This window comes from Variovorax sp. J22P240 (assembly GCF_030316855.1).
In the GTDB taxonomy this organism is placed as follows: domain Bacteria; phylum Pseudomonadota; class Gammaproteobacteria; order Burkholderiales; family Burkholderiaceae_C; genus Variovorax.
In genome coordinates, this window is sequence record NZ_JASZYR010000008.1 from 55,864 (window position 1) to 223,646 (window position 167,783).

A 167,783-nucleotide genomic window follows, 5' to 3' on the forward strand; every position below is an offset into this window, starting at 1 on the left:
TCTCGACCTTCTGGGTGGTGCTTTGCGCAACTGCCGATCCGCCAATGCAGGCGAAGGCCAGGGCCACGGCGGTCGACAGGACGCGAATGTTGGATGGGGTCATGGAAGCTCCTTGTATGAGTTGGAGTGACAGGCTCGCCACTGTGATGCAACGAGTGCACAAGGTCAAAGGATGACACCAAAAACCATTGAGGCGCGTGCTTGGACGCAAGTCGGGCGCTTCGCCTACGCCAGGCGCGGGATGGCGGCCGACAGGCCGATCAGCGCAGACAGACGAGGCAGGGCCGCGACTGCATTGCGAGTGGTTGCTTCGGCCAGCGCTGCTGCGTCGATCCCGCGCAACGCCGCCACCACGTCGGCGATCCGTGGCAGCTCGCCCGGCTCGTTGCGGCCCTGCGGCTCGCCCGCATCGCGCTGGGCCTGCGTCCTGTAGAGCCAGTGCGGCTGAATGTCGGGTGAATCGGTTTCCATCACTATCGCTTCGAGCGGCAGGGTTGCCGCCAGTCGGCGCAGTTGCAGGGCGCGCTCGAACGTCACCGCGCCGCCGAAGCCCAGCTTGAGGCCGAGGTCGATGCAGGCCTGCGCCTGCTGCTCGCTGCCGTTGAAGGCATGCGCGATGCCATGCCACGCCTGTCCGGGCGCCACTTGCCGCAGGTGCTTCAGCACCTTGTCGACCGAGCGCCGCACATGAATGATTACTGGCAGCTCGTGCTTACGCGCAAGTTGCAACTGAGTGTGAAAAAAGCGTTCCTGCTTGTCCGCGTCGAGCCCTTCAACGAAGAAGTCCAGGCCAATCTCTCCGACTGCCACCAGGCGCGGGTCATCGCGCCGCTGAACGAGTTCGGCGTCCAGCAGATCAAGATGCTCGTCCAGTGCATCGCCCGTGCACATCGGATGGATCCCGAGCGCGTAGGCATCGCCCTGAAGATGCGCGAGCTCCCGCACCGCCGCGAAGTTGACGGCGGCCACCGCGGGGATGACGCAAAGCGCCACGCCCCGACTCCGCGCACGGGCCCGTATCCGGGGCATTTCCGCGCCGAATTCGGGCGCATCGAGGTGGCAATGGGTATCGACGAAGACGGCCATCGAGCGATGATGCCCGAACGGATGCACAGCCGCGGAAAGCGTGCTACCGTGCCTCCTCAAGCGTTCTCTTTTGCCGGAGGTGCCCCGATGCGCAGGCCAGCTTTCTACAGCCGCTCGCCCCGAGGGCCGCAGGATGCGGCCGAACCCGGAGCGCCCGACACATCCGGCGCTCCAGACACGCCCGCGGTGCCGGCGGCCGTTGCGGCGCCACGATGGCAACCCGGCCGCCGCAGCTTCGGACTCCTGCTGGCACTCGTCCTCGCGATGGGCGCGACCGGCGTCGTGATGTGGCCGCGCCAGGGCACGCACACTTTGACCCAGAAGGACATCGACTCGGCCGTCCTGCGCACCTTGCAGACCGCCACCCTGCCCTCCCCGGCGGCAAAGGCTGCCGACATCATCCGCCCTTCCGTCGTGCGCGTGGTGGGCTATGGCACCGAGAAGACCACGCCCGAAGCCAAGACCGAGAAGCGCGGACGCAATCTCGCCAAGGGCAAGCCGCCGGAGGCACCGCCGGAAGTGGCAGCGCCCGGACAGCAGGTGGAGCGCGGCGTCGGCACCGGCGTGGTGATCGTCGACAAGGGCATCATCCTGACCAACCTGCACGTGGTGGCCGGCGCGGAAACCGTCAAGGTCACTTTCGCCGACGGGCTCGAGGCGCCCGCCATCGTCACCGGCGTGCAGCCCGAGAACGACCTCGCCGTGCTGCAGGCGCAAAAGCTGCCCGACGACCTCATCCCCGCGACCATGCGCTCGACGGCCGACCTCCAGCCGGGTGACCAGGTGGTGGCGGTCGGCTTTCCGTTCGGCATCGGGCCTTCGGTGTCCGCCGGCGTGGTGTCGGGCCTCAAGCGCTCCTTCCGCTCGCCCGAAGGCAAGCAGGAACTCGGCAACCTGATCCAGTTCGATGCCGCCGCCAATCCCGGCAATTCGGGCGGCCCGCTCATCAATATGAATGGCGAAGTGCTCGGCATCGTGACCGCCATCCTCAACCCGACCCAGCAGCGCACTTTCATCGGCATCGGCTTCGCCGTTCCGATCGAGAACGCCGCCACTGCCGCCGGCTCGCCGCCGTTCTGACTCCCACCGATCCCACCAAGGCACTCCGCATGAGCACAGAGAACGAATCGCCCGCCGCCGCCACAGCCACTGCCGAGCTGATGGAGCAGATCCTCTATCAGGTCAAGAGAGTCGTCGTCGGCCAGGACCGCTTTCTCGAAAGAGTCATGGTCGCGATGCTGGCGGGCGGGCACCTGCTGGTCGAAGGCGTTCCCGGGCTGGCCAAGACGCTGACGGTGCGAACGCTCGCCGACACCGTGCGGGGGCAATTCAAACGCATCCAGTTCACGCCCGACCTGGTGCCGGCCGACCTGGTCGGCACGCGCATCTACAACCAGAAGACCGGTGACTTCAGCACCTCGCTGGGCCCCGTCTTCTGCAACTTGCTGCTGGCCGACGAAATCAACCGCGCGCCGGCCAAGGTGCAGAGCGCGCTGCTCGAAGTGATGCAGGAGCGCCAGGTCACCATCGCCGGCGAGACCCACAAGGTGCCGCGCCCGTTTCTCGTGATGGCGACGCAGAACCCGATCGAGACCGAAGGCACCTACCCGCTGCCCGAGGCGCAGGTGGACCGCTTCATGATGAAGGTGCTGGTCGACTACCCGTCCGACGAGGAGGAATTCGTCATCGTCGAACGAGTCATCGGCCCGCCGGTCGAGGCCGCGCCCGTCGCGACCACCGATCAGCTCGCCGCCTTGCAGGCCGAGGCGCGCCGCGTGTACGTCGATCCGTCGCTGATCCAGTACGCCGTCAGGCTGGTATCGGCCACCCGCACGCCCGAGAAGCACGGCCTGAAGGACATGCGCCGCTTCATCACCTTCGGCGCCAGCCCGCGCGCCAGCATCAACCTGACCGAAGGCGCACGCGCGCTGGCCCTGCTGCGGGGGCGCAGCTACGCATTGCCCGAAGACATGACCGCGCTGGTGCCCGATGTGCTGCGCCACCGCGTGACGCTCTCTTATGAAGGCCTCTCCGAAGGGCTCACGCCCGACAGCCTGGTCGACAGGATCATGCGGGCCGTGCCCGCTCCAGCCAAACCGCTCGAACATGAAAAGCTGGTGGCCTAGACGCGCGAAGGCAGCGAATGACGAACAGCTCGCCGCGGCAGAAGCTGCGGCGAGTGGCGTCGAGCGCGCCTTGCGCCGCCTGGAGTGGACGGTGATCCGCCGCCTCGACGGTCTCCTGCAGGGCGACTACCGGACCCTCATGCGCGGCACCGGCCTCGACCTGGCCGATCTGCGCGAATACCAGCACCACGACGACGTTCGCCACATCGATTGGAACGTCACCGCGCGCCTGCAGACGCCGCACGTGCGCGTCTTCACCGAAGACCGCGAGATGGCCGCGTGGTTCGTGCTCGACCTGAGCCGCTCGGTCGACTTCGGCTCCGGCACCCGGGCCAAACGCGAGATCTCGGCCGGCTTCGTCGGTGTCATCGCCCGCCTCCTGACGCGGCACGGCAACCGGGTCGGCGCGATGGTCTACGGCAACGACGTCGAGGCGGTGATTCCGCCGCGCAGCGGACGGCGGCACGTGCTGCACCTGCTGCATGCGATGGAGCGCCGCTCGGCCCGGGTCGCGCCCGATCAGAAGGGCATGACCCGCCTCGCGGACCTGCTCGCATCGGCGGCGATGCTCATGCCGCGCCGCTCGACCGTGTTCGTGGTGTCGGACTTCATGAGCGAGCCCGGCTGGGAGCGCCCACTCGCGCACATCGTGCAGCGGCATGACGTGGTGGCGGTGCGTCTCTTCGACCCGCTCGAACTCGAACTCCCCGACCTGGGCCTGGTCCCGCTGCGCGACGCCGAGACGGGCGAGCAGCTCTGGGTCGACACGCATGACGCGGGATTCCGCAAGCGCTTCGCGCGCATTGCCGCGGAACGCGAAGCCACCCTGCGCGAGACGCTGGCCAGGATCGGCGTCGACGCACTCGAACTGTCGACAGACGACGACCTGGTGGAGGCCATCGTGCGCTTTGCCGACATGCGCAAGCGCCGCGTGCGCACCGGGCCGGCCAATCCCAAGGCGGTGGCAGCATGAGCGCCGCGGCGGACCGCTCCAAGCAAGCTCGCGCCGCAGCGCGAAGCGCGGAGGTTTCCGAATGACCTTTCTCTGGCCCCAATTCCTCTGGCTGCTGGCGGCCATACCGCTGCTGGTGCTGCTGTATGTCTGGCTCATGCGCCGCAAGAAGAAGTTGGCCCTGCGCTATGCCAGCCTGTCGATCGTGCGCGAGGCGATGGGCGCCGGCCAGACCGTGCGACGGCACATCCCGCCCTTCCTGTTCATGCTCGCGCTGGTCGCGATGCTGATCGCCGCCGCCCGGCCGATGGCGGTGGTGGTGCTGCCCTCGAACCAGCAGACCATCATCCTGGCGATGGACGTGTCCGGCAGCATGCGTGCCGCCGACGTTTTGCCCAACCGGCTGGTCGCGGCGCAGGAGGCGGCCAAGAGCTTCATCAAGGAATTGCCGCGCACCGTGAAGGTCGGCATCGTCGCCTTCGCGGGCAGTGCGCAGGTGGCGCAACTGCCGACGACCAACCGCGAGGATCTGGTCACCGCGATCGACTCGTTCCAGCTTCAGCGTGCGACAGCCACCGGCAACGCCATCGTCGTCTCGCTCGCCACGCTGTTCCCCGATGCCGGCATCGACATCTCGGACTTCGGCCCGCAGAGCCGGGAGCGCGGGGTGTCGATCGATCGCGTCGGCAAGCCGCCGCCGAAGGAATTCACGCCGGTGCCGCCCGGCTCCTACACCTCGGCCGCGATCATCATGCTGACCGACGGCCAGCGCACCACCGGGGTCGACCCGCTCGATGCGGCCAAGGTGGCGGCCGAGCGCGGCGTGCGTGTCTACACCGTGGGCATCGGCACCGTCGACGGCGAGACCATCGGCTTCGAGGGCTGGTCGATGCGCGTGCGGCTCGACGAGGAAACGCTCAAGGCCATCGCCAACAAGACGCAGGCCGAATACTTCTATGCAGGCACCGCAAACGACCTGAAGAAGGTCTACAACACGCTGAGCTCGCGCCTGACGGTCGAGAAGAAGGAGACCGAGATATCGGCCCTCTTCGCGATGGGCGCCGCCGCGCTGGCGCTGCTCTCGGCCGGGCTGTCGCTGCTCTGGTTCAACCGCATCCTGTAGCGCCCGTTCTTGCCCTTTGGTGCAGCGGCGGCTGCCCCTTGAGCGCGTAGGCACGGCGCGATCCCCCCGCAATAATTTCATGCGCCTCGGCAGTCCCTGCCGAGGCAGGGGAGCCACGGCCGCAACACGACGGCATCGGAAGGGGAATCTGGTTTTCGTGTTCGGCGAACTCGTCCACATCCTGCGAACGCACCCGGAAATTGCACTCTTCATGGTGCTCGCCCTGGGCTACGCCTTTGGCCAGATCCGATTCGGCCCGATCCAGCTGGGCGGCGTCTGCGGCACGCTGATCGTTGCGCTGCTCGTGGGCCAGCTGGGTATCACGCTGGCGGACAGCGTGAAGAACACTTTCTTCATGCTCTTCATCTTCGCGCTCGGCTATGCGGGCGGACCGCAGTTCTTCGCCAACCTGGATGCCAAGGGTTTGCGCATGGGCCTGCTCTGCCTCATCGAGGTTGTCGTGGTGATCGGCCTGGTGGTCGGGGCCACCAGCCTGTTCGGCTTCGACCCGGGGACGGCCGCCGGCCTGATGGCCGGCGCCGCGACCGAATCGGCGGTGGTGGGCACCGCGACCGACGCCATCTCCAAGTTGGCCCTGCCACCCGACGAGATCCGCCAGCTGCAGGCCAACGTGGTGACGGCCTATTCGATCACCTACGTGTTCGGGCTGATCGCGATCGTGGTGGCCACGAGCCAGGTCTTTCCGCTGGTGCTGCGCGTCAATCTGCGCGAGGAGGCCGACAAGCTCTGGCGCTCGATGGGCGGCGGCGACGACGACGACGCCTTGCCCGCCGCCCCCGACATGGTGGGCCGCGTGTTCGAGGTCACGACGGCCCAGGGCCGCACGGTGGCGGAGCTGATGGACCCGTTCAAGCGACGCGCAGGCATCGAGCGCGTGAAGCGCGGCGACACACTGCCGGAAGTCAGCTCGTCGCTGCGCCTCGAAGCCGGGGACCAGGTGCTGGTGATCGGGCAACGCAGCGCGATGGTCGAGGTCGCCGGCCTTCTGGGCCGCGAGTTCGCGGACACCACGGCCTTCGAGGTGGTGATCGAAACGGTCGAGGTGATGCTGACGCAGCCGGAATGGATCGGCCGCGAGCTGCGCGACCTGAAAGCGGACCGCAGCGGTGCGCTCAGCCAGCTTCCACGCCTGCCGCAGAACGTCCATGTGGTCGGTGTCGTGCGCGACGGGCACACGATGCCGCTGCTGCCCGAACTCAAGCTCCAGCGGCGCGACGTGCTCAAGCTCTACGGTCCGGCCGCCGACATGCCGAAAGTGGTGCCGCTCTTCGGCGTGCGCGTCGTCCATTCCGTGCGCAGCAACATCAGCTACATGGCGGCGGGCATCCTGCTCGGCGTGTTCATCGGTGGCTTCAGCATCAAGCTGGGCGGTATCCCCTTCTCGCTCGGAACCGGCGGCGGTGCGTTGCTGACAGGCCTGGCCTTCGGCTGGTTCCAGGCCCGCAACCCGCACCGCCTGAGCATTCCCGAGGATGCGCTCGCGCTGATGAAGGACATCGGCCTCGCCACCTTCATTGCCTGCGTGGGACTGGCGTCGGGCCCGCAGGCGATCACGCTCATCCAAAAGTTCGGCATCGCCTTGCCGCTGCTGGGCATCGCGATCGCGATCGTCCCGGCGACCATCTCGCTCTTCGTCGGCCGCCGCTTTCTCAAGATCGAGACCCCCGTGCTGCTGGGCGCCATCGCTGGACAGCAGTGCAGCACGCCAGCCCTGAGCGCCGTGCAGACGTGGCTGGCAACACGACGCCGCTGCTGGGCTACACGATCACCTATGCGATCTCGAACGTGATCCTGCCCCTGATGGGGCCGCTGATCGTCGGCATCGTCGGCGCCATGCAGATGAAGTGACTTCGCCCACCTCCGACCCGAAAGGACCCGGCACATGGAATGGCTGCATGACCTCTTCAAACGATCGCCTGAAATGGCGCTCTTTCTCTCGCTGGCCGTCGGCTACTACATCGGCAAGCTGAAGTTCGGCAAGTTCCAGCTGGGCGGCGTGGCCGGGTCGCTGCTGGTCGCGGTGGTGGTGAGCCAGGTCGGCGTGAAGGTCGACGACGGGGTGAAGGCGGTGCTCTTCGCGCTGTTCATCTACGCAGTCGGCTTCGAGAGCGGCCCGCAGTTCTTCAGTTCGCTGGGCAAGCGCTCTCTCAAGGAGATCGTGCTCGCGGCCGTGCTCGCCATCACCGGGCTCGCGACGGTGATCGTCATGGCCAAGCTGTGCGGCCTGGACAAGGGACTCGCGGCCGGCGTCGCGGCCGGCGGACTGACGCAGTCGGCCATCATCGGCACCGCCGGCGACGCGATCGCCAAGCTCGGCCTCTCGGCGGACGAGACGACGCGGCTGCAAGGCAACGTCGCCATCGGCTACGCGGTGACCTACGTGTTCGGCTCGTTCGGCGCCATCATCGTCTGCGTCAACATCCTGCCGAAGTTCATGGGCCGGTCCATCCGCGACGACGCGATCGCGGCCGAAACCGCGATGCAGGCCGGCGTGGCCGCGTTGGGGCCGGACCAGCAGGCGGCCGCGCCTTCGCTGGTGGGACGCATCTACGAACTGACGACCGATCCGAACCGCACGGTGGCGGAGATCGAATACGCCACGCCGACCACCGCCATCACGATCGAAAGGGTCAAGCGCAGCGGCAAGTTCATCGAGGTCGGCCCCGATCTTCGGCTGCAGAAAGGCGACGTGGTGCTCGTCGTCGGCCGGCGCGAGGCGGTGGTCGGCAGCGCGCCGCTGATGGGCAAGGAGCTTTACGACGTCGACGGCATGGAACTCACCATGCAGAAGCGCGAGATCGTGCTGACCAACAAGACCTTCGACAAGAAGACGATCGGACAGATCACCGCGGAGACTGCGGGCGGCGCGCGGCATGGCATCTTCGTGGTCAACATCAGCCGCATGGGCAAGGACCTGGCGATGAAGCCGGATACCGTGGTGCAGGCCGGCGACCTGGTCTCGATCTTCGGCGCCGAGCAGGACGTCAAGCGCGTATCGGCGCGCATCGGCGAAATCATCGTGCAGGGCACAAAGACCGACTTCGTCTACCTGGGTGCCGGGCTCGTGGTGGGCCTGCTGATCGGCTTGGTGAGCGTCAAGCTCGGCGACATCCCCCTGACGCTCGGCAGCGGCGGCGGCGCACTGCTGTCGGGCCTTCTGTTCGGCTGGTACCGGGCCAAGCGCCAGACCTTCGGCGCGCTGCCGGCGGGCGCGGTGCAGCTGCTCAAGGATCTCGGCCTCGCCGGATTCGTGGTGGTCGTGGGCCTGTCGTCCGGCCTGCAGGCGGTCGAGACGATCAAGCAGCACGGGTTGACGATCTTCGGCGTGGGCGTGGTGGTGACCATCCTGCCGATGATCATCACCATGCTGTTCGGCCGCTACGTGCTGCGCTACGACAACGTGGCGACCTTCGCGGGTGCGCTGTCGGGCTCGCGCAGCGCCAACCCGGCATTCGGCGAGGTGCTCGACAAGGCGGAGAACTCCATACCGACCGTTCCCTTCGCGATCACTTACGCGCTCGCCAATGTGTTCCTGACCTTGCTCGGTCCGTTGATCGTCGCATTGGCTTGAGCGCGCACATCCCTCTTTTTCCCGAACCAAGGAGCAAGCCATGGACTTCAGCGACGTCGAAAAACTGGGCAACCTCAGCCCCTTCGAACTCAAGGACTCATTGATCAAGGCTGCCAGCGAGAGCGACCGGCTCATGCTCAACGCGGGCCGCGGCAATCCCAACTTCCTGGCGACGACACCGCGCCACGGCTTCTTCCAGTTCGGCCTGTTCGCGATGACCGAGTCCGAGCGCTCGTACGTCTACATGGAGGACGTGGGAGGCTTTCCCCAGCGCGAGGGCATCGAGGCGCGCTTCGAGATCTTTACGCAGACGCATCGATCACGCCCCGGCGTGCGCTTCATCGAGGCGGCGGTCTCCTATGTGCGCGACCAGCTCGGCCTGTCGGCCGGCGACTTCATCTACGAGATGTGCGAGGCCATCCTGGGCTGCAACTACCCGGTGCCCGACCGCATGCTGCGCCTCTCCGAAATCATCGTGGGCCAGTACATCCACCGCGAGATGATCGGCACGCACCCTTTCGTGGGCAAGTTCGACATGTATGCGGTCGAAGGCGGCACGGCGGCGATGACCTACCTGTTCAACAGCCTGCGCGAGAACCACCTGATCGAGCCCGGCGACACGATCGCGCTGGGCATGCCGATCTTCACGCCGTACATCGAAATCCCGCACCTCAATGACTACCGCCTGGTCGAGCTGAACATCGAAGCGGAGCCGGAGAACAACTGGCAGTACACGAAGAAGGAACTGCAGAAGCTGCTGGACCCCAAGGTCAAGGCCTTCTTCCTGTGCAACCCGAGCAACCCGCCCTCTGTGAAGATGAGCGACGAGGTGCTCGCCAACATCGTGGAGATCGTCAGGAAGCGGCCGGACCTCATCATCCTCACGGACGACGTGTACGGCACCTTCGCCGACGACTTCACCTCGCTGTTCGCGATGTGCCCGCAGAACACGATTCTCGTGTATTCGTTCTCCAAGTACTTCGGCGCCACCGGCTGGCGCATGGGCGTGGTGGCCACGCACGAAACCAATATTCTCGACCAGAGGATCGCGGCCCTGCCGGAGGCACAGAAGAAGGAACTCGACGAGCGCTACTGCTCCATCACCACCGAGCCCCGCGCGCTCAAGTTCATCGACCGGCTTGTGGCGGACAGCCGTACCGTCGCACTGAACCACACGGCTGGCCTCTCCACGCCGGTGCAGGCGCAGATGGTGATGTTCTCCCTCTTCTCGCTGATGGACGAAGCGCAGGCCTACAAGGCGGCCATGAAGCGCATCGTGCTGCGCCGCAAGCAGGCGCTCTACCGCGAGTTGGGCATCCCGATGGTGGTCGACCCCAACTCCGTGCGCTACTACCACCTGCTCGACATGGAGGACATCGCGACGCAGATGTACGGTGCGGATTTCGCGAAATGGCTGGTGGCGCAGCTTCGGCCGAACGAGGCGCTCTTCCGGCTGGCGCAGGAAACCGGCGTCGTGCTCCTGCCGGGGCGAGGGTTCGGCAGCCCGCATGCGTCGGGGCGCGTGTCGCTGGCGAACCTTAACGAGTACGACTACGCCAACATCGGCAAATCCATCCGCGGCATGGCCTCCGAGTTCTTCGAGCGTTACCAGCAGCAGGGGTCGGGAAGCCGCGGCGCGAAAGGCGGCGCGGCCGGGGACGGAAAACCGAAATCCGCGAAGAAGGGGAAAAGGTAGCGGCCCTCGCCGGCTCAGGCCTTCAGGGTGTTCTTGTGGATCCTGCCGTCCTTCATCACGATCAGAAGGCTGCTGTCGGGATTCGCAAGCAGCGCGATGTTCTCGATGGGGTTGCCGTCGACGAGCAACAGGTCTGCGTACGCGCCTTGCTCGATGACACCCAGTTTCCCGGGATAAGGGTTGCGCGGACCTGAAAGACCCAGCAACTCCGCGTTGGTGGACGTTGCCATGGTCAGGATCTCGCTGTTCGAGTACCACTTCGTCAGATGCGTCAGCATCGTGCCCTGTCGTATCGCGAGCGCCGGGGAGAACAGCATGTCCGAGCCCCATGCAGTCTTGATCTTGTATTTCTTCGCCAGCCTGTAGGCGTTGTCGGTACCTGCGAACACCTGGAGCGCGGCCACACGGTTCGGGCCGGTCAGGGGGCCCGTGTCCTCGTCCGACAAGAAAGGCTGGATGCTCAGCCACACGCCCTTGTCGGCCATCATCTTCGCCGTCGTCTCGTCCATCAGGTGCGCGTGCTCGACACAGCGAGCCCCTGCCGCGATGGCGCGCTGGACGGTCTGCGGCGCATAGGCGTGCACCGTGGCATAGGTGTTCCAGTCTCTCGCGACCTCCATGCCCGCCCGCAACTCCGCCTCCGTGAGCGTTGTCAGGTCCAGCGGACTGCGCGGCGAGGAGACGCCACCGCCGCCCACGAGCTTGATCTGCGATGCGCCTAGCGTGAGCTGCTCCCGAACGCGCAGCCGGATCTCGTCCGGGCTGTCGACGATGGCCGCCGCGCCCGTTTGCTCCACGAAACTCGGCGTGCCCGGGCTCCTCGGTACGTCGGACAAAGAGCGCAAGTCGCCATGCCCGCCGCTGCCCGTGATCATCGCGCCGGAAGGATAGATGCGCGGGCCCGGCGTCAGGCCCTGGTCGATCGCCTGCTTGAAGGCGAAGGCGGGACCACCCAGGTCACGCACCGTCGTGAAGCCCCGCAGCAGCGTGCGCTGGGCTTCCCCACTGGCCGCGATATGGATGAAGCCGATGTTTCCTTGCAGGAGCACCTGGAGCGGCAAGGCTGCGAACATCGAATGCCAATGGGCGTCGATCATCCCCGGCATGACGACTCGCCCGCCGCAATTGATCGTCTGGGCGCCATCAGGCGCTGCGGGCGCGCCGCTCCCCAGCGACTTGATCCGGTCGCCCTCGACCACCAGGTGGAGGCCGTCGCGGAGCGACGCACTCTTGCCGTCAAAGAGGCGGAAGTTGGTCAGCACGATCGGCCGGGGCTGCGCGGGCGCGGGTTGCGCGCTGGCACTGAACGGAAGCCCCAGCGCCGCGACCGAGGCGGCCATGCCGGCGACGAAGCCGCGCCTCGACAGGTCCGCGTTGATGAGTCGGGTGAGCCTCCCGATCTCGGGCCGATGACAAATGCAGATGGCTCGGCTTACCGCCGAACCGTCCGCCATGGATTCGCAGGCATACATCAATGACCTCCAGAGCTTGGCAAGGAAACGCGTTCCGGACGCGTTTCCCTAGTCTGACGTCACCCGCGCTGGATGCCAAGGCGAACAAAAGCAAGCACGGGCATCGGCGCCCGCATGCTTTTGCTATGCCTTACTTTCGAACCTTGGCAATCTCGGCCATCAGTTCCTTGACAGTCGCGTCGCCCACGGAGGCCGTGTACTTCTCGATCACCGGCTTGACCTTCTCGCGCAGCTTCGCCATCTCGGCCGGCGGCAGTTCGGTGACGGTCATGCCGGCCGTCTTGAGGGCTTCGAGCGCGCTGTCCGCTGCGCCGCGGGACACCTGGCGCTGGAAGGCCGTGGCTTCGGTCGCCGCGTCGGTGATGATCTTCTTCTCTTCAGCGCTCATCCCGTCCCAGGTCTTCTTGCTGACGATCAGCGCCTGCGGGTTATAGATATGGCGGGTTTGCGTGAGGTGCTTTTGCACCTCGGCGAACTTCGACGACAGGATCACGGTGTTGGGGTTCTCCTGGCCATCCACCGCCTTCTGGTCGAGCGCCGAGTACAGCTCAGGGAAAGGCAGCGGTGTGGCGTTGGCGCCCAGCGTGTTGAAGAGGTCGATGTAGATCGGCGACTGGATCACGCGGATCTTGAGCCCGGCGATGTCGTCGGCCTTCGCGATCGGGCGCTTGCTGTTGGTCAGGTTGCGAAACCCCAGGTCCCAGTAGCCGAGGCCATGCAGGCCCTTCTCCTCGAGCTTCGCCATCAGCTTCTGGCCGAAGGGGCCGTCGGTGACCGCATCCGCTTCCTGACCGTTGTTGAAGAGGAACGGGAAGTCGTAGGCGGCGAACTCCTTCACCTGCGCGGTCAGGATGCCGGCGTTGAGAACCGTCATCTCGACAGTACCGCCCTGCAGTGCGGAGACCGTCTGCAAGTCCCCGCCCAGCGAGCCGCCGGGGAAGAGCTTGACCGAGATCTTGTTGCCGGACTTCTGCGCCACCAGGTCGGCGAATTTCTGCGCACCTTGCGCCTGCGGATGGCCCGTCTGGTTCTGGAACGCGAACTTCAGCGTGCGCTCCTTGCCCTGGGCACCTGCGGTGGTCATCGCGAGCACGGCGACGGCCGCCAACAGCGTCTTCTGGATGAAACGGGACATGGATAAGTCTCCTCTAGAGTTTTTGGGGAATCAGCTCAACCGCCGAACAGCTTTGCTGGCCAGATGACCAACCACGGGAACAGGACCATGAGGAACATGATCACGAACTCCGCGATCATGAATGGCACCACACCGCGCGTGACATCGTCCATCGATATCTTCCCTACGCCGGCCACCACGTTGAGCACGGTGCCCACGGGCGGCGTGACGAGGCCGATGGAGTTGTTGATGATGAACAACACGCCGAAGTACACCGGGTCGATGCCTGCCGCCTTCACGATCGGCATCAGCACGGGCGTGAGGATCAGGATCGTCGGGGTCATGTCCATGGCCGTGCCCACGATCATCACGAGCACCATGATCGCGAACATCAGCAGGATCTTGTTGCCCATGAAGGGCTGCAGCAGGCCGACCACCTTCGACGGCAGGTCGGCCACTGTGATGAGCCAGGCGCTCACCATCGCCGCGGCAATCAGGAACATGACGATCGCACTCGTCTTCGCCGCGCCGACGAAGATGTTGTGCAGGTCCTTCCAGGTCAGTTCGCGGTAGATCACGGTGGACACGAACAATGCATAGACCGCAGCCACCACAGCCGCCTCGGTCGGCGTGAAGACGCCCATGCGCAAGCCCACCAGGATGATCAGCGGCAGCATCAGGGCCCACAGGGCACGTCGGAATGCGGTAAGGATCTCGGCCGTCGACTTGCGCGGCGGCGGAATGATCTTTTCGCGACGAACGAGCCACGCCCAGGTCAGCCACAGCGCCGCACCGATGAGAAGGCCGGGCACGATGGCCGCGAGAAACAGCTTGGAGATCGAGACGTTGGCCGCAACGCCGAAGATCACCAGCCCGATGCTTGGCGGAATGACGGGGCCGATGACACCCGTCGCCGCGATCAGCCCGCCGGCGCGCGCCTTGTCGTGCCCGGCCTTGACCATCATCGGCAGCAGCAAGGCGGTGAGCGCCGCCGCGTCGGCAACGGCCGAACCCGACAGCGCCGACAGCAGGCATCCGGCCAGGATGGTGACGTAGCCCAGGCCGCCCTTCACGTGGCCGACCAGCGCCAGCGCGAAATCGACGATGCGCTTGGACAACCCACCGACGTTCATGATCTCGCCGGCCAGCATGAAGAAGGGCACGGCCAGCAGCGGGAAGCTGTCGGCACCGCCGATGACGTTCTGCGCAAGGATCTGGGCATCGAACAGGTCCAGATGCCACATCAGCGCCACGCCGCTCGCGAGCAGCGAGAAGGCGATCGGAATGCCCATCGCCATGGCGAGGAGCAAGGAGCCCACGAAAACAAGGATCGTCATTTCTTGCTCCCGTGCGCGAATTCAGGGGTGGACGCATTTCCCGGCTCCGATGCCTCGCCGAGGATCTGCTGCAGTTGCACGGCCTCTTCCGATTCCTGGATCATGACGAGGTCCTTGTCGGCGATCTGCCCGGTCAGCAGGCGGTAGAGGTCGAGCGCCAGGATGAATGCGGCCAGCACCGAGAAGACGATGCCCGACGAATAGACCACCGCCATCGACGCCCCCGTGACGGGCGCAGTGACGTCCCAGTTGATGCGGGCCTGGGCCACGCTGCCCTGAAAGAGCAGCCAGACGATGTACAGCATGACGAGGTGCCCGAGCGCGAGACAGATCTTCTTGCCCAGGGGCGGCAGCCTCTGCACGACCATGTCGACCCCGAGGTGGCCGTGCTCCTTGAGGGCCACGACCGCGCCGAGGAAGGTCACCCAGATGAAGAGCCAGCGCGAGACTTCTTCGGACACGGTGATGCCCGAGTTGAAGCCGTAGCGAAGCACCACGTTACCGAACACCAGCACCACCATCACCGCGAGGAAGAAGGCGATCACTGCCTCGATGCCGGTGCTGCATCGGTCGATCCATCGATTCATGTTGTTTGTCTCTCTGTGAATCCCTGGCCAAGAGCTCAGACCGCGCGCAAGCGCGTCAAGCCCCGGCGTCGCGCTGAATCTCGACCAGCGCCCGAAGCGCAGCCAGGTAGGACTGCGGCCCCAGGCCCTGGATGGTGCCCTTCACGGCCGGCGAGATGATCGAGTGCGCACGCCACGTTTCGCGCGCCGCGATGTTGGACATGTGGACTTCCAGCGTCGGGAAGGGCATGGCCTTGATTGCGTCGTGCAGCGGGACGCCATGTTGCGTCAATCCCGCCGGATTGACCAGCGCACCCTGCGCCTCGTCGATGTTCTTGTGCAGGAAGTCGATCAGGTCGCCCTCGTGGTTCGACTGGATGATGTCCAGCGTCACGTTGAGGTCCAGCGCGAGCTTTTCGAGGCGCGCGTTGATCTCGGCCAGAGTGGTCTTGCCGTAGATGTGGGGCTCCCGGCGCCCGAACAGGTTCAGGTTGGGGCCGTGCAATACGAGGATCTTCATGGGGTGCTGTCGGTGCTGCGCTTTGGGCTTACTTGCGGATGCGTGCCAGCTCGTCGTTGTAGAGCTTGACGATGGCAGGGTCGTAGCTGGCCGCGAACTTGTCGATCACGGGCTTGGCGATCTGGCGCATGCGGGCCTGCTCGGCTGGCGCGACTTCGTTGAACTGCATGCCCTTGGCCTGCAGGTCGCCCACGGCACGCTGCGCCGCTGCACGGCTCACTTGGCGCTGGTAGCCACGCGCTTCGTCGGCAGCCTCGCGCATCCACTTCTGCTCAGTGGGCGAGAGACCGTCCCAGAACTTCTTGCTGACGAGCACGATGTTCGCCGCGTAGACGTGGTTGGTCGCGCTCAGGTACTTCTGTACTTCGAAGAACTTGTTCGACAGGATCACCGAGAACGGGTTTTCCTGGCCGTCCACCGCCTTCGCCTCGAGCGCGCCGTAAAGCTCGGCGAAAGGCATCGGCACCGGGTTGGCCTTGAAGGCCTTGAAGGTCTCGAGGAACACGGGATTCGGGATCACACGGATCTTGAGGCCTTCGAGGTCCTCGGGCTTGGCGATCGGCCGCTTGCTGTTGGTGACGTTGCGGAAGCCGAGGTCCCAGTAGCCCAGCGCGACCAGACCCTTTTCAGGCAGCTTGGCGATCAGCGTCTGGCCCAGGGGTCCGTCGAGCAGCGCGTCCGCCTGCGCGAAGTTGGCGACGGCAAAGGGGAAGTCGACCAGGCCGAATTCCTTGACGATGCCGGCCAGCGAGGTCGTGGCGGGAGCGGACATCTGCTGCACGCCACCCTGCAGCGCGGATTGCTGCTGCATCTCGTTGCCGAGCTGGGAGGCCGGGAATTCCTGCACCTTCATCTTGCCGCCGCTCTTGGCCGCCAGCAGTTCGGCAAAGCGCTTGACGCCGAAGCTCACCGGGTGGTCGGCGTTGTTGAGGTGGCCGAAACGGATGACGCGCTCGTGTTCCTGTGCCAGGGCCGGTGCGGCCATGGCGAGGGTCAAGCCGGCAACTGCGAGGGTGCGGAAAAGAAGTCTCAAGACAGTCTCCATGGAAAGGACAAAGAACGACAGCACGGTCCGCAAAAGGACGAGCCGCCGAAGAAACGGCGCGATCATATTCGTGTAGTGGAAAAACTTTCCACTAGTGAAAACACTTTACAAAATACCAGCGGACTGGATTAGGGTCATGCTCCGATCCGGCAGCGATGTCGCCCGACGCATGCCGGTCCACCGGTCCCCGAGAGATTCCATGAGCTCAATACTCGAACGCAGCTTCAAAGTGATGGAGCACCTGGCCCAGCACCCCGGCGGGAGTGCGCTGTCCGCCCTCGCCGCAGACCTGCAGATGCCCCTGAGCGCCACCCACCGTCTTCTGGCCGAACTCGCGCGCAACGGCTATGTGCGGCAGGACCAGCGCCATGGCGACTACACCCTCACGATGAAACTGGTGTCGCTGGGCCTCAGCTTCCTGAGCAACAGTGGCATCGTCGATGTCGCGCAGCCGCTGCTCGACCGCCTGGCCGCTGAATCTGGCGAACTCGTGCGCCTGGCGGTCGTGGATGGCGACGACCTCACCTTCGTCGCCAAGGCGCAGGGCGCGACGCGCGGCTTGCGCTACGACCCGGACATGGGCCTTTCCGTCAACCTGTCATGCAGTTCCGCAGGCCATGCGTGGTTTTCGACCATGACGGACGAACAGGCCCTCGAACTGGTCGCCAAGCAGGGATTCGGCAAGCCCGAAGACTTCGGCCCGAAGGCGCCGACCACGGTCAAGGCCCTGCTGGCCTACATCCGGGCGGCGCGCAAGCGCGGCTTCAGCATGATCAACGAGGTGTTCGCGCCCGCGATGGCCGCGATGGCCGCGCCGGTGCGCAGCGGCAACGGGGCCGCCATCGGCGTGATCACCATCGCGGGCCCGTCGGTGCGGCTGACGGAGGAACGCATGCTGGCCCTGGGCCCGGCGCTGCTCGCCACGGCTTACGACGTCGCGCTGGCCAGTGGCGGGTCGGCGATGTTCAAGCGCAGGGCTTGAGCGCCTGAAGCAGGCGGCGCGTCAGGCGCCCTGCAGCGAGAGCGGGTCGCCGAAGTTCGCCAGCAGCCGCTGCCTGCCGGCCAGCACATGGCGCTCGGCGGCAGCGCGGGCACGGGCCGGGTTCGAGGCCACGATCGCGTCGAAGATCGCGCGGTGCTCGACGTTCGATCGGCGCATGTTGCCCGGCGCATTGAAGTACTTGCGCCGCACGAGGTGCAGTTCCTTCACGTAGTCGTCGTACGCCTGGTGGGCGCGACGGTTGTTCGAGAGCGTGAGGATCAGCGCGTGGAACTGCAGGTTCAGCTCGTAGTAGAGCGTGCCATCCTCCGCGTCGCAGGCGGCGTCCATCGCAGTCAGCAGGTCTTCCATCTGCTTCCTGTAATCCTCGGTCAGATGCTCGCAGGCGCGTTCGGCCGCGTAGCCGAACATGAGTGCGCGCAGCTCGTAGATCTCCACCATCTCGCGAAGCGAAAGTTGCCGCACGTACACGCCGCGGTTCGCGACGGCCGTGACGATGCCGAGCCCCGCCAGCACCTTGATCGCCTCGCGAATGGGGCCGCGGCTGGTGCCCATGCGCAGGGCCAGGGCCGCCTCGTTGAGCCGCTCTCCCGGCTTGAACTCGCCGGTGTAGATGAGTTGCTTGAGCTCGCTGACGATGCCCTCCGACAGGGCGGAACCACGGGTGCTGGAAGAAGGGGGAGGCATGCGCAATCCTAACTTCAGACCCTCACTCGACCTTGACGTTCGCGCTCTTCACCAGCTTGACCCAGAACTTGCCGTCCTCGGTCAGGAAGCTGTTGAACTGCTCGGGCGATGACGAGATGGACACCTCGGTGCCATCGCGCGCCAGCGAGGCCTTCACTGAAGGCTGCTGCATCGCGGCGACCGTCGCGTTGTAGATCTTCTGGACGATGGCCGGCGGCGTGCCGGCGGGCACGAACATGCCGTACCAGAACTCGAGGTTGTAGTCCGGCAGCCCCGCCTCCTTCATGCCCGGCAGGTTGGGCACCAGCGGCGAGCGCTCGCGCGTGCTGACGGCCAGCGCGAGCAGCCGGCCTCCGGTGGCCATGGGCAGCACCGAGGGCGATGTGCCGAAGGTGAGCTGGGTATCCCCCGCCATCACCGACTGGATCGCCAGGCTGCCGCCGCGGTAGGGAATGTGCGTCATCTCCGCGCCGGTAACCTGGCTGAACAGCGCGGCGCCCAGGTGCGGCGCCGAACCGTTGCCCGAGGTCGAGTAGTTGAGCTTGCCTGGATCCTTCTTTGCCGCCGCGATGAGATCGGCGACCGAACGGATGCCGGTCGAGGGATTGACCGCCAGCACCAGCGGCGAGGTCGTCATCTTCGTCACGGCCGTGAGGTCGCGTGCCGTGTAGGACAGTTTGGGGTTGAGCGCAGGGTTGACGGAGATGCTGCTCGGGCTGGCGATGAGCAAGGTGTAGCCGTCGGCCGGCGCCTTGGCCACCAGTTCCGCCGCGATGCTCGATCCGTTGCCCGGCTTGTTGTCGACCACCACCGGCTGCCCGAGCGCCTTGCCGAAGGCTTCGCTCATGGCACGGGCCACGTAATCGGCAGCGCCGCCAGGAGCGAAGCCGATGACCAGGCGAATCGGCTTGCTCGGATAGTCCGCGGGCTGGGACCACGCGATGGATCCGACAGCGCACAAGCCCCATGCCAGGACGATCTTCTTGATGTTCATGTCTTGTCTCCTTCTGTTCTTGGCGTCAGGCTGCAACTGGCACGCGCAGGACGATCTTTCCGACGTGGCCGCCGCTTTCCATGGTCGCCTTGGCTTCCTGCAGTTGCCCGAAGTCGTAGACCCTGTCGATCTGCGGCCTGATGCGCCCGGCGGCGATGTGCGGCAGCACGTCCGTCACAAACGCAGGAATCGCCGCCGCGCGCTGCGCCTTGCTGCGCAGCTTGTTCGACACGCCGAATACCGTGAGCCGCTTGGCATGCAAGGCCGCGAGGTCCAGTTCGGCATGTACCACGCCGTCGACGTAGCCCACGGTGGCGAGCCGGCCTTCGAAGGCCAAGGCGCGGATGTTCTCCGCGAACACCGTTCCACCCACCGTGTTGATGACGAGGTCCGCGCCGTGCTGCTCGGTCACCTGCATCACCGCATCGCCGAAGTCGGGAGCGCGCGTGCAGATGGCGAGATCCAGGCCGAGGGTTTTCAGCCTCGCCAGCTTGTCGGCCGAGCCCGAAGTGCCGATCACCTTGGCGCCCAGCAGCTTGGCCAACTGCAGCGATGCGACGCCGACGCCTGACGACACGCCATTGATCAGCACCCACTCGCCGGCCTCGAGCCGCCCCTGCAGCACCAGCATGTCGTACGACACGAGGAAGGTCAGCGCGACGCTGGCCGCCTCCTCCCACGACAGGCTGGCGGGCTTGGCCATCGCCTCGATCTCCTCCATCAACGCATATTCCGAGAACGCGCCGGAACAACGGCCCATGACCTGGTCGCCCGGCTTGAAGCGGGTGACCCCGGCCCCGATGGCGACGACCTCGCCGGCACCCTCCCCGCCAATCGCCTTCCAGCTGCCAGGCTGGCCGTGCAGGCCATGGCCCGCCACGAACTCGCCGCGGTTGAGCGAAGCCGCATGCACGCGCAACAGCAACTGCTGCGGGCCGGGCTGCGGCATGGCCGTCTCGCGCATTTCCAGCACGGTCGACTCGTCGGTCATCTGCATCCAGTAGGACTGCATCGTTCGATCTCCTCGTTGTCTTGATCGCTAGCGGCCGGTGAAGACCGGCTTGCGCTTCTGCATGAAGGCGGTGCGGCCTTCGGTGTAGTCGGCGCTCTCGAAGCAGCCGCGGATCAGCGACGTGCACAAGGCCTGGTCCAGTTCCGGCGAGGGCTTCAGGATTTCGCGGGTGATGGCCTTGCCTGCCGCCACGGTCAGCGGCGCGTTGTCGGCCAGCGCCTTCATGTACTCGGCCAGCAACTCGTCGAGCCCCTCCACGGCGGAGACCCGTGTTACGAGGCCGAGTGCCTTCGCCTCTGCGGCGTCGATGCGGCGAGCGGTGAAGAAGAGATCCTTGGCTGCGCCGGGGCCGATCAGGTCGACCAGATTCTTCATCGCGGAGTAGCGATAGCCGAGCCCCAGCCGCGCGGCCGGAATCGAGAACACCGAGTCGTCGGATGCGATGCGGATGTCGCAGCTGATCGCCACATTGACGCCGCCGCCGATGCAGTAACCACGGATGCAGGCGAGCGTGGGCTTGGGAAAGTCGTGAATGCTCATCAGCGCTTCCTCGGCCATCGCCTCGTAGCGGGTCACGGCCTCGCGCGCCGCGCGCATGTCTTCGAACTCGGAGATGTCGGCGCCCGAGACGAAAGCCTTCTCGCCCGCGCCGGTGAACACGACGAGGCGCACCCTGTCGTCGTCCTGCGCGACACGCAGCAGCGGCGGCACGGCCTCCCACATGTCGACCGACAGCGCGTTGTGCCGCGCCGGGTTGTTGAAGCGGATGTGCAGCGTGGTGCCGTCGAGCCAGGTCTGGACTCGCTCGGTGGTGGATTCGTAGGCGGGATTCGACATATTAGAAAACTCCGGTCGCTTTCATGCGGGCGAGGTCGTCCGAACCGATGCCCAGTTCGAGCAGGACTTCCTCCGTGTGTTCGCCGCGCCGCGGGGCAGCGCGGGCAATGGTGCTGGGCGTGCGCTCCAGTTGCATCGGCTGGCCGATCAGCCGCTGCGGGCCGAGCCGTGCCGATACGACTTCCTTGACCATGCCGAGGTGCTCGATCTGCGGCTCGGCGAAGACTTCGCGCATGTCGCTGATGAGGCCGCAGGCCACGCCGCCGGCATTGAACTGCTCGATCCAGTGGCTGCGGTCGTGCGCGGCAAGACGCCGGTTGATCTCGGCATTGAGCGCATCGCGGTTGATCGAGCGCGAGGGTTTGTCGTGGTAGCGCTCGTCGGTGATCCATTCGGGCGCGCCGAGGATGTTGCAGAAGCGCTCCCAGATCTTGGAGCCGAACACGGCGATGTTGAGGTAGCCGTCGCGGGCCTTGTAGACACCGGTCGGGATGCTGGTCGGGTGGAAGTTGCCCGCCTGATGGCCGACCTCGCCGTCGATCAGGTAGCGCGAGGTCTGGAAATCCATCATGTAGACCATCGACTCCAGCAACGAGGTGTGCAGCCACTGGCCCTTGCCGGAGGCCTCGCGCTCCAGCAGGGCGACGAGGATGCCTTGCGCCGCGAAGATGCCCGCGCACAGGTCGGCGATCGGAATGCCGACGCGCACCGGGCCATCGCCCGGCAAGCCGGTCACGGACATCAGGCCGCCCATGCCCTGCGCGATCTGGTCGAAGCCCGGACGCGTGGCGAGCGGCCCTGTCTGGCCGAAGCCGGAGATGCTGGCGTAGACGAGCCCGGGGTTGTCCACCGCAAGCGTCTCGTAGTCGATGCCCAGGCGGAACTTCACGTCCGGACGGAAGTTCTCCACCACCACGTCGGCGCCCGCGATCAGACGCTTCAAGGTGGCGATGCCTTCGTCTTCCTTGAGGTTGAGCGTGATCGAGCGCTTGTTGCGGTGGGTGTACTGGTAGTCGGAGCCGTCCTGGCCGCCGAGGGTGTCGTCGCCGCGCATGTGTTCGGGCATCTGCACCTGGATGACGTCGGCGCCCCAGTCAGCCAATTGACGGCAGGCGGTGGGGCCGGCACGGACCTGGGTCAGATCGACCACGCGGAAGCGTTGCAGGGCGGATGAGGCAGGCAGATGGGGCATTCGGATTGAACTTGGATGACCTTTGAATGACCTTGATTGTTTGCATCCATCGCCAAAGTGTCAACACTTTTATCGAAAGCGTGGACATTTCATGACGCTGTCGTATACGATATGCGGACCACAACGGACTTCCGCATGCTGCCCTGGCTCTCCGACCTCCCCTCCGACCAACTCTCGACCGTGCGAGACGTTCCGCTCGCCAAGCTGGTGCGCGACGACATGCTGGCCATGATCCTGCGCGGCGACCTGCCGACGGGCCAGCGCATCAACGAGCCCGACATCGCCGCACGCCTGGGCGTGTCGCGCGTACCGGTGCGCGAGGCGCTGCGCGAACTCGAAAGCACGGGCCTCGTCGTGGCCCGCAAGCACGCCGGCGTGTTCGTGCGCGAACCGGGCGCCGAAGAACTGCGCGATCTCTACGAAATGCGCGGGCTGCTCGATGGCTTTGCGGGCCGCCGCGCGGCACGGCTTGGCGATGCAGCGCGCATCGCGCTGGCCGATGCGCTCGATGCCTCCATCGCGCACATGAACGCTGCCTTCGCAGCGCACGACGTACAGCGCTACTACCGCGAGAACCTGAACTTCCACTGGGCGATCGTCGAAGCCGCAGGCAACCACGCGCTGGCGGACACCTACCGCGGCGTGGTGCAGAAGCTGCACCTCTCGCGCCTGAAAAATCTTTCGCAGGACATGGGCATGCGCGCTTCGATCGCCGAACACGTGGCGATCGCCCGCGCGCTTCGCGACGGCGACGTCACCCGTTGCGAAAGGCTCATGGCGCGCCACGTCGGCGATGCCTACACCCGGCTTTCGGGCCTGACGGGCTGACGCACCAGCCCCCGACTTTTCAAGACAACAGGAGACAAGACCATGAAACGACGCGCCTTCGTCCTCGCGCTTCCCCCGACCCTCGTCGGACTGCACGGACTGGCCCACGCCCAGGGCTATCCGAACAAGCCCATCCGCTACATCGTGCCGGTGTCCGCCGGCGGCGGCAGCGACATGATCGGCCGCACCGTCACCGAGCGCTGGGGCAAGGTGCTGAACCAGACCTTCGTGGTGGACAACCAGGCCGGCGGCGGCGGCGTGATCGCCTCGCAGAACACCGCACGCTCGCCCGCGGACGGCTACACGCTGATGCAGGGCTATGTCGCCACCCACGGCACCGCACCCGCCACGCGTCGCCTGCCCTATGACGCGGTCAAGGACTTCACGCCCATCGGCATGATCGGCGGCACGCCCAACGTGCTGGTGGTCAATGCCGATGTGCCGGCCAAGGACTTCAAGCAGTTCGTCGCCTACGTGAAGGCCAACCCGAGCAAGGTCAGCTATGGCTCCTCCGGCGCGGGCTCGCTCACCCACCTGACGATGGAGCTGTTCAAGCAGCAGGTCGGGGTATTCATGGTGCATGTGCCCTATCGCGGCATCGCACCGGCGTTCACCGACCTCGTGGGCGGGCAGACCCAGGTGATGTTCCCGGGCCTTGCCGCGGCGATGCCGCACCTCAAGTCGGGGCGCGTGCGCGCACTGGCCGTCACGGGTCTGACGCGCCATCCCGCGGTGCCGGACGTGCCGACGCTCGAAGAACTGGGCCTCAAGGGCTTCGACGCCATGCAGTGGTATGGCGTGGTCGGCCCGGCCAACATGCCCGCGGACGTCGTCCGCCAGCTCAACGAATCGCTCAACACGGTGCTCAAGGCGCCGGACCTGCGCGACAAGCTGTCGGTCGAAGCCGTCGAGCCCATGCCCATGAGCCCCCAGGAGTTCTCCGACTACATCCGCGCCGACATCACGCGATGGACCAAGCTCGCCCGCGACCGCAAGATCGAACTCGACAACTAGCGCGCCACCACCTTTCGCACTTTTTCTTTCAACCTTCCAGCTAGAGCTTTCACATGGCACGCAATACTCAGGTCGCAGCCGACCACAACGCCCCTCCCGTCACCCGCATCCTGGCCGAGTACGTGGCCGGCCACGCCTCGCGCGGCTGGAGCGACGCGGTAGACCACGAGGCTCATCGCACTTTCCTCAACTGGCTGGGTTGCGCCGTCGGCGCCGCGCGCCACGAGGCCGTCGAAGCCGCGCTGGCCGCGGTGCAGGAACTTCAGCCCGCGCCGCAAGCCGCCGTGCTCGGCCGCGCCGAGAGAGTCGACATCGCGAACGCGGCGATGCTCAACGGCATCAGCTCGCACACCTTCGACTTCGACGACACGCACCTCAAGACCATCATCCATCCGGCCGGTCCGGTGGCCTCGGCCGTGCTGGCGTTGGCCGAGCACACCGGTGCGAGCGGCCGCGCCGTGCTCGACGCGCTGGTGCTCGGCATCGACGTGGCGTGCCGCCTGGGCAACACGGTCTATCCCGACCACTACGACCGCGGCTGGCACATCACCGGCACCACCGGCATGTTCGGCGCGGCCGCGGCCTGCGCGCGCCTGCTGGGTCTGGATGCGGACCGCACCGCGATGGCGCTCGGCATCGCCGCATCGCAACCGGTCGGCCTGCGCGAGCAGTTCGGCACCATGACCAAGCCCTTCCATCCCGGCGGCGCGGCACGCGCCGGCCTGATGGCTGCGCTGATGGCCAAGCACGGCTACACCGCGAGCCCAAAGGCGATCGAGGCGCCGCGCGGCTGGGCTCAGGTGGTGTCCACCAAGTACGCGTGGAACGAAGTCACCGACGAGCTGGGCGAGCGCTTCGAGATCTCCTTCAACAGCTACAAGCCCTTCGCCTGCGGCATCGTGATTCACCCGAGCATCGACGCCTGCGTGCAATTGCGCGAGCGCGGCATCAAGCCCGAGCAGATCGAGCGCATCGAACTCAAGGTGCACTCGCTGGTGCTCGAACTCACCGGCAAGAAGGAACCGGCCGACGGCCTGCAAGGCAAGTTCAGCGTGTACCACGGCTGTGCGGCCGGCCTGGTGTTCGGCCGTGCGGCCGAAGAGGAATTCGCCGACGACATCGTGAACCGCCCCGACGTCGTCGCACTGCGCCGCAAGGTCGTGGCAACGGTGGACGACAGCATCGACGAAGCCAGCGCCGACGTGACGGCCGTGCTCACCGATGGCCGCCGCGAGCATGTGTTCGTCGAACACGCGATCGGCTCGCTGCAGCGCCCGATGAGCGATGCCGACCTGGAGCGCAAGTTCCACGGCCTCTCCGACGGCATCCTCGGCGCGCAGCGGACTTCCGACCTGCTGGCCGCGTGCTGGTCGCTCGGCAAGGCCGCGGACGTTCGCGTCCTGACCAGCCTCGCGCGCCCGTAGTCCATTTTTCCCAAGGTCCGCGCGCGACCACAGCGCGCGGCACATCAACGAGAGATCGAAAGAGGCACATGAAGAAACTCAGCTCCCTCCTTGCAGCCGCCGCCATCACCGCCGCCCTCGCCGGGTGCGCCGGCACCGCCATGCAGGCGCCCGCGCTGCAGCCCGCGCAACCGGGGACCATCGCCGCGGGCAAGGCCGAAGTGCTCTGGCTCGGCCAGGCCACCATGCGCATCACCACGCCCGGCGGCAAGGTCATCGTGATCGACCCGTGGCTCACCACCAACCCGAAGACGCCGGCCGCCTTCAAGCAGCTGAATGCACTGGGCAAGGTCGACCTGATCCTGGTGACGCACGCGCACTACGACCACTTCAATGACGCGCCGGCGCTCGCGAAGCTGAACAACGCGCCGGTCTACAACGCCGGCGGTATGGGAGCGGCCATCGTGAGCCTGGGCATCCTGCCCACGGCGCAGGTGCAGCGCTTCGGCAAGAGCGGCACGGTCGCGCCCTTCGGCCCGACCGGTGTGAAGATCACCGCCGTCCATGCCGAGCATTCGTCCGAACTGGTGTGGAAGAACCCCGCCACCGACAAGGAGGAAACGCACTTCGGCGGCGAGCCGGTGGGCTACATCATCGAGCTGGAGAACGGCTTCAAGATCTGGCACATGGGCGATACGGGCCTGTACGGCGACATGAAGCTGATCGGCGAAACGTACAAGCCCGACCTGGTGCTGATCCCGATCGGCGGCCACTTCACCATGGGGCCGCAGGATGCCGCCACCGCCGTACGCGACATGATCAAGCCCCGCTACGCAATCCCGATGCACTACGGCACCTTCCCGCTGCTGCGCGGAACGCCGGCCGAGTTCACGTCGGCGCTCGGCGCTTCCACGACGCGGGTGCTGGTGCCCGAGCCGGGCCAGAAGGTCGACTTCTGATGGACGCCGCACGCCGCTCCTTCTGTGCCGCGGGCGGGCTGCTGCTGGCCGGTTGCGCGAGCACCCGGCCGGACACGCGCGCGGCGGCCAGGGCCGAGTTGGGAGCCACGGGCAAGCTGCGCGCCGCCATCAACTTCGGCAACCCGATCCTCGCAAGCAAGGACGCAGCCGGCGAGCCGCGCGGCGTGTCGGTGGACCTCGCGCGCGAGGCGGGCCGACGCCTCGACCTGCCGGTCGAGCTCGTGCTCTTCAACTCCGCGGGCAACGTGGTGGAAGCGGTCAAGGCGCGCCAAGTCGACCTCGCGTTCGTCGCGATCGACCCGGTCCGCGCGGCGGACATGGAATACACGGCGCCCTACGTGATCATCGAAGGCGCCTACCTGGTGCGCAACAACTCGCCGCTTCAGCGCAACGAGGAAGTGGACCGCCCCGGCACACGCGTAGCCGTGGGCCGGGGCAGCGCCTACGACCTGTTCCTGACGCGCGAGCTGAAGTCCGCCTCCCTGGTGCGCGCCCCGACCTCGCCTGAAGTGACCAACCTGTTCCTCGCCCAGAACCTCGAAGTGGCCGCCGGCGTGAAGCAGCAGCTGGAAGCGGATGCGAAGCGGGTGGGCGGCGTGCGCCTGCTGCCCAGGCGCTTCATGGTCATCGAACAGGCCATGGGCGTGCCAAAGGGCCGTGTCGCATCGCAGGCGTGGCTCAGCGGTTTCATCGAGGAGATGAAGGCCTCGGGCTTCGTGGCGGACTCGCTGAAGAAGCACGGCATCGAAGGCGCGGGCGTGGCGCCTGCCGTTCACCGCACGTAGCAACCGCCCAGCCCCACCATCGCCAGTTCGACGAACCGCGACCCATGGTGGTTCTCGGGGCTGTAGTCGACCGTGTATCCGCCGCGAGTTGCAGCCGACGGCCTTGAACTGCAACATACGTTGCCCCGCATGGAGGCCACCCAATGAACACCTCTTCAACCTACCTGGCCACGCAAGGCGATGCGTACGAGCGAGTGATGGGCCGCTGGAGCCGGCAACTTGCGCTTCCCTTCCTGGATTTCGTCGGCACTGCGGAAGGCGATCGCGTGCTCGACGTCGGCTGCGGCACCGGCCACCTGACTTTCGCGGTGGCCCGGCGGTCCGGCTCAGGCGAGCTTCGGGGCGTCGACCTGGCGCAGCCCTACATCGAGCACGCGAGGCGCCACAACCAGGATGCGCGCATCGTCTTCGAGGTGGCGGATGCCTGCGCGCTGCCCTTCCCGGACGGCAACTTCGACCGGGTGCTGTCGCTGCTGGTCTTGCACTTCGTGCCGCAGGCGGAGCAGGCGATCGCCGAGATGCGCCGCGTGGCCAAGCCCGGCGGGGTGGTCGGCGCTGCCGTATGGGACGTTCGAGGGGGCTTTATCGCGAACCGGATGTTCTTCGACACCGCTGCTGCACTCGATCCCGATGCCAGGGAGCGCCGCGCACGAAACTACACGCGCCCCATGACACGGCCCGGAGAGCTGCAACGGGCATGGCGCAACGCCGGGTTGAAGGACGTGGTGGAAACCTCCCTGGTCATGCGCATGGAGTTCGCCTCCTTCTCGGACTACTGGACGCCCTACGAGGGAAGCGAAGGCCCCGCCGCAGAGTACGTCGCCAGCCTGACGGACGACGGGCGGGAGCGCCTGCGAGGTGCCCTCGAGGCAGCCTATCTCGACGGCGACGCCGATGGGCCTCGCTCCTATGCTGCACTGGCGTGGGCCGTGAAGGGGACGACACCCTCTTGAGATGCGCCAAACTGCCTCATTGCGTGCGCCGTTGCGATTCACTTTGGTGCGGCGTATCGTGACTGCACCCTGAAGGAGCAGAACATGCCCTCACGAAGAAGTCATCTCGGAGGCGGACCAGCCCGGGGCATGCCGCCGATACCCCCGTTGGGCTATCCCATGGAAATGACGAAGCCATCGGATGCCGAGTTGTGCGAACGCGCAGTCCAGGCCATCTGGCGCAGTCTGGATGAGCATGATCTCGTGGACGAGCAGGTGCGACAGGAACTCGCGAGGGTCCTCGAGCCGCTGACCGCCCTGCCCTTGGGGGATCGTCCTCAGCGCTTGATCAACACCTTGAAGTTGCCCAACCCGATCGATGCGTCCCACCTGTATTGGCTCACACGCCGCCTTCTGACTCTCGTGCCCGAACTTCAAGCCACGGCGATGGCACGCAAGCTCTAGGTGCCCAGAGAACGGCTCCCACCATGTCGGACATCGGCCTGACGCATGTCGCGCTTCCCGTGCACTCTCTCGCGGCCAGCGTGGCTTTCTATTCAAAGTACGCCGGTATGCAAGCTGTGCATTCACGCCCGGGGGTCGTTTGGGTCAGTGACCGCACAAGACCTTTCGCCGTCGTTCTGATCGAAACTGCGAACGAAATCAAACCGCTGCTGCCGATGGCGCACCTGGGCGTCGGAGTGCGTTCCCGGGAAGAAGTCGATCGGCTCTGTCAACTTGCACGAGAGGAGCAATGCCTGGCTCGAGAACCCGTGGATTCAGGTCCTCCGGTTGGCTACTGGGCGTTGCTGCGGGATCCGGACGGTCACACGCTGGAGGTTGCGTATGGTCAGGAACTGGGTCACACAGTCGAGGACGCGGGCTGACCTTCGCGCAGTGCAGCGACAATTCACGCATGGCTCAAGGCAAGCGCATCTCTGCAGACATCGACAGCAACGCCCTTCGGGCCATCAAGGACATGGGTGCGGCCGCCAAGCTGGCCCGGACCAGTGCCGGCGATGGCCAAGCCACCGCGGCGGCCCGGCTGGGCGTGCACGTCCAAACGATCGCCCGGATCGAATCCGGTGAACCCGGCGTCGCAATCGGTCACGTGCTGGGGATGCTTGCGCTATACGGCATCACCACGACGTTGCAGTCTCCTCCGGAGTCTTCAGCGAAATGCGCGGTCACCGAGGCTTAGTCGCGTCGCCGCAATACATGTTCAGCCTGACCCGTCTGACGATCCAACGCGCCAGGAAAGAGCGCTTGCCCCAGGTTGCAGGGAGCCTGACGTTCACAACCTTGCTGTCCATCGTGCCTTTGCTGGCCGCGAGCTTCGTTCTGTTCACGCAGTTCCCGGTCTTCAGGCGATTCAAGGACGCGCTCCAAGAGTTCTTGTTGAGCAGGCTGCTTCCGGCGGACATCGCACGCACGGTCCTCAAGTACCTGACCCAGTTCGCCTCGAACGCCAGCAGCCTGACGTGGGTCGGCTCGCTCTTCTTGCTGGGCACAGCCATCGCGATGTTGCTGACCGTCGAGAATGCACTGAACCAGATGTGGGAGGTCCGAAAGAATCGGCCGTTCTTCAAGAGGGTCGGCTTGTACCTGTTGATGTTGGTGGTCGGGCCTCCCGTTCTGGGTCTGAGTCTCTGGGCAACGTCGTACCTCCTGGGCAATTCCAAGGGGTTGATCGGCGCGCTGCCACCATCGCTCGCATTCGTGGTCGACCTCGGTCCGCTCATGCTCGGCGTGATCGCACTGACGAGCATGTTCTACCTCGTTCCGAACACCAAGGTCCGGCTGCGCGACGCCGCTGCGGGGGGCTTGATCGCCAGCATGGCCTTCGAACTGGGCAAGCGCGGCTTCACTGCCTACCTCGTCAAGGTGCCAACCTACAAGGCACTGTACGGGGCGTTCGCCACTCTCCCCATGTTCCTGCTGTGGGTGTACTTCTCGTGGCTGGTCACGCTGGTCGCCGCCATGTTGGCGGCCAACCTGGCGCTCACTCGACGGCGTTCGGGAGGCAAGGTCGCTCGAGCCTAGTGCGCCGATGAGGGGATACTACGTCGCCCCCCAGACCTGTTCCCGCAATGTCCCTGACCCTCCTTTTCCTGCAGCTCAGCGTCATCCTGGTCACCGCGCGCGCCTGCGGCCTTGCGCTGCGCGCGGTGGGTCAACCGATGGTCATTGGCGAGATGGCTGCCGGCATCCTGCTCGGGCCGGTGGTGTTCGGCGCGCTGTTCCCGCAATGGCATGCGCAACTCTTCCCGCCTGCGTCGCTGCTGGGTTTGTCCTCGCTGGCGACGATGGGCGTGGTCCTGTTCATGTTCATCGTCGGCGCCGAACTCCGAGCACCCAGCGGCATGGGGGCCCAACTCAAAGCGGCAGGCTGGGTCGGGCTGTCGAGCATGGCGCTGCCGATGGCGCTGGGCGTGGCGATCGCGCCGGCGCTGCATCCGTCGCTCGCGCCGCCGGGTGTCGCTTTCTGGCCGTTCGCGCTCTTTCTCGGCGTGGCGCTGTCGATCACGGCTTTCCCGGTCCTGGCGCGCATCCTCAAGGATCGCAACATGACCCGCACTCGTGTCGGCCAGTTGTCACTGGGCGCCGCAGGAGTGGTCGACGCGCTGGCATGGGTGCTGTTGGCGCTGGTCATCGCGTTGGCGAGCGCGGGCGCCGGCCTGAAGGGCTTCGTGCGCATCGCGCTGGGACTGGCGGTGCTGGTGGCCGTGGTGTTCCTGATCGTGAAGCCGCTGCTGGCCAGGCAGCTTCGCAAGCATGCGCCGGACGGCGTACCGTCGCCGATGGTGCTGGCAGCGCTGCTCATCGGCCTCTTCGTTTGCGCCATGCTCACCGAATGGCTGCACCTGCATGCGGTGTTCGGTGCGTTCCTGTTCGGCATCGCGCTGCCGCGCGACGACCGGCTGCTGCACGCTCTGGAAAAGCGGATCGAGCCCTTGTCGATCGTCGTGCTGATGCCAATTTTCTTCGCGCTGGCCGGCCTGGGCACCTCCTCGGGCGCGTTCGGCAGTGCTGGGCTGGGCGCGCTGGGGCTCATTCTTCTCGTGGCGTGCGTGGGCAAGATCGTGGGCGGTGCGGCTGGCGCGCGCGTGTGCGGCTACGGATGGCGCGAAAGCCTGGCGACCGGGACGCTCATGAATTCGCGCGGGCTCATGGAGCTCATCGTCATCAAGGTCGGCCTCGATGCCGGACTGATCGGCGCCGAGCTCTTCACAATGCTGCTGGTGATGGCGCTGGTCACGACGGCCGCGACGGGACCGCTGCTCTCGCTGATCGGCCGGCAGAATCCGGAGCCCATCGACAGGCCGAAGCGCACCTAGACCCCGCGACTTCGCAGGGGCATCCTTCATCCGTGGCGACGTTGACGCCGCATATCAATTCAAGAGAGAGTTCCTTCATGGAAGCAAGGCAGGAGTGCGATGTTCTGGTGGTCGGCGGCGGGCCGGCGGGCTCGACGATTGCGACGTTGTTGGCGCAGGAAGGCCGCCGGGTGGTCCTGCTCGAAAAGGACCACCACCCGCGCTTCCATATCGGCGAGTCGCTGCTGCCGGGCAATGTCGCCTTGTTCGAGAAGCTGGGCGTGCGCGATCAGGTCGAGAAGATCGGGATGCCGAAGTTCGGCATCGAATTCGTGCCGCCGGATCTGGACTACTGCAGCTACGTGGATTTTTCCGAAGGCTGGGATCCGTCCAAGGATTTCGCCTGGCAGGTGCGCCGCTCCGAACTGGACACGCTGCTGTTCCGTAACGCGGAGCAAAAAGGCGCGCTGACTCTCGAAGGCGCGAAGGTGCGACAAGTGGACTTCGACGACGAGGGCGCCATCGTTCGCGCGCAACTCGACGACGGCGCGGCGCGCGAATGGCGCGCGCGCTTCGTGGTCGACGCCAGCGGCCGGGACACCCTGCTCGCCAACAAGTTCAAGTGCAAGCAGAAGAACCCCGACCACAACAGCACGGCGCTCTTCGGCCACTTCCGCAACGCGCGGCGGCTGGAAGGCCGGCGCGAGGGCAACATCAGCATCTGCTGGTTCGAGCACGGCTGGTTCTGGTTCATCCCGCTGGCCGACGGCACGACCAGCGTCGGCGCGGTCTGCTGGGCCTACTACCTCAAAGCCCGCGACAAGCCGCTGAAGGAGTACTTCTACGACACCATCGCACTGTGCCCCGAGCTGAAGGACCGGCTGAAGGACGCCACGCTGGTCGACGACAAGGTGCACGCCACGGGCAACTTCTCGTACTCCAGCACGCACGCCACCGGCGAGCGCTACCTCATGGTGGGCGACGCCTACACCTTCATCGACCCGATGTTTTCCTCCGGCGTGTTCCTGGCGATGCAGAGCGCCTTCGACGGCGCGAAGTTGGTCGCCACAGCACTCGACTGCCCCGGCGAACTCGCCCCGGCGCGCGTCGCGCTCGAGCAGCGCATGCGCGTGGGCCCGCGCGACTACTCGTGGTTCATCTATCGGGTGACCAACCCCACGATCCGCGACATGTTCATGCATCCGCAGAACGCCTTCAAGGTCAAGCAGGGGCTGATGTCGCTGCTGGCGGCAGACATCCACCACGGACCTGCCTACCGCCGCTCGCTCTTCATGTTCAAGGTGATGTACTACTTCGTGTCGCTGGTGAACTGGCGCCGTACGTACGCAGGCTGGAAACGCCACCGCTTCAATATCCGCGACATGGGACCGCTGAAGGGAGAGACGATTCAGCGAGCGGATTGACGCAAGGACGGGAGCCTAGGATTTCGGCTTCTTCGAAGACTTCGACTTGCCAGAACTGTTGAGGTCGATCGCTTCGCGAATGAGCGCTTTGAAGGCGGACTCGTCAACCTCTTCGCTTTCGTGGATGTCGATCGCCCGGCGTGTGTTTCCGTCAAGACTCGAATTGAAGAGACGGACCGGATCCTTCAGCGACGCGCCCTTGGCGAAGGTGAGCTTCACGACACTCTTGTAGGACTCGCCGGTGCAGACGATGCCGTCGTGCGACCAGACCGGCGTGCCCATCCACTTCCACTCCTCGACGACGTCCGGGTCCGCCTCCTTGATGAGCTTGCGCATTCGGGCAAGGGTTTTCCCGCGCCAGTCCCCGAGGTCGGCGATTTTGTTCGAGATGAGTTCCGAGGCCGACTGGCCTTCGCTGGCGTCCGACTTTTTCATGCCTACATCGTTGATATTGCAGAGAAAATTCATTGCAAGACGGTGGAGGATAGCCATGTAGGCCGCCGGCAGGCTCGGCGCGTCAAAGCCGTGCCATCCGCCCAGATTGCCCGGCTTTGGAGCCTGGAGGCTCTTGAAAGTGTGCAAAAGGCCCTTATGATTAGCACTCGTCCAAGCTGAGTGCTAACAACGCCGGCTTTTGACGTTGTGGAGCCGGCAACCGCGCCGGCGCCCGAACCAAACCCCCGTTTCTTATCAGGAGATGCAATGAAACTTCGTCCTTTGCACGATCGCGTGATCGTCAAGCGCATTGAAAGCGAAACCAAGACCGCCTCGGGCATCGTGATCCCCGACAACGCCGCCGAAAAGCCCGATCAGGGCGAAGTGCTGGCCGTCGGTCCTGGCAAGAAGAACGACAAGGGCGAACTCGGCGCGATGAGCGTCAAGGTCGGTGACCGCGTCCTGTTCGGCAAGTACAGCGGCCAGACCGTCAAGGTCGACGGCGACGAACTGCTGGTCATGAAGGAAGACGACCTGTTCGCAGTCGTCGAGAAGTAATTTTCTCAAGCCCTCATCCCCCATCCAACTGAATCTCGGAGAAATCTCATGGCAGCAAAAGACGTAGTCTTCGGCGGTGAAGCCCGCGCGCGCATGGTCGAAGGTGTGAACATCCTCGCCAACGCAGTCAAAGTGACCCTGGGCCCCAAGGGCCGCAACGTGGTGCTCGAGCGCTCCTTCGGCGCCCCCACCGTGACCAAGGACGGCGTGTCCGTCGCCAAGGAAATCGAACTCAAGGACAAGCTCCAGAACATGGGCGCCCAGCTCGTGAAGGAAGTGGCTTCCAAGACTTCGGACAACGCCGGTGACGGCACCACCACCGCGACCGTGCTGGCACAAGCCATCGTTCGCGAAGGTTTCAAGCTGGTGGCTGCCGGCATGAACCCGATGGACCTGAAGCGCGGCATCGACAAGGCGGTCACCGCCCTCGTCGCCGAGCTGAAGAAGGCTTCCAAGGCCACGACCACCTCGAAGGAAATCGCGCAAGTCGGCTCGATCTCGGCCAACAGCGACGAAACCATCGGCAAGCTCATCGCTGACGCGATGGACAAGGTCGGCAAGGAAGGCGTGATCACCGTGGAAGACGGCAAGTCGCTCGACAGCGAACTCGACGTCGTCGAAGGCATGCAGTTCGACCGCGGCTACCTGTCGCCCTACTTCATCAACAACCCCGAAAAGCAAAGCGCGATCCTCGAGAACCCGTTCGTGCTGCTGTTCGACAAGAAGATCAGCAACATCCGCGACCTGCTGCCCACGCTGGAGCAAGTGGCCAAGGCCGGCCGTCCGCTGCTGATCATCGCCGAAGAAGTCGAAGGCGAAGCCCTGGCGACCCTGGTCGTGAACACCATCCGCGGCATCCTGAAGGTCGTGGCCGTCAAGGCACCTGGCTTCGGCGACCGTCGCAAGGCCATGCTGGAAGACATCGCCATCCTGACGGGCGGCAAGGTCATCGCTGAAGAAGTGGGCCTGACCCTTGAAAAGGTGACGCTGGCCGACCTCGGCCAGGCCAAGCGCATCGAAGTGGGCAAGGAAAACACCATCATCATCGACGGCTCCGGTGCCGCCGGCGACATCGAAGCCCGCGTCAAGCAAGTGCGTGTGCAGATCGAAGAAGCCACCAGCGACTACGACCGCGAAAAGCTGCAAGAACGCGTGGCCAAGCTGGCCGGCGGCGTTGCAGTGATCAAGGTTGGCGCTGCCACCGAAGTCGAAATGAAGGAAAAGAAGGCTCGCGTCGAAGACGCCCTGCACGCCACTCGCGCTGCAGTGGAAGAAGGCGTGGTTGCCGGTGGTGGCGTGGCCCTGCTGCGCGCCAAGCAAGCCGTGGGCGACAAGCTCAAGGGCGACAACGCCGACCAGGACGCCGGTATCAAGCTGGTGCTCAAGGCCATCGAAGCGCCTCTGCGCGAGATCGTCAACAACGCCGGCGGCGAAGCCTCGGTGGTCGTGAACGCTGTGTTGGCCGGCAAGGGCAACTACGGCTTCAATGCCCAGAACGACAGCTACGGCGACATGCTCGAGCTCGGCATCCTGGACCCGACCAAGGTGACCCGCACCGCACTGCAGAACGCCGCTTCGGTGTCCTCGCTGCTGCTGACGACCGAAGCCATGGTCGCCGACGCACCGAAGGACGAAGCTGCCGGCGGCGGCATGCCCGACATGGGCGGCATGGGTGGCATGGGCGGCATGGGCATGTAATTCACGCCCGGCTTTCCAGCCAACAAGGAACCCCGCGGCTCACGCTGCGGGGTTTTTTCGTTTTGGGGGAAAAAGCGCCACACTGCGAAGACACAAGGAGCCAGCAGTCATGAAAGCGCCCATCCAGCCGAATTCCACCGAGTCCATCACCCTGCCACGGCGACCGGTGCTTGCAGCGCTCGCCGCGTTGGCGGGACTGGGTCTGTGGCGGGCCGCGCCGTCGATGGCGGCCGAGCGCGCCGTGGTCATTCCGTCGCCCAAGGACGATCAGACGGCGGCTGACGCGGCGTCCGAGACAGCCGTCCTTGCGGGTGGCTGTTTCTGGGGGGTGCAGGGGGTGTTCCAGCACGTCAAGGGCGTGAACAGCGCCGTCTCGGGCTATGCCGGCGGCGATGCCGCCTCGGCGAACTATGACGCTGTTGGATTGGGCAATACCGGCCACGCTGAAGCGGTTCGCATCACCTACGACCCCCGGCAGATCAGTTTCGGCCGGCTGTTGCAGATCTATTTTTCAGTCGCCCACAATCCGACGGAGCTGAACCGGCAAGGGCCGGACACCGGGACGCAATACCGTTCGACGATCTTCCCGGCCAATGCCGAGCAGACGCGCATCGCTAAGAGCTACATCGCCCAGCTCGACAAGGCCAAGGTGTTCGGCAAGCCGATCGCCACCACCATCGAGCCGCTGAAGGCCTTCTATCCGGCTGAGGGCTACCACCAGGACTTCATGACGCGCAACCCGGACCACCCGTACATCGCCTTCAACGACCTGCCGAAGGTCGACAACCTGAAGCGCGTGTTTCCCGAGATCTATCGCGTGAAACCGGTACTGGTGAGGTCCGGCGCCTGAGCGGCGCCGAACGATTCACGGCAGCAGGGTCAGGCGCCGGCCGGCACCGGCGCAGGTGGCGGCCCGTACTCATTGGACTCGGGCTGGCTCGGCTGCACCGTGAAATAGAGGAGCACCAGGCCACCGATGACCGGGATCAGCCCGAGCAGCAGCCACCAGCCGCTCTTACCGATGTCATGCAGACGGCGCGCGCCGGCCGCCAGCAGCGGCAACAGGAAGACGAGCACCACGATGAAGTAGATGTACTCGTGAACGAAGCCGGCCACGAACGCGGCGACGACGTACGCCAGGATGAACCACCAGTACTCGGGTCGCGCTGCCCGACCCGAAAAGTCCACGTACTTGCGAAAGCAGGTCTGAACGGCCTGTTGAAAGTTCATGTGCAAACTCCTCTTGTTGATTCCCACGGGAAAACCCCGCGGTCATCATATCGAGCGGTTCGCCGGCCTTCCCGGCCCTTCAAACGCGCTGGCGCAAGCGTTCGAGCAGGCCGGCGGTGGAGGCATCAAGCCCCTGGGCGTTGCCCGAGGCGAGCCGTGGCTCGATGTCCTTGGCCAGCACCTTGCCGAGTTCGACACCCCACTGGTCAAAGCTGTTGATGCCCCAGAGCGAGCCGCTGGTGAACACGCGGTGCTCGTAGAGCGCCAGGAAGGCGCCGAGCGACTCGGGCGTCAGCTCTTCCATCACGAAGAAGGTGCTTGGCCTGTTGCCCGGAAAGCTCCGGTGGCCACCCTCGTCGCGCTGGCCGACCATCAGCGCCTGGGCCTGCGCGAGTGCGTTGGCCAGCAGCTTGGGATGATGGCCATCGAGGTCGTGCGCGGCATCGCGCACGGCGATGAATTCGAGCGGAACCACGTCCGTGCCCTGGTGCAGCATCTGGAAGTACGCGTGCTGGCCATTGGTGCCCGGTTCGCCCCACAGCACGGGCGAGGTTCCGAAAGTCAGCGGCTTGCCGGCCATGTCCACCTGCTTGCCATTGCTCTCCATTTCGAGCTGCTGCAGGTAGGCAGGCAGGCGCCTGAGCGCGCTGTGGTACGGGGCGATGCCTCGGCTGGTGAAGCGGTGGAAATTGCGATGCCAGACGTCGAGCAGGCCCAGGCGCACGGGCAGGTTCTGCGCGAGCGGCGCCGTGCGGAAGTGCTCGTCCATCGCATGGGCGCCGGCAAGCAGGCCGCGAAAGCCATCCGCGCCGATCGCCAGCGCGATCGGCAGGCCAATGGCCGACCACAGCGAGTAGCGGCCGCCGACCCAATCCCAGAAGCCGAAGGTCGTCTCGATGCCGAAGGCGCGCGCTGCTTCGACATTGGTCGTGAGCGCAGCGAAATGGCGGGCGATGTCCACGCTGCCGGACTGCTCGAACCAGCGCTTGGCCGACTGCGCGTTCGCCATCGTCTCGGCCGTGGTGAAGGTCTTCGACGCGATCAGGAACAGCGTGTGCTCGGGCGCCAGGCCGCGCAGCACGCCGGCCAGCTCATGGCCGTCTACGTTCGAGACGAAGTGGAATCGCTTGCCGGGCGCGACGAACTGGTCGAGCGCCAGCACCGCCATCTGCGGCCCGAGATCGGAGCCGCCGATGCCGATGTTGACCACGTCGGTGATCGTGTGATCGGCGCGGACTTCCTCGGCGTACGCCAGCATCGCCGTCAGCGTGGACTGCACGTCGCCAAAGGCGGCGGCGAGGTCGCCGGTGACGGGCGCCGAAGCCGGCCGCCTGAGCAGCGTATGCAGCACCGCACGGTTTTCGGTCTCGTTGATGTGCTCGCCCGCGAACATTGCGTCACGATGCGCCTCTAGGCCCGATTCGCGGGCGACGGCCAGCAGCAGCTCTTCCGTCCGCGTATCGGTCAGGTTCTTCGACAGGTCGGCGAAGAGATACGGCGCCGACTGGCTCAAGGCGCCAAAGCGCTTCGGGTCGGCAGCAAAGGCCTTCCGCACATCGAAGCCGAGGCCGACCTTGTCGTAGTGCAACTGGAGTTCGGCCCATGCGGCCGTGCGATCGCAACGGGTTCTCGTCATGTGGCCTCCATCAGCTTTTCGAGCTTGACCGCGTCGGCGGCGAACGCGCGAATGCCCTCGGCGAGCTTTTCGGTCGCCATCGCGTCTTCGTTCAGCGCAAAGCGGAACGTCGGTTCATCGAGTGTCAGCTTCGGAATGTCGAGGCGCTGGGCCGCCTCGGCGTCCAGCGCATGGCTCAAGGGCGCATCGCTGGCGGCGAGCTCGCCCAGGAGTTCGGGACTGATGGTGAGCAGGTCACAGCCGGCGAGCGCGGCGATCTGCCCGACATTGCGGAAGCTCGCGCCCATGACCTCCGTAGCGATGCCGTGCTTCTTGTAGTAGTCGAAGATCTGACGCACCGATTTCACGCCCGGGTCGTTGGCGCCGGCGTTGTCTGCTTCGTTCCAGTTGCTGCCGGCCGATTTCTTGTACCAGTCGTAGATGCGCCCGACGAAGGGTGAGATCAGTTGCACCCCGGCCGCCCCGCAGGCCACCGCCTGCGCGAAGGAGAACAGCAGCGTGAGATTGCAGTGGATGCCCATCTTCTCGAGCTGCCGCGCCGCCTCGATGCCTTCCCAGGTGGAGGCGATCTTGATCAACAGGCGCTTCCCGACATCGACACCCTCCGCACGATAGAGCGCCACGATGCGCTCCGCGCGGGCGATGGTCGCTTGCGTATCGAAGCTCAGCCGTGCATCGACCTCGGTCGAGACGCGGCCCGGGATGATCGAAAGAATCTCGGTGCCGAAGCGCACCAGCAGCCGGTCGATCACTTCGTCGATCGGCTGGCCGTTGTGCTTGTTGACCGCTTCGTCCAGCAAGGGGCGGTATTCCGGCTTTTGCACGGCCTTGAGGATCAGCGACGGATTGGTCGTCGCGTCCCGGGGCTTGAACTGGGCCAGTTGACGGAAATCACCGGTGTCGGCCACTACGGTGGTCCATTGACGGAGGGCATCGAGTTGGTTCATTCGGCCATTATCCCGCCGCAAAACTACAGACCGTGTGGTCCCCGGCTGACGTGGCTTGGCGTGGCGGCTCACTAACCTTGCCGCTTGCCTGACCGTCCTCCGGAGAAACGCCATGCCATTTCGCACCCGCCGCGCCCCGCCTCCCACCGTCGTCTTCGATGACCGCGTCCACAGCGCGTCCATCGGCACGCTGGCGACGGCCTTCTGCGTCGGCGGCGCGTTGACCCTGCTGGCACTGTCGAGTACCCGCGCCGCACGCGCGCAAACCGTTGCCGGCCCCGCCGACGGCGCACCGCTGATGCGCGCTCCGCTCCAGGTCGTGGCGCCGGTCGACCTGAAGCGCTACGCGGGCGTGTGGCACGAGCAGGCACGCCTGCCCAACCGTTTCCAGAAGCAGTGCACTGGCCCCGTCACGGCCGAGTACACGTTGCTGGACGACGGCGGCGTGGAAGTGCGCAATCGTTGCATCCTGGCTGACGGAAACTTCGACGAATCCGTGGGCTCGGCCCGGGTGGTGCCCGTCGCCGGCCAGCCCGGCGCGGGACGGCTCGAAGTGCGTTTCGCGCCCGAATGGCTGAGCTGGCTGCCGCTGGTTTGGGGGGACTACTGGATCCTGAAGCTCGACCGCGACTACCAGGTCGCCCTGGTCGGCACGCCGAACCGCCAGTACCTGTGGGTGCTGTCGCGCGCCCCCCGGCTCGACGAGGCCGCGCTGCAGGCGGAACTCGATTACGCCCGCACGCTGGGTTTCGACGTCGACAAGGTCGAGTTGACAGGCAGGTAGGCCGCCAGTTGCGCGGGCACGGCGCTCGGCCGCTCGCAATGGATCGCGTGCCAGCCGAATTCGCGCGCCGCCACGACGTTGGCGAGCGAATCGTCGATGAACACTGTCTCCGCCCCCTTGAGCCGATAGCGCTCGGCGAGCAACCCGTAGATCTCGGGTTGCGGCTTGATCACGCGCACGTCGCCAGAGAAGATGCCGCCGTCGAACCATCGGAAGAAGGCATGGCGGTACTCCAGCACACGCGCATAGGGCGCGGGCATGTTGGAAAGGTAATAGAGCCGCAAGTCTTCCCCCGCGTCGCGGCGCGCGCGCAGCGACGCCAGAAGGTCCACCGTGACGGCGATCGGCTCGAGCCTTTCGCCCATCGGTGCCAGCACGTCGCTGAGCCGGTCGGCCGGCAGGGCGAGGCGAAGGGCCATGCGGCCGATGGCATCGTCCAGGCTGTGCGTGCCTCGATCGAAGCCGAGCCAATCCTCGTGATGGAACATCTGGCCGGCCAGCGTATGCGCCGCCTCGGCGGTCGGCGCGTGAGGCTCGAAATTCGCTTGCACCAGTGCCACGGGCTCCCAGGTCAGGAGCACGGCACCCAGATCGAAGACAACATTCATAGGGCGGCAGGCACGATGGAAACGCCGTGACTGGTGAGAGAAAGGTGGGTCTCCGCACCGGCTGCCAAAGGGTGGGCGAGATCTGTCGACACCACGAACACCGAACCGAGTGCGGTGTCGAAAGCGTACTCGTAAAAGTTGCCCAGGAAAGCCGCTTTGCGCAGGATCGCCGGCAGGCCGACCGCCGCGCCGATGTACCACGCCTCCGGCCGCACCGCGACCTTGACGATGCCAGGCGCGATCGGGTAGCCGGGCGTCAGCATCAGCGGCCCCATCTGCACCCGTCCATCGGGCTGGGCCAGCGCGGGAAACACCATCGCCTCGCCCATGAAGCCGGCTACGAATTCGCTTTCGGGATGGCCGTAGAGTTGCTCGGGCGTTCCGCGCTGTGCGATGACGCCATGGTCCATCACGATGATCTCGTCGCTGACCGCGAGCGCTTCGCTCTGGTCGTGCGTGACGTAGGCGACGGTGAGGTGAAGCCGCCGTTGCAGATTGCGGATCTCCTCGCGCATCTCGCGGCGCAGCCGTGCATCGAGGTTGGAGAGCGGTTCGTCGAACAGCAGCACGGCGGGCTCCAGCACCAGCGCGCGGGCGAGCGCCACGCGCTGCTGCTGTCCGCCGGACAGCTCGCTCGGCAGGCGCTCGTCGAAGCCGACCAGGCCCACGCCCTTGAGCGCGTCCCGCGCGCGCGCCGTCGCCTCGTTCTTGCGCACACCGCTCATTCGCAGCCCGTAGCTCACGTTCTCGATCACGTTCATGTGCGGGAACAGCGCATAGCTCTGGAACATCATGCTCACGTTGCGCTCGGCCGGCCCCAGCGTCGTGACGTCGCGGCCACCCATGAGGATCGAGCCGGAGGTCGGCGACTCGAGTCCGGCAATCATTCGCAGGATGGTCGTCTTGCCGCAGCCCGAGGGACCGAGGATGGTGGTCAGGGTGCCCGCCGGCACCTCGAAGCTGACGCCCTTTACCGCCAGGGGCGTGCGCGCGTCGTTGCCGTAGCGCTTGGTGATGTCGCGAAGTTCGATGCCGTTGCTCATGAATTTTTCCGTCATCAATGCACCGGGGCCGCAATGGCCGGAATGCCGACCTTGCGCCGTCCCAGCTTGCGCTCGCCGACGACGAGTTGCACGAGCGCAATCGCGATCGACATCAGGATCATCAGCACCGTGCAGTATGCGAGCGCCAGGCCATAGTCTCCGTTGCCGACGCGCCCGATGATGTAGGTCGTCGCCAGCTCGTTCTCGGCCGTGACCAGGAAGATCACCGCGCTCACCGTCGTCATGGCGCGCACGAAACTGTAGACCAGCGCCGCCACCAGGGCCGGCTTGAGCAGCGGCAGCACCACCTTGAAGAGCGTCTGCGACGTCGATGCGCGCAGCATCAGCGATGCCTCGTCGAGCGAACGGTCGAGTTGCTTGAATGCCGCCGTCCCCGCTCGCACGCCCACCGGCAGGTTCCGGAAGATGAAGCACAGCACGATGATCAGGCCCGTGCCCGTGAGTTCGAGGGGCGGCACGTTGAACGCCAGGATGTAGCTGACGCCGAGCACCGTGCCGGGAATCGCGAAGGCCAGGAGCGCCGCGAACTCGAACGCGCCCTGCCCCTTGAACTCATTGCGCGCCAGCAGCCAGGCGATCAGCAGGCCGAAGCTCGCCGTCAGCGGCGCCGAGATGCCCGCGAGCTTGACGGTCGTGATCAGCGAATTCCACGCCGTGCCCGCCCACACCAGGCCGAACTGTCCCCATTCCAGCGCGAAGGCATTCTTGAAATGGTTGAGCGTGAAGGTGTAGTCGCGCCCCCAGGTCTGAACGAAACCACCCGCGAAGGCGAAAAGATAGACGACCACGGTGAATGCGATCCACGGCAGCGCAATGCAGTAGGTGGTGCGGCGCACGCCGTCGGGCAAGGCCATCGGGATGCCGGCATCGCCCTTTCCTGTCACCGTCGTGTAGCTCTGCTTGCCGAGCACCCAGCGTTGGATCGCGAACACGCCGAGCGCAAAGATCGTCAGCACCCAGGCCAGCGATGCGGCGCGACCCTGGTCGTACTGTGCACCGACGATCGCAAAGAAGATGTCCGTCGACAGCACCGAGAACTGGCCGCCCACGACGATCGGGTTGCCGAAGTCCGCAATGCTTTCGATGAAGCCGACGAGGAACGCGTTCGCGAGTCCAGGCTTGAGCAAAGGCAGCGTGATGGTGAAGAAGGTACGGCGACGGTCGGCGCGAAGCATCTGCGCGGCCTCTTCCAGGCTCGGCGACACGCCCTGCACCACGCCCCGCATGATCATGAAGGCGATCGGCGTGAAGGCGAACAATTGCGCGACGAGCACGCCCGGCATGCCGTAGAACCAGCGCGTGGGTTCGATGCCGAAGCTGCTTTCGAGGAACTGGTTGACCACGCCGGCGCGGCCGAACAGCAGGATCAGGCCAAGACCGACGACAAAGGGCGGCGTGATGATGGGCAGCAGTGCGAGCACGCGCAGCGGTCCCTGCCAGCGCCTGCTCCCGCGCTCGGCCATCAGCGCCATCAGCGTGCCGAGGAAGGTGGTGCCCACGGCGGTGAGCAGCGCCAGCGCCAGCGTGTTCCAGGCCACGCCACAACGCACACCGCCCGCGAGACACCCCAACCCCCAGATCCGCTCCGTGCCGAGGCGTGCAACAAAGGCGGCCAGCGACCATCCCCCGTCCTCATCGATGAAGGCGCCCGCGAGCGCCTTGCTCACGGGGTAGGCGATGAACAAGGCCATCAGCACGCCGCATGCGATCACTGCGCCGGAAACGAACAGGTCGCCTTTGTAGAAACCCAGTCGCGCCAACCCGAAGGCCGCAAGCAGCACCAGCGACACGACGGCGACGGCGCCGCCCGCGCCGATACCGAACTGATTCAGCGACAGTTCACCGAGGTGGCCGTTGAGAAAGGCAAAACTCCAGCCGCGCGCGCCGATGAGGAAGCCGCCGAGCGCCAGCCCCACGCTGCCCACCGCGCCGCCGACAAGCAGCAACCGGCCTTGTGCAAGGCCAGCGCGCAGCAAGCCGCCGAGGGCGCATATCGCCAGTCCGATCAGCCCGATGTAGAGCCAGCTCCGCCCCTGCAGCTCCGCCTGCATCACGCCGTTCGCGCCTTCTCCTGCACTGACGACTTGCGGAAGCGCCTCGTACCAGGAGGTGTCCTGAATCGCATACCAGGGCAGCGCGACATAGCCGATCACGCCGGTCGCGATGCATATCCAGATGGGTGTGTTGGCGCTGCGGCGCCCAGCGAGTGCGGAGGACACAGGCACGCTAGCGTGGGAGCGAGTTGACGTCCTTCTCCCAGCGCGCGATCAGGCGCCGGCGCTCGGCGCTCGCGCCGTACTTCGCGTAGTCGTAATCGATCATCTTGATCTTCTTGAAGTCCGGCACGTTAGGGTCCACAGCCGTCGCCTTGTTCGAAGGCAACTGGTATTGCTTTGCCGCGGCGCCGAAGGTCTGCGCCTGCGGCGTGAGCGCCCATTCGTAGAACTTCTTCGCCTGCTCGAGGTTGCGCGCACCCTTCACGATGCTCATGGAGCCGATCTCGGCGCCCGTGCCCTCCGAAGGCGTGGTGGTCTCCACCGGGAAGCCTTGCATCTTTTCCTGCGGGGCGTCGTGCACGAAGCTGATCGACACCGCGGTCTCGCCACGCGCGACCGCCTTGATCGGTCCGGTGCCGGAGCGCGTGTACTGGCCGACGTTGCGGTGCAGGCCCTTGAGATACTCGAAGGCCTTGTCTTCACCCATCAGTTGGACGAGCGTCGCGATCATCGTGTAGGCGGTGCCGCTCGACGCCGGATTCGCCACCTGGATGTCGCCCTTGTATTCGGGCTTCAGCAGATCGGCCCAGCTACGCGGCACGGGCAGCTTCTTTTTCTGCACCAGTTCCGTGTTGTAGGCGAAGCCCAATGGGCCCGAATAGATGCCGACCGTCTTGTAGCCGGACTGCTGCGCCTGCTGCTGGGCCCACGGATAGAGCTGCGACAAGGTCGGCGACTTGTATTCGAGCGTGAGGCCCGATTCGGCCGCCTGCAGATGCGGGTCGCCCGTGCCGCCGAACCAGACGTCGGTCTTGGGGTTGTCCTTCTCCGCAATCAGCTGCGCGAGCGCCTCGCCCGAGCCCTTGAGCGCCATGTTGAGCTTGACGCCCGTGGTCCGCGCGTACACGGTCGCGATCATGTTGCACCAGTCGGCCTGGACCGAACAGATGACGTTGACAGTCTGGGCCGAAGCGCCGGCAGACATGCCGACCAACGCAGCCATCACCGTCATGCTGAAAATCTTCTTCATCCAGGACCTCTCCAGAACAATGGGTCCTCCCTGTTGCATTTCAGCTTAGCCCGGAGGTGCCGCTCTACAGATCGGTACAAGTACCATTCGAGGCAAGCTTCATGCTCGCCCCACACAACCCTACGGATGTATCCATGAGTTTCGACCTCGTCCTCTTTGGCGGTACCGGTGATCTCGCATGGCGAAAGCTGATGCCTGCTCTGTTTCAGGCGTTCCGGCATGGCAGCCTGCCCGAAGACGGCCGCATCATCGGCGTGGCGCGCGATGATCTTTCCGACGACGCCTACCGCGAACTGATCCAGTCGCGCTTCGAGGCGGTCGAGGGCGCCAAGCGGCCGACGCCGGAGGAGTTCAAGAAGTTCGCGTCCCTGCTCTATTTCCTGCGCATGGACCTGTCGCAGCCCGCCGACTATGAAAAGCTGGCCCGGGTGCTGAAGGCGCGCAATGCCGGCACCGTGGTGATGTACCTGGCCACGGCGCCGGCGCTCTTCACGCAAGTGGTCGAGCAGATCGCCGCGGCCGGCCTCAATGGGCCGCAGACGCGTGTCGTGCTCGAAAAGCCGCTGGGCCACGACCTGGCCTCGAACCGTGCGATCAACAAGGCCGTGTGCCAGGTTCTCGCGGAGCATCAGGTGTTCCGCATCGACCATTACCTTGGCAAGCCATCGGTGCAGAACCTGTTCGCGATGCGCTTCGGCAATGCGCTCTTCGAGCCGATCTGGCGCCGCGAGCACATCGCGAACATCCAGATCACGATCGCCGAAGACCTGGGCGTGGAGAAGCGCGGGAGCTTCTACGACCAGACGGGCGCGCTGCGGGACATGGTGCAGAACCATGCATTGCAGCTCGTCTGCGCCATCGGCATGGAGCCGCCGATCAACGCACATGCCGATGCAATTCGAGACGAGAAGCTCAAGGTGCTGCGCGCCCTCAAGCCGTGGACGGCGGAGTCGATCGGCCTGCATGCGATTCGCGGCCAATACGCCGCGGGCACGGCCTACGGCGAACGCGTGCAAGGCTATCGCGACGAACCGGGCGTGGACCCCGAAAGCCGCACCGAGACCTTCGTGGCGCTGCGCACCGAAATCGCCAACTGGCGATGGGCCGGCGTCCCGCTCTACATCCGCACGGGCAAGCGGCTGGCGTCGCGCGATGCGCGCATCGAAGTCAACTTCAAGCCGACGCCTCACGCCATCTTCCGTGCGCCGGCCAGTGCGGTGAACAAGCTCGTGATCAACCTCCAGCCCAAGGACGGTCTGGAACTGCACATGCTCGCGCAGGCGCAGGACAACCGCCAGCGCAACGGCAACCGCCGCGCCGGTCCGCAACTGGCGCCCGTGCAGCTCGACCTCGATTTCGACAAACGCTTCGGCTCCGAGCGCGTGGGCGCCTACGAACGCCTGTTGCTCGATGTGATCGATGGTCGACTGAATCTGTTCGTGCGCAGCGACGAGCAGGAAGAGGCATGGCGCTGGGTCGAGCCGCTGATCGACAGCTGGGCCTCCGAGGGCGTACCGCGGCCCTATGCAGCAGGCACATGGGGGCCGAGTGCTTCCAGCGCGATGATCGCCCGCGACGGCTACGCCTGGGGCGAGGAACAGTAGGCCCGAAGCTAGGCCCTGCCTTCTTCCACGGCGTGGCAGGCAACCTGCACCCCACGCAGCATTTGCAGCGGTGGGCGCTCCGCCTTGCAACGCTCGTTGGCGAGCGGGCAGCGCGGATGGAAGGTGCAGCCCGTCGGCGGGTCGAGCGGGTTCGGCACCTCGCCTTGCACCGGCGTGCGGCGCCGCCCGGTGTGCTTCATCTGCGGAATGGCATCGAGCAGCATGCGCGTATAGGGATGCTGCGGTGAGTCGAACAGCGTGTGCTTCTCGGCCACCTCGACCAGGCGCCCCAGGTACATCACGCCGACCTCATCCGCGACATGGCGCACCACCGCGAGGTTGTGCGAGATAAAGAGGTAGGTCAGCCCCTGCTCGCGCTGCAGGTCCTTCATGATGTTGAGCACCTGCGCCTGCACGCTCACGTCGAGCGCAGATGTGGGCTCGTCGCACACGAGGAACTCCGGCTGCGTCGCCAGGGCTCGCGCGATGGAAATACGCTGGCGCTGCCCGCCGGAGAACTGATGCGGGTACTTCACCATGTCCAGTGGACTCAGGCCGACCGACTTCAGCAGGTCGCCGACGCGCGCCTTGAGTTCGGGTCCCTTGGCGAAGATGCCATGCTCACGCAGCGGCTCGCCGACGATGTCCTCGACGATCCATCGCGGGTTGAGGCTCGCATAGGGGTCCTGGAAGATCATCTGGATGCGACGGCGCAGCGTGCGCCCCTCGGCCGTCTTGAAGGCCGCGTGCGCATCCTGTCCATCGAACTGCATGCCGCCCCGCGTGGGGTCGTACAGCCCCACCAGCAGGCGCGCCACGGTGCTCTTGCCGCATCCGGATTCACCTACCAGCGCGAGCGTCTTGCCGCGTTCGATCGAGAAGCTCACGCCATCGACGGCCTTGAGCAACACGCGCGGCTTGCGCTCCAGTACGCGGTTGAGCCAGGGAGGCGAAACGTCGAAGCTCTTGGCGAGATCGTGTGCCTGCACCAGTGGCGTCATGCCGCGCCTCCGTAGTCCGGCGAGGCCGTGTGCGCTTCGTGCAGCCAGCACGCGGCCCGCGTGGCACCGGCATTGAGCAGGTCCGGACGTTCGACCAGGCAACGGTCGAAGACGCGCGGACAGCGCGGGTTGTAGGCGCATCCCTTTGGAATGGCATTGAGCCGCGGCATCGCGCCGTCGATCTGGTTGAGGCGTTCGCGGTCCATCGTCATGTCGGGGATGGAGGCCATCAGGCCCGAGGTGTAGGGATGGGCCGGCTGATGGATCACCTCATGCACTGGCCCGATCTCGACCACGCGGCCGGCGTACATCACGGCCACGCGATCGCAGGTTTCGGCAATGACGCCCATGTCGTGGGTGATCAGCATCACGGCGGCGCCGCGCTCCTTGCAGATGCCCTTGAGCAACTGGATGATCTGCGCCTGGATCGACACGTCCAGCGCGGTGGTGGGCTCGTCGGCAACGATCAGCTTCGGTTCGGCCGCGAGCGCGAGCGCAATCACGACGCGCTGGCGCATGCCGCCCGAGAACTGGTGCGGAAAGTGATCGATGCGCTGCGCGGCCGCGGGAATGCCCGTGTCCTGCAACAGTCCGATGGCGCGCCGGCGTGCCTCCGCCTCGTTCACTGGGAGGTGCGTGCGGATGGTCTCGATCAGTTGCCGGCCGATCGTGTAGAGCGGGTTCAGTGAGGTCAGGGGGTCCTGGAAGATCGCGCCGATCTTGCGCCCACGGATGTGGCGCATGGCCTCGTGGTCGAGGTTGTCGATGCGCTGGCCTTCGAGCACGATCTGCCCGGCGGCCACGCGGCCGGGTGGCTCGAGCAGCCCGATGATGGCCGCGCCGGTGAGCGACTTGCCCGCGCCCGATTCACCCACCACACCGAGGATTTCGCCCGGCGCGATGTCGAAGGAGATGTCGTCCAGCGCGCGCAGCGTGCCGCGGCGATTCGGAAATTCGACGACCAGGTTCTGAACTTGCAGCAGGCTCATGGGTTCGTTTCGCCTTCAGCGCAGTCGCGGGTTGAGCGCATCGCGCAGCCAGTCACCCAGCAGGTTCACGCTCAATGCGATCAGTACGAGCATCGCGCCAGGGAACACGGTGATCCACCATTCGCCGGAAAACAGGTATTCGTTGCCGACGCGGATCAGGGTGCCCAGCGAGGGTGAGGTCGGCGGCACACCGACACCGAGAAAAGACAGCGTGGCCTCGGTGATGATGGCGGTGGCGACCTGGATCGTTGCGAGCACCAGCACCGGGCCCATCACGTTCGGCAGAACGTGGCGCATCATGATTCGCCACGGCGATACACCCGTCACGCGTGCGGCCTGCACGTACTCCCTGCTGCGTTCCACCAGGGTCGAACCGCGCACCGTGCGCGCATATTGCACCCAGCCGGTCAGCGATATCGAGATGATGAGCACGCCAAAGGCCACCGAGGTGGGCGCGTCCGGAAACAGCGCGCGGCCGACACCCGCCATCAGCAGGGCCACGAGGATCGGCGGAAACGACAGCATCACGTCGCACACGCGCATGAGGAAGGCATCGAGCCAGCCGCCCCAGAAGCCCGCGAGCAGTCCGAAGAACACGCCGACGAAGACCGAGACCATGACCGACACCAGCCCCACGATCAGCGAGATGCGCGCACCGTAGATCACTGCCGAGAGGATGTCCCGGCCCTGGTCATCGGTGCCAAGCAAGTACTTGGTCGTGCCTTCGGTACTCCAGGCCGGCGGGATGCGAGCGTCGCCGAGTTCGAGCGTCGCGAGGTCGAAGGGGTTGTGCGGCGACACCCATCCCGCGAACACGGCGCAGAACACGCAGACGAAAGCGATCGCGGCAGCTAGCATCGCGACCGGCGAGCTGCGAAAGCTGTGGCCGACATCGCTGTCGAGCCAGCGGGCTATGGTTTTTTTCATCGAGAGGCGGAAGAAGATGCCGCGGTCAGGCCGGCGCCGCGCTGCCCCCTCGGGGGCAGCGACGACACGAGGTGCGGTAGCTTGGGAGGGTCACGCGCTCAAGGCTTGATGCTCATCCACTTGAACATCATCCAGTTGTCCGCGAGCTGCGTCAGTTCGACCTTCTTGCTCACGCCCCATGCCAGTGATTGCTGGTGCAGCGGCAGGTGGCCCACGTCGTCGGCGTGGATCGTGAAGGCTTCCTTGATCATCGCGTCGCGCTTGGTCTTGTCGGTCTCCGACTGGATCTTCTTGGTCAGTTCGTCCACCTTGGGATTGCAGTAGGCGCCGAGGTTGAACTGGCCGGTTCCCTTGTCGTCGACGCAAGCCGCCAGAGAACTGAGCGCGTTGTGCGAGTCGTACGTGGTCGGCGTCCAGCCGAGCATGTAGAAGCTGGTGTCGCGCCGAAGGACCTTCGGGAAGTAGGTGCCCTTCGTTTCAGCCGCGAGGTTGATCTTCACGCCGATCTTCGCGAGGCTGGCCGCCACGCTCTGGCAGATCTGGCCGTCGTTGACGTAGCGGTCATTCGGGCAGTTCATCGTCACTTCGAAGCCGTTGGGGTAGCCCGCATCGGCCATCAGCTTCTTTGCCGCTTCGACGTCGTAGGGCAGACGCTTGTCCTGCTCGGCGGTCCAGCCGTTGATGCCCGGCCCCACCAGCAGTGCAGTGGGACGCGACGCGCCACGCATCACGGTGCGCTGGATGCCGGAAATATCGATGGCCTGGTAGAAGGCCTGGCGGACGCGCTTGTCCTTGAATGGGTTCTTGCCTTTGACGCTGGAATACAACAGCTCGTCGCGTTTCTGGTCCATGCCCAGGAAGATGGTCCGCAGTTCCGGGCCGGCGATGACGCGTGCGTTCGGACTCGCGTTGACGCGTGCGACGTCCTGCACCGGCACCGGCTCCATCACATCGACTTCGCCCGAGATCAGCGCGGCGACACGCGTCGCGGGATTGGCGATCGGCGTGAAGACGACTTCCTGGACGTTGCCTTCGATCTTGCCCCAGTAGTTGTTGTTGCGCACGAAGACCGTGCGCACATTGGGCTGGCGCTCGCGCACACGGAACGGTCCGGTGCCGTTGGCCTTGAACGACGCGGTGTTCTCGATGCCCTTGCGGCGATCGACCGGCCGGGTCGCCTGGTTCTCCTCGCACCACTTCTTGCTCATGATCATCAGCTGAGAGATCACGTCGGGGAGGATGGGGAAGGGGCCGCGAGTCTCGATCTCGACCGCGTGATCGCCCACCTTGCGCACTTCCTTGATGTCGGTGGTGTTGCCCTGCATGTCAGAGCCCTCGCCCGCCGCGCGCTTGAAGCTGAACACCACGTCATCCGCCGAGAACGGCGTGCCGTCGTGGAACTGCACGCCCTTGCGCAGTTCGAAACGCCAGACCGTGGGCGATGTCTGCTTCCAGCTCGTGGCCAGCAATGGTGCCAGGGTCAGGTCCTTGTTGCGTCCCACCAGCATCTCGTAGACGTTGGCGGTCGTGCTCAATTGGAGCGTCTCGTTGAGCGAGTGCGGGTCCAGAGAGAGTGCATCGCCCTGGTTTGCAATGCGAATGGTTTGCGCACCGGCGATCAAGCTCGTGGCCGCCAGCACGGTAAGGACCGCTGCAGCAACCATACTTTTCTTCAGACTCATGGGAAAGCACTCCTCGGGGTTGGAAAGACTCAAGACGCTGTCGAAGCGATCTTGTTTTGGGGTTTCTCGGCCGCGACGACCAGCGGCATGCCATGCTCGATCAAGCCCGCATGCAACGCGGCGCCGAGCGGCAGTATCTCGTCGTTGAAGTCGTACCGGCTGTTGTGCAGGAAGGCGCCGCCCCTGACGTCCTGGCCGATGCGCAGGTAGGCGCCCGCCTTCTTCTGCAGCATGAAGGAAAAGTCTTCGGCGCCCATGCTCGGTTCCATGTTGCGCTCGACGTTGTGCGCGCCCACCAGCGACTGCGCGACGTCGCCTGCAAACACGGCTTCCGGCGCGGTGTTGATGGTCGCGGGGTAGATCCGCTCGAACTTGACGGTGGCCGTGGCACCAAAGCCGCCAGCAACTGCGGTGCACAGTTCCGCCAATCGGCGCTCCACCTGCTCCTGCACCCTGGAGCTGAACGTGCGCACGGTACCGACCAGCGTCGCCTTGCCCGGCACCACGCTCATCGCCCCCAGGTCGCCCGCACTCACTGCACAAATGCTGATCACAGCCGCGTCGATGGGCCGCACGTTGCGCGAGACGATGCTCTGCACCGCTGTGATGATGTGCGCGGACACCACGACCGGATCGACCGTCAGATAGGCGTGCGCGCCGTGCCCGCCCTTGCCCGTGACCTCGATGGTGATGCGATCGGCCGCGGCCATCATCGCGCCGCGATTGATGCCCACCGTGCCGGCCGGCATGCCCGGCCAGTTGTGCATGGCATAGACCGAATCGACGGGGAAGCGGTCGAAGAGGCCGTCCTCGATCATCACGCGCGCACCGGCGAAGCCTTCTTCGCCCGGCTGGAAGATCAGGACCGCGGTGCCGTCGAAGTTGCGGGTCTCTGCGAGATAGCGCGCCGCGCCGACCAGCATCGCAGTGTGACCGTCATGGCCGCAGCCATGCATGAGCCCGTTCTTGGCGGAACGCCATGGAAAGTCGTTGTCCTCGCACATCGGCAAGGCATCCATGTCCGCGCGCAGGCCGATCATGCGGCCGCTCGCCGTCGAAGCGCCGCGGATCACGCCCACCACACCCGTCTTGCCGATGCCGGTGTGGACCTCGTCCACACCGCAGGCCCTCAACGCCTCCTGGACGCGGCCGGACGTATAGACCTCTTCGAAGCCGAGTTCGGGATGCGCGTGCAGGTCGCGACGGAAAGCGGTGATTTCAGGATAGAAGCGGGCGATGTGGGCGAACGCCCTCCCCGCCGCTTGCAGACGAGGCTCAGTCATCAGTGACCTCCAGCGTTGCCAATACGCAACCGCGGGTCGACCACGAAGTAGAGCAAATCGACCACGAGATTGATGACGACAAAAATGAGTGCGATCAAGCACAGATAGGCCGCCATCACAGGGATGTCGGCAAACGTCACGGCCTGGATGAACAGCAGGCCCATGCCAGGCCACTGGAACACCGATTCCGTGATGATTGCAAAGGCAATCAGGCCGCCGAGTTGGAGGCCGGTGATTGTCATCACAGGCACAAGAGTGTTCTTCAGCGCATGCCCGAAATGGATCGCACGGTCCGAGAGACCGCGTGCACGAGCGAACTTGATGTAGTCGGTGCGCAGAACCTCGAGCATCTCAGCGCGCACGAGCCGCATGATCAATGTGAGTTGAAAGATGGCGAGTGTGACTGCGGGCAACACAATGTGAAGCCAGCCGTCGGCCTTCAATAGGCCCGTGCTCCACCAGCCGAGTTGCACGGTGTCGCCACGTCCGAAGCTCGGGAACCAGCCGAGCAGGACGGCGAAGACAAGGATCAGCAGGATGCCGATCAGAAAGGTGGGCAACGAGACGCCCAGCAGGGAGATCGTCATGAACACCTGGCTCATGAAGCTGCCGCGCCGCAGCGCCGTGTAGACGCCCATCGGAATGCCGATGGCCAACGCGAGAACGGCTGCGACCAATGCGAGTTCCAGCGTGGCGGGGAAGCGTTCGCCAATCAGGCGCGACACCTTCGCTCCTTGCCGCAAGCTGAGGCCGAACTCACCTTGCGCGGCGTTGAGGAGGAAGTGCCAGAACTGCACGAAGAAGGGCTTGTCGAGCCCCAGGCTTTCACGGAGCTCGCGGACCTGCTCCGGCTTGGCGTCCTGGCCAAGCAGGAACACCACCGGGTCACCCACGTACTGGAAGAGAAGGAAGGCGATGAAGGCAACCGCGACCATCACGATGACGGCTTGGATCAGGCGGCGCAATACGAAAGCGATCATTCAGGAAACGAAGTTTTCAATGATGCTAGCAGAGCAAACTACGTGCCCATGCGGGAGTTCCCCGGGGGGTCAACACTTGCGTTGCTCCAATGAAAAAAGCCATCCGACTTGCATCGGATGGCTTCAAGAACTTCCCTTGATACTGGCTTACGCCAGCGTCAGATCAGAAAGCGTGACGGATACCGAAGTCGTAACCCATCGAGCTCTTCGGGGTCAGGTTCGGCACAAACAGCGGGTTCGGGGCGCCGGTGGGCAGCGTTGCCGGGGCATTGCCGAAGTACTCGGGGCTGTTGCCGATGGTCAGGTCAGAGCCATTCTTGTTGTCGATGTAAGCCACCGTTGCGTACAGAGCCGTGCGCTTCGACAGGTTGTGCACGTAGCCGAGGGCCCACTTGCTCGCCTTGGGTTCGTCCAGGCCGAACACTTGTGCACGAGGCGTCGTGTTCTTGTAGTCGACAGCAGAGTAAGCAGCGCGGATCAGGCCAGGGCCGACCGGCACGGTCACGCCGAGCAGCCAACCGTCAGCGCCGGGTTCGCGGACGCCGAACGCATTGGCCACGGTGATCGCGGTCGTGTCGAACTTCGTATCAGACTTGGCGTACTCACCGAACAGCTTCACGACACCGAAGTCGTACGAAGCACCGATGCTGCCCGAATCGAGCTTCGAGGTGGTGCCTTGGTAGAACTGGCTGGCCAGGGTCGTTTCAGCGTACGAGATTGCGACGTCCAGAGGACCATTGGCGTAGCCAACGCGACCGCCGATGTAACGGCCGGTACGCGAATCATTGAAAGCAAAACCAGCGGGGATGGTCGGCTGAACCAGCACGCCCGGATCCAAGCTGGCCTTCTCGTTGAAGGCGTACATGAACTGACCGTAGAAGCCACCCAGGTTCGGCGGCAGGAAGTAGCCGATCGAGTTGCTGGAGCGAACGTACTGGTTGTTCACCGTGAAGCCGCTGTTCGAAGCGTTGCCGCTGTTGTAGCCGTTGGCCGTCGAGATCAGGTTGGTACCCACGCCGTTGGTGCCGAACGGATCGAACACGGTGTCGTTCCAGAACGTCGGGGTGTAGTCGCGACCGAGGCGAACTTCACCGAATGCGCCCGACAGGCTAACCGTTGCACGACGATTGAACGTCAGACCGCCGCCGCCTTGGGCCGTCGGGGCAACGCCGGAGATGGTCTGGCCGAGGCCTTCGTCGTTGTTGAGACCGGCTTCCAGCCAGAAGCTGGCTGCCAGGCCACCACCGAGGTCTTCCGTACCACGGAAGCCCAGACGGCTGGAGTTGTAGCCCGAGTTGGTCAGCTTGGTGGCCTTCGTCGTAATTTTGTTGCCGAACAGGTCTTCCGTGTCGTTGGAATAGCCGCTGACAGCGGCGTCAACCACGCCGAACAACGTGACAGACGACTGAGCCGAGGCGACGCCGGCGACAGCCAGAGCAGCCAGGGCAACTAGAGATTTTTTCATTGCAAGTTTCTCCAAGGTTAAACATAGGGCTCCGGTGCGAAGGGCTCACCGTGACTGGCACTTTTGTGCTCCCACCGGACCCCGGGCCAACCTCCTTTTGGGAAGTTGTCGCTATTGCACCAGAGCCGCTTCGCCAGGGCAAAACAAATCGCCCGAAAACAGGGGCGGCCGGGGCGTTTCGTTGCAGCAGTGCAACAAAGGTTCTGGGGATTTTGCGACACCACTATGTGAAAGGATTTGCCCGGCGAGTTGTGACTTTTTGTGTTTCGGGTTCAATCGGGCCATGACCTCATCTCTCGACTCCGTCCTGGCAGTGGCAGACGCGGCGCTGCGCACACTATTCACCAAGCCGCACGCGACCAGGGAAACTCCCGCACCCGCAACCCCGGCAGGCACGCTGAGCGAAGCGGAACGACGGGAAGCCGGGGCCTTGATGCGCATCAATCACGTCGGCGAGGTCTGCGCCCAAGCCTTGTATACGGCGCAAGCAGCGGTCACCCGGGATCCGGCGCTGCGGATGCACTTCAGCGACGCAGCGCGCGAGGAAACGGATCACCTGGCCTGGACTCTGCAACGTCTGGATGAACTCGGCGCTCATCCTTCGGTGCTGAACCCGATCTGGTACCTGGGCGCATTCGGCCTGGGTCTCGTTGCAGGCCGACTAGGGGATTCATTGAGCCTCGGCTTCGTTGCCGAGACGGAGCGCCAAGTGGAGGCCCATCTCGATGGTCACCTCGACCGGCTGCCGGCGGGTGATACCGCATCGCGGGCCGTCATCAACCAGATGAAACTCGACGAGGCGCGTCACGCCGCGCAGGCGTGGAGTGCGGGCGCGGCGGAACTCCCAGCGCCTGCGAAAGCCCTGATGCGCATGGCCTCCCGGGTGATGACGACCGTTGCCCACCGGATCTGAACGAGCGCAAGGCCGACGCCCTCAGATCTCGATCAGATCGAAACTGGTCGTGATCTCCGCGGTCTTTCCCAACATGACGCTTGCCGAGCAATAAGTGTCGTGGCTCAAGGCGATCGCGCGCTCCACCGCAGCAGCCGGAATATTTTTGCCCGCAACGGTGAAATGCATGTGGATCTTTGTGAAGACCTTGGGGTCCTTCTCCGCGCGTTCGCTGGTCAGCTTGACGCTGCAACGCTCCACCTGGTGGCGTCCCCGCTTCAAAATGAGCACCACGTCGTAGGCCGTGCATCCCCCGGTGCCTGCCAAAAGGGTTTCCATTGGACGGGGGGCGAGGTTCTGTCCGCCGTTTTCGGGCTTTGCGCCGTCGGGCGCCCCATCCATCATCAGGACGTGGCCCGTTCCGGTCTCGGCGACGAATCCCATGGCCGATCGCGTGCCGGTGTTGCCGGTCCAACTCACTGTGCATTCCATCTTTGCTCCAGGACGCGCGATAGAGGGTCCAAAACCCCCATCCGCGTGATTTAGTGTTCAAAAAGCGCAACTCGCTTGTTGCAATGCAACAAACAGTCGATATACTTTATTTCATTGCACACCGACACGTGTGCGCAGGTTGTCTCCTCCACCCTCCCAATTGGTGGATTTAGCCCCGAGCCGCAAGGCCCGGGGCTTTTTTCTTGGGCTCTCCAGCCCCTGCATCGGCAGGCCTATGATCGCGGCCCTATGTCCACGCCGACCATGCCTCTCACCCCTGCCGACTACCTCAAGAAAATTCTCACCGCGCGCGTCTACGACGTGGCAGTGGAATCGGCCCTCGAGCCGGCACGCGCGCTCAGCGCGAGGCTCGGCAATACGGTGCTGCTCAAGCGCGAAGACCAGCAACCCGTATTCAGCTTCAAGCTGCGTGGCGCCTACAACAAGATGGCGCATCTGAGCGAAGAACAACTCGCGAAAGGCGTGATCTGCGCTTCTGCCGGCAACCATGCCCAGGGCGTGGCCCTGTCTGCCCACAAGCTGGGGGTTCGCGCCGTGGTCGTGATGCCGGTGACCACGCCGCAACTCAAGGTCGATGCCGTTCGCGCCCTCGGCGGCGAAGTGCATCTGCACGGTGACAGCTACTCCGACGCGTACGGGTACGCGGTCGAGCAGCAAAGGCAGCACGGCCTGACCTTTGTCCACCCCTTCGACGACCCGGACGTGATCGCCGGCCAGGGCACCATCGCGATGGAGATCCTTCGCCAGCATCAAGGACCGCTGGACGCCGTGTTCGTCGCCATCGGCGGTGGCGGATTGATCGCCGGCGTGGCCAACTACATCAAGGCCGTACGCCCGGAGATCAAAGTCATTGGCGTGCAGATGAACGACTCGGACGCGATGATGCAGTCGGTCGCCGCCCATGAGCGGGTGACGCTGCCCGACGTCGGCCTCTTCTCGGATGGCACCGCCGTCAAGTTGGTCGGCGAGGAAACCTTCCGCATCGCAAGCGACCTGGTGGACGAGTTCGTCACGGTGGACACCGATGCGGTCTGCGCCGGCATCAAGGATGTGTTCATCGACACGCGCAGCATCGTCGAACCGGCCGGCGCGCTTGCCGTCGCTGCGATCAAGCAGTATGTCGAGGATCGGGGCACGCGCGGCGAAACCTACGCCGCTATCCTCTGCGGCGCGAACATGAACTTCGACCGCCTCCGCTTCGTCGCAGAGCGGGCTGAGGTGGGCGAGGAGCGCGAGGGGTTGTTCGCGGTGACGATTCCCGAGGAGCGCGGCAGCTTCCGCCGCTTCTGCGAACTGGTCGGCCAATTGCCGGGCGCATCGCGCAACGTGACGGAGTTCAACTACAGGATCAGCGATTCGAAAGAGGCGCACGTCTTCGTCGGCCTGACGACGACCACGCGAGGCGAATCGAAGACGATTGCCGAAACCTTCGTGGCACACGGTTTCGGCGCGATCGACCTCACGCACGACGAACTCGCCAAGGAGCACATCCGTCATCTTGTCGGCGGCCGCACCGGCCTGGCAAAGGACGAACGTCTGCTGCGCTTCGTTTTCCCCGAGCGTCCTGGTGCGCTGCTGAAGTTCCTGAGCCTGTTGCGGCCCAACTGGAACATCAGCCTCTTCCACTACCGGAATCAGGGTGCCGACTACGGTCGCATCCTGGTCGGCCTGCAAGTGCCCGGCGCGGACAACGCGGCCTTCGACGAGTTTCTCCAGACGCTGGGATATCCCTTCGTGGAAGAGACCACCAACCCGGCGTACCGGCTGTTCCTGCAGGCCTGAAGCCGCTCAGCGCCGCGGGGCCGGCGCAGTCACGGGCGGCGGCGTGGACGCGGTTGGCGGCGACATCACTGCCAGCGGGCGCGTCGGCAGTTGCAACGTGAACGCCGCCGCCGAATCCGCACTGGCGCCCAGGGAGGCCGCGCGTGTCGTGACCGACTGGAGCACATAGCCTTCCTCGACCTTGGCGCCTACCCGGAAAGGCTTCGCGGGCTTGCCGTCGACGGCAATGAGCGCGGCGCCCTGCCCGTCGCTGTCCGCCACCACGCCGAGCAGCGCGAACCGACTCGCGGCTTCGGGCGCGGCCACCGCCGTAGCCTGCGTCGGGACGGCGCCCAGCAATTGGGCGACGGCGGCTGGATCGGCGGCGGCCTGCGGCGTGCTGGCCACCGCGGGCGGCGCCATGGCGTCGGAAGGCGCAGCCAGCCTCAGTCCCCAGAACACGATGCTCGCGGCCGCAAGCCCCCAGAGACCGGTCGTCGCTGTGGCTACAGGCCAGCGAGCAGGAGCATAGGGAACTGACATGGGCCCGGATTATCATTCACCGAACGCGGCACGCGCTGCCCCCGACGCTCTCACCACACCTTTCATGCCTCTTTCTCACCGTTCCCTTTCGCGCACGCTGCAACGCGGCTTCACCCTGATCGAACTGATGGTCGTACTGGTGATCATCGGCGTGCTCGCCGCGCTGATCGTGCCGAACGTCATCGAACGCGCGGACGATGCCCGCGTGACGGCGGCCAAGACCGACGTCAACAACCTCATGCAGGCACTCAAGCTCTACCGACTCGACAACCAGCGCTATCCCACGGGTGAGCAGGGCCTGCAGGCGCTGCTCACTCGGCCGACGGCCGGCCCGGCAGCCCCCAACTGGAAGCCCTACGTCGAAAAGCTCCCGAACGACCCGTGGGGCCGCCCCTACCAGTACCTGAATCCGGGCATCAAGGGCGAGATCGATGTGCTTTCGCTCGGCGCCGATGGCCAGCCTGGCGGCGAAGGCAAGAATGCCGACATCGGCAGCTGGCAGTAAGACGCGCTGCCGTCCACCCCAAAGCGCCCATCGCGGGACTGGCGGGTTCACGCTGCTCGAACTGTTGGTCGTGATAGCCATCATCGCGCTGGCCACGGCCGGCGTCGGGATGGCGATGCGGGACTCCGGCCAGGCCACGCTCGACCGCGAAGCCGAGCGGCTCGCCGCCCTGCTCGAAGCCGCCCGCGCGCAATCACGCGCTGCCGGGGTCGCGGTGCGCTGGCGCCCCACGCCGGATGGGCCGGGCAATTTCAGCTTCGATGGCCTGCCATCCAACTCGCTGCCTACGGCATGGCTCGCCGACGGCATCACGGCCCAGCCGATGACGGCGGAGGGCGCGGCCGTGCCGGCACTTCAACTGGGCCCCGATCCGATCATCGCGGCGCAGCAGGTGCTGATCACCTCCGATGGTCCGCCGAGCCGCAGCCTGCGCATCGGCACCGACGGGCTGCGCCCCTTCGCGGTGGTAACGCCGTGAAGCGGCAGTTCCGAAGCCGCATGCTCGGCTTCACGCTGATCGAGGTGCTGGTCGCGCTGGGCATCGTCGCGATCGCGCTGATGGCCGGCACGCAGGCGACGATGGCGCTCACGCGCAATGCGCAGCGCCAGTCCGACGTGATGCTGGCGCAAATGTGCGCCGAGAACGAGCTGATCAAGGCCCGCTTGGCGCGGCAACTTCCCGCCGTCGGCGATGCGGGCCTGATCTGCACCCAGGCCAACGTGAACTTCGGCGTCACGGTCTCGACCACGCCCACGCTGAACCCCAACTTCCGCCGCGTCGACGTGCAGGTTCGCGATGCCGACGAGGCACCGGTACTGCGGCTCTCCACCGTGGTGGGCCGCTACTGATGCGCAGGACGCGCGGCTTCACGCTGATCGAATTGCTGGTCGCGATCTCGGTCATGGCGCTGCTCGCGCTGATGAGCTGGCGCGGCCTCGATGGAATGGCGCGCGCGCAGGCCCAGAACCGCGAGCGCGGCGACGCCGTGCTCACGCTGCAGACCGCGCTGGCCCAATGGGGCGCCGATCTCGACGCCACCGTGGCGCTGTCGCAGACCCGCGCGATGGACTGGAACGGTCGCGTGCTGCGTCTCACCCGGCGCAGCACGGATGGCGGCACGCCGCGTATCTACGTGGTGGCCTGGACCTTGCGCACGGACGCTGCCACCGGCACGCACTGGCGCCGCTGGCAGTCGCCCGGCTTCACGACTCGCGCGGAGTGGCAGCAGGCCTGGGACCGTGCCTCCGCTTGGGCAGAGGACGGCAGCAACGAGGCTCGCGGTGCGGAGGTCGACCTGATGCCGGCCGACGGCTGGCAGATCTACTACTTCCGCAACGACAGTTGGTCGCCCGCCGTCAGCGCCGAAGCGCTGGGAACCAACACGCCCCTGCCCGACGGCGTGCGGCTGGTCCTGAGCCTGCCGCCGGGCCCGGCGCTCGCGGGCCTGCTCACGCGCGACTGGGTGCGGCCCTCGGTGACGGTGCCCAAGACATGAAGCGCCGCATTCCCATTCATGCAAGCCGGCGTGAGTTCGGCGCCGCACTCCTGACGGCGATGCTCACCGTCACGCTGGTCGCGACCTTTGCAGTGGCGGCACTCTGGCAGCAATGGCGCGCGACGGAGATCGAAGGGGCGGAGCGGGCGCGGGTGCAGTCCGGCTGGATCCTGATCGGGGCGCTCGACTGGTCCCGGCTGATCCTGCGGGAGGACGCCCGCGCCAACGCCGTCACTGGCGGGGCCGATCATCTTGCCGAACCCTGGGCCATTCCGCTGGCAGAAGCCAAGCTGACCAGTTTCCTCGCCGCAGACAAGAACATCGCCAGCGATGCGCTCGAAGGGCTGCCCGACGCCTTTCTTTCGGGGCGAATCATCGACGCGCAATCCAAGCTCAATGTGAGGAACCTGGTGGAAGGCGGCAAGCCGGTGGAATCAGCCGTCAAGGCCTTCGAAAAGCTCTTCCAGTTGCTCGGCCTGCCTGCGCAGGAAGTCCAGTTGATGGTCAGCAACCTGCAGCGGGCACTTCCAGCCACGGTGAGCGTGCCGGCCGGGACCACGGGCACGACGGGAACCACGGGCACGACGCCGGTGACTCCCGTACCCACCACGACCCCGACAACAACGGCGGCGGAAACCGACACGTCCACATCGGCCACCGGCCCCTTGATACCTCAGCACACCGACCAGTTGGTCTGGCTGGGCGTGTCCCCGACGACCGCGGCGGCCCTGGAACCCTATGTCACCATCCTGCCAACGGGCGGCACAAAGCTGAACATCAACACGGCCAGCGCCGAAGCACTGTTCGCCAGCGTACCGACGCTGGATCTCGCAAGTGCCAAGCGGCTGGTCGAGCGTAGGGCGCGAGCCTATTTCCGCAGCCTCGCCGACGCCAATGCGCTGGTCCAGCCAAGCACGGCGCAGTTCAGCGAGGGTCAGCACAGCATCGCGACCAACTACTTCGAAGTCCATGCCCGACTGCGCCTCGAAAGCGCCTGGGTGGACGAGCAAACCCTGTTGCGTCGCGACGGCATCGAGGTCCGAATCGTCTGGCGAGAGCGTGGCGCGGGCGCCACGGTGGCGCCACCCAAATCCTGACCCCGCGACCGTCGCCAGCCCTATTGGATCAAAAATTAGCGCAGCGCCCGTAGCATCTGCGTGAGACGCTATCAAATTTGTAGCGCCTGCGATGACCCCACTTCTACAATAGTGACCCTTTCGTTTTCTCCATGGCCTTGCTGCTTGTAACCATTCCTCTCACACCCGGTTCGGCCACCGCCGAATACGGCTGGTCGGCGTGGTCCAGCGACGGCCGCAAGCTGCGTTCGCAGGGGAGCGCGCCGCCTGCGCTGCTGCCGGCGAGCGACGAAGTCATCCTCGGCGTCCCCTCCGCCATGCTCTCGTGGCACCAGGTCACCTTGCCGCAGGGCAGCATGAGCGGCGCGGTGCGCCTGCGGTCGGTGCTCAACGGCCTGCTCGAAGACCGCCTGCTCGACGATCCCGAATCCCTGCATTTCGCACTGGAACCCGGGGCCCGCGTGGGCATCCCCGTCTGGGTGGCGGCGTGCAACCGGATCTGGCTTCGCAGCGCCGTGCAGGCGCTTGAAGCTGTGGGACGCCGCGTCACACGCATCATTCCGGAGTTCGCACCCCAGCCGGCCGGGGTCCCGACCATGGTCTTCGCCATCGGCGAACCTGGCGCGGCACTGTGCGTGGTTTGCGGCACCGACGGGGTCGCGATGCTGCCACTCGACAGCGCCGGTCTCGCGCTGGCCGGCAACCTTCCCGTTGACACTACCGCGCTGGCCGAACCCGCGGTCGCCGAACTGGCAGAAAGCGTGCTCGGCTATCGCGTTCCCATCGTCAAGCCCGCGGAACGCTGGCTCCGGGCCAGCGAATCGCAGTGGGACCTCGCTCAATTCGATCTCGCCTCCACCGGCCGCGCCCGCGCGGGCAAGAAGTTCGTCGCGATCTCGCGCGCGCTGTGGCACGGCCCGCAGTGGCGCGCCGCCCGATGGGGCGCCGTGATCCTGGTGCTGGCGCAACTGATCGGCCTCAACGCATGGGCCTGGAAGGAGCGCAATGCGCTCGATGCCAAGCGCCATGCGATACGCAACGTGCTCACGCAGACTTTCCCCTCGGTGCAACTGGTGGTCGACGCCCCGCTCCAGATGCAGCGCGAAGTCGCCGCATTGCAGCTAGCGACCGGTGGCGTCACGGCCAGCGACTTCGAACCCATGCTCGGCGCGCTGGCCGCGAGTCTCCCGCGAGGCCGCGCGCCCACTGCCATCGACTTCAGCGCCGGCCAGCTGCGATTGCGCGGCCTCGGCCTGCAAGCCGCGGAGCTCGGCAACGTGACCGCCGCCATGGCATCGCGCGGCTACAACGCCCGCAGCGAGGGCGACCTGCTTCTCGTGCAGTCGGCGGAGGCAGCACGATGAAGGGGTTCGAATCACTCAAGGCGCGCTGGCAGGCCTGGTGGCCCGAACTCGAGCCGCGCGAGCAACGCATGATCGCCATCGCAGCCGCGCTCGTCGTGCTTGCACTGTTCTGGTGGGTGGCGCTGGCCCCGGCGCTGCGCACGCTGTCGTCGGCACCGGCCGAACACGCGCAGCTCGATGTCCAATTGCAGCGGATGACCAGCCTGCAAACGCAGGCCAAGGCCCTGCAATCCCAGCCACGCGCGAGCCGCGACGACGCCATGCGCGGTCTCGAAACATCGGTGCGCCAGAACCTCGGCCCCAACGCGCAGATGCAACCCGCGGGCGCCGGCGAGGGCGTGACCATCGCACTCCGCTCGGTGCCGGCGGACGCGCTCGCCCAGTGGTTCGGACAGGCACGCAGCAACGCGCGTGCCGTTCCGCGCGAAGTGCACCTGACCCGCAGCACGCAGAGCGCTTCGCCTCCTTCGCCTCCATCCTCGTCCCAGCCCGCCTCCGCGACGACAGGGGATCCGCCGCGCGTGCGATGGGACGGCACCGTGGTCATGAGCCTGCCTGCGCGCTGACCCAGCATGGCCACACGTTTCCCCAGCCCCGACGCCCCCGCCAAGTCCGCCTGGCGATGGGCCGTGCTCGGCATGCTTATCGGCACCTTGCTGGCGTTCTCGCTTTTTGCGCCGGCACGCTGGCTCGCCGCCGGCCTGGCCCGGTGGAGCAACGGCCACCTGCAACTGGTCAACGCACGCGGAACGGTCTGGACCGGATCGGCCGGTGTCGTGTTCTCGAGCGGCGCAGGCGGCGCGGAGGCGATCTCGCTGCCCGGAACGCTCGGCTGGACCTTGCGGCCGCGCTGGGACGGCGTGACGGCCGCGCTCGATCTCTCCTGCTGCGCGGCCAAGCCGCTCGAATTCAACGCGCGTCCGCGTGCGAGCGGCCTCGAGCTCGAATGGCGCGACGGCCAGTCGCGCTGGCCCGCCGCGATGCTCGCCGGCTTCGGCGCGCCATGGAACACGCTCAAGCTCGACGGCATGCTGGACGTGTCGACCCAGGCCTTCGTCCTGCGCTCGAGCGGTCCGCAATTGGCGCTCGAAGGGCGCGCAACGCTCGACGCCACCGACATTTCTTCCAGTCTCTCGACCTTGAAACCGATGGGCAGCTACCGCGTTGCCCTCGAGGGAGGCGCTGCGCCGACCCTCCTGCTGACCACACGCGATGGAAGCAGCCTGCAGCTCAGCGGCAGCGGCCGCTGGAACGGCCTCGCTTTCCGATTCGACGGGGAGGCCAGCGCAGCGCCGGGGCGGGAAGACGCACTTTCGAACTTGTTGAACATCATCGGGCGACGCGAAGGCGCGCGCTCGCTCATCACACTGGGTTGACCATGAAGCCAAAGACTTCGACCGGCATCCGCATCGGAACCATCGCGCTCGCCGCGCAGATGCTGATCGCGGCCTGCATTCCTTCCGCGTTCGCACAGGAAACCATCGTGCGGCGCGGCGAACCGATCACGCTGAACTTCACCAACGCCGAGATCGAGTCCGTCGCACGGACCATGGCGGTCGTGACCGGCCGGGACGTGGTCGTCGACCCGCGCGTCAAGGGCACGCTCACGCTGCAGACCGACCGCGCCATCTCCCCGGACGCGGCGTTCAACCAGTTCGCGGCGGCGCTGCGGCTGCAGGGTTTTGCGGTGGTGCAGTCCGAAGGGCTCTACAAGGTGGTGCCGGAAGCCGACGCCAAGCTGCAGAGCAGCACGGTGACCACTTCCACCCCCACTTCGTCGAGCGTGAACGGCAACCAGATCGTCACGCAGATCTTCAAGCTCAACTACGAATCGGCCAACAACCTGCTGCCGGTGCTGCGCCCGCTGATCGCGCCCAACAACACGATCAACGTGAACCCGGGCAACAACTCGCTGGTGATCACCGACTACGCCGAGAACATGCGCCGCCTCGCACGCATCGTGGCAGCGCTGGACGTGCCGAACGCTTCGGACATCGAAGTGATTCCGCTGAAGCATTCGATCGCCACCGACATGGTGCCGCTGATCACGCGGCTGCTCGAAGGCGGCGCGAGCACGAGCCCGGGCGCCACCACGCCGGGCTCGGTCGATTCGTCGTTCCGCACCACGCTGCTTGCCGAGCCGCGCGGCAACGCGCTCATCCTGCGCGCAGCCAACCCGGCGCGCGCACAGTTGGTCCGCACGCTGGTCGACAAGATCGACCGCCCGGCCATCGACAGCGGTAACGGCGCCGCCGGCAATGTCTACGTGGTCTATCTGAAGAACGCCGATGCGGTCAAGCTCGCAGCGACCTTGCGTGCAGCGATGTCGGCAGAAGCACGTGGCGGCACCGGTGGCCTTCAGGGCACCACGGGCGGCGGCACCCAGCAGGCCTCGCAGCAACTCAACACCGCACAAAGCGGCCTGTCGCAGGCCAGTTCGGCTGCAACGGCGCCCCTCAACCCCAACGCCAACCAGCCGTCGACCGGCGGCCAGGTGCAGGCCGACCCGTCCACCAATTCGCTGATCATCACGGCGCCCGAACCACAGTACCGGCAGATGCGCGCGGTCATCGACCGCCTCGACGGCAAGCGCGCGCAGGTGCTGGTCGAAAGCCTGATTGTCGAAGTGAACGCCGACAAGGCGGCGGAGTTCGGCATCCAGTGGCAGACCGGCATCGGCAACAGCGGCGACCGGAACGTGGGCTTCATCGGCACCAACTCCAGCCTGGGCGGCCAGAACATCGTCGACCTGGCGGTCGGCCTGGCGACCGGCAACACCGCGACGCGGCCTTCGACCGGCATCAATTTCGGCATCGGCACCAAGTACGGCGGCCAATACATCCTGAGCTTTGTCGCGCGTTTTCTCGAGAGCAATGGCGAGGGCAACGTGCTGTCGACGCCCACGCTGCTGACGCTGGACAACGAGGAGGCCAAGATCGTGATCGGCCAGAACGTGCCCTTTCTGACGGGCCAGTTCACCAACACGGGTGCTGCCAACGGATCGGTCAATCCGTTCCAGACGATCGAGCGCAAGGACGTCGGCCTGACCCTGCGGGTGCGACCGCAGATCAACGAGAGCAACACCGTCAAGATGTCGATCTTCCAGGAGGTCTCGACCATCCAGGCGTCGACCCTGAACAACGTGAACGGCCCGACCACCAACAAGCGCAGCATCGAATCGAACGTGGTGGTGGACGACGGCAACATCATCGTGCTCGGCGGGCTGCTGCAGGACGAGTATTCGAGCGGCACGGAAAAGGTGCCCTTGGCCGGCGACATCCCGATCCTCGGCAATCTCTTTAAGAGCGAAACGCGCTCGCGCAAGAAAACCAACCTGATGGTGTTCCTGCGGCCCGTGGTGGTGCGCGACAACGCCGTCGGCGACCAACTCGCCCTCGACCGCTACGACGCCATCCGCGGCCTGCAGCAGACCTCGCAGCCGGAGAAGAACATCTTCCTGCGCAGCGTGGATGAGTCCGCAGTGCTGCCGGCGGCGCCGCCCGGGCAGGGCATGCAGCCCTTGGCACCTACACCCACACTGCCGCCGGCCGCCAACCCGGACCGCCGCATCGAGGGCACGCGCCTGGTGCCGCCGCCGCTCACCCCGAGCGACACGCGGGCACTGCGCCCAAGCACCATGAAGGGCGCATTGCCACCCACCGCCGACCCATCGACGGGCCGCGAATTGCCCTAGAGTCAGGTCGTGCGCTATCCCCTCCCCTACGCCTTCGCGCGCGGCCAGCAGTTGTTGCTGGAAGAAACGGACGAAGGCAGCTATACCCTCTGGATGCCCAAGGTGCCTCCGCGCAGCGCGCTGGGCGAAGTGCTGCGCAAATACCAGGTCAAGACTTTTGAGCCACTGGCGCCCGAACAGCTGGCTCAGCGCATCAGCGCAGCCTATGCGCAGGGCGAATCGAACGCCGCCGCCGTGGTTAGCGAGGTCCAAGGCGACGCCGACCTCTCGCGCATGATGCAAGAACTGCCGGCGGTCGAGGACTTGCTCGAATCGGCCGGCGACGCGCCGATCATCCGCATGCTCAACGCACTGCTCACGCAGGCGGCGCGCGACGGCGCCAGCGACATTCACATCGAGCCCTACGAGCGGACGTCTTCGGTGCGCTTTCGCATCGACGGCACGCTGCGCGAAGTCGTGCAGCCCAATCGCGCGCTGCATGCGGCGCTGATCTCGCGCCTGAAGATCATGGCCGACCTCGACATCTCCGAAAAGCGCTTGCCGCAGGACGGACGCATCAGCCTGCGAATCGGCACCCGCGCAGTCGACGTGCGCGTGTCGACGCTGCCGTCGGCGCACGGCGAGCGCGCGGTGCTGCGTCTGCTCGACAAATCGGAAAGCAAGCTCACGCTCGAATCGGTCGGCATGCAGGGCGACACCCTCGCGCGTTTCGAACAGTTGATCGGCCAGCCGCACGGCATCATCCTGGTGACCGGACCGACCGGCTCGGGCAAGACCACCACGCTGTACGCCGCGCTCAGCCGGCTCGACGCGAGCAGCAGCAACATCATGACGGTCGAAGACCCGATCGAGTACGAGCTGCCCGGCGTCGGTCAGACCCAGGTCAACGCCAAGATCGAACTGACCTTCGCCAAGGCCCTGCGCGCTATCCTGCGGCAGGACCCGGACGTGATCATGATCGGCGAAATCCGCGACTTCGAAACCGCGCAAATCGCCATCCAGGCATCGCTCACCGGCCACCTCGTGCTCGCGACGCTCCACACCAACGACTCCGTCAGCGCCGTCACGCGCCTGACCGATATGGGCGTGGAGCCCTTCCTGCTCAGCTCGTCGCTGCTCGGCGTGCTGGCGCAGCGGCTGGTTCGCAAGCTGTGTCCCGTGTGCTCTGTGCCCACAGATGGTGGCGAAGGTCAACCCGTCGGCTGCACCGCCTGCGGTCAGACCGGCTACCAGGGCCGCACCGGCATCTTCGAACTGCTCGTCGCCGACGACACCGTGCAGTCGCTCATCCACAACCGCGCCCCCGAAAGCCAGATCTTCGTCGCCGCCGAGCGCGGCGGCCTGCGCTCCATGCGCGAAGATGGCGAACGCCTCCTCAAGGCCGGCGTCACCTCACGAGCCGAACTTCTGAGGGTCACCAGAGACTAAGCAGCCCTCCGCAAGCCACGCTCCCATTCGCAGGTTGCCCCGGATCCGGCTCCGCCGGTCCGAAGGCAACGCCCCCGGAAGGGGGTTGGCGGCCACACGAAGTGGGCAAGCCTGGGGGAGAGAGAATCGCCAGATGCCCGCCTATTCGTTTGACGCCATCGACCAGCAAGGCCAGCCCCGCAAGGGCGTGCTCGAAGCCGATACCGCCCGCGGTGCGCGCGGCATGCTGCGCGCACAGGCGCTGATCCCCCTCGCCGTCACACCCGTCGGCAGCGTTGAAAGCGGCGCACCGGCCGCCGGTGGGTGGCCCCGGATGTTCGGCGGCGGCCGCATCTTCAGTTCCACGACCCTGGCCGTCTGGACCCGCCAGATCGCTGGCCTGGTGTCTTCGGGCCTCCCGCTCGAACGCGCACTCACCGCACTGACCGACGAAGCCGAGAGCGAAGCGCAACGCAACCTGGTCGCCTCTTTGCGCGCCGAAGTCAACGCCGGCTCGCCCTTCGGTCGCGCGCTCGCGCAACATCCCCGCGAGTTCTCCCCGATCTACACCGCCGTGATCGGTGCCGGCGAACAGAGCGGCAACCTCGGCCTCGTGCTGGAGCGCCTGGCCGATGACCTCGAACAGCGGCAGGCGTTGCAACAAAAGCTCGTCGGCGCGGCCCTGTATCCGGCGATCGTGACGCTGGTCGCGATCGTCATCGTGATCTTTCTCGTGAGCTACGTCGTGCCGCAGGTCGCCAACGTGTTCGCAGGCACCAAGCGCGCGCTGCCCATCCTCACGGTGGCGATGCTGGCCCTCAGCGATTTCGTGCGCAACTACGGGTGGTTGATGCTGGGCGTCATCGTCATCGGCACCATCGGCGCTCGAATGGCGCTCGCCCGCGAGGCCTTCCGCGAAAAGTTCGATGCGGCGTGGCTCAATCTCCCGCTCGTCGGCAAGCTCTCCCGCGGCTACAACGCGGCGCGCTTCGCGAGCACGCTGGCGATGCTGGCGACGGCCGGCGTGCCCATCCTGCGTGCGCTGCAGGCCGCCTCCGAAACACTCGGCAATCGGGCCATGCGCGCCGATGCGCTCGATGCGCTCGTGCTGGTGCGCGAAGGCGCGCCGCTGGCTTCGGCGCTGGCGCAGAAGAAGCGCTTCCCGGGCATCGTCTCGATGTTCGCGCGCCTCGGCGAGCAGACCGGCACCTTGCCGCTGATGCTGCAGCGTGCGGCGAACCAGCTCGGCGCGGAAGTGCAGCGCCGCGCCATGCACCTCGCCACGATCCTGGAGCCCTTGCTGATCGTGGCGATGGGCGGCGTGGTGATGCTGATCGTCCTCGCGGTGCTGATGCCCATCATCCAATTGAACCAATTCGTGAAGTAGCTCTATGGCGGTCTCCCTTGACGATAAGTTGGTGGTGGCGATCTCCTCGCGTGCACTCTTCAATCTGGAAGAAGAAAACCGGATCTTCGAATCAGGCGACGACGCGGGCTACATGAAACTGCAGCTCGACCGCCTCGACGTGCCGGCCCAGCCGGGCATCGCCTACTCGCTGGTGCGCAAGCTGCTGCGCTTCAACGACGACGGCAAGCAGCGCGTCGAGGTCGTGATCCTGTCGCGCAACGACCCGGTGTCGGGGATGAGGATCTTCCGCTCGGGCGCGGCCAACGGCATCTCGCTGCAGCGCGGCGTGTTCACACAGGGGCGGCCGCCGTTCGGCTACCTGCGGCCGTTGCGTGCGCACCTCTTCCTCTCGGTCAATGCGGAAGACGTGCGCGAGGCCCTCGTTGCCGGATTCCCTGCAGCGCGGGTGCTCGTCGAATCGGTGCATGCCAGCGATGCCTATCCGAATGAAGTGCGCATCGCCTTCGACGGCGATGCGGTGCTCTTCAGCGACGAGGCCGAGCGCGTGTTCCAGGCCGAAGGTCTCGACGCCTTCCAACTGCACGAGTCGAGCAAGGCCCAGATGCCGCTGCCCGAAGGGCCGTTCAAGCCGCTGCTCGCGGCGCTGCATCGGCTGCAGCAGGCCAGCAACCCGGCCATGCGCATTCGCACAGCGCTGGTAACCGCACGCAGCGCACCGGCGCATGAGCGCGCCATCCGCACGCTGATGAACTGGAAGATCAAGGTTGACGAAGCCATGTTCCTCGGCGGCCTGCCCAAGGGCGAGTTCCTGCGCGAATTCGAGCCCGACTTCTTCTTCGACGACCAGACCGGCCACGTCGATGCGGCTGCGCGCCATGTGCCCTCTGGGCACGTCGCCAGCGGCATCAGCAATCCGCGCTGAGCCGCTCGGGCAGAAAGCTACCTGCTTCTCCAGGCCTGCGTCCGCGCCAGCACCGAGCGGCCCGCCAGTGCGAACAAGCCACGGCCGAGTGCGGCCGTCAGCATGATCAGCGACGCCATGGCCGCTGCCGGCGCGACATCGCCCGCATCGTCCATGTTCAGCACCGCGATGGCAGCCAGCGTGGTCTGCGGCGCGTAGAGGAAGACCACCGCCGATACCGTTGTCATCGCATTGACGAAGAAGTAGCCCGCGACGTCGAGCACGGTCGGCAACGCCACCGGCAGGTGCACGCGCCACAGCGTGCGCCAGAAGGGCACGCCCATCGATTCCGACACCAGTTCGTACTCGCGGTCGAGTTGGCGCAGCGCCGTGAGCGAAGTGAGGTGCGCGACCGAGAAGAAGTGCGCCACCGTGCAGATCACGAGGATCGCCATGCCGCCGTAGAGCCCGCGCAGCGGATTCGATGGCGCGTTGAAGAAGAAGATGTAGCCCACGCCCAGCACAAGGCCGGGCACGGCGAGCGGCAGATTCGCGAGCAGGTTGAGCACCTCGCGCAACAGCACGAAGTGGCGCGGCTTCTCGACCAGGTAGGCCGAGACAAAGGTGGCGATCGCACCCACCACCGCGGCGCCCACCGCGAGGCGCAGCGAGTTGAAGTAGCTGCCCCAGCCGCCGCCATCCATATTGCTGAAGTCGTAGTTCTTGAGCGAAGGCGCGAGCTTGTAAGGCCAGTAGGTCGCCAGCGAGGCGAACACCGCCATGCCGATCATCACGACGATGCAGAACGCGATCAGCAGGCATGCGGCCAGCAACGCACGGTCGCGCACCGGCATGGGCTCCGGCACGTAGAGCGTGGCGCGCGCGGACAAGGCCGCAGCCTGCCGGCGACGCACGCGGCGCTCGACCAGGAAGGACAGCACGGCAGGAATCAGCAGCACGAAACCGACCACCGCGCCCATCTGGAAGTTCTGTTGCCCCACGACCTGCTTGTAGATGTCGGTCGCGAGCACTCCAGTCTGGCCGCCCACCACCTTGGGCACCCCGAAGTCGGTGATGACCAGCACGAAGACCACCATGCCGGCAACGATCAAGCCGTAGCGCGATGCCGGCAGCGTCACGGTGCGGAAGATGCGCCAGCGCGACGCGCCGAGCGTCTGTGCTGCCTCGTAGAGGCGGCCGTCGGACGTGGCCATCGCCGTGGTGAGAATCAGCAGCGCGTGCGGCAAGGTCCAGAACACCGAGCCGAGCACGATGCCCAAGGGGCCGTAGATCGACACGTCGCCGAGCCAGCCCTTGAACACGCCCTGGTTGCCGAACAGGTAGACCAGGCTGATCGCCGGCAGCAGCGAGGGCGCAAGCAGCGGCATCAACGCGATGGCGCGCAACAGTCCCTTGCCGCGCATGCACGAGAGCGTGAGCCCGTAGGCATACACATAGGCGATGCCCGTGCACAACGCCGCGCTGACCACTGCGAGCCAGACACTGTTGAAAGCCGACCGCACGAGCGCGGGGTTGTCGACGTAGTGCGCGAAGTTCGCGAGCCCCACGAACGCGCCCGCGCGATCGAAAAAGCTCTGCCCGACCAGCGCACCCACCGGCAGCGCCACGATCACGATCAGCACGGCCCCGGCCAGCAATACGGCAGCGCCCGTCAGCCAGCGGTCGCGATCGAAAGCGCTGCGTTGGCGCGGCAGTTCGGTCGTCCGGGCAGCGATCGTCGACACGGTCGTGGAGTCGACGTCGGCGAGGGCGCTCAACGCGCCAACACCGACAGCGCGTGCTGCGGCAGCTGGATGTGCACCATGCTGCTGGGCACCAGCGGATCGACGCCACGATGGTCCACCGGCAGATCGGCCTCGATCTCGATGCCCAACGGCTCGCAGGCGAGGCGCGCGGCCGTCCGGTTGCCGAAGAACTCGGTGTCCAGAAGGCGCGCCGCGAAGCTGTTGATGCCCACGTCGTCGCCGAAGCGACGGACCACCACGTGCTCCGGCCGGATGCCGATGGTGGCCTGCGCGCCCACGCCGACGTCACCCGGCTCGCAGACCAGTTCGCTGTCGCGCACACGCATCCTGCCGTCGGGCAGCACGGTCGCGGGCAGCATGTTCATGCGGCCGACGAAGCTCGCGACGAAGCGGGTGCGCGGACGGTGGTAGAGCTCATCGGGCGTGCCAGCCTGTTCGATGCGGCCGTTGTGCATCAGCACCACGCGGTCCGCCATCGACAGCGCCTCTTCCTGGTCGTGCGTGACCATGATCGTCACGACGCCGAGGCGCTTCTGCAGCGCGCGGATTTCGGTGCGCAGGCTGGTACGAACCTGGGCATCGAGCGCGGACAGGGGCTCGTCCAGCAAAAGGAGGCGCGGATTGGGCGCCAGCGCACGCGCCAGTGCCACGCGTTGCTGCTGGCCGCCAGAGAGTTGCACCGGATATTTGTCGGCGTGCGCGGCCAGCCCGACGAGATCGAGCATCTCGCGCGAGCGCTTGGCGATCTCCCGCGCCAGCGCCCCTGTCGGCTGCAGCCCATAGGCGATGTTCTGCGCCGCCGTGAGATTGGGAAAGAGCGCGTACGACTGGAACACCACGCCGAAGCCACGCGCAGCCGGCGGCAGACCCGCGATGTCCTGGCCGCCCAGCAGCAACTGGCCGTGGTCCGCGTGCTCGATGCCGCAGACGATGCGCAGCAGCGTGGTCTTGCCGCAGCCCGAAGGCCCGAGCAGACACACGAACTCGCCGGGTTCGACATCCAGGTCGATCCCGTCGAGCACGCGGGTGTTGCCGAAGGATTTGCCGATGCCGCGCAGGGAAAGGAAACTCGTCATGCGCGACCCGTCACTGCGGAGCCTTTTTTTCGGACTTCGACTCGTAGCGTTTGGACCACTCGGTCAGGATGCGTTCGCGATTCGCGGCAGCCCAGTCGAAATCGTTCTTCGCGAGCAGCGTCTCGACGTCGCCCGGCACGAACTCCAGCTTTTCCTGGATGCCCGGCAGCGCGAGCACTGCGAAATTCTTCGCATAAAGCTCGTTCGCCTGCTTCGTCACGGCCCAGTCGGCCAGCGCCTTCGCGGCCTCGGCCTTCTTCGTCGTCTTCATGATGCCGGTGGCTTCCATGTCCCAGCCGAGGCCTTCCTTGGGCAGCACGATGTCGATGGGCGCGCCGTCGCGCTTGGTCTTGTTGGCGCGGTACTCGAAGGACATGCCGAGCGCGAATTCGCCAGCGCCTGCCTGGCGGCAGGGCTTGCTGCCGGACTGGCTGTAGATGCCGATGTTCTGGTGCAGGGCGTCCATGTACTGCCACGCCTTCTGCTCGCCCATCATCTGGATCCAGCCCGAAACCATCAGGTAGCCGGTGCCCGAAGCGGCCGGGTTCGGCATGGTGATCTGGCCCTTGTAGACCGGGTTCGTCAGATCGGCCCAGCTCGTGGGCTTGGGCAGGTTCTTCTTCTGCGCCTCGGCGGTGTTGAAGCACACGGCGGAGGACCACACGTCCATGCCGACCCACTTGGGCGGATTCGCGCTGTCGCGCATCGTCGGCTTGATGGCTTCCAGACCCTTCGGCGCGTAGGGCTGCAGCATGCCTTCCTTGTCGAGCAGCATCAGCGAGGTGGCGGCCAGCCCCCAGACCACGTCGGCCTGCGGGTTGGACTTTTCGGCGAGCAGCTTGGCCGTGACGATGCCGGTGGAGTCGCGAACGAACTTCAGTTCGATCGAGGGGTTGTCCTTCTCGAAGGCCGCCTTGTAGGCCTGCACCTGATCGGCTTCGAGCGCGGTGTACACCAGCAGCTCGGTACGGCCCTGGGCGGCCGCGCCGACACCGATGGTCAGCAGGACGGCGGGCAAGGCCCATTGAAAAGTGCGACGCAACATGGGGATCCTCTTGGGGTTGTGGCTGGGCAGCAGACTGCCGATCGGTGCGCGGCTCCGCGCGAAACCCGTCGATCATCCGGAGGGCATGTGACAGGCGTTTGTCAATTCCCCATGCACCGGGCAGCCTGTCACGGGGCCGTCATGCCGCCGACACGTTTCAGCGCCGCTTAAGCTTGCGGCGCTTGCGGGGCGCTACGATGAAAGATACGCGCCGTTCTGGCGTGAACCCAGGTCCACGCCATGACTGAGCCTACACAAGCCCCTAAGAACATCCTTGCCACCCTGCGCCGCATCGGCGCACTTGCGGCGCCCTACTTCCGGTCGGAGGAAAAGTGGGTGGCGCGCGGCCTGCTTGCAGCCATCGTCGCGCTCAACCTGGGCGTGGTCTACATGCTGGTGCTGAACAACCAGTGGTACGCGCGCTTCTACGACGCATTACAGAACAAAGATCAGGCCGTGTTTTGGAGGGAGATCGTCTTTTTCTGCTGGATCGCCGCCGCCTACATCGTGATCGCGATCCTCAAGTTCTATCTGACGCAGCTGCTGCAGTTGCGGTGGCGTGCGTGGATGACGCGCAGCTACCTGTCGCGCTGGATGGCGAATCACACCTTCTATCACCTCGAGCTTGCGCGCTACGGGCAGAACGATGGACAGACGCCGGACAACCCGGACCAGCGCATCCAGGAGGACATGCAGATCTTCACCGACTACACGATGACGCTGTCGATGGGGCTGCTGAACGCCGTGGTCACGCTGGTGAGCTTCATCGGCATCCTGTGGGGTCTGAGCGGCGTCGTGAGCCTGCCGCTGTTCGGCAGTACCTATGAGGTTCCGGGCTCGATGGTCTGGATCGCGCTGGCCTACTGCGCGGCCGGCACGGTCATCACCCACTACATCGGCAGGCCACTGATCGGGCTGAACTTTCAGCAGCAACGCTACGAAGCCGACTTCCGCCACCATCTGGTGCGCGTGCGGGAGTACAGCGAGGCCATCGCGCTGGACCGCGGCGAGCAGGTCGAGCATGGGCAGCTCAAGCTGCGCTTCGGCTCGGTGCTGAAGAACTACCTGCAGTTGATCAAGAAACAGAAGAACCTGGTGGCCTTCACGGCTTCGTTCGGGCAAGCCTCGGTGGTCTTTGCGTTCATCGTGCAGGCGCCGCGCTTCTTCAGCGGCGCGATCCAGCTCGGGCAGCTGATGCAGGTCAACTCGGCATTCGGCCGTGTGCAGGATTCGCTGAGCTGGTTCGTCGACAACTACGACCGCGTCGCCGTCTGGCGCGCGACCGCGGACCGGCTGACCTCGTTCGAGGCGGCCATGCGGGCCCATGACGGCACCGTCAGTGCGCTGGAACGCACACCATCGAAGGCCGGCGAGGGCCTGAACGCCGCCGATGTCAGTGTCGCCTTGCCCACCGGTGCGTCGCTGATCCAGGGCGCCGCCCTGTCGGTGAAGCCGGGTGACTCCGTGCTGCTGCAAGGCCCCTCGGGCAGCGGCAAGTCGACGCTCTTCCGTTCCTTCGCCGGCATCTGGCCGTTCGCGAACGGCAAGGTCTCGGTGCCCGACAACGCGATGTTCATTCCGCAACGGCCGTACGTGCCCAACGGCCGCCTGCGCGACGCGCTGGCCTACCCCGATCCCGCGAGCAAATACACCGACGCGCAACTCGTGCAGGCCCTAGCCGATGCTTTGCTGCCCGACCTCGCAGGCCGACTCGACGACAGCGACGCGTGGAGCCAGAAGCTCTCGGGCGGCGAGCAGCAGCGCCTGGCCATCGCTCGCGTGCTGCTGCGCAAACCGGCCTGGCTGTTCGCCGACGAGGCCACCAGCGCACTCGACGCCGAAGCGGAGGAGACCTTGTACAAGCGACTTGCGGCCGGCGTTCGCGCCGCGGGTGGCGCGATGGTGTCGATCGCGCACCGGGCATCGGTCGGCGCTTTCCACGACAGGCGCTGGACGCTGGTGCCCGAAACCGACGGCGCGTCGGCGCGCTACAGGGTCGAGGCCACGTAGCGCTCCCAGCCCCGCGAGCGCAGTTCGCATGCGGGGCAGTTGCCGCAGCCGTAGCCCCAGGCGTGGCGCTGCTCCCGGTCGCCGAGGTAGCAGGTGTGCGTGTCCTCGACGATCAGGTCGATCAGCGGGACGCCGCCCAGCCGGTGCGCCATCGCCCAGGTCTCTGCCTTGTCTATCCACATCAGCGGCGTCTCGATCACGAAGCGCCGATCCATGCCGAGCGACAACGCAAGCTGCATCGCCTTCATCGTGTCGTCGCGGCAGTCGGGATAGCCGGAGAAATCCGTCTCGCACACGCCGGTGACGATCACCTCCAGCCCGCGCCGGTAGGCCAGCGCGCCAGAAAGGGTGAGGAACAGCAGGTTGCGCCCGGGAACGAAGGTGTTCGGCAGTCCGTTCGCCTGCATCTCGAAGGCAATGTCCTGCGTGAGCGACGAAGCGCTGACCTGGCCCAGCACATCGACCGACAGCATGTGGTCCTCGCCCAGCCGCGGCGCCCAGTGCGGGAAGCGCTCCCGCAGATGCGCCAGCACGGTGATTCGCGCTTCGAGTTCGACGCGATGGCGCTGGCCGTAGTCGAAGCCGACGGTTTCCACGCGCTCGAATTTGTCGAGTGCGTCGGCGAGACAGGTGGTGGAGTCCTGGCCGCCCGAGAAAAGGACGAGTGCGGTGTTGTGCATGGCGACCGACTCTCTAGAGGAAGCGCTCCAGCAGCTTGCGCGAGGGGCGGTCCAGCGACTTCACGTCGGGAATGCGGAACTGCACGCCATGCGCGCTGGCGATCAGCAGCGCGCCGCCTTCCAGGCGACGGATGTCCTCCTCGGCCTTGAGCACGAAGCTGCTCTCGCCGCGGTCGGTGCTCACCTGCCAGGTGCTGGGAACGCCGAAGCTCGACACCTTGTGCAGTTTCAGCAGCGTCGGCGCGAAATCGCGCGCGACCAGATCCTCGTCGAGCAACTGGCGCAACGATGCGGGCAGCACGTCCATCCGGTCGATCCACACGAGTTCGCGGCCATCGCTGCCGACGAGTGAAATGCCGTCGTCCGGCGCGGTGAGCGGAAACGCACGCACCGGCACCACGCCGATATGGCGCATGCCTTCGGCATCGGTCAGCACGAGGCGGCCGAACGCATCGCGTTCCAGTTGAAGTCGGTCCATCATGCTTCCCCCGCCGGATGGGCTGCGTGGCTGCCGAGCGCCATCGCCACCGCCGCGCGTTCGTCCGCAGCGCCGGCGCTCTCGTCGTCGGCTTGCCGCAATTGCGCCTGGTAGAGCCGCCAGTAGGCGCCCTGCCGGGCCATGAGTTCGTCGTGCGGACCGACTTCGACGATCTCGCCGCGGTCCATCACCACCAGCCGATCGGCCTTGCGCAGCGTCGAGAGGCGGTGCGCGATGGCGATCGTCGTGCGGCCTTGCACCAGATTGTCGAGCGCCTTCTGGATTTCCTTCTCGGTCTCGGTGTCGACCGCCGACGTGGCCTCGTCGAGGATCAGGATGCGCGGGTCGATCAGCAGCGCTCGCGCGATGCTGATGCGCTGGCGCTCGCCGCCCGAAAGCCCCTGGCCGCGCTCGCCGACCAGCGAGTCGTAGCCATGCGCCAGTCGCAGGATGAAGTCGTGCGCATGAGCGGCGCGGGCCGCGGCGACGATCTCCTCGCGCGTGGCGTCGGGCTTGCCGTAGGCGATGTTCTGCGCGATGGTGCCGAAGAACAGGAAGGGTTCCTGCAGCACCAGCCCCACGTGGCGCCGGTAGTCGGCCACCGCGAAGCGGCGAATGTCGGTGCCGTCGACCCTGATGGCGCCATCGGTCACGTCGTAGAAGCGGCAGATCAGGTTGACCAGCGTGCTCTTGCCCGATCCGCTGTGGCCCACCAGGCCGATCATCTCGCCGGGCTCGATGACGAGATCGAGGTCGCGGATCACCGCGCGGCTGCCGTAGCGGAAGCCCACGTCGGCCATCTCGATGCGTCCCTGCACGCGCTCGACCTTCACCGGATTGGCCGGCTCGGGCACGTTGCTCACGTGGTCGAGGATGTCGAAGATGCGCTTGGCGCCGGCCGCCGCCTTTTGCGTGACCGAGACGATGCGGCTCATCGAATCGAGCCGCGTGTAGAAGCGCCCGATGTAGGCGATGAAGGCGGTGAGCACACCGACGGTGATGCGCCCGCGCGCCACCTGCCAGATGCCGAAGCCCCAGACCACGAGCAGGCCGATTTCCGTCAGCAGCGACACGCTGGGCGTGAACAGCGACCAGGTCTTGTTGAGCTTGTCGTTGACCTGCAGGTTGTAGAGGTTGGCGGCGTGGAAGCGGTCGGCTTCGCGCTTTTCCTGCGCGAAGGCCTTCACCACGCGGATGCCGGGAATGGTGTCGGCCAGCACGTTGGTCACCTCGCTCCACACGCGGTCGATCTTTTCGAAGCCGGTGCGCAGCCGGTCGCGCACGACGTGGATCATCCAGGCGATGAAGGGCAAAGGGACCAAAGTGACGACCGCCAACAGCGGGTTGATCGAGAACAGGATCACCGCCGTCATCGTGATCATCAGCACGTCGGTCAGGAAGTCGAGCGCGTGCAGTGACAGGAAAACGTTGATGCGGTCAGTCTCCGAGCCGATGCGCGCCATCAGGTCGCCCGTGCGCTTGCCGCCGAAGTAATCCAGAGGCAACGTCAGCAAGTGTTCGTAAGTGGTGGTCCGCAGGTCGGCGCCGATACGTTCGGAGACCAGCGCCAGCATGTAAGTGCGCGCCCAACCCAGTGCCCAGCCGACCAGCGCCGCACCCAGCAGTGCGCTGAGGAACATCACCACCTTGGCGACCGCGATCTTCTGGCCGTTCTGGAACGGGATCAGGATGTCGTCCATCAGCGGGATGGTCAGGTAGGGCGGCACCAGCGTGGCGGCGGTAGAGGCCAGCGTCAGCAGGAAGCCGGTGATGAGCTGCTTTCGGTAGGGCTTGGCGAAGCGGCCCAGTCGCAGCAGCACCCAGGTGGAGGGCGGAGTCTGGAGTTCGGGCTCGGCGAGCGCGGCGTCGTCGACATCACCGCCCTCGCCTGTCACCTGCGCGACTCCCGCCGCCTGCTGCTCGAACAATTTCTGCAGCCGCAGCGCCGCCGGCTGGTTCGCCAGGGTGTAGCGCCAGCGGGCCACCCGGCCCCTGGCATCCAGCAGGTCGAGCGTGCCGATTCCGGCGTGGTCGGCCATTTGCAACTCGAGGCCCGGCGCCGGGAGCGGCCATTCCGCCCAGGTGCCGTCCGGCGCGCGGGCCAGCAAACGGCGCTCCGTCAACGCCAGCAGGCCGGAGGCAAATCGAAGATCCCCGTCGAGGTCAACCGGCAGGCTCGCCAGAACGTTTTCCGCATCAGTGAGCCGGCTTTTCAGAATGTCTGAAGCCTCCTCCGCTTCGCCCCCCGGGGTGCCTACTGGATCGTGATGTTGCATTGTGTTTCTGTATCTCTGGCCCGCCAACGGACCCTTCATGGCGCTCGCCGGGCGCCGATTCTGACCGATGACCATGGGCGCTCTTGAAGGTGCCGCGGTGCTCGGCCAAAGCACATCGAACGTTTTCATGACCCGTTTCGACGACATACGCCTGCTGCGCACCAACTATTTGCGCGGCCCCAACCTCTGGACCTACCGGCCCGTGCTGGAAGTCTGGCTCGACCTTGGCGCGCTCGAGGACTATCCCTCCAACAAGATCGACGGTTTCACCGACCGCCTGACGACCCTGCTGCCGGCGCTGATCGAGCACCACTGCGGCGTCGGCGAGCGCGGCGGCTTCATCCAGCGCCTGACCGAAGGCACATGGGCGGGCCACGTGCTGGAACACGTCGTGATCGAACTGCTCAACCTGGCCGGCATGCCGACGGGCTTCGGCCAGACGCGCAGCACCTCGCAGCATGGCGTCTACCGCATGGTCTTCCGCGCCCGCGACGAGCAGGTGGCCCGCGTGGCGCTCGGCGAAGGCCATCGCCTGCTGATGGCCGCCATCAACAACGACCCCTTCGACGCCGCCGCCGTGCAGCGCGCGGTCGACGCGGTCAAGGCCAAGGTCGAGGACTGTTACCTCGGCCCCAGCACCGCGTGCATCGTCGGCGCCGCCACGGATCGCGGCATCCCGCACATGCGGCTCAACAGCGGCAATCTGGTTCAACTCGGCTACGGCGCCAACCAGCAACGCATCTGGACGGCCGAGACCGACTACACCAGCGCCATCGGCGAATCCATCGCCAGCGACAAGGAACTGACCAAGTCGCTGCTCGCCAGTTGCGGCGTGCCGGTGCCCGAGGGCCAGGTGGTCGCCACCGCCGAGGAAGCCTGGGAAGCCGCCGAAGACGTCGGCCTGCCCGTGGTGGTGAAGCCTTCCGACGCCAACCACGGCCGCGGCGTCTCGCTCGAGCTCCACACGCGTGAGGAAGTCATCGCCGCCTTCGCGGTCGCCGAGCCGGAGGGCAGCGACGTGATGGTCGAGCGCTTCATCCGCGGGTCGGAACACCGCCTGCTGGTGGTCGGCGGACAGGTCGTTGCCGCAGCGCGCGGCGAGATCATCACCGTGACCGGCGACGGCACCTCGACCGTGGCCCAGCTCATCGAGAGCCAGCTCAACAGCGACCCGCGCCGCGGTGCAGAAGAAGAGTTTCCGCTGGACGTGATCGTTCTCGACACCGACGCCAAGCTGCAGCTCGAACTCAAGCGCCAGGATCTCGACGGCACCGCGGTGCCCGCCTCCGGCCGGGTCGTGACGATCCAGCGCAACGGCAACATGGCCATCGACTGCACCGACCAGGTCCACCCCGACGTCGCGCATGCCGCCGTGCTGGCCGCCCGCGTGGTCGGCCTGGACATCGCCGGCGTCGACCTCGTGGCGCTGGACATATCGCGGCCGCTGGCGGCCCAAGGCGGCGCCATCGTCGAAGTCAACGCCGGCCCCGGCCTGCTGATGCACCTGAAGCCCGCCGTCGGTTCGCCACGGCCGGTGGGTCGCGCGATCTGCGACCACCTGTTCCCCGACGATGCACCGGGCCGCATTCCCGTGGTCGGGGTCGCCGGCTCGCGCGACACCGCCGTCTTGTCGCGCCTGGTCGCGTGGCTGATCGGCCTCGGCGGCCGCCACACCGGTCTGGCCTGCCGCGACGGCCTCTTCCTCGAACGCCGCCGCGTCGATGCACGCAACAGTGCCAACTGGGAGGCCGGCCACCGCCTGCTGGTCAACCGCGCCGTGCAGGCCGTGGTGGTCGAGAACGGTGCCGAAACCATCCTGCGCGACGGCCTCGCCTATGACCGCTGCGAAGTCGGCATCGTGACGGACCTCGAAGGTGCCGAAGCACTGGCCGAATTCGACATCACCGAAAGCGACCAGATGGTGCGGGTGCTCCGCACCCAGGTCGACGTCGTACTGCCCGAAGGCACCGCCGTCCTCAACGCCGCCGACCAGCGTGTCGCCGGACTGGCGCCGCTGTGCGATGGCGACGTCATCCTGTATTCCACCGACCCGCAGGCCGAGGCGCTGGCCAAGCACCAGTCCAGCGGCGGCAAGGCCGTACTGGTGCGTCAGGACCGCGTGGTGCTGGCCAACGGCAGCAGCGAATCCTTCCTGCCCGGACTCGGCCGCCTGACCATCTGGCGCGCCACGCACGTGGGCGTGAGCCTCGAAAGCCTGCTCGCCGCCGTCGCCGCGGGCTGGGCACTCGGCATTCCGCTGAACCTGATCGGCGCCGGCGTCGAAGCCTTCGAAGCCGATCTGCAAGCGGCACTCGCGTCTTTGCAGCTGTCGCAGACCCTTCTTTCGCCCGTCGAACAACAATTTGCCTGACCGGCCGGACCTCGATCCGCGCCACCTACTGCCATGGAAGTTACCCGTACTCGCGCGCTGCGTGGGCCCAATCTCTGGAGCCGCCACACCTGCATCGAGGCGATCGTCACCTGCAAGGACGACGAGAACGCCATCGAACGGCTGGCCGGCTTCGAGCCCCGCCTGCGCGCCCTGTTCCCGAACATCGGCGAACTGCACCCCATCGTCCTCGGCCAACCGCTGGCGCTCGCTCATGTGCTCGAAAACGCCGCCGTGGCGATGCAGGCCCAGGCGGGCTGTGCAGTGAACTTCGGTCACACCGCGCGCACGATCGAAGACGGCGTCTACCAGGTCACCTTTCAGTACAGCGAAGAGGCCGTCGGCCGGCGCGCGCTCGAACTGGCCAAGGCGCTCATCGACGCGTCGCAGAACGGCACCGATTTCGATGCCATCGCGGCCATCACCGAACTGCGCGACCTCGACGAATCCGAGCGGCTGGGCCCGAGCACCGGCTCCATCGTCGATGCGGCCGTCGCGCGCGGCATCCCCTATCGCCGCCTGACCTCCGGCAGCCTCGTGCAGTTCGGCTGGGGCTCTAAGCAGCGTCGCATCCAGGCCGCGGAAGTCGACAGCACCAGCGGCGTGGCGGAGGCCATCGCGCAGGACAAGGAATTGACCAAGCAACTGCTCAATGCGGCCGGCGTGCCGGTGCCGCTGGGCCGCCCGGTCACCGACGCCGATGACGGCTGGGCCGCAGCGCAGGAAATCGGCTTGCCCGTGGTGGTCAAGCCGCAGGACGGCAACCAAGGCAAGGGCGTCACCGTCAACATCACTACGCGGGAACAACTGATCTCCGCCTATGACTCGGCTGCCGTCTACGGCGAGGTCATGGTCGAGAAATTCCTGCCCGGCTTCGACTTTCGCCTTTTGGTCGTGGGCGACCGGCTGGTGGCGGCCGCCCGCCGCGATCCTCCGCACGTGATCGGCGATGGCGCGAAGACGGTTCGCGAGCTGGTCGACGTGGTCAACCAGGACCCGCGACGCGGCGAAGGCCACGCCACCTCGCTCACCAAGATCCGGCTCGACGACATCGCCATCGGCCGCCTGGAAGCGCAAGGCCTCACGCCCGACAGCGTGCCCACGCTCGGCCAGCGCGTGGTGCTGCGCAACAACGCCAACCTCTCCACCGGAGGCACCGCCACCGACGTGACCGACACGGTGCACCCCGAAGTGGCGGCCCGCGCGGTCGATGCGGCGCAGATGGTCGGGCTGCACATCTGCGGCGTCGACATGGTCTGCGAGAACGTTCTGCGCCCGCTGGAAGAGCAGCACGGCGGCGTGGTCGAGGTCAACGCCGCGCCCGGCCTGCGCATGCACATCTCGCCCTCTTTCGGCCGAGGTCGCGCAGTCGGTGAAGCAGTGATGGACACGCTGTTCGCGCACGGCGACGACGGCCGCATCCCCGTGGTGGCCGTCACCGGCACCAACGGCAAGACCACCACCGCGCGCCTGATCAACCACCTGCTCGCCGGCAGCGGCCTCCGCACCGGCATGACCAACACCGACGGCGTCTACGTCGACGGCCGGCAGACCGACAGCGGCGACTGCAGCGGACCCAAGAGCGCCCGCAACGTGCTGCTGCATCCCGACGTCGATGCCGCCGTGTTCGAAGTGGCGCGGGGCGGCATCCTGCGCGAGGGGCTCGGCTTCGACCGGTGCCAGGTGGCCGTGGTGACCAACATCGGCAGCGGCGACCACCTCGGACTCAACTACATCACGACGGTCGAAGACCTGGCCGTGCTCAAGCGCGTCGTCGTGCGCAACGTGGCGCCCAACGGCTATGCGGTGCTCAACGCGACCGACCCCAACGTGGCGGCCATGGCCGTCACCTGCCCCGGCAGCGTGATCTTCTTCGCCGCTGACCGGCAGCATCCGGTGATGGCCACTCACCGCGCACAGGGCAAGCGCACTGTCTACGTCGACCAGGACACGCTGGTCGCCGCCGAAGGCTCGTGGCGCGAGCGCATTCCGCTGCGCGACGTGCAGATCACCCGCAACGGCACCATCGGCTTCCAGGTCGACAACGTCATGGCGTCGGTCGCGGCCGCATGGGCGGTGGGCCTGGACTGGGACACCATCCGCAGCGGCCTCGCCAGCTTCAAGAACGATGCCGCCGGCGTGCCGGGCCGGTTCAACGTGATGGATTACCGCGGCGCCACCGTGATCGCCGACTACGGCCACAACACCGACGCGATGCGCGCGCTGGTCGCCGCGGTCGACACCATGCCGGCAAAGAAGCGCTCGGTGGTGATCAGCGGCGCCGGCGACCGCCGCGACTGCGACATCCGCGACCAGACCGCGATCCTCGGCCAGGCCTTCGACGACGTGATCCTCTACCAGGACGCGGCGCAACGCGGCCGTGCCGACGGCGAGGTCATGGCCTTGCTTCGACAGGGCCTCGAAGGGGCGCAACGCACGCGCTTCATCGACGAGATCCGTGGTGAGTTCATCGCCATCGACAGTGCGCTTGCGCGGCTGCAGCCGGGCGACCTCTCGCTGATCCTGGTGGACCAGGTCGACGAAGCGCTCGCTCACCTCGCCAAGCGCATCGCGGCAGGCTGAGAGCCCGCTCGCGAACACGGCGGGCTTCTGCGAGCCATCTGCCCGTCCGTTTGCGGGATCTGTCCGACAAGAACGTGCGCCACCGAGGACTGGCCGACGGCCGTGATCTCCCACACACTCCGAGCTTCCCGGGCCGCAGACTGAGCACCCACGGCGGTGCAAGTCCGCGCCGTCAAAGCAAAAGGAGTGATTCATGTCCAATGCCCTTCGTTCGTGCCTTGCGGTTCTTGTCGCGGCCGGCGGTCTTGTCGGTGCATCGTCGGCGCTCGCCCAGGCGTCCACCTCCGGTTCCCTCGTCTGCGACGGCGTCCTGCAGAACAAGCAGGCTTGCCTGCGCGAAAGAGGCGCGGCGCAACAGGAAGCGCGCCGTGGCGGACTCTCGAGTCCCGACGCTGCCACCCTCCAGGCGAATGCGCTGGCGCGGTGCAACCGCCAGCCTCCAGAAGACCGCGCCGCGTGCGAGGCACGTGTGCTCGGCACCGGACAAACCAACGTCACCGGCAGCGTCCTGGGCGGCGGCGTGATCCGCACGACCGTGGTGCCCGTCCCGGCGCGGTAGAGGGGTCTGCCGCATGCCCGCCGCGCAGGTTCAATGTCCTGCCTTGTCATGCGGCTGTCACAAATGGCGAGGACGCGCTGGCTATAGTCAAGGGCTTGTCCCCACGAGGAAAGCCCATGAACGCCATCAAGGTCGCTCGCCGGTTCATTGAAACGGACCCGGCCAACGAGTCGGCAAAGATCCTGGCCAGACTGGTGCTGGCGCTCGAGTCGGAGCACAGCTTCGAACTGGTCACGCTGTATGAACTCGACTACAAGAGCTTCCAGTTGGCGATGGACATCCTCAGGGAATGGCGCCTTGACCGCTATTACGCCAGCAAGTCGAAGCTGTTCGATTTGTCGATGCAGGTCAATGAACTGGACACCTGATCCCGGCGCGTGGGCGCCGTCAGGCGCGCTGTGACCGAGTTCGAACTCAAGTTCCAGATCGACCCTTCGCACCAGGCTGCGGTCGAAGCGGCGGTGGCCCGGGGACGCTCCTACCGCACGCGGCTTCGCGCGCGCTACTTCGATACCGCGGATGGCGCCCTGGCGGCGCATCGCATCGTGCTACGACTGCGCAAGGAAGGCGGCACCTGGGTGCAGACCGCCAAGGCGCCGACGGACGGGCCGCTCCAACGCCACGAACACAACTTCGAGCTCCCACCCATGGGTGCGCGCGAAGTGCCCTTGCCGCGCATCGACCGGCACGACGGCACACCCGTCGGTGATCTCATCGTCAAGGTGTTGCGCCAGGCGGGGCACGACCCGGCAGCGCTCGAACTCGTCCCGCTCTACGGCACCGACGTCTGGCGCACCACGCGTGAAATGCGCACCGGCGACGCTCTGGTCGAACTCGCTTTCGATCGTGGCGAGGTGCGGTCGGGCGACCGCACGCATGCGCTGTGCGAACTGGAAATCGAACTGAAGCATGGCAGTCCGCAATCGATGCTCGAACTCGCCCAGCGCTGGCGCAACCGGTATGGGCTTTGGCTCGACACCGTGTCGAAGTCGGCGCGCGGCGAACGGTTGGCCAACGGCATCCAGCATGGGCCGCCGACGAAGGCGGTGCAGCCCTCTCTGAAAGGCGATCCGTCTGGCCCGGAGGTTTTTCGCGCAGTATTGAACACCTGTCTCGCACAGATCCTGCCGAATGCGAGCGAAGTCGCCGCAGGCAGCCAGGACGCGGAGCACGTGCATCAACTGCGCGTGGGCATCCGGCGCTTCCGGAGCGCGCTGCGCGAGATGTCCGATTTCGCGCCGCAGATCGACCCCGCGTGGGAGCTCGCGCTCGTCGACGCGTTTCGCGCGCTCGGACTTCGGCGCGACCGCGAGCATCTTCGGCAGAGCGTGCAGCCGCAGATCGAGGCCGCGGGTGGCCCCCCCGTCGCGTGGCAGCACGCTGCCGACGTTCCGGAACCCGCCGACGTGGTGCGCAGCGCGGATTTCCAGACAGTGTTGATGGACTTGGTCACCGCCTCGCTTCCCACGGAGGCCACCGAGGCCACGGACGATGCCTCCGAAGAAGCGCCCCCCGCGCGCAAGCTGCTGCGAAAGCGGCTGGCGAAGCTGCATCGCCAGGTGGTGCGCGACGGCCGGCGCTTCGAGGCGCTGGAGTCCACCGCACAGCACCGTGTCCGCAAGCGCCTCAAGCGCTTGCGCTACCTCGGCGAGTTCGTCGCCCCGCTGTTCGGCCGGCGCGAAGCCAAGCGCTATCTGAAGGAACTGGAGCCGGCGCAGGACGCGCTCGGCAAGCACAACGACGACGCCGTGGCGATCGCTGCCTACCGGGAGCATGCCGCCCACGACGGACGCGCGTGGTTCGCCGTCGGCTGGCTGAGTGCGCGCCAGCCCGACGATGCGGTGGAATGCCGCAAGGCGCTCGACAAGATCGCCGAAGCGCGGCCCTTCTGGAAGAGGCCCTAGCGCCCCCAGCGCAGCACCAGCGGATCGAGCCGCCGCGCGGTCTCGATCAGGCCGGCCCGCGTGTCCGGATGCATGGCGGCCAAGGGATGACGCGGCGCCTCGCAGTCGATCACACCGCCCTCCTTCATCAGCGCCTTGCAGGCCAGCAGCCCGGCCTGCCTGTTCTCGTAGTTGATCAGGGGCAGCCACTGCTGGTAGCGCTCGAAAGCCTGCTCGCGCCGGCCCGCGAGGTAGTCCGCGATGATCGGCCGGATGCCGTCCGGGTAGCCGCCGCCCGTCATCGACCCCGTCGCGCCCGCGTCGAGATCGGGCATCAGCGTGATGGCTTCCTCGCCGTCCCACGGTCCTTCGACCGCGTCGCCACCAAGCCGGATCAGTTCACGCAGTTTCGCCGCAGCGCCCGCCGTCTCGATCTTGAAGTACGCAACGTGCTCGATCTCTTTCGCCATGCGCGCAAGGAACGGAGCCGACAGCACAGTGCCGCTGGCCGGTGCGTCCTGAATCATGATGGGAATGTCGACCGCATCGGACAGCCGCGCATAGAAGTCGTGGATCTGCGGCTCTCCCACGCGGAAGGTCGCGCCGTGGTACGGCGGCATCACCATCAGCATCGCGGCGCCCATGTCCTGAGCACGCCGGCTGCGTTCGGCGCAGACCCTGGTGCTGAAGTGCGTGGTGGTGACGATCACCGGCACCCGGCCTGCGACGTGTTCCAGGATCGATCGGGTCAGCACTTCGCGCTCCTCGTCCGACAGCACGAACTGCTCGGAGAAGTTCGCGAGGATGCAGACGCCGTCGGAGCCGGCGTCGATCATGAAGTCGATGGATCGTTTCTGGCTCGCGAGGTCGAGTTCGCCCGACTCGGTAAAGGTGGTCGGGGCGACCGGGAAGATGCCCTGGTAGCGGCGTTTCGTCGAAGCGGTCATGGAAAGATCTCCGGATCAATGCGAATGGCGTGGCACGGCCGCACCGCGGCAGCCGACGAGGAAGTCGAAGTCGCAGCCCTCGTCCGCCTGCAGCACGTGGTCGACGTAAAGGCGCTGGTAGCCGCCGCCCTGGACGGGCGCTGCGTCGGAGGCGATGGCTTCGAGGCGATCGGCCAGTTCGGCGTCGCTGATGTCGAGATGCAGCCGGCCCTCGTGGCAATCGAGCTCGATCCAATCTCCATCGCGCACCGCCGCGAGCGGACCTCCATCTGCTGCCTCGGGCGCGACATGCAGCACCACCGTGCCGTAGGCGGTGCCACTCATGCGTGCGTCGGAGATGCGCACCATGTCCTTGATGCCCTGGCGCAGCAGCTTGGGCGGCAGCCCCATATTGCCGACCTCGGCCATGCCGGGGTAGCCCTTGGGGCCGCAGTTCTTCATCACCAGCACGGAGCTCGCGTCGACGTCGAGCGCTTCATCGACGATGCGCTCCTTGTAGTGCTCCAGATTCTCGAACACGACGGCGCGGCCACGATGCTTGAGCAGTTCCGGCGAGGCGGCCGATGGCTTCAGCACCGCGCCGCGTGGCGACAGGTTGCCCCGCAGGATGCAGATGCCGCCATCGTCGATGAGCGGCTTGTCGATCGGGCGGATCACTTCGTCGTTGTGGCTTGGCGCCTCGCGAACGTTCTCCCACAGCGACTTGCCGTTGACCGTGAGCGCATCCGGGTGAGGCAGCAGGCCATGCTCGCCGAGGCGGCGCAGCACGGCCGGCAACCCACCCGCGTAATAGAACTCCTCCATCAGGAAGCGACCCGAAGGCATCAGGTCCACCAGCGTGGGCGTGCCGCGCCCGATGCGCGTCCAGTCCTCGAGTTCGAGCGGTATGCCGATGCGCCCCGCGATCGCCTTGAGGTGAATCACCGCATTGGTCGACCCCCCGATCGCGGCATTCGTGCGGATGGCGTTCTCGAAGGCTTCGCGCGTGAGGATCTTCGACAGCGTCAGCCCTTCGCGCGCCATCGCGACGGCGCGCATGCCCGACATCTGCGCCAGCACATAGCGACGCGCATCGACCGCCGGGATCGCCGCGTTGTGCGGCAGCGATGTGCCCAGCGCCTCGGCCATGCAGGCCATGGTCGACGCCGTGCCCATGGTGTTGCAGGTGCCGGCCGAACGCGACATGCCCGCCTCGGCCGAGAGGAACTGGTGCACGTTGATCTCCCCCGCCTTCATCGCCTCGTGCAGTTGCCATACGGCCGTGCCGGAGCCGATGTCGCGGCCTTCGAGCTTGCCGTTGAGCATCGGCCCGCCCGTGACGACGATGGCCGGGATATCGCAACTCGCGGCACCCATCAGAAGCGCGGGCGTGGTCTTGTCGCAGCCCGTGAGCAGCACCACCGCGTCGATCGGGTTGCCGCGGATGGCCTCCTCCACATCCATGCTCGCGAGGTTGCGCGTGAGCATTGCGGTCGGCCGCAGGTTCGATTCGCCGTTGGAGAACACCGGGAACTCCACCGGGAAGCCCCCCGCCTCCGAGATGCCCCGCTTCACGTGCTCGGCGATCTTGCGGAAGTGCGCGTTGCACGGCGTCAGCTCCGACCAGGTGTTGCAGATGCCGATGATGGGCCGTCCGTCGAACTCGTGCTCGGGGATTCCCTGGTTCTTCATCCAGCTGCGGTACATGAAGCCGTTCTTGTCGGCCATGCCGAACCATTCGGCCGAACGCAGTTTTCTCGGGGAGTCGGACATGCGATGGATTCCGTGAATTGGGAGAGAAAGACAGAGCCCTCAGTGCCGCTCGGCCGCACGCGCGGAGAACAGCCGCTGCAGGAGGCAGAAGACGAAGAGCAGCACGCCGACCACGATGCGCGTCCACCAGGAGCTCAGCGTGCCGTCGAAGGAAATGAGCGTCTGGATGATGCCCAGCATCAGCACGCCGAACAGCGTGCCGACCACGTAGCCGACGCCACCCGTAAGCAGCGTGCCGCCGATCACCACGGCGGCGATGGCGTCGAGTTCGAGGCCCACCGCGTGCAGGCCGTAGCCCGACAGCATGTAGAAGGTGAACACCACGCCGCCCAGCGCGGAGCAGAATCCGGAGAGCGTGTAGACGCCGATCACGGTGGAGCGCACCGGCAAGCCCATCAACAGCGCCGATTGCTCGCTGCCGCCGATCGCATACACGGTGCGGCCGAAGGGCGTGTAGTGCGCCACGAACACCGCGAGCGCCACCACCGCCAGCGCAATCAGCCCGCTGATCGTGATCGATGCCCCGCTCCACACCGGCATGCGCCACTGCGAGACCTCCGAGTAGAACTCGTTGGTGATGCTGATGGAGTCGATGCTGATCAGATAGCAGAGCCCGCGCGCGAGGAACATGCCGGCCAGCGTGACGATGAAGGGCTGCAGTCGGAAGCGCTCGATCAGCACGCCCATGAAGGCGCCGAAAAGCGTGCCCATCGCCAGCACCAGCGGGATCACGATCGCGGGGCTCCAGCCGTGCTTTTCGACCAGCGAGGCCGAGACCATCGTGGTCAACGCGATCACGGAGCCGACCGAGAGATCGATGCCGCCCGACAGGATCACGAAGGTCATGCCGACCGCGACGATGCAGAGAAAGGCGTTGTCGATCAGCAGGTTCAAGAAAACCTGAGGCGAGAAGAAGCCGTCATAGAAGACCGAGCCCAGCGTTGCCATCAGCACGAAGAGCGAGATGGTCGCGGCCAGGGGCAGGTACTTCGGATTCATTCGCGCGCGCGGCCGCTTCACCGGCGTCCCGGACTCCGGCGCGCGCGCCGCGGACTCGGGCGCCACGGCGCTCATCTCGCCACCTCCCCACGCGCCGGCTGCTGCACCAGTTGGCGAAGGCTCGCGCGGAACTCGGCCGATTGCAGCAGCATGACGACGAACACCACCGCCGCCTTCACGACCAGATTGATCTCCGGTGGCACCCCTAGCGAGTAGATCCCGTAGGTCAGCGTCTGGATGATGAGCGCGCCGATCACGCTGCCGACCAGGCTGAAGCGCCCGCCCGTGAGCGCCGTGCCGCCGAGCGTGACGGCCAGGATCGCGTCGAGCTCCAGCAACTGACCCGCGTTGTTGCCATCCGCGCTCTTGACGTTCGAGCTGATCAGCAGGCCGGCCACGCCCGCGCAGAAGCCGCAGAACATGTAGGCGCACACGATGATGCGGCGTGAACGCACCCCGGCCACGCGCGCCGCGTTCGGGTTGATGCCCACCGACTGGATGAACAGCCCCAGCGCGCTGCGCGTGATCGCGAGATAGAGCACGGCGAACACGACGGTGGCGATGTAGACGGAGAACGGCAGCCCGAAGAGGTAGCCACTGCCGATGAAGAAGAAGGGCGCGTAGTAGATCGTGATGATCTGCCCGCCCGTGATGAGCTGCGCGATGCCGCGCCCCGCGACCATCAGGATCAGCGTCGCGATGATCGGCTGCATGCCCACGCGCGCGACCAACAGGCCATTCCACAGCCCGCACACCGCCGCCACGGCCAGTGCCGCAACGATGGCCAGCCACATCGGGAAGCGGCTCACCTCGGCGGCGGCACCGTTGCTGACGACCAGCGATCCGCCGATCATCCAGGCCGCGAGCGCCGCCGCAATCGCCACCACCGCGCCGACCGAGATGTCGATGCCGCGCGTCGCGATCACCAGCGTCATGCCGAGCGATACCAGCACCAGCGGCGATGCGCGATTGAGGATGTCGATCAGGCTGCCGTACAGGTGCCCGCCGCGCACCTCGATGTGCAGAAAGCTCGGATTGAAGATCGCGTTGATCGCCAGCAGGATCAGCAGCGTGATGACCGGCCACACCAGCCGATGGCGGAAGACCCGCGCGACGATGGAAACCGAGTCTGTGTTGCTCATGTCAGCTCCACCGTGCAGCCCATACCAGAAACACCGCGGAACCGGCTCGGCCGGGCCGCCGGTGTTGCCCCCGGCAGGGGGTGGAGAGCGACACGAAGTGCGCGAGCCTGGGGGCGAGTCATATCTCTGCTGCGATGAGGTCGTACACCGCGTCCTCGCTGGATCCCGCGGGCAGCTCGCCCACCTTTCGCCGCTCGCGCAGCACCGCGATCCGGTGCGAGACGCGCACCACCTCGTTCATCTCGGACGAGATGAACAGCACCGCCATGCCGCTGCGCGCGAGACGCAGGATCTCGTCCATGATTTCCTGCTTGGCCGCGACGTCGATGCCGCGCGTCGGCTCATCGAGGATCAGCAGGCGCGGCTCGATCGCCAGCCAACGCGCCAGCAAGGCCTTCTGCTGGTTACCGCCCGAGAGCAGGCCGATCGGCGTGTCGACGCTGGCCGTCTTGATGCCCAGCGCCTTGACGAAGCGCTCCGCCAGCGCGGTCTGCTCCGCACGCGACAGCGTGTTGCGCACACCGAGTCGTGCCTGCAACGCCAGCGCAATGTTCTCGCGCAAGGACAGGTCGGCCACGATGCCGTCGGTCTTGCGCTCCTCGGGGCACAGCGCGAGACCGTGCTTCACCGCATCCGCCGGGCTGCCCAGTTCGACCACGACGCCATCGATGCGCAAGCTGCCGCTATCGGGCTTCGCGAGGCCGAACAGCAGCCTCGCCAGCTCGGTGCGGCCGGAGCCGAGCAAGCCGGCCAGCCCCACAATCTCGCCCGCGTGTACGCGCAGATCCAGCGGTTGCAACTGGCCACGCTGGCCCACGCCTTGGGCCTGCAGCACCGCAGGTGCGCCCTCCTCGATCGGTGGAAGCTGCGCGTGGCCCGTGGCCTGCGCCACGAGTTCGCGTCCGACCATCGCGGCGATCAGGGCCTGCGGCCCGAGGTCACGCGTCGCCCATTCGCCGACCCAGGCACCGTTGCGCAACACCGTGATGCGGTCCGACACGGCATAGACCTGGTTGAGGAAGTGCGTGACGAAGAGAATGGCCAGCCCCTCCCCCCGCAGCCTGCGCAGCACGGCGAAAAGGCTCTTCACCTCGTCGTCGTCGAGGCTCGACGTCGGCTCGTCGAGGATCAGCACCTTCGACGACAGGCCCAGCGCGCGCGCGATCGCCACCAGTTGCTGCACCGCGACCGAGTAGCTCGACAGCAGCCGCGTGACATCGATGTCCACGTCCAGCCGCGCCAGCAGCGCACGAGCCTGTCGATGGACTTCGGCCCAGTCGATCCGATAGCCCTGCGCCAGCCCGCGGCGCGGGTAGCGCCCCGAGAAGATGTTCTCGGCCACCGAGAGGTTCGGGCAAAGGTTCACCTCCTGGTAGACCGTGCTGATGCCCATGCGCTGGGCCTCCAGCGGCGACGCCGGCCGGATCGGCTGGCCGGCCAGCAGCATCTCGCCGCTGTCGGCTGCGTAGACGCCGGTCAGCACCTTGATGAGCGTCGACTTGCCCGCACCGTTCTGCCCCATCAGCGCATGGATCTCGCCGGCCCGAAGCCGGAGCGCCACGCCGCGCAGCGCCGGAACGCCGTTGAACTGCTTGTCGATGCCCGTGAGCTGCAGCACGGGCGCGTCGGAAGAGGACTCGTGCTTCATTTGTTCTTGTTGTAGACGTCGATGAACACGGCGGCCAACAGCACCAGCCCCTTGATGACCTGCTGGTAGTCGATGCCGATGCCGAGGATGGACATGCCGTTGTTCATCACGCCCATGATGAAAGCGCCGATGACCGCGCCCATGACCCTGCCGACACCACCCGACGCCGAGGCACCGCCGATGAAGCAGGCCGCGATCACGTCGAGCTCGAAGCCCAGCCCCGCCTTGGGCGTCGCCGTGTTGAGTCGCGCCGCGAACACCAGCCCCGCCAGCGCCGCGAGCACGCCCATGTTGACGAAGGTGAGGAAGGCCAGCCGCTGCGTCTTGATGCCCGACAGCCGCGCCGCCTTCTCGTTGCCACCGAGCGCATAGATGCGGCGGCCCACCGTGGTGCGGTTGGTGACGAAGTCGTAGGCCACGATCAGCACCGCCATCACGATCAGCACATTCGGTAGCCCCTTGTAGGTGGCGAGCAGGTAGCTCAGCAGCAGAATGGCCGCCGCGAAGAACAGGTTCTTGGCCAGGAAGAAGGCGTAGGGCTCCTGCGCCATGCCGTGCTGCGCGAGCTTCGCGCGGCCGCGCAGCTTGAAGAACACCAGCGCCGCCGCGGCCAGCGCGCCGAGCAGCAGCGAGGTGGTGCGCAGGCTCTCCCCGCTGAACACGTCCGGCACGAAGCCCGAACTCAGTTTCTGGAACGCTTCAGGGAACGGTCCGACCGACTGCCCCGCCAGCAACGCCAGCGTGAGCCCCTTGAACACCAGCATGCCCGCCAGCGTGACGATGAACGACGGGATCCTGAAGAAGGCCACGAACCAGCCCTGCGCCGCGCCGATCACGCCGCCCGCGACCAGGCACACGATGAAGGTCGGCACGAAGTGCCACTCGTACTCCACCATTAGCACCGCCGCCAGAGCGCCGACGAAGCCGCACACCGAGCCCACTGACAGGTCGATGTGACCGGCCACGATCACCAGCAGCATGCCGAGCGCCATGATCACGATGTAGCTGTTCTGCAGCAGCAGGTTGGTGAGGTTCAGTGGCCGCATCAGTGTGCCGTCCGTCAGCACCTGGAACAGCACCATGATCGCGACCAGCGAGATCAGCATGCCGTATTCGCGCAGGTTGTTCTTGAGGAAACCCGCGTGCTCCCCGCCCGTCGAGGCGGGTGCGCTGATCGGGGTGGCCGGCTTCACGGCATCGACTTCAGGCGGCATGGACGCTGCTCCCGGAGGCGACGATGACGCGCATTATTTTCTCCTGCGAGGCCTCGGCCACAGGAAACTCGGCGACGAAGCGGCCCTCGTTCATCACGTAGATGCGATCGCACATGCCGAGAAGTTCCGGCAGTTCGGATGAAATCATGAGAATGCCTTTGCCCTCGCTCGCGAGCTGGTCGATGATGGTGTAGATCTCGTACTTGGCGCCGACGTCGATTCCGCGCGTCGGTTCGTCGAGGATGAGCAGTTCCGGCTTCGCGAACAGCCACTTGCTCAGCACCACCTTCTGCTGGTTGCCGCCCGACAGGTTGACCACGCGCTGGTCCACTCCGGCGCAGCGGATTTTGAGCGCGCGCCGGTAGTCGTTCGCCACCTTGAACTCGCGGCCCTCGTCGATCACGCCGCGTTCCGACACCGCGGCCAGGTTCGCGAGGCTCACGTTCTTGCGGATGTCCTCCTCCAGAACGAGCCCCGCACTCTTGCGGTCCTCGGTGACGTAGGCGATGCCGTGGTCGATGGCCTTGCGGATCGTGCCGACGTCGACTTCCTTGCCGTGCATGTGGACCGAGCCGCTGATGCGCTGCCCGTAGGAGCGGCCGAACACGCTCATCGCGAACTCGGTCCGGCCCGCGCCCATCAGGCCCGCGATGCCGACGATCTCGCCGCGCCGCACGTGCAGGTTCACTCCCTTGATCTGCTCCCGGTCGGCGTGCAGCGCGTGGTGCACGCGCCAGTCGCGCACCTCGAAGATGGTCTCGCCGATGTGCGGCGTGCGATCCGGATAGCGGTGCGCCATGTCGCGCCCGACCATGCCGCGGATGATGCGGTCCTCGCTGATCGGCGCGGCGCCGCACTCCATCGTCTCGACGCTCGCGCCGTCGCGCAGCACCGTGATCGAATCCGCGACCTTGGCGATCTCGTTCAGCTTGTGCGAGATGAGGATCGACGCAATGCCCTGCGCCTTGAGGCCCAGCAGCAAGTTCAGCAGGGCATCGCTGTCGCTTTCGTTCAGGCTCGCGGTCGGCTCGTCGAGGATCAACAGCTTGACCTCTTTCGAAAGCGCCTTCGCGATCTCCACCAACTGCTGCTTGCCAACGCCGAGGTTGGTGATGAGCGCGGTGGGCGGTTCCTTGAGCCCCACCTTGGCCAGCAGTTCGCGCGTCTTGGCGTACGCCTCGAACCAGTCGATCACGCCACCGCGCGCTGTCTCGTTGCCGAGGAAGATGTTCTCGGCGATGGACAGCAGCGGCACCAGCGCCAACTCCTGGTGGATGATGATGATGCCGAGCTTCTCGCTGTCGGCGATGCCTCTGAAGCGGCGCAGCTCGCCCTCGAAATGGATCTCGCCCTCGTACGAATCGCAGGGATAGACGCCGCTCAACACTTTCATCAGCGTGGACTTGCCAGCGCCGTTTTCGCCGACGACTGCGTGGATCTCGCCTGCACGCACCGCGAGGTTGACGTTGTCCAGCGCGTTGACGCCCGGAAAAGTCTTGGTGATGCCCCGCATCTCCAGAATCACATCGTTCACCCTGTCTCCTTCGAGCCTGCGAGGCCGGCCGGCCCCGCATCGCCTGTCGCAGCTACTTGATCTGGCTCTCCTTGTAGTAGCCGCTGTCGACCAGTGTCTGCTTCCAGTTCGAAGCATCGACGCTCACCGGCTTCAGCAGGTACGACGGCACGACCTTCACGCCGTTGTTGTAGGTCTTGGTGTCGTTCACCTCCGGCTGCTTGCCCGCCAGCATGGCGTCGACCATGCCAACCGTGACCTTGGCGAGCTCGCGCGTGTCCTTGAACACGGTGGAAGTCTGCTCCTTCTTGAGGATCGATTTGACCGAGGGCACTTCCGCGTCCTGCCCCGTCACCACCGGCATCGGCTGCTGCGCCGTACCGTAGCCCACGCCCTTGAGCGAGGAGATGATGCCGATCGACAGACCGTCGTAGGGCGAGAGCACGGCATCGACGCGGTCCTTCGTGTAGTAGGCCGACAGCAGGTTGTCCATGCGCGCCTGCGCCACCGCGCCGTCCCAGCGCAGGGTCGAGACCTTGTCCATGCCCATCTGCTTGCTGCGCACCACGAGCTTGCCGCTGTCGATGTAGGGCTTCAGCACCGACATCGCGCCGTTGTAGAAGAAGAAGGCGTTGTTGTCGTCCGGCGACCCGCCGAAGAGTTCGATGTTGTACGGGCCCTTGCCCTCCTTGAGCTTCAGCGCCTGCTCGATATAACTGGCCTGCAGCACGCCGACCTGGTAGTTGTCGAACGTGGCGTAGTAGTCGACGTTCTTCGAGCCCTTGATGAGCCGGTCGTACGCGATGACCTTGACGCCCTTGTCGGCGGCCTTCTGCAGTACATCCGACAGCGTGGTCCCGTCGATGGCCGCGATCACCAGGACCTTCGCGCCCTTCGTCACCATGTTCTCGACCTGCGCGAGCTGGTTCGGAATGTCGTCGTCGGCGTATTGCAGGTCGGTCTTGTAGCCCTTCTCGTTGAAGTACTTGACCATGTTCGACCCGTCGGCGATCCACCGCGCCGACGACTTGGTCGGCATCGAGATGGCGACGAGACCTTTGTCCTGGGCATGGACGAGCGGCGCAATGCCGACAAGCAGTGTCGTGGCCGCGCCGGCCAGCAAGGTCTTGAGAAAGGTGCGTTTCATGGCAAGGTCTCCTTCATTGTGTGCGTGCGCGACGCGCCGCTTGCGACGGCGCGTCACTGCCTGTTAGTACTTCCTGTTTGGGAACTCGGCTTTGGCGACTTCCATGGGGAAGATGCCTTCCTTCGTGAGGATGCGCTTCGGAATCGGCTTGCCGGCCTTGATGTCCTTCACGGCGCTCATCAGCTGGGGCCCAAGCAGCGGGCTGCACTCGACCGATACGTTGAGCTTGCCGGCCATCATGGCCTCGAAGGCGCCCTTCACGGCGTCGATCGAGATGATGATGATGTCCTGCGCCGGCTTCATGCCCGCTTCCTCGATGGCCTGGATCGCGCCGATCGCCATGTCGTCGTTGTGCGCGTAGAGCACATTGATCTTCTTGCCCTCGGCCTTCAGGAAGGCCTCCATCACCTCCTTGCCCTTGGCGCGGGTGAAGTCGCCGGTCTGCGAGCGGATGATCTTGAACTTCGGATCGGCCTTGATGATTTCCTCGAAGCCCTTCTTGCGATCGATCGCCGGCGCCGAGCCCACCGTGCCCTGCAGCTCGACGATGTTGATCGGGCCTGCGTTGCCCTTCTCCTTCTCGACGAGCCAGCGCCCGGCCTTGCGGCCTTCCTCGACGAAGTCCGAGCCCATGAAGGTGACGTAGAGCGAGTCGTCCTTGGTGTTGACGGAGCGGTCGGTCAGCACCACGGGGATGTTGGCGGCCTTGGCTTCCTTCAGGACGGTTTCCCAGCCCGATTCGACCACCGGCGAGAAGGCGATGACATCCACCTTCTGCGCAATGTACGAGCGGATCGCCTTGATCTGGTTCTCCTGTTTCTGCTGCGCATCGGAGAACTTGAGATCGATGTCGGACTCCTTCGCGGCCGACTTGATCGACTCTGTGTTGGCGGTGCGCCATTCGCTTTCCGCGCCGACCTGGGCAAATCCCAGGACGATCTTCTTCTGCGCCAGAGCCGTGACCGGCAGCAGCGAGGACAGCGACGCGGTGGCGAGTGCAATGTTGAGCGTGCGACGATTCAGTTTCATGTTGTCTCCTGGTTGACGTGGTGAAAGAAACTCTTCTTCTCTTGTTATCTGCTTCTCTTGTCGCTCAGGCCAGCACGTAGCCGGTCTTGACGGTGGTGTAGAACTCCGCGGCATGTCGCCCCTGCTCGCGCGGTCCGTAGCTCGATGCCTTGCGGCCGCCGAAGGGCACGTGGTAGTCGACGCCGGCGGTCGGCAGGTTGACCATGGTCATGCCCACCCTCGCATGGCGCTTGAAGTGCATCGCGCGCGCCAGCGACGTGGTGCAGATGCCGGCGCACAGGCCGAAAGGCGTGTCGTTGGCCAGCACCAGCGCATGTTCGTAATCGTCGGCGCGCAGCACGCAGGCCACGGGTCCGAAGATCTCGTCGCGCGCCACACGGTGCTCGGGCTTGGCGAGAAAGAGCGCCGGGCTCATGTAATAGCCCGTGGTCGCGCGGTTCAGGCGTTCGCCGCCGCCCATGTGCTCGGCGCCTTCCGCGGTGGCGCTCTCGATGGCGGCGAGGTTGCGTTCAAGCTGGTGCCGGTCGACCACCGGTCCGATGTCGGTGCCCTGCGCCAGCGCGTGCCCGATCTTGAGCGCTGCGAGCCGGTGGCGCACGCGCGAGACGAAGGCGTCGTGCACTGTCGATTCGACGATGAGGCGGCTCGACGCAGTGCAGTGTTGGCCCGTCGAGAAATAGGCGCCCTGGACCGCGCAGTCGACGGCGCGGTCCAGGTCGGCATCGGCGAGCACTACGAGCGGGTTCTTACCGCCCATCTCCAGTTGCACCTTGGCGCGCCGGCGGGTGGCCGCCTGCAGGATGTGTTCGCCGGTGACCACCGAGCCGGTGAAGCTGATCGCATCCACCAGCGGACTGTCGACGATGCTCTGCCCCACTTCGCGTCCGCTGCCCATCACGAGGTTGAAGGTGCCGGCGGGAAGCGCCGCGCGGCTGATGATCTCGGCCAACGCCCAGCCGCAGGCCGGCACCAGTTCGGCCGGCTTGAACACAACGCTGTTGCCGTAGGCCAGCGCCGGCGCGATCTTCCAAGCAGGAATGGCAAACGGGAAGTTCCACGGCGTGATGAGCCCCACCACGCCGAGCGGCTCGCGCGTGATGTCGACCTGCACGCCGGGCCGCACGGAGGCGAGCGTCTCACCGTCGCCGCGCAAGGCTTCCCCAGCGAAGAACTTGAAGATGTGGCCCGCGCGCGCCGCCTCGCCGATGGCCTCTGGCAAGGTCTTTCCTTCTTCACGGGCGAGCAGCTTGCCGAGTTCTTCGCGGCGCACGAGGATCTCGCTGCCGATCTGGTCGAGCACGTCGGCGCGACGTTGCGGTGTGGTCTGGCTCCAGTGCGGGAAGGCATCGGCAGCGGCGCGGATCGCCAGTTCGGTCTGGTTTCGGTCGGCGCGCGCGTATTCCGCAACCACTTCGCGGGTGTCGGACGGGTTTTCACTGATTCCCGTGGTAACACCCGTCTCCCAGCGGCCGTTGATGTACTGCCGTGCGTTCTGTTGGAGGTCACTGCGCTTCAAAGTGGTGCGAGTGTAGGAATCGCCCCGATATCTTTCCAATCAATATTTCGATGGAATAGATATCAGAAGCAGCATTCAGGTAAACCCCATATGACCAACTACACGCACTGGTTCATCCGTGCGCGCCTCAAGACCCGGCAGTTGCTGCTGCTGGTGGCGCTGGCCGAAGAGGGCAACATCCATCGCGCCGCGCAGGTGCTGAACATGACGCAGCCGGCGGCCTCGAAGCTGTTGAAGGATCTGGAGGACGTGCTGGAGGTCCCGCTGTTCGACCGTCTGCCACGCGGCATGCGGCCGACCTGGTATGGCGAGACGATGATCCGCCACGCGCGCATTGCGCTGGCGAGCCTCAATCAGGCACACGACGAACTCACGGCGCTCAAGGCGGGGAGTGCGGGGCAGGTCAACATCGGCGCGATCACTGCGCCGGGGCTGGTGCTGCTGCCGCCGGCGGTGGCGGCGGTGAAGCGCGATCACCCGAATCTGCGCGTCTCGCTGGAGATCGAGACGAGCCCGGTGCTGCTGGAACGGCTCGAGCAGGGCAAGCTCGATGTGCTCGTGGCGCGACTCTTCGCGGAGCACGACAAGAACAACCTTCGCTACGAGGCGCTCACGGAAGAACCGGTGTGCGCGTTGGTGCGGCCGGGACATCCGCTGCTGGGCATGACAGGACTGGGTCTGCGCGATCTGGTGTCGGCCGGCTGGATCGTGCCGCCTGCGGGCAGCGTACTGCGCCATCGCTTCGAACTCATGTTCCAGGAAGTAGGACTGGCGCCGCCGATCAACGTGATCGAGACGGCGGCCCTGCTCTTCATCACGCGGATGCTGCAGCAGAGCGATATGGTCGCGGTGCTTGCCACCGACGTGGCGCGCTACTACGCGGCGCACGGGATCGTTTCGCTGCTGCCGATCGAGATGCCGTGCCACATGGATGCGTTCGGCATCATCACGCGCACTGACCGTCTGTTGTCGCCTGCGGCCAAGGTGATGATGCGGGCGTTGAAGACGCAGAGCTTTCAGGCTTATGGGCGGCGGCTTGAAGTGGATTGATCTTGTTCGCAGCCCGCCCCACCCAGGAGACACCCTTGAACGCAACACCATCCGCCACCTGCCCCACGACCCCTGCAACCCTCGAAGCGCCGCGTTGCGTCTGGCCCGCAGGTGCGACGTTGGGCGAAGGCACCTTGTGGTCACAGCGCGAGCAAGCTCTCTACTGGGTCGACATCATTGAACGCCGTCTGCATCGCTTCGACCCTGCGAGCAATGGTCAGACAACCTGGAGCTTCGACGAGGAGATCTCCGCGGTTGCGGAACGAGCCAACGCGCCCGGCTTCATCGTCACATTGCGTCGTGGCTTCGCCCTGTTCGACCCGGCAACGGGCGACGTTGCACCCAGGTACCTGCATCAGCCCGAACCCGAACTCGCCGACAACCGCTTCAACGACGGCAAGTGCGACGCCCAGGGTCGCTTCTGGGGCGGCACCATGGACTGCGCGTGCGAGGCGCCCACCGGCTCGCTCTACCGTTTCGACCCCGATGGAAGCTGCACCCGCCATGACCAGGGCTTTGCCGTGACCAACGGGCCGACGTGGTCGCTGGATGGACGGACCCTGTACTTCAACGACACCGTCACCAGCCGCGTCTACGCCTACGACTTCGATGCCGCCGAAGGCACCCTCTCCAACAAGCGCCAGTGGCTCCGATTCGCACGTGGCGACGGCTTCCCCGATGGCATGACGACGGATGCTGCCGGAAGGCTCTGGATCGCGCATTGGGGCGGCGCCTGCGTGAGCTGCCACGATCCAGTGAGCGCCGCTGAACTCTGCCGCATCCCACTGCCAACGAGCCACATCACCAATTGCGCGTTCGGCGGACCCGATCTGCGCACGCTCTACATCACGAGCGCCACCAGCGGCCTGACGCCCGCGCAGCGCGAGGCCGAGCCTGAAGCGGGCGGACTCTTTGCCGTTCAGCTCGACGTACCCGGATTGCCCGCGTCGCCGTTCGGCGGCTGAAGCCGACTTTCACGCTCGCAGGCGCGGCTCGGCGGCAGCGGAGCGCCTGCGCCGCGCCGCGCCCGGCGACACACCGATGTAGCGTTTGAAGGACCGGCTGAACGCCGCCTCGGACTGGTAGCCGAAGCGGGCCGCGAGATCGCAGAGCCGTGCATCCTTCTCCTGCAGTGAGTTGAGCGCCAGATGCATGCGCCAGCGCGCCACGTAGCGCATTGCCGGCTCACCCACCAGCGTCGTGAAGCGCGCGGCAAACGCCGACCTCGACATCGCCACTTCGCGCGCCAGCGCCGCAACCGTCCAGGGCCGTGCGGCGTCACGGTGGATGAGCGAGATCGCTCGGCCGATCTGCTTGTCCTGCAGCGCGCCGAGCCATCCGGTCTGCGCAGCCGGGTCCTTCGCCATCCACGAGCGGATCGCCTGCACCACGAGGATGTCGGCCAGCCGCGTGATGACGGTCTCGCCGCCCGGCTGCAACTCGCGTGCCTCGACCGCCATGAGGCGAAGCAGGCTTCCGACCCAATCGAGTTCGCGCGCGCCCGGCGCGTCGATGCGAATCACCGGCGGCAGCAGCTTCACGAGCTGGTGCGCGGCCGGATGGTCGAAACGCACCGCGCCGCAAACCAGATGGGTCGGCGCGCCACCACCGCCGTGCCGCAGGATTTCGTAGCGTTCGCTGACCTGCTCGCGCGGCAAGTCGAACAGCTTCAGGGCGCCGGCGCCGGGCTCGCAGCCGAGACGGTGGCCCTCGCCGTGCGGCACCAGCGCGAATTCGCCCGGTTGCAGCAGATACGGCTCCGCACCGTCGACTTCGAGCCAGCACTGTCCCGAAGTCACGACATGGAACATCAGGCTGTCTTCCATCGACGGCAGCGCGAGTCCCCAGGGCGCAGTGAACTCCGAGCGGCAATAGAAGATGCCGCTCATCCGCAGGAAGTGCAGCGCCTCGCCGAGCGGGTCGACCGGGGCCAGAGCTTCCTTGAGGTCCATGTGGCGCAGTATGCGTAGCGCAAACCTCATCGTCCAGCGCGCCTGGACGCATGAGCATGAAATCGCGAGCATTGGACATTGATCCACCGACTCTTGCCCACGATAGTGGACTTCATGCAAACCACCACAGGAGCGACGCATGAACACCACCACAATCACCGTCATGGGCGCGACCGGCCACACGGGCGCGAAGATCGCGCAGCGCCTGCTGAAGTCGGGCGCCAAGGTCCGCGCTCTCGGACGGACTGAAAGCAAGCTCGCAGCACTCCGGAGTGCCGGCGCCGAAGTTCGGACCGGCGATGTGGCCGATGCGGGCTTCCTGGCCGAGGCGTTTCGGGGCGCGGACGCCGCCTACACCCTGCTCGCGACCGATCGCCATGCGCCCGACTACGCGGAGCGGCAGGCGCGGGAGGGCGAAGCCATCGCCGGCGCGGTCCGCGACAGTGGTGTCTCCCATGTCGTCGCGCTCAGCAGTCTGGGCGCAAACCTGCATGAAGCGACGGGCGTGATCGCGGGGTTGCATGCGCAGGAAGGGCGGCTGCAACGTATCGCGGGGATCAACCTCCTGCTTCTTCGACCAGCCTCCTTCTTCGAGAACTTCTTCGAGGCGCTGGATGTCGTCAGGCACATGGGTGTTCTGGCCGATTCCGTTGCGCCGGACATCGCCATGCCGATGGTCGCCGCCGACGATATCGCCGCGGTCGCAGCCAAGGCGCTCATGGAGCGGGACTGGAGCGGCATCGCCGTGCAGGAACTGCTCGGCCCGCGCGACCTGAGCCAGGCCGAGGTCGCCCGCATCCTGGGCCAGCGCATCGGCCAGCCCGACCTTCACTACGTCCAGCTTCCCGATGCCGATATGGCGGACGCACTGGTCGGCGCAGGCCTCTCGGCAAGCTTCGCCGATCTCTACGTCGAGATGACTCGCGCATTCAACGCGAACAGGGTTCATCCGCTCGCAGGATGCGCCACCCGAAGCTGCACTCCGACGACCTTCGAGGACTTCGCCGGGGAGCTGGCCGGCGCCTACGCGGCTTTACTTTCCTGTCACAAATTTGTTAAGACAAACTAGCTACATTTTCAAGAGCCCTTGGAGTTCCTTACACCAAAGGGCAGGTTGTCATGCACCTTGGCTGCGTGTTCAATGCACGACCAATCCTCGCTGTTTCAGCGCCCCAACCTTGAACGGCCGCCGCGTGCGCCGGCCCGGGAGATGTGGAATGAGTGAAATGACGGCCTTGAACCCAGCGGAAGAAACACCGGTCGTTCGCCTGATCGATGACGACGTGTCGTTCAGGCGCGCGGTGCAACGCCTGCTGCGTGCTGCCGGGCATCGCGTGGCGGAGTACGGATCGGTGGGCGAGATGCTGCTCGAGGGCATTGGCAGCGCACCCGGCTGCCTGGTGCTGGACATTCACATGCCCGGCCCCAGCGGCCTCGATCTCCAGGAGATGGTCGCCACGCAGCCGGAGCCTCTGCCGGTCATCTTCGTGACGGCCGAAGCAACCGTGCATGAAACCCTCCGCGCCATGAAGGCCGGCGCCGCGGACTTTCTCTTCAAGCCGGTCGATGGCGATGCGCTGCTGTCGGTGGTGAACAAGGCGGTCCACGAGGACGCCATCCGGCGGCAGGCGCACCGCCGGCTGTCCGCGCTGCAGACCCGCTACTCGCGCCTGAGCCCGCGCGAACGGCAAGTGCTCGATATGGTCGTCAACGGCGCGCTCAACAAGCAGATCAGCGCCGAACTCGGCGCGGCGGAGCGCACGGTCAAGGCGCATCGCGCGCACGTCATGGAGAAGATGGAGGTGAGCTCGCTAGCCGATCTGGTCAGGGCTGTCGGGCAACTGGACGCAGCGCCTCAGGCCCTCAGTCGCGTGGACGCCTGAGCGCGCACGCGAGCCAGACTCACCAGGCGCCATTCACATGTCGCCCAAGCCCGCCACAGGGATTGCGGTCTCGGCGCTGATTGCCTTGCTGTTGGCCGCCATGTGGCCTGCGTTGGCGCCGAACCATCGGCGCACGTCGACGAGAGCCCGGCCTGTGCAGCGCCGCCCCGCCGTTGCGGTGAACACCGCCCCGATTCATGGCGTCGACGAACTGACGGCGTCCATCACCCACGAAATCAACCAGCCGCTGAGCGCCATCCTCGCGAACGTGGATGCCGGCGCCCTGCTGTGGAAGCAGCAACCGCTGCCGGCCGACGAGCTCAAGAGCATCCTCACGGACATCCGCGACGACGTCCTGCGGATCAGGCAGATCATCCAGAAACTCAGGACGCTGCTCGGCAAGCGCTCGCTAGAGGCCACGACGCTGGAGCTGAACGAAGTGATCGCGGCGAGCAGGGGTCTGCTCGGCCAGCTTGCCCGGCGCCATCAGACTCGCCTGCAATTCGATCTCGCGCCCGGCCTGCCGCCGGTGATGGGCGACAGCATGCACCTGCAGCAGGTGCTGGTGAACCTGGCGACCAACGGCATGGAAGCGATGAGCGATCTACCCCCCAGCCGGCGAACGCTGAAGCTGACGACGGAGAAGGGCGACAAAGGCACCGCGGTATTCACCGTAGCCGACAGCGGGCCCGGCGTGGGCGCGAGCAAACTGGTGGAGATCTTCAAGGTCTTCTACTCGACGAAGCCGGAAGGCATGGGCATGGGACTCGCCATCGTGAAGACCATCGTCGACGCGCACGGCGGCAAGATCGAAGTCGGCACCAACGATCATCAGGCGGGCGCACTGTTCAGGGTGTCCTTGCCCACCATCGACGTCGCGCGCAAGCGCGTGGGGCGCAAGCCGGCCGCCGAGATGCCATCGGCCTAGGATGCGCCGATTGACTTTGCGCAGATCGCTTCGCCCGATTTGCCCCAAGGGGCAGAACGTATTGCCCAACAGGCCGATGGGCAATGCACACCGGCCCCTCCATCATCGATTCACCGAGATTGGCGATCCTTCATGACGACTGAGCTCAAGAGCACAACGCGGACCGATGGCATGGTCTGGATTCCCGACGGCACCTTCCTCATGGGATCGGACCGGCACTACCCGGAGGAGGCGCCGACCCACAAGGTGGCCGTGAAGGGCTTCTGGATCGATACGCACACCGTCACCAACACGGAGTTCAAGCGCTTCGTGGAGGCGACCGGCCACGTCACGCTGGCCGAGCGCCCGGCCAATGCAGAGGACTATCCCGGTGCAGATCCGGCCATGCTCGCACCCTCGTCGGTCGTGTTTCGCAAGACACCCGGGCCGGTGGACATGGGCAATCCCTACAACTGGTGGACCTACCAGCGCGGCGCCGACTGGCGGCATCCGCGCGGGCCGGGCAGTTCGCTGCAGGGGCTGTGGAAGCACCCGGTGGTGCATGTCGCCTTCGAGGATGCCGAGGCCTACGCCAAATGGGCCGGCAAAGAGCTCCCCACCGAGGCCGAGTGGGAATACGCCGCGCGTGGCGGTCTCGAAGGCGCCGAGTACACCTGGGGCGCTGATTTCAGTCCCGGCGGGAAGTTGATGGCCAACTCGTGGCAGGGCGAATTCCCGTGGCAGAACCTGCTGCAGGACGGCTACGAAGGGACCGCGCCGGTCGGCTCGTTTCCGCCGAACGGCTATGGCCTGTACGACATGGCCGGCAACGTCTGGGAATGGACCACCGACTGGTACCAGGAGCACGACAAGATCATCAAGAGCTGCTGCACGCTGGACAACCCGCGCGGCGGCCAGGCCGAAGGCAGCTACGACCCGCGCACGCCGGAGGTCCGCATTCCGCGCCGGGTGATGAAGGGCGGTTCACATCTCTGCGCTCCGAACTATTGCCATCGCTATCGCCCGGCGGCCCGGATGGCGCAGCCGATCGACACGGCGACCTGCCATCTCGGCTTTCGCTGCATCGTGCGCAAGGAGCCAGCGCACCCGTGATGAAAGGAAGAACAATGACTAGGCGGTTTGTCCCGCGCACGCTGTGGTCGGTCTTGATGCTTGCATCCTTTGGTGCGGCAGCAACCGAAGGCGGCATCGGGCGCCCGATCACCGCCCAGCAGGTGTACTCCGATGCCGGCATCGTGCCGCCGACTCCGGGCTTCGCTTTGTCGCTTGCCAGCATCTACTTCTCGGGCGACCTGGACGGCTCGCGCCAGGTGTCCCTCGGCCGCACGCTCGGCGTCGGGCTGGATGCGACAGCGATTTACAACGTCGCGAATCTCACCTACGTGTGGAACACGGGGCCGGGCCGCTGGAACTTCGCGTCGGCCATCGGGCTGCCGGTGCAATACACGAAGGCCGAGATCGGCATCGCCGGCCCCTTGCGCGGCTTCTCGGTCAGCGACAGCAACACGCACTTCGCCGACATGCTCGTCAACCCGCTCATCGCGGGCTATCACATCAGCGAGACCGAGCACCTCGCGCTCTCCGTGCCTTTCTATGCGCCGACGGGCTCGTACGACCCCGACCGCCTCGCCAATGCCGGCCAGAACACCTGGACCTTCTCGCCGACGATCGCGTACACCCACCTGCTGAAGGGCGGCGGCGAATTCACCGCGATGGCGGCATTCGATTTCTATACACGCAACGACGACACCGACTACAAGAACGGCGCCGTGTTCCGCATCGATGCCATGTGGACGACCACCATCGCGCCCCAATGGCACCTCGGTGTCGTGGGCGGCTGGATCGAGCAGGTCGAGGACGACACCGGCCCCACGGCGGACAAGCTCAATGGCTTCAAGGGTCGTTCGGTCGGCCTGGGGCCCATCGTCACCTGGAGCGGGAAGATCGGCAATCAGCCAGCGGCGTTCTCGGCGCGGTGGGTCTATGACGTGGAAGCCAAGAACCGGCCCAAGGGCAATGGCGTGTCCGTGAGTCTCACGCTGCCGTTCATGTAGCGCGCGAACGTCCCCCTCAATCGGGCTTGGCGCCCAGCGACTTGAGCAGCGCTTGGAATTCAGGCGAGCGCCGCAGGACGTCCCGTCCCGCCTCGATCAGTTGAGTGACTTCCCAGCCGCTGATCGAAAACGCCGTCGGCGTCTGCAGCAGCTCGCGGCGCATGTCGCCCTCGGCGTCGCGCAGGTTGACCGCCACCACATGGATTTCCGCATCCGCCGCGAAGGCATCGGAGCCGTCGCCGCGATGGATCTTGAGGTCCGCTCGCCACTGGCGCGTGACATCGGCCAGGAACTCCTGCGTCTCGATGGTCGCGCGCGAGCCGGTGCCGAAGAGCAACGCGTCGCCAACCTGGGCGAGGCTGGGCACCTTGTCGTCCGCATCGATGTCGTTGGCGGGGTCCCGCTCGGAGTTGACGGTGACCAACACCAGCTTCCGGATGCTGCCGGGCGGCAGGCCCGCATCGGACAAGCTCCTGCGCAGGCCGCCTCCGGCCAATGCGCGGTCGAGCATCCTGCGCACGCCGAGGTTGTCCGCCAGTCCGCCATCGACCAGGTGGATGTAGGGACGCCGCTTCGCATCGAGGTAGCTCTTCGCCTGCGAGCGGTACATGCGTGCGCGATAGTCGGTCCCGGCGCCAAAGACCTCCGGTGTCCGCACGCCCCGTTCGCGGCACTCGCCCGCATAGTTCTTCAGCCCCATCGGGCTGAGCACGATCGGCACCGCCGACGATGCGGCGACCGCAAAGGCCAGAGGCATGCTGCGCAGGTCGGAGCAGATCAGCGCGAACTGCTCCTGAGTGAACTCGAAGGTGGTGCCCAGCGACATGTCGGTCGCCGCGATGATGAGTTGCGTGCGCGGCGGGTTGTCTTCGACGTCCGCAAAGGTGCGACCCTCGTAGAGCTCGTCCAGTCGCTCCGCGAGCACGTTGCTGCGGCCGTACCACGGCGAGGTCATCCTGTACAGGTGCACAGGCCGGAGCGTCTGGGTGATGAGGCTGTTCTGGAAGTTCTGCCGCAGGAAGTCGCGCTCGAAATCCGGCAGCCGGTCGGCGCCGAAGGCCGCGTAGTACGCCGCCAGGATGCTGCCGCCCGACACGCCGGTGATGACATCGGCCGTTGTCAGCAGATCTGTGTTCCGGCCGTTCCACTGGAAGGTGGTGCGATGCAGTTCAGTGAGCACGCCGTAGCCGAAAGCGGCGGCTCTCGCGCCGCCGCCGGACAGCGTCACCGCGACGACGATGCTCGGATCGGCCGAGGCGGCGATCGGCGGGATGGTCGCGTTGTCCGCGACCAGCGGTGCATTGATCCACGGCCGCACCGAGGAGCAGCCCGCAAGGCACCCGGCGATCAGCAGGCCGCAGACGACGGTGCGGATCGCGGCCAAGCGTTCAGCTCACGAGCGCGGCCCGCGATCACTGGGGAAGGACGCGGGCGCCCTCGCCGCTTCCTTCGATGTAGACCCGCTGCCCGACGCGCAAGGCCGGGTTGATCGGCTGAGTCACCGTCACAAGGACGCCGGCCTTGGTGCGGACGATCACCTGCTGGCCCGGCTGCGGACGGTCGTAGCGCCTGGCAACCTCGGAACCGGCGATGCTGCCGCCGATGGTGCCCAGGACCATCGCCACGTCGCGCCCGGTGCCGCCGCCGATCAGGCTGCCGATGCCCAGGCCGGTGAGGCCGCCGACGACCGCGCCCACGCCGGTGTGCGCCGGGCTCTGGATGTCCGCCGGCATGATCTGCTCGATCACTCCCTGGCGCACCTCCATCGAGCCGGATGATGAGGACCCGGGCGCCGCACAGGCCGCAAGGACCAGGGCCATTGCCAATGCCGCGATGCGAGAGAAAAGTTGGGTCATGATGAGATCACTCCTTCCACGTTGTTGAAATCAGCCAATGGGTTCATGCGCGCTTGAGCCGCAGACCCGTCACCAGGAACGTCAGTCCCGTCGCGAGGGCGAAGAGTCCGACGAGCATTCGCCGACCGTCCTCGATCGAGAATCCGAACATCAGGGCCACACCGAATAGCAGCGTGCATGCGCTCACGATCAACGCGGGCAGGCCCCCTGCGCGCCCTTCCGATGAAGCGCCCCGGTTCATCAGCACGTAGACGAGGCCGACGACGCCTAACGCAATGCATACGGTGATGAGCGAGCCGAAGAAGGCGACGGCGCCCACGATGCGATCCTGGAGGTTCGGGTAGGCAAAGGCCACGACACCGGTCCCGACGCGCATCAAGGCGTCGGCCAAGGCAAGGGCAAAGAGCCACTTCCCCGGCGCGTACCGGTTCAGGGCGAACGCCAATGCGAGGCCGATGAGACCGTCGGCGAGGCTGAAGAGGCCATTGCGTCCGAGCAAGTGCTGCAGCTGAGCCGATGCGGGCGCGACGATCAGATACAGCGCGAAGAGCACGCTCAAGGCTCCCCGGAGCAGCAAGACGGATCGCAGGTTCATGATGGATCCCGCCTCAGCCGGCCCACGGACCGACCACCTTCCAGGGCGTGGCCTTGGCGGTGCTCTTGTCCGGGTTCCTGCAGAAGATGTACCCGCCCGCGTTGTGCATGGAGCCGTGGCGGTTTTCGATACGCGCCAGCCTGCATCCCGCGCGCCCCTTCGGATCCTTCTCGGGCGTGACGCTGCCGCTGTTGGGCGTGCCGGGGTTCTCCCATTTGACGGTGACACCGTCTTCGCCGCTCTCCAGTGCGCGGTTGATCGTCTTCGTCATCAGGTCGATGTCGGCCTGCTTGAACTGGACGATCGGCGTGTCGCGCAACGAGTTGTAGATCGTCCAAGGCCTGGCCGCAGCCGGCAACGGGGCCCCAAGCGCCGCAGCGGCCGCCGCGGTGATCGTCACCCACTTCATTCCCTCGCTGACTCGCATGATGGGCTCCTCATTTCGGCAGAATGAAATTGACCTGGAATCGCACGAACCAATCCGAGGCATTGTCCGGCCGGATCACGTTGTAGCCCGCACCGGCCACGAAATTCATCGGCACGAACGTCTCGGGCTTGACCAACAGCGAATACGACACACCGAGCGGCACTGTCCAGCGTTGGCTCGATCGCTTTTCATCCCAGTTCGCCGTAATGATGCCGATGTACCCGATCGACTGCTTCGAGTCCAGTCGGTAGCTGACGATGGGCTGCAACGAAAAGGCGTTGACGTCGGGCCGGTCGCTGTCGCCCGCAAAAGACCACACCTGCGTCACCAGCGCGCCGACGCTCCACGCACCCGATTCCTTCAGCCCGACCACCGCCGGCCCGAGGGACCACTTGCCCTGGCCCAGGCGATCGTCGGTGGCCGTCGGCATGACCAGGGCCGGCCCCACGCCCCAGATCAGCCCGCCCGACCCCGGCGGCGGCGCAAGGAAACCCTCGTAGGTGATGTCGCCCAGGCCGTTCACACGGTCCTGCCCTGGCAGCACGGCCGGATTGGACAGTAGCGGAACGATGGCGCGGTTGATCAGCGACCAGCCGCCTCCGAGCTTGACGGGGTAGACCGGCTGGATGTTGAGCGTGTGCTGCGGCTTGCTGAATGGTCCGGTGTCGAAATTGGTCGTCCACTGGAACGGCAACGTGACGATGTCGGCGACCGGATTGACGAGTTGCTTCTGCAATTCTTCGTCGCTTTGCTGGGCCCATGCATCGCAGGCGACGAGCGATGCCGTGGCCACCACCATGGTGATCTCCACAGCGAGGACAGCGTTCGATGCATTACGACCCATCTTGGGGTGTGGCCGCTAAAGCTGCAAATTGGCCCGATGGGCAAGCGCTTCTGCACCTTCGGGCAATTTCCGGGCGACGGCCGGGACTGGCAAGTGCGGTCTTTCATGCAAATCGCGACGCCTTGAATCGAAAGGCGAGCCTGATCCGCAATAGTTCACATGGCGGATGGCGCAACAAGCAAACGCCCACTTAGGATGAAGTGCACAAGAACGCTGCTGGATTTCAGGGGGTCACATGAAGGCGCATTTCGAAATCGGAGTCGTGGTTGCGGCGTGGGCCATCGCCGTCCCATTGGCGGCCAACGCCCAGTCGGCGGGAAGCATGGGCGTGGGGTCTGCGTTGTCCAGCGAACAGCAGGAGGCCGACTACCGCGTGATCGCTGCGCGATGCGGTACGCCAGCGTACGAGAAGGCCTTCTTCAAGCAGTCGAAGGCCGCAGTCGCTGCCGGGTTGGTCTCGAAGGGCCGCGATCCGGCGGAAGTCGAGAAGACCATCACCGCCCTGCGCCGCAGCCCCTTCGTGCTGGTCGCCGCACCGGCCGACTGTGCCGACCAACTGAAGATGCTCGCGGAGCTTCGGACGAGCCGGAGCACCCTCCTCAAGACAAGACGTACGAAGTCGTAGGCCTGCGTCCAGATCCGCATCCAGAGTCGCCGATGTAGGCGCGCCGGCGTGGCACGGACCGGCGCCTTCCTACGCCCAAGAGTTGCCGCACGGCGGATGAAGCGATTGGCGTTGGGCAGGTCGCCCGGCGCATTGGCACACGGAGACCTTCATGCGCACATCGAGCGGAGACGAATCGCGGGCAAGAACAATTTCAACGTGGGCTCGACTGCTGGCGGGCATCGCCATCGCAGGGGGACTCGCGGCCTGCGGTGGTGGCGGAGGGCATGGAGGCGGCGCCTTCCCGGTCGTTCCCCCCGGACAGGCGAAGCTCACTTGCGACGACACGTTGAAGACGCGCTTCACGCCGGACCCGCTCACGCAGGTTCTGCTCGTCAGGTCGTTCAAGGCCGGCGATCCACTGCTGCTGTCGGGCACCGCCAGCGCCAACACCCCGGTGGCAACGAGCGACGTGTGCGTCGTGAAGCTCCTGGTTGGCCCCGGCAAGCCCGGGCCCGCAGATGCGCCGTCGACGTCGCAAGGCATCGGCATCGAGATCTGGCTCCCCAGTGAAAGCAAGTGGAATCAACGGATCCACGTGAAGGGCGGCGGCGGCTGGGCCGGTGGCGTGCACACCTCGCTGACCGCGCTCGCGGGCATTTCGGGCGGCACCTCCGGCGCGCCAGCAGCGACCGCGATGGTCGAAGGCGCAGTCTCCGCGAGCACCGACACCGGCCATGCCAATACCGTGAACGGCGGCTCGTTCGCGATGAATCCCGACGGCTCGATCAACACGGTGCTCTGGAACGACTTCGCACAGCGGGGCATCCACGAGATGGCCGTGAAGACCAAGGCGCTGACGCAGGCCTACTACGGAACAGCGGCGAAGCGGGCGTACTGGAACGGCTTCTCGACCGGCGGCCGCCAGGGCCACATGGAGGCACAGGCCAATCCGGCCGACTTCGATGGCATCCTTGCCGGCGCGCCCGCCATCAACTGGACCAAGTTCATCACCGCCGAGCTGTATCCGCAGATCGTCTACCAGCGCGACCTCGGCGGCGTGCCCTTGACCAGCGCTCAGGCGGCGGCGCTGGGCAACGCCGCGATCAATGCCTGCGACACGGTCGGCAACCGGCATCTGGGCTACATCCCCGATCCGTTCCAATGCCGCTACGACCCGACGCAGGATCTGAACGTGATCTGCGCGTCGAGCGGCGGCAACGCGCCGTCGGGCGACTGTGTCACGCAAGTTCAGGCCGTGGCCATGAACAAGATCTGGTACGGACAGACGGCCGACGGCTCGGCGCCGTCGCCGTCGACCGACAACGGCACCGCACTCGAACCGCAGGGAGCCCAGCGCTGGTACGGCCTCACGCGCGGCACCAACACCAGTGGCCTCGGTGGACCGACTCCCTTCACCATCGCGAGCGACGTGGTCGCGCTGGAGCTGCAGGACGCGAGCTATGCATCGAGCAACTTCGTCAATGCCACCCGCAACGGCGCGGACCGTTGGAAGACGCTGTCGTATCTCGATCTGTCGAATGCCTACGACCGTGGCGTGGCGCTGCAGACGTCCTTCGCCAACATCAACACGGATGACAACAACCTGGCCGGGTTCGCGGCGCGGGGCGGCAAGATGCTCGTCTATCACGGCCTCGCGGACACGCTCATCCCGCCGCAGGGCACGCTCAACTACTACAACCGGTTGACCGCGCAGATGGGTGGCGACGCGGTCGTCAAGAACTTCTACCGGCTTTTCCTCGTCCCGGGCATGGCGCACGGCTTCTCGAACGGCACGGCCAACCCGGCCGCGAATCCGCCGCTGCCGACCATCGACCAGCTCTACCTGGCGCTCACGGCCTGGGTGGAACAGGACCAGCCGCCGAGCCGGATCGACATCTCTTCGCCTGTGACCGCGGCCAATCCAACCGCAAGCTCACGGCCGATCTGCATGCACCCGACGAAGCCCGCATTCGTCGGCACGGACCCGCTGGTCGCGAGTTCGTACAACTGCTCTTGAGGCTAGAGCGCGCCGTAGACGCTCTCGTCGGGCTCGGCCCGATCGTGCTTCTTGGTAGCCGTCCGCAGACTCAGCACCCACAGCCGCGCGTGGCGCTGTTCGCGGCTCTCGAAGCGTTCGGTGAAGCGCCGGATGCCCGGTCGCTCGATGGCAGCGATCGTCATCCAGTCGGTGCCGCCGAACGATTCGGCTTCGCTGCTTCGTTCGACCAACGCCGGCCGCAGCGACATCACCCATTCGATCGGAACACGCGGATCCCGGTCCAGCATCCGCAAGGCGATCTTCGCGGCCTTGGGGCTGAGCGCCTGTACCTTGTTCAGGTGGAAATCAACATCCATGGGGCACCGTCCTTTTGAGACACACTAGGATACATGTGTAGCAAATTGACGCAAGAGGGTGCTGCCTAGGAACCTCCGCCTTCCATGCGCTTGTATTCGTTGCGCTTCATCGTGAGGTAGTCATTCCGTTCTACCTCGTGCAACTGACGCGCGTAGCGTTCAGTGCTGTCGAACCAAGTGGCGAGGCGACCCGGCAACTGCTTGGCATCGGGAGCGCCCAGGTAGGCGTCGATCGCAAGGTAGTAACGCATCGTGTTGCGCTCCACCACGCCGCGCACGCCGCCCACATACTCCGGCTGGCCCGACGCATTGGCGCCCGTCGAAGTGAAGCCGACCTTGTCGCTGCCGAGAGTCGCAAGATAGCCCTGCATGGCGATGCGGGCGGCCGTGCCGTACCCGTAGCTGTAGCTGAGATGAATGAAGGTCTTGCCGCCGTCCAGCGGCGTCGCCTCGAGTTCGATGCGGTAGTCGCGCGTGGAGAGCGGACCCTTGTCGGCGCTCAGGCGTGCGCTGAAGTAGTCCGCCGAAACGGTCGCCGGCTGCCACACGAAATCGACCTTCTGCGCCTCAGACAGCGGCTGGTCGAACTTGCGGCCGACCGCGACCGCCACGGTCTTGGGGCTGTCTGCCTCGCGCACCGCGCAGTGCTTGGTGTTGAGGTGCAGCATGAGCACCTCGCACCAGCCGGACGGCTTGCTCAGTGCGCCGCTCACCTTGTCGAAGGGGTAGGCGATGACCGCGAAGATGTTGCCGCTCAACTGGCCGGATGCTTCGCTGGATTCGAGCACCAGCGGCCGTCCGAAGACGTTCTGCTCGAGTTGGCCCTTCACCGAAGCATGCTTGGCCTGCATGGCCGCAGCGCTTCCCAGTTGCGTCTGCGCCAGCGCCAGGGCCGGCAGCAGCAGCAACCAGACCCAGAGCAAGGCCCGGCGAATCGTTGCGTGATTCATGATGCCGCGCATTGTCACGCGGTATCGCGCATCTGGCTAGCAGAACCTCACGGACGACCCCCGGGTGCCGACGTCAGACCGCCATGATCGACACCGCCTTGGTGACCAGGTAGGCCTCCATGGCTTCCGGTCCGCCTTCGGAGCCGTAGCCCGAGTCCTTGACGCCGCCGAAAGGCATTTCCGGCGACGGTGCGGCCGGTTGGTTGATCCACAGCATGCCGACTTCCATCTGCTGCGACAGGAGGTGCGCGTTCTTGATCGACTGCGTGAAGGCATAGCCCGCCAGGCCGTAAGGCAGGCGGTTGGCCTCCTTGATCGCTTCTTCGAGCGTGTCGAAGCCGCGAATCGCCGCGATCGGGCCGAAGGGCTCGTTGTTGAACACGTCGGCTTCCAGCGAAACATCCGTGAGCACGGTGGGCGCGAAGAAGTTGCCGTCCGTTCCCACGCGTTCGCCGCCGGTGGCGACCTTGGCGCCGGTGGCGCGCGCATCGTCGAGCACCTTGGCCATGGCAGTCAGACGCCGCGAGTTGGCGAGCGGGCCGAGCGTGGTGCCTTCGGCAAGGCCGTCGCCCAGCTTGAGGCTTTCGGCGTGCTTGACCATCGCGCGCGCGAATTCGTCGCGGATGCTGTTGTGCACCAGGAAGCGCGTGGGCGAGATGCAGACCTGTCCGGCGTTGCGGAACTTCGCACCGCCTGCCGCCTTGGCGGCCAGGGCGACGTCGGCATCGGCGGCAACGATCACGGGGGCATGGCCGCCGAGTTCCATGGTTGCGCGCTTCATGTGCGCGCCCGCCAGTGCGGCGAGTTGCTTGCCCACCGGCGTGGAGCCCGTGAAGGTCACCTTGCGGATGATGGGATGCGGAATGAGGTAGCTGGAGATCTCGGCCGGATCGCCGAACACCAGGCCGACCGTTCCCTTGGGCACGCCGGCATCGACGAAGGCCTGGAGCAGCGCTGCAGGCGAAGCCGGGGTTTCCTCCGGCGCCTTGACCAGGAAGGAGCAGCCGCTGGCCAGCGCCGCGCCGAGCTTGCGCACGATCTGGTTGATCGGAAAGTTCCAGGGCGTGAAGGCAGCGACCGGGCCCAGCGGTTCTTTCATCACGAGTTGCTGCGCCGAGAGGTTGCGCGATGGCACGATCCGGCCGTACACGCGGCGGCCTTCGTCGGCGAACCATTCGATGATGTCGGCGCCGGCGAGCACTTCACCGCGCGCTTCGACAAAGGGCTTGCCCTGCTCCTGCGTGAGGATGCGGCCGATGTCGGCAGCTCGTTCGCGCAGCAGGCTGGCGGCTTTGCGCATCGTCGTGGCGCGCTCGTTGGCCGGAATCCGGCGCCAGGCTTCGAACCCGCGCTGCGCCGCATCCAGCGCGCGGTCCAGGTCGGGGATGCCGGCGTGGGCGACCTTCCCGATAGGCTTGCCGGTCGCGGGATTGATCACGTTCTGGGTCTTGCCGCTCACGGCGTCGCACCATTCGCCGTCGATCAGGAGGCGGGTGTCGGGATAGCTGGGGGTGGTCATGCGAGGTCCTTGATGCTCTGAAAGGTGGATCGAATCGCACGATCCTAGCGCCCTTTCCTGAACCACTTCCGCAGGCTAGATGGGGGGGCGCGTGGTCTCGGCCACCGACGACTCCGCGCGCACCCAATAGAACTGCCGCGGCACGGGCATGGACGGCGCCCTCATGCGCCGCGTCGGCGTGAGCCGGATCGAACCGTCCCCCGCGCAGTAGAGCGGCTCGCCTTCCGGAAGCGTCCGATGGGCGTGGAGCATGGTCCGCAGCGAGACTTCGGCGCTGTCGCGCCAGGGATCCGTCGAGCGGACGATGAAGAGTTCGCGCGTGACGATCAACTGGCTGGAGAAGGCCGAATCGGCCTCCGCACCCGTCGACCCGATGCCCTTCCACGTCGCATCGACGTCGAAGGCCAGCATCACCGCGTCGGGCGTTTCCATGCCGTGGAGCGAACCGCTCTGGGCGGCGGCCAGCCAACCCAGCAATTGCGGGGTGAGGTCGAAGCGCACCGACGCCGAAGGCGCGGATCCGGGCACATCCACGTAGACGCTGCGCGACGTGCGGAGCGCGGACTCGGCCTTGAGTTGTCGCTTCCTACGCCGCGACGAGCGCACATGGGCGACCGCCACCAATCCTGCCACCGGGCCGGCTGCGGCGAGCACCTTGAAGGCATCGATGCCATAGCCGGACAGCGTCATGCCGATGCCCCCGCCCAAATGCCGCCACAGCTGTTCCCGATTCTCACGCTCACTCCTCACGGGGCAGGCTCGTCCAACACGACGAGTTGTTTGCACGCGATGGGTATATCGGCGGGGTTTCCGGAAAGTTGAGGCGAGGGTCATTCCGCAATGAAGGCCACGGGCCGCGGGGTGATGGAATCTGCGATATCCACCCAGCCGCCGCCCATGGCCTGGTAAACGTTGACGACCTGCGTGTAGCGGTCGGTCGTCAACGCCACCGATGCGAGTTCGGCGGCGAAGAGTTCAGTCTCCGCGACGAGCACTTCGAGGTAGCCGATCAGGCCGCTCTCGAATTTCAGCCGCGACAGACGGGCGAACTCCCGGAGCGCCCTCACGCGTTCACGCTGCAAGGCCACGCCCTCGATCGTCTTCTGCGATCCGGTGAGGGCATCGTTCGTGTCGCGAAACGCATTCAGGATGGTCTGCCGGTATACGAGTTCCGCCTGCTCCTTCTGCGCCTCGGCAGACTTCACCTGTCCTTCGATCGCCCCGAAAGTGAAGATCGGCCCGGCCAGGCTCGCGGCTGCCTGCCATGCCGTCGCCGGCCCCGACAGGAAGTTGCTCGCGGAAGTGCTCGTCGATCCATAGGCTCCCGTCAGCGAGATGCTCGGGTAGTAGAGCGCACGCGCCGCACCGATGCTGGCATTGGCGGCCACGAGGTTCTGCTCGGCCTGCAGGATGTCCGGCCGCCGCCCCAGCAGCGTCGAAGGCAGGTCGGCAGGGATGAGCGGCGCGGCGAGTTGCTCGATGGTCTTGCCACGCGGGATCGGCCCCGGATTGCGTCCGAGCAGGATCGATATCCGGTTCTCCACCGCGGCGATCTGCTGCTCGATGGCCGGGATGGCCGTGAGCGCCTGCTGGTACTGCGAGCGGACTTGGCTCACTTCCGTCTTCGACACCACGCCAGACTTGAAACGCAGGTCGAAGATGCGCACCGTCTCGCCGAAGTTCGCCGCGGTCGCCACGGCGATCTCGCGCTGCCGGTCCAGGCCGCGCATGGCCAGGTAGCTCGTCGCGACACCCGCCACCAGCGTGAGCACGACACCGCGTTGCGCCTGCTCGCTCGCATAGACCTGGGCCTGCGCGGCTTCGCTCAGGCGCCGCACGCGGCCGAAAAGATCGATCTGCCAGGTGGCGCCGAGCGCCGCCTGGTAGAGCGAGAAATAGGGATTGGCGGGCTCGGGGATCGGCGGGAACCCTTCCCGGCTCGCCCGGGTGCGGCTCGCAGCGCCGCTGTAGCCGATCTGCGGATAGGCCTGCGAACTGGCAACGCCGAGCGTGCCGATGAACTGGTCGACCCGCGCCGCCGCGACACGCACATCGAGGTTTTCGCGCAACGCCGTCTCGATCAGTTCGTTCAGCACCGGATCGCCGAACTGTTCCCACCACTTCGTGTTCGCGACCTCGGCCGCCTTCGGGTAGTCGATGCGCCAGGCCGTCGGCGCCTCCACGGTGGGTCGAACGTAGTTCGGGCCGACCGTGCAGCCGGTGAAGGAGAAAGCGGCGGCGACCAGCGCTGCGACCGTGTACATCCTCATGGCGTTTTCCTCGGTGAAGATCGGATGGTGGGCATGTCAGGCCAGCAGCGTCCAGCCGAACAGCAATGACACTGCCAGCAACGCGATGCTGGCGACCGCCCAGCGCCGCAGGAAGTTGTCGGTGCGTTCGAAGCGCGCGGCGGTCGCGCTGCATGCCCATTTCAGATGGCCCAATGCGATGCCGAGGTCACCGGCGGGGATGCGCGGCAGATGCCGGCCCGCACGGTCCAGCACAAGCGCGAGCGCGGCGCCGATCAACATCGGCCAGAGTGCCGACCAGAGCGCGGCCGGTGCCAGCGCATCGGGTCGCATGTCGGCGGGGATCGCCAGATAAAACGCCCACGGCACCGCCACCGACGCCACCGCCATCGCGAGCCACGACACGATGAGCACGGCAGGCGCTCGCGCATCAGGGTCCGGTGCCGCTTCCGCGACCAGGCGACGTATGAAATGGACCATCAGCAGGGTGGAGGCGACCGATGACACGTCGGCCATGCTGCCGGCGAGGCCGTCGCCGAGGATGTCCTTCGCCGCGTACTTGGTCAAAGCGCCGCCGGTCAGCGGCAGGCCTGCCAGCCCCAAGCCGATCACCGCGGCGGGAACGAGCATCGGCCACAGGTGCCGGCGGCCCGTGAGCACGATCACGCCGACGGCCAGGAACAACGCACCCTTCACCAGCAGATGATGCGCGGCATAGAAGGCCGCGGCCATCGCCGTGGAGCCATCGCCCGCGGCGAGGCCCATGCCGATCACCGCGACGACGAACCCCATCTGGCTCACGCTGGAGTACGCCAGAACGACCTGGGGCCGCGTCTGCGTGATGCCGATCAGGACGCCATAGAGCGCCCCCACCATGCCGATCGCCGCGAGCGGGAGCCCGAAATCCGGCAGCGCGACATCGAGCGGCAGGAAGCGAATCAACGCGATCACGCTGGCCTTGACCACCGCGCCGCTCATCACTGCCGCGGCGGGTATCGGCGCGGCGCCGTAAGCGATCGGCATCCAGAAATGCAGCGGCACCAGCCCCGCCTTCATGCCGAGCCCGATGAGCAGCAGCACGAGCGTGATGTCGCGCGTGGGCGACGTTGGCAATGCGGCTGCGGCATCGCGAATCAAGAGGCTCCCCTCCGGCGTGGCTTGCGCCAGAAGAATGAGACCCACGAGCAGGAAGGCTTCGGCCAGCAAGGCGAGCCCCAGGTAGAGGGCGCTTGCGCGCAAGGCGTCCGGCCCCTCGCCCTGCAGCACGAGTCCGCTCGCGCCCACGCTCAGCACCGCCAGCAGGAAGTAGAAGCCGATGAGGTCGGCCGCGAGGAACACGCCGACGCAGCCAGTCAGCGTCATCAGCCAGCAGACGATGAAGCCACCGGCATGCGGCCGATCACGCAGATGGCGCACGGCGTAGAGACCCGCCAGGCTCCACAGCAGCGCCGCGACGGCGAGCAGCATCGCGCCCGGCGCATCGAGCGTGAGCGTCAGCGCGTAGCCCGCGTTGCCGATGATCAGCGCGGAATCGCCGCCCGCGAAGAAGGCCGCAACCAGCGCGGGGAGCGGCGCAAGGACGAAGAGCGCGGGCATCCGGCGACGCAAAGCCGGAACCGCGCAAGCCAGCAGCAGCACCAACGGAACGGCGATGGCGGCAGCCAGCAATCCCGCGGCGCCCAGGAAGATGACAAGCAAGCTGGCGGACCCGATGATCATCGTGCCCCCGCCAGCGGTATGTACGAACGGCCTATCTGGGTCATGTCGACCGGGCACAGAGCGGCCGCGCCCAGAAGGAAGGAACACAGTGCCAACGCCAGCACGGCCAACTGCTGGTAGCGTGGAATGCGCACCTTCGGCACCCATCCGGCCTCTGCCGGCGTCATCGCGCGCACGACGACCAGGAACACGTAGGCGCTCGTCAACAACCCACCCACGAGCATCACCAGCACCCACCACCATTGCGCGGTCGCGATCGCGGCCGACAGCAGCAGCCACTTCGCGAGAAAGCCGCCCGAGGGGGGCAGCCCGATCAGCGATGCGCCTCCGAGTGCAAAGGCGACCATCGTCATCGGCAGCGCGCGCCCGACGCCGCGCAGGTCCGCGACACGGTCATGCCCGAGCGTCGAGTAGATGAGTCCGGCGGCCATGAACATGGCGGCCTTCGCGGTGGCGTGCGAGATGGCCTGCAACATGCCGCCGCTGACGGTCGATGCGCTGTCGAGCTGCGCGGCATCCATGCCGAAGACCAGCGGAAACATCAGGAAGAGATAGCCGATCTGCGCAACCGTCGAATAGGCGATCAGCAGCTTCAGTCGCGCCTGCCGCAACGCCACGACATTGCCGACCAGGATCGCCGCCGCACCCAGCGCCGCCAGCAATTGGGCGGAGGGCCAGGTCACGACATTGGCGAAGACGTCGAGCCACAGACGCACCACCAGGAACCACGCGCCCTTGATCACCAGCGCGGAGAGCACCGCGCTCGCCGCTGCCGGTGCGCCGGCATGCGCGGGCGGCAGCCACAGGTGCAGCGGGAAGAGCGCCGTTTTCGCGAGAAGGCCTGCCGTCATCAGCGCGGCTGCGGCCCAGGTCACAGGCTCGGCCCGCACGTTGGCCGCCAGCAACGCGATGTCCAGCGTGCCGTAGGCGCCGTACAGCAGGAAGGCGCCCAGCAGATACAACATGGACCCCAGCAGCGCGTACACCAGATAGCGCAGCGCTGCCTGCAGCGTCTCGCCGCGGCCGTCGAGGCTGACGAGCGGGACGCCCGCGAACGTCAGCAGTTCGAGCGCGACATACAGGGTGAACACGTCTCCGCTCACGAACACGAGGTTGAGCGACCCCCACACAGCGGGCAGCAGCAGCCAGAACATGAATGGCGCCCGCGCCTCGCGCGTGCCCTTCGGCGTGCCGAAATCGCCGCAGGCGTAGATGCCGATCACGCCAATGACGACCGCGACGGCCACCAGCATGATGACCGACAGGCCGTCCGCGCGCAGCGCCACACCCAGCGGCGGCGTCCAGCCGCCGAGCAGGTAGACGATCGCATCGCCGGTCTGCACCAGCGCGCGGGCGATGGCGAAAGCAATGCCGAGCCCGAGCAGCAGCGTGACCATGGCGACCCGCTGCGCATTGCGCCCACCCAGCAGCAGCCCGACGAGCACGCCGACGAACGGCACCAGCACCGCCAGCACGAGCAGGAAGCCGTCGGGTGTTGTCAGGTCCATCGACGCGGAGAGCGGCACCTAGATCTCTCCATCGGCAGCTTTCGCCTGGGGCGGCAGATCGCCGGACAGCGTGACCGATCCGGCTTCCTCGAACAGCCGCAGCAGCAGCGCCACGGCGAGCGCGGACGCCCCGAAGGCCACGACGATGGCAGTGATCAACAGCGCCTGCGGAACCGGATCGCCGTTCATCCCGGCGGCCGCGCCCCGGCGCGCGATCACCGCGCACACCACGAAGATGCCGTTGCCGATCAGGTTGAAGGCGAGGATCTTGCGCAGCGGCTGAGGGTTGACGATGAGGCCGTACAAGCCCAAGCCGACGAGCACCGCGCCACACAGTCCGAACAAGGTGGTGGCGCTCATGACGGTGACGTCCTTTGTGGCGCGCCGGCCAGCAGCAGGGCCAGCGTCATCGCCAGAGAGGGCATCAGCGCCACTTCGACGATGACGATCAGCGGCTTGGCGTGGCCTTCGGGATAAGCGAGGAAAGCGCCCGCGAGGGCGACGCCCGTGAAACCGATGGCGATGAACACCGCCGGCCCGGCCACCAGCACGGTGCGCAGCCAGGTGCGGCTCACGGGAGGTGCGTCCGCCAGCCCCGCCATCATGACCAGCAGCCACATCGCCGCGAGGATGGTCGCGCCCTGGAACTTGCCGCCCGGATCATCGGCACCCACCCACAGGATGTAGATGGCGACGACGATGCCGATCGGCGGCAGCACGCGCGCGAAGTACGCGAGGATGCCGTTCGGGTCCGCCGGCTGCGCGGGGCCGGGACGACCGCCCCACGCGCGGTCCGGCGCCAGCGACCACACACCCACCAGCGCGAACAGCAGCACGATGGCTTCGAGCAGCGTGTCCATTGCACGGAACGAGAGCAGCACTGCCGTGATCGGGTTGCCGACGCCCGTCGAGGCGATGTTGGCGGCCACCTGGGGGGCGAGGGTCGGCGGCGGTTCGGGCAGTGCGAGCACGCAGACAGCTATCACAGCGGCCACGCCGACCGCGGCCACCGCGGCCAGCACGCGCGTGGGCAGGCCGGGTTGATCGACGCGGGCCGCGGCCTCCGTCCGGCGCAAGCGCGAGGCGGCACCGACCAGCAGCGCACCGGTCAAGCCGGCGCCGATCGCGGCCTCCGTCATCGCCACGTCGATCGCCGACAGTTGGAGCCACACCAGAGTAAGCAGCAGTCCATAAGGAATGAATCCGGCGACCGCCGCGAAGGTGTCGCGCGCGAAGACAGTCCACGCCGCCAGCCCGAGGAACAGGAGTGCAAGGGCGATGTTCAGGGTCAGGCTCATGGCTTCTGCCCCTCGCGGCGCACGGCGCGCGCAATGAGCTGGGACACCGTCGCCGACCCCAGGAGGACGAGAAACCAGATGAGCACGAGCTTGAACGCGGTCGAGAGGCTGTCTACCTGCGGGAGCAACCCCACCACCACGAGCCCGAGCCCCAGGTTGTCGGCTTTGGTCAGCGCATGCAGCCGGGTGAAGGTGTCGGGAAAGCGCAGCAGGCCCACGCTGCCAGCGAGAAAGAAGAATCCGCCCGCGCAAATGGCGGCGATGGTGAAGATGTCGGCGACGAGGTTCGTCATGATCCGTCGCTCCCCGCTTCATCCCGCACTGTGGTCGCCCCGGCCTTCACGAAGGCGATGGCGGCAAAGGCCGCGAGGATCGACAGCGTCAGCACCACGTCGATGACGGCATCCATGTCGATGGCCGCGCCCGCCAGCAGCAGGGCCGCGATGCCGCCAGTGCCGAAGAGCTGCACGGCCATCATGCGATCGACGTTGCCCGGTCCGCGCAGGATGCAGACCAGGCCCAGCGCGACCATCGCGAGCACGAAGGCGGTGGCGCCGATCAGGAAGCTAGTCATGGCCTTCCCCCGCCACCAGGGCCTTGGTCAGCAATTGCTCCTCTTCGGCCATGTGCTGCGCGAGCGGCTGCGTCACATCGAGGCAGTGATAGACGATGGAGGTTTCGGTCTCACCGACCGGAACGGAGCCCGGCAGCAGGCTCATGATCGAAGCGAACTCGTTGCGCGCCAGCCCCGGCGGAAAGCCCACCGGACACGAGACGAATCCCGGCTGCATCGGCATGCGCGGATCGAGCGCGCGACGGGCCACGTCGATGCCGGCCAGCACCGACTGCCAGAGGAAGTGCGGCACGAATCCGAGCAGCGCGCGAAAGCGCACGTGCCCCGCCTCACGCGGGAGGAGGTGCAGGCTCGTCCAGGTCGCGGCGACCGTGGACACCAGACCGAACCCGAGGTCGGCCGGCTTCACACTCGGCATCAGCACGAGCCAAAGCGCCAGGAACATCGCACCGCGCGCCAGCGCCGTGCCAGCCAGCGAAGGCGTCAGCGTCATGACGACCCTCCTTCGGTGCCTGCGCAGACAAGCTGCACATCCATGCGACTCAGCCGCTCGTAGAGACGCGTCTCCTCGCGGATCGGCCACCAGTCGTACAGGAATATCTCCATCGGCCGCCACAAGGCGACCCAGCCGCCAATCACCAGGCTCTCCTGCACGAGCCGGGTGTAGCGCTCCTTGTCGAAGAGGCCCGCGATGAACTCGCCGACGAAGAAGGCAATCGCCAGGAACACGAGGCCGATCAGCAAGCTGATGCGACCCAGCCGCAGCAGCCGCCGCATCTGGCGCCGGGTGGACACCGCGCGCTGGCGGAAGTATTCCCCGACGGCATCGCGCAGCATCGAGGCGGCTTCCGGTGCCGCGGTCCGGCTTTCGATGCGAACCACCAGCGCCATTGGGCGTCCCGCCGGCACCTCGCGGGCCCAGTCGACGATGTAGTCCTGCGCCCTGGGATCGAGGTCACGCTCCCGGAACGGCGCCGGGTCCATCGAGTTGAAGAGTTGCCGCAGTTCCGCGACATGCAGTTCGAGCACCGCGCGCCCCTCCGCGGCCGGGCTCTCCCCAGAGGACAACCTGGTCGTCGCTGCAGGTGCGGGGGTCGGGGTCAAGGGGGTGCTCCTCGTTCATCACGCCGGATCGCTCGCGGGATCGAAGGCCTCGTCTCGCGGCGGCGGCTTTTCCTTGCCGAACACCGCCACGTACACGGTCGGCAGGAACACCAGCGTCAACACCGTTGCCACCAGCAGACCGCCCATGATGGCGAAGGCCATCGACCCCCAGAAGACCGTCGGCGCGATCGGGATCAGGCCCAGCACGGTCGATATCGAGGTCAGCATCATCGGGCGCATGCGCGATGTTCCCGAGGCCACGACCGCATCGAGAACGCTCTGGCCTTCGGCGCGGTTGGTCTCGATCTGCACGATCAGAATCACCGCGTTCTTCGCGATCATCCCGATCAGCGCCAGGATGCCGAGGATGGCGACGAAGCCAAGCGGCCGGTTGAACAGCAGCAGCGTGAGGACCACGCCGATCAGCCCCAGCGGCATGATGCAGACCACCATCGCCAGCCGCCGGAAGCTCACCAGAAGCACCATCATGCTCACGAGCATCAGCACGATCATCAGCGGCACGACGGCGTACACCGAGGCGCTCGATGCGGCGCTTTCCTCGAACAGGCCGCCGGTCTCGACCTTGTAGCCCTTCGGCAGCTTGGCGTTGAACTCGACCATCCTCGGCGCGAGTTTCTCGACCACCTCGTCCGGCAGCACGCCGTGGACGACGTCGGCGCGCACGGTCAGCGTGGGCAGGCGGTTGCGCCGCCAGATGAGCGGCAGCTCCTGCTCTTCGGTGAAGGTCGCGAACTGGCTCAGCGGCACCATGCGCCCGGTGGGCGTGGGCACCTGCAGCGAGCTCAGCGTCTGGAAGGACGCCCGCTGGTCGTCGGTGGCACGGGCCACCACATTGATCAGGTAGATGTCGTCGCGCACCTGCGTCACCGGCGACCCGGTGACCGCTGCGTTCAGGATGCCCGACAGCGTGCGCGTGCTCACGCCCAGTTGCCGCGCCTCGTCCTGGTTGATGTGCACCCTGACCTGCCGCGCCGGCTCCATCCAGTCGTAATTGACGTGGCGCACGCGCGCATCGGAGCCCAGCACGTCGGCCAGTCCGAGCGCGTACTTGCGCACCTCGTTCGTGTCCGGCCCGCTCACGCGGTATTGCAGCGGCCAGCCCACCGGAGGCCCCAGCTCGAGCGGGGACACGCGCGCGACCACGTCGGGGAACTGCTCCGCCAGCGCCTTCTCGAGCTTCAGCTGGAGCCTGTCACGCGCGTCGAGGTCCTTGGCGACAACGACGAACTGCGCGAAGAACGGGTTGGCGAGTTGCACGTTGAGCGTGAGGATGAAGCGGATCGCACCGCGCCCGACGTAGGTGCTGAAATGGTCCACATCGGCGTCTTCCTTCAGCAGTGCCTCGAAACGCTCCGCCTGCGCCTGCGTCGCATGGATCGAGGCGTTCTGCCGCAAAGTCATGTCGATCGTCAGCTCGGGCCGGTCCGACGCCGGGAAGAACTGCCGCGGCACGAACTGCAAGAGGAAGATGGTCGCCACGAAAGCGGCGATGGTCAGCCCGATGGTCAGCCACTTCGCGCGAATCGCGCCTTGCAGGAAGCGGCCGTAGATCTCGGTCACCTTGCTCGGCTTGGGCGGCGCAGCATCGGGCTTGGGCGCCTTCAGGATCGCCTTGCCAACCAGCGGCGAGAAGATCACGGCACCGAGCCACGACACGATCAGCGCAATGGCCACGACCGCGAAGATCGAGAAGGTGTATTCGCCCGCCGAGCTTCTTGCAAAGCCGATCGGCACGAAGCTCGAGATGGACACCAGCGTGCCGATCAGCATCGGCGCGGCGAGCGTGCGGTAGGCGAAGGTCGCGGCCTGGTCCTTGGTATCGCCCGCCGCGAGCCGGTTGATCATCGCGTCGACGGTGGTCATCGCGTCGTCGACGAGCAGGGTCAGCGCGATGATCAGCGCGCCCAGCGAGACGCGATGCAGGTCGATGTTCAGCACGTCCATGATGGCGAACACGATCGCCAGCGTGAGCGGAATGGACAGCGCCACCACCGTGCCCGGACGCACGCCGAGGCTCACGAAGCTACACACCAGGATGATGATGATGGCCTGCCACAGCGAGGCCATGAAGTCATTGATGGCGACGTCGACCGTGACGGCCTGGTCCGCCACCAGCGTGGGCTGGATGCCGTGCGGCAGGTTCGCCGTGATGTCGGCCATCTCGGCGCGGATGTTGCGGCCGAGCGCGAGAACGTCGCCGGCATCTCGCATCGCGATCGCCAGGCCGATGGCCGGCTTGCCGTTGACGCGGAACATCGGCTGCGGCGGATCGACGAAGCCGCGCCGCACCGTCGCGATGTCGCCCAGGCGAATGATGCGATTGCCGAAGACGAGGTTGACCGCCTCGATGTCACGCTCCGAATCGAAGGCGCCGGTGACGCGCATGAAGACACGCTCCTGCTCGGTCTGGATGGTGCCGGCAGGACGCACGATGTTCTGCGCCTGGAGCGCGGCGACGATGGTCGGGTAGTCCAGGCGCAGGCCGGCGAGGCGCTCGGTCGAGAACTCGATGTAGATCTGCTCGTCCTGCGAGCCCATCACCTCGATCTTCGAGACGTCGGGCACCTGCAGCAGGCGCGAGCGGGCGGCCTCGACATAGTCACGCAGTTCGCGGAAGGTGAAGCCGTCGGCCGTGAAGGCGTAGATGATCCCGAAGGTGCTGCCGAAATCGTCGTTGAAGAAAGGTCCGACCACGCCGGCCGGCAAGGTCTGCCGCATGTCGCCGATGTTCCGGCGCACCTGATACCAGATGTCCGGGACCACCGCCGCCGGTGTCGACTGCTCGAGGTCGACGAAGATCGTCGTCTGGCCGGCGACCGTGTAGCTGCGCACCCGGTCGAGATGGTTGGTTTCCTGCAGCGTGCGTTCGAGCCGCTCGGTGACTTGTTTCAGGGTCTCGTCCACGGTAGCACCGGGCCAGCCCGCCGCGACCACCATGGTGCGGAAAGTGAAGATCGGATCCTCCGCACGGCCCAGCCGAATGAAGGACAGCGTGCCCGCGACCACCGCGATGATCATCAGGAAGATCACCAGCGAGCGCTTGGAGAGCGCCCACTCCGACAGGTTCGGGCCGATCACTGCGCGGCCTCGAGCATCCGGACCTTCTGGCCGGGCCGCAGCGCCTGGACGCCCGCGGTCACCACCACATCGCCGGGCGCGAGCCCCGACGTGACCTGAACGCGCGCGGCGTCATAGGCCCGCACTTCGATCGCCCGGGCCGACACGGTGCCGGCCTTCGGATCGACCACCCACACGGAGGCGCCTTGACCCGATCGAGTCAGCGCCGAGGCAGGTATGTCGATGGCGGGAGCGCTGTCGAGCTTCATGCGCCCGTTCACTGTCGTGCCCAGGCGCATCGCGGCGGGCGCGTTGATCAGTCGGACCCTGACGCCGAACGTGCCCGTCACCGGATCGGCGCGAGGCGAAACCTCGCGAACCTGGCCCTTGGCGGTGACGTTCGGATCGCTCACGAGCGAGACGGTGATCTCCGCGTCCGAAGGCGCACTGTTCTTGACCTGCGCGGGCACGTCGAAGACCGCATCGCGCGCACCCTCCCGCGCAACCTGGACGATCATCCGCCCCGCCTGCACCACCTCGCCCGGCTCCGGCCCGCGTGCCGTCACGATGCCGGACACATCGGAGACCAGGCGCGTGTAGCTCAGGCGGTTCTGCGCGAGCGTCACCAGCGACTGCGCGGACTCGACCTGCGACTGCGCCACCTTCAGCAGTGCCTCCGCCTGCTCGAAGGAAGCGCGCGAGACCGCATCCTCCTTGAGGAGATCCCGCAACCGCACATGGTTGTTGCGGGCCTCCACGCCCTGCGCCTGCGCTGCCGACAATTGCGCTCGCGCGGACTGCAGGCTGCTTTCCTCGTTCAGCGGATCGAGCCGTGCCAGCACCTGGCCAGGCTTCACCCTGTCGCCGATCTCGACATTGCGCTCGACCAGCCTTCCGTCGATCCGGAACGACTGGTTGATCTCCGTCTGTGCCTGCACGGTGCCGGTGAGGTTCACGGTGTCGCCGATCGCGCGCTTCTCTATCGTCATGACGCGGACCGGGCGGATCTCAGCCACCGGGGCCTCCTCGGCGCGCCTGCAGGCCGACAACAGAACAAGCGCAGTGAGAGCGATCAGCGTTGTCGTTCTGACCAGGTAGTCAACTCGTTGATCAGCGGATTTCTCAGGCACGGCACGTTGTCCTATCAATGGAGCGGCGGCTGATTGGCCGCAGCCCCGGGGTCAGAAGTCCACCGCATCCCGAATGATCGGGCAGGTCATGCAATGGCCGCCGCCACGGCCGCGGCCGAGTTCGGCGCCCACGATGGTCACCACCTCGATGCCCTGCTTGCGCAGCAGCGTGTTGGTGTAGGTATTGCGGTCGTACGCATAAACCACGCCCGGCGAAGCGCACACCAGGTTCGCGCCACTGTCCCACTGGGTGCGCTCACGCTGGTAGTCGCTGCCGCCGGCCTCCACCACACGCAGCTTCTTGAAGCCCAGCGCCTGCGCCACGACGTCGACGAAGGGCTTGTTCTCCGCGTGCAGTTCGACCCCGCTCGGATGGCTGCTCGGACGGTAGGAGTAGGTGCGCGTCTGGTTCATGAAGTCGGGCGCTAGCAGCACGCAGTCGCGGTCGGCGAAGGTGAAGACGGTGTCCAGGTGCATCGCCGCACGGATCTTGGGCATGGCCGCAACGATGACGCGCTCGGCCGCGCCTTTCTTGAACAGGGTGGCCGCGAGTTGGCTGATGGCCTGGCGCGAAGTGCGCTCGCTCATGCCGATAAGGACGTTGCCCTTGCCGATGGGCATGACGTCACCTCCTTCGAGGGTCGCGAGGCCATGGTCTTCGGTCGGGTCGCCCCACCACACGTTGACCTTGCCAGCGAAATCAGGATGGAACTTGTAAATGGAGGTGGTGAGGATGGTCTCTTCGTGGCGTGCGGGCCAGTACAGCGGGTTGAGCGTGACGCCGCCGTAGATCCAGCAGGTCGTGTCACGGGTGTAGAGGGTGTTGGGCAGGGGCGGTAGGAGGTACTCGGTGGCACCGGCGGCTTCGCGGGCGACTTCCAGTGCCTTGCCGCCGTGCGCATCCGGAAAGTCGTGGGTCGAAAGGCCACCGATCAAGGTCTCGGCCAGCGCGCGGTTGTCGAGTCCTTCGAGGTAGCTGCGAAGTTCATCGATAAAGCCGAGGCCGACCTGGTTGGGCACGACCTGGTTGTCGAGGACCCACTTCTTGCCTTCCGGCACCGCGACGGTTTCGGCGAGCAGGTTGTGCATCTCGAGGACCTCGACGCCGCGGTCGCGCATCTTGGTGACGAAGTCGAAGTGGTCGCGCTTGGCGTTCTCGACCCACAGCACGTCGTCGAAGAGCAGTTGGTCGCAATTGCTGGGAGTGAGGCGTGAATGCGCCAGGCCCGGGGCGCACACCATCACCTTGCGCAGTTGGCCTACTTCGGAGTGAACACCGAATGCGGTGGGTTTTGTCTCTGTTGCCATGACGTTCTCCTGTGTGTGTACCCAGCCGGAATGGCTAGATGGTGATGTAACCCGTCGCGAGCCAGTAGATGCCGACGACGGCACCGATGACGGCGAGGATGAAGATGATCCAGTCCGATGCCTTGGTGAACACCGGCAGGTTTTGCTCGCGGCGACACCAGAAGTAGAGCGCCGTGCCCGGCGCATACAGGACGGCCGAGAGGACGATGAACTTCATGCCGCCGGCATAGAGCAGGAAAGCCGTGTAGGCCGTTGCGACGATCGCAATGATGAGGTCGCGCGTACGCTCCTCGGGCCGCACGTCATAACCTTCTCGACGCTTCGTCAGTTGAAGGCCGTAGCCTGCCACCAGGAGGAAAGGGATCAACGCCATCGCACTGGTCAGGTTCAGCATCAGCGAGAACGCATCGCGCGACCAGTAGGTGGTGATGACGATGAGCTGCACGATGATGTTCGTCGCCCACAGGGCCACCACGGGCACCTTGTTCTTGTTCTCCTTGGCGAAAGCCTTCGGCATGTCCTTGGTCTTGGCCGCAGCGAAAAGCACTTCGGCGCAAATCAGCGACCACGCCAGATACGCGCCCAGTACTGAGACGATCAGCCCCAAGCTCACGAAGACTGCGCCCCACGGACCGACCACAGCCTCGAGAACGGTCGCCATCGACGGCTGGCGCATGACGGCCACGTCGGGCCGCTCCAGCACGGCATAGGGAAGCAATGTGACCAGCACCATGAGGGTGGTGACCACGACGAAGCCGGTGATGGTGGCGGCTCCCACATCGGAGCGCTCCTTCGCGTAGCGCGAATACACGCTCGCGCCTTCGATCCCGAGGAAGACGAAGACAGTGACCAGCATGGTCGCGCGCACTTGCTCGAAGATGCCCCCTTCCAGGCCCGCCCCATAGAAGTTGAAGCGGAACATGTCCATCTTGAAGGCGAAGATCAGGATCACGATGAAGACCAGGATCGGAATGACCTTGGCGATCGTGACGACGGTGTTGATGAACGCCGCCTGCTGGACCCCACGCAGGATCATGAAGTGGAAAAGCCAGATGCCGACCGATGCCACCACGATCGCGACGACCGTGTTCCCGTCGCCGAAGACCGGAAAGAACGCACCCAGCGTGGACTTGATCAACACCCAGTACGACACGTTGCCGATGCAGCTGCCGATCCAGTAGCCGAAAGCGGAGAGAAAGCCGGGGTAGTCGCCGAAGCCGGCCTTGGCATAGGCGAAGACGCCGGCGTCGAGGTCGGGTTTGCGCTCGGCGAGCGACTGGAAGACCCGCGCCAGCATGTACATGCCGGTGCCGGCAATGAGCCACGCGATGACCGCGCCGAACGGACCGGTGGCATTCGCGAAGGTGCGCGGCAACGAGAAGATCCCCGCACCGACCATGCCACCCACCACCATCGCGGTGAGCTGCATTCGCGACATTTTCTGCTCAGTCGAAGCCATGGCATTTCCTCACTCGTTGAATGTTTGGAACTTCGCTCCCTGAGGGCTCGTGTCGCGCCAGCGCGATCACGGCTCATGTCTACAACCCGGTGCGAATGAGCATCAGTGGCTCATGGGCCTTTGTCAATAGCACCATCGGGCACCGCTCCGGCCACTGCGGAAAGCGAAAAAATCAGAAGGCCTTGCGCACGTTGATCCACACCTCGGTCGAGCTGTAGTTGAAGCCCACCGAATTGCTCTGGTCCCGAATCCAGAGAATCTCCGGACGCAGCGTCCAGGTCGGCACGAATTCCCAGACCAGGTAGGCGCCGACTTCGTAGAGGTTGTCCCTGCGCCGCAGGATGACAGTGTTGTCGAGCGTATCGGGATGAAAGTGAACGTTGTCGGCGTTGAAGGAATCGCGCTCCCACCACGCGAAAGTGCCCCAGCTCAGCTTGTTGTTCACAGTGAAATCGAGGGAAACGGTCGCGCCATAGACGTCCGAGTCGCCGTCGGGCCGGCTCGTCGCATAGTTGTGCCCGGCGTGCCCCGTCACGGAAAAGCTTCCCTTGCCATCCATGAACGACCGAACCCAGCCGGCAGAGACCAGGGCGGTGGTGCGGCTTCTGTCGCGCAGATTGCCTTCGGGGTATCTGCGCCGCCGCACATCCGCGCCGAGCGTGAACTGGTTGTCGGGGTCGTAGCGCATGCGGTAGTCGGTGAAGATGGAAACATCGTTGCGGTAGTCGCTGTCGCCGCGGTAACTGGTCCTGCCCCTGAACCCGGCCGCGAGGTTGTTGTCGCCCAGGGTCTTGCTGCCTGCGAGGCTCCAGCGCAGGTCGGAATCGTTTCTGCTCTCGGAGTTGTCGTAGTACCTGAACCGGTAGTCCAGGTTCGCGTCGATCGCATAGCCGTTCTGCAAGGCGTAGTTCACGCCCCCGCCCACACGCGCGTTGTAGAAGGTGTCGCGCCGGTCGCCGCCGCCGAACGCGTCCGTGCCGCGCGTCGAGTTCACCCGATAGCGGCCAACGCCTGTTTCCGCGTAGCCGAAGCCCGTCAGCGCCCGCCCTTCGTCGAGAGACTGTCGCGCTGCCTGGTCGTAGATCTCGACCTGGGACAGAACGTCGGGCGGCAGGTTGTCGAAGCGCAGCACTGTCTCGAACTCGATCTTCGCCTCCGCGTACTTTCCGAGTGCGAAGTAGGCGCGGCCCAGCGCGAGATGCGCGGCGACGTTGTCCGGTCGCGCCGCAAGACTGCGCTCGAACAGCGCCTTCGCTTTTTCGCCGCGCTGCGTGCCCAGTGCAGCACGGCCGAGCAAGTAGGTGAAGGTGGCGTCGTTCGAGTTGGCGTCCTCGAACGGCGCGAGCAGATCGTAGGCTTCCTGGTACTTGCCGTCGCGCACCAGTTGCTCGGCACGTGGAACATCGGGATCGGCGGCGAAGGCCGCGTTGGCAGTCAGCACCACCATCGACACGGCGAACGCTCGGGCGACGGAGCGCCAGGGTGAAAGTGTTCGGCCACGGCATTCGGAACGGATCTCGATCATCGTGAATGTCTCCTCGGATGCTTGGACCCCCCCTGAGAAAACATTAGACACCTGACGCCGAGCCACATGCAATGCGGCCGAAGTGCAGATCTCAGGGCTGGCCGCTGCGCGACAGCAGCACGGCGAAGGGCCGCGTGCCGGGAAACTCCGAGAAGATGATGGTCAACATCGCGGTGATCGGCACCGCCAGGAAGGCGCCGGGCACACCCCACAACGCCACCCAGACCGCGAGGCTCACCAGGATCGCGAACGGGCTGAGATTGAGCGAGTTCCCCATGACATACGGGTCAATGAAGTTGCCGATGACGAACTGAATGACGGTCAGCCAGAGCAGGATCGGAACGACGTGCGACGCATCGCCGAACTGTGCAAGTGCCATTGCGCCGGGCAGCAGCACACTCAGGAACGAGCCGATGTACGGGACGAAATTCAGCAGCACGATCATCACCGCCCAGAACGGCGCGAACTCGAGCCCCGTGAACCGCATGACCGCGTAACTCAGCACACCGAGCAGCACGCCGAGGAAGGTCTTGAGGGCCAGATAGGCGCCCACTCTCGAATTGATGTCCGCAATCACCTGCCTGATGCGCTGCGCATGTTGCGGGCTGCTTGCAATGCTCGAGATCTTCGCGTCGAGATGGGCCCGCTCCACGAGGAGGAAGCAGGCATAGAGCGCCACGATCACCACGCTGGCGAAAATCGACGATACGGACGACAGCGCTGACCCGACCAGTCGCTGAAGGCTCACCTGCGCGAGAAGGTCGCGCCGCAAGGTCGTCCATGTCGGCTCCGCCTCGACGTGGAAGAAGATGGCCACTTGCTGCACTGCCGCGAGCAGCGATTCCTGGTAGCGCGGTGCCTGGGCAATGACGCTGTCCTTGCTCGCGAGGATGGTGTAGACGACCATGAACAGGCCGAACGCGATGATCAGCACCGACAGGATGGAGATGACGAAGGGCGGAAGCGCGGGTCCGACCAGCGGGATCCGGGCGATCAGCCGCGCGAGGCCGAGGATCACGTACACCACGAAGACGCTGAACATGATGGGGACGAACACGTCGCGCCCGATGTAGCAGATCCAACCGATCATCAGCGCAATGGCCGTTCCATACACGAAGGTTTGAAACCGTTGGTTCATCTTGAGTGCAGCTCCGCGGGTCGGGGCATGGCCGGGTCGGCCGTGTCAGGGCGAACTCATCTTATGTGAAGGCACGCCAAGCGCGGAGCGCATCAAAGATGCGACAGCACCCTAGTTGAGCGTCGGCTGCGGAGGCGGCGACGTGATGAAGAAGCGCATCGGCACCTCTCGCCAGACCACCCTGCCGTCATCGGGCGTCGGCTTGAATTTCCATTTCCATATTGTTTCGGTGGCCGAGCGATCGAGTCGTGCATAGCCGCTCGATTGCTTGACCTCGACGGCCACCGGCCGGCCATCCGGCGTCGTTCGCACGTGCAGCAGCACCGTTCCCTGCTCACCCTTCTCTCGCGATTCAGCTGGATACGGGGCGTTCGGATTGGGCGGACTCGGCGCCCATTCGCCAGGTTGCGCAGCAGGCGGTGCAGCGCAAGCAATCAGCAGCGCAGCGACGCCGCTCGCAACCATGGCCTTGCCGAACGGCCAGTTTCGGATATTCATCGGATCTCCCTCTTCCCTTGTGAATGATGAGTCTTTGACGGCTCGAATGTCGCAGCGCGAATCCAGTCGTTCGCCGATGCTACCCGGCAGGCTCAGCGCGTTTCGATCATCGAGGCTCGGCAGTCTCCATCGCCGCGTCGTACTTCCCCTCGCTCGCCGCACCATTGAGCCGTGCGCGCTTGCGCAGAGCGTCCTGGGCCTGGCGCGCCTGATCGGACTTCCCCTGCCACGCCTGCAGCGCCGGGTCCTGCAGTGCACGCCCATAGGAAAAGCTCAAGTTCCAGGGCTGTGGCCCCAGCCGGTTCAGGGCGTCCAGGTTGGCCGTCGCTTCGGCGGGTGACTGCCCTCCCGAGAGGAAGTTGATGCTCGGCACCGCGGCAGGCACCGAGCGCCGCAGCACGCGAAGGGTCAGCTCGGCCACCTCCGCTGGTGTCGACTGCCGTGCGTGGGTCTTTCCGGGCACCACCATGCTCGGCTTGAGCAGCATGTGCTCCAGCACCACGTGGTGCCGGTGCAGCGCATGGAAGACCTCGTGCAGCACCTCCTGCGTCACTTCGGCGCAGCGCGCGATCGTGTGGTCCCCGTCGATCAGCACTTCCGGCTCCACGATGGGCACCACGCCCAGTTCCTGGCATACGGCAGCGTAGCGCGCGAGTGCCTCCGCGTTGGCTTCGATCGCGGCTCGGCTGGGCAGTGTGCCGGAGACGTTGTAGACCGCGCGCCACTTGGCAAAGCGCGCACCCTGCTGCTTGTACCCCTGGAGGCGTTGCGCCAGCCCGTCCAGCCCCAGTGTGATTTCGTCGCCCGGTGCCAGTGCGAGCGGAATCTTGCCGGCATCGACCTTGATGCCCGGCACGATGCCTTGCCGCGCCGCCAGTTGTGGCAGCGGCTCGCCATCGTCGGCACGCTGCCCCAGCGTCTCCTCGTACAGGATGACGCCGCTCACGTGCTGGCCGAGGTCCGGCGTCGAGAGCAGCAGGCCGCGGTAGGCGCGCCGGTTGTCCTCCGTAGACTCCACGCCAATCGTCTTGAAACGCTTGGCGATCGTCGGACCGCTTTCGTCGGCGGCGAGGATGCCCCTGCCCTTCTGGACCAGCGCTTTCACTGTGGCTTCAAGTTCACTCGAAGTGGCCATGGTGTGTCTCCAATCAGAGAGGCCAGTCTCCTGCCGGGAGGCGCTTCGATGCAAGTGCCCCTGTTGGGCGTGATGCCAAGACGAAGTCAGTCCGCAGCGCGCGGCAGGTAGCGCGCTGACAGAACCCCGTCGATCGAGGCGATGTCGGCCAGAACCGCCGGGCTCACGGCGCTGTCGATATCGACCAGCGTGTAGGCCATGTCGCCGCGCGACTTGTTGACCATGTTGTGGATGTTCAGCCCGGCATTCGCCATGGCGGTGGAAATCTGCCCGAGCATGTTGGGAACGTTGGCGTTGGCTATCGCCACGCGGTAAGCCGACTCTCGCCCCATGCTGACGCTCGGGAAGTTCACCGCATTGTCGATGTTGCCGTCCTCCAGGAAGTCGCGCAGTTGGTCGGCGACCATGACGGCGCAGTTCTCCTCCGCCTCGCGCGTGCAGGCGCCCAGGTGCGGCAGACACACGATGCGCTCATGTCCCAGCAACGCGGCGCTGGGAAAGTCGCACACATAGCGACCCAGGTGCCCCGCGGCCAGCGACGCCAGCACCGCATCGTTGCTGACCACGCCCTCGCGCGAGAAGTTCAGCAGCACCGCGCCGGGCGGCATCAGGCGGATGTTGTCCGCATTCACCATGTGGCGGGTGGCGTCCACCAGCGGCACGTGCAGGGTGACGAACTGCGCGTTGCGCAGCACGTCCGCCACGCTCGCTGCCTTTCGCACCTGCGATGGCAAGCTCCACGCGGCATCGACGGTGATGTCCGGGTCGTAGCCGAGCACGTTCATGCCCAACTTGATGGCCGCATCGGCCACCAGGCAGCCGATCTTGCCCAGGCCCGCGATGCCCAGCGTCTGCCCGGCCAACTCGAAGCCGGCGAAGGCGCTCTTGCCGTTCTCGACCGTCTTTTCCATGTCGGCTCGGCCAGGACCCAGTTCGTCGACGAAGCGCAAGGCGCCGGAGAGGTTGCGCGCAGCCATCAGCATGGCCGCTAGCACCAGTTCCTTGACGGCATTGGCGTTGGCGCCCGGCGCATTGAACACCGGCACGCCTCGCTCGCTCATGGCCTTGACCGGGATATTGTTGGTGCCGGCGCCGGCGCGGGCGATGGCTCGCACGCTGTGCGGGATGACCATCGCGTGCATGTCGGCCGAGCGCACCAGCACCGCATCGGGCGCCGTCACGTTCTTGCCCGTCACATAGCGATCGGCCGGCAGGCGCTGGAGACCTTTGGCCGAGACCTCGTTGAGCACCAGGATCTGGAGCCGGTCAGCCATGGCCGACCTCGAACTCCTTCATGTACTCGACGAGCGCCATCACGCCTTCGATCGGCATGGCGTTGTAGATCGACGCTCGCATCCCGCCCACCGACCGGTGGCCCTTGAGTTGCACCATGCCGCGCGCCTGCGCGCCCTTGAGGAAGGCTTCGTCGAGCGATTCGTCGCGCAGCTTGAAGGGCACGTTCATCAGCGACCGGTCCTCGCGCGTCACCGGGTTGTAGAAGAAGGAGGTGGTCTCCAGGTGGTCGTACAGCACCGCGGCTTTCTTGCGGTTGTGCGCTTCCATCGCCTCGAGCCCGCCCTGCGCCTTGATCCAGTTGAACACCAGGCCGGCGATGTAGATCGTGTAGGTCGGCGGCGTGTTGAACATCGAGTCGTTGTCGGCCTGGATCTTGTAGTCGAAGGCGGAGGGCGTGATGGGCAGCGCCTGGCCGATCAGGTCGTCGCGCACGATCACGATGGTGACGCCGGCCGGACCGACGTTCTTCTGCGCGCCACCATAGATCAGGCCGTAACGACGCACGTCGACCGGCCGCGACATGAAGTTGCTCGACATGTCGGCGACCAGCGGGACCTCACCGGTGTCGGGGGTCCAGTGGTATTCGACACCGCCGATGGTTTCATTCGAGCAGATGTGCACGTAGGCGGCGTCCGGATCGAGCTTCCAAGTCTCCCGGCGGGGCACGCTGACGTAGCCGCCCGCCTCGCTGCTGGCGGCCACGTTGACCTTGCAGTACTTCTTCGCCTCCTTGATCGACTTCTTCGACCACTCCCCGGTGTCGATGTAGTCGGCGCTCGCACGGCCGCGCAGCATGTTCATCGGCACGATGGCGTTCTCGCCGATAGCGCCGCCCTGCAAAAACAGCACCTTGTAGTCCGCCGGCACCCCCAGCAACTCGCGCAGCAGGCTTTCAGCCTCGGCGTGGATGGAGATGAACTCCTTCCCGCGGTGGCTCATCTCCATGACCGACATGCCGCTGCCCCGCCAGTCGAGCATCTCGTCGGCTGCCTGGCGAAGCACGGATTCGGGCAGGGTCGCGGGGCCCGCGCTGAAGTTGAAGACACGCGTCATGTATGAGTCTCCTGGAAAATGGCGAGGAAGGTCGCCATTCGACAGGACGTCGACGCAAAAAGCAACGGCTTGCCGAACCGGCTCTCGCAACAGCCAGCGCAGCACGCGTCAGCGCGTGGCCCAGAACGCGCGCTGCATCTCGATGGTCTCCTGCGCGATCTCGACCACCGGCCCGATCAGCTCCACGGCCTTCTGGCAGTGGTCGAAGACGTAGCGCGACGGCACGCTCATCGTCGGGTTCTCGGCATGGCTGCCGGTCTCGACGAGCAGTTGGGCCTCGGTCATGCCGTACACCACGCGCCCGATGTTCGCCCAGTAAGCCGTGCCCGCGCACATGCAACAGGGCTCGACGGCGGTGTAGAGCGTGCAACCCCAGAGGAACTCGGGTGTGTAGTTGGTCGCGGCCACGCGCGCCAGCACGGACTCGGCATGGTTGACGGTGTCGACGTTGCACTGCTCCAGCAGCACGGTCTCGTTGTCGGGGCCGACCAGCACGGCGCCGAAGGGGTGGTGGCCGAGCGCGATGGCGCGGCGGGCGACTTCGTTGGAGCGGCGCAGGTGGCGCACCATCTGTTCGTGCGTGGGGCGCGGACCCTGGGACGACGGGGGATTCGTTTCGGACATGACGGGTACTCCTCGATGGGGCGCGATACTCTCACAACGATCATCGGCTGCGACGCGATTCCCAAGGCGACGCCAGCACGATGGACGAACGTCATGACTGAACACACTACATTCCCCGCGCTCGACACGGCGCTGTTCGACGCCCCGACGCGGGAGCGACTCGTCGCCCGCGAGCCCTCCCTGCATCGCCCCCGCTTTCTGATGCTCTATGGCTCCCTGCGCGAGCGCTCGTACAGCAGGCTCCTGACGCTGGAGGCGGCGCGGCTTCTCGAGGCCATGGGCGGCGAGGTGAGGGTATTCAATCCGGCAGGCCTGCCCCTGCCCGACAGCGTCCCGGAGACCGACCCGAAGGTGCAGGAGTTGCGCAAGCTGGCCGAGTGGTCCGAAGGCATGGTGTGGACCTCCCCCGAGCGGCACGGCGCCATGACCGGCATCATGAAGGCGCAGATCGACTGGATTCCGCTGGCTCTGGGCGCGGTGCGGCCGACGCAGGGCAAGACGCTGGCGGTCATGGAAGTCTCGGGCGGCTCGCAATCGTTCAACGCCATCAACCAGATGCGCGTGCTCGGCCGATGGATGCGGATGCTGACCATCCCCAACCAGTCGTCCGTTGCCAAGGCCTACCTCGAGTTCGACGAAGCCGGCCGCATGAAGCCTTCGAGCTACTACGACCGCGTCGTCGACGTGATGGAGGAGCTGTTCAAGTTCACCCTGCTCACGCGCGATGTCAGCCCCTACCTGGTGGACCGGTACAGCGAGCGCAAGGAGAGTGCCGAGGAACTGTCCAGACGGGTCGGCCAGCGGGGAATCTGAGTTGCCGCGACGAAATTGGCGCAACTGGCAGCGCCGTGCCGCGCATGCGTCTTGCAAGCGGCCGTGTGGGACGTACACTGCGCCGGCACTTCCCCGTGCGTCCCAGTCCAACATCGCTGTCCATGAACATCCGCTTTGCAGAACCCGTTCCAAAGGCCCTGTCCGACGAGGCCGCCGCCATTGCCCGGCAGAAGAAGGAACTACTCACTCGCCCGCAGAAGCTGCCCGCGTTTTCGATGGAACTTCGCGCGCGTGAGGGCCATGTCTTCAAGGTGGGGCAGCGCTTGACGGTAGCGCTGCCGGCCATCGATCGCTATCTCGCAGCGCCGACCACGGACGTTCCGCTGCATGCGCCCGATGGCGAGGAGGTGCGTGCAGTTCCGACGGCCACCCAACTCAAGGTGATGCTGCGCGCGCACTACAGCGGCGCCACAGTCAACGTCATCATCCTGTCGGTGGAACCAGCGCCTGTCCACGCCGGCAATCGCGAGGCCGTCTGGAAGGAAGCCGCGGCGACCGCGCGGGTCGTGTTCCAGTGAAAGGATTCACTGGCCGCGGCGCTGCAGGGTTTCAGTCGGGCTTGATGTTGGCTTCGCGGATCAGCTTGCCGTAGCGCGCGGCGTCGTCCTTGACCAGCTTGCCGAACAGCTCGGGCGCACCGGGCAGCGACACGCCACCTGCCGCTGCCAGCTGGTCGCGCACCTCGCTCGATTCGAGCGCCTTCTGCACGGCCTCGTGCACCTTCGCCAGGATCGGCCTCGGCAAACCCGCCGGCGCGACGAAGCCATACCAGACACTGGACTCGAAGCCCGGATAGCCCGACTCAGCCACGGTCGGCACGCCCGGCAGCACTGCGGAGCGCTCAGGGCTCATGACGGCCAGCACACGCAGCTTGCCGCCTTTCACCAGCGGCAGCGCCTCCAGCGCATTTACCGCCACCACGTCGACATGGCCGCCGAGCACATCCGTGAGCGCCTGCGCGCCCCCCTTGTAGGGCACGTGCCGCCACGAGAGGCCCGCCGTGTGCTGGAAAAGCTCCATCGCCAGGTGCGGCGTCGAACCGTTGCCCGGCGTCGCCACGCTGATCGTGCCTGGCTTGGCCTTGGTCGCGGCGGACAACTGCGCCAGCGTCTTGATCTCCGAACCTTCGCGCACGGCCAGCACCACAGGCACCCTTCCGACCAATGACACCGGCGTGAGGTCGCGCTCCAGGTCGTAGGGCGCCGGCTGGAACAGCGACGGATTCACGGCGAGCGCGTTGGCCGCCAGCAGTAGCGTATAGCCGTCGGGCGGACTGGCGATGAGCGCCTTGACGGCGATGTTCGTACCGGCCCCCGGCTTGTTCTCGACGATGACGGGTTGGCCGAGGGTGGCGGCCATGCGCTGCCCGACCGAGCGTGCGATGGCATCCACCGCACCGCCAGCGCTGTATCCGACAAGGATCTTGATTGGCTTCGATGGGTAGGCATCTGCAGCCGCCGCGCTCGATGTGGCAAGGGGCAGCAACGCGGCCAGCGCGAATGCGCAACGAGACAGGATGGATTTCATGAAGAGATTCCGAAGATGAAAACGAAGGGCCGACGCGACGTCAGCGTTTGTCGGCCGCGGGCGCGGCATCCCAGGCCTGCGCCTTGGCATCCTTGCCGGCGACCGAATACAGCGCGCCGGGGGCGTTGCGGGTTTGCTGGAATGCCTCCAGCGTCTCGCCACGCATGGCGGCGTAGATGTGGAGGTTGGACACGCCGACGACCGCACCGAGCTTCTCCAGCATGAAGAAGATGACGCCGTAGTGGATCAACCCGCGCCAGTCGCGACGACGCACCATGTCGCGCTCCTGCGGCGTCAGTTCCGCTGCCTCGAACGCGGCCTCTTCGTCCGCGAAGAAATGCGCCCGGTGCTCGGGACGCGTCATCCCGTGCAGGAACTTGTTGAGGCGGTAGGCGCGCACGCTGGTCTCCAGCGAGAACGGATAGGTGCCCTGGAGCGCTTCGACACCGGCGAGCTGCTCGTCCATGTGACGCCGATGCCGCTGCGCCTCGCCCGCGATCGGCGGGCTTGCGAGGTTCTCGTAGATCTGGGTCGCGATGCCAGTCATGGACGGCAGGTAGTAGCTCTGATGCGTCTTGCGCACGTTCGACGACAAGGCCCCGCGCATGACCAGCCACATGATGACTTCGGCGCCCTCCATGCCCCCGAGCGTCGCCAACTCGGCCTGCGTCATCTCGGTGAGCCGCACGGGGTCGTTCTCGATCAGTTCGAGAAACCGCGCGTCCCACGCCGTGTTGTTGAAGCCCGCGCGCTCGCCATGCACCTGGTGCGACAGCCCGCCGGTGGCGACGATGGCGACCTTCAGGTCTTCCGGATAGCTCTCGATGGCGCGGCGCAGTGCCTGGCCGAGGCGGTAGCAGCGCCGGGCCGAAGGCACGGGCGATTGCAGCACGCCGACCTGCAGCGGAATGACCGGCACGGTCCATGCGGGCTTGTGGGGGCACAGCAGCGACAGCGGCGAGAAGACGCCGTGGTCCAGCGCCCGGTCCTGGAAGAAGGACATGTCGAACTCGTCCGCCACGAGCGAGCGGCCGATGTGCCGCGCCAGCGCCGGGTGCCCGTCCAGGGGCGGCAGGTCGCGTGCGCCGCCGCCCTCGTCCGCCACCGCGTGGCGTTCGCCGACGCCCAGCGAGAACGCCGAATAGTGGTCGAAGAAAAAGGAGCTGACGTGGTCGTTGTAGATGAAGAACAGCACGTCCGGCTGCCGTTCGGCCAGCCAGCGCTGCACCGGCTCGAAGGCCTTGAAGATGGGCGCCCAGACCGGATCGTCCTGCTTGTTCTTGTCGAAGGCGAAGCCGATGGTCGGGGTGTGGGAGCAGGCGACGGCGCCGATGATGCGAGCCATGATGAATCCTTGTAGCTGTCAGTCGAGCGAGACGTTCGCTTGCTTGATCACCGCCGCCATCCGCTTGGACTCGGCCTGCACGTACAACTCGAACTTGTCGCGCGTGACCGGGAACGGCTCATAGCCGAAAGCCACGAACTTGGCCTTGAAATCGGGATCGGCCAATGCCGTCTCCACATCACGCCGGATCTTGTCGCTCACGGCGCGCGGCAGGCCGGCGGGTGCGGCCAGTGTCGTCCAGCCGACGACCTCGAAACCTGCGGGACCGCCGGATTCGGCCACCGTCGGCACATCGGGGAACGCCGGATGCCGCGCCGGCGCGGCCACGGCGAGATAGCGCAGCTTGCCGGCCCGCTGCATGGCGCCCGCCGAACCCAGCGTGCCGAGCGCGAAGGACAACTCGTTCGTCGCGACGCTGGTGTAGAGCTGCGTGGTTTCCTTGTAGATGACGTGGGTCATCTGGGTGCCCGTCATCGTCTCGAACAACGCCGAGCCCAGGTGCACCGGATTGCCGATCGACCACGAACCGTAGTTGAGCTTGCCGGGATTGGCCTTGGCGTCGGCCACGATCTGCCCTACCGACTTGTACTTGCTGTCCGTCGCCACGGTGAAGAAGAAATTGGTGCGGAACAGTGGTGCGATCTGCTCGAAGTCCTTCACCGGGTCATAGGGCAGCTTCTTGAACAGGTGCGGATAAGCGACGAGATGGACGTTGTCCAGCTGGATCAGGTCGTGCCCGTCGGTCGCGCCGCGCTTGAACGCATCGATGGCGATGAAGCCGTTGCCGCCCGGGCGGTTCTCGACGGTCACCGGCTTGCCCCAGGTGCGGCTGAGCTTGTCGGCCAGGAGCCTCACCACGCCTTCGGGGCCGCTGCCGACCGGGAATGGCGTGATGATGCGCACCGCACGGGTGGGGAAATCCTGCGAATGGGATGGCGTTGCGGCCAGGGACAGCACGGTGGCCGCGAGAGCCGCGAATGCGTCGAGTTTTTTCATGGTGCCTCCAGTCAGTCGATGTAGCGCAGGCCGGCCTTGGCCAGCGGCTCACGCATGGCATACATGTCGAGGCCAAGTTCGCCCGCGGCGAAGCGCGTACGCTTGCCGGTCTCGTTCGCTTCGCGGGCTTCGGCCGCATCGGCCACCTGCTGCGCACGCGAAGCAGGCACCACGACCACGCCGTCGATGTCGGCCACCACCACGTCGCCCGGTTGCACGAGCGCGCCGGCGCACACCACCGGCACGTTGACCGAACCCAGCGTCGCCTTGATCGTGCCCTTGGAATGGATGGCACGGCTGAACACGGGAAAGTTCATCGCAGTAAGGTCGCGCACGTCGCGCACGCCGCCGTCGATCACGAGGCCCTTGCAGCCGCGCGCCTTGAACGAGGTCGCCAGCAGGTCGCCGAAGAAGCCGTCGGTGCTGTCGCTGGTGCAGGCCGCGATCACCACGTCGCCGGGCTGGATCTGCTCGGCCGCGACATGCAGCATCCAGTTGTCGCCGGGCTGCAGCAGGACAGTGACGGCGGGGCCGCAGAATCGCGCGTCGGGGTAGATGGGGCGGATGCGCGGCTGCATGAGCCCGAGCCGCCCGAGCGCCTCGTGCACGGTGGAGACGCCGAAGCGCGAGAGCTTTTCGACGGCGGCGGAGTCGGCGCGCGTGATCCGGCGGTGGACGACGCCGAGTTCCTGAGGTGTGCTGGTTTGCGTCATGTTCATAGTCCCTTGGCAGTCAGTGCGCGATCGAGGCGCGGGTATACGCGGCGCGCGTTTCCTTCGTAGACCTTGTGGCGCGCGTCGCCGTCGAGCATCGGCGTCGCGTCGATGTAGCGCCGCGTGTCGTCGTAAGGGAAGCCGGTCTCGGGATCGATGCCGCGCACGGCGCCGATCATTTCGCTCGCGAACAGGATGTTGTCGACCGGGATCACGCGTGTCAGCAGATCGATGCCCGCCTGGTGGTACACGCAGGTGTCGAAGAAGATGTTGTTCAGCAGGTGATCTTTCAGCAGCGGCTTCTTCAGCTCCTGCGCGAGACCTCGGAAACGCCCCCAGTGGTAGGGAACCGCACCGCCGCCATGCGGGATCACGAAGCGCAGCGTCGGGAAGTCCTTGAACAAGTCCGAGGTCAGGCACTGCATGAAGGCCGTGGTGTCGGCATTGAGGTAGTGCGCGCCGGTGGTGTGGAAGCAGGCATTGCAGCTCGTGCTCACGTGCACCATCGCCGGAATGTCGTGCTCGACCATCTTCTCGTAGATCGGATACCAGTGGCGGTCCGACAGCGGCGGCGAGGTCCAGTGCCCGCCGGAAGGGTCGGGGTTGAGATTGATGCCGACGAAGCCATAGTCCTTGACGCAGCGCTCCAGTTCGGGAATGCAAGTGCGCGGATCGACGCCGGGCGACTGCGGCAGCATGGCCGCGCCGATGAAGTTGTCCGGAAAGAGCTGCGCAACGCGGTGGCACAACTCATTGCAGATCGCGGCCCACGTAGCGCTCGTCTCGAAGTTGCCGATGTGGTGCGCCATGAAGCTTGCACGGGGCGAGAAGATGGTCAGGTCGCTGCCGCGTTCGCGCATCTTCTGCAGCTGGTTGCTTTCGATGGATTCGCGCAGCTCGTCGTCGCTGATCTTCAGCGACGCGGACGAAGGGGTCTCCGCGGGATTGCCGAGGCTGGCGATCTGGCGGTTGCGCCATTCCTCCAGCGCCTTGGGCGCGGTGGTGTAGTGGCCGTGACAGTCGATGATCATGCAGGGTCCAGTTTTCGAATCAAGGGTTGCGGGGGCACCAGCACCTGGCCGCGGAAGAGCGGCCGTGCGGTGCGCAGAAGTGCGGCGCCGGCGATGGCAAGGCCGCTGTCGTCCATCAGCAGGCGCACGGTGAACTCGCCGGTCGGGTGCTCCACCGAAAGGTCGTGCCGCGGCGCGGCACCGAGGCGGCACAGCGGCTCGGTCACGGTGCCTGACAGCACGCAGGCCGAAGCCACCGAGACCGCGCCCAGCACACCGATCGCGTCATGGCACTTGCGTGGAATGAAGGTGCGGGTGTTCAGCGAACCGCCGGCCTGCGCGGGCGATACCAGCGTCATCTTCGGCACGACCTTGACGCTCACGTCGCCCAGGCCCATGAGCTGGCCGGCCTGAAGGCGGATCGACTCGATGCGCGCCTTGAGCGCCGTGTTGGCGTCCAGCTCGGCCGGTGTCTCGTTGCCGGTGCAACCGAGGTCCGCTGCGCGCATCACGACCACGGGCATGCCGTTGTCGATGCAGCTGACCTCGACGCCGTCGATGCGATCGGTGGGCTCGCCCGTGGGCAGCAACGCGCCGCAACTCGAACCGACGATGTCGGAGAAGCGCAGCTCGATCGGCGATCCCTCTCCAGGTACGCCGCTGATGTGCGTGTCGCCGCTGTAGGCCACCCGGCCGCCAGGCGTCTGCACCACAGCGTCGCAGTAGGAGTTGGTGTTCACCATGCGGATGCGCACCACCGACTCCTGCGGCTGAGCGGCGACGAGGCCCTCTTCCAGCGCGAACGGGCCAACGGCTGCAAGGATGTTGCCGCAGGTCGGCGCATAGTCGATGCGCGACTCGGCCGCCACCACCTGCCCGAACAGGTAGTCGACATCGGCGCGCGCATCCTGCGACCGCGAAATGAACGCCACCTTGGTCGTGAGCGGATGGCCGCCGCCGATGCCGTCGATCTGCCGCGCGTCCGGATGGCCCATCGCGGCGAGGATGAGCGCGTCGCGCGCGGCCGGTTCGACTGGCAGGTCGCTTGCATGGAAAAAGGCAGCCTTGGAAGTGCCGCCACGCATCCACACGCAAGGGACCGCATCGAGGGAGCTGAAGGAGGTCGTCGCCATGGGCCATAGTCTCGGCCGAACACGCTGGGCGCGGTGTGAGTTCTAATTTCGCTGCGTTCTTACTTATTTATCGACCAAGGGTTTACCCCTTCCATCTTTCGCGCCATCCATTACTTGCAGCTACACAGCAGGAGTCCCCGCATTGCCATCGACAAAAGTTATCGAGATGCCTCGGGCCGCGCAACAGGACCCCTTGGCGATCAATCTACGGCACCTTCAGGCTTTCACGAGTGTTGCGACCACCGGCAGCGTCACGCGGGCCGCCGAGAACCTGTTCCGCGTGGCGTCCGCGGTCACACGCGCGGTCGGCGAACTGGAGGCATCGCTGGGCGTGGCCCTCTTCGAACGCAGGGCACGAGGCATGCTGTTGACCGTCTACGGCAAGGCCGTGTTTGCGCGCGCGGTGCGTGTGGAGCAGGAGTTCGTCGCGGCCAGCCAGGAGTTGCTCCCGACCGATGGCACACGCCGGCTCGATGCGCGCGGCCTGCTGACGGCGATGTTCAGCGGGCGGCGATTGGCACTCTTCGCCGGCTTGGCCGAAATGCACAACATGCCCGCTGTCGCGCGCGCTTTCGGCGTGACGCAGCCGGCGCTGAGCGCGCTGGTGCGTGATCTCGAGGAGCGATCCGGGTGCGCCCTCTTCACCCGTTCGGCGCGCGGCGTGCGGCCGACGCGAACGGGCGAACTGCTCGCGTTCCGATGCAAGCGGGCCTTGGCCGAACTGCGCAGCCTCGATTCCGATCTTGCGGCGATTCAGGGCGTCGTCCAGGGCAGCGTGATGGTCGGCGCGCTACCGCTGTCGCGAACGCTGGTGCTGCCGGCGGCCATCTCCGCACTGCTGGCCGAGCATCCACGTGTGCACGTCAGCACCGTGGAGAGCCCTTACGAGGTGCTCGCTGCCGCGTTGCGCAGTGGCGAGGTGGATTTCATCCTGGGGGCGCTGCGGCCCGAAGCCGAGGCCAGGGATCTGGTGCAGGAGCCGTTGTTCGACGACCGCATTTCATTGATCGCCCGCGCCGACCATCCGCTCGCCGCGGCACCGCGCATCAGCTTCGCGCAACTGCGCCGGGCGGGCTGGGTGTTGTCCCGGCGGGGCTCACCTTCGCGCGAGTTGTTGGAGCGATTTTTCCATCATGCAGGCCAATCGGCACCGGAGCCCGCCGTCGAGACAGGTGACCTGGCACTGTTGCGCGGCCTGCTGCTTCAAAGCGACATGGTGACGGCCATCTCCGCACATCAGCTCCACTACGAGATCGAGGCCGGAACCCTGGTGGTGCTGAACTTTCCACTGGCGAGCACACAGCGGCAAATCGGGATCACGCAGCGCGGTGGCGCCCTGGCCGCGCCTTGCGCGCTGGCTCTGATGGAGGAAATCCGACATTGCGTGAAGCGACTGCCATCCTATTGAGAGCAGAGATCCTTCAGGCTTGATCTCGGAAGAATCTTACGTCTGCTCCATGGCATCAACAGCACAATCGATGGGCTGCTGTCACGCATCAATTTGTCGGGCGCGGTCTCTCGGAGCGAACTCCCTGGACCGTGGCCTCGACTTCATCCACTTTCTTCTCAGACCGCGACGAAACGAAGATGCGCCTCGTGCGCCAGCCCGTCGCGAACGATGTCCCGGGCCTCGTCATCGGCAAACTCAAAGAGGGCGTCGGGAATCTCGTCCTCGTCCAGCGCGAAGAGGATCTCGATGGCATCCTGCTGCGCTTCGGAGAACGTGCCGACCTGGGTCAGCCGATTGAACTTTGCAGCCGTCTCCTTCGGCGCCAGTGGGCAAAGCTCGAGCAGTTCCAGCACGAGCTTGATCTGGGACGGTGTGAGCGGCTTCGGGGCAACAGGCGTCTTCATGGCGATGATCCTTTGTCGGTCGGGCTCGGGACGATTTCCTTTGCCATGAAATCAGTCTCGGCGCCGATCCTTAAGCATTGCTGAAGACGGTCCCGCGATGCTTCTCCTACCCCGCAAAAACCCGAGCAGGGCGTGAGGAAAGTCTCGCGACGAAGGGGCTATTGCATGTGCGCCAGATCACGCACATCCGAGCGGATCGCTGCAGGGTCCGCGCCGTGCAGCGGCAGACTGATCAAAAGCTCCAACCGACGACGCAGCGCGTACAGCACCTGGAGGGCTGCGCGATCGATGTCCTCGGCGTTGTCGAGGGCCACGATATCCGGAAAATCCCACAAGGCGGCGTCGGGCTGCCCGGGCCAGTTGGGTTGAAACGGCAATGTGGCTTCGTCGAGTGTGATCACGAAATTCGCCCGCGGAGAAAGCCCCCGGATCATGTCGTTCCAGCCGTGAGGTTGTGACTGCGGCACCTGCATGCCTGTGCCGGTGAGCGCTCTGATGGCGGCCGGATGAATCTCGTCGCTGACATGGGCCGGGTGCCCGCACGAGTAGGCGGAAAAGCGGTCTGCACCGAGGTGCGCCAGGCAGGCATGAGCCAGGATGCTGCGCAAGGAATTGCGACGGGAGACGAAGATCACCACGAAGCGCTTTGCGACCATTGAAAACCGACTGAAGCAGATGACGAGGGGTAGGTTAGGGGCGCGGGGGCCATCTCCGCAAGCGCGTTAAACCCACCACTCCCCAGGAATGACGAGTTCCGTCCAACAGTCAATAAGGAAATCAACGCGGTTGTCGTGTCGACTTGGACGGAGCCAAATGCTCCGAATACAAAGCCGCCCCACCGAGGAGAGAACATGGATTCGACTCAAGACGAAAGCCGATTCACTCGCTCGGACCGCGAAAGATTCGATCCCCTGGGATACCGGCGGATCAACTGGATCCGATGGGCCTTGCGGGTCGTGATCCTGCTGGTCGCCGGCGCAGCGCTGGTGGCCGCCTATCCTTGTCTGAGCAATGCCGACTTCCCCGTTGCCAGCCTGATCATCTACTCGGCGGGGATGGTGTTCATCAGCATGCCACTCTGCCTGCTCTATGAAAGCGCCCTCAAGGTCCACGAGTTGACCGTTGCGAACGGACTCGGAGATCCGGCCTCCCGGCCCATCTAGGAGGGCTTGACTGCCAAGACCGCCGGGCCGGCGCTCGCCACCTTGCGCAGCACGGCCAGCGCCGGGTCGACGATCCTGGTATCTGCACCGACGGCGTACACCGCATAGGCGGGGTACAGGAACTCAGGCGTGTCCGGCACGCGAAGAAGATGGCCCGATTCCAGATAGGCGCGGACTACGTCGAGCCGGAAGTACCCTGTGCCGCCGGCGGCCAGAAGAAACTCGCGACCGAGCGGCCCTAAGCCAGCACTCACTGCGGCATGGGCGAGTCCCGGAAACGCGAGGTCGTGCTGCGTTGCGAACTCGGGGCCCCAATCAACGTAGACGTAGTCCGCAGGCTGCGGAATGCGCGCGGGCTTCGCCGTTGTCACCATGACGAGCTTTTCTTCGATGAGAAGCTCCACGCGCAAGCCGGGCCGCTGCTGCGGCGCGTAGACGATGGCAATGTCGAGCACCCCTGCGGCGACCTTGTCGAGCAGATCGTGGGGAAAACCCACCTCCGTGCGGATCGCCAGGCTCGCGTCATCGGCCCGCAGTTGCAGCAGCCATCGCAACAGCAACGGATCCCAGAGGCTGATCTCGCACCCCGCAGCGAGTACGGCACGGCTGCCGACCGGCACCGCCACCTGGTGGCGTGCCCGCTCCCAGACTTGCACCAGCATGGTCGCGTGCGGCAGGAATTGCTCGCCCGCCCGGGTGAGCGCCGCTCCAGCCTTGTTACGCACGAACAACCGACGTTCGAGCAACTCTTCGAGCGTACGCACCCGGGCGCTGACAGAGGTCTGCGTGACGTGGAGCTTCTGCGCGGCGCGCTGGAAGCTTTGCGTCTCGACGATCTCCAGGAAGGTCCGGGCTAGAGTGATGTCCATGGCTGCGCCTTTCAGGGCAGAATTTTTGCATTCAACCGGCAATAAATCTCGTTTTACTTATCAAGAAGCTACAGCGAAGATGCAATTCATCCGGGCCTGAACCTTGCACGCCGCAGTCCCACTCCATTCGAAAAGGAACTTCTCGATGTCTATCGTTCACCGATCGTCAAAAATCGTTGGTATGCCCGATCGCTTGCTCCGTGCTCTCAACACCCTGTCCGAAGAAGCCCAGGCGCTTGCACAAGCGCTGTTGAACCCACGCTCGGTCATCGAAGAAGTGGAGGAAATGCGCGCCTTGCAGGTGAAGGCCAATGCCATCGAAGCCAAGGACCCAGCGCGCGCAGCGGTGTTGCGCTGGCACGCCTCGCGCGTCGGCTTGCGCTAAAGGCCAGGCCACGCCGGCCGTGGCGAATCAAAGGCCGGGGACCGGGACGATCTGTGAGATCAGCGCCGTTCCGTCGCACATGAGAAAGTCCTTGAAAGCCTGTGCCACCGGCGGCAGCCGCTTGGTCCTCCGATGCACCACGTACCAGTTGAGGACCAGCGGAAGCCCTTGAACGTCGAGAACACTCAGGCTGCCTGACTTCAGTTCCTGACTGACTGTGTGCGCAGACAAGAAGCTGACGCCCATGCCGGCGATCACGGCCTGCTTGATCGTCTCCGTACTGCGGATTTCCATGGCGATATGAACCCCCGCCAGCTGGCCGCCCAGGGCTTCTTCCATGGAGTTCCGTGTGTCCGAGCCCTTCTCGCGGACGACGAAGGGCTCATGCATCAGCGTCGCCACCGGGATCTGCTTCACACCGACGAGTGGATGGTTGGCGGCCGCGACGACGACGTAAGGGTGCGGCGCGAAGGGCTCGTTGACGGTGTCGAGATCGGCAGGCGGCCGCACCATGATCGCCAGGTCGGTCAGGTTCTCGGTGATATGGATCAGCAACCCCTCCCGGTTGTGAACCGTGAAATTGAGCTTCACGCCCCGATGCCGACTCGCGAAGTCGACGAGCAAGCGCGGAAAGAAGTAGTCGCCGGCACTGATCACGCCCACATTGAGCCGGCCTCCCGAGACACCCTTGAACTGGGTCATCGCACTCTCGGCTGCCTCGAACTGCTGAATGATCGAGCGGCCGATCTGAAGCAGCTCCGCGCCCGCCGGGGTGAGGTAGATCTTCTTGCCGAACTGTTCGAAGAGCGCGTTGCCCGCGTGCTCTTGCAGCTTGCGCACCTGTGTGGACACCGCGGGTTGCGTCAGGTGGAGTTCCTCCGCCGCGCGCGAGAAACTCAGCAGTCTCGCGACCGCCTCGAACACCTTCAGCTGCCGCAACGTGGCGTGCTTCACCCGACCGAGGCCAGTTCCCGAAGGCGGACATGGCCGCGTTGATCCGCCATCGACCGGGCGAGCAGCTTGACCAGCGAATGCACCGTGTCGATATGCGGCGTGGGCGTATCGGTCAGGCGGGCCAACTCGACCACGGCACCCACCAGTGCATCGATTTCCGGAGCACGTCCTGCTTCCACGTCCTGCAGCATGGAGGTCTTGTGCTTGCCGACCTTCTCGGCACCGGCAATGCGCTTCTCCAGCGACACGCGGAACTCGATGCCCAGCTTGCCGGCCACGGCCTGCGCCTCTTGCATCATCGAGGTGGCCAGCTCTCGCGAAGGCGGAAACTGGCAGATGTCGACCAGCGTGGCGTGGGACAGGCTGCTGATGGGATTGAAGGTCAGGTTGCCCCACAGCTTGAGCCAGATCTCGGAGCGGATGTCGTCGAGCACGGGGGCCTTGAAGCCGGCACCGCTCAGGCAGGCCGAAACGCGATTCACGCGCTCGCTCGACGACCCGTCGAGTTCGCCCACGGGAAAGCGATCGCCCTCGATGTGCCTCACGACGCCGGGCGCCAGCAGTTCGGAAGCCGGATAGACCACGCAGCCGATGACCCGCTCGGCCGGGATCTTCGCGGCGACCCGCCCGTCGGGGTCGACGCTGCGAACCGGCGAGCCTTCGAGCGCGCCCCCGTGCTTGTGGAAGTACCAGAACGGGATGCCGTTCTGCATCGTCACGACCACGGTGTCCGGACCGAACAGCCGCGGAACGTCATTGGCCACCGCTTCGACCTGGTGCGCCTTCATGGCGAGGATGACGATGTCCTGCGGGCCGGCCTCGTCATAACGGTCGGTGGCCTTGACGCTGCGCGCCACCTCCTCTGCTCCGTCGTGCGCGATCAGCTTGAAGCCATTGCGGGCAATGGCCTCCAGGTTCGCGCCGCGCACGATGAAGGTGACGTCTTCACCGGCGAGCGCGAGCTTCGCGCCGACGAGTCCTCCGATGGCGCCCGCGCCAATCACAGCAATCTTCATGTCGATTCCCAAGTAGTTGAATCTCTCTGGCGGGCTCACTCGAAGCGGTTGCCCAGCTTGCCGATGCCTTCGATCTCGATCTCGATCAGGCTGCCGGCCTTCATCGAACCAACGCCGATCGACGTGCCGCACAGGATGACGTCCCCGGGATACAGCGTCATGTCGAAGGAGATCAGGCTGACCAGTTGCGGCACCGAGAAGCGCATGTCGCTGATCGGGTAGCTCTGGCGAACTTCCCCGTTGAGACGGGTCGTCACGGTGAGCATGGACGGATCGAGCCCGGTTGCCACCACCGGGCCCATGGGGCAGAAGGTGTCGAATCCCTTGGCGCGAACCCACTGGGGAAAGGACACGTCGCGGTTCAGGATGTCGGCCGCCGTCACATCGTTCGAGCAGGTGTAGCCGAACACGTGTTCCAGCGCATCGTCTTCATCCACCGCCGTGCAGACCTTGCCGATGACGATGCCGAGCTCGCCCTCGAACACGATCCTGCTGTCATCCAAGGGCTTGCGGATGACTTCGCCATGCGCCAGGTAGGAGTTGGGCGCCTTCAACAGATAGAGCGGTTCCGAAGGCACCGACAGGCCCAGCTTGTCACCGAGCGCATGGAAGTTGTTCCACAACGCGATGACCTTGCCCGGCGTGGTCGGTGTGCGCAGCTGGAGGTCGGCAAGCGCCAGCATGCGACCCGTGGGTTCACAGGCTCCGAACATGTCGCCCTGGTGCTCCCGAACGTGATCGCCATGGAGAGTGCCGAAGCCTGTCTTGCCGGCGTGGTCGAAACGGAGCCATTGGTGATGCATGTCGCGTTCTCAGTCGAAGGGGAGGTAGTCCGGCATGACGAGCGATGCCAGCAGCTTGCCGATCTCAGCGGGGTTGGGCGTGACGTGAATGCCGCATTGCTTCATCAGCGCCATCTTTTCTTCTGCGCTCCCGTTGACGCCGGAAGCGATGGCGTCCGTGTCACCCGCGCGCCAGTGCGGCGGCGCAGCGGCGCCGGCGACGAAGCCGACCACCGGCTTGCGCATGTGATCCCGGATCCAGCACGCGCACTGCTCCTCGGTGTCGCCGCCGATCTCACCGACCATGATCACCGCGTCGGTGCGGGGGTCGTCATTGAACATCTTCAGCACGTCGAGGAGTTGGAGGCCGCCGGGCAAGTCGCCCCCTATGCCGACCACCGTCGATTGCCCGATGCCGAAGCTCCTGAGTTGGCTGGCGGCTTCATAGGCCAGCGTGCCCGAACGCGACACCACGCCGATGCGGCCTCTCTGGTGGATGTCGCTCGGCATGATGCCGATCTTGATTTCGTCCGGTGTGATGAGACCTGGGCAGTTCGGCCCGAGGAGAAGCGTCCGGCTGCCCTTGAGCCGCCCGAGCGTGCGGATCATGTCCCGGACCGGGATGCCCTCCGTGACGCAGATGACCAGATCCAGCTCGGCGTCGATCGCCTCGTCGATCGCACTGGCGGCAAAGGCCGGCGGTGCGTAGATGACGGAGACGGTGGCGCCGGTCGCGGCCCGGGCATCCCTCACCGTGGCGAAGGTCGGAACGCCATCGAAGAACTCGCCGGCGTGGTCCGCGCTCACTCCCGCGACGAAACACTTCCTGCCATTTCCGTAGGCGCGGCACAGGGTCGTGTGGAAGCGTCCCGTATCGCAGGCGATGCCCTGGGTCATGACCCTCGTGTGCTTGTTGACGAGAATCGACATCTCAGCTCTTTCTCCGACTCGCGGTCACGACCAGTTCCGCGGCCTCCGCCATGCCGTTGGCATTCATGATCGGGAGGCCCGATTGCGCGAGGATGGATTGGCCGAGGCTTTCGCTGGTCCCTCTCATGTGCACCACCAGCGGCACTGCGAGCCGGACCTTGCGTATCGCGGCGATCACGCCGTGGGCCAGCACGTCGCATGATGTGACGCCGCCGAACATGCTCACAAGGATGGCACCCACCTTCGGATTGCCCGACATCAACTCGAATGCCTCGGACAGCTTCTCGTCGGTCGCTGCACCGCCCACGTCATGGAAGCTGGCCGGTGCTCCGCCATAGAACCGGATCATGTCCATCGTCGCCATCGTCGAACCGGGGCCGTTGACGACGCAGCCGATGTTGCCGTTCGACGCTTCGAATTCCGCCGGGTCTTCCTGCTCGCAGTCTCGCATCGCCGCGATGTCGGGCTGGCGGAACAGCGCGTTCGAGTCGAAATCGAAGCTGGCGTCCAGCGCGATCAAGCGGCCGTCGCGCGTCACCACGAGCGGATCGATCTCGAGACGCGACGCATCGCTGGCATCGAAGGCCTGGTAGAGCTTCCGCATGAGGACATTCGCCTCTGCGATCGATCTGCCCGCAAGGCCGATGCCCCGCGCAAGGGCGTCCGCCTCGGCGGCCTTCCATCCCGTGGCGGGATCGATCAGCAGCTTGTGGGCTGACTCCGACATGGAAGCAGGTTTCGATGCTGTCAATGCGACGCAACCGGACTCGCGGTCCACTGCCATGCGGAGGTAGAGCTTCTGCTCGATCTCGACGCCTTCCTCGACCAGCAGGCGTTTCACCACACGGCCCTCTGGGCCCGTCTGACGTGTCCTCAGCGCAGAGCCCAGCAAACCCTCCGCGAGCCGCCGGACGTCGGCAACCGACCATGCCTGCTTCACGCCGCCCGCCTTGCCCCGGCCCCGTGCATGCATCTGCGCCTTGACCACCCACGCCCTGCCACCGAGCCGGGTGGCAGCTTCCGCGGCCTCGTCGGCCGAAGCACACGGAAGGCCGCGCGGCGTGTCGACGCCGTATTTCCGCAGCAGTTCCTTGGCCTGGTATTCGTGGATGGTCATGACCTTCCGGAACGGGCGACAGGCGGTCGCCGGACGGAAGGCTTCTGACACCGCGGATTCCTGAACTGTCACTACTGTCTCCTTGGAGTCGAACGTTGCTGCGGCCAAATCAATTGGGACTGGGACTAACGGTCAACTGTAGGAATCTGCAGAAATAATTGATAGTTAAAGAATTCTTTGCTGAGCATTACGCATGAGTTATGCATCACGGGTCATTGCGCTGCTCGATTGCAAATGAATCAGATCACGCGCTCTTCGCGCAATGCCTCGATCTGCGACTGGCTGTAGCCCAGTTGCGCAAGCACCTCCACCGTGTGCTCGCCGAGCAGCGGCGAGCGCTTCACCTGCGTCGGGCTGTCGGACATCTTGATCGGATTGCCCACTGTCAGGTAGCGGCCCCGCGTCGGATGGTCGACCTCCACGATGGTTCCGCTTTCGCGCAACGAAGCGTCTTCGGCGATTTCCTTCATCGACAGGATGGGTCCGCATGGAATGTCGTACGCGTTGAGGATCTCCATGGCCTCGAGCTTGTGCTTCGTCATGGTCCACTTCTCGATGCGCGCGAAGATGGGCTTGAGGTGCAGCAGCCGCGCCGCCGGCGTGGCATAGGCCTCGTCGGTGATCCAGCCCTCTTCGCCGATCACCTTGCACACGGCAGGCCACACCGCCGCCTGTGTGATGAAGTAGATGTAGGCGTTGGGGTCGGTCTCCCAGCCCTTGCACTTGAGGATCGAGCCCGGCTGGCCGCCGCCCGATGCATTGCCGGCCCGCGGCACGGCCTCGCCGAAGGTGCCGTCCGGATACTGCGGGTACTCGTGCATCGTCCCGGTGCGTTCGAGCCGCTGCTGGTCGCGCAGTTTGACCCGGCAGAGGTTCAGGACGGCATCCTGCATCGGTGCCAGCACCTTCTGTCCGCGTCCCGAGTTGTGCCGCTGGAGCAACGCCGCCAGGATGCCCAGCGCCAGGTGCAAGCCGGTGCCGCTGTCGCCGATCTGGGCGCCGGTGACCATCGGCGGGCCGTCGTCGAAGCCCGAGGTCGATGCCGAGCCGCCCGCGCACTGCGCCACGTTCTCGTACACCTTGCAGTCCTGGTACTTGCCCGGGCCGAAGCCCTTGACCGAGGCCACGACCATCCTCGGGTTGAGCTCATGGATGCGTTCCCAGGTGAAGCCCATCCGGTCGAGCGCGCCGGGTGCGAAGTTCTCCACCAGCACGTCGCAATGCTTGATCAGGGTTTCCAGCACTTCCCGACCCTTGGGCTTCTTGGTGTCGACCGTGATCGAGCGCTTGTTGTGGTTGAGCATCGTGAAATAGAGGCTGTCCACGTCCGGGATGTCGCGCAGCTGTCCGCGCGTTGCGTCGCCCTCCCCGGCGCGTTCGACCTTGATCACGTCGGCGCCGAACCAGGCCAGCAGCTGCGTGCAGGTCGGGCCCGACTGGACATGGGTGAAGTCAAGGATTCGATAGCCTTCCAGCGCTTTGCTCATACAGGGGTCTCCGGTCTCGATCTATGTGGGTTGCCTATTGATCCGCCGCCGCCAATCCTTCGAGTTCCGCCACGCGTTTGCGAAGCGCGCGCTCGTCTTGGAAGCGTTGGGTCTCGTCACGAATGACGGCAACGACCGCGCTCACCGCGCCATCGGGCGCGAAGAGCATGGCCACCGTGAAAGCGATGGACATCGAGCGTCCGTCCTTGTGTGTGGCCGGCACGCGCAGCAGGTCATTGCCGTACTTCGTGGTGCCAGTATCCATGGACTTGTGGTAGCCCTCCCAATGGCGCTGGCGCAGTCGCTCCGGCGTGATGAGATCGAGCGATCGGCCCAGGGCCTCGCTCTCGGTGTAGCCGAACATGCGCTCGGCGCCCGGATTCCACAGCGTGATGGCGCCGGTGGCGTCGGACGCGATGATCGCATCGCCGACAGCCGCGACGAGTGCCTGACAGTCGATGGCGGTGTTCATGGCGCTGGCTCCTTGTTCTCCGTGAGGCATTCTTTTTCCGCTTCCTGGTCTTCCAACAAAAACGGCACCCATCGCGGGTGCCGCCCAAGGACACATCGACTTCGACGACGTGTCCCGGCGGTCACACCGCCTTCGCCGAGCGCAACTCGCTAATCTGCGAGGCGTTGTAGCCGAGCTCGGCCAGAACCTCGTCGGTGTGCTCGCCCAACAGCGGCGAGGCCGTGATCTCGGGCTTGAGATCCGAGAACTTGATCGGGCTGCCCACGGTGTAGTAGCTGCCGCGTTCCTTGTGCGGCACTTCGACGATCGAGCCACTGGCGCGCAGCGACGGGTCGTGCAGGAGCTCCTTCATCGTCAGCACCGGCGCGCAGGGAATGTCGAACTTGCGCAGGATGTCGACCGCCTCGAACTTGGTCTTGTCGGCCAGCCATCCCTCGATGGTCGCGAAGATGTCGGTGATGTGAGGCTGGCGCGCCTTCGGCGTCATGTAGTCGGGGTCGGTCTTCCACTCGGGCTTGCCGATGGCATCGCAGATCGGCGCCCATGCATGGCCTTGCACGGTGAAGTAGATGTACGCGTTGGGATCGGTCTCCCAGCCCTTGCACTTCAGCACCCAGCCCGGCTGCCCGCCGCCGCCGGCATTGCCGCCGCGCGGCACCACGTCGCTGAAGGTCCCGTGGGGGTACTGCGGATACTCTTCCAGGAAGCCGAGCCGGTCCAGGCGCAGCTGATCGCGCATCTTCACGCGGCAGAGGTTCAGCACGGCGTCCTGCATCGCGCAGGCCACGCGCTGGCCCTTGCCGGTCTGCTCGCGGCCGATGATGGCGGTCAGGATGCCGATGGCGAGATGCATGCCGGTGTTGCTGTCGCCAAGGGCGGCGGCACTCACGGTCGGCGGGCCGTCCCAGAAGCCGGTGGTCGAGGCCGCGCCCCCCGCGCACTGTGCGACGTTCTCATAGACCTTCAGGTCGTCGTAGTGGTGGCCGTCGCTGAATCCCTTGACCGAGGCGACGATCATCCTGGGATTGAGTTCCTGGATGCGCTCCCACGTGAAGCCCATGCGATCCAGCGCGCCGGGGCCGAAGTTCTCCACCAACACGTCGGACTCGCGGATCAGCTTCTCCAGCACGAGCTTGCCTTCCTGCTGCTTGGTGTCCAGCGTCAACGAGCGCTTGTTGCTGTTGAGCATGGTGAAGTACAGCGCATCGACGTCGGGGATGTCGCGCAGCTGCGAGCGTGTGACATCGCCCGCGCCTGGGCGCTCGACCTTGATGACATCCGCACCGAACCAGGCGAGCATCTGGGTGCACGCCGGGCCGGCCTGCACGTGGGTGAAGTCGATGATCTTGATGTTGCTCAGTGGTTTGTTGTTGCTGCTCATGTTGACGATCTCCTGGGTTAACTTGCTTGAATTACTTCTTCTTTGCCGCGCTGGGGTTCAGGCTGGTGATGCGGCCGCTCTCGGTGCCGGCGGTCTCATCGATCACGGCATTGATCAGCGTCGGTCGTCCGGAAGCGATGGCCTCGGCCAGGCCCCGCTCCAATTCGTCCGCCGTGGTGGCGTGCACGCCGACGCCGCCGAAGGCTTCCATCAACTTGTCGTAGCGCGCGTTCTTGACGAACACGGTCGGCGCCACGTCCGCCCCGCCGCTGGCGTTGACGTCGGTGCCCCTGTAGACACCGTTGTTGTTGAAGACGACGATGCAAACCGGCAGGTTGTAGCGGCAGATCGTTTCCACTTCCATGCCGCTGAAGCCGAAGGCGCTGTCCCCCTCGATGGCGATTACCGGCTTGCCGGTCACCACCGCCGCGGCGACGGCAAAGCCCATGCCGATGCCCATGATTCCCCAGGTGCCCACATCGAGACGCTTGCGGGGCTCGTACATGTCGACGATGCTGCGGGCAAAGTCCAGCGTGTTGGCACCCTCGTTGACGACGATGGCGTCGGGCCGCGCCTTCACCGCATCGCGGATCACGCTCAGCGCGCTCTGGAAGTTCATCGGCGAGGGCCGGGCTGCCAGGGTGACGGCCATCTTCGACAGGTTCTTGTCCTTGCGCTCGTCGATCGCAGCGGTCCATTCGGCCGGCGGCTTGGCCCAGGCGCTTCCCATGCCCGTCAGCAGCGCCGACACGCAGGAGCCGATGTCACCGATGACGGGTGCGGCAATGGCGACGTTGCTGTCGATTTCAGTCGGCGCGATGTCGATCTGGATGAACTGCTTCGGCCCGCCCCAGGTCTTGCCCTTGCCGTGCGACAGCAGCCAGTTGAGCCGCGCACCGATCAGCATCACGACGTCGGCTTCCTGCAGGACATAGGAACGCGCAGCCGCGGCGGATTGCGCATGCGTGTCGGGGAGCAGCCCCTTGGCCATCGACATCGGCAGGTAGGGGATGCCCGTCCGCTCGACCAGCGCGCGGATGTCGGCATCGGCCTGCGCGTAGGCGGCACCCTTGCCCAGCAGAATCAGGGGCTTCTTCGCCGTCTTGAGCAGATCGAGCGCACGCCGGACCGCGTCGGTCGCCGGAATCTGCCGGGGCGCCGGATCCACCACTCGGATCAATGACTTCTTGCCGGCTGCGGCCTCCATGGTCTGCGCGAACAGCTTCGCCGGCAGGTCGAGATAGACACCGCCCGGGCGACCCGACACTGCGGCGCGGATAGCCCGTGCGATGCCGACGCCGATGTCCTGGGCGTGCAGGACTCTGTAGGCGGCCTTGCACAGCGGCTTGGCAATCGCGAGCTGGTCCATTTCCTCGTAATCGCCCTGCTGCAGGTCGACGATCTCGCGCTCGCTGGACCCGCTGATCAGGATCATCGGGAAGCAATTGGTGGTGGCATTGGCCAGCGCCGTCAGTCCGTTGAGGAAGCCTGGAGCGGACACCGTCAGGCAGATCCCGGGCTTCTGCGTGAGGAAGCCGGCTGCCGCCGCCGCATTGCCCGCATGTTGCTCATGGCGGAACGAGATCACCCGGATGCCTTCCGCCTGCGCCATGCGCGTCAGGTCGGTGATCGGGATACCGGGTAGTCCGAAGATCGTGTCGATGCCGTTCAGCTTGAGCGCATCGATGACCAGGTGGAACCCGTCGATCGTTGTCGGTTCTTCTTGTTCGTGCGAGGTTGCCGGCGGGTTGGCCAGGACAGCGGACATCTTGTCTCCTTGAGTTCGAAATACGGATCCGATCACTCGCACGCCGAGCCTCACCCCTGGAGGTTGCACAGCGGAAAACTCCGTGCGTCGTGGTCAGGACTATCATTCGGCGTCCCCGGTACGGCCGTTGACCTCGGTCAACTTTCGGGAAAACAGAACGCGGGGAAAACCCCACGAGAGCGAAGTGACCCTTCTTTCGAAACATCCAGAACAAAACGTCATTCGTGTACAGCTACGGCAGAACGTGCTGCTCAAGGATCTGAGCGATAGCGACCGCGCCGAGCTGGAGGCCCATCTCACCATCGTGGACGGCAACAAGGGCGAGTTCCTTCTCAATCAGGGCGTGCGCGAGATGGAGCAGTACTTCATCCTCGACGGCATCCTCAAGCGGGTCGTGAGCAATGCACAGGGCAAGGAAATGATCCTGCGCTTCGCCGACGAGCACGACATGGAAACGAGCTACGCCGCCTTCCGGCTGGGCACCCCCACGCCGTACGGCATCGTCTGCGTGACCAAGGCCCGTGTGGCGAGCCTGCCCTTGCAGGAATGGGTCGAATTCCTGAAGAAGCGCCCGCTCGCGAAGGAACTGTTCGAGTTCATGGTGATGCGAGGGATGAGCGAGATCATGGCGCACACCATCACCCTTCACCTGCTCGACGCACCCGGGCGCGTGCACCGGTTCATCCGCAAGCACGCGGAACTGATCGACCGCATCCCGAGCAAGGAACTGGCTTCGTACCTCAACCTCTCGGCCGAAACGCTGAGCCGGCTCAAGAAGCGCGGCAAGATCTGAGGCGCCGCGGCGCGCTCAGGTCTGCTTGGACGAGGCGAAGCGCCTGGTGCTCGACATCAGCTTGAGCTGGTTGTCGACATCGGTCACGCCGGCGACGTCCGCGGCGACGCTCTCCGCCTGCGTCCGCTCTTCATCGTCAAGGACGATGCCGCGCATCGTGATGCGCCCGCTGGTCGCCTCGACGGTGATGCTGATGGCACGCGTCGCCGGATGGTCTTTCAGCGCCACTTTCACGCGGGCCGCCAAGGCCATGCCCGAGAGAAGCGCCCGCGACTCGGCGGTTTCGGCAAACTCCGGACGGCGCACCAGAAGACTGATCTGCTCCACGCAGCTCCGCACCGAGATTCGATCGGTGTTGAGGACCAGGTCGTAGAGAAGCGGATCACCCCAGGTGACGCCGAACTGTTCGTGCATGCGCGATGCGTGAGCCTGGTCGCTGCGACGAATCTCGGCTTCGGCGAATTCGGCGTCATCGGTCTCGAGATCGCGCATCAACCATTCGACGCGCTTGCGCATCGAGCGGGTGATACGCACGGACACGATGTGCGGAACCGGGCGCAACAGGCAGGTTGCGCCCCACCCCCGCAGGACGACGTCGCCGCGGTCGGCGAGGTCGTACAGTTCTTCGGCCGTGTACAGGGCCACGCTGCGCTGGTCGGTGGTCAGCCGCTCGACCAGCCCTGCCTTGCCCTCGCGCAGGCGACCGATGAGGCTTTGCGGCACGTGCATCCGGTTGGCCACGTGCTCGGCAATCTCGTGGCGCACGATCCTCAATCCCAGTGACTGCGCGAGCTCGACGGAAACGTCCTTGGCGAGCGAGCCCATCTCCTGTGTCATTGCGATGACTGGCATGTCGGCTCCCTGTTCAATCCAGCGGGCGCTCGGCGGCCAGCTCGTCCACCTTGATCGGCCTGATCAGCCCCCACGCCTTCGAGAGCAGGGGCCAGAACAGCAGCGCCAGTGCGAGGGTGGTGATGCCGCCGACCAGAGGGTTCGAGAACATGATCATGACGTCACCCTGCGACACCAGCATCGCTTGCCGGAACGAGTCTTCGGCCTTGTCGCCGAGCACCAGTGCGAGCACGAGCGGCGCCAGCGGGAAGTCGAGTTTCTTGAACAGGTAGCCCACGATGCCGAAGCCCAGCATGAACCAGATGTCGAGCATCGCGTTGTGCACCGTGTAGGCGCCGATGGCACAGATGACGATGATGACCGGCGCGATGATCGAGAACGGGATGCGCAGGATGGATGCGAACAGAGGCACGGTGCTCAGGACCACGATGAGCCCGACGATGTTGCCCAGGTACATGCTGGCGATCAGGCCCCACACGAAGTCCTTCTGCTCGACGAAAAGCAGCGGTCCAGGTTGCAGACCCCAGATCAGCAACCCGCCCAGCAACACGGCAGCCGTTGGCGAACCGGGAATCCCCAGCGCCAGCATCGGCAGCAGCGCGCTGGTTCCGGCGGCGTGCGCCGCGGTCTCCGGCGCCACGACACCTTCCATCTCGCCGGTGCCGAACTTGGACCCTTTGCGCGACATCTTCTTCGCCAATCCGTAGCTCATGAACGAAGCTGGCGTGGCGCCACCCGGCGTGATGCCCATCCAGATGCCGACCAGGGCGCTGCGAAGGGAGGTGACCCAGTACTTCGGGAGCTGCTTCCAGGTCTCGAGCACGACTTTGGGGTCGATCTTGGCGGTCTTGCCGGAGAACTTCAGCCCTTCTTCCATCGACAACAGGATCTCGCCGATGCCGAACAGGCCGATCACGGCGATCAGGAAGTCGAAGCCGCGCATCAGCTCGGACTGCCCGAATGTGAGCCTCAACTGACCCGTCACGGTATCCATCCCGACACTGGCCAGCGCGAAGCCGAGCGCCATCGACGCCAGGATCTTGAAGGGCGATCCCTTTCCCATGCCGACGAAGCTGCAGAAGGTCAGGAGGTACACGGCGAAGAACTCGGGCGAGCCGAACTTGAGCGCGAACTTGGCCACCAGCGGCGCCATGAACGTGATCATCACCACCGCGAGGAAGGCACCCACGAACGACGAGGTGAATGCAGTCGTCAGGGCAGCGCCGGCGCGTCCATCCTGGGCCATCGGATAGCCGTCGAAGGTGGTCGCCACCGACCACGGCTCACCGGGGATGTTGAACAGGATCGAGGTGATGGCCCCACCGAACAATGCACCCCAGTAGATGCACGACAGCATGATGATGGCCGAGGTCGGCGACATCGTGAATGTGAGAGGCAGCAGGATCGCCACCCCGTTGGCACCGCCCAGGCCGGGCAGCACGCCGATGAGTACCCCGAGAATGATCCCGACGAACATCAGGAGGATGTTCATGGGGGTGAGGATCACTGAAAAGCCCTGCATCAGGGCACTGACTTCTTCCATGGTGTGCGTTCTCCTAGGAACTCAGTAGCCGAGAAATCGAAGGGGGTCGAGCGAGCCTTTGAAGAGTGGCACCTTGAACCAAACCTCGAACATCAAGAAGAAGACCACGTTGACGGCCACCGCCACCAGCGTGCTCTTCAGGGGCGAGTAGTGGCCCAGGAAGATCATGAACAGCGCGATGTAGATCGCCGATGCAACGTACAAGCCGAGGAAGGTGACAGCGAGTACATACACCATCGCAGGCACCAGGACCGACATGACGCGCTTCAACTGCACCGGATCCACGAACACCTCGGTGTTCCTGTTCTTGCCGAGCAAGGCCTGGTAGAGGATGCCCACGGCCGACACCGACACGATCACGCCGATCCAGAAGGGGAAGTAGCCCGAACCCGGACCGTCGCTGGTCCAGCCGGCGCCGAGCCTGCGACTCTCGACGATCACCACGATGCCGATGACCAGCAGGACCACCGCGACGGCTGCGTCGACCACATAGGTCGCGATGCCTGTGCGCGGGGCGGCAACGGACTCTTCGCTCTGCTCCATGGAGCCTCCAATCAATTTGTGGCGGAATGAGGGGCGGGCGGCCTTGACACGCGCCCCTCTGGACGGTCGATGGAAAGCAGGGGCTTACTTGCTCGCGCCCGCCATGAATCCGGCTTCGGTCATGAGCGTGCGGTGGGCGGCCTCGGCCTCGCCAAGCCACTTGGTGAATGCATCACCGGTCATGAACGTCGGATTGAACGCGCCCTTCTCCATGTACTCCTTCCAGTCCGGCGTCGCGGTGATCTTGGTCAGCAGATCGACGTAGAAGGCCTTCTGATCGGCCGTCACGCCGGCAGGCATGAAGATGCCGCGCAGCATCGTGTAGTCGGTCGGAACGCCGGCTTCCTTGCAGGTCGGGATGTCGTTCCAGGATTGGGTATCGGTGACCTTGCCCTTGTACGGCATGCGCTGGGCGTCGAAGACACACAGCGGACGAAGCTGGCCGGCCCGCCACTGGGCGACCGCTTCGATCGGATTGTTCACGGTCGAATTCACGTGATTGCCCACCAGTTGCACTGCGACTTCGCCGCCGCCCTTGAAGGGGACGTAAATGAACTTGATGCCGGTGGCCTTCTCGAGTGCAACCGTGATGATCTGGTCTTCCTGCTTGGAGCCCGTGCCGCCCATCTTGAACTTGTTCGGCCCCGCGGCCTTGACTGCCGCGACGTACTCGCTGGCGTTCTTGTAGGGCTCGCTTGCGTTCGTCCACAGGACGAACTGGTCGAGCGCCATCATCGCAACCGGGCTCATGTCCTTCCAGTTGAAAGGCACGCCGGTCGCCATGGGCGTCGTGAACAGGTTCGACAGCGAAATGACGATCTTGTGGGGGTCGCCCTTGGCTTCCTTGACCGCCAGGAAGCCTTCTGCGCCGGCGCCTCCCGACTTGTTGACGACGATGAGCGGTTCCTTCATCAACTTGTGCTTGACGATGATGCCCTGCATCAGGCGCGCCATCTGATCGGCTCCACCGCCTGTCCCGGCGGGAACGATGAACTCGACGGGTTTGGTGGGCTCCCAGGCCAAGGCAGGCGCTGACACCGCAAGCAGTGCCGCCGCAACCGAGACGGCGACGGCGGAAGTCCTTGCGGCGCCGGAAAACGAGCGCGAAAAAAGGTTCTTGATCATGTTGTCTCCTGTAGGTCGTGGATTCACACGTTGTTCTTTTTGGCGGAACCTGATCTCAAGTTCCGGTGGGTAGTGATGCTGCGACGCCAACGTGGAAACGCGGCTTGACCGTGGTCAATTTTCCGAAGAATCGGCATCGGGGTTACCCGCAGCAATGTGGCGCCCGAGAGTCGCGCCCTCCCGCCTGTCGGGCGCAGAATGTTCGCGCGCGGATTCCCCGCCCAGGACGTCGGAGACGACCATGGCATTCAACGGTTCGGCCATCGCGGCACTACTGGACGGCGCCGTATCGAAGGGCGCCTTGCACGGCGTTGCGGCGGTGGTGGTCGACCGCAACGGCCAGCTGTTCCAGCACGCTGCCGGCGAAGCGAGCGCGCGCACCTTGTTCCGCAACGCGTCGATGACGAAGGCCGTGGCCACGACGGCAGCACTGCAACTCGTGGAGCAGGACGACTGAGCCTCGACGCCACCGTTCAGTCCATCCTCCCGGAGTTCGGCCGTCATCGAGACGCTGATCGGTTTCGAGATGGCGGTGTACCAGCAGGTGGGTGCCGCGGTGCCCGCGGCCTGAGTTGAGATCCCCCAAGTCGACTACGCCGCGACGTCGAAGAACGCCAGCTTCCTGGCGCGCGGCAGTGCCTTGAGCCTGGCTTCCGCTCGCAGTGCATCGCCCTTGGTGGGATATTCGCGGGCCGCAAGCACCCGCACCGGAGGCCGCGCGCGCGTGAACTTCGCGCCCAGTCCGAACACATGCCGAAAGAAGCGCTGCTCCACGTCGAGCGCGATCCCCGCGTAGTACACGCCGTCCTCGCATTCCAGGAGGTAGAGCCAGTAGGGCTTGGGTGGCGGATCAGGCAGTGTTCGAGGCACGCTTCGATTGTGCAGGGCGGTTCGCGAAGCCACTGCAACCGGCCTGCTGTATGAGCATGCAGTACTCCTTCCCGCATATCGCTTCAGGCGCGTTCCCAATTTCCGCTGCAAACCTAAACTGGCCTCGTCGAAATGAGAACCTATTTCGTACAAGGAGATGTAATGGATGCCTCCCTGCCTACGGGCAAATTCAAGAGCGGCAAGAGCACTGAGATGAACAGCGTGACTGTGAGGAGGGCTGGCTTGCCGGCAGGGCAAGGG

General features: G+C 65.8%; 160 protein-coding genes (1 of these 160 running past the window's edge). 61 read left to right on the forward strand and 99 right to left on the reverse strand.

Features of this window, described 5'->3' with window-relative positions; all coding sequences use genetic code 11:
• Positions 1-103, reverse strand: partial view of a hypothetical protein gene (locus QTI24_RS19635; RefSeq protein ID WP_286602741.1) — the start only. Its footprint begins 242 nt before the window's first position; 103 of the gene's 345 nt are visible here — the first part of the coding sequence; its start codon is at positions 101-103; its stop codon lies off the left edge, out of view.
• A gap of 122 nt (positions 104-225) precedes the next feature.
• Positions 226-1,086 (reverse strand): TatD family hydrolase, encoded by an 861-nt coding sequence (locus QTI24_RS19640; RefSeq protein ID WP_286602742.1) that lies wholly within the window; start codon positions 1,084-1,086, stop codon positions 226-228.
• 87 nt (positions 1,087-1,173) lie between these two features.
• On the opposite strand from QTI24_RS19640, the gene QTI24_RS19645 reads away from it, so the two are divergent.
• The 7 genes from QTI24_RS19645 to QTI24_RS19675 all read left to right on the forward strand — a co-directional run bounded on the left by QTI24_RS19645 (position 1,174) and on the right by QTI24_RS19675 (position 10,575).
• Positions 1,174-2,166: a S1C family serine protease gene (locus tag QTI24_RS19645; protein WP_286602744.1), complete on the forward strand. Its 993-nt coding sequence runs from the start codon at positions 1,174-1,176 to the stop codon at positions 2,164-2,166.
• A 29-nt stretch (positions 2,167-2,195) separates the two neighbouring features.
• Positions 2,196-3,212 (forward strand): AAA family ATPase, encoded by a 1,017-nt coding sequence (locus QTI24_RS19650; RefSeq protein ID WP_286602745.1) that lies wholly within the window; start codon positions 2,196-2,198, stop codon positions 3,210-3,212.
• The gene (locus QTI24_RS19655) at positions 3,193-4,185 is read left to right on the forward strand and encodes a DUF58 domain-containing protein (protein ID WP_286602746.1); all 993 of its coding nucleotides are present in this window, start codon (positions 3,193-3,195) and stop codon (positions 4,183-4,185) included. Before QTI24_RS19650 ends, QTI24_RS19655 begins: the two co-directional genes overlap by 20 nt.
• Before the next feature lie 61 nt (positions 4,186-4,246).
• The gene (locus QTI24_RS19660) at positions 4,247-5,287 is read left to right on the forward strand and encodes a VWA domain-containing protein (protein WP_286602747.1); all 1,041 of its coding nucleotides are present in this window, start codon (positions 4,247-4,249) and stop codon (positions 5,285-5,287) included.
• 157 nt (positions 5,288-5,444) lie between these two features.
• Positions 5,445-7,097, forward strand: a complete 1,653-nt coding sequence (gene aspT / locus QTI24_RS19665; RefSeq protein ID WP_353506100.1) for an aspartate-alanine antiporter — start codon at positions 5,445-5,447, stop codon at positions 7,095-7,097.
• Between the two features lie 93 nt (positions 7,098-7,190).
• Positions 7,191-8,879 (forward strand): aspartate-alanine antiporter, encoded by a 1,689-nt coding sequence (gene aspT, locus QTI24_RS19670; RefSeq protein ID WP_286602749.1) that lies wholly within the window; start codon positions 7,191-7,193, stop codon positions 8,877-8,879.
• A gap of 40 nt (positions 8,880-8,919) precedes the next feature.
• Complete coding sequence (locus tag QTI24_RS19675) at positions 8,920-10,575, forward strand: bifunctional aspartate transaminase/aspartate 4-decarboxylase (RefSeq protein WP_286602751.1); 1,656 nt, start codon at positions 8,920-8,922, stop codon at positions 10,573-10,575.
• 14 nt (positions 10,576-10,589) lie between these two features.
• On the opposite strand, the gene QTI24_RS19680 is transcribed toward QTI24_RS19675, so the two are convergent.
• The 6 genes from QTI24_RS19680 to QTI24_RS19705 form a co-directional block, all read right to left on the reverse strand.
• Positions 10,590-12,047 (reverse strand): metal-dependent hydrolase family protein, encoded by a 1,458-nt coding sequence (locus tag QTI24_RS19680; protein WP_286602752.1) that lies wholly within the window; start codon positions 12,045-12,047, stop codon positions 10,590-10,592.
• 130 nt (positions 12,048-12,177) lie between these two features.
• Positions 12,178-13,182, reverse strand: coding sequence for a TRAP transporter substrate-binding protein (locus tag QTI24_RS19685; protein ID WP_286602753.1), 1,005 nt, complete (start codon positions 13,180-13,182; stop codon positions 12,178-12,180).
• 35 nt (positions 13,183-13,217) lie between these two features.
• Complete coding sequence (locus tag QTI24_RS19690; RefSeq protein WP_286602754.1) at positions 13,218-14,498, reverse strand: TRAP transporter large permease; 1,281 nt, start codon at positions 14,496-14,498, stop codon at positions 13,218-13,220.
• Positions 14,495-15,085, reverse strand: coding sequence for a TRAP transporter small permease (locus QTI24_RS19695; protein ID WP_286602755.1), 591 nt, complete (start codon positions 15,083-15,085; stop codon positions 14,495-14,497). The genes QTI24_RS19690 and QTI24_RS19695 overlap by 4 nt, the downstream gene beginning before the upstream one ends.
• 55 nt (positions 15,086-15,140) lie before the next feature.
• Positions 15,141-15,584, reverse strand: coding sequence for a type II 3-dehydroquinate dehydratase (locus QTI24_RS19700; protein WP_286602756.1), 444 nt, complete (start codon positions 15,582-15,584; stop codon positions 15,141-15,143).
• 28 nt (positions 15,585-15,612) lie between these two features.
• On the reverse strand, positions 15,613-16,617 hold the full coding sequence (locus QTI24_RS19705) for a TRAP transporter substrate-binding protein (RefSeq protein WP_286602757.1): 1,005 nt from the start codon (positions 16,615-16,617) through the stop codon (positions 15,613-15,615).
• 211 nt (positions 16,618-16,828) lie between these two features.
• Here QTI24_RS19705 and QTI24_RS19710 point away from each other — a divergent pair, with 211 nt between their 5' ends.
• Positions 16,829-17,611 carry an IclR family transcriptional regulator gene (locus QTI24_RS19710; protein WP_286602759.1) on the forward strand — a complete coding sequence of 261 codons (783 nt, stop codon included), beginning with the start codon at positions 16,829-16,831 and terminating at the stop codon, positions 17,609-17,611.
• Positions 17,612-17,632: 21 nt separating this feature from the next.
• Here the strand turns inward: QTI24_RS19710 and QTI24_RS19715 are convergent, their stop codons facing one another.
• From QTI24_RS19715 to QTI24_RS19735, 5 genes are read right to left on the reverse strand one after another with little or no spacing between them, the layout of a single operon-like run.
• Positions 17,633-18,316 carry a GntR family transcriptional regulator gene (locus QTI24_RS19715; RefSeq protein WP_286602760.1) on the reverse strand — a complete coding sequence of 228 codons (684 nt, stop codon included), beginning with the start codon at positions 18,314-18,316 and terminating at the stop codon, positions 17,633-17,635.
• Positions 18,317-18,338: 22 nt separating this feature from the next.
• On the reverse strand, positions 18,339-19,310 hold the full coding sequence (locus QTI24_RS19720) for a tripartite tricarboxylate transporter substrate binding protein (RefSeq protein WP_286602761.1): 972 nt from the start codon (positions 19,308-19,310) through the stop codon (positions 18,339-18,341).
• 25 nt (positions 19,311-19,335) lie between these two features.
• On the reverse strand, positions 19,336-20,322 hold the full coding sequence (locus QTI24_RS19725; RefSeq protein ID WP_286602762.1) for a zinc-binding dehydrogenase: 987 nt from the start codon (positions 20,320-20,322) through the stop codon (positions 19,336-19,338).
• A 27-nt stretch (positions 20,323-20,349) separates the two neighbouring features.
• The gene (locus QTI24_RS19730; protein ID WP_286602763.1) at positions 20,350-21,159 is read right to left on the reverse strand and encodes an enoyl-CoA hydratase; all 810 of its coding nucleotides are present in this window, start codon (positions 21,157-21,159) and stop codon (positions 20,350-20,352) included.
• A 1-nt stretch (position 21,160) separates the two neighbouring features.
• Positions 21,161-22,351 carry a CaiB/BaiF CoA transferase family protein gene (locus QTI24_RS19735; protein ID WP_286602764.1) on the reverse strand — a complete coding sequence of 397 codons (1,191 nt, stop codon included), beginning with the start codon at positions 22,349-22,351 and terminating at the stop codon, positions 21,161-21,163.
• A 135-nt stretch (positions 22,352-22,486) separates the two neighbouring features.
• On the opposite strand from QTI24_RS19735, the gene QTI24_RS19740 reads away from it, so the two are divergent.
• The 12 genes from QTI24_RS19740 to QTI24_RS19795 all read left to right on the forward strand — a co-directional run bounded on the left by QTI24_RS19740 (position 22,487) and on the right by QTI24_RS19795 (position 33,034).
• Entirely contained in the window at positions 22,487-23,179 is a 693-nt protein-coding gene (locus QTI24_RS19740; protein WP_286602765.1) for a GntR family transcriptional regulator, read from the forward strand.
• 42 nt (positions 23,180-23,221) lie between these two features.
• Complete coding sequence (locus QTI24_RS19745) at positions 23,222-24,193, forward strand: Bug family tripartite tricarboxylate transporter substrate binding protein (RefSeq protein WP_286602768.1); 972 nt, start codon at positions 23,222-23,224, stop codon at positions 24,191-24,193.
• 53 nt (positions 24,194-24,246) lie between these two features.
• The gene (locus tag QTI24_RS19750) at positions 24,247-25,617 is read left to right on the forward strand and encodes an MmgE/PrpD family protein (RefSeq protein ID WP_286602769.1); all 1,371 of its coding nucleotides are present in this window, start codon (positions 24,247-24,249) and stop codon (positions 25,615-25,617) included.
• 68 nt (positions 25,618-25,685) lie between these two features.
• Entirely contained in the window at positions 25,686-26,555 is an 870-nt protein-coding gene (locus QTI24_RS19755; RefSeq protein WP_503011287.1) for a metal-dependent hydrolase, read from the forward strand.
• Positions 26,555-27,361, forward strand: coding sequence for an ABC transporter substrate-binding protein (locus tag QTI24_RS19760; protein ID WP_286602770.1), 807 nt, complete (start codon positions 26,555-26,557; stop codon positions 27,359-27,361). The genes QTI24_RS19755 and QTI24_RS19760 overlap by 1 nt, the downstream gene beginning before the upstream one ends.
• Positions 27,362-27,504: 143 nt before the next feature.
• Positions 27,505-28,314, forward strand: coding sequence for a class I SAM-dependent methyltransferase (locus QTI24_RS19765; RefSeq protein ID WP_286602772.1), 810 nt, complete (start codon positions 27,505-27,507; stop codon positions 28,312-28,314).
• Between the two features lie 129 nt (positions 28,315-28,443).
• On the forward strand, positions 28,444-28,758 hold the full coding sequence (locus tag QTI24_RS19770; protein ID WP_286602774.1) for a hypothetical protein: 315 nt from the start codon (positions 28,444-28,446) through the stop codon (positions 28,756-28,758).
• 23 nt (positions 28,759-28,781) lie between these two features.
• On the forward strand, positions 28,782-29,180 hold the full coding sequence (locus tag QTI24_RS19775) for a VOC family protein (RefSeq protein ID WP_286602775.1): 399 nt from the start codon (positions 28,782-28,784) through the stop codon (positions 29,178-29,180).
• 29 nt (positions 29,181-29,209) lie between these two features.
• On the forward strand, positions 29,210-29,494 hold the full coding sequence (locus QTI24_RS19780; RefSeq protein WP_286602777.1) for a helix-turn-helix domain-containing protein: 285 nt from the start codon (positions 29,210-29,212) through the stop codon (positions 29,492-29,494).
• 17 nt (positions 29,495-29,511) lie between these two features.
• Entirely contained in the window at positions 29,512-30,336 is an 825-nt protein-coding gene (locus QTI24_RS19785; RefSeq protein WP_286602779.1) for a YihY family inner membrane protein, read from the forward strand.
• A 47-nt stretch (positions 30,337-30,383) separates the two neighbouring features.
• Positions 30,384-31,631, forward strand: coding sequence for a cation:proton antiporter (locus QTI24_RS19790; protein ID WP_286602781.1), 1,248 nt, complete (start codon positions 30,384-30,386; stop codon positions 31,629-31,631).
• 77 nt (positions 31,632-31,708) lie between these two features.
• Positions 31,709-33,034, forward strand: coding sequence for an NAD(P)/FAD-dependent oxidoreductase (locus QTI24_RS19795; protein WP_286602782.1), 1,326 nt, complete (start codon positions 31,709-31,711; stop codon positions 33,032-33,034).
• 15 nt (positions 33,035-33,049) lie between these two features.
• Here the strand turns inward: QTI24_RS19795 and QTI24_RS19800 are convergent, their stop codons facing one another.
• Positions 33,050-33,469, reverse strand: a complete 420-nt coding sequence (locus QTI24_RS19800; RefSeq protein WP_286602964.1) for a DUF1801 domain-containing protein — start codon at positions 33,467-33,469, stop codon at positions 33,050-33,052.
• Between the two features lie 267 nt (positions 33,470-33,736).
• Between QTI24_RS19800 and groES the strand changes: the two genes are divergently transcribed.
• The 3 genes from groES to msrA all read left to right on the forward strand — a co-directional run bounded on the left by groES (position 33,737) and on the right by msrA (position 36,575).
• Positions 33,737-34,027, forward strand: coding sequence for a co-chaperone GroES (gene groES / locus QTI24_RS19805; RefSeq protein ID WP_093109638.1), 291 nt, complete (start codon positions 33,737-33,739; stop codon positions 34,025-34,027).
• Between the two features lie 48 nt (positions 34,028-34,075).
• Complete coding sequence (groL, locus tag QTI24_RS19810; protein WP_286602784.1) at positions 34,076-35,725, forward strand: chaperonin GroEL; 1,650 nt, start codon at positions 34,076-34,078, stop codon at positions 35,723-35,725.
• A 109-nt stretch (positions 35,726-35,834) separates the two neighbouring features.
• Positions 35,835-36,575, forward strand: coding sequence for a peptide-methionine (S)-S-oxide reductase MsrA (gene msrA / locus QTI24_RS19815; protein WP_286602786.1), 741 nt, complete (start codon positions 35,835-35,837; stop codon positions 36,573-36,575).
• 29 nt (positions 36,576-36,604) lie between these two features.
• On the opposite strand, the gene QTI24_RS19820 is transcribed toward msrA, so the two are convergent.
• The 3 genes from QTI24_RS19820 to tal form a co-directional block, all read right to left on the reverse strand.
• Positions 36,605-36,955, reverse strand: a complete 351-nt coding sequence (locus QTI24_RS19820) for a DUF805 domain-containing protein (protein ID WP_286602788.1) — start codon at positions 36,953-36,955, stop codon at positions 36,605-36,607.
• Positions 36,956-37,034: 79 nt separating this feature from the next.
• Positions 37,035-38,591, reverse strand: coding sequence for a glucose-6-phosphate isomerase (gene pgi / locus QTI24_RS19825; RefSeq protein WP_286602790.1), 1,557 nt, complete (start codon positions 38,589-38,591; stop codon positions 37,035-37,037).
• Positions 38,588-39,538, reverse strand: a complete 951-nt coding sequence (gene tal / locus QTI24_RS19830) for a transaldolase (protein WP_286602791.1) — start codon at positions 39,536-39,538, stop codon at positions 38,588-38,590. The genes pgi and tal overlap by 4 nt, the downstream gene beginning before the upstream one ends.
• 112 nt (positions 39,539-39,650) lie before the next feature.
• Here tal and QTI24_RS19835 point away from each other — a divergent pair, with 112 nt between their 5' ends.
• Positions 39,651-40,322 carry a lipocalin family protein gene (locus QTI24_RS19835; protein WP_286602797.1) on the forward strand — a complete coding sequence of 224 codons (672 nt, stop codon included), beginning with the start codon at positions 39,651-39,653 and terminating at the stop codon, positions 40,320-40,322.
• Here the strand turns inward: QTI24_RS19835 and QTI24_RS19840 are convergent.
• Genes QTI24_RS19840 through QTI24_RS19855 form a run of 4 tightly spaced genes read right to left on the reverse strand, consistent with a single transcriptional unit; the run spans position 40,268 to position 45,240 of the window.
• The gene (locus QTI24_RS19840) at positions 40,268-40,930 is read right to left on the reverse strand and encodes an HAD family hydrolase (protein ID WP_286602799.1); all 663 of its coding nucleotides are present in this window, start codon (positions 40,928-40,930) and stop codon (positions 40,268-40,270) included. The two genes, QTI24_RS19835 and QTI24_RS19840, sit on opposite strands and share 55 nt — an antisense overlap.
• Complete coding sequence (locus tag QTI24_RS19845; protein WP_286602801.1) at positions 40,927-41,973, reverse strand: ABC transporter ATP-binding protein; 1,047 nt, start codon at positions 41,971-41,973, stop codon at positions 40,927-40,929. The genes QTI24_RS19840 and QTI24_RS19845 overlap by 4 nt, the downstream gene beginning before the upstream one ends.
• Positions 41,974-41,987: 14 nt before the next feature.
• Entirely contained in the window at positions 41,988-44,171 is a 2,184-nt protein-coding gene (locus tag QTI24_RS19850) for an ABC transporter permease (RefSeq protein ID WP_286602965.1), read from the reverse strand.
• Between the two features lie 49 nt (positions 44,172-44,220).
• Positions 44,221-45,240, reverse strand: a complete 1,020-nt coding sequence (locus QTI24_RS19855) for an ABC transporter substrate-binding protein (protein WP_286602803.1) — start codon at positions 45,238-45,240, stop codon at positions 44,221-44,223.
• A gap of 134 nt (positions 45,241-45,374) precedes the next feature.
• Between QTI24_RS19855 and zwf the strand changes: the two genes are divergently transcribed.
• Entirely contained in the window at positions 45,375-46,844 is a 1,470-nt protein-coding gene (gene zwf, locus QTI24_RS19860; RefSeq protein ID WP_286602805.1) for a glucose-6-phosphate dehydrogenase, read from the forward strand.
• Positions 46,845-46,852: 8 nt separating this feature from the next.
• Here zwf and QTI24_RS19865 read toward each other — a convergent pair whose 3' ends face one another.
• The 7 genes from QTI24_RS19865 to QTI24_RS19895 all read right to left on the reverse strand — a co-directional run bounded on the left by QTI24_RS19865 (position 46,853) and on the right by QTI24_RS19895 (position 55,171).
• Entirely contained in the window at positions 46,853-47,845 is a 993-nt protein-coding gene (locus QTI24_RS19865; protein ID WP_286602807.1) for an ABC transporter ATP-binding protein, read from the reverse strand.
• Positions 47,842-48,834 carry an ABC transporter ATP-binding protein gene (locus QTI24_RS19870; RefSeq protein WP_286602809.1) on the reverse strand — a complete coding sequence of 331 codons (993 nt, stop codon included), beginning with the start codon at positions 48,832-48,834 and terminating at the stop codon, positions 47,842-47,844. The genes QTI24_RS19865 and QTI24_RS19870 overlap by 4 nt, the downstream gene beginning before the upstream one ends.
• A gap of 15 nt (positions 48,835-48,849) precedes the next feature.
• Complete coding sequence (locus QTI24_RS19875; RefSeq protein WP_286602811.1) at positions 48,850-49,761, reverse strand: ABC transporter permease; 912 nt, start codon at positions 49,759-49,761, stop codon at positions 48,850-48,852.
• A gap of 98 nt (positions 49,762-49,859) precedes the next feature.
• Positions 49,860-51,443, reverse strand: coding sequence for an ABC transporter substrate-binding protein (locus QTI24_RS19880; protein WP_286602813.1), 1,584 nt, complete (start codon positions 51,441-51,443; stop codon positions 49,860-49,862).
• Between the two features lie 29 nt (positions 51,444-51,472).
• Positions 51,473-52,726, reverse strand: a complete 1,254-nt coding sequence (locus tag QTI24_RS19885; RefSeq protein ID WP_286602815.1) for a M20 aminoacylase family protein — start codon at positions 52,724-52,726, stop codon at positions 51,473-51,475.
• Complete coding sequence (locus QTI24_RS19890) at positions 52,726-53,706, reverse strand: ABC transporter permease (RefSeq protein WP_286602817.1); 981 nt, start codon at positions 53,704-53,706, stop codon at positions 52,726-52,728. The genes QTI24_RS19885 and QTI24_RS19890 overlap by 1 nt, the downstream gene beginning before the upstream one ends.
• Before the next feature lie 163 nt (positions 53,707-53,869).
• Positions 53,870-55,171: a porin gene (locus QTI24_RS19895; protein ID WP_286602966.1), complete on the reverse strand. Its 1,302-nt coding sequence runs from the start codon at positions 55,169-55,171 to the stop codon at positions 53,870-53,872.
• A gap of 283 nt (positions 55,172-55,454) precedes the next feature.
• Between QTI24_RS19895 and coq7 the strand changes: the two genes are divergently transcribed.
• Positions 55,455-56,084: a 2-polyprenyl-3-methyl-6-methoxy-1,4-benzoquinone monooxygenase gene (gene coq7, locus QTI24_RS19900; RefSeq protein ID WP_286602819.1), complete on the forward strand. Its 630-nt coding sequence runs from the start codon at positions 55,455-55,457 to the stop codon at positions 56,082-56,084.
• Between the two features lie 21 nt (positions 56,085-56,105).
• Here the strand turns inward: coq7 and QTI24_RS19905 are convergent, their stop codons facing one another.
• Entirely contained in the window at positions 56,106-56,555 is a 450-nt protein-coding gene (locus QTI24_RS19905; protein ID WP_286602820.1) for an OsmC family protein, read from the reverse strand.
• A 249-nt stretch (positions 56,556-56,804) separates the two neighbouring features.
• Here QTI24_RS19905 and ilvA point away from each other — a divergent pair, with 249 nt between their 5' ends.
• Positions 56,805-58,358 carry a threonine ammonia-lyase, biosynthetic gene (gene ilvA / locus QTI24_RS19910; RefSeq protein WP_286602821.1) on the forward strand — a complete coding sequence of 518 codons (1,554 nt, stop codon included), beginning with the start codon at positions 56,805-56,807 and terminating at the stop codon, positions 58,356-58,358.
• A gap of 6 nt (positions 58,359-58,364) precedes the next feature.
• On the opposite strand, the gene QTI24_RS19915 is transcribed toward ilvA, so the two are convergent.
• Positions 58,365-58,880 (reverse strand): type II secretion system protein N, encoded by a 516-nt coding sequence (locus tag QTI24_RS19915; RefSeq protein ID WP_286602823.1) that lies wholly within the window; start codon positions 58,878-58,880, stop codon positions 58,365-58,367.
• A gap of 64 nt (positions 58,881-58,944) precedes the next feature.
• Between QTI24_RS19915 and gspG the strand changes: the two genes are divergently transcribed.
• From gspG to QTI24_RS19975, 12 genes are all read left to right on the forward strand, one after another.
• Complete coding sequence (gene gspG, locus QTI24_RS19920; RefSeq protein ID WP_286602824.1) at positions 58,945-59,385, forward strand: type II secretion system major pseudopilin GspG; 441 nt, start codon at positions 58,945-58,947, stop codon at positions 59,383-59,385.
• The gene (locus QTI24_RS19925) at positions 59,360-59,863 is read left to right on the forward strand and encodes a prepilin-type N-terminal cleavage/methylation domain-containing protein (protein WP_286602826.1); all 504 of its coding nucleotides are present in this window, start codon (positions 59,360-59,362) and stop codon (positions 59,861-59,863) included. Before gspG ends, QTI24_RS19925 begins: the two co-directional genes overlap by 26 nt.
• A gap of 20 nt (positions 59,864-59,883) precedes the next feature.
• On the forward strand, positions 59,884-60,234 hold the full coding sequence (gene gspI / locus QTI24_RS19930) for a type II secretion system minor pseudopilin GspI (protein ID WP_286602968.1): 351 nt from the start codon (positions 59,884-59,886) through the stop codon (positions 60,232-60,234).
• Entirely contained in the window at positions 60,234-60,881 is a 648-nt protein-coding gene (locus tag QTI24_RS19935) for a PulJ/GspJ family protein (RefSeq protein ID WP_286602828.1), read from the forward strand. The genes gspI and QTI24_RS19935 overlap by 1 nt, the downstream gene beginning before the upstream one ends.
• Positions 60,878-61,978 (forward strand): type II secretion system minor pseudopilin GspK, encoded by a 1,101-nt coding sequence (gene gspK, locus QTI24_RS19940; protein ID WP_286602830.1) that lies wholly within the window; start codon positions 60,878-60,880, stop codon positions 61,976-61,978. Before QTI24_RS19935 ends, gspK begins: the two co-directional genes overlap by 4 nt.
• Positions 61,979-62,109: 131 nt before the next feature.
• Positions 62,110-63,321 (forward strand): type II secretion system protein GspL, encoded by a 1,212-nt coding sequence (gene gspL, locus QTI24_RS19945; protein WP_286602831.1) that lies wholly within the window; start codon positions 62,110-62,112, stop codon positions 63,319-63,321.
• Positions 63,318-63,887 carry a type II secretion system protein M gene (locus QTI24_RS19950; RefSeq protein ID WP_286602832.1) on the forward strand — a complete coding sequence of 190 codons (570 nt, stop codon included), beginning with the start codon at positions 63,318-63,320 and terminating at the stop codon, positions 63,885-63,887. Before gspL ends, QTI24_RS19950 begins: the two co-directional genes overlap by 4 nt.
• A gap of 6 nt (positions 63,888-63,893) precedes the next feature.
• Positions 63,894-64,697, forward strand: coding sequence for a type II secretion system protein N (gene gspN / locus QTI24_RS19955; RefSeq protein WP_286602834.1), 804 nt, complete (start codon positions 63,894-63,896; stop codon positions 64,695-64,697).
• A 2-nt stretch (positions 64,698-64,699) separates the two neighbouring features.
• Positions 64,700-67,015, forward strand: coding sequence for a type II secretion system secretin GspD (gene gspD / locus QTI24_RS19960; protein ID WP_286602836.1), 2,316 nt, complete (start codon positions 64,700-64,702; stop codon positions 67,013-67,015).
• A 9-nt stretch (positions 67,016-67,024) separates the two neighbouring features.
• Positions 67,025-68,443, forward strand: coding sequence for a type II secretion system ATPase GspE (gspE, locus tag QTI24_RS19965; protein ID WP_286602837.1), 1,419 nt, complete (start codon positions 67,025-67,027; stop codon positions 68,441-68,443).
• Between the two features lie 133 nt (positions 68,444-68,576).
• A complete protein-coding gene (gspF, locus tag QTI24_RS19970) occupies positions 68,577-69,809 on the forward strand; it encodes a type II secretion system inner membrane protein GspF (RefSeq protein WP_286602838.1) in 1,233 nt (410 codons plus the stop codon).
• A gap of 4 nt (positions 69,810-69,813) precedes the next feature.
• Positions 69,814-70,713, forward strand: a complete 900-nt coding sequence (locus QTI24_RS19975) for a 5'-nucleotidase (protein ID WP_286602840.1) — start codon at positions 69,814-69,816, stop codon at positions 70,711-70,713.
• Between the two features lie 17 nt (positions 70,714-70,730).
• Here QTI24_RS19975 and QTI24_RS19980 read toward each other — a convergent pair whose 3' ends face one another.
• From QTI24_RS19980 to QTI24_RS19990, 3 genes are read right to left on the reverse strand one after another with little or no spacing between them, the layout of a single operon-like run.
• The gene (locus tag QTI24_RS19980) at positions 70,731-72,437 is read right to left on the reverse strand and encodes a putative 2-aminoethylphosphonate ABC transporter permease subunit (protein ID WP_286602969.1); all 1,707 of its coding nucleotides are present in this window, start codon (positions 72,435-72,437) and stop codon (positions 70,731-70,733) included.
• A gap of 29 nt (positions 72,438-72,466) precedes the next feature.
• Complete coding sequence (locus tag QTI24_RS19985) at positions 72,467-73,534, reverse strand: ABC transporter ATP-binding protein (protein ID WP_286602843.1); 1,068 nt, start codon at positions 73,532-73,534, stop codon at positions 72,467-72,469.
• Positions 73,535-73,544: 10 nt separating this feature from the next.
• The gene (locus tag QTI24_RS19990; protein WP_286602844.1) at positions 73,545-74,579 is read right to left on the reverse strand and encodes a putative 2-aminoethylphosphonate ABC transporter substrate-binding protein; all 1,035 of its coding nucleotides are present in this window, start codon (positions 74,577-74,579) and stop codon (positions 73,545-73,547) included.
• Positions 74,580-74,819: 240 nt separating this feature from the next.
• Between QTI24_RS19990 and QTI24_RS19995 the strand changes: the two genes are divergently transcribed.
• Positions 74,820-76,589, forward strand: coding sequence for an ABC transporter ATP-binding protein/permease (locus QTI24_RS19995; protein ID WP_286602846.1), 1,770 nt, complete (start codon positions 74,820-74,822; stop codon positions 76,587-76,589).
• Here the strand turns inward: QTI24_RS19995 and queC are convergent.
• The 3 genes from queC to QTI24_RS20010 are packed head-to-tail and all read right to left on the reverse strand — an operon-like array spanning position 76,568 to position 80,023.
• Complete coding sequence (gene queC, locus QTI24_RS20000; RefSeq protein WP_286602847.1) at positions 76,568-77,269, reverse strand: 7-cyano-7-deazaguanine synthase QueC; 702 nt, start codon at positions 77,267-77,269, stop codon at positions 76,568-76,570. The two genes, QTI24_RS19995 and queC, sit on opposite strands and share 22 nt — an antisense overlap.
• Before the next feature lie 13 nt (positions 77,270-77,282).
• Positions 77,283-77,750 (reverse strand): cyanophycin metabolism-associated DUF1854 family protein, encoded by a 468-nt coding sequence (locus QTI24_RS20005; protein ID WP_503011289.1) that lies wholly within the window; start codon positions 77,748-77,750, stop codon positions 77,283-77,285.
• Complete coding sequence (locus tag QTI24_RS20010; RefSeq protein WP_286602848.1) at positions 77,747-80,023, reverse strand: cyanophycin metabolism-associated ABC transporter; 2,277 nt, start codon at positions 80,021-80,023, stop codon at positions 77,747-77,749. Before QTI24_RS20010 ends, QTI24_RS20005 begins: the two co-directional genes overlap by 4 nt.
• Positions 80,024-80,150: 127 nt before the next feature.
• Here QTI24_RS20010 and QTI24_RS20015 point away from each other — a divergent pair, with 127 nt between their 5' ends.
• From QTI24_RS20015 to QTI24_RS20035, 5 genes are all read left to right on the forward strand, one after another.
• Entirely contained in the window at positions 80,151-82,394 is a 2,244-nt protein-coding gene (locus QTI24_RS20015) for a cyanophycin synthetase (RefSeq protein WP_286602850.1), read from the forward strand.
• 33 nt (positions 82,395-82,427) lie between these two features.
• Positions 82,428-84,995 (forward strand): cyanophycin synthetase, encoded by a 2,568-nt coding sequence (gene cphA, locus QTI24_RS20020; RefSeq protein ID WP_286602852.1) that lies wholly within the window; start codon positions 82,428-82,430, stop codon positions 84,993-84,995.
• A gap of 193 nt (positions 84,996-85,188) precedes the next feature.
• A complete protein-coding gene (locus QTI24_RS20025; RefSeq protein WP_286602853.1) occupies positions 85,189-85,554 on the forward strand; it encodes a hypothetical protein in 366 nt (121 codons plus the stop codon).
• 116 nt (positions 85,555-85,670) lie between these two features.
• On the forward strand, positions 85,671-85,922 hold the full coding sequence (locus QTI24_RS20030; protein ID WP_286602854.1) for a hypothetical protein: 252 nt from the start codon (positions 85,671-85,673) through the stop codon (positions 85,920-85,922).
• 9 nt (positions 85,923-85,931) lie between these two features.
• Positions 85,932-87,458, forward strand: coding sequence for a CYTH and CHAD domain-containing protein (locus QTI24_RS20035; RefSeq protein ID WP_286602855.1), 1,527 nt, complete (start codon positions 85,932-85,934; stop codon positions 87,456-87,458).
• On the opposite strand, the gene QTI24_RS20040 is transcribed toward QTI24_RS20035, so the two are convergent.
• The 10 genes from QTI24_RS20040 to QTI24_RS20085 all read right to left on the reverse strand — a co-directional run bounded on the left by QTI24_RS20040 (position 87,455) and on the right by QTI24_RS20085 (position 100,344).
• On the reverse strand, positions 87,455-88,384 hold the full coding sequence (locus QTI24_RS20040; protein ID WP_286602856.1) for a dihydrodipicolinate synthase family protein: 930 nt from the start codon (positions 88,382-88,384) through the stop codon (positions 87,455-87,457). The two genes, QTI24_RS20035 and QTI24_RS20040, sit on opposite strands and share 4 nt — an antisense overlap.
• A gap of 15 nt (positions 88,385-88,399) precedes the next feature.
• On the reverse strand, positions 88,400-90,136 hold the full coding sequence (locus tag QTI24_RS20045) for an IlvD/Edd family dehydratase (RefSeq protein ID WP_286602857.1): 1,737 nt from the start codon (positions 90,134-90,136) through the stop codon (positions 88,400-88,402).
• A 39-nt stretch (positions 90,137-90,175) separates the two neighbouring features.
• Positions 90,176-91,210: a galactofuranose ABC transporter, permease protein YjfF gene (gene yjfF / locus QTI24_RS20050; protein WP_286602859.1), complete on the reverse strand. Its 1,035-nt coding sequence runs from the start codon at positions 91,208-91,210 to the stop codon at positions 90,176-90,178.
• Complete coding sequence (locus QTI24_RS20055) at positions 91,207-92,277, reverse strand: ABC transporter permease (protein ID WP_286602861.1); 1,071 nt, start codon at positions 92,275-92,277, stop codon at positions 91,207-91,209. The genes yjfF and QTI24_RS20055 overlap by 4 nt, the downstream gene beginning before the upstream one ends.
• A gap of 118 nt (positions 92,278-92,395) precedes the next feature.
• The gene (locus QTI24_RS20060) at positions 92,396-93,925 is read right to left on the reverse strand and encodes a sugar ABC transporter ATP-binding protein (RefSeq protein WP_286602862.1); all 1,530 of its coding nucleotides are present in this window, start codon (positions 93,923-93,925) and stop codon (positions 92,396-92,398) included.
• Positions 93,922-95,139: a multiple monosaccharide ABC transporter permease gene (gene mmsB / locus QTI24_RS20065; RefSeq protein ID WP_286602863.1), complete on the reverse strand. Its 1,218-nt coding sequence runs from the start codon at positions 95,137-95,139 to the stop codon at positions 93,922-93,924. The genes QTI24_RS20060 and mmsB overlap by 4 nt, the downstream gene beginning before the upstream one ends.
• Positions 95,129-96,652: a multiple monosaccharide ABC transporter ATP-binding protein gene (gene mmsA, locus QTI24_RS20070; protein WP_286602971.1), complete on the reverse strand. Its 1,524-nt coding sequence runs from the start codon at positions 96,650-96,652 to the stop codon at positions 95,129-95,131. Before mmsA ends, mmsB begins: the two co-directional genes overlap by 11 nt.
• A gap of 73 nt (positions 96,653-96,725) precedes the next feature.
• Positions 96,726-97,799: a multiple monosaccharide ABC transporter substrate-binding protein gene (chvE, locus tag QTI24_RS20075; RefSeq protein ID WP_286602864.1), complete on the reverse strand. Its 1,074-nt coding sequence runs from the start codon at positions 97,797-97,799 to the stop codon at positions 96,726-96,728.
• A 63-nt stretch (positions 97,800-97,862) separates the two neighbouring features.
• Positions 97,863-98,828 carry an ABC transporter substrate-binding protein gene (locus tag QTI24_RS20080; protein WP_286602865.1) on the reverse strand — a complete coding sequence of 322 codons (966 nt, stop codon included), beginning with the start codon at positions 98,826-98,828 and terminating at the stop codon, positions 97,863-97,865.
• Positions 98,829-98,892: 64 nt separating this feature from the next.
• A complete protein-coding gene (locus tag QTI24_RS20085; protein WP_286602867.1) occupies positions 98,893-100,344 on the reverse strand; it encodes an aldehyde dehydrogenase family protein in 1,452 nt (483 codons plus the stop codon).
• A 90-nt stretch (positions 100,345-100,434) separates the two neighbouring features.
• On the opposite strand from QTI24_RS20085, the gene QTI24_RS20090 reads away from it, so the two are divergent.
• Both QTI24_RS20090 and QTI24_RS20095 read left to right on the forward strand, forming a co-directional pair.
• Positions 100,435-101,394, forward strand: coding sequence for a LysR family transcriptional regulator (locus tag QTI24_RS20090; protein WP_286602869.1), 960 nt, complete (start codon positions 100,435-100,437; stop codon positions 101,392-101,394).
• A 35-nt stretch (positions 101,395-101,429) separates the two neighbouring features.
• Entirely contained in the window at positions 101,430-102,359 is a 930-nt protein-coding gene (locus QTI24_RS20095) for an SMP-30/gluconolactonase/LRE family protein (protein ID WP_286602871.1), read from the forward strand.
• 9 nt (positions 102,360-102,368) lie between these two features.
• On the opposite strand, the gene QTI24_RS20100 is transcribed toward QTI24_RS20095, so the two are convergent.
• Positions 102,369-103,346, reverse strand: coding sequence for an AraC family transcriptional regulator (locus QTI24_RS20100; protein WP_286602872.1), 978 nt, complete (start codon positions 103,344-103,346; stop codon positions 102,369-102,371).
• A 139-nt stretch (positions 103,347-103,485) separates the two neighbouring features.
• On the opposite strand from QTI24_RS20100, the gene QTI24_RS20105 reads away from it, so the two are divergent.
• The 5 genes from QTI24_RS20105 to QTI24_RS20125 all read left to right on the forward strand — a co-directional run bounded on the left by QTI24_RS20105 (position 103,486) and on the right by QTI24_RS20125 (position 108,211).
• A complete protein-coding gene (locus QTI24_RS20105; protein ID WP_503011290.1) occupies positions 103,486-104,415 on the forward strand; it encodes an NmrA family NAD(P)-binding protein in 930 nt (309 codons plus the stop codon).
• Between the two features lie 157 nt (positions 104,416-104,572).
• Positions 104,573-105,229, forward strand: a complete 657-nt coding sequence (locus QTI24_RS20110; protein WP_286602874.1) for a response regulator transcription factor — start codon at positions 104,573-104,575, stop codon at positions 105,227-105,229.
• 37 nt (positions 105,230-105,266) lie between these two features.
• Positions 105,267-106,157: a sensor histidine kinase gene (locus QTI24_RS20115; RefSeq protein ID WP_286602875.1), complete on the forward strand. Its 891-nt coding sequence runs from the start codon at positions 105,267-105,269 to the stop codon at positions 106,155-106,157.
• Positions 106,158-106,289: 132 nt separating this feature from the next.
• A complete protein-coding gene (locus QTI24_RS20120; protein ID WP_286602876.1) occupies positions 106,290-107,249 on the forward strand; it encodes a formylglycine-generating enzyme family protein in 960 nt (319 codons plus the stop codon).
• Positions 107,250-107,263: 14 nt separating this feature from the next.
• On the forward strand, positions 107,264-108,211 hold the full coding sequence (locus tag QTI24_RS20125; RefSeq protein ID WP_286602878.1) for a SphA family protein: 948 nt from the start codon (positions 107,264-107,266) through the stop codon (positions 108,209-108,211).
• Positions 108,212-108,227: 16 nt separating this feature from the next.
• On the opposite strand, the gene QTI24_RS20130 is transcribed toward QTI24_RS20125, so the two are convergent.
• Genes QTI24_RS20130 through QTI24_RS20150 form a run of 5 tightly spaced genes read right to left on the reverse strand, consistent with a single transcriptional unit; the run spans position 108,228 to position 111,888 of the window.
• The gene (locus tag QTI24_RS20130; RefSeq protein WP_286602880.1) at positions 108,228-109,595 is read right to left on the reverse strand and encodes a patatin-like phospholipase family protein; all 1,368 of its coding nucleotides are present in this window, start codon (positions 109,593-109,595) and stop codon (positions 108,228-108,230) included.
• Positions 109,596-109,623: 28 nt separating this feature from the next.
• On the reverse strand, positions 109,624-110,067 hold the full coding sequence (locus QTI24_RS20135) for a hypothetical protein (protein ID WP_286602881.1): 444 nt from the start codon (positions 110,065-110,067) through the stop codon (positions 109,624-109,626).
• Positions 110,068-110,110: 43 nt separating this feature from the next.
• On the reverse strand, positions 110,111-110,662 hold the full coding sequence (locus tag QTI24_RS20140) for a hypothetical protein (protein WP_286602882.1): 552 nt from the start codon (positions 110,660-110,662) through the stop codon (positions 110,111-110,113).
• A gap of 13 nt (positions 110,663-110,675) precedes the next feature.
• Positions 110,676-111,089 (reverse strand): hypothetical protein, encoded by a 414-nt coding sequence (locus tag QTI24_RS20145; protein ID WP_286602884.1) that lies wholly within the window; start codon positions 111,087-111,089, stop codon positions 110,676-110,678.
• Positions 111,090-111,099: 10 nt separating this feature from the next.
• Entirely contained in the window at positions 111,100-111,888 is a 789-nt protein-coding gene (locus tag QTI24_RS20150) for a transporter family protein (RefSeq protein WP_286602885.1), read from the reverse strand.
• Positions 111,889-112,168: 280 nt separating this feature from the next.
• Between QTI24_RS20150 and QTI24_RS20155 the strand changes: the two genes are divergently transcribed.
• Together QTI24_RS20155 and QTI24_RS20160 are read left to right on the forward strand one after the other, a co-directional pair.
• The gene (locus QTI24_RS20155; protein WP_286602886.1) at positions 112,169-112,558 is read left to right on the forward strand and encodes a hypothetical protein; all 390 of its coding nucleotides are present in this window, start codon (positions 112,169-112,171) and stop codon (positions 112,556-112,558) included.
• 151 nt (positions 112,559-112,709) lie between these two features.
• Positions 112,710-114,557 carry a tannase/feruloyl esterase family alpha/beta hydrolase gene (locus tag QTI24_RS20160; protein ID WP_286602888.1) on the forward strand — a complete coding sequence of 616 codons (1,848 nt, stop codon included), beginning with the start codon at positions 112,710-112,712 and terminating at the stop codon, positions 114,555-114,557.
• Between the two features lie 2 nt (positions 114,558-114,559).
• On the opposite strand, the gene QTI24_RS20165 is transcribed toward QTI24_RS20160, so the two are convergent.
• The 24 genes from QTI24_RS20165 to QTI24_RS20280 form a co-directional block, all read right to left on the reverse strand.
• The gene (locus QTI24_RS20165; protein WP_286602890.1) at positions 114,560-114,895 is read right to left on the reverse strand and encodes a hypothetical protein; all 336 of its coding nucleotides are present in this window, start codon (positions 114,893-114,895) and stop codon (positions 114,560-114,562) included.
• A 65-nt stretch (positions 114,896-114,960) separates the two neighbouring features.
• On the reverse strand, positions 114,961-115,845 hold the full coding sequence (locus QTI24_RS20170) for a hypothetical protein (protein WP_286602891.1): 885 nt from the start codon (positions 115,843-115,845) through the stop codon (positions 114,961-114,963).
• Between the two features lie 73 nt (positions 115,846-115,918).
• The gene (locus QTI24_RS20175) at positions 115,919-117,364 is read right to left on the reverse strand and encodes an NAD-dependent succinate-semialdehyde dehydrogenase (RefSeq protein WP_286602892.1); all 1,446 of its coding nucleotides are present in this window, start codon (positions 117,362-117,364) and stop codon (positions 115,919-115,921) included.
• Positions 117,365-117,439: 75 nt separating this feature from the next.
• Positions 117,440-118,054: a hypothetical protein gene (locus QTI24_RS20180; protein WP_286602894.1), complete on the reverse strand. Its 615-nt coding sequence runs from the start codon at positions 118,052-118,054 to the stop codon at positions 117,440-117,442.
• Positions 118,055-118,194: 140 nt separating this feature from the next.
• Positions 118,195-119,634, reverse strand: coding sequence for an efflux transporter outer membrane subunit (locus tag QTI24_RS20185; RefSeq protein ID WP_286602895.1), 1,440 nt, complete (start codon positions 119,632-119,634; stop codon positions 118,195-118,197).
• Positions 119,635-119,670: 36 nt separating this feature from the next.
• On the reverse strand, positions 119,671-121,332 hold the full coding sequence (locus QTI24_RS20190) for a proton-conducting transporter transmembrane domain-containing protein (RefSeq protein ID WP_286602896.1): 1,662 nt from the start codon (positions 121,330-121,332) through the stop codon (positions 119,671-119,673).
• Positions 121,329-122,858 carry a complex I subunit 5 family protein gene (locus tag QTI24_RS20195; RefSeq protein ID WP_286602897.1) on the reverse strand — a complete coding sequence of 510 codons (1,530 nt, stop codon included), beginning with the start codon at positions 122,856-122,858 and terminating at the stop codon, positions 121,329-121,331. Before QTI24_RS20195 ends, QTI24_RS20190 begins: the two co-directional genes overlap by 4 nt.
• The gene (locus QTI24_RS20200; protein ID WP_286602899.1) at positions 122,859-123,200 is read right to left on the reverse strand and encodes an NADH-quinone oxidoreductase subunit K; all 342 of its coding nucleotides are present in this window, start codon (positions 123,198-123,200) and stop codon (positions 122,859-122,861) included.
• Positions 123,197-124,138 carry a hydrogenase subunit MbhD domain-containing protein gene (locus QTI24_RS20205; RefSeq protein ID WP_286602900.1) on the reverse strand — a complete coding sequence of 314 codons (942 nt, stop codon included), beginning with the start codon at positions 124,136-124,138 and terminating at the stop codon, positions 123,197-123,199. The genes QTI24_RS20200 and QTI24_RS20205 overlap by 4 nt, the downstream gene beginning before the upstream one ends.
• On the reverse strand, positions 124,135-124,431 hold the full coding sequence (locus QTI24_RS20210) for a cation:proton antiporter (RefSeq protein ID WP_286602901.1): 297 nt from the start codon (positions 124,429-124,431) through the stop codon (positions 124,135-124,137). The genes QTI24_RS20205 and QTI24_RS20210 overlap by 4 nt, the downstream gene beginning before the upstream one ends.
• Positions 124,428-124,712, reverse strand: coding sequence for an MrpF/PhaF family protein (locus tag QTI24_RS20215; RefSeq protein WP_286602903.1), 285 nt, complete (start codon positions 124,710-124,712; stop codon positions 124,428-124,430). Before QTI24_RS20215 ends, QTI24_RS20210 begins: the two co-directional genes overlap by 4 nt.
• Positions 124,705-125,205 carry a Na+/H+ antiporter subunit E gene (locus QTI24_RS20220; protein ID WP_286602905.1) on the reverse strand — a complete coding sequence of 167 codons (501 nt, stop codon included), beginning with the start codon at positions 125,203-125,205 and terminating at the stop codon, positions 124,705-124,707. The genes QTI24_RS20215 and QTI24_RS20220 overlap by 8 nt, the downstream gene beginning before the upstream one ends.
• A complete protein-coding gene (locus QTI24_RS20225) occupies positions 125,202-125,816 on the reverse strand; it encodes a hypothetical protein (protein WP_286602907.1) in 615 nt (204 codons plus the stop codon). The genes QTI24_RS20220 and QTI24_RS20225 overlap by 4 nt, the downstream gene beginning before the upstream one ends.
• An 18-nt stretch (positions 125,817-125,834) precedes the next feature.
• Positions 125,835-128,915 (reverse strand): efflux RND transporter permease subunit, encoded by a 3,081-nt coding sequence (locus tag QTI24_RS20230; protein WP_286602908.1) that lies wholly within the window; start codon positions 128,913-128,915, stop codon positions 125,835-125,837.
• Positions 128,912-129,910: an efflux RND transporter periplasmic adaptor subunit gene (locus QTI24_RS20235; RefSeq protein WP_286602909.1), complete on the reverse strand. Its 999-nt coding sequence runs from the start codon at positions 129,908-129,910 to the stop codon at positions 128,912-128,914. Before QTI24_RS20235 ends, QTI24_RS20230 begins: the two co-directional genes overlap by 4 nt.
• 165 nt (positions 129,911-130,075) lie before the next feature.
• Positions 130,076-131,332, reverse strand: coding sequence for an arginine deiminase (locus tag QTI24_RS20240; protein ID WP_286602911.1), 1,257 nt, complete (start codon positions 131,330-131,332; stop codon positions 130,076-130,078).
• Positions 131,333-131,366: 34 nt separating this feature from the next.
• Positions 131,367-132,791, reverse strand: coding sequence for a basic amino acid/polyamine antiporter (locus QTI24_RS20245; protein ID WP_286602913.1), 1,425 nt, complete (start codon positions 132,789-132,791; stop codon positions 131,367-131,369).
• Between the two features lie 172 nt (positions 132,792-132,963).
• The gene (locus QTI24_RS20250; protein ID WP_286602914.1) at positions 132,964-134,316 is read right to left on the reverse strand and encodes a tetratricopeptide repeat protein; all 1,353 of its coding nucleotides are present in this window, start codon (positions 134,314-134,316) and stop codon (positions 132,964-132,966) included.
• Positions 134,317-134,407: 91 nt separating this feature from the next.
• Positions 134,408-135,454: an AI-2E family transporter gene (locus tag QTI24_RS20255; RefSeq protein WP_286602915.1), complete on the reverse strand. Its 1,047-nt coding sequence runs from the start codon at positions 135,452-135,454 to the stop codon at positions 134,408-134,410.
• 111 nt (positions 135,455-135,565) lie between these two features.
• Positions 135,566-135,952: an energy transducer TonB gene (locus QTI24_RS20260; RefSeq protein WP_286602916.1), complete on the reverse strand. Its 387-nt coding sequence runs from the start codon at positions 135,950-135,952 to the stop codon at positions 135,566-135,568.
• Positions 135,953-136,058: 106 nt separating this feature from the next.
• Positions 136,059-137,087, reverse strand: a complete 1,029-nt coding sequence (locus tag QTI24_RS20265; RefSeq protein ID WP_286602918.1) for a class I fructose-bisphosphate aldolase — start codon at positions 137,085-137,087, stop codon at positions 136,059-136,061.
• An 86-nt stretch (positions 137,088-137,173) separates the two neighbouring features.
• Complete coding sequence (locus tag QTI24_RS20270; protein ID WP_286602920.1) at positions 137,174-138,361, reverse strand: phosphoglycerate dehydrogenase; 1,188 nt, start codon at positions 138,359-138,361, stop codon at positions 137,174-137,176.
• The gene (gene serC / locus QTI24_RS20275) at positions 138,354-139,436 is read right to left on the reverse strand and encodes a 3-phosphoserine/phosphohydroxythreonine transaminase (protein WP_286602921.1); all 1,083 of its coding nucleotides are present in this window, start codon (positions 139,434-139,436) and stop codon (positions 138,354-138,356) included. Before serC ends, QTI24_RS20270 begins: the two co-directional genes overlap by 8 nt.
• A gap of 108 nt (positions 139,437-139,544) precedes the next feature.
• A complete protein-coding gene (locus tag QTI24_RS20280; protein ID WP_286602922.1) occupies positions 139,545-140,060 on the reverse strand; it encodes a nucleoside deaminase in 516 nt (171 codons plus the stop codon).
• Between the two features lie 93 nt (positions 140,061-140,153).
• Between QTI24_RS20280 and arsH the strand changes: the two genes are divergently transcribed.
• Together arsH and QTI24_RS20290 are read left to right on the forward strand one after the other, a co-directional pair.
• A complete protein-coding gene (gene arsH / locus QTI24_RS20285; RefSeq protein ID WP_286602923.1) occupies positions 140,154-140,873 on the forward strand; it encodes an arsenical resistance protein ArsH in 720 nt (239 codons plus the stop codon).
• A gap of 122 nt (positions 140,874-140,995) precedes the next feature.
• Positions 140,996-141,412: a hypothetical protein gene (locus tag QTI24_RS20290; RefSeq protein WP_286602924.1), complete on the forward strand. Its 417-nt coding sequence runs from the start codon at positions 140,996-140,998 to the stop codon at positions 141,410-141,412.
• Between the two features lie 31 nt (positions 141,413-141,443).
• On the opposite strand, the gene QTI24_RS20295 is transcribed toward QTI24_RS20290, so the two are convergent.
• The 6 genes from QTI24_RS20295 to QTI24_RS20320 are packed head-to-tail and all read right to left on the reverse strand — an operon-like array spanning position 141,444 to position 147,618.
• Positions 141,444-142,421 carry a tripartite tricarboxylate transporter substrate binding protein gene (locus tag QTI24_RS20295; protein WP_286602925.1) on the reverse strand — a complete coding sequence of 326 codons (978 nt, stop codon included), beginning with the start codon at positions 142,419-142,421 and terminating at the stop codon, positions 141,444-141,446.
• Positions 142,422-142,461: 40 nt separating this feature from the next.
• A complete protein-coding gene (locus QTI24_RS20300; RefSeq protein WP_286602927.1) occupies positions 142,462-143,766 on the reverse strand; it encodes a gallate dioxygenase in 1,305 nt (434 codons plus the stop codon).
• An 18-nt stretch (positions 143,767-143,784) separates the two neighbouring features.
• Positions 143,785-144,762 (reverse strand): Bug family tripartite tricarboxylate transporter substrate binding protein, encoded by a 978-nt coding sequence (locus tag QTI24_RS20305; RefSeq protein WP_286602928.1) that lies wholly within the window; start codon positions 144,760-144,762, stop codon positions 143,785-143,787.
• Positions 144,763-144,773: 11 nt separating this feature from the next.
• On the reverse strand, positions 144,774-145,475 hold the full coding sequence (gene ligK / locus QTI24_RS20310; RefSeq protein ID WP_503011293.1) for a 4-carboxy-4-hydroxy-2-oxoadipate aldolase/oxaloacetate decarboxylase: 702 nt from the start codon (positions 145,473-145,475) through the stop codon (positions 144,774-144,776).
• Positions 145,476-145,477: 2 nt separating this feature from the next.
• Positions 145,478-146,506: an amidohydrolase family protein gene (locus QTI24_RS20315; protein ID WP_286602930.1), complete on the reverse strand. Its 1,029-nt coding sequence runs from the start codon at positions 146,504-146,506 to the stop codon at positions 145,478-145,480.
• Positions 146,503-147,618 (reverse strand): 4-oxalomesaconate tautomerase, encoded by a 1,116-nt coding sequence (locus QTI24_RS20320; protein WP_286602932.1) that lies wholly within the window; start codon positions 147,616-147,618, stop codon positions 146,503-146,505. The genes QTI24_RS20315 and QTI24_RS20320 overlap by 4 nt, the downstream gene beginning before the upstream one ends.
• Before the next feature lie 193 nt (positions 147,619-147,811).
• On the opposite strand from QTI24_RS20320, the gene QTI24_RS20325 reads away from it, so the two are divergent.
• The gene (locus QTI24_RS20325) at positions 147,812-149,026 is read left to right on the forward strand and encodes a LysR family transcriptional regulator (protein ID WP_286602933.1); all 1,215 of its coding nucleotides are present in this window, start codon (positions 147,812-147,814) and stop codon (positions 149,024-149,026) included.
• Between the two features lie 158 nt (positions 149,027-149,184).
• On the opposite strand, the gene QTI24_RS20330 is transcribed toward QTI24_RS20325, so the two are convergent.
• Entirely contained in the window at positions 149,185-149,472 is a 288-nt protein-coding gene (locus QTI24_RS20330; RefSeq protein ID WP_286602934.1) for a hypothetical protein, read from the reverse strand.
• Positions 149,473-149,630: 158 nt separating this feature from the next.
• Positions 149,631-150,110: an arsenate reductase/protein-tyrosine-phosphatase family protein gene (locus QTI24_RS20335; RefSeq protein WP_286602936.1), complete on the reverse strand. Its 480-nt coding sequence runs from the start codon at positions 150,108-150,110 to the stop codon at positions 149,631-149,633.
• Positions 150,111-150,323: 213 nt separating this feature from the next.
• On the opposite strand from QTI24_RS20335, the gene QTI24_RS20340 reads away from it, so the two are divergent.
• Positions 150,324-150,635 carry a hypothetical protein gene (locus QTI24_RS20340; RefSeq protein ID WP_286602937.1) on the forward strand — a complete coding sequence of 104 codons (312 nt, stop codon included), beginning with the start codon at positions 150,324-150,326 and terminating at the stop codon, positions 150,633-150,635.
• Here QTI24_RS20340 and QTI24_RS20345 read toward each other — a convergent pair.
• The gene (locus QTI24_RS20345) at positions 150,632-151,504 is read right to left on the reverse strand and encodes a LysR family transcriptional regulator (protein WP_286602938.1); all 873 of its coding nucleotides are present in this window, start codon (positions 151,502-151,504) and stop codon (positions 150,632-150,634) included. The two genes, QTI24_RS20340 and QTI24_RS20345, sit on opposite strands and share 4 nt — an antisense overlap.
• Positions 151,505-151,685: 181 nt before the next feature.
• Here QTI24_RS20345 and QTI24_RS20350 point away from each other — a divergent pair, with 181 nt between their 5' ends.
• Positions 151,686-151,889 carry a hypothetical protein gene (locus QTI24_RS20350; RefSeq protein WP_286602939.1) on the forward strand — a complete coding sequence of 68 codons (204 nt, stop codon included), beginning with the start codon at positions 151,686-151,688 and terminating at the stop codon, positions 151,887-151,889.
• 27 nt (positions 151,890-151,916) lie between these two features.
• Here QTI24_RS20350 and QTI24_RS20355 read toward each other — a convergent pair whose 3' ends face one another.
• The 9 genes from QTI24_RS20355 to oxc form a co-directional block, all read right to left on the reverse strand.
• A complete protein-coding gene (locus QTI24_RS20355; protein WP_286602940.1) occupies positions 151,917-152,843 on the reverse strand; it encodes a LysR family transcriptional regulator in 927 nt (308 codons plus the stop codon).
• Positions 152,840-153,859 carry a 2-dehydropantoate 2-reductase gene (locus QTI24_RS20360; protein ID WP_286602941.1) on the reverse strand — a complete coding sequence of 340 codons (1,020 nt, stop codon included), beginning with the start codon at positions 153,857-153,859 and terminating at the stop codon, positions 152,840-152,842. The genes QTI24_RS20355 and QTI24_RS20360 overlap by 4 nt, the downstream gene beginning before the upstream one ends.
• A gap of 35 nt (positions 153,860-153,894) precedes the next feature.
• The gene (locus QTI24_RS20365; protein ID WP_286602943.1) at positions 153,895-154,662 is read right to left on the reverse strand and encodes a fumarylacetoacetate hydrolase family protein; all 768 of its coding nucleotides are present in this window, start codon (positions 154,660-154,662) and stop codon (positions 153,895-153,897) included.
• Positions 154,663-154,671: 9 nt separating this feature from the next.
• Complete coding sequence (sucD, locus tag QTI24_RS20370) at positions 154,672-155,571, reverse strand: succinate--CoA ligase subunit alpha (RefSeq protein WP_286602944.1); 900 nt, start codon at positions 155,569-155,571, stop codon at positions 154,672-154,674.
• Between the two features lies 1 nt (position 155,572).
• Positions 155,573-156,688 carry an ADP-forming succinate--CoA ligase subunit beta gene (gene sucC / locus QTI24_RS20375; protein WP_286602945.1) on the reverse strand — a complete coding sequence of 372 codons (1,116 nt, stop codon included), beginning with the start codon at positions 156,686-156,688 and terminating at the stop codon, positions 155,573-155,575.
• A 239-nt stretch (positions 156,689-156,927) separates the two neighbouring features.
• On the reverse strand, positions 156,928-158,175 hold the full coding sequence (gene frc / locus QTI24_RS20380) for a formyl-CoA transferase (RefSeq protein ID WP_286602946.1): 1,248 nt from the start codon (positions 158,173-158,175) through the stop codon (positions 156,928-156,930).
• A 34-nt stretch (positions 158,176-158,209) separates the two neighbouring features.
• Positions 158,210-158,647 carry a PAS domain-containing protein gene (locus QTI24_RS20385; RefSeq protein WP_286602947.1) on the reverse strand — a complete coding sequence of 146 codons (438 nt, stop codon included), beginning with the start codon at positions 158,645-158,647 and terminating at the stop codon, positions 158,210-158,212.
• A 121-nt stretch (positions 158,648-158,768) separates the two neighbouring features.
• Positions 158,769-160,028 (reverse strand): formyl-CoA transferase, encoded by a 1,260-nt coding sequence (gene frc / locus QTI24_RS20390; protein ID WP_286602948.1) that lies wholly within the window; start codon positions 160,026-160,028, stop codon positions 158,769-158,771.
• A gap of 31 nt (positions 160,029-160,059) precedes the next feature.
• Complete coding sequence (gene oxc / locus QTI24_RS20395) at positions 160,060-161,796, reverse strand: oxalyl-CoA decarboxylase (protein WP_286602949.1); 1,737 nt, start codon at positions 161,794-161,796, stop codon at positions 160,060-160,062.
• A 184-nt stretch (positions 161,797-161,980) separates the two neighbouring features.
• On the opposite strand from oxc, the gene QTI24_RS20400 reads away from it, so the two are divergent.
• Entirely contained in the window at positions 161,981-162,589 is a 609-nt protein-coding gene (locus QTI24_RS20400; RefSeq protein WP_286602950.1) for a Crp/Fnr family transcriptional regulator, read from the forward strand.
• Between the two features lie 15 nt (positions 162,590-162,604).
• Here QTI24_RS20400 and QTI24_RS20405 read toward each other — a convergent pair whose 3' ends face one another.
• From QTI24_RS20405 to QTI24_RS20420, 4 genes are all read right to left on the reverse strand, one after another.
• On the reverse strand, positions 162,605-163,441 hold the full coding sequence (locus QTI24_RS20405; protein WP_286602951.1) for a cytidylate kinase family protein: 837 nt from the start codon (positions 163,439-163,441) through the stop codon (positions 162,605-162,607).
• 13 nt (positions 163,442-163,454) lie between these two features.
• Positions 163,455-164,984, reverse strand: coding sequence for a tripartite tricarboxylate transporter permease (locus tag QTI24_RS20410; protein WP_286602952.1), 1,530 nt, complete (start codon positions 164,982-164,984; stop codon positions 163,455-163,457).
• A 21-nt stretch (positions 164,985-165,005) separates the two neighbouring features.
• Positions 165,006-165,527, reverse strand: coding sequence for a tripartite tricarboxylate transporter TctB family protein (locus tag QTI24_RS20415; RefSeq protein ID WP_286602954.1), 522 nt, complete (start codon positions 165,525-165,527; stop codon positions 165,006-165,008).
• A gap of 84 nt (positions 165,528-165,611) precedes the next feature.
• Entirely contained in the window at positions 165,612-166,652 is a 1,041-nt protein-coding gene (locus tag QTI24_RS20420; protein ID WP_286602955.1) for a Bug family tripartite tricarboxylate transporter substrate binding protein, read from the reverse strand.
• A gap of 241 nt (positions 166,653-166,893) precedes the next feature.
• On the opposite strand from QTI24_RS20420, the gene QTI24_RS20425 reads away from it, so the two are divergent.
• Positions 166,894-167,109 (forward strand): serine hydrolase, encoded by a 216-nt coding sequence (locus tag QTI24_RS20425; RefSeq protein ID WP_286602956.1) that lies wholly within the window; start codon positions 166,894-166,896, stop codon positions 167,107-167,109.
• Between the two features lie 134 nt (positions 167,110-167,243).
• Here QTI24_RS20425 and QTI24_RS20430 read toward each other — a convergent pair whose 3' ends face one another.
• A complete protein-coding gene (locus QTI24_RS20430) occupies positions 167,244-167,522 on the reverse strand; it encodes a GIY-YIG nuclease family protein (RefSeq protein ID WP_286602958.1) in 279 nt (92 codons plus the stop codon).
• Positions 167,523-167,783: the final 261 nt, after the last annotated feature.

Bases quoted from the DNA above. Each gene is read 5' to 3' on its own strand.
- QTI24_RS19640 (WP_286602742.1), bottom strand. From the start codon at position 1,086: ATGGCCGTCTTCGTCGATACCCATTGCCACCTCGATGCGCCCGAATTC.
- QTI24_RS19645 (WP_286602744.1), top strand. From the start codon at position 1,174: ATGCGCAGGCCAGCTTTCTACAGCCGCTCGCCCCGAGGGCCGCAGGAT.
- QTI24_RS19650 (WP_286602745.1), top strand. From the start codon at position 2,196: ATGAGCACAGAGAACGAATCGCCCGCCGCCGCCACAGCCACTGCCGAG.
- QTI24_RS19655 (WP_286602746.1), top strand. From the start codon at position 3,193: ATGAAAAGCTGGTGGCCTAGACGCGCGAAGGCAGCGAATGACGAACAG.
- QTI24_RS19660 (WP_286602747.1), top strand. From the start codon at position 4,247: ATGACCTTTCTCTGGCCCCAATTCCTCTGGCTGCTGGCGGCCATACCG.
- aspT (WP_286602749.1), top strand. From the start codon at position 7,191: ATGGAATGGCTGCATGACCTCTTCAAACGATCGCCTGAAATGGCGCTC.
- QTI24_RS19675 (WP_286602751.1), top strand. From the start codon at position 8,920: ATGGACTTCAGCGACGTCGAAAAACTGGGCAACCTCAGCCCCTTCGAA.
- QTI24_RS19680 (WP_286602752.1), bottom strand. From the start codon at position 12,047: ATGTATGCCTGCGAATCCATGGCGGACGGTTCGGCGGTAAGCCGAGCC.
- QTI24_RS19685 (WP_286602753.1), bottom strand. From the start codon at position 13,182: ATGTCCCGTTTCATCCAGAAGACGCTGTTGGCGGCCGTCGCCGTGCTC.
- QTI24_RS19690 (WP_286602754.1), bottom strand. From the start codon at position 14,498: ATGACGATCCTTGTTTTCGTGGGCTCCTTGCTCCTCGCCATGGCGATG.
- QTI24_RS19695 (WP_286602755.1), bottom strand. From the start codon at position 15,085: ATGAATCGATGGATCGACCGATGCAGCACCGGCATCGAGGCAGTGATC.
- QTI24_RS19700 (WP_286602756.1), bottom strand. From the start codon at position 15,584: ATGAAGATCCTCGTATTGCACGGCCCCAACCTGAACCTGTTCGGGCGC.
- QTI24_RS19710 (WP_286602759.1), top strand. From the start codon at position 16,829: ATGAGCTCAATACTCGAACGCAGCTTCAAAGTGATGGAGCACCTGGCC.
- QTI24_RS19715 (WP_286602760.1), bottom strand. From the start codon at position 18,316: ATGCCTCCCCCTTCTTCCAGCACCCGTGGTTCCGCCCTGTCGGAGGGC.
- QTI24_RS19720 (WP_286602761.1), bottom strand. From the start codon at position 19,310: ATGAACATCAAGAAGATCGTCCTGGCATGGGGCTTGTGCGCTGTCGGA.
- QTI24_RS19725 (WP_286602762.1), bottom strand. From the start codon at position 20,322: ATGCAGTCCTACTGGATGCAGATGACCGACGAGTCGACCGTGCTGGAA.
- QTI24_RS19730 (WP_286602763.1), bottom strand. From the start codon at position 21,159: ATGTCGAATCCCGCCTACGAATCCACCACCGAGCGAGTCCAGACCTGG.
- QTI24_RS19735 (WP_286602764.1), bottom strand. From the start codon at position 22,351: ATGCCCCATCTGCCTGCCTCATCCGCCCTGCAACGCTTCCGCGTGGTC.
- QTI24_RS19740 (WP_286602765.1), top strand. From the start codon at position 22,487: ATGCTGCCCTGGCTCTCCGACCTCCCCTCCGACCAACTCTCGACCGTG.
- QTI24_RS19745 (WP_286602768.1), top strand. From the start codon at position 23,222: ATGAAACGACGCGCCTTCGTCCTCGCGCTTCCCCCGACCCTCGTCGGA.
- QTI24_RS19750 (WP_286602769.1), top strand. From the start codon at position 24,247: ATGGCACGCAATACTCAGGTCGCAGCCGACCACAACGCCCCTCCCGTC.
- QTI24_RS19755 (WP_503011287.1), top strand. From the start codon at position 25,686: ATGAAGAAACTCAGCTCCCTCCTTGCAGCCGCCGCCATCACCGCCGCC.
- QTI24_RS19760 (WP_286602770.1), top strand. From the start codon at position 26,555: ATGGACGCCGCACGCCGCTCCTTCTGTGCCGCGGGCGGGCTGCTGCTG.
- QTI24_RS19765 (WP_286602772.1), top strand. From the start codon at position 27,505: ATGAACACCTCTTCAACCTACCTGGCCACGCAAGGCGATGCGTACGAG.
- QTI24_RS19770 (WP_286602774.1), top strand. From the start codon at position 28,444: ATGCCGCCGATACCCCCGTTGGGCTATCCCATGGAAATGACGAAGCCA.
- QTI24_RS19775 (WP_286602775.1), top strand. From the start codon at position 28,782: ATGTCGGACATCGGCCTGACGCATGTCGCGCTTCCCGTGCACTCTCTC.
- QTI24_RS19780 (WP_286602777.1), top strand. From the start codon at position 29,210: ATGGCTCAAGGCAAGCGCATCTCTGCAGACATCGACAGCAACGCCCTT.
- QTI24_RS19785 (WP_286602779.1), top strand. From the start codon at position 29,512: ATGTTCAGCCTGACCCGTCTGACGATCCAACGCGCCAGGAAAGAGCGC.
- QTI24_RS19790 (WP_286602781.1), top strand. From the start codon at position 30,384: ATGTCCCTGACCCTCCTTTTCCTGCAGCTCAGCGTCATCCTGGTCACC.
- QTI24_RS19795 (WP_286602782.1), top strand. From the start codon at position 31,709: ATGGAAGCAAGGCAGGAGTGCGATGTTCTGGTGGTCGGCGGCGGGCCG.
- QTI24_RS19800 (WP_286602964.1), bottom strand. From the start codon at position 33,469: ATGAAAAAGTCGGACGCCAGCGAAGGCCAGTCGGCCTCGGAACTCATC.
- groES (WP_093109638.1), top strand. From the start codon at position 33,737: ATGAAACTTCGTCCTTTGCACGATCGCGTGATCGTCAAGCGCATTGAA.
- groL (WP_286602784.1), top strand. From the start codon at position 34,076: ATGGCAGCAAAAGACGTAGTCTTCGGCGGTGAAGCCCGCGCGCGCATG.
- msrA (WP_286602786.1), top strand. From the start codon at position 35,835: ATGAAAGCGCCCATCCAGCCGAATTCCACCGAGTCCATCACCCTGCCA.
- QTI24_RS19820 (WP_286602788.1), bottom strand. From the start codon at position 36,955: ATGAACTTTCAACAGGCCGTTCAGACCTGCTTTCGCAAGTACGTGGAC.
- pgi (WP_286602790.1), bottom strand. From the start codon at position 38,591: ATGACGAGAACCCGTTGCGATCGCACGGCCGCATGGGCCGAACTCCAG.
- tal (WP_286602791.1), bottom strand. From the start codon at position 39,538: ATGAACCAACTCGATGCCCTCCGTCAATGGACCACCGTAGTGGCCGAC.
- QTI24_RS19835 (WP_286602797.1), top strand. From the start codon at position 39,651: ATGCCATTTCGCACCCGCCGCGCCCCGCCTCCCACCGTCGTCTTCGAT.
- QTI24_RS19840 (WP_286602799.1), bottom strand. From the start codon at position 40,930: ATGAATGTTGTCTTCGATCTGGGTGCCGTGCTCCTGACCTGGGAGCCC.
- QTI24_RS19845 (WP_286602801.1), bottom strand. From the start codon at position 41,973: ATGAGCAACGGCATCGAACTTCGCGACATCACCAAGCGCTACGGCAAC.
- QTI24_RS19855 (WP_286602803.1), bottom strand. From the start codon at position 45,240: ATGAAGAAGATTTTCAGCATGACGGTGATGGCTGCGTTGGTCGGCATG.
- zwf (WP_286602805.1), top strand. From the start codon at position 45,375: ATGAGTTTCGACCTCGTCCTCTTTGGCGGTACCGGTGATCTCGCATGG.
- QTI24_RS19865 (WP_286602807.1), bottom strand. From the start codon at position 47,845: ATGACGCCACTGGTGCAGGCACACGATCTCGCCAAGAGCTTCGACGTT.
- QTI24_RS19870 (WP_286602809.1), bottom strand. From the start codon at position 48,834: ATGAGCCTGCTGCAAGTTCAGAACCTGGTCGTCGAATTTCCGAATCGC.
- QTI24_RS19875 (WP_286602811.1), bottom strand. From the start codon at position 49,761: ATGAAAAAAACCATAGCCCGCTGGCTCGACAGCGATGTCGGCCACAGC.
- QTI24_RS19880 (WP_286602813.1), bottom strand. From the start codon at position 51,443: ATGAGTCTGAAGAAAAGTATGGTTGCTGCAGCGGTCCTTACCGTGCTG.
- QTI24_RS19885 (WP_286602815.1), bottom strand. From the start codon at position 52,726: ATGACTGAGCCTCGTCTGCAAGCGGCGGGGAGGGCGTTCGCCCACATC.
- QTI24_RS19890 (WP_286602817.1), bottom strand. From the start codon at position 53,706: ATGATCGCTTTCGTATTGCGCCGCCTGATCCAAGCCGTCATCGTGATG.
- QTI24_RS19895 (WP_286602966.1), bottom strand. From the start codon at position 55,171: ATGAAAAAATCTCTAGTTGCCCTGGCTGCTCTGGCTGTCGCCGGCGTC.
- coq7 (WP_286602819.1), top strand. From the start codon at position 55,455: ATGACCTCATCTCTCGACTCCGTCCTGGCAGTGGCAGACGCGGCGCTG.
- QTI24_RS19905 (WP_286602820.1), bottom strand. From the start codon at position 56,555: ATGGAATGCACAGTGAGTTGGACCGGCAACACCGGCACGCGATCGGCC.
- ilvA (WP_286602821.1), top strand. From the start codon at position 56,805: ATGTCCACGCCGACCATGCCTCTCACCCCTGCCGACTACCTCAAGAAA.
- QTI24_RS19915 (WP_286602823.1), bottom strand. From the start codon at position 58,880: ATGTCAGTTCCCTATGCTCCTGCTCGCTGGCCTGTAGCCACAGCGACG.
- gspG (WP_286602824.1), top strand. From the start codon at position 58,945: ATGCCTCTTTCTCACCGTTCCCTTTCGCGCACGCTGCAACGCGGCTTC.
- QTI24_RS19925 (WP_286602826.1), top strand. From the start codon at position 59,360: ATGCCGACATCGGCAGCTGGCAGTAAGACGCGCTGCCGTCCACCCCAA.
- gspI (WP_286602968.1), top strand. From the start codon at position 59,884: ATGCTCGGCTTCACGCTGATCGAGGTGCTGGTCGCGCTGGGCATCGTC.
- QTI24_RS19935 (WP_286602828.1), top strand. From the start codon at position 60,234: ATGCGCAGGACGCGCGGCTTCACGCTGATCGAATTGCTGGTCGCGATC.
- gspK (WP_286602830.1), top strand. From the start codon at position 60,878: ATGAAGCGCCGCATTCCCATTCATGCAAGCCGGCGTGAGTTCGGCGCC.
- gspL (WP_286602831.1), top strand. From the start codon at position 62,110: ATGGCCTTGCTGCTTGTAACCATTCCTCTCACACCCGGTTCGGCCACC.
- QTI24_RS19950 (WP_286602832.1), top strand. From the start codon at position 63,318: ATGAAGGGGTTCGAATCACTCAAGGCGCGCTGGCAGGCCTGGTGGCCC.
- gspN (WP_286602834.1), top strand. From the start codon at position 63,894: ATGGCCACACGTTTCCCCAGCCCCGACGCCCCCGCCAAGTCCGCCTGG.
- gspD (WP_286602836.1), top strand. From the start codon at position 64,700: ATGAAGCCAAAGACTTCGACCGGCATCCGCATCGGAACCATCGCGCTC.
- gspF (WP_286602838.1), top strand. From the start codon at position 68,577: ATGCCCGCCTATTCGTTTGACGCCATCGACCAGCAAGGCCAGCCCCGC.
- QTI24_RS19975 (WP_286602840.1), top strand. From the start codon at position 69,814: ATGGCGGTCTCCCTTGACGATAAGTTGGTGGTGGCGATCTCCTCGCGT.
- QTI24_RS19985 (WP_286602843.1), bottom strand. From the start codon at position 73,534: ATGACGAGTTTCCTTTCCCTGCGCGGCATCGGCAAATCCTTCGGCAAC.
- QTI24_RS19990 (WP_286602844.1), bottom strand. From the start codon at position 74,579: ATGTTGCGTCGCACTTTTCAATGGGCCTTGCCCGCCGTCCTGCTGACC.
- QTI24_RS19995 (WP_286602846.1), top strand. From the start codon at position 74,820: ATGACTGAGCCTACACAAGCCCCTAAGAACATCCTTGCCACCCTGCGC.
- queC (WP_286602847.1), bottom strand. From the start codon at position 77,269: ATGCACAACACCGCACTCGTCCTTTTCTCGGGCGGCCAGGACTCCACC.
- QTI24_RS20005 (WP_503011289.1), bottom strand. From the start codon at position 77,750: ATGATGGACCGACTTCAACTGGAACGCGATGCGTTCGGCCGCCTCGTG.
- QTI24_RS20010 (WP_286602848.1), bottom strand. From the start codon at position 80,023: ATGCAACATCACGATCCAGTAGGCACCCCGGGGGGCGAAGCGGAGGAG.
- QTI24_RS20015 (WP_286602850.1), top strand. From the start codon at position 80,151: ATGACCCGTTTCGACGACATACGCCTGCTGCGCACCAACTATTTGCGC.
- cphA (WP_286602852.1), top strand. From the start codon at position 82,428: ATGGAAGTTACCCGTACTCGCGCGCTGCGTGGGCCCAATCTCTGGAGC.
- QTI24_RS20025 (WP_286602853.1), top strand. From the start codon at position 85,189: ATGTCCAATGCCCTTCGTTCGTGCCTTGCGGTTCTTGTCGCGGCCGGC.
- QTI24_RS20030 (WP_286602854.1), top strand. From the start codon at position 85,671: ATGAACGCCATCAAGGTCGCTCGCCGGTTCATTGAAACGGACCCGGCC.
- QTI24_RS20040 (WP_286602856.1), bottom strand. From the start codon at position 88,384: ATGACCGCTTCGACGAAACGCCGCTACCAGGGCATCTTCCCGGTCGCC.
- QTI24_RS20045 (WP_286602857.1), bottom strand. From the start codon at position 90,136: ATGTCCGACTCCCCGAGAAAACTGCGTTCGGCCGAATGGTTCGGCATG.
- yjfF (WP_286602859.1), bottom strand. From the start codon at position 91,210: ATGAGCGCCGTGGCGCCCGAGTCCGCGGCGCGCGCGCCGGAGTCCGGG.
- QTI24_RS20055 (WP_286602861.1), bottom strand. From the start codon at position 92,277: ATGAGCAACACAGACTCGGTTTCCATCGTCGCGCGGGTCTTCCGCCAT.
- QTI24_RS20060 (WP_286602862.1), bottom strand. From the start codon at position 93,925: ATGAAGCACGAGTCCTCTTCCGACGCGCCCGTGCTGCAGCTCACGGGC.
- mmsB (WP_286602863.1), bottom strand. From the start codon at position 95,139: ATGCCGCCTGAAGTCGATGCCGTGAAGCCGGCCACCCCGATCAGCGCA.
- mmsA (WP_286602971.1), bottom strand. From the start codon at position 96,652: ATGCGGGGCATCACCAAGACTTTTCCGGGCGTCAACGCGCTGGACAAC.
- chvE (WP_286602864.1), bottom strand. From the start codon at position 97,799: ATGAAACGCACCTTTCTCAAGACCTTGCTGGCCGGCGCGGCCACGACA.
- QTI24_RS20080 (WP_286602865.1), bottom strand. From the start codon at position 98,828: ATGAAACTGAATCGTCGCACGCTCAACATTGCACTCGCCACCGCGTCG.
- QTI24_RS20090 (WP_286602869.1), top strand. From the start codon at position 100,435: ATGACCAACTACACGCACTGGTTCATCCGTGCGCGCCTCAAGACCCGG.
- QTI24_RS20100 (WP_286602872.1), bottom strand. From the start codon at position 103,346: ATGGACCTCAAGGAAGCTCTGGCCCCGGTCGACCCGCTCGGCGAGGCG.
- QTI24_RS20105 (WP_503011290.1), top strand. From the start codon at position 103,486: ATGAACACCACCACAATCACCGTCATGGGCGCGACCGGCCACACGGGC.
- QTI24_RS20110 (WP_286602874.1), top strand. From the start codon at position 104,573: ATGACGGCCTTGAACCCAGCGGAAGAAACACCGGTCGTTCGCCTGATC.
- QTI24_RS20115 (WP_286602875.1), top strand. From the start codon at position 105,267: ATGTCGCCCAAGCCCGCCACAGGGATTGCGGTCTCGGCGCTGATTGCC.
- QTI24_RS20120 (WP_286602876.1), top strand. From the start codon at position 106,290: ATGACGACTGAGCTCAAGAGCACAACGCGGACCGATGGCATGGTCTGG.
- QTI24_RS20125 (WP_286602878.1), top strand. From the start codon at position 107,264: ATGACTAGGCGGTTTGTCCCGCGCACGCTGTGGTCGGTCTTGATGCTT.
- QTI24_RS20135 (WP_286602881.1), bottom strand. From the start codon at position 110,067: ATGACCCAACTTTTCTCTCGCATCGCGGCATTGGCAATGGCCCTGGTC.
- QTI24_RS20140 (WP_286602882.1), bottom strand. From the start codon at position 110,662: ATGAACCTGCGATCCGTCTTGCTGCTCCGGGGAGCCTTGAGCGTGCTC.
- QTI24_RS20145 (WP_286602884.1), bottom strand. From the start codon at position 111,089: ATGCGAGTCAGCGAGGGAATGAAGTGGGTGACGATCACCGCGGCGGCC.
- QTI24_RS20150 (WP_286602885.1), bottom strand. From the start codon at position 111,888: ATGGTGGTGGCCACGGCATCGCTCGTCGCCTGCGATGCATGGGCCCAG.
- QTI24_RS20155 (WP_286602886.1), top strand. From the start codon at position 112,169: ATGAAGGCGCATTTCGAAATCGGAGTCGTGGTTGCGGCGTGGGCCATC.
- QTI24_RS20160 (WP_286602888.1), top strand. From the start codon at position 112,710: ATGCGCACATCGAGCGGAGACGAATCGCGGGCAAGAACAATTTCAACG.
- QTI24_RS20165 (WP_286602890.1), bottom strand. From the start codon at position 114,895: ATGGATGTTGATTTCCACCTGAACAAGGTACAGGCGCTCAGCCCCAAG.
- QTI24_RS20170 (WP_286602891.1), bottom strand. From the start codon at position 115,845: ATGAATCACGCAACGATTCGCCGGGCCTTGCTCTGGGTCTGGTTGCTG.
- QTI24_RS20175 (WP_286602892.1), bottom strand. From the start codon at position 117,364: ATGACCACCCCCAGCTATCCCGACACCCGCCTCCTGATCGACGGCGAA.
- QTI24_RS20180 (WP_286602894.1), bottom strand. From the start codon at position 118,054: ATGACGCTGTCCGGCTATGGCATCGATGCCTTCAAGGTGCTCGCCGCA.
- QTI24_RS20185 (WP_286602895.1), bottom strand. From the start codon at position 119,634: ATGAGGATGTACACGGTCGCAGCGCTGGTCGCCGCCGCTTTCTCCTTC.
- QTI24_RS20190 (WP_286602896.1), bottom strand. From the start codon at position 121,332: ATGATCATCGGGTCCGCCAGCTTGCTTGTCATCTTCCTGGGCGCCGCG.
- QTI24_RS20200 (WP_286602899.1), bottom strand. From the start codon at position 123,200: ATGAGCGCCACCACCTTGTTCGGACTGTGTGGCGCGGTGCTCGTCGGC.
- QTI24_RS20205 (WP_286602900.1), bottom strand. From the start codon at position 124,138: ATGAGCCTGACCCTGAACATCGCCCTTGCACTCCTGTTCCTCGGGCTG.
- QTI24_RS20210 (WP_286602901.1), bottom strand. From the start codon at position 124,431: ATGACGAACCTCGTCGCCGACATCTTCACCATCGCCGCCATTTGCGCG.
- QTI24_RS20215 (WP_286602903.1), bottom strand. From the start codon at position 124,712: ATGACTAGCTTCCTGATCGGCGCCACCGCCTTCGTGCTCGCGATGGTC.
- QTI24_RS20220 (WP_286602905.1), bottom strand. From the start codon at position 125,205: ATGACGCTGACGCCTTCGCTGGCTGGCACGGCGCTGGCGCGCGGTGCG.
- QTI24_RS20240 (WP_286602911.1), bottom strand. From the start codon at position 131,332: ATGGCAACAGAGACAAAACCCACCGCATTCGGTGTTCACTCCGAAGTA.
- QTI24_RS20245 (WP_286602913.1), bottom strand. From the start codon at position 132,791: ATGGCTTCGACTGAGCAGAAAATGTCGCGAATGCAGCTCACCGCGATG.
- QTI24_RS20250 (WP_286602914.1), bottom strand. From the start codon at position 134,316: ATGATCGAGATCCGTTCCGAATGCCGTGGCCGAACACTTTCACCCTGG.
- QTI24_RS20255 (WP_286602915.1), bottom strand. From the start codon at position 135,454: ATGAACCAACGGTTTCAAACCTTCGTGTATGGAACGGCCATTGCGCTG.
- QTI24_RS20260 (WP_286602916.1), bottom strand. From the start codon at position 135,952: ATGAATATCCGAAACTGGCCGTTCGGCAAGGCCATGGTTGCGAGCGGC.
- QTI24_RS20265 (WP_286602918.1), bottom strand. From the start codon at position 137,087: ATGGCCACTTCGAGTGAACTTGAAGCCACAGTGAAAGCGCTGGTCCAG.
- QTI24_RS20270 (WP_286602920.1), bottom strand. From the start codon at position 138,361: ATGGCTGACCGGCTCCAGATCCTGGTGCTCAACGAGGTCTCGGCCAAA.
- serC (WP_286602921.1), bottom strand. From the start codon at position 139,436: ATGACGCGTGTCTTCAACTTCAGCGCGGGCCCCGCGACCCTGCCCGAA.
- QTI24_RS20280 (WP_286602922.1), bottom strand. From the start codon at position 140,060: ATGTCCGAAACGAATCCCCCGTCGTCCCAGGGTCCGCGCCCCACGCAC.
- arsH (WP_286602923.1), top strand. From the start codon at position 140,154: ATGACTGAACACACTACATTCCCCGCGCTCGACACGGCGCTGTTCGAC.
- QTI24_RS20290 (WP_286602924.1), top strand. From the start codon at position 140,996: ATGAACATCCGCTTTGCAGAACCCGTTCCAAAGGCCCTGTCCGACGAG.
- QTI24_RS20295 (WP_286602925.1), bottom strand. From the start codon at position 142,421: ATGAAATCCATCCTGTCTCGTTGCGCATTCGCGCTGGCCGCGTTGCTG.
- QTI24_RS20300 (WP_286602927.1), bottom strand. From the start codon at position 143,766: ATGGCTCGCATCATCGGCGCCGTCGCCTGCTCCCACACCCCGACCATC.
- QTI24_RS20305 (WP_286602928.1), bottom strand. From the start codon at position 144,762: ATGAAAAAACTCGACGCATTCGCGGCTCTCGCGGCCACCGTGCTGTCC.
- ligK (WP_503011293.1), bottom strand. From the start codon at position 145,475: ATGACGCAAACCAGCACACCTCAGGAACTCGGCGTCGTCCACCGCCGG.
- QTI24_RS20315 (WP_286602930.1), bottom strand. From the start codon at position 146,506: ATGATCATCGACTGTCACGGCCACTACACCACCGCGCCCAAGGCGCTG.
- QTI24_RS20320 (WP_286602932.1), bottom strand. From the start codon at position 147,618: ATGGCGACGACCTCCTTCAGCTCCCTCGATGCGGTCCCTTGCGTGTGG.
- QTI24_RS20330 (WP_286602934.1), bottom strand. From the start codon at position 149,472: ATGAAGACGCCTGTTGCCCCGAAGCCGCTCACACCGTCCCAGATCAAG.
- QTI24_RS20340 (WP_286602937.1), top strand. From the start codon at position 150,324: ATGGATTCGACTCAAGACGAAAGCCGATTCACTCGCTCGGACCGCGAA.
- QTI24_RS20345 (WP_286602938.1), bottom strand. From the start codon at position 151,504: ATGGACATCACTCTAGCCCGGACCTTCCTGGAGATCGTCGAGACGCAA.
- QTI24_RS20350 (WP_286602939.1), top strand. From the start codon at position 151,686: ATGCCCGATCGCTTGCTCCGTGCTCTCAACACCCTGTCCGAAGAAGCC.
- QTI24_RS20360 (WP_286602941.1), bottom strand. From the start codon at position 153,859: ATGAAGATTGCTGTGATTGGCGCGGGCGCCATCGGAGGACTCGTCGGC.
- QTI24_RS20365 (WP_286602943.1), bottom strand. From the start codon at position 154,662: ATGCATCACCAATGGCTCCGTTTCGACCACGCCGGCAAGACAGGCTTC.
- sucD (WP_286602944.1), bottom strand. From the start codon at position 155,571: ATGTCGATTCTCGTCAACAAGCACACGAGGGTCATGACCCAGGGCATC.
- sucC (WP_286602945.1), bottom strand. From the start codon at position 156,688: ATGACCATCCACGAATACCAGGCCAAGGAACTGCTGCGGAAATACGGC.
- frc (WP_286602946.1), bottom strand. From the start codon at position 158,175: ATGAGCAAAGCGCTGGAAGGCTATCGAATCCTTGACTTCACCCATGTC.
- QTI24_RS20385 (WP_286602947.1), bottom strand. From the start codon at position 158,647: ATGAACACCGCCATCGACTGTCAGGCACTCGTCGCGGCTGTCGGCGAT.
- frc (WP_286602948.1), bottom strand. From the start codon at position 160,028: ATGAGCAGCAACAACAAACCACTGAGCAACATCAAGATCATCGACTTC.
- oxc (WP_286602949.1), bottom strand. From the start codon at position 161,796: ATGTCCGCTGTCCTGGCCAACCCGCCGGCAACCTCGCACGAACAAGAA.
- QTI24_RS20405 (WP_286602951.1), bottom strand. From the start codon at position 163,441: ATGCCAGTCATCGCAATGACACAGGAGATGGGCTCGCTCGCCAAGGAC.
- QTI24_RS20410 (WP_286602952.1), bottom strand. From the start codon at position 164,984: ATGGAAGAAGTCAGTGCCCTGATGCAGGGCTTTTCAGTGATCCTCACC.
- QTI24_RS20415 (WP_286602954.1), bottom strand. From the start codon at position 165,527: ATGGAGCAGAGCGAAGAGTCCGTTGCCGCCCCGCGCACAGGCATCGCG.
- QTI24_RS20420 (WP_286602955.1), bottom strand. From the start codon at position 166,652: ATGATCAAGAACCTTTTTTCGCGCTCGTTTTCCGGCGCCGCAAGGACT.
- QTI24_RS20425 (WP_286602956.1), top strand. From the start codon at position 166,894: ATGGCATTCAACGGTTCGGCCATCGCGGCACTACTGGACGGCGCCGTA.